Genomic DNA, 181757 nt, shown 5'->3' with positions numbered 1-181757 from the left:
GTAAAATCACTTCAGAAAGAACGGAAGGCCGCGAGCCACAAAAAAGAAGACGATGATCTGACCGAGAGCCTGGAGGAAAGTTTCCCGGCCAGCGACCCGCCGGCACTCACCGGTACGACAAAAGCGACGAAGCGCGCGGCCAGCAAGACCTGACATCCGTGCGGCCCGGCAATCGATCGGGATGAGACGCCACGATCACGATCCGGATTGGGCGAGAGTGCAGCTGCACTTCGCTCTTCATGATATGTTTTGGAAGAATTGGCTCCCCGGGCCGGATTCGAACCGGCGACCTGTCGATTAACAGTCGAATGCTCTACCGCTGAGCTACCAGGGAACGTGCGCTGCTTGGCGCGGTGTGAGCGGGGTAATACAAATGCTTTTCCGATTTGCCAAGCGGTTTTTTCAAAAAAAACGCATTCATCTTGTTTTATCTCGCCGGAGTCCCGATTTTCCGGGCTTATCGACGGTCAAAAAATTATCCACAGGCCGCATGCTAAAGGGCAGTATGGAATGAAATTCGGAATAGACCACAGGACGGGTCGCCTCAATCTGGGAAAATGGAGCATCGCCATGCCGCGTTCGCGCGTTGGCAGGATCGTCACCGGCTCGGCGCTGGTGGTGGGTGGAACGCTTGGGTTCCTGCCCATTCTCGGTTTCTGGATGGTCCCGCTCGGTCTTATCGTGCTCTCCCACGATCTGCCGGCAGTTCGCCGCGGGCGGCGACGGCTGGCGGTCTGGTGGGCATCGCGCCGCAACCGCCGCGACCGCGACACCCGCAACAAAGGCCAGCGATAGGCTCAGCCGCCGATGGAACTGCTGATGCCCTGTCCGGCCCAGAAGGCGGCATAGGCGAGCGCGGTGAAATAGATCGCCGTCAGGCCAAGGAACAAATAACCGCCAAGCACCATGACGCCGTCCCTCTGGATCATGCCCGCCGACAGAAGCAGGATGGCGACGCCCGGCAGCGTGTTCGAAAAGGGAATGAAGCCGAGCGGCATCATCAACAACACGCCCGCTGTCATCAAAGCAAGACCGTTTATTCTGTTGGCGACGATGCCCGTCGTCAGCACGGGAATGCGCGGGCGGATGAAGCGATCGAGCTTCGAGACGATGGCGACGCCTTTTTTCAGCGCCGGCACCAGCTTTGCCGTTTCCATCTGCCGGTCGAGAATCCTGGCGGGCAGCCATGGCAGGCGGTTGAGGGTGATTGCGAGACTGACAAGAATGATCGCCGCGCCGAACACGGTGCTGACACCCGGAATGGAGACTGGAATGAGGAAGGGCAGGGAGGCTATCGCACAGATCAGCAACAAGCCCTGTTCGCCGATCGCTTCCATAAGCTCGCGCAACGTGATCGTCTGACCCTGCAGTTTTCCGATCAGCTTTTCGAGCGTGGCGCTGAGCTTTTCAGACGTATCAGTGAATGCCTTCGACATACCGCTTCCCGGAAGTTGTTTTAACTCCGGGTTTGATAACATTCATCCGGCCGAATGCCTACCGCCGATGGAAGATCGGTGCCTTTGCCTGCTGGCAATATTGTTCGTCCCTGCTAGTGGGAAACCCATTTGCTATAGACGCCTGCGAGAAGAACAATCAGCAGGATAGCGAGTATGACCGGATTGATCGACGTAATGAAGCCTACATAGTCCATGATAACTTCCTCCTCCTGTCCGCCACGCCTTATTCTACAACAAAAAGGCCGACTTATCTACCTAAGGATGAAATTTCGCATCGCAGCAACCGGCGGCCATCGCAGCTTGGAATTGCTCGTCTTTTCCGTTCTTCGCAATGCAAAATAAATCTTCCAACATTTGCCATTCTCTTGCGTTGTGTCTAATCCTGATCTGGCGGCTGGCCGCTCAAGCCCGCACCTGACGACAAACCGCATAACCGCCGCTGAGAGGCCTTGGCTCTACCTCGCCCCCACAATGATCTTTCCCGGGAACATGAAATGCTGAAAAACATCTACGCTTGGACGATGGCTCTTGCGGCGCGCAAGACCGCCGTGTGGTGGCTGGCGATCGTGGCCTTCGTCGAAAGCTCGGTCTTTGTCGTGCCTGCGGATGTGCTTTTCCTGCCCATGGTGCTGGCGAAGCCGAAAAAGGCGATGTTTTATGCTTTCGTCGCAACGGCGGCCTCCGTTCTCGGCGGCATTGCCGGCTGGTTCCTCGGCCATTATGCGTTCGAGAGCCTTGCGAAGCCCATTCTCGAATTTTACGGAAAACTGGACAGCTTCGAGCAGCTCAAGAACTCGGTGGACTACGAGACCATCGTTCTGCTGCTGGTGACATCGGGGTTTGCGCATCTGCCGCCGATCAAGGTCGTCACCATCCTCTCCGGTGCGGCCAATATCAGCCTCGGCCTGTTCATTATCTCGGCTGTCGTCACGCGCGGCGCACGCTTTTTCATCCTTGCCGGACTGCTGCAGAAATACGGTGAACCGGTGCGCCATTTCATCGAAAAACGCCTCGGCGCCATTGCCGCCGCGATTGCCGCTGCGCTCATCGCCGTCTATGCGGTTTATGTTTTCGTGCGTTGATCGAACGCAATTTTTTTACTCTTACAATACTGTCGCATAACTTTCAGCTTACTGTCAGAATCCACCTGTATCGGTTTCCTCGTCCAATGAGGGAACCGTTCTATTATGCGAAGATTTTGGAAAGGCTCCTGTTGGGGCCTGGGCATTGCTGTGCTTGCGACAGGCGGATATCTTTACGCCATTCAGCTTTTGGGCAATTTTCATGAGGTGGTGGCGGGACAACTTTATCGTTCCAACCAGCCAAGCGTTGAAGAGCTTGCACGCTACGCCAAGGACCATGGTATCAGGACGGTCATCAATCTGCGCGGGGCGAACGAATCCAAAGCCTGGTACAGGGATGAAGTCGAAACGTCCCGCGAGCTTGGGCTGAATCATATCGATTTTGGCATGTCTGCAAGCCAGGAACTGGATATGAACAGGGTGAACGAGCTGGTTTCGATCATGCGCGATGCACCAAAACCCATCCTCATCCATTGCAAGGCCGGTGCGGACAGGACGGGGCTGGCAACCGCGCTTTATCTCAGTCGCGTAGCGCTTCTCGGCGAAAAGGAGGCTGAAAGCCAACTTTCCGTCCGCTATGGCCATATCGGCATCCCCTATCTGTCTGAGACCTATGCCATGGACCAGACGTGGGAAAATGCGGAAAAAATGCCGATCACCGACGACTTCGCAGTTGCGTTAAACGAGTACTGATGGGGCTTAGAGCGCATCGCTCGCTACACCTCACTTGAAAAGCGGAAGGCGCAGGCCGCTCTGCCTTGCTCCAGAGCAATGGCAGCGGCCGGCTCAGTCGCTTCCCGCATCCGGCGTCCATCCGCGCGTATAGCCTTTTCCCATGATGGCAACCGCAAGGGAAAGCTGTTCCTGCAAATGCTCGATTTCGCCCAGCAGCGTTTCGACAGCCGCCTTCGCATCGCCGTCATGACACTGGATGACGTATCCGGCTATGTCGTCAGGCCGCACGGGGGTGATTTTTTCAGCATCGGACATATCGGTTGACCTCTCTTTTGTTCACTAAATGTTCTAATTTTAGCAGAGAGTCAACAAGGCAATATTCTCCGTCCTTCGACGGACACAGGCCTTACAATGACATCATATTTTTCAGGAATTTTACCGGTGAATGTTCTCGATCACAAATGGGGTGATCGAGAAAAGAAGGTCGGAGCGGGGATTCGAGCCAACGACCTCTACGGTCTGGTGCCGCAGAAACAAGCGTCAATGAACCGACTGATCTTCGCCGTCCAAGAAGCTGCGAATCCCATCTTTCTCGCAGGTGGCCAGGAATTCCTCCCAGGCGTCCTTGTCGGTAGCGAAGGGTTCGTCCCAGGTCGTGACATCGTCATGCTCGCTGATAACCTCGAGCGTCCAGTCTTGCTGGGTGCCGGCGGGCCGATGGATATCAACCAGGACAGTGATACCGTCGTCTTCAAACTCGCCTGAAAATTCTGAGTGTTCTATTTTCGTTTTTTTGGTCATCTCAGCACACCTCGTTCTCAGGCTTGGATAAACGAACACCCGAACCGGGTCTCTTAAATTCGCGCATAGCGCTGGCTACAAGGTAGCTGAAAAAATTATAGCCAGCTCTGGGGGAACTGGCTATCTATCTGTTTTTATTGGTCGGAGCGGCGGGATTCGAACCCACGACCCCTTGACCCCCAGTCAAGTGCGCTACCGGGCTGCGCTACGCTCCGAACCTGAAAGCCGTTTATATATAAGCCTGTTAGGGCGCAAGCGGAAAATCGCCTTTTCTCAAAAAAAGGGAAAAAGGCTGTGGGCCACGGGGGAAGGAGACAAAAAATTGGGGCGAATTTTCCTCGGGCGGCCCAGCCCGTCAAACGCGTGACACATCGTTTTTCTATCATTGCGGGAACCTGCCGTAGTCTTCGGCGTTCCATCGCAGCGGAATTGAAACGAAACTCAGGGAGATAAATTATGTCCGAACTCGTCGTTGTCGGTTTTGACGGAACGGAAGAGGCCGATCGGGTTCTTCTGAAGCTTGCAAGTCTGAAAAAGGAATATCTGGTCGATCTGGAGGACGCCGTGGTCGTCGTTCGCGATGAAAGCGGCAAGGTGCATCTGAAGCAGAGCGTCAATCTGACGGCCATCGGTGCAAGCTCCGGTTTCTTGTCCGGCGGCCTCTGGGGCGGCCTTGTCGGCCTGCTGTTCCTCAATCCCCTGGCGGGCTTTGCGATCGGCGGCGCAATTGGCGCGGGTACGGGCGCGCTTGCCGGTTCGTTGACGGATTACGGCATCGACGACGATTTCATCAAATCGCTCGGTGAGACCATTCCCAATGGTTCCTCGGCGCTTTTCGTGCTGATCCGCAAGGTACAGCCGGAAAAGGTGCTTGCTGAACTGGAGGGCCTGCGCGGCCGTGTCATCAAAACCTCGCTTTCGCCGGAGCAGGAAGCGCAGCTGCAAAAAGCGCTTTCCGGCGGAACCGAGCAGGTCGCCACGCCTGCGCCCGTCGCCTGAGCGGGGTAGAGAGAAGAACGCTGCGGCATGATGCATGTCGCAGCGGATCGATAATGGGCGCGGGCGGCGGCATGCAGTAACAGCGGAAGGCTTGCCGCGCCTATCCGCTCGCAACCGCCATGCCAGCGCTTCCAGCCGGAAACGACGGCTTAAACGGTCAGCGTACCGGTTTTCGCCTGTGGCCAGGTGAGATAATAATAGCGGCTGCCGACGGTGCCAAAAAACGCGTTGTCGCCAGAAATGCTGTCGACATAGGCGCCACCGGCGCTCTTGGCATAGGCCGAACCGTCGCGCTTGAGATGGTCCTTCAGAAAATCGCTCCAGCCCGCGATAGTGATTTCCGTTGCCGGTTTCGAGGTGATTTTCTTGTCCGCCTCTACGTCCCAGGCCTTTATCTTCATGCCCTCGGTCGGATCGGCGACGGTCAGCGTGCCGGCGGCCAGCGCTTCCAGCATCGCCTTGGCCTGCGCGGCCTTGCTGGGATCCTTGGACAGTTCTTCCAGCGTCCCCTTCAGGTTCTTCATGAAGCTGGCCTGCGTAATGTCGCCGGAAGGCGCCTGCGCGTCAGCGTCGTCGGTCTTCGTGTCGTCGCTGGAGGACTGCGCATATTGCGCCAGAAGTTGCGTCAGCCTCGTATTGGTGGAGGAGGGGGAGGTGTCGATCCCATAGGAGCCGAGGATCGCCGCCCGTGGCGAGGAGGTAGTAGTGGAACTGTCCTCCTGCTCCCTGATGGCCTTGAGAGCGAGCTTGGTGGCGGCGATGCGGGTGGACAGGTCGACGGAGGAGACCATTGCGCTAACTGTTTCCATGATCAGGCCCGATACACATCATGCATACTGAACCGGCTCGGCGCGGATTGTCGATCCCGCCTTTCGTCTCCTCTCATAAGGAGACCGGGTGCATCCAAGCCCTCTTAAGCTTGGGATGCACCCGATTTAATAGACGAACTTTGCGCGACGCTTGCGGACATAGGGTATACCCCTGATAAGCGGAATCGTTGGACGCGCTTTATTCTTCGGCTTCACGCACTTTTACGGGGAAATGCTCAGTTCTCCTGAACGGAAACACCGTTAGGGCCGATATTCATCTCGATCCCCTTCGGTTTGCTTTCCTCGTGCCAGACATAGGCGCCAAGCCCGGCGATGACGACGATGAGCGCGCCGATGATGAAATAGAGATTGTTGGTCTGCGTCATAGGATGTCTCCCCGTTTGACAATCATGATCGGGGGCTAAACGCATGAAATAACGCAAGGTTCCGTTAGGGTAAGTACTTTAGACGGCTGTTCGGCGGCGGCGCAGGCTTTCGCGTTTTTCCAGCGCCATGCATCCCCACAATATGCCGAGCAGCAGGAAGAAGTGCCGCCAGTGGTCGGTGTCGATGACGGCGCCGATCATCACATGCCCGACGAAGGATACCCATGAAATGATCAGGAACGGTTGCCAGGCCCGCTGGCGCAGCAGAAGCCTGAAGCCGGCGGCAATGGTCCAGCAGATCAGCGTGAGATAGATGACGAAGCCGAACCAGCCGTGCGTGGTCAGGCTTTTCAGCCAGATATTATGTTCGGCGGCGGGAAAGATGTTGTCGAACACCATGGGGCCGATGCCGAGCGGATGATCCATCGCCAGCAGGAAACCGAGATAGTGGCGGGCAAAACGCCCGAGATGGCCGCCATCATAGGATTGCACCGCAGAGGCGCGGCTCGAGAACAGGTCGGCGACCTGCTTGAATTGCAGCGCGATAATCACCGCCGCGACCATCAGCGCGACGGCGACGAGAAACAGGACGAGGATTTTCAGGCGGAACGCGGCGGTGCGCTCCTTCAGCAGCATGACGAAAACCAGGAGGACGGCGGCAAATAGAAACAGACCCCATGCCGCGCGCGAAAACGACAGGAACACGCCGAGCGACAGGATCAGCAGGCCGACGATCCGCCACGGCGCATGCATCGCCTTGCCGGAAAGCAAGCCATAGATCAGGTAAAGCGACGGCGTCACGAGGAAGGGGCCGAAGACGTTAGGATCCTGAAACGCACCCTTGGCGCGATCGTAGAGGGTAAAGACCTCGAAACCGGGAATGGCGTGAAAATATCCGATGATGCCGAGCAGGGACGTGATCAGCGCCGCCGCGAGCCAGGCCCGGAATATCAGCAGCAGCCGCTGGTGCTTGTCCTCGATGATCGCCGCATAAAAAATCGAGGTCAGCGCCAGAAAGGTCGATACGGCGAGATAGAGCGGTCCCTCGTCCAGATCGGCCATGGTGGTGAGCGAAAGATAACCGCCGACATTGAAGGCGAGTAGCATGCACAAAAGCAGCACGACGGTGCGCGAAAGGCGCAAGCCCAGCAGGAACCAGACGGCCACTTGTCCCACCATCATCAGCTCGTAGGGCGCCGGCTCGGAAATCACGAAGCCGGAAAGAAACACGCCGAAAGCGATGAAGAACGCACCGACCAGCCGCATGGCGGCAAGCGGTGCGTCAAAACCCGGTGCGTGCTGGTAATCGGCGTGGGTCAATAGGCGTTTTCCGATTTGAGCAGCCGTATCGGCGTCAGGAACAGAATCTTGAGATCGAGAAACAGCGACCAGTTCTCGATGTAATAAAGATCGTATTCGGTGCGGAACTTGATCTTGTCGCCGTGGTCGATCTCGCCGCGCCAGCCGTTGATCTGCGCCCAGCCGGTAACGCCGGGCTTGACCTTGTGCCGCGCGAAATAATGCTCCACCACCTCGGTATATTTCAGGTCGCCCGTCTGTGCGTGCACCGCGTGCGGGCGTGGCCCGACCAGCGAAAGATCGCCGTAAAGAACGTTGAAAAGCTGCGGCAGCTCATCCATCGAGGATTTCCGCAGGAACCGGCCGACCGGCGTGACGCGCGGGTCGTTTTTCGTGACGGCCTTTTTCGCCGTCGGGTCGCTGAGTTCCGTATACATGGAACGGAACTTCCAGACATTGATCGTTTCATTGTTGAAGCCGTGACGCTTCTGCTTGAAAAGAACCGGGCCTTTGGAGGTCGTCTTGACGGCGATCGCAGCACCCAGCATCACCGGCCACAGGAGGACGATGCCGATAATGCTGAAGGTGATGTCGAACACCCGCTTCGCCACCGAATCCCAGTCGCGGATCGGCTTGTCGAACACGTCGAGCATCGGCACCGTGCCGACATGGGAATAAGCGCGGGGGCGGAAACGCAATTTGTTGGCATGCGCCGCAATCCGGATATCGACCGGCAGCACCCAGAGCTTGCGCAGGAGCTGGAGGATGCGCGCCTCGGCGCTGAGCGGCAGGGCGATGATCAGCATGTCGAGCTTCGTCAGGCGGGCGAATTCCACCAGTTCCGCGAAGGTGCCAAGCTTGGGATAGCCGGCAACGACATCGGGCGAACGCTCGCTTTTGCGGTCGTCGAAAATACCGCAGATGCGGATATCATTGTCCGATTGCTGTTCAAGCGAGCGGATGAGGTCCTTCGCGGTATCGCCGCCGCCGACGATGACGGCGCGGCGTTCCATCACGCCGTTGCGGCCCCAGTGACGAATGGCGAAGCCGAGAATCAGCCGTCCGGTGAAAATGGCGATTGCGCTCGTTGCGTACCAGATGCCGAAGGCCTGCCAGGAATGCATCGCCTCGGGGAAAAAGAGGAGAAGGAAGCAGGCCAGCCCGACGAAGGACAGGCATATGGAGCCCTGAATGCGGGCGAACATCTTCAGCGGCGCGCGCAGCGTCGGAAGCTGGTAACAGTCGCCCGCCTGCAGAAGAAATACGCAGAGCGCAGCACCCAGCACGCCGCTGCCGAAAATGACCAGAAAGGTTTCGAGACCGCGATCGGCGGCAATGCCGTTGACGATGGCCGCGATGACCGCAAGCATCGAAAATTCCAGAAGCCGCAACTGGCCGATCACCATGTTCGGTGAATGGTTGCCGGCGCGCAGCTGGTTGGCGATCTGCCGTGCAAGCGGGTTGAGAATGATGGTTTCGGCTGCGAAAGGCTCCCCGGCTTCGCGCTCGGAAGCTTTTTTGCGCAATGACGCCAGATCGAATTGCAGTCTTTCCTTGTCAGCCTTGGTCATTGCTTTGGTCCGCACCCTCCAGCGTATCGGCCCGAAAACCGGAATCGATTTTCGACAGGAACGATGCGCAACTTCAAAGTGGTAGAGCATCCTCGTGTAGCGTCCGAATGGACGCACGCGCCCTACGAGCTGGAAACTAGCCGAAACATGCTAAGAAACGTTTATGATGAGTTTCTACAGGAGAACGGAATATACAATTAAAAATCGTGTTTTTAAAATGTTTCTAGAGCGAAAGCAGACCGCGATAAAGCTTCATCATGTCATTTGCCATGATCGGGGTTGAAAACTTCGCCTTGAAGCTGTCGGGGTGGGGCATGACCTGTTTTGCCCAGTCGTCGCTTTCGGCGTCCTTGACCATGATTTTTGCCAGCGCATCGGCGTCGCCCGCCGGAACTAGCGCCTCGCTGTCTTCTCCAAGAACTTCCGGAATGCCGCCGACATGCGAGGCGATAACCGTTTTTCCCGCCGCAAGCGCTTCCAGCACGATATAGGGCATAGCCTCGGCGCGCGAGGGAACCACCACCGTCGTCGCCAGTTCGAATGCCAGTCTGGCGGGCATGGCGGCATGCATGGAAATCCGCAGGGAAAGCCCGGCCTTGTCGATCATGGCCGCATATTTGTCCCGGTCCGGCCCGTCGCCGACGATCACGCCGGACATGGGCCGGCCGATGCTGCGCTCCATTCTGGCGAATGCCTGGATGAAGACATCAGGTCCCTTGAGGTCGCGCAACATGCCGATATAGAGGAAACGTGCCGCACCCTCGCGGGCGGGCACGGTTTCGAATTCGCTTTCCTGCACGCCGTTATAGATCATCGCGGTGCGGGTGCGCGGCTTGCCCACCTTGGCTTCGTAGGTCGCCTGCTCGAAATTGCAGACGAAACACAGGGCGTCGGTAAAACGCTCCTGAAACCGCTCGATCCGCAGGAACAGCTGGCCCTTCAGGCTCTTTCGGTCGTAGTGCAGGCTGCCGCCATGCGGCGAATAGAGGCGGGCTACGCGATACTTGTTCACCCGCAACAATGAGCCGATCAACCGGGCAAGAGCGCCACCCTTGGCGCTGTGCCCGTGCAGAATGTCCGGCCGCAAACTTTTGATATGGTTGTAGGACTTTATGAGCGCAGGCAGGTCCCTGGGGCTGATCGAGCGCTTGATGGGCAGGCGGGTCAGCCCCAGTTCCAGCATCGGGGCGATTTGCGCGAAAAGCCGTTCCTCATGCGCGCCGCCGGTGGAACTGTCGCAGACGATGCCGACCTTGTGGCCCTGTTTGACATGTTCTTCGATAAGATCGCGCACGTGGCGGAAGACGCCGCCGACGGGGGAGCGAAAACAGTGAATGATGCGTAGGGGAGGGCCGTCATCCGACATCTGTGCCACTCCGTTTTTCAGAAGAAGCGTTCACGCACATAGACCGTATCGCCCGCGAGAATTGGTGCGGTGATCCCGATCCGGCCGGTCATCACCTCGGCATTGATCTTGCGGGTGATATCGATATCGGCCTGGTTGGCGCGCGGCGTGAAACCGCCGGCGATGGCGATGGCGTTTTGCGCTGTCATGCCAGGCACGTAGGAATATTGGCCGGGACGACCGACTTCGCCCATGATGAAGACCGGGCGATAACGGTCGATCTCGATGGTCACATCAGGATCGCGCAGGTACCCCTGACGCAATTTCGCGGCAATGGCGGCCTCGAGCTGCGGCAGCGTCTTGCCCCTTGCGGGAACCTGCCCGACGAGCGGGAAGGCGACATAACCGGCCTGATCGACCGTATAGGTATTCGTCAGCCCGGTTTGCTCGAACACGTTGATGCGCAGCCTGTCGCCGCTATCGATGTGATAGGGTTGCAGGGCGACCTCGTGGAAAGCCTTGGGCGCGGGTTGATATGCCGCGCAACCGGAAAGGGCCGTCAGCACGGCGAGCGTCAGTGCGGTGGCATATCGTGATCCGGCGAGCGGCATCTCATTTGGCTCCGAGTCGAACTATGAGCATTCTTATCGTTCTGTTAGGGTTAATGCGCGGTAAACAGCCAGTCCCAAGGATGGTAATATCGGCTTTATTTCGTCGGCTTCGCCACAATTAACTGTTGTGTTACCGGAAAGACTTAAACTCCGCGAAAATGGCCTTCTATATTTAAGCGCCGAGGTTTGTCTCGGTTACGGAGCCTGCATGAACGGCGATCGCATTGATGACAGGGATGTGGATATCGATCTTGCGCGGCTCGTCGCTGCCATATGGCAACGCAAGGGCCGGATCGCAGCGGTAACGCTGTTGGCCGGCGGCGCCGCTTTCGTGATCTCCAGCATGATGTCGCCCGCTTACAAGGGAGAGGCGCGCGTCCTCATCGAGTCCCGTACGGCCTCCTTCGGCGCATCGCAGCAATCGAACGCGCCCGCCGAGCCTGTGCTCGATGAACTGACCATCTCCAGCCAGGCGCAGATCCTGCAATCGGTCGACCTTATCAAGCAGGTCGCCAAAGACATGAAGCTCTATGAGCTGGAGGAGTTTGACCCGGAGGCGCGTCCTTCCCTCGTCTCGAAGCTGCTGGTCGGCGTCGGCGTCAAGAAGGACCCGCTTCAGGTGCCGCCCGAGGAGCGCATTCTGAAGGCGTTCCGAGAAAAATTGCAGGTCTATCAGGTCGAAAGCTCGCGCGTCATCACCGTCGAATTCTCTTCCGAGGATCCGAAGCTTGCGGCCGCCGTCCCCAACGAGATGATGAAGGCCTATATTGCGCTGCAAAGCGGCGCGAAACTGGACACCAGCACGGAGGCGGCGCGCTGGCTGGAGCCGGAAATAACCAGTCTGCGCGAAAAGGTGCGCGTGGCGGACAGGAAGGTCGCGGATTATCGCGCCTCGTCCGATATTCTGTCGGCGGGGCAGGGCGAAACGCTCGCCACCCGTCAGCTCAGCGATATTTCGACCGAACTCGGCCGTATCCGCGGGGAGCGGGCGAATGCAGAGGCGCGGGCGGAAGGCGTGCGCAACGCGCTTTCGAGTGGCCGCCCGCTCGATACCTTCCCCGATGTCGTTGCTTCGCCGATGATCCAGAGATTGAAGGAAAGCGAGGCTGCCATGCGCAGCCAGATTTCCGACCTGTCGTCCTCGCTGCTGGAGGGCCATCCGCGCATCAAGGCGCTGCGCAGCCAGCTTGACGGCATAGAGCGGCAAATCCAGGAAGAGACCCGCAAGGTGCTCGCAAGTCTGGAAAACGAGGCTGGTGTATCCCGCCTGCGGGAACGGCAACTGGTCCAGCAAATGAACGTGCTTAAAACGGAAAGCGTGCGCGCCGGCGAACAGCAGGTTGGTTTGAACGATCTGGAGCGTGAGGCCTCGGCCCAGCGGCAACTTCTGGAAACCTATCTCGCCCGTTACAGGGAAGCGACGTCGCGCGCCGGTTCAGTGGATTCCACGCCCGCCGATGCGCGCGTGATCTCGACGGCGGTGGAGCCGCGCGAACCCTATTTCCCGAAGACCGGGGCGATCACCATCGTCGTCACGCTGGCGGCTTTTCTTCTCTCCTGCATCATTGTCATGCTCGTGGAACTGTTCACCGGGCGAGCATTGAAGCCGGTGGGCAAAAACCATGTTCCGCCGCTGTCCGATCCGCCGCCGCCAAAGCGCGCTATTGTCGATACGGACGAAACCACGGATATTTCGGAACAACCTCTGCCATCCCGTCATGAAGACGCGCGGCCCGCTGTCCGGGCCATGCCCGCCGCTGCGCGCCAGCCCGTCGTCGAGCAGGAACCGCAGATGCCGATCATGGCCGCAGCTGTCGCATCGGCTCTGCCGGTAGAGGAAGCAGTGACTGCGAAAGAGGAATCCGCAAAAGAAGAGACCGAAAGCGCCGATGATTTCTCGATCGATGCCGTCGCTTCGTTTCTGGCGACCCGTCTTGCCAAATCCGTTGCCGCCGTCGTGTCTCCGGCCGGTGATAGCGGCTCGACCACCACCGTCATGCTGGCCCGCGCCTTGTCCGAAATGGGCCGGTCGGTCATTCTCGTCGATATGACGGCGTCGGCCTCTCCGACGCGCCTGATGGCGCCCGAGGCCGGGCTGCCGGGTGTCATGGACCTTCTGGCCGGCGCTGCCGCCTTTGGCGAAACCATTCACGGCGACCGGCTTTCCGACGCCCATATCGTGCCGCGCGGTAATGCGCAGCCGCGCGAGGCCATGCGCGCCATCGACCGCCTGACGATGATCCTCAGCGCGCTTTCTGACGCCTATGATACGGTCCTTGTGGAATGCGGCGCGGTGCAGATATCGAGCCTCGAGAAAATGCTGCGCAATCTGCCGGCGGAAATCATCGTTTCCGTTTCCGGTAATGATGGCGCGCTGCTGGAAAAGACCCTGGGAGAACTGGTCGCCCATGGCTATGGACAGGCATTGCCGATGACCGGAATCCGCAAGCCGGACCGTTTGAGCGCCGCCTGACAGGCTGCGGGCGGTATTACCTGCTCAGTCGGTGGCGGTGTCCGGCCGAGGTCGTCCGGCGCGGAAACGCTGAATGAATGCATAAAGCGCCGGATTGGATTTGATCAGGCTTTTTGTCCGGGCGATGGCGACATAGGCGAAGGCTGCGGCGCGACCCTTCAATGTCACCGGCAGGAATATATCGTGCTGCACGGTGGAGTGCGGACACCAGCTACGCTTGTAAAGCTGGTCGCCGACACCGAAATCGAAGATCGCGGCTTTTTCGCCGCAGGCCCGCTCGATCATCAGCCAGAACAGCAATTCGCCGGGGCTGAGTTCCGAAACCGTCTCGTCGATCGAACCGAACTGGCAGATGATATGATCCTGCTTACGCGAAAGGCCCGATATGGCGGCGATGATGCCTTCGTTTTCGCCATGCAGACGAATGGCGTGCAGTTCCATCAGGCTGTCCGTCTCCGTCTCCGGAAAAGCAGCCAGATCGTGGAAAAAATCCTGAACCGACTGATCGCGAAAAACATTCGGAATGCCCTGTGAGGCGAAACGTGCAGCCTTCTGCCGGAAGAAAACCCGAAGCAATTCGCATTTTTCCCCCGGCGAGCGGGCGATGACGTGTGTGTAACCGCCCATCTCCGCAGCCCGGCGGCTCTGGATGCGGAATTTCTTCCGTCGCCGCTTCCCGTTGATCTGACGAAGCGTGTTTTCGAAACTCTCGAGCAGGGGCAGCTGGAACGCCGGGTTCTGGTTTTCGACGGATGCCAGATGCGAGAGCGGGTTGATCCGGCCGCGCCAGATCAGCGGTATGTTCTGCAAGGCGAGAATATCCGCCCGGCCACGCAGCAGCTTTTGTGCCTCCCGGGCAATGGCGGCCGCCGTTTTCTGCCCGGTCTCTTCGGCGAAGGAAGGGTCGAAAAGCCCCGTGTTGATATTGTTGAAACGACCGCCAGGAAACCGCGCCTTGCGGATGCCGCCTTCCAGAACGATTTCGAGCGGCAGCAGGAAGACGGTCTTACCGTTCTGTCTGCCGCGAATGATCAGGAGGGGCGTGCCCTGCGTTCGCGTCCAGATGGAGCACCAGCCGAAACCCTGATGCAGCGAATTGAGAGGGTCGCGCTCCAGCCGCTCCCAGTCCAGACGGATGGTCGAGGCGTCGTCGACGAGGTCGATAGCCAGACGATCAGCACCGCGCCGCTCGTTTTGAACGGCAGCTGGTCCATTGTCCTTGATGACTGTGACCGGCCCCTCAGCCGCCATCCACTCTCTCCGGTTGTTTCCGTCGGACTATATCGCTGAGCGGCAAACAATAGGTTTATAAAATTGCGACCTGCGGATGTCCCGTCACAAGCCGGTACCTATCCCTGCTTTTTCGATCCGGCCATCCATTTGATGACCAGCATGGCGGGCAAAATCCACAAAAGCCCGCTCAGCACGAAGTAGGCGAGATGTACCCACCAGGGTGATTGCGCCAGCGTCGCCGATGCGATGGCCGTCGCCGCCACGGCATAAATGACGACGAGGCAGATGATGACGATGGTGCCGATGAGCGATCTGAGGCGAGGGTGCATGAAATCTTCCGTAACCGAGCATGTCTCCCAAAAGTGTCATCGGTTTTGGGAAAAAGACATGCGTAAAACAAAAAATCTAGATCGTCGTGGTGATTCGAAGAAGAGACAGGACGATCTAATGTCTGGCGCAACTATACCGCCGCGACCGGATGCCGCAAACCCTAAGGTCTTGTTTTGTGGTGCCGGTTGGGGCTAATCAACATGACTGTATGATGGAGACCCGAAAGATGCGTTCGAGCGGCATGGCGATGGCAAATGGTTCTGCGGAAATGGTGGTGGAGGCTGCCCTGCGGAAACAGGAGAAGGACCGTCGCCTGCTGCGCATCTGGCTACGTGTCATCCTCTTCACGCTTTTCTGTCTCGTGCTTGTCGGCGGCGCGACACGGCTGACCGAATCCGGCCTGTCGATTACAGAATGGAAGCCGATCCATGGCGCCATCCCGCCGCTTTCCGTTGCCGAATGGGAAGAGGAATTCCAGCTCTACAAGCGCATTCCCCAATATCAGGAAATCAACAGGGGCATGTCGCTCGACGAGTTCAAGACGATCTTCTGGTGGGAATGGGCGCATCGCCTGCTTGCCCGCGCCATCGGTGTCATCTTCGCCCTGCCGCTCGCCTTCTTCTGGCTGACCGGCCGGATCGAAAAGCGCCTGCGTCTGCCTCTGATCGGCCTTCTGGCGCTCGGCGGTTTCCAGGGCTTCGTTGGCTGGTGGATGGTGTCTTCCGGCCTCGTCAACCGCACGGATGTCTCGCAATATCGCCTCGCCACGCACCTGACGATCGCCTGCCTCATCTTCGCGGGCTGCATGTGGATATTGCGCGGCCTGTCGTACCATTCGCCGGAGGCTGCCGATGAAACCACCGGCCGTCGTTTTGCCGCGCTGCTGACTTTCCTCTGTCTGTTCCAGATCTACCTCGGCGCGCTGGTGGCGGGGCTGAATGCCGGCCTGTCCTACAATACCTGGCCGCTGATGGACGGTTCCCTGGTGCCGGGCGATCTTTTCCTGCAACAGCCCTGGTGGATCAACCTGTTCGAAAACCCGAAGACGGTGCAATTCGTCCACCGTCTCGGCGCCTACACGCTGTTTGCCGCCACCTTATGGCATATGGTGTCCCTTGCCCGCGCCTTGCCCGGCACGCCGCATGCGCGCCGCGCCGTGCTGTTCTTCGTGCTGATCTCCATTCAGGCGGCGCTCGGCATCACCACGCTTCTGATGCATGTCGATATTCATGTGGCGCTCGCCCATCAGGGCATGGCACTGATCGTTCTCGGTTTTTCGGTCGCCCACTGGCGCGGCTTCATCGGCGAATATCCGGCGCCCGTCGCGATTGAGGTCAGGGACTGACCTCACCTAAAACTGGGTCAGCACCGTCTTGATGGTAGCGGCGACCGCCAACTCGTCATCGCGCTCCTGCGCATTGCCGTCTTCTTCGTGCCATGCCGCCGAAAGACAGCCGTAAGCAAAGGCATATTGCAGAAGCACCCGTTCGTCCCGTTTGAGCGCTTTCGCAAAAATCGACGCCATGGAAGCGATGCGTGCCTCGCTGCGTGTCAGATCGAAGCGGTCGAGCGGATTGGAGAACATATTGGCGACGTCGAGCGCGGCATCGCCGATCAGGCCGGCCGGGTCGATGATGATCCAGCCACGCGCACTGCGCATGATGTTTTCGTGGTGCAGATCGCCGTGCAGTGGCCGGATATCGCTTTGGCTGCCGATAAGCTCCTGCGCGAGCGCGGCGGCCTCGACATAGGGGCCGTCCACGCCGTCGCTGCGATCCTGTTCAGCTTTGCGGAACAGGCTTTCGAAATATTGCGGCAATGTCAGCAGGCTCGATGGCGGCGGCACTTCCGACGGGCGGTGATAGTGCAGGAGAACATCCGCGGCAATTGCAGTCGCGGCATCGTCGTCGCCGTCGCGGAACAGCACGTCGCGCAGAGTCTCCGAGCCGGCATGTTCCATGAGCAGAATGTCGTCGGAACGGTCGAGCAGCGTCACGCAGCCGACGCCCGCCCGCCATTCGATGAAATCCGCGCCACGAAGGCTGTCTTTGAGAACCTTGTGTTTCAGCGCCTTGGCGACGGCAAGGGAACCATCGCCAAGCGTCACCTCGTAAACCACCCCGGCCGGCGTATCGGCGATCTGCTTTGCGGCCTCGATATTCCACGAGGCCGGAAAAGAGGGGGTGGCCGAACTCATGCCGACAGCATCAGTTCCATGTTCTGAACCGCCGCACCGGAAGCGCCCTTGCCGAGGTTGTCGAGCAGCGCGACGAGATTGATGTGCTCGCCACCCGGCGTGCCGAACACGAACAGCTTCATCGTGTCCTTGCCCACCAGTTCCTCGGCATCGATGCGGGAAAGCCCCTTGCTTTCGGCAAGCGGAACGACGCTGACGATATCCTGTCCCGCATAATGGGCGGTAAGTGCGGCATGCACGGTCTCGATGGTCGTGCCTTCCCTAAGGTCGGCGGCAAACAGCGGAACCTGCACGATCATGCCCTGCGGGAAACGTCCGACGGACGGCGCAAACAGCGGCGCGCGGTCCAACTGGCCGTGAATGGTCATTTCCGGCACATGCTTGTGGCTGAGCGTCAGGCCGTAGAGGAAATTATTGGCGCTGATCGCGTCGTCCCGGCCCTGATCTTCCATCTGCGCGATCATCTGCTTGCCACCGCCGGTGTAACCGGAGACCGCATTGACGCTGACCGGGTAACCGTCCGGCAGGATGCCGCTAGCGCGCAGCGGACGCAGGAGGCCGATAGCGCCGGTCGGATAACAGCCCGGATTGGCGACGAAGCGGGCGGAACGGACCTTTTCGCCCTGTTCCTTGTCCATTTCGGCAAAACCGTAAGCCCAGTCCTTATGGATGCGATAGGCGGTCGAGGTGTCGATGATGCGGACATTGTTGTTGCCGGCCACCATGGAGACGGCTTCTCTGGAAGCATCGTCCGGCAGGCAGAGGATCGAAATGTCGGCGTTGTTGAGCATATCCTCGCGCATCGTCGCGTTGCGACGCTCGGCCTCGGGAATGGACAGCAGTTCGATATCGCGGCGACCGGCAAGGCGCGTGCGGATCTGCAGACCCGTGGTGCCGTGTTCGCCATCGATGAAGATCTTCGCTGTCATATCCTTGTCCTGCCTTTTCAAAGGGTTGCGAGTGCAATCGGAATCAGTTTGGCAAGTACCGTTTTTATCGTCAGCCAGCCTTCGCCAGCCGTTCGGCACGCAAGCCAAGCATATACATCGCAACGGTGGCTCCGGCAATGGCGGTGATATCAGCATGATCGTAAGCGGGCGCGACTTCCACCACATCGGAACCGCGAATATCGAGTTGGCCAAGCCCGCGCAGGACGGATAGGACCTTGGCGCTGGTCGGCCCGCCTGCGACAGGCGTGCCGGTTCCGGGCGCGAAGGCGGGATCGAGGCAATCGATATCGAAGGTCAGATAGGCAGGCATACTTGCCGTATGCTTGACGATCAGCGCGGCTATGTCGCTCGCCCGCATCTCCTCCACCTCGTGACCGTGGAGAATGCGGATGCCGAAATCCTCCGGCGCATGGGTGCGGATGCCGATCTGGATCGAGCGGTCGGCATCGATCAGCCCGTCGCGCACGGCGCGGGTCACGAAGGAACCGTGGTCGATGCGCTTGCCGTCGTCGAACCAGGTGTCCTGATGTGCATCGAATTGCACCAGCGCCAGCGGGCCGTGCTTTGCCACATGCGCCTTCAGAAGTGGCCAGGTGATGAAATGGTCGCCGCCGAGCGTCAGCAGATAATCCGTCTTGGAGATGATCTTGCGCGCTTCCTTTTCGATCGTATCAGGCGTTTTCCAGTGATTGCCATAATCGAGCAGGCAGTCGCCGTAGTCGATGGTCGGCATATGGGCGAAGAGATCGCGCGCGAAGGGATATTGTGGGTCGTTGTCGAAAATCGCCGAGGCGCGGCGGATCGCTTGCGGCCCGAAGCGGGCGCCGGGGCGGTTGGACGTCGCCGCGTCGAAGGGAATGCCCCACACGGCCGTCGATACACCCTTGAGGTTCTTGGTATATTTACGCCGCATGAAAGAAAGGACGCCCGCATGGGTCGGGTCGGTCGCAGCCGATGTTAGCGTTGCGGCGGTGAAGGCATGGTCGATGGTTTTGATGGCCATTATTTATCCGTCTTTTCGGCGAGATCGGCAAAGTTGCGGATTTTGATCGAACGACCGTCGAAACGTGCGACGATCTCCAGCTCACCGCCCATCGCCTCAATAAACCTGCGTAACGTTCCGACATACATATCGGCCCGTTTTTCAAGTTTCGCGACGGAGCTTTGACCGATGTCCAGCGCCTGCGCTATTTCGTCCTGAGAGAGTTTCAGCGCCCTGCGAACGTCCGCAAGGTCCATTTCTTCTTCCAGGCGATTTGCTTCGTTTTTTGATCTAACACGCGCATCATCCGACATCCGGCTGCGCAATTGTGCGAAACTATGCCTACCGCTCATCGTGTTTCTCCTTTTCAAGCTCCGTCAGATGCTCGTCATAAAGTGCATCGGCAATCGGGATCATGCGGTCATAAAACCGTTTGTCGCCCGTCTTGTCGCCGCCAATCAGCAGGATTGCCATTCGGCGGGGATCGAAGGCATAAAAGATCCGCAACGGCTTTCCGCCGCTTTGGATACGCAGTTCGCGCATATGCGCATGTCGTGATCCGTGAATGCCGCTCGAATGGGGAAACGGCAGGCGGGGGCCGCGCTCTTCAAGTTTCTGAACATAGGCGTCGATACTGATGTGTTCGCTCTCTTCAAGCGTTTCCCACCATGCTCCGAATTCATTCGTATACTCGACGACATAGCTCATCAGGTGATATTATTCCCTTGAGGGAATAATTCAAGATGAGGCGGGTCGGCAAAATAAAAAAAGGCGGAGCCGAAGCCCCGCCTTTCGAATTGTTGAACGAACCGTTCCGAGAAGCGATTAACGCTTGGAGAACTGGAACGAACGGCGGGCCTTGGCCTTACCGTACTTCTTACGCTCGACAACGCGGCTGTCGCGGGTCAGGAAGCCACCCTTCTTCAGAACGGGGCGCAGGCCCGGTTCGAAGTAGGTCAGCGCCTTGGAAACACCGTGACGCACGGCGCCGGCCTGGCCGGAAAGACCGCCGCCAGCAACCGTTGCGATGATGTCGAACTGGCCGGCGCGGGCAGCTGCAACCAGCGGCTGCTGGAGGATCATCTGCAGAACCGGGCGTGCGAAATACGCGGTGAAATCGCGGCCGTTGATGATGATCTTGCCAGAACCAGCCTTCACCCATACGCGGGCTACGGCGTTCTTGCGCTTGCCGGTCGCGTAGGAGCGGCCGAGGGTATCAACCTTGCGGACGTGCACGGGAGCCGAAGCTTCCGATGCCGGGGCGAGGTCTTTCAGAGAGGAAAGATCGGCCATTATCAGGCGCTCCTTACGTTCTTCTTGTTAAGCGCGGCCACGTCGAGAACGGTGGGCTGCTGTGCTTCGTGCGGGTGGTTCGAGCCTGCGTAAACGCGCAGGTTTTTCATCTGGCGACGGCCGAGCGGGCCGCGCGGGATCATGCGCTCGATGGCCTTTTCAACAACGCGCTCCGGGAAGCGGCCTTCGATGATCTGGCGAGCGGTGCGCTCCTTGATGCCACCCGGGTGACCGGTGTGCCAATAGTACTTCTTGTCGGAGTACTTGTTGCCGGTGAAGGCAATCTTTTCCGCGTTGATGACGATGACGTTGTCGCCATCATCGACGTGGGGGGTGTAGGTAGCCTTGTGCTTGCCGCGCAGGCGGGTTGCAACGATGGTGGCGAGGCGACCAACAACGAGGCCTTCGGCGTCGATGATGATCCACTTCTTCTCCACCTCAGCAGGCTTCTGAACGAAAGTAGACATAGGTTTGACTTTCTAACGTGGACCCGTGATCCTCTTTTTTGAACAAAGAGCAAACGGGCGTTTCTTGTTGCTTGGTTTGGCTGCCGCAAGGCAACCGCAAATGACCATATTCCATGGGAATCCGATCTGGCGCGCTTATACGGTGAAGCGGCGGAAGCGTCAATATGACGGCTTTGGCAGGCGTTAAAAATAAACAAATAAAAACAATGGCTTATTTGTGTGGTAATATTTTACCTCACAAAAAAGACCCGTTTTAACCCAGTCGCATGACCAGAACGCCCGCCGCGATGATGCCACCGGCAAGATAACGCCAGGTGCTGGCGCGTTCTTTCAGGATCACGACGGAGATTACCAGCGCAAACAGAATGGAGGTTTCCCGCAGCGCCGCAACGACCGCGACCGGGGCCTTGGTCATGGCATAGAGCGCCAGCCCGTAGGAGAGAATGGAGCCGCCGCCGCCGATCAGGCCGCGCCACCAGTTTCGCCGCACATGCCGCGCAACGGCGATGACGCCGCGCTGGTAAAAGGCGAAACCGAAGAGCAGCACGGGCGGTAGGAGCGACATCCACAGCGTATAGGAAATCGCGTTGCCGGAAAGCCTGGCGCCGACGCCGTCCACGAAGGTGTAGGAGGCGATCACGAAGGCATTGATGAGCGCAAGGACGATCGCCTTTCCGCCGCCGCGCCGCGCCTCGAAGGCGAGGGTGAGGATGCCTCCGGAAATGATGGCGATCCCGGCAAGCGCAAGCGGACTTAGAACTTCGCTCAGGAACAGGCTGCTTGTCGCCGCGACGATCAGGGGCGCCACGCCGCGCATGACGGGGTAGACAAGGCCGATATCACCGATCGTATAGGCGGCGGCGACAAGACGGAAATAGGCGAATTGCAGGACGGCGGAGGCAATGAGGAAGGGAATGGCGACCGGCGCGGGAAACGGCAGGAACGGCAGGAAGGGTAACGAGCAAGCCGCTGCCCCCGCCGCGATCAGAGAGGCGTCCAGAGACTTGTCGGATCCGGATTTGACCAGCGCATTCCATCCGGCATGCAGTATCGCGCCCAGAAGCACCAGAATAAGAATGTCAAATGTCACGATTAGAGACTCGCTCGCGGGCTACTTTAGGCAACCTACAGCATCAGCCTGAAAACCGTAATCCATTTTAGATGATGGCGGTGTCGCGCGCCGGTCGCTCGAAAAAGCGGTGCGGGAGGCACCCCGATTTCCAGTGTGAAACTGCGGCCATTTTACGGATTATGACGCGCGTCAAGTTTCGGGCTTGTGGCTTTTGCGGGGGGAAGCCGGCGGTTTCGCTGGAGGCGGTTGTGTTGTTCTGCTCATGATTTCATCAGCAAGACGGGTGCGTTGACGCCAGACGCACAGCTTATGGTTTTGCCGGCGGGTATTTTTTCGCAAAAAGAAGCCAATACGACTAATATTCGTCTATTGACGATCGTTCGCCGCCGGGTTCACCAGTGTATCAATTTGAATAGGGGCCATATCTCCAAACTGAAAAGAAATTTCACTTTGTCGACGAAGCATTAACTGTGACGTTACAGATCGATTGATGATTTGATCTGTGGAATAAGTTTATGAAAATTAGACAAGCCTAATTTATCGGTGAACGGAATGAAAACAAACAGGAGACGAAGGGCGCATGAAATGCACGCTAATGGTGTTTGAGGCGGCATTCCGTCCCATGTGCGCCTTTTGAAAAGTGGACAAAAATACTCAATACAACGGCAATTTGAGCGTTTTTGCGAAATCATTTTGCGTGGACGAAAATGTGCCGCCAGGGGACGATGAACCCGATCCGTTCGATATTTTCAGTCGTGCAGGGGTTCAAGAGAGCGATGGCGCTTCCTAAATATAAATGATGGCGCGAAGAGCAGCGCCAAAAAACGCGTTCCCGGGTCCGTGCGGGAGACGCGGTACTCGCGAGACGGTCAAACGGTGGAAACGCGCCGGAGGTCCTCAAACCGTCCGATGTGCCAGAGGATAAGTTGACATGCAGCATGATAGTTACGAACCCGATTATCTCAGAAAAATTCTGACGGATGTCAGGACCATCGCTTTGCTTGGAGCCTCTCCCAACCCGGATCGGCCGAGCCATGGCGTCATGCGTTTTCTGCTGTCCAGGGGTTACCGTGTCATACCGGTCAATCCCGGTCAGGCGGGCAAGGAGATATTGGGACAGAAGGTTTACGCCCGGCTCGCCGATATCCCTGAAACCGTTGATATGGTCGATGTGTTCCGGGCACCGGAATATTTGTCGGCGATTGTCGACGAGGCCATATTGCTGCCAGAGCGGCCATCGGTGATCTGGGGCCAGCTTTCCGTCAGAGACGACAATGCCGCCGCAAAGGCGGAAGCCTACGGCATGAACGTGGTGATGGATCGTTGTCCCGCAATTGAGTATCCGCGTCTCAATATTGTGCGATAGTTGGTACACATTGGACTTATCATTTGGCGCCAAGGCATTATGATCCCTCCAAAATTCTATTGGAGGAAACATCATGTCGAGCAGCAATCCCGGGTTTTCAACGTTGGCGGTGCATGCGGGCGCGCAGCCTGATCCGACCACCGGCGCGCGCGCAACGCCGATTTACCAGACGACGGCCTATGCCTTCCGTGACGCCGATCACGCCGCCGCCCTGTTCGGATTGAAAGAGTTCGGCAATATCTACACACGCATCATGAACCCCACCCAGGCGGTTCTGGAAGAGCGTGTCGCAGCGCTTGAGGGCGGCACGGCGGCGCTTGCCGTCGCATCCGGTCACGCCGCGCAATTGCTGGTCTTCCACACGCTGCTGCAACACGGCGACAATTTCGTCTCAGCCCGGCAGCTTTATGGCGGCTCCATCAACCAGTTCGGCCACGCCTTCAAGGGCTTCGACTGGCAGGTGCGCTGGGCCGATGCGACCGATCCAGGCAGTTTCGAACGGCAGATCGACGACCGCACCCGCGCCATTTTCATCGAAAGCCTCGCCAATCCGGGCGGCACGTTCGTGGATATCGCTGCCATCGCCGATGTAGCCCACCGGCATGGCCTGCCGCTGATCGTCGACAACACCATGGCCAGCCCCTATCTGTTGCGGCCGCTGGAACATGGTGCGGATATCGTGCTGCATTCGCTGACGAAATTTCTCGGAGGCCATGGCAATTCCATGGGCGGCATCATCGTCGATGGCGGAACCTTCGACTGGTCGGCGACCGACAAGTACCCGTCGCTGTCGCAGCCCCGGCCGGAATATTCCGGGGTCGTGCTGCACCAGACCTTCGGCAACTTCGCCTTCGCCATCGCCTGCCGCGTGCTTGGTTTGCGCGATCTCGGCCCGGCGATCTCGCCTTTCAACGCCTTTCTCATCCTCACCGGCATAGAAACCCTGCCGCTGCGCGTTCAGCGCCATTCCGACAACGCGCTCGCTGTCGCCAAATGGCTGAAAGCGCATCCCAAGGTCGGCTGGGTGCATTATGCCGGGCTGGAAGACAGCGACAACCACGCCATCCAGCAGCATTATTCGCCAAAGGGGGCAGGCTCCGTCTTCACCTTCGGCATCAAGGGCGGTCACGCCGCCGGCAAGGCGCTGGTGGAAGGGCTGCAACTCTTTTCGCATCTCGCCAATATCGGCGATACGCGGTCGCTGGTCATCCACCCGGCCTCCACCACCCATGCACAGCTGACGCCGGAACAGCAGACGGCGGCCGGCGCCGGGCCGGATGTGGTGCGCCTGTCGATCGGCATCGAGGATGTCAAGGACATCATCGCCGATCTCGAACAATCGCTTGCGAAGCTCTGAGGGGCAGGGGCCGTCATGACGAATTTTCTGGTATTCGAAGATACACAGACCGCTGCGGCCGGCGATGTTGCGGCGGAGGTGGAGCACAGTGCACCCGCGCCGGAAAGGCTGATTTCCGGCGACCCCAGATTCACCACCTGGAACCTGGAGGAGGCGCCGGGCGGCATCTATGCCGGCGTCTGGCAATCCACGCCCGGAAAATGGCGGGTGATCTATGACGAATGGGAGTATTTCAGCATTCTCGAGGGCCATTCGGTCCTGACCGAGGATGGCGGAACCCCGCGTGATCTGAGACCGGGCGACAGGCTGGTCCTGCGGCCGGGCTTCAAGGGCACCTGGGAGGTCGTCGAAACGACCCGGAAGGATTATGTTATCCGGTTGTGATGGTGGGCTACCAGCGTGTCATAACGCCAAGCGACGGAATTTTCTCGTCGATGGATATCAGCGCCATGTTTTCCAGGATCGATTGAGCCGCGAGAATTCGGTCGAATGGGTCGCGGTGGTCACCCGGCAACATGGCGCTGCGAACCATATGGGCGCTGTTGATGGGAAGTTCGAGGAAGCCTTCCTGTTCAATCACGCCCGCAAAATCGGGAAGTATCAGCGACGCTCCCGGTAAACGTCCCCGCGCAAATTTTGTTGAAATTTCCCACGCTGAAGCCGCGCTCACATAGATGTCGTTTTCCGGATCGCCAATGGTTTCGCGCGCGTCTGGCGAAAGTTGGCCATCATCGTTCAGCCACCAGAGCAGGGCATGGGTATCCAGTAGATATCTCATTCGGTCGCGAACTCGTCGAACTCTTCTTCCGTAAGGGGCTCGAAAAACCGAGGTCCGACCACAAGCGCGCCTTTGAAACGTCCCGGCGTCCGTCTCGGCTTCTCGGCTTTGATCTCCTCGGGCTTCAGCTTGATCTCTGACAGCTCTTCTGCCAGTCGTTTAAGCCGTGCCTCAAGCAGATCAAAATCAGGCACAGGGGACGCTGTCGGATCTATCTTTTTCTTCGACTTGGTTGCCAAGGCACCTGCCTCATCGCTGTTGAACAGAAATAGCATACCGCATCAGTGATGATAAAAAAACACTTCACCAGCTGAGATCGAGCCGTTCCAGACCGTGGAAATGATAGACGTCCTTGACCCTGGGCGGCTCGGCAATCCGCAAACCCGGCAGGCGCTTGAAAAGCAGCGGCAGAGCGAGGTTCAGCTCCAGCCTTGCCAGTGGCGCGCCGATGCAGAAGTGGATGCCCGCGCCGAAGGAGACGTTGGCGCCTTCGTTCCGGTCCGGCCTGAAGGCCAGCGGATCGGAGAATTTTGCGGGATCGAGATTGGCTGCCGCCAGAATGAGGCTGACCTTGTCGCCGCGTTTGAATTCCACGCCGTCGATCTCGACCGGCTCCAGAACCCAGCGCTGGAAAATGTGGACGGGCGCGCAGATGCGCAGCGTTTCCTCCACCGTGCGTTCCGTAGCCGTCTCGTCGTGGAACAGGACGTCGGGCGAGATGCCGCTTTCCAGAATGATGCGCACGGAATTGCCGATCTGGTGCACCGTCGCCTCATGCCCGGCGTTCAGGAGCACGATGGTGGTGGAGATCAGCTCGTCATCGGTCAGATACTGGCCCTTGTGCTCCGTATGGATCATGTGGCTCAGCAGGTCGTCCTTCGGCTCAGCCCGCCGCTCGGCAATCACGCTGCGCACATAGTCTGAAAATTCATGCGCCGCCTTGTCCGCCAGAAGCTCATCCTCGGGCGTGCGCTTGAACATGTACATGCCGACATAGGCATGGGACCATTTCAGGAGCTGCGGCCCCATTTCCTCGGGGATGCCGATCATCCGTGCGATCATCGTTACGGGGATGATGTCGGCATAGGTGGAGAGCAGTTCCGTCTTGCCGTTCCGTTCGAAGGCGTCGATCAGGCGGTTGGCGAGTTCCTCGATTTCGGGCTTCATTTTGTCGACATGCCGGGAAACAAAAGCGCGGTTGATCAGCGTGCGCAGCCGCGTGTGTTCCGGCGGTTCCAGTTCCAGAAGCGAATGCTGCTCTGCGGCATCGAAATGCTTCACATGCTCGAGCGGCTCCGCCAGGCCGATTTCCTCGCGGCTTGCGACATGCAGGATCTGCCGCCCGAACCGGCGGTCGCGCAGGAGGGCGCTGACATGGTCGTATCCGGTGAAGAACCATTGCCGCTGCTCTTCCCAGTAGAAGGTGGGACATTGGGCATGCAGGGCGGCATAGACCGGGTTCGGATCGCTGTAGAAGGCCTGGTCACGGGCATCAAGGGAAACGCGGCGCGTGGCGGGATCGATTTTAAGAAAGGGGAATGTCGCTGTCATGCCTATGGTTTATTCCGCGCTCGGTGGTTTGGGAAGGGCGTGAAAAACCCCTCCTGCGTGTTTCGTTGCCTGTCGCCCGCAAGGTCGCCTTGTCACCGGCCGGCGATGACCGATATCCGGTTCAGCGCGGCGACCTGCCGGTCGGCATTGTTGTCCATCGGGTTTTCGTCCCGGTCAGGGGAGGGGACGACGACATTGGCCGAATTCACATGGATCACGGTCCTGTTGCGGCCGGCCTTCTTTGCCGCGTAAAGCGCGCGGTCGGCCTGCGTCATCATCGCGTTCAGATCCGCATCCTTGATCATCGCTTCGGATATGCCGACGCTGGTCGTGACCTCGATGCCTTCGCCGCGCGAACTGATCTTGGAAAGGCGCAGATTGCTGCGGATGGCTTCCGCAAGCGTCACCGTGCTGGAAGGGCTTTCCACTTCGGCGACCAGTGCGAATTCCTCGCCGCCCATCCGGACGAAAAGGCCGCGATCGCCGATGACGTGCTGCGCCAGATTGCAGAAATGCACAAGCACCGCATCGCCCGACTGATGGCCGTATCTGTCGTTGATCTTCTTGAAATGATCGATGTCGAACAGCACCAGCGCCACGTATTGGCTGGAGGCCGGCGACCTTTTCTTGATGTGTTCGAACTCTTCCAGAAGGCCGCGCCGGTTGAGGACGCCGGTAAGATGATCGGTCATGGCAAGCCGGTGCAGGCGGGTTTCCGTGTCTTCCATGATGATCTTGGCGCTGATCATGATGATGACGGTAAAGCCGAGAATGCCTGAAAAGGCGAGCGCCGCCGTCAGAGGAATGGCGTTGGGGGCGGTGACATTGATGGGAATGACGATGGATGCCACGAGGGCGCCGGAAAATGCCTGCAATATGAAGATGGCCGCCAGCACCCTGCGGCTGAGCGATGCGCGCGCCTTGCTGGCCAGAAGCACGCCGGCCAGCATGAAATACCCGGTTGCCGCGCAGGCGTGATAGAGCAGGATGCGCGAGACCATGCTTTCGCGGATGGGGGCGATGAACATGCCCGCCACCCACAGGAGCGCCGGAATGGCGATCCAGCCGGCGGTCTTGCGTTGTTCGAAGGACAGAAGGCCGGCGAGCCAGAACCCGAAAGCCGAGAGGGCGAGCGCGTTGCCCGCCTCGACCGACAGGAAGCTGGGGATATCGCCGCGCAGCGCCACCATCACCGTTCCGACGCCGGTGGCGACGAAACCGGCGGCGAAATAAAGATTGTGCCGGCGGGATGGGCGGTGCAGCCACAGGGTTCCCAAAAGCAGGGCGAGGGTAAGCGTCTCCGACGCCCAAAGCAGCATGCCCGTCTTTGCATCCAGCATTGCAAAATCCTATCTGCCCATCATGCCGTAAGGGCAGGTTCTGCGGCACGATGTGCGCAATGCCCGCCGGAATTGGTTGAGATGCCATTTCGCGCGAAAGAGGTGCCTGCCCCCTGACGGGAAACCGGAAATTCGCGGGCGTAGTATCCGCTGCAAATACCTAACGAGTTCTTGCCGGTGATAAGTTATATCTGTGCATGATCGCCGGTTTTTATGTTTGCGGCGTGCTTTCATGAAAAATAATGCCGGCGACGGGGAGCGGTCCCGCCTGCATCGGCCGGTTTGCAGCCGTTGCCCGCTCCGGTGGTCAATGCGTACAATCGCTGTTGAGCCGTTAAGGATATGCGGCTTCGTGTCTTGAAGTACCGGGCAGGGACACTCTATGTAGGGAGAATGAAGGTTAGAAGTGATTCCGGAGCGGTTTTCCGCAAAGGGCAGAGTTTGACAAAGGACGGACATGAAAAATCCAGTTGATACCGCCATGGCTCTGGTGCCGATGGTCGTAGAGCAGACCAATCGCGGCGAACGCTCCTACGACATATTTTCCCGTCTTCTCAAGGAACGCATTATTTTCCTCACCGGCCCGGTGGAAGACCAGATGGCCTCGCTCGTCTGCGCGCAGCTGCTTTTCCTCGAGGCTGAAAACCCGAAGAAGGAAATTGCGCTCTACATCAATTCGCCAGGTGGCGTCGTGACCGCCGGCATGGCGATCTACGATACGATGCAGTTCATCCGCCCTGCGGTCTCGACGCTTTGCGTCGGCCAGGCCGCATCCATGGGCTCGCTGCTTCTGGCCGCCGGCGAAAAGGGAATGCGCTTCGCCACCCCGAACGCCCGCATCATGGTGCACCAGCCCTCCGGCGGTTTCCAGGGACAGGCCTCGGACATCGAGCGTCACGCCCGTGACATCATCAAGATGAAGCGCCGTCTCAATGAAGTCTACGTGAAGCACACCGGCCGCACGCTGGAAGAGGTTGAAAAAACCCTTGATCGCGACCACTTCATGGATTCCGAAGAGGCGAAGGACTGGGGCGTGATCGACAAAATCCTTACCTCGCGTCAGGAAATGGAAGGCGCCGCCGCGAATTGAGGCGTGACGCTTTTGACGTTTGTTTGACCCCGTAAAGTAATTTCGGGGCTTTCAACCGCAACAGAAAGCGATATTAGTATATATAAAGGCTATGTTGAATTTTTATGACGTGGCCTTTGGTTTGATGGGGAATTCGTTGCAGCCGGTTGTCAGCTCATGTATCTGATACCGGTTAGTACCCCGGGAAACGAGGCGGATACGGCGATGCACCCCAAGGGCTGCCGTATCGGCGGGCGGTAAGTTGACCGCGATCCGTTTGGCGGACTGCGGCGTGCTGGAAGGAAAGAGATATGAGCAAAGTCAGCGGCAGCAACGGCGGCGACTCTAAAAATACACTCTATTGTTCATTCTGCGGCAAGAGCCAGCACGAAGTCCGGAAACTCATTGCCGGACCGACAGTATTCATCTGCGATGAATGCGTCGAATTGTGCATGGACATCATCCGTGAGGAGAACAAGACGTCGATGGTGAAGTCGCGCGAGGGTGTTCCCACCCCGCAGGACATCATCAAGATTCTCGACGAATATGTCATCGGCCAGAAGCAGGCGAAGAAAATCCTGTCCGTGGCCGTTCACAACCACTACAAGCGCCTCGCGCACGCCTCCAAGAACGGCGATGTCGAGCTTGCGAAGTCGAACATCATGCTCGTCGGTCCGACGGGCTGCGGCAAGACCTATCTTGCCCAGACGCTCGCCCGCATCATCGACGTGCCCTTCACCATGGCGGATGCAACGACGCTGACCGAAGCCGGTTATGTCGGCGAGGACGTGGAAAACATCATCCTGAAGCTGTTGCAGTCTGCGGATTACAATGTCGAGCGCGCCCAGCGCGGCATCGTCTACATTGACGAAGTCGACAAGATTTCCCGCAAGTCGGACAACCCGTCCATCACGCGCGACGTGTCGGGCGAGGGCGTTCAGCAGGCGCTTCTGAAGATCATGGAAGGCACGGTCGCTTCCGTTCCGCCGCAGGGCGGCCGCAAGCATCCGCAGCAGGAATTCCTGCAGGTGGATACGACCAACATCCTGTTCATCTGCGGCGGCGCGTTTGCCGGCCTCGACAAGATCATCTCGGCCAGGGGTGAAAAGACCTCGATCGGCTTCGGTGCGACCGTCAAGGCGGAAGACGATCGCCGCGTCGGCGAAGTGCTGCGCGAACTGGAGCCGGAAGATCTGGTGAAATTCGGTCTCATTCCGGAATTCATCGGTCGTCTGCCGGTTCTGGCGACGCTCGAGGACCTCGACGAGGACGCGCTGATCCAGATCCTGTCCGAGCCGAAGAACGCACTCGTCAAGCAGTATCAGCGGCTGTTCGAGATGGAAGATGTGGAACTGACATTCCACGAGGACGCCCTGCGCGAGATCGCCAAGCGGGCGATTACCCGCAAGACCGGCGCCCGCGGCCTGCGCTCGATCATGGAGAAGATCCTGCTGGATACCATGTTCGAACTGCCGACGCTGGAAGGCGTGCGCGAAGTGGTTATCTCCAACGATGTCGTCAGCGGCATCGCTCGTCCGCTCTACATCTATGCGGATCGTCAGGAAGAAAAGACCAACGTTTCGGCTTGATTGGCTGATCCGGCGCTTTGATGAATTTGGAAGGCCCGCACCTGTGCGGGCCTTTTCTGTTGAGTTCGGGCGCGAAACTTGCTCCTAACTTGGCGGAACCCGATTTTGCGTTTGGAGCGGATTGCGCTTTGCTGATAAAGTCCTAAAACTGATTTGCAGCGCGATATGACGGAAATGTGAATTACCGTCGGCGACCCGGTTCCTGGCCTTCAAGGATAACCGGAAATGTCGGGAGGAATAGCCGGCGCTGGGTTTTGTTGAATTTCACGGCCGTGCCGGTGCGCGGGGCCGTCTCTTCCGGTGACTTGAAATCGGTGTTTCGAAACTCCACTTTCAGTCTCGAGAAATGAATGTGCCGGGCGCCCCAAGATGCCCGGCAAAGTGTCCCGAAAGGGACCATGAAAGGAAATGATATGACGAACATCACGTCTGCGGCATCTGGCGGTACCTACCCGGTACTTCCCCTGCGCGACATTGTCGTTTTCCCGCATATGATCGTTCCCCTGTTCGTCGGGCGGGAAAAATCCATTCGCGCGCTCGAGGAAGTCATGGGTTCGGACAAGCAGATCATGCTTGTCACCCAGATCAACGCCAGCGATGACGATCCGACCCCGGACGCCATCCACAAGGTCGGTACGGTCGCCAACGTTCTGCAGCTCCTGAAGCTTCCAGACGGCACCGTCAAGGTGCTGGTGGAAGGCAAGGGCCGCGCCCAGATCGATGAATACACCGGCCGCGAGGATTTCTACGAAGCCTCCGCGACGCCTTTGCAGGAGCCTGCCGAAGACCCGGTCGAGATCGAGGCGCTGTCGCGTTCGGTCGTCTCGGAATTCGAAAGCTATGTGAAGCTCAACAAGAAGATTTCGCCTGAGGTTGTCGGCGCGGCCGGCCAGATCGATGACTATTCGAAGCTGGCCGACACGGTTGCCTCGCACCTGTCGATCAAGATCACCGAAAAGCAGGAAATGCTGGAAACCGTCAGCGTGAAGCAGCGGCTTGAAAAGGCGCTCGGCTTCATGGAAGGCGAAATTTCCGTGCTTCAGGTCGAGAAGCGTATCCGCTCGCGCGTCAAGCGGCAGATGGAGAAGACCCAGCGCGAATATTATCTGAACGAACAGATGAAGGCGATCCAGAAGGAACTCGGCGACGGCGAAGATGGCCGTGACGAGATGGCCGAACTGGAAGAGCGCGTCGCCAAGACCAAGCTCTCCAAGGAAGCCAAGGAAAAGGCCGAAGCGGAAATGAAGAAGCTTCGCCAGATGAGCCCGATGTCTGCGGAAGCGACCGTCGTGCGTAACTATCTGGACTGGCTGCTGGGTCTGCCCTGGGGCAAGAAGTCGAAGATCAAGGTCGACCTCAATAGCGCCGAGGCGGTCCTCGATCAGGATCATTTCGGTCTGGACAAGGTCAAGGAACGTATCGTCGAATATCTGGCCGTGCAGGCGCGCGCCACCAAGCTTCGCGGCCCTATCCTGTGCCTCGTCGGCCCGCCCGGCGTCGGCAAGACCTCGCTCGCCAAGTCGATCGCCAAGGCGACCGGCCGCGAATATGTGCGCATGGCGCTGGGCGGCGTGCGTGACGAGGCGGAAATCCGCGGTCACCGCCGTACCTATATCGGCTCCATGCCTGGTAAGATCGTTCAGTCGATGAAGAAGGCCAAGAAGTCAAATCCGCTGTTCCTGCTCGACGAAATCGACAAGATGGGCATGGATTTCCGTGGCGATCCGTCGTCGGCTCTCTTGGAGGTTCTCGATCCGGAACAGAACTCCACCTTCATGGACCACTACCTTGAAGTGGAATACGATCTATCCGACGTGATGTTCGTGACCACGGCCAACACGCTGAACATTCCTGGCCCGCTGATGGACCGTATGGAAGTGATCCGCATCGCCGGCTACACCGAAGACGAAAAGCGCGAAATCGCCAAGCGTCACCTGTTGCCGAAGGCGATCAAGGAACACGCCCTGCGTCCGGAAGAGTTCTCGGTCAGCGATGACGCTCTGATGATCGTGATCCAGCAATACACCCGCGAGGCGGGCGTGCGCAGCTTCGAGCGCGAGTTGATGAAGCTTGCACGTAAGGCCGTGACCGAGATCATCAAGGGTAAGACCAAGTCCGTGGATGTAACTGCGGCCAACGTTCCGGATTATCTTGGTGTTCCGCGGTTCCGCCACGGCGAGGCCGAGCGCGAGGATCAGGTCGGTATCGTCACCGGTCTGGCATGGACGGAGGTCGGCGGTGAGCTGCTCACCATCGAAGGCGTGATGATGCCGGGCAAGGGTCGCATGACTGTGACCGGCAACCTCAAGGAAGTGATGAAGGAATCCATTTCGGCAGCGGCATCCTATGTCCGCTCGCGCGCCGTGGACTTCGGCATCGAGCCGCCGCGTTTCGACAAGAGCGACATCCACGTTCACGTCCCGGAAGGTGCGACACCGAAGGACGGACCGTCCGCCGGCGTCGCCATGGCCACCGCCATCGTTTCCATCATGACCGGTATTCCGGTCTCGAAGGATGTGGCGATGACGGGTGAAATCACCCTGCGTGGTCGCGTATTGCCGATCGGCGGCCTGAAGGAAAAGCTGCTCGCGGCGCTTCGCGGCGGCATCAAGAAGGTGCTGATCCCGGAAGAAAACGCCAAGGATCTGGCGGAGATTCCGGACAATGTGAAGAACGAGATGGAAATCATCCCGGTTTCGCGCATGGGTGAGGTCATCAGGCACGCCCTGCTTCGCATGCCCGACCCCATCGAGTGGGACGGCAGCATCGAAACGCCTGTGATCGCCACGGTCGAGGGTGTCGACGACACCGGCCAGGCGATCGCGCATTGATCTTGGCATCGTTGCGAAAGCCAGAATCGGTTTTCGCAACACCTATGCATAGAATCAATGTGTTAGGTGCCACATAGGCCCCGGTGTCTTTGAGGGTTGTACAAGTGGTGCGAAATTGGCACGTTTAAGCGAAAGGCCGGCAGAAATGTCGGCCTTTTTTGTGAAAAACTCCCCAGACCCCTTGTTTTTCAGGCGATTCCGGCGCTTTTGAGTTGCTGCGCGCGGATACAGACGTATTCTGCGCCGGCTTAATTTTGAGTCGTTTCAAACCATTGAAAGGGGTGGAAACATGAACAAGAACGAGCTCGTCTCTGCTGTTGCCGAAAAGGCTGGTCTCACGAAGGCAGATGCTGCTTCCGCTGTTGATGCCGTATTCGAAACCGTACAGAACGAACTGAAGAGCGGTGGCGACATCCGTCTCGCTGGCTTCGGCAGCTTCTCCGTAAGCCGTCGTGAAGCCTCCAAGGGTCGTAACCCTTCCACGGGTGCTGAAGTCGATATTCCGGCTCGCAACGTACCGAAGTTTTCCGCAGGCAAGGGCCTGAAGGACGCAGTCAACTCGTAAGGTTTCCGAAAAGCCGCGACGCCCGGCGGCGGGCGGGCGGCTTTTCAGGTTCACGAGGAAACATGTTTTGACGCCCTGACGCCTTCATGCCGGCACGAAAACCGGGCGGCTTTTCGAAAAGCTTTTTTCGGATAGCCCAGTTTTTCAACCCGGTAAGATGTACTTGAAAGTAGGGAGCGCGCCTGTGTGCCTCCATCCGGACTCACGGCGTTCCGATACGCGGAATGTGCGCACGAACAGGAAAGCCCGGCCTTCATGGCCGGGCTTTTTGATTCTCCCGACAGAAATGTCATGCCGCTGTCACGTCTTTGACGCAGAAGCCATAGGGTGTTTCTGTATCCAAGGGGGATTATAATGGCGTTCCGATTTTCTCAAATGGCTTTGACCGCTGCGCTGCTCACATCCGCAGCCTTTCCGGCCGCTGCCGAGCCGGTTTTCAACCGCATCGCATCGTTTCCGGTGGCGAAGAACCTTCCCGCGGACAAGGATGCCAAGTCCGTTACGTCCGCTGAAATCGTAACCGCCAGCGAAGACGGCAAGACGCTGATCTATTCGGACAGCCCGCTTGGTGGAATAGGCTTCATCGACATCACGGACGCCAGGGCCCCCAAGGCCGGTGGCGCATTGCTGCTCGAAGGCGAGCCGACATCGGTTGCCGTTGCAGGCGTCAAGGTTCTGGCCGGCGTCAATACGTCTGAAAACCGCGCCAAGCCGTCCGGCAAGCTGGTGACGGTCGATATCGCCACCAAGAAGATCGAGGCAAGCTGTGATCTCGGCGGCCAGCCCGATTCCGTCGCGATTTCCCCGGACAAGACCTTTGCCGCCATCGCGATCGAAAACGAGCGCGATGAAGACGTGAACGAGGGCGCCCTGCCGCAGATGCCCGCCGGTTATCTGATGACGGTCGCTCTGAAGAACGGCGTTGCCGATTGCGCGACGCTGAAGAAGATCGACGTGACCGGCCTTGCCGAAATCGCCCCCGAAGATCCGGAGCCGGAATTCGTCGCGATCAACGCCAATGGCGAGATCGCACTCACGTTGCAGGAAAACAACCATATCGTCATCGTCGACGGCAAGACCGGCACGGTGAAGACGCATTTCTCCGCCGGCAAGGTTGATCTGGAAGGTATCGACACGAAGACGGACGGCCAGATGAAATTCACCGACAAGCAGGAAGGCCGCAAGCGCGAGCCGGATGCGGTGAAGTGGCTCGACAATGACCGTATCGTTATCGCCAATGAGGGCGACTGGCAGGGCGGTTCGCGCAGCTTCACCATCTTCGACAAGACCGGTAAGCTGCTCTACGAAGCCGGCTCCTCGCTCGAACATGCGGTCGCCAGCATCGGCCACTACCCGGAAAAGCGCTCCAAGGCCAAGGGCATCGAACCGGAAGGTCTGGAAGCAGCGACTTTCGATGGCCAGAAGTACTTCTTCGTTCTTGCCGAGCGCGCCTCCATCGTCGCGGTCTACAAGGATACCGGAAAAGAGCCGGAACTGACGCAGCTTCTGCCGTCCGGCATTTCGCCGGAAGGTGCTGTCGCCATCCCGTCGCGCAATCTTTTCGTGACCGCGAACGAGGTCGATCTCATCGAGGATGGCGGCGCACGCTCGCATGTCATGCTCTATGAGCGCGCTGAAGGCCAGGTTGCCTATCCGCAACTGGTTTCCGCCACCGTCGACGGCGCGCCGATCGGTTGGGGTGCTCTTTCCGGTCTGGTCGGCGATGCCGAAAAGCCGGGCATCCTCTACGCCGTGTCCGACTCGGTCTACGGGAACCAGCCGTCGATCTACACCATCGATGCGACGAAGAAGCCCGCCACCATCACCAGCGTCCTGCGCGTCAAGCGCGACGGCATCGCAGCCCAGAAACTCGACATCGAAGGCATCACGCTGGATGGCAAGGGCGGCTTCTGGCTGGCGTCGGAGGGCGACAGCGCCAAGCTCGTTCCCCACGCGCTCTACAACGTCAACGCCAAGGGCGAGATCAAGGCTGAAATCGCTCTGCCGAAGGAATTGCTGGCCGGTGACACCCGCTTTGGTTTCGAAGGCGTGACCATGATCGGCAAGGGCGACGACGCGACGTTGTGGATGGCCGTGCAGCGCGAATGGGGAACCGACGAAAAGGGCATCGTCAAGCTCGTTTCCTACAATCCGAAATCCAAGGAATGGGGCGCCGTGCGTTACCCGCTCGACAAGACTGAAGCAGGTTGGATCGGCCTTTCCGAAATCACCGCGCAGGGCGACTATGTCTATATCCTTGAGCGCGACAATCAGATTGGCGACAAGGCCAAGATCAAGAAGCTCTACCGCGTCGCGATCGCGGACCTGAAGCCGGGCAAGATCGGTGGCGAACTGCCGCTGGTGACCAAGCAGGAAGCGCATGATTTCCTGCCCGACCTCAAGGCCCAGACAAACGGCTATGTCGTCGACAAGCTGGAAGGCTTCACCTTCGACAAGGCGGGAACGGCCTATGCCGTCACCGACAATGATGGTGTCGACGATTCTTCCGGCGAGACGCTGTTCTTCACGGTCGACTTGAAGGCGATCAACTGATCGTCCGCAAGGTATCGTAAATAAGAAAAGCCGGGCACAGCCCGGCTTTTTTGTCGCGGAAGCGATCTCGTCCAGAATGTTGATTCTGCGCGATGAGGTGCCATACCAGGGCTCATAATCGGCATTGCTGCGTCGCTATCGGATTGCCGAGGGATTTGTCAGTGCGCCGTCCCGAGGCCCTGGCTGGGGCACAGCGAGCCGCTGGCACCGGGGAGGGCTGTCTCATTGACGATGCCGGAAATTTCCGTCAAAGCGAAACGACATCCGAACGGAATTCGGCTTGATGATACTTGTGTTGGGATGGTTTGGAAAATGGTGGGCGATGAGAGACTCGAACTCCCGACATCCTCGGTGTAAACGAGGCGCTCTACCAACTGAGCTAATCGCCCTTCGCGTCCTGCGGATCATGTCCGCCGCGTCGGTGGCCGTGATGTATTCGGATCGGAAAAAAACCGCAAGGGCTTTTGTGAAGTTTTTTAGTTTTTTTTCCGGACAGCTTTGTCCGTTGGAAGAGCTTATCGGCAAAAAGCCGGAAACTGCGGGCTTTTCGATAAAGACGACACCTGTCGCGCCGTTTCGCAGCACAAGAAAATTGCGTTCCAAGCGTTGTGGTTGTGGACAAGTTTTTTGTTTTTGTTGGGAAAAGCCCGGAAAACAGGGCGTTTGCCATAGCGCCCGTTAAAGGCCTTCCAGTTTTTTCCGATCAAAATGCAGAAGCTTATTCTTTTGTCGTGAAACCTGCTTGACACCCCCGCACGAACGCCGTAGTTAGCCGCTCAACGAACAGCCGAGGCTGGTTCGTACGGCGAGACTAAGGTCTTGTCGGTCAGGATAAGCGGGTGTAGCTCAGTTGGTTAGAGTGCCGGCCTGTCACGCCGGAGGTCGCGGGTTCGAGCCCCGTCACTCGCGCCATCCTGTTCCTCGGAAAAATACGCAGACGAATGTCTGTGGAGCGCGGGTGTAGCTCAGTCGGTTAGAGTGCCGGCCTGTCACGCCGGAGGTCGCGGGTTCGAGCCCCGTCACTCGCGCCATTTCTCTTCCTGAAATGACTCCTTCAAAAACCAAACGACGCGCTCTTTGCGCTATTCGTTAGCGGCCATTTCAGGCCCTGATTCCGGCGCTCGCAAGCGCGGTTTTTCCTGCCATTTACAGTCAAGTTTCGATTTACAGGGATCGTCACTTCGCCGCCATTTTGGCGTAAAATTCACGTGACTTTTTTGCGGTTGCGTCCTTCAATCGATTATTATTGTATTTGAGGGGCTTAGCCCGGAAATACGGCCCAATTTTGCGGCAATTTCGGCAATATTGTTGCCAATCGATGCGGCAGGTCTCTTGAAATGGTGCCTAAACTCTTGCAGAGAGAGCGCGGCTGCGCTAACCACTTTGGCGTTGCAACATATTTGTGCGCCTTGAAGACTCGTCAGTCGCAAAGGCAGGTCCGGCACCCGGCCGGGCAGGGAAGAGACCATGACTGAACTCCTCAGTTCCTATATTCCGATCGCAATCTTTATCGGTATCGCTCTTGTCATTGGCCTGGCGCTTCTCATTGCGCCTTTTGCTGTCGCTTATAAGGCTCCGGACCCGGAAAAGCTCTCCGCTTTCGAGTGCGGTTTCAACGCCTTCGACGACGCCCGCATGAAGTTCGATATCCGGTTTTATCTGGTTTCGATTCTCTTCATCATCTTCGATCTGGAAGTCGCCTTCCTGTTCCCCTGGGCTGTGTCCTTCGGTGAGATGGGCTGGTTCGGTTTCTGGTCTATGATGGTGTTCCTCGCCGTTCTCACCATCGGCTTTATCTATGAGTGGAAGAAGGGAGCGCTGGAATGGGCATGAGCCAGAACGATACCACGCTCGTTGCGCCGCAGCCGAAGGGGATCATCGATCCCTCGACCGGCAAGCCGGTTGGCAGCAACGACGCCTACTTCACGGACATCAACGACGAGCTGGCCGACAAGGGCTTTCTGGTCACCTCGACCGACGAGTTGATCACCTGGGCGCGTACCGGTTCCCTGATGTGGATGCAGTTCGGCCTTGCCTGCTGCGCCGTCGAAGGCCTGATGCAGGCTTCCGGTCCGCGTTACGACATGGAGCGCTTCGGCGTTGCCCCGCGCGCTTCGCCGCGCCAGTCGGACGTGATGATCGTCGCCGGAACGCTGACCAACAAGATGGCGCCGGCGCTGCGCAAGGTCTACGACCAGATGCCTGAGCCGCGTTACGTCATTTCGATGGGCTCCTGCGCCAATGGCGGCGGCTATTATCATTATTCCTACGCCGTCGTGCGTGGCTGCGACCGCGTCGTGCCGGTGGATATCTACGTTCCGGGCTGTCCCCCCACGGCGGAAGCGCTGCTTTACGGCGTGCTTCTGCTGCAGAAGAAGATCCGGCGTACCGGTACGATCGAGCGCTAAGGGCAAAGGACGATAAGGAATGAGCGAAGCTCTCAACGATCTTGCTGCTTACGTAAGGGAAGCGCGTGGTTCTCTCGTGGTATCGGCCGATATCGCCTATGGCGAGTTGACGCTGAATACGACGACTGAAAACATCATCGCGCTTTTGACCTTCCTGCGTGACGACGTGCAGTGCGGTTTCGTCAACATCATCGACATCTGCGGCGTCGACTGGCCGCAGCGCGAGAAGCGTTTCGATGTCGTCTACCATCTGTTGTCGCCGCGCCAGAATCTGCGTGTGCGCATCAAGTTGCAGGTGGCGGAAGACGAGGGCGTGCCATCTTCGACGCCCGTTTATGTCGGCGCTGAATGGTTCGAGCGTGAAGCCTGGGACATGTATGGCATTCCTTTCGAAGGCCATAAGGACCTGCGCCGTATCCTCACCGACTACGGTTTCGAAGGTCATCCGCTGCGCAAGGATTTTCCGGTTACCGGCTTTGTGGAAGTACGTTACGATGACGTTCTGAAACGGGTTCTCTATGAACCGGTGGAACTGAAGCAGGAATTCCGCAACTTCGATTTCCTCTCTCCTTGGGAGGGGACTGACTATGTTCTCCCGGGTGACGAAAAGGCCAAGCAATGAGCGAAGCCCCCGCGACAGAGCGCGCACAATGTCTTTGCGGCGCCGTCGGCCTCAAGGCCGGGATCGGTGCCCGCGAATTCGGCGTTTGCCATTGCTCCATGTGCCGCCGCTGGTCCGGCGGTGCGTTCATGGCTGTGGAATGCGCTGATATCGCCATTGAGAACGAGGAACATCTCGGCGTCTATTCCTCGTCGGAATGGGGCGAGCGCTGCTTCTGCAAGAATTGCGGCAGCACGCTGATGTGGCGTTCCAAGGATAACTCGCATATTGCCGTCTCGTTGCAGGCTTTCGACAACCCTTCCAGTTTCCGTTTTGCGTCGCAGATTTTCACGGATGAGAAGCCTTCGAGCTACTCTTTCGCGCAAACCACGCAAGACATGACCGGCCCCGAATTCATCGCCATGATCACCTCGGCGGAGCACTAGAATGACTGAGCATAACGTCCGCAATTTCACGATCAACTTCGGTCCGGAACATCCGTCCGCGCACGGCGTGCTGCGTCTGGTTCTGGAACTCGACGGCGAAATCGTCGAGCGCGTCGATCCGCATATCGGTCTTCTGCATCGCGGCACTGAAAAGCTGATCGAGACCAAGACCTATCTGCAGGCCGTTCCCTATTTCGATCGCCTCGACTACGTCGCGCCGATGAACCAGGAACATGCCTTCGCGCTTGCCGTCGAAAAGCTGCTGGGCCTCGAAATCCCGATGCGCGGCCAGCTGATCCGCGTGCTTTATTCGGAAATCGGCCGCATCCTGTCGCACATCATGAACGTCACCACGCAGGCCATGGACGTTGGCGCGATGACGCCGCCGGTCTGGGGCTTTGAAGAACGCGAAAAGCTGATGGTGTTCTACGAGCGCGCCTGTGGCGCCCGCATGCACTCGGCCTATGTCCGTCCGGGCGGCGTGCATCAGGACCTGCCGCCGGAACTGGTCGACGATATCGGCAAGTGGTGCGATCCGTTCCTGACCGTTCTCGACAATATCGAAGGCCTGTTGACCAACAACCGCATCTACAAGCAGCGTAACGTCGATATCGGCGTCGTGTCGCTCGAAGACGCCTTCGCCTGGGGTTTCACCGGCGTGATGGTGCGCGGTTCGGGCGCTGCCTGGGATCTGCGCCGTGCGCAGCCCTATGAGTGCTATTCCGATCTGGAATTCGACATTCCGGTCGGCAAGAACGGCGACTGCTATGACCGTTACCTGATCCGCATGCAGGAAATGCGCGAATCGGTGAAGATCATGAAGCAGTGCGTCGATCTTCTGTCCGGCAAGCATCGCATCGGCCCGGTCTCCTCGCTGGATGGCAAGGTGGTTCCGCCCAAGCGCGGCGAGATGAAGCGTTCGATGGAAGCGCTTATCCATCACTTCAAGCTCTATACCGAAGGCTATCACGTACCGGCCGGCGAAGTTTACGCCGCCGTCGAAGCGCCAAAGGGCGAGTTCGGCGTCTACGTGGTCGCCGACGGCTCGAACAAGCCCTATCGCTGCAAGATCCGCGCGCCGGGTTATGCACATTTGCAGGCGATGGATTTCCTGTGCAAGGGCCATCAGCTTGCCGACGTTACAGCCGTACTCGGCTCCCTCGACATCGTGTTCGGGGAGGTCGACCGCTGATGCGTCTGCCGCTGGCCATAACGGCTTTTCTTGCTGCGATGCCGACCTTCGTTCTCGCCCAGACGGCGACGGACGAGGGGAGCGTATCGCTGTCAAGCGGCGGCGGTTCCACCATCAAGCAGCTTCTGTCATCGGGATACGAGATCAAGGCCTCGGTCCCGAACGGCAGCAAGTTCATCGTGTTCATGCAGAAAGACAAGGCGGCTTACGCCTGCGAATTCGTCACGGTGGCGAGATCGCGTTGTGAGACGTTAAACTGAAAAGGCGTGAGGAAGTATGTCCGTTCGTCGACTAGCCGAAGATCAGTTCCAGCCCGTGGCGTTTGCCTTTAACCAGGAAAATACCGCCTGGGCGGAAAAGACGATCCAGAAATATCCAGAGGGACGCCAGCAATCGGCGGTTATCCCGCTGCTCATGCGTGCGCAGGAGCAGGACGGCTGGGTTACCCGCGCCGCCATCGAAAAGATCGCCGACATGCTGGATATGGCCTATATCCGTGTCATGGAAGTGGCGACCTTCTACACCCAGTTCCAGCTGAAGCCGGTCGGCACGCGCGCCCACGTTCAGGTTTGCGGCACCACGCCCTGCATGCTGCGCGGCTCCGAAGCGCTGATGGATGTCTGCCGCAAGAAGATCCACCACGATCCGCTGCACACCAATGACAGCGGCACGCTGTCCTGGGAAGAAGTGGAATGTCAGGGCGCGTGCGTCAACGCGCCGATGGTCATCATCTTCAAGGATGCCTATGAGGACCTGACGCCCGAGCGCCTGGAAGAGATCATCGACACGTTCGAGGCGGGCAAGGGCGATACGGTCAAGACCGGCCCGCAGATCGATCGTCACGAGTCCGTTCCAGTTGGTGGATTGACGACGCTGACGGAAGAGATCAAGCCGGACCGGTCCAATCTCGACAAGCCCGCCGAAGTTCTCTCGGACGCCGCACCGGTCCCACCTTCCAACGCCGCAAAGGCGAAGACGGATGCGCCGGAAACCGATCCGAAGCTGAAGACACCGGCAAACGAGCCGAAGGCTGCCGAAGCCAACGTCAAGGCTGTCGAGAAGGAATCCTCCGGTTCTGCGGATGCGGCAAAGCCTTCGCTCGATTCCAAGGATCGCCCGGCCGCCATCGAAAAGCCGGCGACGCCTGATGACCTGAAGCTTATTGCCGGCGTCGGTCCGAAGATCGAAGGCACGCTCCACGAGCTTGGCATTTTCACCTTCGCGCAGATCGCCGGCTGGAAAAAGGCCGAGTGCGACTGGGTCGACGGTTATCTGAATTTCAAGGGCCGCATCGAACGCGATGAGTGGATCAAGCAGGCCGAGGCGCTCGCCAAGGGTGGCGAAGCCGAGTATATCAGGGTCTTCGGCAAGAAGCCGCGGTAAAGGGTGAAGCATGTTAAAAGATCAGGATCGCATCTTTACCAATCTCTACGGCCTCAAGGACAAGTCCCTGAAGGGCGTGAGAGCGCGCGGCCACTGGGATGGCACCAAGCAGATCATCGAAAAGGGTCGTGACTGGATCATCAACGAGATGAAGGCTTCCGGCCTTCGTGGTCGCGGTGGCGCAGGCTTCCCGACCGGTCTCAAATGGTCCTTCATGCCGAAGGAAAACGACGGCCGTCCGCATTATCTGGTCGTCAACGCCGACGAATCCGAGCCCGGCACCTGCAAGGACCGTGAAATCCTGCGCAACGATCCGCATACGCTGATCGAAGGCTGCGTGATCGCCGGTTTCGCCATGGGTGCCCATACCGCCTACATCTACGTTCGCGGCGAATATATGCGTGAGCGCGAGGCGCTTCAGGCGGCCATCGACGAATGTTACGATGCCGGCCTGCTCGGCAAGAACAACAAGAACGGCTGGGATTACGACATCTACGTCCATCACGGCGCTGGTGCTTACATCTGCGGCGAAGAGACGGCTCTGCTCGAAAGCCTTGAGGGCAAAAAGGGCCAGCCGCGTCTTAAGCCACCGTTCCCGGCCAATATGGGCCTTTACGGCTGCCCGACGACGGTCAATAACGTCGAATCCATCGCGGTTGCGCCGACCATCCTGCGCCGAGGTGCGGCATGGTTCTCGTCGATCGGCCGTCCGAACAATGTCGGCACCAAGCTGTTCATGGTCTCCGGCCATGTCGAGCGTCCCTGCACCTTCGAAGACGCGCTGGGCCTGTCCTTCCGCGAGCTGATCGAGCACCATTGCGGCGGTATTCGCGGCGGCTGGGACAATCTGCTCGGCGTCATCCCCGGCGGTGCATCCTGCCCCATCGTTCGCGGTGAGGACATGAAGGACGCCATCATGGATTTCGACGGCATGCGCGAGGTCAAGTCCTCCTTCGGCACCGGCGGCATGATCGTCATGGACAAGTCCACCGACGTCATCAAGGCGATTGCCCGCATCGCGGCTTTCTTCAAGCACGAAAGCTGCGGCCAGTGCACGCCGTGCCGCGAAGGCACCGGCTGGATGTGGCGCGTGCTGGAACGCATGGTGAAGGGTAACGCGCAGAAGCGTGAAATCGACATGCTGTTCGAAGTGACCAAGCAGATCGAAGGCCACACCATCTGTGCGCTGGGCGACGCCGCCGCATGGCCGGTACAGGCGCTGATCCGCAATTTCCGTCCGGAAATCGAAAAGCGCATCGACCAATATACCTACAGGGCCATGGATGATGGCGCTGTTCTGGAAGCTGCCGAATAAGCTTTTCGCAGTTTGCATGCGGCGCGGGGATGATCCCGGCGCCGGGACACCATGAAGCGCCTGGCCGACGAGATTGAGGGTCGGGCGCGATTAAGGATTTGTTGCGGACCGTGTGAGAGACACGGGACGAACAGGCAACAGGACGTAAGTAGAACCATGGCAAAGCTCAAGGTTGACGGTAAAGAGATCGAGGTTCCGGATCATTTCACGCTGTTGCAGGCGTGCGAGGAGGCTGGTGCTGAAGTTCCGCGCTTTTGTTTTCATGAGCGCTTGTCGGTCGCGGGTAACTGCCGCATGTGTCTCATCGAGGTGAAGGGCGGACCGCCCAAGCCCGCCGCTTCCTGCGCCATGGGCGTTCGCGACGTTCGCGGCGGCCCGAATGGCGAATTGCCGGAAGTTTTCACCAATACGCCGATGGTCAAGAAGGCCCGCGAAGGCGTGATGGAATTCCTGCTGATCAACCATCCGCTCGATTGCCCGATCTGCGACCAGGGCGGCGAATGCGACCTGCAGGACCAGGCCATGGCCTTCGGTATCGCCGGTTCGCGTTACGCGGAAAACAAGCGTGCGGTTGAAGACAAATATATCGGCCCGCTCGTCAAGACTGTCATGAACCGCTGCATCCACTGCACGCGCTGCGTCCGTTTTACGACGGAAGTTGCCGGCATTGCTGAACTCGGCCTCATCGGCCGCGGCGAGGATGCCGAGATCACCACCTATCTCGAGCAGGCGATGACGTCAGAGCTTCAGGGCAACGTGGTCGACCTTTGCCCGGTCGGCGCGCTCACCTCCAAGCCTTTCGCCTTCACCGCCCGTCCGTGGGAACTGAACAAGACCGAAACCATCGACGTGATGGACGCTCTCGGTTCGGCCATCCGCGTCGATACCCGTGGTCGCGAAGTCATGCGCGTCATGCCGCGCGTCAACGAGGCGATCAACGAAGAGTGGATTTCCGACAAAAGCCGCTTCATCTGGGACGGCCTGAAGACCCAGCGTCTCGACCGGCCTTACGTTCGCAAGGATGGCCGGTTGCAGCCTGCAAACTGGGGCGAAGCCTTCGGCGCGATCAAGCAGGCAGTTGCCGCGACCAGCGGTAACAAGATCGGTGCGATTGCCGGCGACCTTGCTTCCGTCGAGGAAATGTTCGCGCTGAAGTCGCTTCTGGCGTCGCTCGGCTCGGCCAATGTCGATTGCCGTCAGGATGGCGCAGCGCTTGATCCGTCTCTGGGTCGCGCCAGCTACCTGTTCAATTCCACCATTGAAGGCATCGAGCATGCGGACGCGCTACTGATCGTCGGTGCGAACCCGCGTTTCGAAGCGGCCGTGCTCAACGCCCGCATCCGCAAGCGCTGGCGTCGCGGCGGTTTCCCGATCGGCGTGATCGGCGAAGCCGGCGAGCTGCGCTACAATTATGAATATCTCGGCTCCGGCGCGGAAACGCTTTCGGATCTCGCCAATGGTTCGCACAGCTTCGTCGACAAGCTGAAGTCCGCCAAGAACCCGCTGATCATTGTCGGCCAGGGCGCTCTGGCGCGTGCCGATGGTGCAGCCGTGCTCGCGGCTGCTGCAAAGCTTGCCGTTTCGGTTGGTGCCATCAGCGACGAATGGAACGGCTTCTCGGTGCTGCATACCGCCGCTGCCCGCGTCGGTGGTCTCGATATCGGCTTCGTGCCGGGTGAGGGCGGTGTTGCCGCCGCCGAAATGGTAACGTCCATGGACGTTCTCTTCCTGCTCGGCGCCGATGAACTCGACCTGTCGAACAAGGGTGCGAAGTTCACCGTCTATATCGGCAGCCATGGCGACCATGGTGCGATGCACGCCGACGTCATCCTTCCGGGTGCGGCCTATACCGAAAAATCCGGTATCTGGGTCAACACCGAAGGCCGCGTTCAGGTGGGCAACCGCGCCGGTTTTGCACCGGGCGAGGCCCGCGAAGACTGGGCGATCCTGCGTGCGTTGTCCGACGTTCTCGGCAAGAAGCTGCCGTTTGACTCGCTGTCGGCGCTGCGCGGCCAGCTTTATGTCGCGCATCCGCATCTGGCGGAAACCGACGAAATCGTCGCCGGCAACGGCCAAGATATCGAGGCTCTGGCCGGACGTGCGGGCAGCCTCAGCAAGTCGGCGTTTGCCTCGCCGGTAAAAGACTTTTATTTGACGAACCCGATTGCGCGTGCATCCGCCGTCATGGCCGAGTGTTCCGCATTGGTCCGCAACAATTTCCAGGCTGCGGCAGAGTAAGGGTAGGGGATTATGGAATTGTTTTTCTGGAGCTACGTCTGGCCCGCGCTGATCATGGTCGGCCAGTCCCTGCTGCTTCTCGTTTGCCTTCTGGTGGCCATCGCCTTCCTTCTGCTCGCCGACCGCAAGGTCTGGGCAGCCGTGCAGTTGCGCCGTGGTCCGAACGTCGTCGGTCCCTTCGGTCTCTTCCAGTCCTTCGCCGACCTTTTGAAGTTCATCCTGAAGGAGCCCGTCATTCCGGCAGGTGCCAACAAGGCGGTCTTCCTTCTGGCGCCGCTGGTCGCCGTGACGCTGGCGCTTGCCACCTACGCGGTCATTCCCTTCGCCGATGGCTGGGTCATCGCCAATATCAATGTCGGCATTCTCTACATCTTCGCGATTTCCTCGCTTGAAGTGTACGGCATCATCATGGGCGGCTGGGCTTCGAACTCGAAATATCCGTTCCTCGGCGCGCTCCGTTCTGCGGCGCAGATGGTGTCCTACGAAGTGTCGATCGGCCTCGTCATCGTCACTGTCCTGCTCTGCGTCGGCTCGCTGAACCTGAGTGATATCGTTCTTGCGCAGCGCACCGGTCTCGGCACGATGTTCGGCCTGCCTGCCTCGTTCCTCGACTGGCACTGGCTGTCGCTGTTCCCGATGTTCATCGTGTTCTTCATCTCGGGCCTTGCCGAAACCAACCGTCCGCCCTTCGACCTTCCGGAAGCGGAATCGGAACTGGTCGCCGGTCACATGGTCGAATACGGCTCAACGCCCTACATGATGTTCATGCTCGGCGAATATGCTGCGATCGTCATGATCTGCTGCCTGACGACGATCCTGTTCCTCGGTGGCTGGCTGCCGATCGTGGATGTGTGGTTCCTGAACTGGGTTCCGGGTATCGTCTGGTTCGTGCTCAAGGGCTGCATGGTCTTCTTCATGATCGCTCTGACGAAAGCTTTCGTTCCGCGTTACCGCTATGACCAGCTCATGCGCCTCGGCTGGAAGGTGTTCCTGCCGCTGTCGCTCGCCATGGTCGTTATTGTTGCATTCGTATTGAAGCTGACGGGGTGGGCCGGTTGATGTCCGTACTCCTCGCTCAGAAATCTGGAGTTTGAGATGGCAAGCCTTTCCCAAGCCGTCAATTCACTATTCCTCAAGGAGTTCGTCGGTGCGATCTTCCTGACGATGCGTCACTTCTTCAAGCAGAAGGCGACGGTGAACTATCCTTTCGAAAAGGGCCCGGTGTCTCCGCGCTTCCGTGGCGAACATGCGCTGCGCCGTTATCCGAACGGCGAAGAGCGTTGCATCGCCTGCAAGCTGTGTGAAGCGATCTGTCCCGCTCAGGCTATCACCATCGAAGCCGGCCCGCGCCGCAACGACGGCACCCGCCGCACGGTGCGTTACGACATCGACATGGTGAAGTGCATCTATTGCGGTTTCTGCCAGGAGGCTTGCCCGGTCGATGCCATCGTCGAAGGCCCGAACTTCGAATTCGCGACGGAAACCCGCGAGGAGCTTTATTTCGACAAACAGAAGCTTCTCGACAATGGCGACCGCTGGGAGCGTGAAATCGCACGCAACCTCGCACTGGATGCGCCTTATCGTTAAGGCGCGACCGTCTTTTCGGGGTAAGCCCCGGGAAGCGAAGAAAGAGTAAAAGAGCCTGCACGGTTTTCGCCGGCGGGGACGAAACGGGTGAGGGGGCTTTCGCGCCATCTTCGCCCGGATGAGGACAAAAAGGCACCAACATGGGTCTGCACGCTGTATTCTTTTATATTTTCGCTTTCGTCGCCGTGGCGTCTGCGTTCATGGTCATCGCATCGAAGAACCCTGTTCATTCGGTGCTGTTTCTGATTTTGACCTTCTTCAACGCAGCGGCGTTGTTCCTGCTGACGGGAGCCGAGTTCCTCGGCATGATCCTGCTGGTGGTCTATGTCGGTGCGGTGGCGGTGCTCTTCCTCTTCGTCGTCATGATGCTGGATGTGGATTTCGCAGAGCTGCGCTCCGGCGTGCTGCAATACGCGCCAGTCGGCGCGCTGATCGGCGTGATCCTCGCAGCCGAGCTGATCGTCGTTGTCGGCGGCAGCGTGCTCAACCCGCAGGCGGCGAAATCGATCACCATGCCGATCCCGCCGCCGGCCGTGCGCACCAATACGGCGGCGCTGGGCGACGTGCTCTATACCAATTACGTCTACTTCTTCCAGCTGGCCGGTCTCGTGCTGCTGGTGGCCATGATCGGCGCTATTGTGCTGACGTTGCGTCACCGCACCGACATCAAGCGGCAGGATATATCCACGCAGGTCGGCCGTGACCCGAAGACCGCCGTCACCACGGTCAAGGTCAAGCCGGGCCAGGGCATCTGAAGGCGCGAACGGATTCAAGGAAACACACTATGGTAATCGGTCTTTCCCACTACCTGACGGTCAGCGCCATCCTCTTCACGATCGGCGTCTTCGGCATCTTTCTCAACCGGAAGAACGTCATCGTCATCCTCATGTCGATCGAGCTTATCCTGCTTGCGGTCAACATCAACATGGTGGCGTTCTCGGCTTTCCTGAACGACATCGTCGGCCAGGTCTTCGCACTTTTCATTCTGACCGTCGCAGCCGCCGAAGCGGCCATCGGTCTTGCAATACTCGTTGTCTTCTACCGCAACCGCGGATCGATCGCCGTTGAAGACGTCAATATGATGAAGGGCTGACAAGGCTATGATCTACAAGGCTATCGTCTTTCTTCCCCTGATCGGTTTCCTGATCGCCGGCCTGTTTGGCCGGTCGATCGGCGCCAAGGCCTCGGAATATGTCACCACCGGTCTGATGATCGTGGTCGCCATCCTGTCGTGGGTCGTCTTCTTTAGTGTCGCACTTGCCCATGGCGAACCGGGCGAGGTGATCAAGGTCACCGTGCTGCGCTGGATCCAGTCCGGCGGCATCGACGTTGAATGGGCCTTCCGCATCGATACGCTGACGGCCGTCATGTTCGTCGTCGTCAACACGGTCTCGACGCTGGTGCACCTCTATTCGATCGGATACATGCACCACGATCCGCATCGTCCGCGCTTCTTCGCCTATCTTTCGCTGTTCACCTTCGCCATGCTGATGCTGGTGACCTCCGACAACCTGCTGCAGATGTTCTTCGGCTGGGAAGGCGTGGGTCTCGCGTCCTATCTGCTGATCGGCTTCTGGTTCAAGAAGCCTTCCGCGTCTGCTGCCGCCATGAAGGCCTTCATCGTCAACCGCGTCGGTGACTTCGGCTTCATCCTCGGCATTTCCGGTATCTTCGTGCTGTTCGGCTCGATCAATCTGGAGACGGTTTTTGCCGCCGCCAGCACCTATCTGCCGGCCGAAGGCGCTGCCTCCACCGAAACCGTCATCAACCTGTTCGGCATGCATCTCGACAAGGCCAATGCGATGACGGGCGTGTGCCTGCTGCTCTTCATGGGCGCGATGGGTAAATCGGCGCAGTTCCTGCTGCACACCTGGCTGCCGGACGCGATGGAAGGCCCGACCCCGGTGTCTGCCCTCATTCACGCCGCAACCATGGTCACCGCCGGTGTCTTCCTCGTCGCCCGCATGTCGCCGCTGTTTGAACTGTCGCCGACTGCACTGACCGTCGTGACGCTGATCGGTGCGATCACCGCCTTCTTCGCGGCGACCGTTGGTCTCGTGCAGAACGACATCAAGCGCGTCATCGCCTATTCGACCTGCTCGCAGCTCGGTTACATGTTCGTGGCGCTCGGCGTCGGCGCTTATGGCGCGGCCGTGTTCCACCTGTTCACGCACGCCTTCTTCAAGGCACTGCTGTTCTTGTGCGCCGGTTCCGTCATCCACGCCGTCGATGGCGAGCAGGACATGCGTTACATGGGTGGCCTGCGCAAGCATATCCCCATCACCTTCTGGACGATGACCGTCGGCACGCTGGCGCTGACAGGCGTTGGCATTCCCGGCACGATGATCGGTTTCGCCGGCTTCTTCTCGAAGGATGTCATCATCGAATCCGCTTACGCGTCCCATTCGGTGCTGTCAGGCTTCGCCTTCACGTTGCTGGTCATTGCGGCGCTGTTCACCAGCTTCTATTCCTGGCGCCTGGCGTTCATGACCTTCTTCGGCAAGCCGCGCGCTTCGGCTGATGTGATGCACCATGTGCATGAATCGCCGATGGTCATGCTGATTCCGCTTTTCATCCTCACGATCGGCGCGATCTTTGCCGGCGTTCTTTTCGAAGGTCATTTCTTCGGCGAGGAATATGCCGAATTCTGGAAGGGGGCTCTGTTCATGCTTCCGGAAAACGAAATCCTCGAAGAGTTCCACCATGTGCCGCTGTGGGTTAAGTGGAGCCCGTTCTTCGCGATGGCGCTTGGTTTCGTGACCGCATGGTACATGTATATCAAGTCGCCGGAGACGCCGAAGCGTCTGGCTGAGACCCATCGTGGCCTCTACCAGTTCCTTCTGAACAAGTGGTACTTCGACGAACTTTACGACTTCCTCTTCGTTCGTTCCGCAAAGGCGCTTGGCCGCTTCCTGTGGAAGAAGGGCGACGTGGCCGTCATCGACCATTATGGACCGAACGGCATTGCAGCGCGTGTGGTTGACGTGACCAACCGCATGGTCCGCCTGCAATCCGGTTACCTTTATCATTATGCCTTTGCGATGCTGATCGGCATCGCGGCGCTTGTCACCTGGATGATGCTTGGGAGTGCCCTCTGATGACCGATTGGCCCATTCTTTCAACGGTCACCTTTCTGCCGCTCGTCGGCGTGGTGCTCTTGCTGCTGACCAACGAGAACGGCCCTTTCGGGCGCCGCAACATTCTCAACGTCTCGCTGCTGACGACCGTTTTCACCTTCCTGGTGTCGCTGTTCGTCTGGATCGGCTTCGATAATTCGAACCCCGGTTTCCAGATGGTCGAAAAACACGCCTGGTTCGGCAACATCGCCGCCTATCATCTGGGTGTCGACGGCATCTCCATGCTGTTCGTCATCCTCACCACTTTCCTCATGCCTTTCTGCGTACTGGCAAGCTGGAATTCGATCGAGAAGCGCGTCAAGGAATACATGATCGCCTTCCTGCTGCTGGAAGTCGTCATGGTCGGCGTCTTCGTGGCGCTGGATACAGTTCTCTTCTACGTCTTCTTCGAAGCGACGCTGATCCCGATGTTCATCATCATCGGCGTCTGGGGCGGCAAGGATCGCGTTTACGCCTCCTACAAGTTCTTCCTCTACACGCTGCTCGGCTCGGTTCTGACCATGCTCGCCATCATGGCGATGTACTGGCAGTCCGGTACGACAGATATGACCGAACTTCTGAAATACGGCTTCCCGGCCGGCATGCAGACCTGGCTCTGGCTTGCCTGTTTCGCGGCCTTCTCGGTCAAGATGCCGATGTGGCCGGTGCATACCTGGCTGCCGGACGCCCACGTGCAGGCGCCGACCGCCGGTTCGGTCATCCTTGCCGGCGTCATGCTGAAGCTCGGCGGTTACGGTTTCATCCGTTTCTCGCTGTCGATGTTCCCGCTGGCGTCGGATTATTTCGCACCCTTCGTCTTCACGCTGTCGGTTCTCGCCATCATATACACCTCGCTGGTGGCGATGATGCAGGATGACATCAAGAAGCTGATCGCCTACTCCTCCGTTGCCCACATGGGTTACGTGACCATGGGCATCTTCGCCGCCAATGTGCAGGGCGTGCAGGGCGCGATCTTCCAGATGCTGTCGCACGGCATCGTCTCCGGCGCGCTCTTCCTCTGCGTCGGCGTCGTTTACGACCGGCTGCACACCCGCGAGATATCCGCCTATGGCGGTCTCGTGAACAACATGCCGAAATATGCCGTCGCCTTCATGATCTTCACCATGGCCAATGTCGGTTTGCCCGGCACGTCAGGCTTTGTCGGTGAATTCCTGACGCTGGTCGGCGTATTCCGCGCCAACTCGCTGGTCGCGCTGTTTGCGGCAACCGGCGTCATCCTCTCGGCTGCTTATGCGCTGTGGCTCTACCGCCGCGTGATCTTCGGTGCGCTCGAGAAGGAAAGCCTGAAATCGATGCTCGATCTGTCAACCCGCGAAAAGGTCATCCTTTATCCGCTGGTTGCGCTGACGATCTTCTTCGGCGTCTATCCGGCTCCGGTTTTCGATGCCACCGCCGCATCGGTCGATCTTCTGGTAAACAACTATACGGCTGCATTGCAGGCGGCGCAAAATGTTGCGCTCTCGATGAATTGACGACAGGACCCGTTGGACATGACCGCTGAAATTCTTTTTGCCAGTCTGCACATTGCGACGCCCGAGCTGATCCTTGCGGTCGGCGCGCTGGCGCTGCTCATGATTGGCGTCTTCTCGGGCGACAAGTCGACAACGACGGTCACAGGCCTTTCCGTGGCCCTGCTGCTCGTCGTCGGTCTCTGGATCGTCTTTGCGCCCGCTTCGGGTTTGGCCTTCGGCGGTGTTTACGTCGCCGATGCCTTCGGCAATTTCATGAAGATCCTGGCGCTGATCGGCTCGATCACCGCCATGATCCTTTCTGTCGGCCAGAGCCGTTTCGAACCGGTCGGACGGTTCGAATATCCGGTGCTTCTGGTGCTGGCCACCCTCGGCATCTTGCTGATGATTTCGGCCAACAACATGATCTCGCTCTACATGGCGCTGGAGTTGCAGTCGCTGGCGCTCTACGTCGTCTGCGCCATCAACCGGGAAAGCCTGCGCTCCACGGAAGCGGGCCTGAAATATTTCGTTCTCGGTGCGCTCTCTTCCGGCATGCTGCTTTACGGCATGTCGCTGGTTTACGGCTTCACCGGCAATACCGGCTTTACCGAAATCGCGCAGGTTCTGGCCTCGGAAACCCGCTCGCTCGGCCTGGTCTTCGGCCTGGTCTTCGTGCTGGCCGGTCTGGCGTTCAAGATTTCCGCCGTGCCGTTCCACATGTGGACGCCGGATGTTTATGAAGGCGCGCCGACCCCGGTTACCGCCTTCCTGTCCGCCGCACCGAAGATCGGCGCCATGGCCATCCTCGTTCGCGTCGTTGTCGAGGCTTTCCAGCCGATCTTTGCCGACTGGCAGCAGATTGTGGTCTTCATCTCCATCGCATCGATGCTGCTCGGCTCGTTTGCCGCGATCGGCCAGAAGAACATCAAGCGCCTGATGGCCTATTCCTCCATCGGCCACATGGGTTATGCGCTGGTTGGTCTCGCGGCCGGCACCGAGGCCGGTATTTCTGGCGTCATTCTCTACATGACCATCTATATGGTCATGACGCTCGGAACCTTCGCCTGCATTCTCTCGATGCGCCGCAAGGAAATCGGCAATGTTGAAAATGTCGAAGACTTGGCCGGACTTTCGTCCACCAACCCCTTCATGGCGGTTGTTCTGACGATCCTGATGTTCTCGCTTGCCGGCATTCCGCCGCTCGCCGGCTTCTTCGGCAAGTATTACGTCTTCCTTGCCGCCATCGAGGCGAAGCTCTATCCGCTCGCCATCATCGGTGTCATCGGTTCGGTCGTCGGCGCATATTATTATATCCGCGTCGTCAAGGTCATGTGGTTCGATGAAGCCAAGGGCAGCTTCGAGCGTCCGGCCGGCGAACTGAAGATTGTTTATGCGCTCTCGGGACTGTTCGTTGTCGGCTTCGTCGTCTTCGGCGGTGCGCTTGGCAATGCGGTCACGGTTGCGGCAAAGACGTTCTTTTGAGCAGCACGCAAAAGCATACGGGCCGGATGTCCATCGATGATTTCCGGCACGAGGCGATGGCGGAAACGCCATCGACCAATATAGACTGTTTTGCCCGGGCGCGGGCGGGCGATGGCGGCAATCTGTGGATCACCGCCATCCGCCAGACCGGCGGGCGCGGCCGTCGCGGTCGGCCATGGGTTTCCGAACCCGGCAATCTCTACGCCTCGCTTCTTCTCATCGATCCCGCTCCGATGGACCGCATAGGGTCTCTGCCGCTTGCCTTCGCGCTTGCCGTTTACCGCGCCATCCGCGCGGTTTTACCTGCAGGTGGCGAGCCGCTTGAAATCAAATGGCCGAACGACGTGCTGATCGGCCGCAAAAAGACCTGCGGTATTCTGATGGAGGCCGAATTGCTGCCGGACGGGCGACGCGCCATCGTCATCGGCATCGGCATCAATATCGCCCACAAGCCTGAAACCCCGCTTTATCCCGTCACCATGCTGTCCGAGCACGGCGCGTCGTGTTCTCCCGACGAGTTGTTCGCGCACCTGTTTCGCGAGACGGCGGAGGTGCTGCAAGACTGGGATGAGGGCAGGGGCGTTTCCGGTGTCATGGCCGGCTGGCGGGCGGCCGCCTGCGGTATCGGCGAACACATCACCGTCAATTTCCCGGACCGCTCGATCGGCGGGCGTTTCGTCGGAATTGATGATAATGGTTATCTGCTGCTGGATGAGGACGAGGGCGTCAGGCGCTCCATCGCCGCCGGCGACGTGTTTTTTGGATGAGGTGAACGGCGCGGCTTCGAAAGATCGCGCCGAGCCTCTTCCCACAGGTTGGAGCTTTCCTGCGGCTCATGAAAAGCAGGGTGGTGGCAGACCGGTTCCGCATCGGCCCGGTCGATCAGATGGTTTAACAGGTCCGATGCTCTTAAACGGGCGGCTGGGCGCGGCATATCGCCGTCGCCCGCGCGCTCTCATTAATGGATAAGAAGAACAATGGCTAAACAGGACGAACTGGTATTTTTGCCGCTTGGCGGCGTCGGTGAAATCGGTATGAATCTGGCGCTTTACGGCTACGGGCCGGAGAGCAAGCGCCAATGGATCATGGTGGATTGCGGCGTGACCTTTGCCGGTCTCGATCTGCCGGGCGTCGATCTGGTTCTGCCCGATATCAGCTATATCGCCGAGCAGAAGAAGAACCTCAAAGGCATCATCATCACCCACGCCCATGAGGATCATTATGGCGCGCTGAACGACCTGTGGCCCGGCCTCAACGTGCCGGTCTACGCCTCGGGTTTCACCGCCGGCATGCTGGAGGCGAAGCGCGCCTATGAGGGCAGCCGCGCCGAAATTCCGATCACTCCGTTCAAGGCGGGCGATCGCATCAATGTCGGTCCCTTCGAAATCGAGGCCGTCGGCGTCAACCATTCCATCCCCGAACCCATGTCGCTGGTCATCCGCACGCCGCTCGGCAACGTCATCCACACGGGTGACTGGAAGATCGACGACGCGCCGTCGCTCGGGCCGTTGACGGATGAGGCTCGCTTCCGCGCCATTGGCGAAGAGGGCGTTCTGGCGCTGATGTGCGACAGCACCAACTCCCTTCGCGACGGCGTGTCGCCTTCCGAACACGAGGTTTCCGAAGGTCTGCGGCAGATCATCGAAAGTGCCGAGGGCCGCGTGGCCATCACCACTTTCTCTTCGAATGTCGGACGTATCCGCTCCATCGCCCAGGCCGCTGAGGCTGCGGGCCGTGAAGTGCTGCTGCTCGGCTCGTCGCTGAAGCGCGTCGTCAACGTCTCGCAGGATCTCGGCATCATGGAAGGCATCAAGCCGTTCCTGGCCGAGGATGAATATGGCTATATTCCGCGCAACAAGGTTGTCGTCATTCTCACCGGCTCTCAGGGCGAACCGCGGGCGGCTCTCGCCAAGCTTTCGCGCGACGAGATGCGCAATGTGGCGCTCGCTGCCGGTGACACGGTGGTGTTTTCCTCGCGCGCCATTCCCGGCAACGAAAAGGCGATCATCGAGATCAAGAACGGCCTGATAGAGCAGGGCATCCATATCGTTACCGACAATGAGGCCCTGGTGCATGTCTCCGGCCATCCGCGCCGCAACGAGCTTCTGAGAATGTATGAATGGACGAAGCCGCAAATCCTCGTGCCGGTACATGGCGAGGCGGCGCATCTGGTGGCGCAGAAGGAACTGGCCGAACAGGCCGGTATTTCGCAGGTGCCGAAGGTTCGTAACGGCAATATTCTGCGTCTGGCGCCCGGTCCTGCCGAAGTCATCAATGATGCGCCGCATGGCCGCGTCTTCAAGGATGGCAACCTCATCGGCGACCTGGACGAGATGGGGATCAGCAATCGCCGCAAGCTTTCCTTCGCGGGCCATGTTTCCGTCAACGTGCTGCTGGACAGCCGTTTCGATTTCCTCGGCGATCCCGATGTCGTGCCTTTCGGCCTGCCGGAATTCGACGACGAGGGCGAGGATATGGAAGATACGCTTTATGACGCCGTTCTCGGCGCCGTGGAAAGCATTCCGCGCGCCCGCCGCAAGGATCTGGCGCTGTTGCGCGAAGCGGTGCGCCGCGCCGTGCGTGCCGCCGCCAACCAGGCATGGGGCAAGAAGCCGATCGTGACGGTTTTCGTCACGAAGGTCTGAGCCGGAAAAGCCCGGACTTCAAAACAGTCGCGCCCCTCATATCCATGAGGGGTCGCCGCCCTTATCGTTCCCTGTCTTCTTTTGCGGCTTTTTGCTCTTCTTGCGGGGAAGTGATTCCGGTTCGTGGATGAATGCGTTACAAGGGACGCATTGCGCAGGAGGACGTCATGCCGCTTCTTTCGGTCTTCGCCATTTATTTCATCGTCTGGTGGACGGTGCTTTTCGTTGTGTTGCCGATCGGCCTTCGTACCCAGGAGGAAGAGGGCGAAGTGGCGCTCGGCACGGTCGCCAGCGCGCCCTCCCGGTTCAGGGGTGGGCGGATCGTGCTGTGGACGACCCTGATATCGGCCTTGATCTGTGGCGTCTGGTACGGCGGAACCTGGTGGTTCGGCGTCAGCCTGGACGATCTGCCGAGAATTATCCCGGTTTTCGACTGAAGCAGGTCGCGCAGGCTGCGCGGCAACCCCTATGCCGTGCCCGCAAAATCTTGCAACGCGGTCGCTTCCTGCCGTGATTTAAGGCACCAGGCTGCACATCTGTGCCGCGACCGTTTCGCCAAGAGGCGGATCAGACTGTCATATGGATGTCATATCTGTCGTGCAAACACGAATGTGCGTGTCTTGCGGCTGATTCACGGCCACAATTTTACCGGAATAACGATCCGGAGCGGTGCCTGTGTGTGTGAATCAAAAAAAAACAAGGCGTTTCAGCCTTGTTTTTCAGGTTTCGCGTGATCTGTAACCGTTACCGGGGCTGCGACGAGCGCGCCTAAGATCTAATCCTCCCAAGACTGACCGCGAAAACGGCAAGAATTTAGACTTCCTGCCTCTTTTGTAAGCTAAAACTAGCCCAATCACCCATGCTTGTCATCTCATTTTTTGCATATTTGTTACAGTCGGCAAAAAATTCCCTGTGATGCAATTTGTCGCACCGGATCAAGAATAATATTCCGGCCAAAGCGTTTTGACGCGAATTAGCTATCGCGAAAATGCCACGAAATCGCTCCAGCCGCTCTTTTCATGGCGGGTTTTCTTCTTGGTCGGAAACGGCTATGTACGGCGCCAATATCCCTCTATTCGGGGCGATTCCCGCGCCTTTGCGCGTCGTCGCCCACACCAATGGAAGCCGTCATGCGTCTCAGCCGTTATTTCATGCCCATCCTGAAGGAAAATCCCAAGGAAGCGGAGATCGTCTCCCATCGCCTCATGCTGCGCGCGGGCATGATCCGGCAGCAATCGGCCGGCATCTATTCCTGGCTGCCGCTCGGCAAGCGCGTGCTCGACAAGGTCAACAGGATCATCCGTGAGGAGCAGGACCGTTCGGGCGCCATCGAGCTTCTGATGCCGACATTGCAAACCGCCGAGCTGTGGCAGGAGAGCGGCCGTTATGACGATTACGGCAAGGAAATGCTGCGCATCAAGGACCGTCAGGACCGCCAGATGCTCTACGGTCCGACCAATGAGGAGATGATCACCGACATCTTCCGTTCCTATGTGAAGTCCTACAAGAACCTGCCGCTGAACCTCTACCATATTCAGCTGAAGTTCCGCGACGAGGTGCGCCCCCGTTTCGGCACGATGCGTTCGCGCGAGTTCCTGATGAAGGACGCCTATTCCTTCGACCTGACCAAGGAAGACGCGATCCATTCCTATAACAAGATGTTCGTGGCTTACCTGCGCACCTTCGAACGGCTTGGCCTGCGCGCCATTCCCATGCGCGCCGATACCGGCCCGATCGGCGGCAACCACAGCCACGAATTCATCATTCTGGCCGATACCGGCGAATCCGAAGTCTTCTGCCACAAGAGCTTCCTCGACCGCGCCATTCCCGCCGACAATACAAATTTCGACGATGTCGCAGCCCTTCAGGGCGTTTTCGACGAGTGGACGGCCGATTATGCCGCAACGTCGGAAATGCACGACGAGGCCGCTTATGACGCCATTCCCGATAGCGAGCGTCTTTCCGCGCGCGGCATCGAAGTCGGCCACATCTTCTATTTCGGTACCAAATATTCCGAACCGATGGGTGCCAAGGTGCAGGGCGCGGACGGCAAGGAACACCCTGTTCACATGGGTTCCTACGGCATCGGCCCGACACGCCTTGTTCCCGCCATCATTGAAGCATCGCATGACGAGAACGGAATCATCTGGCCGGATTCGGTTGCTCCTTTCGACGTCGTCATTATCAACATGAAGGCAGGTGACGCGGCCTGTGATGCGGCTTGCGAAAAGCTGTATTACTCGCTTTCCCACGCGGGCAAGGATGTCCTTTACGACGACACCGACGACCGTGCGGGCCAGAAATTCGCAACCGCCGACCTCATCGGCGTGCCGATGCAGATCATCGTCGGCCCGCGTTCGGTTGCGAACGGCGAAGTCGAGGTGAAGAGCCGCAAGACCGGCGAACGTGAAACCGTCACAATCGAGGCGGCAATGAACAAGGTGCTCGGCTAAGAGCGGAATGGTGAAGAGTTAAGGGCGGTTTTCACCGGAAATCCGCTCCGACTTTATTGTTTAGATCATGATCCGCAAAAACGGGGCTCGGTTTCTCGAGAAAACCGGCCTTGCAAGTCCAGATCAGGGAGACGACATGGCAAAAGCCGAGGCTGACAAGGGTGCGGCTCCTTCCGCCCGGGAAAGAACCGCCCGGCCGTTTTCCGCTTTCGAGCGCATGGTGGCCTGGCGCTATCTGCGGTCGCGGCGCAAGGAAGCGTTCATTTCCGTCATCGCCGGCTTTTCCTTCGTCGGCATCATGCTGGGCGTGGCGACGCTCATCATCGTCATGGCTGTCATGAACGGTTTCCGCACCGAGCTGATTTCGCGCATTCTCGGCATCAACGGTCATATGATCGTTCAGCCGATCGATCAGCCCTTCAACAATTACGATGAGCTGGCGAAGAAATTCTCCGCCGTTCCGGGTGTCACGATGGCCCTGCCGTTGGTGGAGGGCCAGACTTTGGCCTCCGGTCGCGGCGGCGCCGGCTCCGGCGCGCTGGTGCGCGGCGTGCGCCAGGAGGATATCGACAAGATCAAGGAAGTCGCCACCAACATCAAGACCGGCGATCTGGTCGGCTTCATGGCCGGAGACGGGGTTCTGGTCGGCTCAAGGCTTGCTTCCCAGCTTGGCGTGACGGCGGGCGACGATATCACCCTCATTTCGCCGGAAGGCGATGTGACGCCGATGGGGGTCAACCCGCGCGTCAAATCCTACAAGATTTCCGGTGTCTTCGAGATCGGCATGTCGGAATATGACGCGTCGATGATCTATATGCCGCTTTCCGAAGCCCAGCTTTATTTCAATGCCGAAGGCATAGTGCAGTCCATCGAGCTTTACGTCAGCCACCCCGACAATATCGACGGCATCCGGCCGCTGGTGGAGCAGGCGGCCGAGCGGCAAATCTATATCACTGACTGGAGACAGCGGAACCAGACCTTCTTCTCCGCCTTGCAGGTGGAAAGAAACGTGATGTTCATGATCCTCACCCTCATCGTTCTGGTGGCGGCGCTTAACATCATTTCCGGTCTCATCATGCTGGTGAAGGACAAGGGCAGCGATATCGCCATCCTGCGCACCATGGGCGCCAGTTCCGGCGCTGTCATGCGTATCTTCTTCATGACGGGAGCGGCGATCGGTACCGTCGGCACCTTTGCCGGCGTTGGGCTCGGCGTCCTTGTCTGCCTCAACGTGGAATCCATCCGGCAGTTCTTCTCCTGGGTGTCAGGCACGGTGCTGTTTGATCCGCAGCTTTATTTCCTCAGCCAGCTTCCGGCCGAAATGGATCTCAGCGAGACCATTACCGTCGTCATCATGGCGCTGACGCTTTCTTTCCTGGCAACCATCTTTCCGGCATGGCGGGCTTCCAAGCTCGATCCGGTGCAGGCCCTGCGTTACGAATAAGGACCGCTTCGCAATATGGCAAAAAAAACAGTGCTGCGGCTTACCGGCGTCGGGAGGACCTATGGTCAGGGCGAGACGTCGCTTTCCATTCTGCGCAAGGCCGATTTCGAATTGAAGAGCGGTGAGATGGTGGCCCTTGTCGCCCCTTCAGGCACCGGCAAATCCACGCTGCTGCATCTGGCCGGGCTGCTGGAACATCCAGACGCCGGCGAGGTCTTCATCAATGACGCGCCCTGCAACGGTTTAGGTGACGAAAAGCGCACCGCGATCCGCCGCAGCGACATCGGTTTCGTCTATCAGTTCCATCATCTGCTGCCGGAGTTTACGGCGGTGGAGAATGTGATGATGCCGCAGCTCATCGCCGGTCTGACGCAGGGCGAGGCCCGTAAGCGCGCCAGCGCGCTGCTTGACTACATGCGCGTCGGCCATCGTGGCGAACATCGCCCATCCGAACTTTCCGGCGGCGAACAGCAGCGTGTGGCCATTGCGCGCGCCGTTGCCAATGCGCCGCTTCTGCTGCTCGCCGACGAGCCGACCGGCAATCTCGATCCCGAGACCGCGCATTATGTGTTCGACGCACTGGAGGCGCTGGTGCGCCAGTCCGGCCTTGCGGCGTTGATCGCCACCCATAATCACGAGCTTGCCAATCGCATGGACCGCCGTGTGACGCTCGCTGAGGGCAAGATCGTCGATTTCTGATCGGGGCGGCATAAGACGATCATCGCGACGCCTTATGCGATCCGTTTCGAAGCGGTGAGTCTCCCCGAAGACCGGACGTCCTTCCACAATTGAATTTTTCCGAACCCGGATGCGTTTTTCGCCTCCGGGTTTTTTCGCTTTGGAGTCAGTGGCTTGCTGATCTTGTGGACGGAACCGCAGCCGATTCTGTCGCGTTAGCAAGAGGAACATCAGCAGAACCCTGTTGACAATCGAACGAAATGAGAACAAAGATAGAACATAACGAGTAAGGAGAGACCAATGACTGATTTCATCCGTGACGTTGCCGCTTTCGCTTCCATCGCTGTCTTTGTTGCCAGCTTTTCGGTGATCCTCACTGCGCTTTGAAGGGCGCACCGGCGCAGAAGCTTGTATAGACGCCGCAAGGCGGTGGACTTTGAAGGCCGGAAATCGGAAAATCGCCCCCTCGATTCAGAATGACAGGACGATGATATGGGCGATACGGTTGTGCGTGGAGAAAACTCTGACGAAACGCTGAAAACGCCCGGTTTCGTCCATCTGCGGGTTCATTCCGCTTACTCCCTGCTTGAGGGGGCATTGCCCCTCAAGAAAATCATGTCCAAGGCTGTTGGGGATGGCCAGCCGGCCATTGCCATTGCCGATACCAATAATCTTTTCGTCGCGCTGGAATTTTCCGAAAAAGCGCGCGACGAGGGCTTGCAGCCGATCATCGGCTGTCAGGTGTCTATCGACATGCAGGATGCGGCGGATGACCGCCGCAACCACAACAGCCATCTCGCCAAACTTCCAGCCATCGTGCTTCTGGCCGCCGACGCCGCAGGTTATGAGCGGCTGGTGGACCTGATCAGCCGCGCCTATCTGGACGGCGAGAGCGGTGGCCAGTCCGTGCATATTACCCGCGCATGGCTGGAGGAAGCCTCCAATGCCGGGCTGATCGCGCTGACAGGCGCCTCGGGCGGTCCGGTGGATATGGCTCTTAAGGAAGGGCACGCATCCCAGGCGAAACAACGCCTGCTGGCGCTGAAATCACTCTTCGGTGACAGGCTCTATATCGAATTGCAGCGCCAGTCCGGTTATGACCGCACCCATGAGCGGCGTATGATCGGGCTTGCCTATGAGCACGATATTCCGCTCGTCGCCACCAATGAGGCGTTTTTCCCTTCGAAGGCCGATTACGAGGCGCATGATGCATTGATGGCGGTTGCGCATAACGCCATCGTTTCCGATGACAGCCGGTTCCGGCTGACGCCCGATCATTATATGAAAAGCCGTGAGGAGATGACGGCGCTGTTTGCCGACATTCCCGAGGCGCTGGAAAACACCATCGAGATTGCGTTGCGCTGCTCCTTTGTGCTGAAGAAGCGCGGACCGATCCTGCCGCGTTTCACCGGTGCGAGCGACGATCCGGAGGCGGCGCAGCGGGCAGAGGCCGAGGAGCTTCGCCGTCAGGCCGTCGAGGGTCTCGATCATCGCCTTGCGGCCCTCGGCATGGCGCCGGGCTACATCGAGCAGGAATATCGCGACAGGCTGGATTTCGAACTCGGCGTCATCGAACGCATGGGTTTCCCCGGTTATTTCCTGATCGTTGCCGACTTCATCAAATGGGCCAAGCTCCAGGATATTCCGGTTGGCCCCGGCCGCGGTTCGGGCGCAGGCTCGCTCGTCGCCTATGCGCTGACCATCACCGATGTCGATCCCCTGCGCTTCTCGCTGCTGTTCGAACGTTTTCTCAATCCTGAACGCGTGTCGATGCCGGACTTCGATATCGACTTCTGCCAGGACCGCCGTGAAGAGGTGATCCGCTACGTGCAGCGCAAATATGGCCGCGAGCAGGTGGCGCAGATCATCACCTTCGGTTCGTTGCAGGCGCGCGCTGCCTTGCGCGACGTCGGCCGCGTGCTGGAAATGCCCTATGGGCAGGTGGACAAGATCTGCAAGCTGGTGCCCAACAACCCGGCCAATCCGACGCCGCTGTCGAAAGCGATCGAGGAAGAGCCGCGCTTGCAGGAGGAGGCGGACAAGGAACCGGTCGTCGCCCGGCTGCTGGATATCGCCCAGAAGATCGAGGGGCTTTACAGGCACGCATCCACCCACGCCGCCGGTATCGTCATCGGTGACCGGCCGCTGTCGAAGCTGGTGCCGATGTATCGCGATCCGCGCTCCGATATGCCGGTCACCCAGTTCAACATGAAGTGGGTGGAAAGCGCCGGCCTCGTCAAATTCGACTTTCTCGGCCTGAAGACGCTGACGGTGCTGAAGGTGGCGGTCGATTTCGTGGCCAAGCGCGGCATCAAGGTCGATCTCGCCGCAATCCCGCTGGAAGACGCCAAGACCTACGAGATGTTGTCGCGCGGCGAGACCATCGGCGTGTTCCAGGTGGAAAGTGCGGGCATGCGCAAGGCGCTGATCGGCATGCGCCCGGACTGCATCGAGGACATCATCGCGCTGGTGGCGCTTTATCGCCCGGGTCCGATGGAGAATATCCCGGTCTATAATGCCCGCAAACATGGCGAGGAGGAGCTGGAGTCGATCCATCCCACCATCGACCATCTCTTGAAGGAGACGCAGGGCGTTATCGTCTATCAGGAACAGGTGATGCAGATCGCCCAGGTTCTGTCAGGTTATTCGCTCGGCGAAGCCGATCTTCTGCGCCGCGCCATGGGCAAGAAGATCAAGGAGGAGATGGACCAGCAGCGCGAGCGTTTCGTTGACGGCGCCATCAAGAACGGCGTGTCGAAGCCGCAGGCCAACACCATCTTCGACCTTCTGGCGAAATTCGCCAATTACGGCTTCAACAAGAGCCATGCCGCCGCTTACGCCATCGTTTCCTATCAGACCGCCTATATGAAGGCGCATTATCCGGTGGAGTTCCTGGCGGCCTCCATGACGCTCGATATGGCGAATACGGAAAAACTCAACGATTTCCGCCAGGATGCCGGGCGTCTCGGCATCGAGGTCGTCGCACCTTCGGTGCAGACTTCCTTCCGCCAGTTCGAGACGGGCGAAAACCGCATCTATTATTCGCTGGCCGCCATCAAGGGCGTGGGCGAGGGCGCGGTCGAACACATCGTTACCGTGCGCGATGGCAAGCCGTTCACCAGCCTTGAGGATTTCTGCCTGCGGATCGATCCGAAGCAGATCAACCGGCGTGTGCTGGAAAGCCTCATCAATGCCGGCGCTTTCGATTGTTTCGGCCGTGACCGCTCCGAGATGATCGGCGGGCTGGACCGTATCATTGGTTATTCACAGCGTGCGCAGGAAAGCCGCGTCACCGGCCAGTCGGATATGTTCGGCTCCGGCGGCGCAAGCGGTCCGGAAAAACTCGTCCTGCCGGCCTTCCAGACCTGGCTCGCCTCGGAGAAGCTGCTGCGCGAATATCAGGTGCTCGGTTTTTACCTCACCGCCCATCCGCTCGATACCTATCGCCCCGTATTGGAAAAGTTGCGGGTGCAGAATTTCGCTGATTTTTCAGCGGCGGTAAAACAGGGTGCGACCGCCGGACGTCTGGCCGGCACCGTTACCGGCAAACAGGAACGCAAGACCCGCACCGGCAACAAGATGGGCATCGTCACTTTCTCCGATGCCTCCGGCCAATATGAAGCGGTGCTGTTTTCCGAAGGGCTCGCCCAGTTCCGCGATCTGCTCGAGGTGGGTAAATCGCTTGTTATCACCGTGCAGGCGGAAGAACGCCCGGAAGGCATTGGCCTTCGCATCCAGACGGCGCAATCGCTGGAGGAGAAATCCGTGCAGATGCAGAAGGCGCTCAGGGTTTATGTGCGCGATTCCGGCCCGCTGAAAGCCGTTGCCCGCCACCTCAACACGAAAGGTGACGGTTCGGTCTATTTCATCGTCATCAAGGATGAGGGCAGCCGCGAGATCGAAGTGGAACTGACGGAGAAATACCGCATATCACCGGAAATAGCCGCAGCACTTCGCTCCGCCCCCGGCGTTGTCGATGTCGAAATGGTGTGAGGTTCTGGGAGGGGAACGACAAAGGTCGAAAGCCTCTCCGTCATGCTCGGGCCTGTCCCGAGCATCTGCAACCGATCGATTGGCAATACGTCAGCAGATCCTCGGAACAAGCCCGAGGATGACGTCACGTATGGTGTGGGTGTGTTGCGGGGAAAAGCGGGAATAGTCCGCCATTCAAACCGGCCCTTCCTTCGTCACGGTAATGAAGTCCGTTCCCGCGCCTGTCTCCATCTGGTGACTAAGGTCGGAGACGGTGATCGAGCTGCCGGTTGAAAGCTCCTGTTCGATGCGGGCGCGTATCTCCGCTGGTATTTCGAGGCGACCGAGTACGGCGCTCAGCTGGTCGAAGCTGCCGGGAGCCTCGGCAACGGTGATGCCAAGCCGCTTGCGGGCGGCCGTCGGCAGATGATTTTCCAGGGTCACACCGTTCCATTCGGCGGTCCCCTTTGTACGGTCCACGGAAACGGCCTCGAAGAAATGGGTTCCGAGCGCGACCTCGGGATCCCTGATGTTGATCGCAGCCTCGAACAGCGGCTTGAAATCCTGACGCACCATGATCTGGCCGTTTGGCGGATGATCTTCGCCGGCAGAAGCATAAAGTGCGGTCACGAAGGCGTCGGTCAGAAGCGGTCCGGTGGTTTTCAGCCCTTTCCAGCGCTTGAAACCATTGATGGCGCTGATCGTCATCTCCCCGGCATAGCCGTCCGGTGATCCGGCATCGAAGCCGAGGCGGGTCAGCACGGCCTGGATGTCCATGACCTTTTCCCGTTCACCGCGTCGCGTAATGAGAATACGCAAGGGGGAGGGTTCCTTGCTCTTGGCCATCGGCCTGATGGATTGCGTCTTTTCGTTGACGGCGACCTCGACCGTGCCCAACGCGGCATCGAAGGTCGCAGGGCGCAACTCGACATCGGACAGAAGCAGCTTGCCGTCATCGACATCGTCGCGTGGCTCAAACAGCGCCGGATGCTCTATGAAGCGCAGCGAAACCGGCCGGTCGGTGATGATGACATGCACGCCGTATTGTGTATCGCGGAACAGCGATTGCGCGAATTTCGGGGGCAGGCGCACACAACCGTGCGAGGCGGGATAATTCGGCACCTTGCCTTCGTGCAGCGCGATGCCGGACCATGTCAGCCGCTGCATGAAAGGCATGGGAGCGGCCGAATAGATGTTCGACTCGTGGTATTTGCGCTTTTCCAGAATCGAAAAAATGCCGCTCGGCGTCTCGTGCCCGGCCTTGCCGGTGGAGACCTTGGATGTAGCAATGATCTCGCCGTTTTCATAAAGGGCCAGCGACTGATCGCTTTTCGAAACGACGATCTGCAGGGACTTGTTGTCGGCGGCAAGCGCCGGAAAGGCAAGAATGCTGGCCGACAGCATGCCGGTCAGAAGACGGAAGCGAAGAGACATGACGCAATACACCACATGCACAAAACTTCGTTTACTCAACCACGCGAAGTTTAATGAAGTTTAAGGATGGGGCAGATGCCGCATCACTAATTTGTGTAAGTGCTAAAATATGGGAGGGGTGTTGCAGGTGAGGTTCTCCCGTCGTTTGCGCGCGGGAGGGCCGCTATTTGCGCGTGCCGAAAGTGTAGCCGGTCTCGACGCTGCCCTTGCCGAACTTGTCGCGCAGCTTGTCCATCGCCGCTTCCGCCGCTGCCCGCCGTTCCGCCTGCCTGTCGACGAGATCGGGAGGATCGGCAAGGCCCGCATCGTGCAGATCGCTGACACCGATGCCGATCAGGCGGAATTTGGTGCCGTCTGTTTCCTTGTCTAGCAGCGAAAGACCGGTGCGGAATATCCGGTCGGCAAGCTGGGTGGGGTCATCCAGCTTGCGGTTGCGGGTGCGGAGCTTGAAATCGGACGTCTTCATTTTCAGCACCACGGTCTGGCCGGAAATACCGCTTTTCTTCAGCCGCCAGGCAACTTTTTCGGAAAGCGACCGCAGGATCGGCACGAGATCCTCATGCCGGGAAATATCGTTGAAGAAGGTGGTCTCGGAAGACACGCTTTTTACCGGGTCGTTATTGTGCACATGCCGCTCGTCGATGCCGCGCGAAAGCCGGAACAGCCGTTGTCCCATCACGCCATAACGGCGCATCAGGTCGCCTTCCTCCATTTCCTGCAACTGCGCGACCATGCGGATGCCATCCGCCTCCAGCGTTGCCGCAAAGGCCTTTCCAACGCCCCATATGGTCGTGACAGGCCGCGCCGCCAGAAAGGAAAGCGCCTCCGCTTCGCCGACCACCGAAAACCCGCGTGGTTTTTGCAGATCGGATGCGACCTTGGCCAGAAACTTGCAGTAGGACAGCCCGGCCGAGACGGTCACACCCACCTCTTTTTCCACCCGCTTGATGAATTTCGCCAGCACCCGGGCCGGGGGATCGTGATGCAGCCTCTCGGTTCCGGAGAGATCGAGAAACGCCTCGTCAATGGAAAGCGGCTGCACGAGCGGCGTCAAATCCTGCATCATGGTTCTGATCTGTCGCCCGACGCGGCTGTATTTTTCCATATCCGGCTTGATGACCACCGCATCCGGGCAGGCCTCCAGCGCCTTGAACATCGGCATGGCGGAGCGCACGCCCTGAATGCGGGCAATGTAACAGGCGGTCGAAACCACGCCGCGCTTTCCACCGCCGATGATCACAGGCTTGTCGGCAAGTTCGGGGTTGTCCCGTTTTTCAACGGAGGCGTAAAAGGCGTCGCAATCGATATGGGCGATGCTGAGATCGTAGAGTTCGTCATGATAGACGAGGCGCGGACTGCCGCAGGCGCGGCAACGCCTCATGCCCGCTGGCTGGCCGGCCAGGCAGTCGCGGCAAAAACCGGGATCATAGTGGTGCGACGTGGGCATGGGCTGAAAACAAAACCAGAACGTCGCCGACCATACTCCGGTGGAGACTGCGGCTCAAGTGGCTCACCGGGTCAATACTCACCGGAATCCAGCCCTGGGCCGGAAAAATGGTGCCAGGCGGCGGCCACTGTTTCGGGCGATGTTTCCGTCGCCGTGCAGAAGGCCATGAGGTCGGGCTCGTGGCTCATCAGAAAATCGGTGAGCCCCGCCAGAAAACCGGGATCGTGGGCGGCCTGGCGCAGCATATTGGCCTGCAATCCGCTCAGTGCCAGAAAACGCGCCAACATTTCCGGCTCGTTTGCCAGCCAGCCAAGTATGGCCGCCGCCGTTTCTTGCGGATCTTTTCCGGCATTGCCTTTGTTTTTTGTATCTCGCAGCATTTCTCTTCCGAAGTTACCTATTTTGAAACCAAATCGCTCTAGCCTTGCGCAACAAATGGACGATGGAATCGGTTCTCTGACAACCTATATGTCTGGATGAAGGTTTCAAAGCGAAACGGGGACTGCTCACCATGCCCAAACAGGTCATGATAGTCGAAGACAACGAGCTGAACATGAAGCTCTTTCGCGACCTGATCGAGGCGTCTGGTTATACGACGATTCAGACGCGCAACGGCATGGAAGCGCTGGACCTGGCCCGCAAGCACCGCCCAGACCTCATTCTCATGGATATTCAGCTGCCGGAGGTGTCCGGGCTGGAGGTGACGAAGTGGCTGAAGGAGGATGACGAGCTGCATGTCATCCCGGTCATCGCGGTCACTGCCTTTGCCATGAAGGGCGATGAGGAGCGTATTCGTCAGGGTGGGTGCGAGGCCTATGTCTCAAAACCGATATCCGTTCCGAAATTCATCGAAATCATCAAGACTTATCTTGGCGATGCCTAAGGCGGTTGGGGAACGGTTATGACGGCGAGAGTTCTGGTTGTTGACGATATACCCGCAAACGTGAAGCTTCTCGAAGCCCGGCTCGTGGCGGAATATTTCGACGTCGTCACTGCCGAAGACGGTTTCAAGGCGCTGGCGATCTGCGACGAGGAGCAGGTCGATATCATTCTGCTCGACATCATGATGCCGGGCATGGACGGTTTTGAGGTCTGCGAACGGTTGAAGGCCAATTCGAAAACGGCACATATTCCTGTCGTCATGGTCACCGCTCTTGATCAGCCGTCCGACCGCGTCCGCGGCCTGAAAGCCGGCGCGGACGATTTTCTGACCAAGCCGGTCAACGACCTGCAACTGATCGCCCGTGTCAAAAGCCTCGTGCGTCTCAAGGCCGTCAGTGACGAATTGCGGCTGCGGGCCGAAACCGCGCGGGAGATCGGCATCGAGGAGATGTTGCGCAGCGACGGCCTCATGCAGACGCCTGGCCGTGTTCTGGTCGCGGATGGCCGCGCCAGCTCGCAGGAGCGCATCATCAGGGCACTGAAGCCGGTTGCCGAGGTGGATGCCGTCACCGAGCCACAGGCGGCCCTGCTCAAGGCTGCGAGCAACCCGTTCGAACTCGTCATCGTCAATTCCAATTTCGAGGACTACGATCCGCTGAGATTGTGTTCGCAGCTTCGCTCGCTGGAGCGCACCCGCTTCCTGCCGCTGCTTCTGGTGGCGGAGCAGGGGGCGGACGACATGGTGGCGCGTGCGCTCGATCTTGGCGTGAACGATTACATTCTTCGCCCGATCGATCCCAACGAACTGGTCGCCCGGTCCCTGACGCAGATCAGGCGCAAGCGCTATAACGAGCATCTGCGGCTCAATCTCCAGCACACGATGGAGCTTGCCATCGTCGACGGGCTGACGGGTCTCAACAATCGCCGTTATCTCGACAATCACCTGAAGATACTTTTCGACCGTGCCGCCGTCCGTGGCCGCCCGATTTCCATTTGCATGACCGATATAGACCGCTTCAAGCTGGTCAACGATACCTATGGTCACGACGTTGGCGACGAAGTGCTGCGGGAATTCGCAGCACGCATCCGCAGCACGGTGCGGGGCGCCGATCTTGCCTGCCGTTACGGCGGCGAGGAATTCGTCGTCGTCATGCCTGATACATCGATAGAGGTTGCAGCAGGCGTTGCCGAACGCCTGAGGGCGATCATCGAGGACAAGCCGTTTTACGTTCGCTCCATCGATCGCGAATTGAGCATCACGGCCTCGCTCGGCATTGCCACCAGCAATGGCGCTTTCGGCGCGCCGGACGAGCTTTTGAAGCAGGCCGACAAGGCGCTCTACGAGGCGAAACACACCGGTCGCAACCGCGTCGTGGCGGCAGCCGCCTGACAACGGCTCTGCTGGCGCGTAACGTTGAAAATCAGCACCGTCTTTTTCGGATTTTCCGCAGTAGCGACGATCATGTGAAGAGCTGGACCGGGAGAAGCTATAAGTCCCTGACCTTGCCTGTATTTTATCCCCTTGCAATGAAAGGGTGAAATCAGGATGGTCTAATAAAGCTCAAGTTGAATAATACGCTGAGTTCAATCTTTCGCGGAACTATATTGTGCCAGCTTTGTATATTTAACCATATTTCCCAGGTTATGTATTTCTGGCTTAAGAATTTGTTGATTTTTATTTTACTTCTGCGCACAATCCCTATTGAGAATAACAGTTCTTCCGGCGGTTTTCCGTCTTGCGATGATGGAATGATGGCGGCTGACACCGCCGTGATTTCGCTCGTCAGGGGCTGGTATTGCGTAGTTCGAATGCCCCATGATGCTCAGGTCCGCCGCATCTCCTGGATCGTGGGGTCGGTCGGCTGACGATGTCCGAATCGGTTCCTCGTGCCGTGATCACATCGTTGGCCGACCGCCTTGTTCTCCCAAATTTTTGGCACCTGCCGCCGCTTATAGCGGAGGGATTCCGGCTGGGCGTTTTTTGCGTTCAGGCAATGCGCGGACGAATCGGTTGAGATGCTGGTTGGTCGACACGCCCGTAAAGGGTCTTTCCGGCGCGCCGATGGGCGTCGGCTGGATTTGCGACCCAAGGCCGGAATGATACGAAGATCGAGCGTCTGTGGCGCATCTCGTGCCCTGCGAGGCCGCTGGCGCAGGAAATGCCGGCAACGCTGCTTGTCTCCGTACAAACAAAAAACGCGCCCATTGGGCGCGCTTTTGCCGGAGAACCCGATCAAGATTACTTGATCTTGGTTTCCTTGAATTCAACGTGCTTGCGTACAACCGGGTCGTACTTCGTCTTTGTCATCTTGTCCGTGAACGTACGGCTGTTCTTGGTGGTGACGTAGAAGGTACCGGTGTCGGCTGTCGACAGCAGCTTGATCTTGATTGTTGTAGCTTTCGCCATGGTCGTCCTGCCTTTAAACAAAAGAGAAGCCGCAGGCGCTTCTCACCTCGGCTAAATCTGGCGCGAAACTACGTATCACGCCTGAAAAGTCAAGTCTGTTTTGCCCGGAAAACAAAACGGAAGCCATAAAGCACCACGTAAAGCCCGAAAAACACGGCGAGCGCCCAGGCGAAACCGTCGGTGCCTGCAACATCCATGGAAATGCCGACGGCCTGCGGTCCCGCAATCGTGCCCATGGCGTAACAGAAGATGAAGGCGGCATTGGCGGACACCAGATCGGCCCCCTTGAGACGCGATCCGAGATGGGTGAGGCCGACGGTATACATGCCGGATACAAGGCCGCCCCAGAACAGGAGGAGCGCCGCCACGAGGATCCAGCTTTCCACCAGGAAAGGCAGCGCCAGCGTGCCGCAGACGCCGGCAAAGGCCATCAGCGCCAGCAACGTGCGCCGGTCCTTCATCCGGTCCGAAAGCAGGCCGATCGGTATCTGGAACACCATATTGCCGATGCCCATCACGGTCAGGAGAAGTGCCGCCTGTGATTCGTTGAAACCTTCACGGGTGGCGTAGATGGGAAAGAGCGACAGGCCGCCCGCCTGCACCGCACCGAACACGAAAGCCGCCGCAGACGCCATCGGCACCAGCCAGATATAACGGGCGAAATGGTGGTTTGGCCTTTCGCTCAGCTCCGGGCTTTCGCCGCGTGCGAGGAAGATCGGGATCGCGGCAAGCAGGATGATTGCCGCCCCGACCAGAAAGGGCATGATGCCCTCGCTGCCGACCACGGAAAATAATAGCGGGCCGACCGCGAAACCGACCGCAAGGCCGGTAGCGTAGATACCGAGAACCATACCGCGTTTTTTCGGCGGCGCGGTCATGTTGATCCAGTATTCGGAAAGGATGAACAGCGTGGTGGTTGCGCCATGGAAGACTATCCGCAGCGGAAACCACATCCAGAAGGCGTCGGCGAAATAAAAGCAGAGCGCACTTAGCGCCGAAATGACGACCGCAATAAGCATCGTTCGCGCCACACCGAAATCATGGGCGATCTTGCTGGTCACCGAGGCGGCCATCATCGCCGCGACGCCGGCCATAGCCGAATTCACCCCGATCATGGTGGAGGAGATGCCACGCTTCTCAAGGATGATCGACAGCAGCGGCAGGCCGAGGCCGATGGCGACGCCAACCGCACTGATGGCGGAAATGGCGGCGATCAGTGAGGGCCAGTGAATGGCGTCCGCTTCGCATTTCGTTTGTGACATGACGGCCTTTATACAAAGTCTCGAATGAATCGGCCGTGGCGCGTGACATAGAGCCGCGCGGGGCTTTCAAAGGGCAGTGACGGATCACCTATCATGAGTTTTGTGACATCTTCGAGAACCGTGCGTGTGATTTTCGGCATGTTCAGACCGGAAAGCTCTGTCATGTCAAGCCATTGCACATTGTTCAGCTCGTCGGAATCCCTGATTAGCCGGGTATTCAGCCGCAACTCATCGGCATAACAGCAAAAGAATCGCGTGTCGTAGCGCCTGATATTGCCGGGCGGGGTGATGGCGCGCGCCACATATCGAAAACGGGAAAGGTCCGGACCATCAGCGTCCATGCCCATATCCACGCCGGTTTCCTCGACAAGCTCGCGCGCGGCGGCAAGAGCCAGCGCCCGTGCCCCGGCAGCGCTCAGGTGGCGTGCGGCGGATGCGGTGAGGTTGCGCAGCACGGCGGGGTGCAGATCGCCGGAGAAGGGCAGGGCGTGGTCGCGTGGGTCGCGCTTGCCGCCGGGAAACACGTAAGCACCCGGCATGAAGACATGGGCGTGGCTGCGCTGGCCCATCAGCACCCGCAGAGCCGGGCCGGAGCGGTCGAACAGGATGATGGAGGCGGCATCGCGCGGCCGCATGGGCGTGCGCGCCGCTTCGGCGTTCGTGGGTAGCTGGGGCATGTGCAAGTTCCCGCCCGCCGTCAGTGGGAGGAGCCGTCTATCTGCACTTTTGGTTGTTTTCCGTCGAAGCCGTGCATCCGGAGCGCCCATTGCAGGCCGATGACGCCGCCCTTGATCGGCTGCAGCGTCAAAAGCGCGGCCAGAATGGTGATCGGTATCCAGATGGCGAAGTGCACCCACATGGGAACGTGAAAGACCATATCCGTCATCATGAAGCCGCCAACGGCGATATGGCCGATAATAACGATGGAAATATAGGGCGGCAGGTCATCGGAACGGTGGTGATGCATTTCGGCGCCACAGGCAGCACAGCTGTCCACCGGCTTCAGAAAGGCCCGAAACAGGCGGCCGCCGCCGCAGGCCGGGCAGCGGTTGGCCATGCCCCGCATGATCGAACGGCCAAGCGGCCGCTCCGCGCTGTTGTCTCCGAAGGTGACCGTTTCCGAGCCCTGATTTGCACTCATCCTTAAGTCCTTCTCCCGTTTGTCTCGACCGCTTGTCGCGGTCTTGTTACCGTCGTCCTCTCGGCGGCCGCGTTCCGGGCTTGGCGCCAGGACGCGATGTCCGCCGGCCTGCCTTGTGGAACGACCGCGAGCCGACCGGCATCTTGCGCCCCGGGCTCAGCATTTCGAAACGCAACGCGCCAGCCAGTGGCACCGCTTCCGCAAGCCGCACCTGAACCGTGTCGCCAAGCTGATAACCGAGACCCGTCTTTTCCCCCGTCAGAGCCTGATGCGCCTCGTCGTAAAAGAAATAGTCGGTTCCGAGTGTAGATATAGGAACAAACCCGTCCGCACCAAACTTTGGCAGCGCGACAAATAGTCCCGCCTTGGTGACACCGGCGATGCGGCCATCGAACTCCTCGCCGACGCGTTCGGAAAGATGATGCGCGATCAGCCGGTTGATGGTGTCGCGTTCGGCGGCCATGGCACGGCGCTCGAAGGTCGAGATTTCGGCGGCGATGTCGTCCAGCGTCGCCTCTTCCTGCGGGGTGATGCCGCCTTCGCCCAGCCCGAGCGAGCCCACCAGCGCGCGATGCACGATCAGATCGGCATAACGGCGGATCGGTGAGGTGAAATGCGCGTATTTCATCAGGTTGAGGCCGAAATGGCCGATATTGTCAGGGCTGTAGATCGCCTGGCTCTGGCTGCGCAGCACCATCTCGTTGACCATGATCTGGTGCGGCGTGTCGAGCGCGCGTGCCAGAATACCGTTGAAGGAATTGGCGCGCATGGCCACGCCCTTGGCCATGGAAATGCCGATGGTGCCGAGGAATTCGCGCAGCACTTCCTGCTTGGTAAGCGTCGGAGCGTCATGCACGCGGTAGACCAGCCGCTGCTTTTTCTTTTCCAGCGTCTCGGCGGCGGCGACATTCGCCTGGATCATCATTTCCTCGATCAGCTTGTGCGCGTCGAGGCGTTCGGGAATGACGACCTTGTCCACCGTGCCGTCGGGCCGCAGCTGGATCTTGCGTTCCGGCATGTCGAGTTCCAGCGGCTGGCGGCGGTCGCGACCGCGCTTCATCACCTCATAGGCGTGCCAGAGCGGCTTGAGGATGGGCTCCAGCAGCGTGCCGGTCTTGTCGTCCGGGTGGCCGTCGATCGCTGCCTGCGCCTGCTGGTAGGAAAGCTTGGCAGCACTCTTCATCATGATGCGGTGGAAAGTGTGGCTCGCTTTGCGGCCTTCCTTCGAAAAGGTCATCCGCACCGCAAGGGCAGGGCGGTCAACGCCTTCCTTCAGCGAGCAGAGATCGTTGGAGATGCGTTCCGGCAGCATCGGCACGACACGATCAGGGAAATAGACGGAGTTGCCGCGCTTCAGCGCCTCGCGGTCGAGCGGCGCGCCGGATCGCACATACCAGGACACATCGGCGATGGCGACGGTGACGATGATGCCGTCCGGGTTGTCGGGCGATGGGTCCAGCTCGGCATAGACCGCGTCGTCATGGTCCTTGGCGTCGGCCGGATCGATGGTGATGAGCGGCAGATCGCGCCAGTCCTCGCGGTGCGACATGGTTGCGGCCTTGGCGGCGTCCGCCTCGGCCAGAACATTCGGCGGGAAGATGTGCGGAATACCGTGGGCATGGATCGCGATCATCGAGATCGCCTTTTCCGAGGCCACGGAGCCGACGACGGAGAGAACCTTCGCACGTGTCAGGCCGTAACGGCCGCTATTGCGCGAGGTTTCCACCTCGATCAGATCGCCGTCCTTGGCATCACCGACGCCATCGGGATCGATCACCATTTCCTCGCCGCGCCGGTCGATCGGCATCAGGCGTCCGCCGCCGCCTTCCATTTCCTTGAACACGCCAAGCAGCGCGTTCTGGCGACGGTCGATCAGCTTGACGACGCGGGCGGTATAGGCGGGACCGACGCTGTCCTTGGAGGGGAAGATCTTTGCCAGAATGCGATCGCCGAGACCGGCTGCAGGCGCCTTCTTGCTGCGATCCTGCGAAGACTGGCGAATAAGCACGGCCGGAGCCGCACCCAGATCCTCCGGCCATTCGGCCGGCCGGCCGATCAATTCGCCGTCCTTGTCGCGGGTGGTGATGTCGAGAACCGTCACCGGCGGCAGGCCGCCCGGCCGCGTCAGCGACTTGCGGCTCTTCTGCACCATGCCATCGGTTTCAAGTTCTTTCAGCAGCGCCTTGAGCACGATGCGGTCATCGCCCTTCAGCCCGAAAGCCTTGGCGATTTCGCGTTTGGAGGCCTGCTGCGGATGCTCCGCAATGAATTTCAGCAGCACTTCGCGGGAAGGCACCTCGCCATGGATGATGCCTTCACCTTCATTTGCCCGCTTGCCGCGCCCGGTACGTCCGAAGCCGTCGCTGGCGGAACCCTGTCTCTGACGCGGCGCCTTGCTCACGATTCTGCCTTCTTGGGTTTGGCCGCAGCCTTCGGCTTGGCGGCCGTCTTGCTCTTTGTCGCGGCCTTGGCTTTCGTCGCCTTCGGCTTTGCGGCGGCGTCGCCGTCGGCCTTCTTGGCGGCTGGCTTCTTGGCCTTTACCGGCTTGCCGCCAGTTCCGGTCTTGGCGATGCGCTCGGCAATCAGCACCAGCGACTCGTCCAGCGTCACCGAGACGGGATCCTGCCCCTTCGGAATGGTGGCGTTGACCTTGCCCCAGTTGACGTAAGCGCCGTAACGTCCGTCGCGGACGGTGATCGCGCCGCCATCGGGATGGTCACCCAGTTCCTTCAGAGCCGCAGGCGTGCCATTGCGGCCGCGCCCCGGTCCCTTGCTCAGTTTCTCGGCAATGACGGTGACGGCACGGTTGAGGCCGATCGAGAACACGTCCTCGATGCTTTCGAGGTTCGCATAGGAACCGTCATGCAGCAGGAAGGGTCCGTAGCGGCCAAGGCCGGCGGAAATCATCTTGCCTGTTTCGGGATGTTTGCCGATATCGCGCGGCAGGTTGATGAGCGCCAGCGCCTTCTCGTGATCGATGTCTTCCGGCTTCCAGCCCTTGGGCAGCGAGGAGCGCTTGGCCTCCTTGCCGTCGCCGCGCTGGATATAAGGCCCGAAGCGGCCAGAGCGCAGCGTCAGCTCTTCGCCCGTCATCGGGTCGGCGCCAAGCGCTTTCGGTTCGTTGGATACGGAAGCGTCTGCTTCCGACCCATCGGAGGTGAGCTGGCGGGTGAAGTTACATTCCGGATAGTTGGAGCAGCCGACGAATGCGCCGTATTTGCCAAGCTTCAGCGAAAGATTGCCGGTGCCGCAAACCTGACAGATGCGCGGATCGGAACCGTCTTCGCGCTTGGGGAAGACCAGCGGCGCCAGAACCTCGTTCAGCGCGTCGAGCACATTGGTGACGCGCAATTCCTTGGTATCTTCGATCTGCGCGAAGAAATCCTTCCAGAAATCGCGCAGTACCTGCTTCCAGTCCAGTTCGCCCGCTGAAATACGGTCGAGCTTTTCTTCCAGATCGGCGGTGAAGTCGTATTCGACATATTTGGCGAAGAAGCTTTCGAGGAAAGCCGTCACCAGCCGTCCGCGAGAATGGGGAATGAGCTTGCGCTTGTCGACAACGATATATTCGCGGTCGCTCAGCGTTTTCAGCGTCGCCGCATAGGTGGAAGGACGGCCGATGCCGAGTTCTTCCATCTTCTTGATAAGCGAGGCTTCCGAATAACGCGGCGGCGGCTCGGTGAAGTGCTGGCTGGCGTTGATCTTCTGCTTGGCGAGGTTCTCGCGCGCATTGATCTGCGGCAGGCGGCCTTCGTCGTCACCGTCGTCGCTCTGCTCGCCATCTTCCTTCTGGTCGGTATAGGCGGCGATGAAGCCGTCGAAACGGATCACTGAACCAACGGCGCGAAGCCCCACCTTTTCGCCGGCCTTATCGGCAAGGATTTCCACCGTCGTACGCTCGATTTCAGCAGAGGCCATCTGGCTGGCGATGCCGCGCTTCCAGACGAGGTCGTAAAGACGCAACTGGTCGGCATCGAGGAAACGTTTCACCTGGTCCGGCGTGCGGTTGAAATCGGTCGGGCGGATCGCTTCGTGCGCTTCCTGGGCGTTCTTTGCCTTGGTCGAATAGAAACGTGCCTTTTCCGGCACATAGCGGTCGCCGAATTGCTCGCCAATGGCGCTGCGTGCGGCATCGATTGCTTCCGGCGCCATCTGCACGCCGTCGGTACGCATATAGGTGATCAGACCGACGGTCTCGCCGCCGATGTCGATGCCTTCATAAAGCTTCTGCGCCACCTGCATGGTCCGCGAAGCGGAAAAGCCCATGCGTGAGGACGCCGCCTGCTGCAGGGTGGAGGTGGTGAAGGGCGGGCCGGGATTGCGCTTGACGGGTTTAGCCTCGACCGTGTCGACGACATAGGTTGCGCCTTCGAGCAGCGCCTTGAGGCGGTTGGCGTCATCACCGGTCTTGATCGAGCGGCTTTGCAGCTTCTTGCCATCGGCGGAAACCAGCTTCGCCTCGAACTCGTCACCGCGCGGTGTCTTCAAAAGCGCGCTGATGTTCCAGTATTCCTCGGAGACGAAACGTTCGATCTCGGATTCGCGATCGCAGACGAGACGCAGCGAAACGGACTGCACGCGGCCAGCGGAACGGGCGCCGGGCAGCTTGCGCCACAGCACCGGCGACAGGTTGAAACCGACGAGATAGTCCAGCGCGCGGCGGGCGAGATAGGCGTCGACCAGCGGTATGTCGATGTCGCGCGGGTTCGCCATCGCGTCCAGCACCGCCTTTTTGGTGATGGCGTTGAAGACCACACGTTTTACCGGCTTGTCGCCGAGAACGCGCTTCTTCTTCAGGAGATCGAGCACATGCCAGGAAATCGCCTCGCCCTCGCGATCCGGGTCGGTTGCGAGAAACAGGCCGTCGGAGGCTTTCACCGCATCGGCAATGTCCTTCATGCGCTTGGCGGACGCGCTGTCGACCTCCCAGGACATTTCGAAATCCTGGTCGGGCAGCACCGATCCGTCCTTGGCAGGAAGGTCCCGGACGTGGCCAAAGGATGCAAGAACCTTGTAGCCCGGACCAAGATACTTGTTGATCGTCTTGGCTTTGGCCGGAGATTCTACGACGACGACATTCATATTTTTTTCTCTGGGAACTGGTCCGTTAACATAGCCGGATTGCAACCGAGTGTCGCAACAGGGCCTCTTTATAATTCGACATGGACAGGTAATGCGCGCTGGTCAAGAGGCAAGGCCGATTTTATCGTTACACGCGGCCTGCAACCTATGATTTCCGTGCGATTGTATTGCAATCTTTGGTGAATTAGTTATGATTGGAAACATCATTTGATTTTTACTCAAAGCTCTTCATTTCAGGCTGTATTCGCAGGATAAATATATGGTCCCCGACATAACAAACAATAAGGCCGATAATGAGGGAACCCGGGAGAATTTAGCCTATATCCGGCAGATGCTCGCGGAACTGAGGCTCGTCGCCAATCGCGAAGGCGCCGACATGCTGTGTTATCTGATTGAAATGGCCTATGTGGAAGTCGGCGATATCCAGAGCGGGCGACGCAAGCTTTCAATCCGCGAGGAGCGAAACCCGCCCCCCGGCATGCCGGTTTAGCCGTCCGGCTATATCGAGTTCCAGAAGCACCATGTGAACGGTGGCAGCGGAAAAACCCGTATGGCGGATAATATCGTCGGTCTCGACTGGTGAGTGACCGAGGGCGGCGGCAACGACGCTGCGCTCGTCGTCTCCGGGCGGTGACATCTCCGTGTCGGATCGTGGTTCCTCGATCTTGCGTTCAAGCGGCAATTGCGGTTCCATCAGCGGCCGCAGCGCATCGAGAATATCGGCAGCACCCGTGGTCAGCATCGCGCCTTCCTTGATCAGCCGGTTGGTGCCTTCGCATCGCGCGTCGAGCGGGGAGCCGGGCACGGCGAAAACCAGCCGACCCGCTTCGCCGGCAAGCCGCGCCGTGATCAGCGAACCGGAGCGTTCCGCCGCCTCCACGATGACAACGCCGAGCGAGACGCCTGATATCAGCCGGTTGCGGCGGGGAAAATCCCGTGCGCGCGGTTCCCAGCCAAACGGCATTTCGCTGATCGTTGCGCCACCCTGTTCGTAGATATCCTGCAGAAGCCCTAAATTTTCCTGCGGGTAGGGACGGTCGAGACCACCCGCCAGCATGGCCACCGTGCCGGTTGCAAGGCTTGCCCGGTGCGCCGCCGCATCGATGCCGCGCGCCAATCCGGAAGCGATCGTATAGCCCGCACGACCGCAGTCACGCGAGAGCATCGCGGCGAATTTCGCGCCGTTGATGGAGGCGTTGCGTGATCCGACGATGCCGACGCATGGTCTTGTTGCGGTGGAGGCTGAACCCTTCATGGCGATCAGCGGCGGCGCGCCGTCCAGATGTCGCAAGGCGGGCGGATAGTCCGGCTCGCCGATGCCGACGAAGCGCGCGCCGAATTTTTCAGCCGTTTCGATTTCGCGTTCCGCTTCCGCCTGGGTGGCGATGCGCGGACTGCGTGAGGAACCGCCGCGCCTTGAAAGCTCGGGCAGGGCGTCGAGCGCTTTTTCAGCGCTACCGAAATGATTGATGAGTTCGCGGAAGGTGACGGGGCCGATATTGTCGCTGCGGATCAGCCGCAGCCAGGCGAGCCGCTGCCGCGCGGAAAGCTCTATGCCCTGCCGTATCGTTTCCTCATGCGGCATGACATATCCTTGAAGCTGGCTTCAGCCCTTTTGCCCGATCCTGCTTTCGGTACCCGCCAGAAGCCGGGCGATATTCTCGCGGTGCTTCCACCAGGAAATCGCGCTCAGCAGCGTCACCAGCAACGCCGTCTTTTCAGGCCCGAGTACCCATAGGGCCACGGGGATGACAAGCATGGCCAGCAGCGCCGACAGCGAGGAGTAGCGGGTGATAAAGGCGGTCGCGAGCCAGATCAGCGCGAAGGCCAGCATCAACAGGGGGGCAGCACCCAGAAGCACGCCGATATAGGTGGCCACACCCTTGCCGCCCTTGAAGCCGAGCCACACCGGAAACAGATGGCCGAGAAAGGCGAAGAAACCGGCAACCAGCGAAGCCTCGTAACCCCAGAGCGCATTGGCGACCAGCACCGCTGCCGTGGCTTTCAGCGCATCGAGCAGCAATGTGCCGGCAGCGAGTTTCTTGTTGCCGGTACGCAGCACGTTGGTTGCGCCGATATTGCCCGAACCGATATTGCGCACGTCGCCGAGCCCCGCCATGCGGGTGAGAAGAAGGCCGAAGGGTATCGAGCCGAACAGATAGCCGATCAGCGCCGCAAGCGCGAGAAGGGCAGGCGCCGTCTGCCAGTCAGTCAAAGCACTCATTCAACGTTCCCTCTGTCGCGCGCCTGCGTGATCTCTGCCGTGATCTTATGCCAAGGAATGGACCGCTTTGCCAGCCACATAAGTGGCGACAGCGCGGCCGCTGAAACGGGCGTCCTCGAACGGCGTGTTTTTGGATTTCGACACCAGCTGTTCCCTGGTGACGAGCCACGGCTCGTCGAGATCGATGAGAGTGATGTCGGCCTTCGCGCCCGCCTTCAGAGTGCCTGCATCCAGACCGAAGATTTTCGCTGGGCGGGTGGAAAGCGCATCGATCAGCCGCATCAGCGGAACCTCGCCGCTGTGGTAGAGACGAAGGGCCGCCGCCAGCATGGTTTCCAGCCCCACCGCGCCGCTTGCCGCATCCGAGAAGGGCAGACGCTTGGTATCCACATCCTGCGGATCATGCGAGGAAACGACGATATCGATGGTGCCGTCCTTCAGTGCCTCGACCATGGCCTTGCGGTCGTCTTCGGCGCGCAGCGGCGGCGAGAGCTTGAAGAAGGTGCGGTATTCGCCGATATCGTTCTCGTTGAGCGTCAGATGGTTGATCGAGATGCCGCAGGTGGCTTTTACGCCCCGCTGCCGGGCAAGTCGGATCGCTTCGGCCGATTCCGGCACGGAAATCTTGGCGGCATGGTAGATCGCCTGGGTCAGACCGGCAATGCGCAGGTCGCGTTCCAGAGGAATGATCTCGGCTTCCTTCGGAATGCCTGACAGACCGAGCCAGCTCGCAAAAAGCCCCTCGTTCATGTCGCCGCCGCCGATATATTTGTCGCGGGTCTCGAGCGCGATCACCGCGCCCAACTCGCGCGCATAGGTCATGGCGCGGCGCAGCACCAGCGTGTCGGAAAGCGCCTTGCGGCCGTTGGTGAAGGCCACCGCACCGGCTTCCTTCAGCATGCCGATCTCGGTCATTTCCTCGCCCTTGAGGCCCTTGGTCAGCGCCGCTGCGGGATAGACGTTGACGAGCGCCTTGTCGCGCGCCGCCTTCTTGACATATTCGACCAGCGCAATGTCATCGATGACGGGGTCGGTATCGGGCATCACGATGATGCTGGTAACGCCGCCGGCCGCTGCCGCGCGCGAGGCGGATTCGATCGTCTCACGGTGTTCGCCACCCGGCTCGCCGACGAAGACGCGGGCGTCCACCAGGCCGGGAACGGCCACCAGCCCCCTGCAATCGCGAACCGTCGCACCTTCGGGAGCACCCTGATTATGAGCATCTTTGCCCGAAGCAAGGATCGTGCCGTCGGCCGCAATAACGATGCTGCCGGTCTCGTCCAGATCGCGGGAGGGATCGACGATGCGGAGGTTTTTAAGAACGGTTACGGCACTCATACGCGCTCACCCTGATTTTGCGAGACAAGCAGGGTTTCCATGACAGCCATGCGCACGGCAACCCCCATTTCCACCTGGCTTTCGATGACGCTTTGCGGACCGTCGGCCACTTCGGAGGCGATTTCCACGCCACGGTTCATCGGGCCGGGATGCATGACCAGCGCATCTTCTTTCGCTGCCTTCAACTTTTCGGCGTCGAGACCGTAATAATGGAAATATTCGCGCACCGAAGGCACGAAGGAGCCGGACATGCGCTCGCGCTGCAGGCGCAGCATCATCACCACATCGGCGTTCTTCAGCCCTTCCTTCATGTCGTGGAAAACTTCGACGCTCATGTCGCGGATGCCGGAGGGCAGAAGCGTGGCGGGCGCGACGACGCGCACGCGAGCACCCATCTGGTTGAGCAGGATGATGTTGGAACGGGCGACACGCGAATGCAGCACGTCGCCGCAGATCGCAACCGTTATTCCCGACAGATCGCCCTTGGCGCGACGGATGGTCAGTGCGTCGAGCAGCGCCTGCGTCGGGTGTTCGTGCTGGCCATCGCCGGCATTGACCACGGAGCAGGCGACCTTCTGCGCGAGCAGGGCTGCGGCGCCGGCCGAGGAGTGACGCACGATCAACACATCCGGGCGCATGGCGTTTAGCGTCATCGCCGTGTCGATCAACGTTTCGCCCTTCTTCACCGAGGAATTGCTGACCGACATGTTCATCACATCGGCGCCGAGGCGTTTTCCGGCAAGTTCGAAGGAGGATTGCGTCCGCGTCGAGGCTTCGAAGAACAGGTTGATCTGCGTCAGACCCCGGAGCGTCGAGGTCTTTTTCTCGCGCTGGCGGCTGATTTTCACCGCCTCGTCGGCCTTGTCGAGAAGCAGGGTTATATCCTGATGGGAAAGCCCCTTGATGCCGAGGAGATGGCGATGGGGGAAGAAGACCATGCGGTTGCCTCCTGACGGGCGTCGCATTTTCCCGTGAAAATGCCCGGAACGCCCGAATGCTGATCCGTGCGCTCCCATTCGCTGTGAACACGCCTGTGGAGTGCCGCTGAATTCGGTCCTGCGCTCTATAGAGATTGCTCGCCGCAGGGGCAAGCACCCGTGAACCCTCGAAATGAAAACAGGGCGATGTTTCCCCAGCCCTCGAAAAAAAGTGGATTATCCTGCGTCGGAAGCCCTTCAAAACCGCGCAGGGAGCGACCCCGCATTTGCGGCTAGCGATGGATCGGGTGAACGTCAGACAATGCCATGCTTCCTTAAAAGCGCCTGCTCGTCGCCTGACGCCCAGCCGAAAACTTTCGGCTCCCTGTCCAGTTGCTGGATGAAGTAATGAACATCGAAATCTATTGCGACATCCGATTGGCCCTTGCGGGCAAAGGTCGCCGTCCAGGCAACATGGGCAACGCAATGATGTTCATCGATGGGCGAGAGGCGGATATCGCGTATCCGCATCTTTTTCGTTCCCATGGCCCGATAGCGTTCATAACCCTTCGTCATGGCTTGCTTCAGTTGACCGTCATTCTTTCCAGTCATCACCCCGGCAGGGGAGGCGGCTATGAAATCGGAGGCATAGAGCGATGCGACCTCTTCCATATCCGTGTCACCGTTGAGGGACCTGTTGAAAAAGCGCTCATATCGCTCGAAGAGCTTTCTTACGCTGGCCTCCATGGTCTCTTCTCCAAATGTAGCTTTGTTCCGTGAGGTCATGAGCCGAGAGGTTGCGACACCTCAAGAACAGAATTTTGCAGAAGTTGCGCGCGCGGAATGCCCAATGAAAATACCCCCGGGTGGAATGAACGTCTGCAATGATCGTCTGTTCCGTCGGGTCGTCGCCGGCTCTCTCATCCACCATGCTGGTGCTGTCCCTCGGTCTTGCCGGAAACGTGTTCGGCATTCGCAAAGGCCGGTCCTGAAAAATGCCGAAAGCGGGGTTTTAATCGTCTCAATCGCTTCCTGTGGGCGGGATTATGCAATATCACCCCACTATGCAATTCCAGTAGAAAACAGCTAGAAGCAGTTGATGACCCAGAATTCCCGGACAGAAGAAACGCTCGCCGAACTGAACCAGCCAAGCCTCTGGTCTGGTATCAATGCCTATCGTTCCGATCCGCTGATCGTCGACCTCACCTCCGGCCTGTCTCGCAATCTGCGGGACGAGTTCGACCAGATCGGGCGTTATGTTACCTCGCACGAGGCGCAGGAACTGGCGCGCATGGCCAATCAGGGCCTGCCGCAGCTGCACACCCACGGCCCGCGCGGCGAGCGTCTCGATCAGGTGGAGTTCCACCCCGCATGGCACGCGCTGATGCGCCGTTCCATGTCATCAGGTCTTCATTCCAGCGTCTGGGAAAACGCGACCGAAACGCGCGGTAACGAACACAAGGCCCGCGCCACCAAATTTTATCTGACCTCGCAGCTTGAGGCCGGGCATCTCTGCCCGCTGACCATGACCAGCGCCTCCGTCGCCGCCATCATGACCTCGCCGCGCGTGCAGAAGGAATGGGTGCCGAAAATCCTGTCGCGTAAATATGATTCCTCGCAGAAGCCGGCTCTGCAGAAAACCGCCGTCACCGTCGGCATGGGCATGACGGAAAAGCAGGGCGGCACGGATGTGCGCGCCAACCGCACCACGGCGGAACGGGTAGGCGAGGGCATCTATCGCCTGTCCGGCCACAAATGGTTCCTGTCCGCGCCGATGAGCGACGGTTTCGTGATGCTGGCGCAGATGGGCGACGGCATGGGCTGTTTCCTGGTGCCGCGTTATCTGGAAGACGGTTCCGCCAACGGCCTGCATTTCCAGCGCCTGAAGGATAAGCTCGGCAACCGTTCCAACGCCTCCGCCGAAGTCGAGTTCACCGATGCTTTCGGTTATCTCCTCGGTGAGCCGGGCAGCGGTGTGCGCACTATTCTCGACATGGTGACGCTGACGCGGCTCGATTGCGCGCTGGCGTCATCCGGCATGATGCGCGCTTCGCTGGCCGAAGCGGTGCATTTCGCACGCGGCCGTTCGGTCTTCGGCAAGACGCTGGTCAGCCAGCCGATCATGACGCGCGTTCTCGCCGACATGGCACTGGATGTTGCTGCCGCGACGGCGCTGTCCTTCCGGCTGGCTTCGGCTTTCGATGCCGCCCGCAACAATGCCGCCGAGGCGGCCTATGCGCGGGTGATGACGCCGATTGTGAAATACTGGTGCTGCAAGATCGCACCGGCGCTGATTTATGAGGCCATGGAGTGCCTGGGCGGCAATGGATATGTCGAGGAACGGCCGATTGCCCGCCACTACCGCGAAGCGCCGGTCAACGCCATCTGGGAAGGTTCGGGCAACGTCATGGCGCTGGATGTGCTGCGGGTTCTTCAGCGCGGCAAGGATTTGTTCGATCTCGTTTTCCAGACGCTGGAGCGTGACCTCGGACCCGCCGGTAAAAAGACGACGGACGTCCTGCGCGCCGCAATCGCGCTTGCCGAACGCGACGAAGGGGCGGCCCGCCTGCTGGTCGAACAATTCGCGCTTGCTGCCGCTGCCGCCGAGCTTTGCCGGCTTGGTGCCGGCAAGATCGCCGATGCGTTCCTGGAAACCCGTCTGGCGGGCGGTTGGCGGCATACTTACGGCATGCTCGATTCTCGCTTCGATCCGAATTATATAATCGATCTTCTGTATCCGCCCGCGTCCTGAGCGACAAAGGGCGGATGACGGTTGTTGCAATCCCGGCGGGAGGGGTCTCGGATTTGAAAAAAAGCGGTGGCGTGGAGCGTGCTGTTATCGGTCAAAACATCCTGGCGTGTCGATGCGCGGCAATGGAGGGCGGCCGATGCTGACTTTTCGTTCCGCCCGTCCGGAAGATGAGGACGCGCTTTACGCCATAAGCCTTGCCACCGGCGACGCCGGAGAGGATGCGACACCGCTTTATCGCGACGGCCGCATGGTCGGGCATATTTATTCCGTGCCCTATCTGCATCTTTGGCCCGATGCCGTTTTTGTGGCGGAGGACGAGGAGGGTGTGTGCGGGTACATCGCCGGCGCACTCAATACGACCCTGCATGATGAGAGGCTGGAGCGGGAGTGGTGGCCGCATCTGCGCGCCCTTTACCCCGACCCCGGTGGCGACCAGCAGACATGGAACGCCGACCAGCGCCGCGCCCATTTCATCCACCACCCGCGCCACACGCCTGCCTGGCTCACCGATCCGTTTCCGGCCCATATCCACATGAACCTTCTGCCGCGCACGCAGGGCAAGGGCGGCGGCACGCGCCTTTTGTCGCGCTGGCTGGATATGGCGAGACAAAACAACGTCTACGGCATCCATCTCGGCGCCAGCGAACGCAACGGTGCGGGCATGCGCTTTTGGGAAACCCGTGGCTTCAAACGTCTCGAAAGCCACGAAACACCCGGCACCGTCTGGTTCGGCATGGCATTGGAGTGATATATTTGCCGGAGCACGGGTTCTTGATCTTCACTCATCCACAGGAACCTTGTCCCCAACCGCCCTGCCGCATTGTCCTTGTCTTCATGCTTTGTTAACCCCTTCGGTCAGGCCTTTTAAAAGACGGGTAGAAAAGCATGCTGGCGACCGCAGAGGTGATTTCAGCCGACAGACCGGAAAAACGCATCAAGGATCGCGCAGCGACCGAGAAGGCGATTTTTGATGCGGCGCGATCGCTTCTCTCCGAAGAAGGCTTTCAGGGTTTCGGCATCAATGCGGTGGCCCGCCGCGCCGGCTGCGACAAACAGCTGATCTATCGCTATTTCGGTGGTCTGGACGGCCTGATCGAGGCGATCGGCGAGGATCTCGGCTCCTGGGTGAAGGACCGTATTCCCGAAGACACTGGCGGCATGTTCCTTTTGACCTATGGCGATCTCATGGAAAAGCTGGCGCTTTATTTCATGGATGCGCTGCGCAGCGATCCTCTCGTCTGCAAGATCATCGCCTGGGAAGTGTCGGATGGCTCGCCGCAGGTCAGGCAACTTGCCGAAGCCCGCGCCAAGTCGCTTGGCAAATGGCTGGAGCGGATGCGCGGTTCGCTGGCCGCGCCGAAGGGGGTGGATACCGCAGCCGTCAACGCCGTGCTGTTCGCCGCCATCCAGCACCTCGTCATTTCCGCTGCAACCAGCGGCCAGTTTGCCGGTGTACCGCTCAAATCGGACCGTGACTGGGACAAGATCGCCACTGCGGTCAAAAGACTGGTGCGCGGCGTTTACAGCTGAACCCGGTTTCAGCGCAGGCGAGACCGTGGCAACGGGGGCACGCCGACATTAACGAAAAATTAGCCATGTTTTTACCCGGCCCGCAACCCTTCGACAGGATTGCCCGTTGCCTTGGTGATGAGCTTTTCCACACCCGTCCGGGCCGCGTTAACCATAATCCCAGCTTTCGTTTGCGCCGCCATGGCTGCGGGTCCAGTGTAAATTAATGAAATGTTAACCATGCGCAATGAGTGCGCATAAGGGAGCCGCAAGTGAGCCGCTGGACAGCTTTAGGCGTCATGATGACGTTTTTTGTAATGCTGCCGTTGGATATCGACGCGCCGGCGCTGAACCTTTGCCTGATGGCTCTGGTGCGCTGGGCGGTGCTTGCCGGCATCCCCGACACGGTATTTGGCGGGGAGCAGACGGCATGAAATGGTTTCTGATCCTGTGGGCCGGTCCCGTCGCATTGCTGGGCAGCTGGTACTGGCTTTCCTATTACGACATGAGCTTCGGTTTTTACATGCTGACGCGCCAGACGCATGATCTGGTGTTCCAGATTTACGGCAATATTCTCGGCCTGCCGCCGGAGAGCCTGCCGCCGCTGGTGGCGCGCGCCATTGCGGTCGACAGCCTGATCGTTTTCGCGATCCTTGCTTTCCGCAAGAGAAAGCAGATTGCCAGCTGGTGGCTGGGTCCTCAGCCCGTCGAGCGGGCGAGAGCCGAAAGCCTGTCCAGCGCGCCCTGAAGAATAAAGCTCGCGGCTGCCGAATCGATGCGTTCGGCCCGCTTGGCGCGTGACACGTCCATTTCCAGAAGCGCACGCTCGGCGGCGACCGTCGAAAGCCGCTCATCCCAGAAAATGAAGGGCAGGGCGGTTTTTTCGCCCATGGTGCGAACGAAGGCGCGCGTTGCCTGCACGCGTGGTCCGGCTGATCCGTCCATGTTCATCGGCAGGCCGATGATGAAGGCGGATACCTTCTCCTTTTCGGCGAAGGCCAGCAGCACCTCTGCGTCCTTCGTGAATTTCACCCGCTTGATGACGGGGCGTGGCGTCGCGAAGCGCCGCGACAGGTCCGACATGGCAAGCCCGATGGTTTTCGTGCCGAGGTCGAGGCCGGCAATCGCCTGTGCGGGCTGAAGCGTTTCCGCAAGCTCCTCGATGGTGAGTATCGCCATGTCGCGTGTTGCCTTTTATCGTTTGCGGACAAATTCGGTGCGCAGCACCAGACCCTTGACCGTTTCGTGCCTGCAATCGATCTCTTCCGGATTTCCGGTCAGGCGGATCGATTTGATGACGGTGCCCTGCTTGATGACCGTATTGGTGCCCTTGACCTTCAGATCCTTGATCAGCGTCACCTGGTCGCCATCCGAAAGCAGATTACCGGCCGCGTCGCGCACTTCCTTCGCGCGCGCCGCTTCTGCAGCCAGTTCGGAAGCCGGACGCCATTCGCCGCTCGCTTCGTCATACACGTATTCGTCATCGTTCGCGGCCATTGTCGCCTCTCTGAAATATCGGTAGTGCGGTTGAACAGGCCGTCCTATGTCATAATATACCGGCAATACGAAGGAGAAACTTCCATGAAAATCACCTGGCTCGGCCATTCCGCCTTCCGTCTTGAAAACGGCGACGCGAAAATCCTCATCGACCCGTTCTTCACCGGCAATCCCGGATTTGCCGGACAGGACGCGAAGACGGCGGCGCAAGGCATCACCCATATTCTCCTGACCCACGGTCATGGCGACCATGTCGGCGATACCGTCGAGCTTGCCCGCGAAACGGGCGCCACCGTGCTTGCCAATGCCGATCTCGCCACCTGGCTTGCCGCCAAGGGCGTCGCGAAGATCGATATGGGCAATACTGGCGGCACGGTGCATTTCGACGGTTTTTCCGTCACCTTCACCAATGCGCTGCATTCCTCTGCCCAGATCACCGAGGATGGCGTTTCCCATTCGCTCGGCAACGCCAATGGCCTGATGCTGCATTTCGAAGACGGCCCGGCCGTCTACCACATGGGCGACACCGATATCTTTTCGGACATGAAGCTGATCAACGAATTGCATCAACCGGATATCGGCCTGGTGCCGATCGGCGACCGCTTCACCATGGGTGGGGCTGTGGCGGCGCTCGCCTGCCAGCGCTTCTTCAAGTTCGAAAATGTCATCCCCTGCCATTACGGTTCCTTCCCGATCATCGACCAGACGCCGGAGAAGTTCGTGACCGGCATGGAAGGGTCGGAAGCGCGCGTCCACACGCCGAAGCCGGGCGATACGCTGTCGTTCTGAGGCTCCATTCAGGCATGTCGCCGCAGCAAAACCGCTCCACAGTTTGATGCGACATGCTTTCTACCGTTGCGAATGGCGGGCATGGTGATTATAGCGGTTAGGAAAATTCTGACCGGAGTAGAACCATGTCCGTCGACCTTGCCACCGTGAAGCGCGTTGCGCGCCTTGCCCGTATCGCCGTCAATGATGAAGAAGCACAAAATATGCTCGGTCAGTTGAACGGCATACTCGGTTTCGTGGAGCAGCTTTCGGAAGTGAATGTCGACGGCGTCGAGCCGATGACCTCCGTTACCCCGGTGGAAATGAAAAAGCGCGCCGACGTGGTGACTGACGGCAGCAAGGCGGAAGATATCGTCGCCAATGCGCCCGCGACCGACCGGGACTTCTTCATGGTTCCGAAAGTGGTCGAATAATCCGACCGCCGTTTGCCGCCCGATTTTTCCGAGATTTTCGAAAGCCGTTGCCGACCATGACCGATCTGACGAGCCTAACCATTGCCGAAGCCCGCGAAAAGCTGAAGGCGAAAGAGTTTTCCGCCCTCGAGCTGACCGACGCCTATCTTTCCGCCATCGACGCGGCGAACGGCGCGCTGAACGCCTATGTCGCGACGACGCCCGATAAGGCCCGCGAAATGGCGAAGGCCTCCGACGGCCGCATCGCCGCTGGCAATGCCGGCGAGCTGGAAGGCGTTCCGCTGGGCGTGAAGGACCTGTTCGCCACCCGTGACGTGCACACGCAGGCATGTTCGCATGTTCTCGATGGCTTCAAGCCGAAATACGAATCCACCGTCACCCAGAACCTCTGGGATCAGGGCGCCGTCATGCTTGGCAAGCTGAACATGGACGAATTCGCCATGGGCTCGTCCAATGAAAGCTCCTGGTACGGTCCGGTCATCAACCCCTGGCGCGCCAACGGCTCCGAGCAGAAGCTGGTGCCCGGCGGCTCTTCCGGCGGTTCGGCCGCAGCCGTTGCCGCGCATCTGTGCGCAGGCGCCACCGCAACCGATACCGGCGGCTCCATCCGCCAGCCGGCGGCCTTTACCGGCACCGTTGGCATCAAGCCAACCTATGGCCGCTGCTCGCGCTTCGGTATCGTCGCTTATGCCTCCTCGCTCGATCAGGCAGGCCCGATCGCCCGTGATGTGCGTGACGCCGCTATCCTGTTGAAGACCATGGCAAGCGTTGACGCCAAGGACACGACCTCCGTTAACCTGCCGGTGCCGGATTACGAAAAGGCCATTGGCCAGTCGCTCAAGGGCCTGAAGATCGGTATCCCGAAAGAATACCGTGTTGACGGCATGCCGGAAGAGATCGAAAAGCTCTGGGCAAAGGGCGTGGAATGGCTGCGTGACGCCGGTGCCGAGGTCGTCGATATCTCGTTGCCGCACACCAAATACGCGCTGCCCGCCTATTACATCGTTGCGCCCGCGGAAGCCTCTTCCAACCTTGCCCGTTATGACGGCGTGCGTTACGGCCTCCGCGTCGACGGCAAGGACATTGCCGACATGTACGAGAAGAGCCGCGCCGCCGGTTTCGGCAAGGAAGTGCAGCGCCGCATCATGGTCGGCACCTATGTGCTTTCGGCCGGTTATTACGACGCATATTATCTCAAGGCGCAGAAGGTCCGCACCCTCATCAAGCGCGATTTCGAACACGTCTTCCACGAGGGCGTCGACGCCATCTTGGCACCGATCACCCCGTCTTCCGCCTTCGCGGTGGGGGACGAGGAACTCGCCTCCGATCCGGTGAAGATGTATCTTCAGGACGTCTTCACGATCACGGTCAACATGGCCGGACTTCCCGGCCTTTCGGTGCCTGCCGGCCTTGATGGCAAGGGCCTGCCGCTCGGCCTGCAGCTTATCGGCAAGCCATTCGAGGAAGAAACGCTGTTCAAGACGGCGTATGCGATAGAGCAGGCCGCCGGCAAGTTCACACCCGCCAAGTGGTGGTAGAAGCTTTAGCTAAGGACGCTAGAGAAACCAAACGGGCGGCACCCAGTGCCGCCCGTTTTTTTTCATCGATTGTCCAGCTCGCCCCGCACGAGTTCCAGCCCGCGCGTGGTGATGCGGTAAGGCCTGCCCCCCGAGGAGGCGATGGCCCTCTTCCGTTTCAGTTTGCGGAAGGTCAGGAGATCGAGACCGCTGAATATCCAGCCGTCGCGCGTATGGAGGGCGATTTTTTCGATTTTGCGGTCGTCGTCTCGAACGAGTTCGATGCTGCCGCCCTGGGCGAGCAGGTGAAGAATGCGCTGTTCGGCGCGAGAAATGTCCATTTTCGGAAATCCGGTCGGCGTCTTTTAGACGCGTGAAAACAAACCCGGGCGCCGTTAAGGCATCCGGCTCGGTTTCATTTGGCCCGGCGCGCAAGAAATTTGCGGGCAGGGCCTTTACCGGGACTCCGATTGAGCGAACATAAAAACTCCTTGTGTACTCTTTTTGGTTAGCGGGCGAGACCGGCGCGGTCAAGTCCGGTGGCATCCCGACCGGGCGGGGCGGAGACCGCACTGGCCGAATCACGCCGCCGGTGCTTTACTTCGGTTGGCCATGGAGGGCACGGCTTGATTGTCATTCGCAATGCGCATGAGCAGGAAGCGAAGGTTCTGGCGGCCATCGGCCTCAGGGCATGGCGGCAGGCGACGATGGCGCTCGGCATCACCACACCGCTTTACGACAATGCCGCCAGCGCTTTTTCCAATTTCACCCGCTCGTCCTGGCTTGCCATCCGCGTGGCGGAATTTGGCGGCGCGGTTGCCGGATGGGCGGCGCGGGAACATTTCAACGAGGCGATTTCCGATTTCTGGATCGATCCGGATTTTCAGCGCCGGGGTATCGGCAGTCTCCTGCTCACCGATGTGGAGCAGCAGATATTGCAGCGGGGTTTCGAAACCATCCGGCTTGAAACCCATGCCCAGAACGAACCGGCGGTCGCCTTTTTCCGCCATCACGGTTACAGCGTCCGTTGGCTCTCCGTCTCCTATGCGCCAAAGCTCGACCGCGACGTGCAATCTGTCGGCCTGCAAAAGCAGCTCGTCGAGGTCGAGAGCAGTCTTTACGGCACGGAGTTCTGAGTAAGGGCCCTGAGGCCACTCGCCAGCCGCATCGGCCAGTCCGGCATGATGGCGAGGGACGCGACCAGGCCCGCCTGCAATATCACGATGGATATCAGGATGCTGCGGAAGGGTTCCTTGCGGGTTTTGTGCCGCAGAAGCCGTTGCGCCGAGATCGCGCCCATGCTGCCGCCCACAAAAGCGAGCGACAACAACGTGCTTTCCCGAATGCGCCAGCCGCCGTTCCTTGCCGCCTCCTTGTCCCACCAATAGACAAGAAAGACGAACAGATTGAAGGCGATATAGGTCATGAAACAGAGGGCGATCGTCATCATGACGTGAATTGAAACCGGGAAGCGTAAAAAATACGTATGCAGCGTCACCGAAAATCCGGCGCATCGCGTGACGGGGCGCAAGATGTCTTGCGCCCGCGCTGCATTTGTTCTACCCACCAAAGCCAAAGAACCCGTATATCGTGAGCTTCAGATGACCCTTGTAGACGTGCGCACCCCCGACCCGAAACGCTTCATTCCCGGCGCCACCGGCGATTGGGAAATCGTGATCGGCCTGGAGGTGCATGCGCAGGTTCTCTCCAATTCCAAGCTGTTTTCCGGCGCTTCGACCACCTTCGGCAATGCGCCGAACTCCAACGTGTCGCTGGTGGACGCCGCCATGCCCGGCATGCTTCCCGTTATCAACGAGGAATGCGTCAAACAGGCGGTACGCACCGGTCTCGGCCTGAAGGCCAAGATCAACAACCGTTCGATTTTCGACCGCAAGAACTACTTCTATCCGGATTTGCCGCAGGGCTACCAGATTTCGCAGTTCAAGGACCCGATCGTTGGTGAGGGCACCATCACTATTTCGCTGGGGCCTGACCGTCAGGGCAATTTCGAGGATATCGAGATCGGCATCGAGCGCCTGCATCTGGAACAGGATGCCGGCAAGTCCATGCATGACCAGCACCCGACCATGTCCTTCGTCGATCTGAACCGTTCGGGTGTGGCGCTGATGGAAATCGTCTCCAAGCCGGACATGCGCTCGTCAGACGAGGCGAAGGCCTATCTCACCAAGCTGCGTTCCATCGTGCGTTATCTCGGCACCTGCGACGGCAATATGGACGAAGGCTCCATGCGCGCCGACGTCAACGTCTCCGTGCGCCGCCCGGGCGAAGGTTTCGGTACGCGTTGCGAAATCAAGAACGTCAACTCCATCCGCTTCGTCGGCCAGGCCATCGAATATGAGGCGCGCCGCCAGGTCGCCATTCTGGAAGACGGCGGTTCCATCGATCAGGAGACCCGCCTGTTCGATCCGGGCAAGGGCGAGACGCGCTCCATGCGCTCGAAGGAAGATGCGCATGACTACCGTTATTTCCCCGATCCGGACCTTTTGCCGCTCGAATTCGACGATGCCTTCGTTGAGGCGTTGAAGGTCGATCTGCCGGAGCTTCCCGACGACAAGAAAGCCCGTTTCGTGGCCGATCTCGGACTGTCGGTCTATGACGCCTCGATCCTCGTTTCGGAAAAGGCGATCGCCGATTATTACGAGGCTGTCGCCGCTGGCCGCGATGCGAAGGCCGCTGCCAACTGGGTCATCAACGATCTGCTCGGCGCGCTCAACAAGTTCGGCAAGGATATCGAGACGACGCCGGTTTCGCCGGAACAGCTCGGCGGTATCATCGATCTCATCAAGGCCGAGACCATTTCGGGCAAGATCGCCAAGGACCTGTTCGAGATCGTCTGGAACGAGGGCGGTAATCCTGCCGAAATCGTCGAGACGCGCGGCATGAAGCAGGTGACGGATACCGGCGCCATCGAAAAGGCCGTGGACGAAATCATCGCCGCCAATCCCGATCAGGTCGAGAAGGTCAAGGCGAAGCCGACGCTTGCCGGCTGGTTCGTTGGCCAGGTCATGAAGGCGACGGGCGGCAAGGCCAACCCGCAGGCCGTTCAGGCGCTGGTAAAGGCCAAGCTCGGTATCGAGGAAGAGTAAGCGGCGGGGTTGTTTTCCTCTCTGGCGTCATGGTCGGGCTTGACCCGGCCATCCACAGGCGTTGAGGCGGAGCTGCGCTGACTGTTGAGTATCTGCCGGGATCACGCCCGGCATTTCTGTTTCAAGACGGAGCCAAATCATGTTTTTCATCCGCACGGCAAGCCAGCGCGATATCGAGCCGGTCCGGGCGCTGCTCGCCACGACATGGCACGCGACCTATGATGCGATCTACGGCGCGGACAAGGTGAAGGAGCTGATTGCCGCATGGCATTCGCCGCAGGCCATGAAGGACCGCATCGAGAAAAAGGGCGGCGAATTTCTGGTTGCCGACAATGGCCGGCAGATTGGCGGCATGGCCTATGCTTCCATGTCCACCAAAATGAGCAAGACGGCCCTGCTGCACCAGCTTTATGTCGGGCCGGAATTCCAGCGTCAGGGCGTCGGCCGTGATCTCTTTGCCGAACTCGAAACCTGTTTCCCGGATGCGGAAATCATGCGTCTTGAGGTCGAGCCCAAAAATACTGTCGCAATCGCCTTTTATGAAGGCGTCGGTTTTGCCGAAGTAGATCGAATCGAGCGCATGGCGGGCATCGAGGGTTTGCCCGGCATCGTTATGGAAAAGAGCCTGAAACGATGAATGCGACATTGGAAAAACTGACAATCCGGACGGCAACCGAAGCGGATGTTCCGGCACTCGCCGCCATTTATGCCGCCGACGAGGTCGGAGGCCACGGCGATACGGCCGACGAATCGGCGCAGGCGGACTATCTCGCGGCCTTCCGGGATATCGAGGCCTCACCCAGCGAAACCCTTTATGTGGCGGAACTGGATGGCGAGGTGGTCGGCACGTTCCAGACGGCCATCCTGACCAAGCTCATCGGGCGCGGGGCCAAATCCATGGTGATCGAGGCGGTGCAGACACGCTCCGACATGCGCGGTCGCGGCATCGGCGCGGAGATGATCAATTATTGCCTTGCGGACGCGCGGCGCAGGGGTCTGAACGCGGTACAGCTCACGTCGAACATGGCCCGGCTGGATGCCCATCGTTTTTACGAGCGGCTGGGTTTCGAGAAGCGGCATTTCGGCTTCAGGATGAAGCTGAAATAGCGCGGATATATCGGGAAATGCTGGACAATCGCCGTGAGGGGCGGCATAAGCTTGTCCTGTGTTGCGCGATTTAAAATCGCTGCGGCGCATTCAAGCCTGAGGAACGCATAATGAAGACTCTCCTGACGCAAATCTTCACATGGTGGAACGGCCAGACGATCGGAACGCGGTTTCATACCTGGCGTTTCGGCAAGAAGGTCGGACAGGACGAGTTGGGCAACACCTATTACGAAGGCGGCACCACCTCCTGGGGCATGCCGCGCCGCTGGGTGATCTATAACGGTTATGCCGAAGCCTCGGCCATTCCGCCCGGCTGGCATGGCTGGATGCATTACCGCACCGACGTGCCGCCGAGCCAGGAAACCTACGTTGCACGCGAGTGGCAGAAGCCGCATCAGGCCAACCTCACCGGTACGTCCCAGGCCTATCGCCCGCCGGGATCGCTGGCTGTGGCCGGCGAGCGTCCGCGCGTGACTGGCGACTACGACGCCTGGACCCCCGGCAACTGAGCTATGGTGATGCGCGGAGTTGTGCAAAATCCGGGCCTCACCGGTTTTTGCCACATTCGGCCCTTAGGCGTTGATCCGGTCGGCATTTCGACACAGGCAAATATTTGGAGACATATCGTATGAGGAAATTCACGCGGGATCGTTCTTTGCGTGCACTGACGGTGTCGCTGTTTGCGGCGGTCTCTGCTGTCATCCTCATTTCGCCCGTCTCCGCCGCCCGTCTCGAAAACCGCGTGGCGGTGTTTTCCGGCATAGACAAGATCACCGGCCGCATCACCTCCTTCGATGTCTATATCGACGAGACGGTGCAGTTCGGCGCGCTTCAGGTGACACCGAAGGTCTGTTATTCCCGTGACCAGACGGAAACCCAGAAGATCGACGCTTTCATTGAGGTCGATGAAATCACGCTCGACCGTAAGATCAAGCGGATTTTCACCGGCTGGATGTTCGCCGACAGCCCCGGCCTCAACGCCGTCGAACACCCGATCTACGACGTCTGGCTGACGGGCTGCAAGCAGGACTCCGAAGTTCCGGCTCCCTCTACGGCAAGCAACTGACTTAGCGTCAAGATTTTCAGAAGTGCAGGCTTGGCCGGTTGACGGCCAGATCGAGCATTTTTGCATATTCCTGCTTCGGCACGTCGATTGCGCCGAACGTCTTCAGATGCTCGGTGGTGAATTGTGTGTCGAGCAGCACGAAGCCGCTGGCTCTCAGCCGTTCCACCAGATGCACGAGGCAAATCTTCGACGCATTGGTGCGGCGGGAAAACATGCTTTCGCCGAAGAAGGCGGCCCCGAGCGACACGCCATATAACCCACCGACAAGTTCTTTACCGTCCCAGGCCTCGACGCTGTGCGCGTGGCCGATCTGATGCAATTCGGTGTAGAGCTTGCGAATGGTGGCGTTGATCCAGGTGCTCGGCCGGTCCGGCGCTTCGGCAGCGCATCCGGCCATCACCGCTTCGAAGGCGGTGTTGAAGCGTATTTCGAACGGCTTCCTGCGCATCACCTTGGCCAGGCTTTTGGAAACGTGGAAAGAGGCGAGGGGAATGATGCCGCGTATCTCCGGCTCGACCCAGAAAAGCTCCGGGTCATCAGCCGAATCGGCCATGGGAAACAGGCCGGCGGAATAGGCGCGCAGCAACATATCGACGGTTATGCCGTTATTTTTGCTGCGCCGCCCAACCATATCGTCTTAGTGAGACGCATCACCGGCCAGATATTTTTCCAGCCAGTGAATGTCGTAGTTACCGTTGAGGATATCTTCGTTCTGAAGAAGATCCTGGAACAGCGGCAGCGTGGTCTTGATGCCGTCGACGACGAACTCGTCCAGCGCCCGGCGTAGACGGCGGATGCATTCGTCACGGTCGCGACCGTGAACGATCAGCTTGCCGATCATGCTGTCGTAGTAGGGCGGGATCTTGTAGCCCTGATAGGCGCCCGAATCGACGCGTACGCCAAGGCCGCCCGGCGTATGGAAATAGGTCAGCGTGCCGGGGGACGGAACGAAGGTGCGCGGGTCCTCGGCATTGATTCGGCATTCGATGGCATGGCCACGGAATTCGATATCCGCCTGCGTGACCGACAGGCCCTGGCCAGAGGCGACCCTGATCTGTTCCTGCACGAGATCCATGCCGGTGATCGCTTCCGTAACCGGATGTTCCACCTGAAGACGGGTGTTCATTTCGATGAAATAGAACTCCCCGTTTTCATAAAGAAACTCGATGGTGCCGGCGCCGCGATATTTGAGCTTACGCATGGCGTCGGCGCAAATCTCGCCAATCTTCATGCGCTGTTCGACGGTCAGCGCCGGCGAATTGGCTTCCTCAAGCACCTTCTGGTGACGGCGCTGCAACGAGCAATCGCGTTCGCCGAGGTGAATGGCTTTGCCTTCGCCATCGCCGAAAACCTGCACTTCGATATGGCGCGGCTTGCCGAGGTATTTTTCCATGTAGACGGCGTCGTTGCCGAAGGCTGCTGCCGCTTCGGAGCGGGCAGTCGAAACGGCCTCGTCGAGATCGGCTTCGGTCTTCGCCACCTTCATGCCGCGACCACCGCCGCCCGCCGTCGCCTTGATGAGGACCGGGAAGCCGATCGTCCGGGCGATTTCGAGCGCGTTTTCAGGCTTCACTTCGCCGTCGGAGCCGGGAACGACGGGAATGCCGAGTTGCTGCGCCGTCTGCTTGGCGGTGATCTTGTCGCCCATGAGGCGGATATGTTCTGCAGTCGGCCCGATGAAGGTGATGCCGTGCGCGTCAAGAATATCGGCGAACTTGGCGTTTTCCGACAGGAAGCCGTAACCGGGGTGAACGGCGTCCGCACCGGTGATTTCGCAGGCCGCAACGATCTGGTGGATGTTAAGGTAGCTGTCACGCGAAGGCGGCGGGCCGATGCACACACTTTCGTCGGCAAGGCGCACATGCATGGCGTCCGCGTCTGCCGTGGAATGCACGGCCACCGTCGGAATGCCAAGCTCCTTGGCGGCGCGCAGGACGCGCAGCGCGATCTCGCCGCGGTTGGCTATGAGGATCTTCGAAACCATGCTGAACCGCCTTTATTCGATGACCACGAGAGCTTCACCATACTCCACGGGCTGTGAGTCGTTGACGACGATTTCCACGACCTTGCCGGACTTCGGAGCGGGGATCTGGTTCATGGTCTTCATGGCTTCGACGATGAGGATGGTCTGGCCTTCCTTGACGATCGCGCCCACTTCGATGAACGGGCGTGCGCCCGGGGCAGGCGACAGGTAGACCGTGCCGACCATCGGCGAAGATACGGTGTTGGCCGGGTTGCGGGTAGGCGCTGCGGGCGCCGCCGCCGGTGTGGCGACTGCCGCCGGAGCTGCCGCAGGGGCGGGAGCGGGCGCTGCATAGTGTGTGGGCGCCGCGTAAACCGGGGCGGGCGGAGCGGCGCGGGAAACGCGGATGCGCATGTCTTCCTGCTCCACTTCGATTTCCGAAAGGTCGGTATCGTTGAGGATATTCGCGAGCTCGCGGATCAGTTCCTTGTCGATACCCTGTTTCTTTTCAGACATGACAAACCCTATTCTTTGTTTCTTTTTATGCCGTGATGTTTTTCAGCGCGTGAAGCGCCATGATATAGCCGTATGGTCCGAAACCGCAGACCATGCCCTTCGCAGCGGGTGATACCATCGATTTGTGACGGAATTCTTCCCGCGCGTGGATGTTGGAAATGTGCACTTCCACGACCGGCGTGGAAATCGCACGAATGGCGTCGTGCAGCGCGATCGAGGTGTGGCTGTAGGCGCCGGGATTGATGACGACGCCTGCCGCCCTCTCGCCCGCCTCATGCAGCCAGTCCACGAGCACGCCTTCGTGGTTGGACTGGCGGAATTCCACTGCGAAACCGAGATCGGTTCCGGCCGCAAGACAATCATTCTCGATGTCCTTCAGCGTCTTGCCACCATAGATACCCGGTTCCCTTTTTCCCAGCATGTTGAGATTGGGGCCATTGATGACGATGATGATGTTGCTCATTCGCGTTTCCATAAGAAAATCAGCGACACCTATAGACTGCGCAGCCTTCAAGGAAAAGCCCCCGGAAGCCGTAAAGAGCCGGGAGGCCCGGCATCCACAGGGAATGCAGGGCTTTTTGCGGAATCAGGAGCAGGTGGCTTTTCCGCAGCTGCGCATATTGGCGATTTTTTCCTTCAGCGGGTCTGCCCCGACCGCGCCGAAAACGGCCTCGTTGCCGACGATATAGGACGGCGTTCCGGTGATGCCGAGGCTGTTGGCGAGCTTGTAGGTTTCCTGCACCTGCGCATCGTTGGGGTTTTCCGCCATCGATTTGCGGATGTCGGCTTCCTTGAGGCCAAGCGAGGTTGCGACTTCCATGGCGCTGTCCTCATTCGCCCGTCCGCGGCCGCCGAGCAAAGTGCGCTGGAATTCGGGATATTTGGCCGGCGCAAGCAGCTTGACGGCATTGGAAACCCGGTGCGCCGCGACCGATTCCGGCCCGAGGATCGGGAATTCCTTGAGGACGACGCGCACCTTTTTGTCCGACTTCAGAATATTGTCCATGTCGCCCATGGCGCGTTTGCAATAACCGCAATTGTAGTCGAAGAATTCGACCAGCGTGACGTCGCCATCGGGATTGCCGAGCGCCAGATCGTATTTCGATTCGAAGATCGTCTTCTCGTTGTCGGCGACCGCTTCAGCGGCCTTGGCGTTGCGGGTCGCATATTGCTTGCGTTCCAGCGCGTCCTGAACCTCAAGCATGATCTCGGGGTTTTCGATCAGATATTGCTTGATGAACTCGCCCATTTCCTTCTTTTGCTGCTCATCCAGCGCATGGGCGGGCAAGCAGGCGAAAACCGTCGAAAGGGCCGTCACGCTGGCGAGAAGGGTTGAACGGAGAAGATGCGCCATATCGGTCCTCATACTGTGCGGCCAATGCCTCATGAATGTTATGATGCAATTACCTTACTTTAAGCCAAATGCCATACCGCAAAAATAGTTGTCCGCATTGTGGTCGCACGATTGTGAAGAGTGTGATTCTGCGGCAAGTCTCTGAAATACGGTTCAGGAAAGAGCATGCCCTTGATAACGATGTCGAAGCGGAGCGCAGTCGAACCCTTCCATGCCATGGATATTCTGGCGGAGGCGAACCGGCGACGGCAGGCGGGGCGCCCCGTCATTTCCATGGCGGTCGGCCAACCTTCCCACCCCGCGCCGAAAGCCTCGCTGGAGGCGGCGCAGGAGGCGCTGAAGCACGGGCGGATCGGCTACACCGACGCGCTTGGCCTGCGCGAACTGCGTGAAGCGATCGCCGGCCATTACCGGCTGCGCCACCAGATCGCTGTCGATCCGGCGCGCATCGCCGTGACCACCGGTTCTTCCGCCGCCTTCAATCTCGCCTTCCTCAGCCTTTTCGATGCCGGTGACTACGTCGCGATCGCAAGGCCAGGCTATCCGGCCTATCGCAATATTCTGAAGGCGCTCGGCCTCAATGTCGTGGAAGTGCCGGTAACGGCTGAAACCGGCTATACGCTGACGCCGGCCAGTCTGGAGCGGGCGGAAACCAAGGCGGGCTGCAAGCTGAAGGGCGTGCTTCTGGCAAGCCCGGCCAACCCAACCGGAACAGTCACCGGCCGCGAGGCGTTGAAAAGGCTAGCAAATTATTGCGAAAGCCGCGACATGGCCTTCATTTCCGACGAGATCTACCATGGCCTCACCTTTGTCGGTGAGGAGACGAGCGCGCTCGAAATCACCGACAATGCCGTCGTCATCAATTCCTTCTCGAAATATTATTGCATGACCGGCTGGCGCATCGGCTGGATGGTCCTGCCGGAAAACCTTGTCCGTCCGGTCGAGTGTCTGGCCCAGAGCCTCTATATTTCACCGCCGGAACTCTCCCAGCTTGCCGCAACCGCAGCCTTTTCGGCGGCGGAGGAACTGGATGTCTACAGGGAAAGCTATCGCACCAACCGCGATTTCCTGATGGCGCGCCTGCCGGAAATCGGCCTGCCGCTTGCGTCTCCGATGGACGGCGCTTTTTACGCCTATGTCGACACCAGCCGCTTTTCCAACGACAGCATGGATTTCGCCAAACGCATGCTGGCGGAAATCGACGTGGCGGCGACACCCGGTATGGATTTCGACCCCGAGGAAGGCCACAGGGCGTTGCGCATTTCCTATGCGGGTTCGGTATCGGATATTGCCGAAGCGGTGGGACGCATCGCCGGCTGGCTGAAATAAGCGACCGATTCGTCTGCCCCTATTCGGGATCAGGCGGGTGTGCAGCCGAAGGTGCTGGCAAAGGCCTTTTCACCCTTTGTGGTGAAGGTCAGCACGCGGCCGTCTCCGTGCCGCAGCCAGTCACGCTGCTGCATGGCTTTAAGAAGCGATGCGCCAAGCCCGCCGCCGAGATGGTGGCGGCGTTCGCTCCAGTCCAGGCAATGCAGGCAAATCGGGCGTCTTGCCTTTTCCAGCGGCGAAAGGTCGATGCCGAAGCTTGAGAAGAAATCGCGGCCGCTATCTGTAAGTGCCGGATCGTCGCCGGTGGTCACGAGGCCGTTTGTGGTGATGGTGGAAAGCAGCGCCACGCCGCTTTCTCCGGCCAGATGATCGTAACAGATGCGCGCCTCGCGAAGCGCCTTGTCCTTTGGTCCCGTGCGTACCCGCACTGCGCCTGTGCGCTGGGCAAGCCCCATCAGCGCTTCCAGTACCTGCGCCACATCCTCGTCGGAAAGGCGGAAATAACGATGCCGCCCCTGTTTCTCCGCCTTCAGCAACTGCGCCTCGGAGAGTTTCGCCAGATGCCCGCTGGTGGTCTGCAAGGTCACGCCGGCCGCTTCCGCAAGTTCGCTTGCCGTCAGAGCACGCCCGTCCATCAGCGCCGTCAATATGTTGGCGCGGGCGGGGTCGCCGATCAGGGCGGCGACATTGGCGATCAAGGGTCCGTCTTTCATAGTTCGATGATAGCCGAAGCATTGACGTGAGGCAATGGCATAGACAGGAGAGGCAGAACACGAGGAGACCAATGATGCTGACCTGCTTCATCCGCTACGAGATAGACCCCTTCAAGGTCGATGCCTTCGATCGATATGCCCGCAACTGGGGCGATGCGATACCGCGCTGTGGGGCCGATCTGATCGGTTATTACGCGCCGAAGGAAGGATCGAGCACGATTGCCTATGGCGTCTACAATATCGAGAGCCTCGCCGCCTACGAGGCCTACAGGGCACGGCTTGCCGCCGACCCGGCGGGGCGCGAGAACTACGAATTTGCGAAGCGTGAGCAATTCATTCGCCGTGAGGACAGGCTTTTCCTGCGCCTGGCGTCCGCTCCCCATGGCGGAGGCGCACGATGATCGCCGTCATCTTCGAGGTCTGGCCGGCGGAAGGCGAGAAACAGCATTATCTCGATATCGCCGCCAGCCTGCGCTCCGAACTGGAAACCATCGACGGGTTCCTGTCCGTCGAACGGTTTCAGAGCATTACCCATCCGGACAAGATGCTCTCTTTGTCGTTCTTTAGGGATGAGGAAGCTGTGAAGGCGTGGCGCAACACCGCGCCGCATCGTGCGGCACAGGCGCTGGGACGGTCCGGCGTCTTTTGTAATTACCGGCTGCGTATCGCCTATGTCATGCGTGATTACGGGCTGCGGGAGAGGGAAGAGGCCCCGCCGGACAGCAGGCACGTCCATTCGACGGATACGTAACTGCGGCGCTGACACATCTTCAGCATCAGTTTTTCTTCAAGCCGGCCCAAGGCTTTCTGGTTCGAACTCGCTTCCGAAACCCGCTATAGATAGAGCGGGTTAAGGATGGAGAAGGGTCGCCATGCGGCGGTTCGCCCGATTGGAAATGGAGAAAACAACGATGTCGACAGAAAAAGTGGCGATTGTGACGGCGGGCGGCAGCGGCATGGGAGCAGCCGTGGCGAAACGTCTAAGTGCTGATGGTTACAAGCTCGCGATCCTGTCGTCCTCGGGCAAGGGGGAGGCGCTGGCGAAGGAACTGGGTGGCATCGGCGTCACCGGCTCCAACCAGTCCAATGACGATCTCAATCGACTGGTGGAGCTGACGCTCGAAAAATTCGGCCGTATCGACGTTCTCGTGAACAGTGCAGGCCATGGCCCACGCGCCGCCATCCTCGATATCACCGACGAGCAATGGCACTCGGGTCTCGATGTCTACCTGATGAACGTCATCCGCCCGACGCGGATCGTGGCTCCGTTCATGGTGAAGCAGAAGGCGGGCGCGATCGTCAACATCTCGACCGCCTGGGCTTTCGAGCCGAGCAGCATGTTCCCGACATCGGCCGTGTTCCGCGCCGGCCTTGCCTCCTACACCAAGATTTTTTCCGATACCTATGCGGCCGACAATGTGCGCATGAACAATGTCCTGCCCGGCTGGATCGACAGTCTGCCCGCCACGGAAGAACGCCGCCAGGGTGTGCCGATGCAGCGTTACGGAACGAGCGAGGAGATTGCCGCAACCGTCGCGTTTCTGGCTTCCGAAGGTGCCGGTTACATCACCGGCCAGAACATCCGCGTCGATGGTGGCCTGACGCGATCTGTTTGATGTCTGGCATGGCGGAAACGTAACGTCCGCCAACAAAGCAAAACGCCCGCAACATGGTTGCGGGCGTTTTTTGTTTCAGTGCGTTCTATCAGAAGAAGCCCTTGCGCTGCCACCAGCCGCCCTTGCGCGGCTTCGGCTCGTCGCCGTCAGGATTGGCAGGCGCGCCAGACGAGGTCACTACCGGCTCCGAATTCGAGACATTGCTGCCCCGGTTCGCGCGGGCCTTTTCTTCCGCTGCGGGTGCTTCGGCGTCCGGACCTAGATCGGCCGAGGCTTCGCCCACTTCCTCGATGGCGACATCGACGACGGTTGGCGCAACGACTGCTGGCGCAACGATCACCGGCTCGACCGTTTCAACGACCTTGGCTTCCACTTCAGCCTTGGGGGCCTCCACTACTTCAGCTTTGGGCGCTTCGTCGGTCTTGGTCTTCGCCTTGCGGGTGCGGCGCGGCTTCTTCGGGGCTTCCTCTTCCGCAACTTCGGCAACCACGCCTTCCACCACTTCGGCGGCGGCAGGTTCTTCGGCTACGGGTGCTGCGGCGGAAACCTCTTCGCTTTCGCCTTCGGTGCCTTCGTCTTCGCCATCGGAGCCTGCGGCCTCGAGAGCCTCGTCTTCCGCACGGTTGCGGCGGCCGCCACGCTTGCCGCGACGACGGCGCTTGCGCTTGCCATCCTCGTCGGTGGTTGCAGCTTCGTTCACGCCGTTTTCATCGGCGTCGCCTGCATCGGTTTCGACGCCATCTTCATCGTCCGCATCATCAGCGTCCGTGTCGTCACCAGCCTGGGCATCGACTGCACCGTTCTGGTCGTTTTGTCCGCCCTTGCCACGACGGCGACGACGACGCTTGCGCTTGCGCTTGCCGTCTTCACCATTGTCGCCCTGCGGCTGCTGCTGGCGCGGTTCGCCGGCCTGCACCTTGACGATTTCTTCCTCGTCTTCATCCTCTTCCGCCTCGATGATGAAGTCGTCTTCCTCTTCCACGAAGCTCGGAAGCATCTGGATAAGGCTTTCGATCTTCACCGGATTTTCGACGGCTTCGCCGCGATCGATGGCGAAATGCTGCGCACCGACGCTGGCATCGGCGGCGATGATGATCGACACGCCGAAGCGGCCTTCATAATCGACAATCGTGCCGCGCTTGTGGTTGAGCAGGTAGAGCGCCGTTTCCGGCGTGCTGCGCACCGTGATGTTATGGGTCGTGTTGCGCAGCAGATATTCCTCGATACCGCGCAGGACATGCAGCGCGACGGAGGATTCGGAGCGGACATGGCCCGTGCCGCCGCAATGCTGGCAGACCTGTGTGGTCGATTCCAGCACCGAAGCACGAATGCGCTGGCGCGACATTTCCAGCAGGCCGAAATGCGAGATACGGCCGACCTGGATGCGCGCCCGGTCGTTTTTCAGGCAATCCTTGAGCTTCTTCTCGACGGTGCGGTTGTTGCGCTTTTCTTCCATGTCGATGAAGTCGATGACGACGAGACCGGCAAGGTCGCGCAGACGCAGCTGACGCGCCACTTCTTCGGCAGCCTCGACGTTGGTCGTCAGCGCCGTTTCCTCGATGGAATGCTCACGGGTCGAACGGCCCGAGTTCACATCGATGGAAACCAGAGCCTCGGTCTGGTTGATGATGAGATAACCGCCCGATTTCAGCGTCACCTGCGGCTGCAGCATGCGGTCGAGCTGGGCTTCGATGCCGGAGCGCGAGAAGATCGGGTGAATGTCGCGGTAAGGCTGAACCACCTTGGCGTGGCTCGGCATCAGCATCTTCATGAAGTCTTTCGCTTCACGATAGCCTTCTTCGCCCGAAACGATGATCTCGCTGATATCCTTGTTGTAGAGATCGCGGATCGAACGCTTGATGAGCGAGCCTTCCTCGTAAACGAGGCAGGGGGCCGTGGAATTCAGCGTCAGCGTGCGGACGTTTTCCCACAGGCGCATCAGATATTCGAAGTCGCGCTTGATCTCGACGCGGGTACGGTTGGCGCCTGCGGTACGCAGAATGACGCCCATGCCCTGCGGAACTTCCAGATCGCGCGCGATTTCCTTCAGGCGCTTGCGGTCGGTCGGCTGGGTGATCTTGCGGGAAATGCCACCGCCGCGCGCCGTGTTCGGCATCAGCACGGAATAACGTCCGGCGAGCGACAGATAAGTGGTCAGCGCGGCACCCTTGTTGCCGCGTTCTTCCTTGGCAACCTGCACCAGAAGGATCTGGCGACGCTTGATGACTTCCTGAATGCGATACTGCTTGCGCGGCTTGCGCGCAACGCGATCGGGAACCTCTTCCATGGCGTCTTCGGCGCCGACGGATTCGATCACTTCCTTTTCGTGATGATCGTCATCATCGTCGTCGTCATCATCGTCATTGCCACGGCGAAGACCGTCGACTTCCTCGGAAATCGTATCGGTATCGACCATGGCGGCCATTTCGCCGCCCGTGCTGCCATCTTCTTCGGAAGAGGCCTCAGTGGTCTCGGAAACGGCTTCTTCTTCCGCTACCTTCTTCTTGGCACGGGGACGGCGGGCACGCTTTTTGGGCGCTTCTTCCGCAACAGCCTCGACGGCTTCAGCCGCTACGTCTCCAGAGGCCTCTTCGGCAATGGCGGCGGTTTCTTCCGCGACCACGACCTTCGCGGTTTCAGTCGGGGCAACGATGCCGACATCGGGCTGGTCCGCCTGCGACAGATCAAATGCCGGTGCGCCGGGCTCGGGGGCGTCAGCCGATTCGAAGTCGTCGCTGCGGCGATGATCCTCAGCTTCCGCCTTCAAGAGGGCCTGACGGTCGGCGAGCGGAATCTGGTAATAATCCGGGTGAATTTCCGCAAAAGCGAGAAAACCGTGGCGATTTCCACCGTAGTCAACGAAGGCCGCCTGAAGAGAGGGTTCAACCCTCGTGACCTTGGCAAGGTAGATGTTGCCGCGGATCTGTTTCTTGTGCTCCGATTCGAAATCGAATTCTTCGATCCGGTTCCCACGGACAACGACTACGCGTGTCTCCTCTTCGTGGGAGGCGTCGATAAGCATTTTGTCTGCCATGTAAGCTGTGCTCCTCGGCGCAGCCTTGTTTTATACGAGAACAGGCCCGCCACACGGACGAGCCTTTCATATGAGTGCAAGGATGTGCCGGAAATGAAGTCTCCAGCCGGGCCTCTGTAAACTGGCAGCATCCGGACCGACGGCGAGGCGCTTGGCCTGCTCCTGGTATCCGGTTCATGTGAAAACTGCTGCGACATCATTGGCCAGGCGGAACGACAATAATATATAGACCCCTTGGGATCCGATGAATTTGCTCTCCTCAGAGCAGCGGTGGCAACGCCACCGGGTAGGTCTCCGGCCACGGCCGGAATTGATCCAGTTTCAGGATAAATGTAACGACGGCAGATGATTGCCCGTTTTGCAGCGCCAGCGTCTTTTTCGATTGGCAGCCGGCGGGCATCTATCCCGTCAACACTTTTAACCCTCATCCTTGTTGTATGTTTTCTCTGTCATAATAGCAATAGGCTGGCTAAATATGCCATATTATTGGTGGAATTTCCGGGTTAATAATTGGTTCACCAACGCCTGCGATTGTGGGGCGCAAACGCGCAAACAATCGTCCTGCGTGATTGAAAAGGTGCTGTTCCCGGCACTTTTCCGCCTCATTTGTCGAAAATGACTGAAATACGGAATTTCTTGAAGACCATGAATTTCACGCGCAGCGCAGCGATATTCGGTGGGGCAGGGCCGCTTGGCGCGCGAATCGCGCGGCTCGCGGTTGCCCTTGTCTTGCCAGCCGTCTTTTCGGTTGCCGCAACTGTCTCCTGCGGCCAGCAGGCAGTCGCCCAGGAGCCGCTCGTCGCCCATCAGGCGCGCATTGTCGGCGACGAGGCGCGCACGCGCATCGTTCTCGATTTTGCCGAGGAGCCGGAGTTCGACATTCACTATCTCGATTCGCCAGCCCGCATCGTCGTGGATTTCCCGGCGGTGAATTTCGCCTTCCCCGCAGCCGATCTGGCGCCGACCGGCCTTTTTTCGGATATCCGCTTCGGCAGCATGGGGCAAAACAGCGCCCGTATCGTGCTGACGGCGAAAAAGTCGGTGCAGGTCGCTGTTGCCGAAACCAAAAAGGGCGAAGACGGCGCAGCTTTCCGGTTCACGCTGGATGCGGAGATCACCACCAAGGCCAAATTCGCCGAGCTGGTGAAGGAGCAGCAATGGCGGGCGCCAGCCCCTGTCTCCACCGCCGCGATCGCGCCCGACGACAAGACATCGCGTTCGACCGAATTTGTCATCGCGATCGATGCCGGCCATGGCGGCATCGACGCCGGCGCCTCCGGCGGCGTGACAGGCACGGAGGAAAAGGTCATCACGCTGACCTTTGCGAAGGAGCTTGTGGAGCGGATGAACAGGGAGCCCGGCATCAAGGCGTTCCTGACCCGCGATTCGGATACGTTTCTCGCTTTGTCCGAGCGGGTGACGATCGCCCGGCAGAATAACGCCAACCTGTTCATCTCGTTGCATGCCGACACCCTCAAGCAGAAGGGCATCCGCGGCGCGACCGTCTATACATTGTCCGACCGGGCTTCGGACCGCAGGGCGCAGGAGCTGGCGGAGCGTGAAAACAAGTCCGACCAGATCGCTGGCGTGGCGGCCTCCAGCGAGCCGCCGGAAGTGGCGGATATTCTCCTCGATTTCACCCGCCGCGAAACGCAGGCCTTTTCGGTGACGCTGGCCGAAAACATCGTTTCCTCCTTCGAGGGACAGGTCGGTCTCATCAACAATCCGCATCGTTACGCCGGTTTCATGGTGCTGCGCGCCCATGATGTGCCGTCGGTACTGCTGGAACTCGGTTTCCTGTCCAATCCGGAAGACGAGAAACTGCTTCTCGATGCGGAATGGCGCAAGAAGGTCGCCGATACGCTGGCAACCGCAGTCGGACGATACCGGGCCAAGGCCATGGCGAACGGCGGCTGAGACGCTTGGCGGCGGGGCGATGGTCCTGTTGCCGCAGCACCGCCGGCAGCCGAAAAAGCTGTTCAATTCTTGGACCTTGCGGACGATTAAGGACATGAAGCCCTATTTTACTCACATTCGCCGCGTTACTCGGGAAGCGGATTCTGTGGGGATCCACAACGCAGCCGGAGCGCCATTGTGGGCCGGCGGCGTGGTAACATATCAGCGAATGCTGCCGTTCCGGCTTGTCATCGAAGGTATGGTGTGCAAAACGGCACGCGATATGCAAGGATGCGCCCGTACATCGTCGGGCGTTGATGGTTACGATTCGAATTATCGGTAGCTTGGTATGATCAGACTGATTGGATATTTTTTCGGCTTGGCCAGCGTGCTCTTCCTGTGCGCCGCCGCCGCCGGTGCGATTTATTTGCACGGCGTGACGAAGGACCTGCCGGATTACGCAGTTCTGAGCACGTATGAACCGCCTGTAACGACCCGCGTGCACGCCGGCAACGGTGCGCTGATGGCGGAGTACGCCCATGAGAAACGCCTGTTCCTGCCGATCCAGGCTATTCCGGACCGGGTCAAGGCGGCTTTCCTTTCGGCGGAAGACAAGAATTTCTACAACCACCCCGGGGTCGACATCTGGGGTCTCGGCCGCGCCGTTCTCGTCAACATCCAGAATCTCGGCTCGGGTCGTCGCCCGGTCGGCGCATCGACCATCACCCAGCAGGTGGCGAAGAACTTTCTTCTGACCAATGACCAGACCATCGACCGCAAGCTGAAGGAAGCGCTTCTCTCCTTCCGTATCGAGCAGACCTATTCCAAGGACAAGATCCTCGAGCTTTATCTCAACGAGATCTTTTTCGGCCTGAATTCCTACGGCATCGCCGGTGCGGCGCTCACCTATTTCAACAAATCGGTGACGGAACTGACGATCGCGGAGACTGCGTATCTGGCATCTCTGCCGAAGGGCCCGGCCAATTATCATCCGATCCGCCGCGAGAAGGCGGCGCTGGAGCGTCGCAACTGGGTGATCGACCGCATGGCCGAGAATGGCTACATCACGGTCGCCGATGCCGAGGACGCCAAAAAGCAGCCGCTCGGCGTCAATCTGCGCCGCGGTGGCGCGCATATCTTCGCGTCCGACTATTTCGCCGAGGAAGTCCGCCGTCAGATCGTTGAAAAATACGGCGAGGAAGCGCTTCTCGAAGGCGGGCTTTCGGTCCGCACCTCTTTCGATCCGCAGATTCAGATGGAGGCCCGCAAGGCGCTTCAGGATGGTCTGGTGCAATATGACGAGCGTCGCGGTTTCCGTGGACCCATCGAAAAGATCGAGACGGCTGGCGACTGGACGGCGGCGCTCGCCAAGGTCAAAGGCCTGCGCGATGTTCCCGAATGGAAGGTCGCCGTGGTTCTCGCCGTTGCGGCCGACGGCGTCGATATCGGCGTGCAGGTCGATCCCGATACCGAAGATGGCGACAAGCGCACGCGGGGCCATATCTCCGCTGAAAACATGCGCTGGGCCTATCGCGATGCGACTGGCAAAAAGCCGACCTCCAAGTCGCCGGTCGGCGTTCTGGCGGCGGGTGATGTCGTTTATGCGCAGCCGCTTTCCAATACCGGCAGCGAATATCGCCTGCGCCAGCCCCCCACGGTGCAGGGCGGCATGATGGTGATGGACCCGCATACCGGCCGCGTTCTGGCCATGGTCGGCGGCTTCTCCTATGCGCAATCGGAATTCAACCGCGCCACGCAGGCAATGCGTCAGCCGGGTTCCTCGTTCAAGCCGTTCATCTATGCGGCCGCGCTCGACAACGGTTATACGCCGGCATCGGTCATTCTCGATGCGCCCATCGAGGTGGTTTCCGGCGGTCAGGTCTGGAAACCGCAGAATTACGGCGGGGGCTCCGCCGGTCCCTCGACCCTGCGTCTCGGCATCGAAAAATCCCGTAACCTCATGACCGTGCGTCTGGCGCAGGACATGGGCATGAATCTGGTCGCGGAATATGCCGAACGCTTCGGCATCTACGACAAGATGCCGCCGCTTCTCGCAATGTCGCTCGGTTCCGGTGAAACCACCATCATGCGCATGGTCTCGGCCTATTCGGTCATCGCCAATGGCGGCAAGCAGATCAAGCCGACGCTGATCGACCGCATCCAGGACCGTTACGGCAAGACGATCTTCCGGCATGAGGAGCGAGCTTGCGAGGGCTGCAACGCGACGAGCTGGCAAAATCAGGACGAGCCTGTCATCGTCGACAATCGCGAGCAGGTTCTCGACCCGATGACCGCTTACCAGACGACCTCCATGCTGGAAGGTGTCGTGCAGCGCGGCACGGCGGCAGGCAAGATCAAGGTCGATCTGCCGGTTGCCGGCAAGACGGGCACCACCAACGATGAAAAGGACGCCTGGTTCGTCGGTTACACGCCGGACATGGTTGCCGGTCTTTACATCGGCTTCGATTCGCCGGCACCGCTCGGTCGCGGCGGCACCGGTGGTTCGCTGTCGGCGCCGATCTTCGGCGAGTTCATCGCCGATGCGGCCAAGCACCTGCAACCGAGCAAGTTCATCGTGCCGGAGGGCATGAAGTTCGTCGCCGTCAACCGTAAAACCGGCATGGCGGCGGCGGAAGGCCAGCCGGACACCATCATGGAAGCCTTCAAGCCCGGCACCGGCCCGGCCGACAGCTTCTCGGTGATCGGCGCGGAAGGCTATATGTCGCAGGACGATATTCTGAAGACCTCGCCGCAGGCCCAGCAGGCCATCACCGGCGGTGGCGGCGGTCTTTATTGATACCAGTCTTATGCTTGGCGGGGGGCGCGGGTCTTTACATCCGCGCCCCCCGCATTTATTTGAGCAACCAGTTTCAATGAAGGCGAAGAACCAGCGAAATGCGCAATGAAATTGTGAACGTAGTCGACGAAATCAAGCAGGCCGTAAGCCTGCTGAGGAGGCATCTTTGACTGGGACCAGGCGATAAGACGACTGGACTGGTTGAACAACAAGGCAGAGGATCCGACCCTCTGGAACGATGCCGCCGAGGCCCAGAAACTGATGCGCGAACGCCAGCAGCTGGATGACAGCATCGGCGGCGTCAGGGCGCTCGAGCAGCAGCTCAAGGACAATATCGAGCTGATCGAACTCGGCGAGATGGAAGGCGACAACGAAATCGTCAAGGACGCCGAAGATGCGCTGAAGGCGCTGAAGAGCGAGGCGAACCGCCGTCAGGTGGAAGCAATGCTCTCCGGTGAGGCCGACGGCAACGACAGCTATCTCGAAGTGCACTCCGGCGCCGGCGGCACGGAAAGCCAGGACTGGGCCAACATGCTGCTTCGCATGTATACCCGCTGGGCCGACCGCGAAGGTTTCAAGGTCGAAGTGCTGGAAGTTCACGACGGCGAAGAAGCCGGCATCAAGTCCGCGACGATCCTCGTCAAGGGCCACAATGCTTTCGGCTGGTTGAAGACGGAATCGGGCGTGCACCGCCTCGTTCGCATTTCGCCGTATGACAGCAATGCGCGTCGCCACACATCGTTCTCCTCCGTCTGGGTTTACCCTGTCGTTGACGATTCGATCCAGATCGACATCAACGAGAGCGATTGCCGTATCGATACCTATCGATCCTCGGGCGCGGGCGGCCAGCACGTCAACACCACCGACTCGGCCGTGCGCATCACCCACATACCGACCGGTATTGCCGTGGCCTGCCAGCAGGAGCGTTCCCAGCACAAGAACCGCGCCAAGGCGTGGGACATGCTGCGCGCCCGTCTCTATGAGGTGGAGCTGCAAAAACGTGAAGATGCGGCAAACGCCCAGGCTGCTTCCAAGACCGATATCGGCTGGGGCCACCAGATCCGTTCCTACGTCCTGCAGCCCTACCAGTTGATCAAGGACCTGCGTACCGGCGTGGAAAGCACCGCACCCGGCAACGTGCTGGATGGTGATCTGAACCAGTTCATGGAAGCGGCTCTCGCGCACCGCATCAGCGGCGGCGCAGACGTGGACGTGGCGGATATCGACTAAGACGCTGCAATGCGTCGATTGGAAAAGATCGCCCCTCGCAAGATAATTGCGAGGGGTTTTTCGTTGGAGCATTTCCAATAAAAGTGCGTAGCGGTTTTACGTCCGGAAAATGCTTGGAAATAAAGAGGTAGAGCACGTCAGACGGCACCATTTAAACAGGACGTACTCTGGAGGACATGCGTGAAACAGGCGCTTTTTATCATCGACGTCCAGCCGAGCTTCAACCCGCCGGCGCCGCTGGTGGCGGATATATCTGCGCTGGCCGCGACCATGCCAAGCATCGCCACCGTCGAGCGCCACGATGAAAACGTGACGCCTTTCGAACGGCAATTGGGTTGGAAACCGGGCAGGGACGACTGCTCGCTGGTTCCGGCGGACCATATTTTCATCAAGCACGGTTACGGGCCGCCAAAAGAGGCGATCGATCACCTTCTATCTCTGAAGCTCGAAAGGGTGCTGGTCTGCGGCATTCAGGCCGACACCTGCGTGCTGGCGGCCGGTTTTGCTTTGTTCGATGCGGGGCTTCATCCCACGCTTCTACCGTGGCTGACAATCGGCTCCAGCCTCGACCGCAGCGGCGAACTCGGCGCCAGATTATGGAAACATCATTTCGGCGCGGTTCTGGCCGGGCCACACGAGCTTGATACGTAGAGCATTTCCAGTAAAAGTGCGCAGCGGTCTTACGTCCGGAACACGCGAAAAACAAAACGATAAAGCATGTCGAACGATCCCGTCTAACCGGACTTGCTCTCAGTTCGAGGCTTTCTCGATTTTCATTTCACCAAGCTCGTCGATCAGGATCGTCCAGCTTTCCGCTTCCTTGGCCACCGGGTCCGTTTTCAGATAGACCGTTACGAACAGGCCGGGCGAGGCGGGTGCGCCGTTCGAGCTTTCTGGGCGAATATCCGTGACGTAGGATTTCATCTGGCTGAATTCTTCCAGCTCGATGTTTTCGAGAAGGTTCGGTCCGTTGGCGGCAAATGCGATGCGCTGTAGGTAGACTCTCGCGGTGCCATCGCCCTGGCGGATCGCAACCACCTTGTAATAGCCGCGTGTAGGCGTCGCCGGCGGCGGCCGCAGCTGACCGTCAGTGCCTGCCACAGGCTCCAAATTCTGCTCTTCCCACATGCCGCTGCTGACAACGAAGATCGCCGAAACCGGCAGCGCGTCGATCGCCTCCGTCTGGGCGCGCACGGGAAGCACAGCAGCGGTTGCGAAAATGAGGGCAGCGAGGAGAGGAGTTTTCAGGTGCATGGCCATCGTCAGCGGTTGGCGTCAATTGTTGAATTGTTCGGCGAGAACCCGGTCCGACCACGAGCGGTCCGGATCCGAGAGAATTCTGGCCGTCCTGTCCTGTGATTGCGCAATCCGCACATGCCGCACGGATTTCACCTCCGTATGGTCGGCCACCGCGTTTACCGGGCGTTTATCCCGCTCCAGAACGTGAATGTCCACCGTCACCTTGTTCGGCAAGAGCGCACCGCGCCAGCGGCGCGGCCGGAAGGCGCTGACGGGGGTGAGCGCCAGAAGCGGCGATTCCAGCGGAAGGATCGGTCCATGGGCCGAGAAATTATAGGCTGTCGACCCCGCCGGTGTCGCCACCATCATGCCATCGCAGATCAGCTCTTCCAGCCGCACCTTGCCGTCCACTTCGACGCGAAGCTTGGCCGCCTGATGCGATTGCCGGAACAGGCTGACCTCGTTCATGGCGAGCGCCGTAAACTCGTCGCCGTCGGAATCCGTCGTCGTCATGCGCAGGGGATGAAAATCATTTCCGGTCGCCACGGCAATGCGCTCGATCAGGCCGTCCACCCGGTAGTCGTTCATCAGGAAACCGACCGATCCCCGGTTCATGCCATAGACCCGCTTGCCGGAATTCATCGTCTCGTTGAGAATTTGCAGCATGAAGCCGTCGCCGCCGAGCGCCACGATCACATCCGCTTCGTGGAAGGGTGTGTTGCCGTAAGCGCCTTTCAGCTCTTCCAGCGCCCTCTGCGCCTCGTCAGTTGTGGAGGCGACGAAGGACAGTGAACAGTTAGAATGCGACATCCGCTTCCCTCGGCAACGACGCAAACCGGAAGCGGCCTGCGAAGGATGCTGTAACCTGTTGAAGTGGCTCACAATCTTCAATCGTCGATGAAAACGGTCGATCGCAAGCCACAAGATGCATCCTTGGTACATGAAGACGGCGGTTCGCGACAAGGCCTTTCGGGCGGGCAGGCGTTCCCTTCCGATGCGTTTGCCCCAGTGCGGTCCACAGCTTCTTGATTTCCGGCCTCCGACAAGGGTTGCGATGCGCGGCGGCGTAAGGCAATTTGCCCGAACCAGGCGGAATGACGAATGGCAGGAGACGGGCGTGGTGCTGAATTACAATATCTACGATGTCTTTACCGAGACCAAATTGGCGGGAAATCCGCTCGCTGTCATGTATGATGCGGACGGTCTCGACCAGGAGACGATGCAGGCGATCGCCAGGGAAATGAACCTCTCCGAGACCGTTTTCGTCAACCGCTCCGGCAACCCTGCCCATGCGGCTTCGCTCCGCATCTTCACGCCATCCAGCGAACTGCCTTTCGCGGGCCACCCGACCGTTGGCGCAGCGATTGCGATTGCGGAGCGCAATCGCAAGGACAGCGACGGCGATATCGACATGGTCTGCGTGCTGGAGGAGAAGGTGGGGCCGGTGCGCTGCGCGGTCAGGATGCGGACTGGCGCGGTCAGCTTCGCCGAATTCGACCTGCCGCGTAAATCGTCCCGCGTCACCCTGCCGCTCGATCATACGGCACTTGCCGATGCGCTGGGCGTCAGCGAAGGCCATCTCGGCTTTGAAAATCACGTACCGTCGATCTGGACGGCAGGCGTGCCGTTTCTGCTCGTGCCGCTGCACAACATCACCGCTATCAGCGATATGGATTTCGACGCCGGTCTGTGGCTGCGCACCGCACCGTTGGTCGAGGGACGCCTGACGGCGGCCTATATCTATTGTCGCGGCGGCGTCAATCACGCGGCAAAGTTCCACGCCCGGATGTTCTCCCCGGAAATGGGGATTTCGGAAGACCCCGCCACCGGAGCCGCCGTCGCCGCCCTTTCCGGCGCCATCCACCATTTCGACGGCCTGACCGACGGCCACTATCCGCTCTTGATAGAGCAGGGCGTAGAGATGGAACGGCCTTCCCACATCCACCTGCGCATGGACATCAAGGACAACGAAATCGCCCGCGCCCGCATCGGCGGCCACGCGGTCCGCGTGGCAACGGGTACGTTCGAGATTTGATTTCATTATAAGCGGTTGAACTGCTGTCGGAAAAACGCCTGTCAGACAAAATGAAAAACCCCGGTCATGACCGGGGTTTTATTGTTTCTACTCAGACCGAAGTTCAGTTGAACCGACCCGCCGCATGGGCAAGCATCGTATAGACCTTGCCGGTATCGGAGGTGAGGTAAGACTGCGTGACGGTCCGGTCGCGGTCCGTGCGCGCCACATCGGCGAGCAGCTTTTCGAAATCGGTGATGTAGCGGTCTACGGCGGTGCGGAATTCGGCTTCCCGCTCATATTTGCGCTTGATCTCGTCAAACGTCGTCTGGCCCTTCAGGGTGTAGAGGCGGCGGGTGAAGACGTCGCGCTCGCCGCGCTGGTAGCGGCGCCACAGTTCCACCGACGCATCGTGGTCGATGGCGCGGGCGATGTCGACGGAGAGCGAGTTCAGCGATTCCACCATGTGACGCGGATTGCGTGTGTCGGCCGCGCGGGTCGGCTGTTGCTCAGTGCCGGTGCGGGGTGCGGAAGCGGCAGTCGTTTCCTGCGAGGCACCGCGCAGAAGATCGCTGATCCAGCCGCCGCCTTCTTCACGACGTCCGGCGGGGGCCGCGGCCGTCTGGGGCGGGGCGGACGCCTGACGGTTTTCGACCTGGCGGTTCTCAAGCGGCAGGGTGCCGCGCAAGGCAGGTGCAGGTGCGGAGGCAGGCTGTGCCGGGCGCGGTGGTACCGGAGCGGCTGCTGCCGGCTGCGGACGCGTCTCGACGCGACGCTCTGCCGCTGGCTGGGTCGCGGCGATGGCGCGGGCGACAGGCGCGGAGACTTCCATCTGATGCGATGAACGACCGACAAGCTGGGAAATATCCTGCAAGGCCTTGATCTGCTCGGAAACGGCGCGGCGCATGGCGGCAGCGCTTTCCTTGGCCTCTTCCGGCAGGTCGAACGCGCCGCGCTTCAGCTCCGCGCGGGTCGCATCCAGCTCGCGGCGGATATCGTGGCTGGAGCGGCGGATCTCGTCCGTCGCGCCGGCAAAGCGGCTGACGGCGTCCTCGACGGCCTGACGCAGCGTTTCCTTGAGGTTGGCTGCGGCGGCATTGGATTTTTCCGATGCGCTGCCAAGAAGGTTGTCGACTTCCGAGAGCGAGGATTCGACGCCGCCGCGCAGGCGGCTGACCAGCTCGTCGGAATATTTCTGCGCGTCGGAAAGCGTGCTTTCAATCGAGCGGCTGGCATCCTGACCGGCGGAGAGCAGGGCGCCCCGCATGGTCTGCGCCGCCGAGCGGGCGCGCTGTTCGGTTTCATCGAGCGAGCGGCCGATATCGGTGAAGGAGGCCTGCAGATTGTCGCGCAGATTGCCCGCGACGTTCTGCGACCGCTCCTCGGCATCGTTGAGCGTGGTTTCCACAACACTGACGACGCCGCGCATGGCGGTTTCGATTTCCTCGGAGCGCTTGACGAGGCCGACGGACAGGCTGCGAAGCGCGTCCTGACGTTCCTCCAGCGTGCCGACGAGGCTCGACTGCGCCGCATTGAGCAATTCGGACGCCTGGCTCAGCACCTTGGAATGCTCCTCGAAGCGTCCGACGATGCCGGCAACCTGCGCCAGTGTCTGGCCGGAAATATTCGACAGACGGTCGATCTTTCCTTCGAGCAGACGGCTGGAGCTGGACACCATGTCGGCGGCCTGCGAGGCGGATTCGGAGAAGCGGGTCGCAGACACGTTCAGCGCCTCGTCGGCCGTGCCGAATTCCTGTGCGGCGCGCTCGACGGCGGAGTTGAAGTTGGTTGCCGACCGCTCGACGATTTCGGCCATGCTGTTATGGGTCTGCGACAGCATATCCGTGCTCTGGCGGGTGGCGGCGACGAGCTTGTTTGCCACATCGCTGCCGGCACGGGCGTATTTGTCGATACCCTCTTCGACGGCATCCGCCATCGCAGTGTGCGTCTGAGACAGCATGTCCGTGCTCTGGCGGGTTGCCGCGACAAGCTTGCTTGCCGCATCCGTTCCGGCGGTGGCGTAGTCGCTGATCGCCTGCTCCACCATGCCGACCATGCCGCTGTTGCTCTGCGACAGAAGTTCGGCGCTCTGCTGGGCGGCGGAGACGATCTTTTCGGCGGCTTCACGGCCGATGATGGCGTATTCGTCGACCACCGGCTTCGCCTTCTCCTCGATCAGACGCGACAGTTCAGCGGAACGGCTGGCCAGCATCGAGTTGAGTTCGCGGGTGCGGTTGTCCAGCGCCGAGCGAATGGATTCGCCACGCGCATCGAGGGCGGATTCCACACCGGACAGGGTCTCGGAAATGACGCCGACCTGCGAACGCACGACGGCTTCGGCTTCCGCGACCTTGTTGACGATGATGTTGCCCGCCTCGGAGAAGGTCTGGGCGACAGCGGCCGCCTGGCCGGAAAGACGTGTCTGCGCATCCGAGATGCGGTTGACGATCTCGCCGGAACGTTCCTCGATGGCCTTGGTGAATGCCTCGTTCTTTGCCTGCACCTGTTCGGCGAATTCCGACCCGGTTTTCGCCAGCAGGGCGGTGGAGCGAGCTGCTTCCTCGTCGATGCTCTGGGTGGCGGAGGTGACCGCGCCGCGCAGGCCGACCACGAGGTCGCTTGCCTTGCCTTCGATGGTGCGGTTGACGTTTTCGAGGCCGATCGTCAGCGCGCGGTCCATGGTGCCGAGGCGTTCGTCGATGCGGGCCGCGCCGGCATCGAAGGTTTCCGCCAGACGGCCGGTACGGCTTTCGAACGTGTCGGCAACGCGGGTTGCCTGCTCGTCCAGAATACCGGTGATGCGCTGAGCCGCATCGTCGCTGGTGCGGGCAAAGGCGGCCGTCTTGTCTTCCAGCGCATCGGCAAAGCGACGGCCGGCATCCTCGATCGAGGTATTGACGTTGCCGAGATCGCTCGACACGCGCTCTTGCAGCGTACCGAGCGACGTCTCGATGCGCGCGCCGGTCTCGTCGAGCCTGCCCGTGACGCTTCCGATAGAGGTTTCGATCCGCGAGGAGAGCGCATCGGTCGCACCGCCGATTTCGCGGGCGGCTTCACCGATTTTGACGGCGATATCGCCGGCGCTGCTGCGAAGACGCTCTTCCAGCGTCGCCGCGCTGCCGTCAATCGCCTTCTGCAACGTTTCCTGCTGGGTTTCGAGCGAGAGTTCGAGCATGCTGGCGCTGGATGCGACGGTGGTGCCGATCATCATCGCCTGTTCGGAGAGCATGTCGCCCATCTGGGTCGTGGCCGAACTCAGGGTTGCTGCGAGATCCGCCTGGCGCTGATCGAGCGCGGTGCGGATATCCTCATGCGATTGCGAGAGATTGCTTTCGAGACGGGAAACGCCTTCTTCCACCGTCTGCGCAAAGCGGCTGCTGCCGTCTTCCACGACGCTTTCGATGCGGTTGGCCGCGCCCGAGACGCTCTGCTCTATCAGGCCGCTATTGCGTTCAAGCGAGCCGGCGATCCGCTCAGCCTGCGAGCCGAGCATGGTTTCCAGCCGCTCGTGGCCGCTGGCAAGTGCATTTTCAAGCGTGAAAGCGGTTGATTCCAGGCGCTGGCCGACGCCGGCCGCCGCAAGCGAAAGCGACGCGGTTCTGGCGTCCATAGCCTCGGCGATCCGTTCCTCAACGCCCGAAATAGTCATGTCGAGCGCCATGGTGCGGCTGTCGAGTGCATCGGCAATGCGTTCTTCCGCACCGGAGACGATGCCGGAAAGGGCAGCGGTGCGGCTGTCGAGTGCATCGGCAATGCGGTCTTCAACTCCGGAAACGGCCGTATGAAGGGCGGCGGTGCGACCGTCGAGAATGTCGGCGATCTTTTCCTCAACGCCGGAGAAGCTCATATCGAGCGCCAGGGTGCGGCTGTCGAGCACATCCGTGATCCGCTCTTCCGCGCCGGAAACGACGTTCCTGAGGGAGTCCGTGCGGCTGTCGAGCGCGCCGGCAATACGGGTCTCGGCGCCGGCCACCAGCTCGCCAAGGGCTGCGGTGCGCGTGTCGAGCGCTTCGGTGATTTTTTCCTCGGCACCGGAAAACGCCATGTCGAGCGCCATGGTGCGGCTGTCCAAGGCATCTGCGATGCGTTCTTCAGCACCCGAGACGACGGCGTTGAGTGCTGCGGTGCGGCCATCAAGCGTTTCCGCGATACGGGTTTCGGCAACGGCGACCACATCGCCGAAGGTGGCCGTGCGGCTGTCGAGCGCGCCGGCGATCTTCTCTTCGGCGCTTGCGACGATGCCGGTAAGGGCGGAGGTGCGGTTGTCGAGCGTCTCGGACAGTCTTTCCTCGACATTCGCGAAGGTCATGTCGAGCGACAGGGTGCGGCTGTCCATCGTGTCGGCGATGCGTTCCTCGACACCGGAAATCGCGCTGGAAAGAGCGGCCGTGCGGCCATCCAGCGTTTCGGCGATACGGTTTTCGGCACCGGACACAACGTCGTGCAGGGCGGCCGTGCGGCTTTCCAGCGTATCGGAGATGCGGTCCTCGATGCCGGAGACGGCGCCGGTGATGGCGGCGGCCCTGGTTTCGAGCGTTTCCGACAGGCGGCGCTCGACATCGGCGACGACGCTGTTGATCGCGGCTGCGCGTTCGTCGAGCATCGCGGCAAGGCGTTCCGCCGTACCCGATACCGAGCCGGTAATGGCCAGCGAACGGCTGGCGAGCGCTTCGTCGAAGCGGTCCTGGCTGGCCGAAAGCGCGCCGAACAGGGCATTGCTGCGTTCCGCCAGCACACCGTCGATCTTCTCATGCGAACTGGCGAAGGCATCGGTGATTTCAGCGGTACGCTGGCCGATCGCATCGCTGAACGCACGGGTGCGTGTATCAAGCGCGCTTTCGAGCATTTCCTGGCCGGTGCCCAGCGCGGTTGCGAGCGCAAGCGACTGGTCGGTCATCGTGGTGCCGATCCGCTCCAGACCGCTGGCCATCAGGGTGTCGAGGGCTTCGGAGCCGCCGGCAACGGTTTCGTTGATCCGGGCGAGGCTTTCCATCAGCTTGCTGTCGAGGCTGCCTGCGCGCTGGTCGAAGGCGCTGGCGAATTCCGCCACCTGTTCGTCGAAAGCGGAGTTGACCTGGCCGACCGTCGCCTGCAACCGTTCCTCGTAGAGGCCGGAGCGAAGATCGAGATCCATGATCGCATCGTCCGCCGTGCTTTGCAGGCTCTGGCGGAAGGAGAGGCCTTTTTCCTCGAGCGTCGTCGAAAGCTTGTCGAGCACGGTATCGAGCGAGCCGCCGATGATCTGCTGGCCGCGATCTATATTGCGGTTGAGTTCAAGCGTGCGCGTGGACAGCGTTTCGTTGAGCTGGCGGGTACGTTCCTCCAGCGCGCTGTTCAGGCTCTCCGCGCCGCTGTCCAGCGTCGAGGCATGGATGGCAAACCGCTCGAGCAGCACTTCGCCGCGCTCGTCCAGCGTCGAGGTGAGATTGTGCAGGCGCATGTCGAATTCGCTCGACAGGGTCGAGCCGGAGGAATTCAGTGCCTGAAGCAGGTTTTCGGTCTTGGCCGCGATCAGGCTGCCCATGGCTTCGGTCGAAGCGCGCGATTTTTCCAGCAATGCGGCCGAGCGCGTGTCGATCATCGAGGCGAAAGCCTCGCCGGAGGTGGCAAGCCGCATCGACAGCTCTTCGCCGACGATGGAAAGCTCTTCCTTGATCTGTTCCTGTGCGCCGACGATCGAGGAGCGGATGCGCTCCGCGTGGTTGACGATGGCGTCGCGCTCGGCGGACAGTTCCTGCACGAGGCTGCGTACGCGCGTTTCGTTGTCGGCATAGCTGCGCTCAAGCGCGTTGACTTCCGAATGGACGAGGGTTTCGAGTTCCGTCGCTCGCGCGATGGTACGCTCGATGCCGTCGTTCATGGCCGAAACTTCGCGGCGAACCGCCTGGCCGACGGACATGATCCGGTCGGACGCGATAGTTTCTGGTTCTGCAAGACGAAGGGCGACTTCGGCCATGGACCGGGCGGCGTTGCGTAGGTCACGGGCACGCGCCATCATAATCGCGAAGGCGAAGAACAGCATGACCGGAACGACGATGCCGACGACGATCGCCATCAGGCCGGGGATTGCGGTGAGGTCGGCAAGCGAGCCGATGTTCCACAGGGCGTTGCCATAGATAAGGTGCGCGACGCCAAGACCGCCAAACGCCCAGATCACCGACATGATCGTCGCGTTTCTGAGTGCGCCGGCGATGGAGCTGCCTTCGAGCGATTTCAGGATCATGGCCGGGCTGCGCTTGGAGCCGTCATTGGCCGCCTCGAGATTGGGCGATTTGGGTGCCTGTTCGGCAGGCGCACGCGCGGCCTCGGGAGCAGGGGTCTGTCTGACTTCCTTCAATCTGGCCTCCGGCGGCTTTGGCGCTGTGGTTTTCCGCGATTCCGGCTTGTCTTCGAAAGCGCCGAGCTGCAAGGCGTCTTCCAACGCCTGAAATGCGGTCTCGTCGACAGAGTCGCTGATCTTGTTATTCGCCATGCGGTTACGCCTCGTTACACATACGCCCGGCTTCATGCCGTTCGACCACTTGCGACGCGCAAGCGGACTGCCGCCATCATGCCGGCGGAAAATTATTCCCGTGAAGGAGAACAATTCCGCCATTTACCAAATCCCGAATGCTGGTGATCCAGCTTTCGGGCGAAATTACATCACTGTGCCGCAATAACAAAGCTTGAGCTTAAGCCTTATCGGGGCGGCAGTACCGTAGTGACACATTTAGGTGTTCGAAACAATTAATGCGGGTTTGCGACGGTAGCGAAGTGTCGGCTTTTTAACAGTTTTTAAACCTTAGTTTCGCGCTGAACGCCTTGTTTCGCATAAGTTTAACATAAATTAACCATAGCAGAAGATTTTCGCCCGCGTCACGCCGTAATTTAAGCCGATAGCACCGTCTTCAATGCGTAAATACGACACAGATGTGACACGAAACAGGAAACGGCGAGACAAAGGAATTTCAGAAATGGCAGCGGTCAGTATTGCTTTCGAGGCTCCGGATAATTGTGGTGGTGCGCCGGCCGCCGGTACAAGGCCTATCGATTTCGATCATCTCGCTCGGCAGACGATGGGCGACAAGGAACTGGAAATCGAGGTTCTGCAACTCTTCAGTCGTAACGCCCGTGCTGCCCTGCATGAAATGGCCGATGCTGACGACAAGACCGTGAGGGCAACCGCCCACCGTCTGAAGGGCGCAGCGCAAGCCATCGGCGCGTCTGCCGTGTCGAAGGCTGCGGCAACGGTAGAGGACAAGGGCAACGACAGCGCGGCCATCGCCAGGCTCGCTGCGGCCATTGTCGAAGCGGAAAACTTCATCCTCAAGCTCTGCCGCTAAGACAGATCCCATCAAATTTATCATTTTGCGGGGCCGGTTGCGCCTGGCGCCCCTGAAGCGGGTTGCCAAGCCGAACCGGCCTTTCTATGTGTTTAGAACAGTTCTCAGATCACTATTTTGGATTCCGGCATGACAAAACTGACCATCGTTGCCTTTGACGGCACGCCCCACGAACTCGATGTGAGCAACGGTTCCACCGTCATGGAGAACGCCGTGCGCAACTCCATTCCCGGCATCGATGCGGAATGCGGCGGCGCCTGCGCCTGTGCGACCTGTCATGTCTATGTGGACGACGCATGGTCTGAACGTGTCGGTGGACCCGAACCGATGGAAGAGGACATGCTGGATTTCGCCTTCGAAGTGCGTCCCACCTCGCGTCTTTCCTGTCAGATCAAGATGAAGGACGAGCTTGACGGTCTTGTCGTTCACGTTCCCGAACGCCAGGGCTGATAACACTCCGCATTGCACGCCACAGAAAAAGCCCCGCTCACCTGTTAGCGGGGAGCGGGGCGAGGCGGGTACGCAGCATGCAGGCGAGGGAGGAAACACCTGCGAGCCCTCAAGTGCGCACCGGGAGAACCGGAGGCGGTTTCGAACGCCGGACCCGCTGCGGGCCGCCACCGTTCCAAACCGTACGAACAAGCTACAATGAGTCTCGTCGATGGCACCATGGCGAGAAGTCACGGGTGATATCGGACATGCCGTAACGTCATGTTCGCGTTGCGCAATGCGTCTACGGGAAAAATGCGGCTCAGCGCCGGTGCTGGCCCTGTTCGATCCGGTTCTTCAAAAGCCGGGTCATGCGCGCATCGAAATTTCTCGATTCCACCACATCGAAACGCAACTGATCCTTGTCGTGCTCATCCATGACGGTCTGGGTGATCTTGCCGACCATCTCCTGCAACGTTTCGCAGTTTTTTTGCGGATGGAGCGCCGTCAATTGCCTTTCGAGCGAGCGGGCATGGGTGCGGGCAATTTCCGCGTGCCGTTCCTCGTGGCGCTTGATATCGGCAAGCAGCGTATCCCAGATGAAAGCCAGCTCCGCCGTGGTCCGGCGGCGGTTTTTCCATTGCGGCAGGAGGATGCGGGTGTTCAGCACCACCTTGGTGGTTCCAACGCTGCACAGGCCGTTTTTTTCGACATAGGTGAGTTCGCCGCCGAATTTGATCTCGGTGGCCCCTGGATGGCGCGCGCCGGTGTTGCGCGTCAGCGGACCGTGCTTGGAAAGCTGCCTGTCGAGGTCGGCGGCGGTTTTGCCGCTGATCGAAAAATAGGAATAGGTCTTGCGCACGATGGTCTCGGAAAAAGCTGATCCGGGCATGGAAAGGGCCACTGCGCCAGCGAAAATGGCGCAAAGAGCACGTGATGATATGGTCATGACCCGGCCTTCCGGTTGAACTTGAAAAACGTTTGCTGCATAGGCGGAGCGGAACTTATAAGAATTGGCATAACACTCCGTATATTCCCGAAAGGCGCGTGTTACGTGATAACAGCCGGCAGCAATGTGTGGCAAGCGGCCCATGGTCGCTCCCTGAAACTTGATGGACGTGGCCGTATTATGGCCATCGTCAATGCGACGCCCGATTCCTTTTCGGATGGCGGCCGTTATCTCGCCGTCGATGCGGCTTTTTCCCATGCGCTGACCTGCGTGGAGGAGGGCGCGGATATCATCGATATCGGCGGCGAATCCACCCGTCCCGGCGCGGCCGGGGTGACGGAGGGCGAGGAACAGGACCGGGTACTGCCGGTCATCGAGAGGCTTCGCCGCGAGACGGACGTTCTGATTTCCGTCGATACCTACCGCGCATCGACGGCGAGGCTGGCGATCGCGGCGGGCGCACACATCGTCAACGATGTCTTCGGGCTGCAGAAGGATGGGGAGATGGCTGGCGTGATCGCGGCTGCGCGCGCAGGCGTCTGCATCATGCATACCGGTCGCGACAGGCAAAAGCGTGCCGATGTCATCGAAGACCAGTTCGAATTCCTCAATCACTCGCTCGATATCGCCGAGGATGCGGGCATTGCCCGTGACGGCATCGTGCTCGATCCGGGTTTCGGTTTCGCCAAGGACGAGCATGAAAATGTCGAGCTGATGGCCCGCTTTGGCGAACTTGCCGCTTTCGGCCTGCCGGTTCTGGCCGGTACGTCGCGCAAGCGTTTCATCGGGTCGCTGACGGGCAGGGATGCGGCCGAGGAACGCGATATCGGAACAGCAGCGACGACAGTGATCCTCAGGCTGGCGGGTGCCGCGATTTTTCGCGTCCATAATGTCGCTGCGACACGCGATACCCTGGCAATCGCCGATGCGGTTCTTGCCAAAGCGTCGGCAAGGCCCGATGCATAGATCAACAAGTGCCGGAACGCCGCACGCCGAAAAAGGCACGGCGTTTTGGCGAAACACCCCCGCCATGGAGGCGATGCGATGAGCCGCTATACCATCATTCTGAAAAACTGTTCTTTTTTCGCCCGTCACGGCCTTCTCGAGCAGGAAGAGGTGCTTGGCCAGCGATTTTTTGTCGATGCCGAGATGGAGGTCGAGGCGGGTGATGCGCTGGAAACCGACGATATCGAAAACACCGTCGATTATGGCGTTGCTTTCGCCGTCATCGAAAAGATCGTCGTCGGTCAGCGCCGCTACCTGATCGAATCTTTGGCGAACGACATCGCCAAGGCGCTGCGTGCACGCTATCCGCAAATCGTCTGGCTGCGGATCACGGTGCGCAAGCCGTCTGCACCCGTTCCCGGCATTCTCGACTATGCGCAGGTGAGTGTTGAACACCGTGCCTGACAGAATGAAAGTCGCCGCATTGGGGCTGGGCGGCAATATCGGCGATCCGGCCGCCGCGATGGCCAGAGCCCTACGCGAACTGGATGCACATGAGGATTGCCGTGTGCTGGCAGTCTCCGGGCTTTACCGCACGCCGCCCTGGGGCAAGACCGATCAGGCGGATTTCTTCAATTGCTGCGCGCTGGTAGAAACTTCACTCGCAGCACCCGCGCTGCTGCAACTATGCCTCGACATCGAAAAGGGCATGAAGCGGGTGAGGACGGAACGCTGGGGACCCCGCACCATCGATATCGACGTGCTGACCTATGGTAATGATGTTCTCGTAACGGAAAGCATCGAAGTGCCACATCCGCGCATGACGGAGCGCGCTTTCGTGCTGATGCCGCTTGCCGATATCGCGCCCGATCTTCAAATCAGGGGCAAGTCCGTAGGCGAGTGGCTTCAGAAGACGGATAAAACCAGCATCGTCAGCGCAAACGAAAAACGGGAGTGGTGGACACTCCCGCTCGGTGATGGGTAAAAAATCCGTAGCTCTTACGGCTTGATCGAACCGACGGCCATCTGGTCGATGTCACGCGCCAGCGTCATGCCGATCACCGGGATCATCTGGTCGGCGACCTTGACGGAAATGGTAATATTCATCGAATTGTCGTTCGAGACGCGGGCAACCATGGCGCCGTTGAGCTTGGAGCGATTGATGCCGACAACGACCTTGTCGCCGCTGACCTGCCCGGAAATGATATCCAGTCCCTTGCCTTCGGCGCCGTCAAGGAACTTGCCCTCGTAGCTGCTGCCCTTCTGGCTGATGACGGCGGACATGGGCTGGCTGAAGACGCCGACGCGGCAGGTGCCGGCAAGCTTGATGCCGGTCTGCTTGTCGGCAAGCGGCTCGCCCGTCAGGTCGCAGGTGAATTTGGTGCCCTTGTATTTGCCGGCGACGATTTCGCCCGGGCCTTTCCAGCTTCCGGCGACGGAGCGGAAAAACACGTCGTCGCGATCGCGCGATGCGGCATGGACGTCAGACATGCCGAAGCCGCCACTGACGGACAATATGGCGGCAAGTCCGCCCACAAGCGAAAAGAAGCGCGAATACATGATACTTTCCCCGGCGAAGAAGCCTGTTCGATAAGTGCTAATCTACCGGCGGAATGGTTAATGCTTGGTTTATTTCGCCCCAATTTGCGGCTTCGTTCGTAACCTTTTGATCCGCATATGCCCGGTGGATCAGGCCTTTCCAGCGGTTTTCCCGCCGGTCAGATCGGGCGTCAGGTCGGACATGAAGTCGCCGATCCCCGGTCGCTTCACCGCCTTGAACGGCAGCGGACGGCACAGATCCATCGCCGCGATACCGATTCGCGCTGTCATCAGGCCATTGATGACGCCTTCGCCCAGACGCGCGGAGAGTTTCGAGGCGAGCCCGTGGCCGAGCACCTGCTGGGCAAGCCCGTCACCGACGGCGATCGACCCCGTGACGGCGAGATGGGCGACGACGTCCCGCAACAGCCGCAGCATGCCAAGCGTGCCGGGACGGCCGCCATAAAGCTCCGCCATGGCCCTGACCAGCCTCGTCACCTCGAACAAGACATAGGCGAGATCGACCACCGCGCGCGGGCTGACGGCGGTGACAACGGAGACACGTTTGGAGGAGTTGAGGATCAGGGCGCGGGCCTGCCGGTCGAGCGGCACCAGCAATTCCCGTTCGGCAAGCTCGATCAGATGCGGGCCGTCGATTACGTCGTTTTCGGTTTCCTTCAGCGCAGCGCGCCCCTTCGCGGTTTCGGCGCGGTGGGACAAAACCGCAGTGAGGCGGGTGATGATGGCGCGCGCGGGTTTAGGGCTCTTGTCGAGGCTCGCCGTCTCCGCATCGGCCTTTAGGGATTGCACGGCGTTGAGCCGCATGATGCCGAAAACTTCCCGTCCGACGAGAACGAGGACGGCAAAAAGCGCCACGACGAGGGCGATGCTCGCCGTATAACCCAGCCAGTCGGAGCGGGAAAAGAGGTTGCGGATGAGCTGATCCGCCCAAATACCGAAGGCGAGCGAAAACAGCACGCCAATCGCCCCGAGCGCGAGCTTGCCGAAGGAGAAGCGGCCCTTTTTCGGCGTCGCCACCGGCAATGCGGCGGCATCGATCTCTTCCGGTGCCAGAAATGGGTCTTCCTCGTCAGGTGTCAGCGAAATCTCGGCGTCGAAGCTGCGTGGCCCACGTTTCTGCGCGGTGGTGGTCCGTGCCGTCTCTTCGGTCTCGAGCGTGAAAGCCGCTGGTCGGCGTGTCTGCGGATCGTTTGGTGTGGGAACCTTCATGCGAGCTTGTCTCCAAACAGGAACTGCATGGCGCGGTCGAGCCTTATGTGGGGAATGGAAAGACGGATGCCGCCGCTGCCCGGCTCGTCGATATCCGGCGGGCGGAAACGCACCACATTGACGTCGGGCAGCGTCGCCTTGTCGCCATCCCTGTCAATGCCGAGGAAAAGCGGCTCCGGATCTTCCGGCAGATCACCTGGAAAGATCGCCGTCTTGCGGTTGCCGTCGAAGGTCTCGCCATTGATGGTCTCACCGGCCATCGGCGTGCCAACGATGACCGGAAGGTCGTGACCGTCCTGCCGCACGGTCGCTTCCCGTGTGGCGCGCACGGAAGCCAGCGCCATGACCTCGATGCCCGCGCCATTCATGCCGATGGTGGTAATGGCGCGGTCCACCAGACGGCGCGTCAGCCGCTCCAGCCGGTCATGGCTTTCGTGGTGCAGGTGGTCGGCCTTGGTGGCGGCGATCAGCACCTTGTCGATGCGGCGGCCGATGAGCGACGACAGCAGGCTGTTGGTGCCGGGGCGGAAACAGGCGAGAACGTCGCCCAGCGCCCGCTCCAGATCCTGCACCGCCTCCGGGCCGCGATTGACGGCCTGAAGCGTGTCGATCAGCACGATCTGCCGGTCGAGACGGGCGAAATGCTCGCGGAAGAAGGGTTTGACCACGATCGACTTGTAGGCGTCGTAGCGCCGCTCCATCATGGCGCGCAGCGATCCCTTCGGCGCTTTCTCATCTGTCAGGCCGGGCAGGGGTGCGAAGGTCAGCGCCGGTGATCCTTCCAGATCGCCCGGCATCAGCAGACGGCCCGGCGGCAGCGTGGACAGGGAACGCTCGTCGGATTTGCAGGCCTTGAGGTAGGCGGCAAAACTTTCGGCGAGGCGGCGGGCCGTCATTTCGTCGGCGGGCGCGTTGATATCGAGCGAGGCGGCGATGGCCAGCCATTCGCGCGCCAGCTCGGCGCGAATACCGTTTTCAGCCAGCGCGACGGTGTTGTCGCTGAACTGTTTGTAGTCCTGCGACAGAAGCGGCAGGTCGAGCAGCCATTCGCCGGGATAGTCGACGATGTCGATGGAAAGCTTGCCTGCGGAAAACCACCGGCCCCAGCCGCTGGCGCTCTGGTAATCGAGCGTGATCCTGAGTTCCGAGATCGCCCGTGTCGAATCCGGCCAGAGCCTGTCGCGCACCAGCGCCTGAATATGATCCTCATATTGGAAACGGGGAATGGCGTCGTCCGGCTGCGGCTCCAGACGCACATTCGAGACGCGCCCGGACCGCATGGCCTCGAACATCGGCAGGCGGCCGCCATTCAGGAGATTATGGACGAGGGAGGAAATGAAAACTGTCTTGCCCGCCCGCGAAAGGCCGGTGACGCCAAGCCGCAATGTCGGATGGGTGAGACTGCTCGCACGGTCGGCAAGATTATCGAACGCGATGAGCGCACTGTCCGTCAGGGACGTAAGAGAAGGCGGCAATGGCAATTTCCCGGCTGTGTTTCACGATCACGATTGCAATATAGGACGGCGCAGCTGCCCAAAAAAGAAGCGCGGCGGCGGATTTTCAACGACATCGCTTCCAGCAGCCTGACAGTTGCTCGCAGCAATCGCTACTTGCCGGGTGAGAGGAAATCGACGAGCCGCCAGCGATTCTTGCCATTGCCGGCGCTGTCGTCACGGTCAAGCACGGCAAGCCCCGATGTCGGAAAACCGGAAGGCAGCGCGGCGTGCAGCAGGTCTTCGCCGATCATCGCCTCCAGCGTCGCCTCCATGGTGGGATTGTGCCCGACCAGCATTACCGACCCCACATCCGTTTGCGCGTCGATGAGGGAGAGATAGGTTTCGCTGCGCGCATTGTACATCTCGTCGACATAGGCGATGTCGATGCCCTCGTTGAAGGCTCGTTGCCAGGCTTGTGTGGTCTGCCGGCAGCGTGCTGCCGTGGAGGATAAAAGCATGTCGGGGCGGTAGTGCCGGTCGGCGGCAAGATCGGCGATGATCTCCGCCTCGGCAAAACCAGCGTCGTTCAATCCTCGGTCGAAATCGCGCTCTCCCGGCGCCGCCCAGGCGGCCTTGGCGTGGCGCAGAAGATAAACTCGCTTCGGGGGAGAATCTGTCAAGGGCACGGACCGGCGTTCGAAACTCTAAAGCATGTCGCGCCGAAGTGTGCAGCGGTTTTGCGACGACGACATGCGACGAAACAAAAGCTTAAAGCGTGCGGCGCGAATCTGAAAGATCGCGACACGTTTTAAGCCACGCCTGGAATGCTACAGGATAGGATCGCTGCACCGCAAGTCCTCTTTCCTGTTGGCAAGTCGCATTGAAGTGATCGAAGAAGAGATCGTGCCTACGCCAATAAAGGATAAAAATTAGTCATTTAGATGATTTTTGTGTCAGTTTTAAAAATGCCCGAAAACCGATCTGTAGACTTGAACCGGCCTATATCATTGGAGTATACACCGCCGCATTGAGATGTTCTTCGAGGAGAATCGCGTTGAGTGAGAAGATCGATCTTAGCAAATATGTACTCTCGGAAGACGACGAGTTCATGAATGCCAGCCAGCGTGCCTACTTCCGCGCGAAGTTGGTCGCCTGGAAAAACGACATCCTGAGAGAAGCGCGTGAGACCCTTGGACATCTCGCCGAAGAAAGCGCCAATCATCCCGACCTAGCAGACCGGGCCTCTTCCGAAACAGACCGGGCGATCGAGCTTCGCGCCCGAGACCGCCAGCGCAAGCTGATTTCCAAAATCGATGCCGCCCTTCAGCGGATCGATGACGGCACCTACGGTTACTGTGAGGAAACCGGCGAGCCAATCGGCCTCAAGCGTCTGGACGCCCGCCCGATAGCGACCCTGTCCATCGAGGCGCAGGAACGTCACGAGCGCCGTGAAAAGGTCTACCGCGACGAATAATGCGGGACGTTGTTCGGGCCGCTGCGGCGAACCGGCCAACGAACAGGACGGAAATGACAAAGGGCACGGAACTGTTTCCGTGCCCTTTTTTCTGTCTTGAATATTTGTGTGTCGAAAGGCGAGAACCCGTCAGCGGTCTCGGGTGACGGAAAGCTCACCGAAAATACGCGCCATTTCCTTCTGCATATCGCCATCCGGCGTAGCGCCGGTCACGGGCGGCGAGACAGGTTCGGTTTTTGGCTGTTTTTCCGCAGCAGTGGCGATTGCCTGTTCGTTATCCGCCTCCTTGCTCTTGGCGATCTCCGCTTCGAGAAAGCTTTCGAAATCGCTGGCAAGGTCATCGGAAAATTTCGGCTCCGCGTCAGCGGAGGCGACGGCCGGATTTTCGGCCTTCGGCGCAAAAGGTGAAGGCGGTGTGTTTTGTCCCGGTTTCAGGCCCGGCAGAACCCGTTCCCGCGCGGCGTCCAGAAAATCTGCGGCAACCGATTGGTCGACGACCGGTTCCCGCGCGGCAAAAATCTGTGATGCCGTGGGCCGTTCTTCCGGCACCGCTGCCGACACGGGAACGGGCGGTGCAGCCGGCACTGGCGCGAAAGGCTCGGCACGCCTCTGCTCCGCTCTTTCGGCGGGCATGTCGAGCGATGCGGCGGCAAGCGGCAAAACGGTAGCCGCCGGGGCAGCAGCGACGGATGCCGGTGCCGGTGCTGGCGATGGCAGGGGACGAGCGATTTCCCTTTCCGGTGCGGCTGGTCTGGCTGGCGCAGCGGTTTCGCGCGCGGCGAAGGGCGTGGATACGGGTTGCGGCGGTGTTGACGGGCGTGGCGGCAGCGACGCGGCAGGCGCTGGAGTCGGGCGTGCAGCGGGGGCGGGCGGTTCCGGGCGCTGTGGCTGTTTTACAGGCTCTTCCGGCACGGAAGCCGGAATTGCCGCCGCAACGGGTTGTTGCGACAAGGCGCGACTTTCCCGAGAGATCGGCGGATCGGCTCTTTTTGCTTCGCTTTCCTGACGTGGCAGCGCCCGCAGTTCTGCCTCCTGCGGCTCGCGCATTTCCCTGACGATCGGGATCGCGCCAATGCCGCTCTCGATGACGATATCGGTCGGACCGCCGATCATGACCAGATGTTCGACATTGTCGCGACGCACCAGCACCAGACGGCGACGGGCGTCCACGGCGGTTGCGTCAAGAACCTGCAGGCGCGGTTGCCGGTTGCGGCCGCCGCGAATAAAGGGGGCCGCGCCGCCACGCCTGCGCAGGATCCAGAGAGCGATCGCCAGAATGAGCAGGGCCAAGCCGACGCCGACAACGGCGACGATGAGATTGTTTCCATAGGTGCCGATAAAATCTTCCATCATGGAGATCATCCCTTCAGATTTTTTCGGGCAATTAATATTGCCGTGGTTCTTATAATGTGAACGTAAAGCAGGAAAAGACGATTTTTTTAGGCGCGATACAAGGTTTATCCACCTTCATCCCATTGAAACGCAAAACCGGTTGGCGCGCTTTCGGTTCCCTCATAGCCCGAAAGGGCGGCGCATTGTGTCTTTGGGACCGTTTCTCTGTGCGTTTTTAAGCCTTTGTGTCCCAGCGGAGCTTTTTGATGTTCAAGCGAGTTGCTACAAGAAATTCTGCTGCCTGATTCCGTAGAGGAAACGCGGCTGACAGAATTATGACCTGCGGGACTGCGAGGCCAAGATGACACGGGTGCGCGAGACAAGCGACAACGACCTTCCGCTGGTGGACAGGCGTGCCCGTTCCGGCACGGTCCTGCGGATTCTGCTTCTGGCGCTGGTGTTGATCGCGGCGGCTGCCGCCTTCGTTTATTTCAAGGATTCGCTCGAAAACGAAATCGTGCTCGGCATTCTCGGCGTGCTGGCGATGATGGGCATCTTTTTTCTGGTGTCGTCGATCATCGGTTTCATCGAGGTCATGCCACAGTCGCAATCGGACGGGCTTGCCCGCCGTTTCCTGTCGGCCCACCCGGAAGGCACGCTGATCACCGATGCCAAGGGGCATATGATCTACGCCAACGCCACCTATTGCCGCATGAGCGGCACCACGAAGGCGAGCGATATCCAGAGCCTCGAGACATTGTTGTCGCGCAGCCGGGAATCGACGGAGGCGCTTTATCGCCTCATCAATGTTCTGCGGGAAGGTCGCGACGGTTACGAGGAATTCCGGCTGCTGAAGCCGCTGGGAGATGTCACGAACGCCGGGCCGCACTGGTACCGGCTCAAAGGGCGGGTGCTGAAGGATGCGGGCGGCGAGGCGCTGCACGTCTTCCAGATCGCCGACATCACGCCTGAGCGCGAAGATCAGGAGCGCTTCTTCCGCGAATTGCAGAACGCCATCGATTATCTCGACCATGCGCCGGCCGGTTTCTTTTCCGCCGGCCGCAAGGGCGAGATCGTTTATCTGAACGCTACCCTGTCCGAATGGCTCGGCATCGATCTCGCGCAGTTTTCTCCCGGCTCGATGACGGTTTCCGACATCATCGCCGGCGAGGGCATGGCGCTGATCGAGTCCGTCCATCCGCAGGGCGCGGCCAAGCGCACCGAAATCCTCGATCTCGACATGCGCCGGGTGAACGGCCAGAGCATGCCGGCCCGGCTCGTGCATCAGGTCACCTTGAAGGACGGCGCGCCGGGTGAGAGCCGAACGATCGTTCTGATGCGCCCGAAGGGGCAGGTGGATACGGAATCCTCCTCCGCCATGCGCTTCACCCGTTTCTTCAACAATACGCCGATGGCGATTGCCTCGCTCGACGGCGACGGCCGCATCCTGCGCATCAACGCGCCATTCCTCAAGCTGTTCTCCGGCGTTGTCGGGCGTGACGATATCGATCGCGGTGTGGCTCTCGAAACTGTCCTCCACGACAATGAGAAACCTAGGCTCGAGCAGGCGCTGGCTGAAGCGAAGGATCGGCAGGGCGACATCGCGCCGTTCGATTCCCGCCATCCGAGCGACGAGGGCCGGCATTTCCGTTTCTACGTCAACGCCGTCATCGATCAGGACGACGAGGCGCCGGAAGAGGTGGCGATTGTCTATGCCATCGAGGTGACGGAACAAAAGGCGCTCGAAACGCAGATGGCGCAGACGCAGAAGATGAACGCCGTCGGCACGCTGGCGGGCGGCATCGCCCACGATTTCAACAACGTGCTGACCGCCATCCTGCTGTCGTCCGACCATCTGCTTTTGCAGGCGCGGCCTGCGGATCCGAGCTTCGCCGACCTGATGGAGATCAAGCGCAACGCCAACCGCGCCGCGGTTCTGGTGCGCCAGCTCCTCGCTTTCTCTCGCAAGCAGACCATGCGCCCGGCGATCCTCAATCTGACCGACGTCATCGGCGATCTGCGCATGCTGGTCGACCGCCTGATCTCCGGCACCAACGTCAAGCTGGAAGTGGACTACGGCCGCGATCTCTGGCCGGTGAAGACCGACCTGTCGCAATTCGAGCAGGTGCTCATCAATCTTTGCGTCAATGCGCGTGACGCCATGCCGGAAGGCGGCAAGATCACCGTCCGGACGCGAAACGTCGAGGCGAAGGAAGTCGCCGCGCTTGGTCGACCCGAATTCCCGGCGGAAGACATGGTCATGATCGAAGTCGCCGACAACGGAACCGGCATTCCGCCTGAGATCATGGACAAGATCTTCGAGCCGTTCTTCACGACCAAGGACGTCGGCAAGGGCACCGGTCTCGGTCTGTCGATGGTTTATGGCATCGTCAAGCAGTCCGGCGGCTACATCTATCCCGAATCGGAAGTGGGCAAGGGAACCGCGTTCCGCATCTACCTGCCGCGTCATGTGGTGGAGATCGTGCATGTTCCGGGCCAGCTGCCCGGCGAAGCGGCACTCGCCCCGGTGGCTCTGCCCGAACCGGTGAAGGAAGAACCGCTCGATCTGACCGGCAATTCCGCCGTCGTCCTTCTGGTGGAGGATGAGGAGGCGGTGCGGCGCGGCGGCAAGCGCATGCTGGAAACCCGAGGTTATACCGTTCACGAGGCGGGTTCCGGTGTCGAGGCGCTGGAAGTGATGGAAGAACTGGAAGGCAAGGTCGATATCGTCGTGTCCGATGTCGTGATGCCGGAAATGGACGGTCCGTCGCTCCTCAGGGAACTGCGCAAATCCTATCCTGATCTGAAATTCATCTTTGTTTCGGGTTATGCCGAGGATGCCTTTGCGAAAAATCTGCCGGCGGACGCCAAGTTCGGCTTCCTGCCGAAACCCTTCTCCCTGAAGCAGCTGGCGATCGCCGTTCGCGAAATGCTCGACAACAAGGAATGATGGCGGATGGCGTGGGTGGTGGAAGCCGGCCCGCGATGCCGCACGATCCACCGGAAGCGCTACCGTCGCGACTGAAACCGCGTTGGCAAAGGCGGTCGTCACCGCGCTTTGCCGGCGCGCGGTCGCAAGTCCCCTGTTTTTCGCGAGGTTTCCCCTTCGCAAACGCAATAGTGATTGCACCGTTTCACAGGGGGCTTAAAATCGCGTCTTAACGACCTAGATATGAAGAGGCGAAGTTCTCCCTCCTGGTGATGACTGCCGGTTTGAGAACGGTTTGGAGAATGATGAAAGATGATCGCTGAGCCGATCTACATGCAGGGCGAGGGCGACGGGGAAGACGGCGGTACGAACCGCGGAACGTCCGTTATTACCCGCGTCAAGCCAAAGACGAAAAGACCGAATCTGTACCGTGTTCTTTTACTGAATGACGACTACACTCCCATGGAGTTTGTCATCCATATTCTGGAGCGGTTTTTCCAGAAGGATCGCGAAGCGGCAACCCGCATCATGCTGCTTGTGCATCAGCACGGCGTGGGCGAATGCGGGGTGTTTACATATGAGGTCGCAGAGACGAAAGTAAGCCAGGTCATGGATTTCGCCCGACAGCACCAGCATCCGCTGCAATGCGTCATGGAAAAGAAATGAGGATCGCAACGTGCCAACTTTTTCCCCGAGTCTCGAGAAGGCGCTGCACCAGGCACTGACCTTTGCAAATGAGCGTCACCACGAATATGCGACGCTTGAACATCTTCTTCTGGCGTTGATCGACGACGCGGATGCCGCCGCCGTGATGGGCGCCTGCAATGTCGATCTCGATACGCTGCGCAAGACCGTCAGCGATTACGTCGACAACGAACTGACCAACCTCGTGACCGGTTACGACGAGGATTCCAAGCCCACATCCGGTTTCCAGCGGGTTATCCAGCGGGCTGTCATTCATGTGCAGTCGTCCGGCCGCGAGGAAGTGACGGGCGCGAACGTGCTCGTCGCCATTTTCGCCGAGCGCGAAAGCCATGCCGCCTACTTCCTGCAGGAACAGGAGATGACCCGTTACGATGCGGTCAACTATATCTCCCACGGCATCGGCAAGCGTCCGGGCACATCGCAGACACGCGCGCCGCGCGGGACCGATGAACCCGAAAATGAAAGCAAGGCGAGCCGCAGCAATCCCGAGGAAGAAGGACCGTCCGCGAAAAAGCAGCAGGACGCGCTGAAAGCCTATTGCGTCAACCTCAACGAGAAGGCGAAAAACGGCAAGATCGACCCGTTGATCGGCCGCCACGACGAGGTCAACCGTACGATCCAGATCCTCTGCCGCCGCTCCAAGAACAACCCGCTTTATGTGGGCGATCCGGGCGTGGGCAAGACGGCGATCGCCGAAGGTCTCGCCAAGCGCATCGTCGAGGGCAAGGTGCCGGAAGCTTTGGCCAACGACACGATCTTCTCGCTCGACATGGGCACGCTGCTGGCCGGCACCCGCTATCGCGGCGATTTCGAAGAGCGCCTGAAGCAGGTCGTCAAGGAACTCGAGGAGTATCCGGGCGCGGTTCTGTTCATCGATGAGATCCACACCGTCATCGGTGCGGGCGCCACCTCCGGCGGCGCGATGGATGCATCGAACCTGTTGAAGCCGGCGCTGTCCTCGGGCGCGATCCGCTGCATCGGTTCTACCACCTACAAGGAATACCGCCAGTTCTTCGAGAAGGACCGCGCTCTGGTCCGTCGTTTCCAGAAGATCGACGTCAACGAGCCGTCAATCGATGACACCATCGCAATCATGAAGGGGTTGAAGCCTTACTTCGAGGAGTATCATCACCTGAGATATTCCAACGAGGCGATCAAGGCTGCCGTCGAATTGTCGGCCCGCTACATTTCCGACCGCAAGCTGCCGGACAAGGCGATCGACGTGATCGACGAGACCGGTGCGGCGCAGATGTTGCTGCCGGCGTCCAAGCGCCGCAAGCTGATCACGGAGCGGGAAATCGAGGTAACCATCGCGACGATGGCCCGCATCCCGGCAAAGACCGTTTCCAAGGATGACGAGATGGTTCTCGCCAACCTCGAAAAGGAACTGCGCTCGGTCGTTTACGGTCAGGACATCGCCATCGAGGCGCTGGCCACGGCCATCAAGCTGGCGCGTGCCGGTTTGCGCGAACCGAACAAGCCGATCGGCTCCTACGTCTTCTCCGGCCCGACGGGCGTGGGCAAGACCGAAGTGGCAAAGCAACTTGCCGCCTCGTTGGGCGTCGAGATGCTGCGATTCGACATGTCGGAATATATGGAACGCCATACCGTGTCGCGTCTGCTTGGCGCACCTCCCGGTTATGTCGGCTTCGATCAGGGCGGTCTTTTGACCGATGGCGTCGACCAGCATCCGCATTCCGTGGTGCTGCTGGACGAGATCGAAAAGGCGCATCCGGACATCTACAACATCCTGTTGCAGGTGATGGACCACGGCTCGCTGACCGACCACAACGGCAAGAAGATCGACTTCCGCAACGTCATCCTTATCATGACGACCAATGCGGGTGCGTCCGAAATGGCGAAATCGGCCATCGGTTTCGGTTCTTCGCGGCGCACGGGTGAGGATGAAGAGGCGATCAACCGCCTGTTCACGCCGGAATTCCGCAACCGTCTGGATGCGATCATTCCGTTCTCGCCGCTGCCGACTGCCGTTATCCACAAGGTCGTGCAGAAGTTCGTCATGCAGCTCGAGACCCAGCTCTCCGAGCGGAATGTCACCTTCGATCTGCACGAAGATGCGATCTCCTGGCTGGCGGAAAAGGGTTACGACGAGAAGATGGGCGCCCGTCCGTTGTCGCGCGTGATCCAGGAACACATCAAGAAGCCGCTCGCCAACGAAATCCTCTTTGGCAAGCTCAAGAAGGGCGGCGTCGTCAGCGTCACTGTCGGCAAGAAGGACGATGGCTCCGACGGCCTTAAGCTTGAGGTTCTGCCGGAAACCGCGCCCGTGAAGCCGAAGCCGGAGGCGGAGCTCAAGGCCGCCAAGTCTCCGGGCAAGGCGTCGAAGGCAAAGGCGAAACCTGCCTCGAAGGCGGCGATTGCCAATGAAGAGGCAGATGTTCTTGTTGCCGAGGCGAGCAAGTCCGACGAGGAGAACAAGCCACGCCGCAAGGTGAATACGGTGCCGAAAGTGCCGAAGAAGAAATGATAGCGGTCTTTTGACCGACAAACCGGTGCCGGGCGAAAGCCCGGCATTTTCGTGCATAAAGCGGGTCGCGTTTTACCGGATAGATGCGGCGTGCTTTATGTTTCTGTTTTTATGCATGTCGTCATCCCGAAACCGCGACGCTTTCGGGCAATATGCATGAGTGGATCAGCAATGCAGACTGCCGACAGCGATACCATGCCCCTGCGCGGCTGGTTTTTCAGAGGAATGCGGGGCATATTCTCGCTGCCCTCGCTCATTCTCATGACATCTTTCGTCGGTTTCAGCGCCTTTGCGCTGGAATCGGGTGTGGCGCGCGGCGAAGCGGTGTTCATGACGCTGGTGATCTGGGCCTTGCCGGCAAAGATGATTCTCATCGGCTCCATGGTCGGCGGCGCCAATCTTGCCGCCTGTTTTCTGGCGGTGACGCTGTCATCGGTGCGGATGATGCCCATGGTCGCTTCCATCGTTCCGGAAATGCGCGGCGCGAAGACGCCGACATGGATTTTGCTGTTCCTTTCGCATTTCGTTGCGATCACGGCTTGGGTCTTCGCCACACAAAACCTCTCCAAAGTACCACGCGAGGCGCGGGCCGCCTGGTTCGCCGGTTTCGGCATCACCCTCACCGTCATCAACGCCATCATCGTCGGCCTTTGTTACGGCGTCGTCGCCGCGTTTCCGCCGCTGGTCGCCGGTGTGCTGTTCTTTCTGACGCCGGTCTATTTCGTGGCGTCGATCTGGGCGTCCGCCCGTCATTCCGTCGTCAAGGTCGCGTTTATCGTCGGCGTGATCGCCGGGCCGGTCTTTGCGGTGATCGCACCCGAATTCGACATCCTCTATGCCGGGATTGGTGGCGGCACTTTGGCCTATCTGATCGACCGGTTCGTGTTCCGCCGCAGGATCAAACCTGTCTCACCGGAGAGCGAGCCATGATGACCGAAAACTGGTGGGCGCCCTATCTGTTCATCGCCATCGCCGGCTGGCTGGCGACCGATCTCTGGCGCTGGCTCGGCGTTCTCGCCGGCAACCGGCTGAAGGAGGATTCCGAGGCGCTGCACTGGGTGAGGGCGGTCGCCACAGCACTCGTCATGGCCGTCACCGCCAAGCTGATCGTATTCCCGACAGGATCGCTCGAAGCATCGCCGCTCTGGCTGCGCATCGGAGCGGCGGCACTCGGTTTCATCGCATTCCTGCTCGCCGGCCAGCGCGTCATCGTCGGCGTCGCCGTCCCGGTCCTGCTTCTCGCCGGTGGGTTATTCGCGCTCGGTTTTTAATACTCTCCTTATCCGAATATTAAGCCCGTTGCCGTAGTTTGCCGTTGACTAAACAGGGGCAACTCCATGCGACTATTCGCGGCGGAACGTTTTGTACTTGGCTTTATCGCCATATTGTTCGCGATCGATGCGGCGTTGATAACGGCCAAAGGCATTCGGGTTGATTACGCCGGATATTCACTATGCGCCCTGGCGGGCGCCGGGGTTTTTATCCTCGGCCAGTTCTATCGCAAAAGCGGGCGTGATCTCCGCATCGCCGCCGCGCTGATTTCGGGCGGATTGTTCATCCTGTTCACGCTTGTCGCCTCCGTCTTCAACTACATGTTCCTGCCCGTCGCTTTTCCGGCGATCGACGATGTGCTTTTCCGCGTGGATGCAGCGCTTGGTTATAGCTGGCCGGATATTGTTATATGGGCGGCGACATATCCTTGGATCGGCAAAATGCTGTTCCTGGTATATGCGACCTCATTGCCCCAACTCCTGCTGATTATCATCATGCTGGGTTTCACCGGTAAGGAGCGGATGCTGCATCATTTTCTCGTCACCGGGGTCATCGGCGCGTTGGTCAGCATCATCTTCTGGATATTTTTCCCCACCTATGGGGCAAAAGCCTATCACGAGTTGCCGCAATGGGTGTCCCAGACCATCCCGTTGGCGGTCGATCCTGCGTATGGCCGTGAATTGATGAGATTGGGGCAGGAAGGCGTCACATACCTCACGCCCAAAAACGTGCTGGGGCTGATCGGCTTCCCGTCGTTTCACATCTTCATGGCGGCAATGTCCGCCTGGTTCGTGCCGCGTCACTGGCTGGTGATGGCGATAATCTTACCACTAAACTTCGTGATGCTGCTGGCCGTTCTCGTCCAGGGCGGACACCATCTCTCGGATGTTTTCGGCGGTCTCATCGCTTTTGCCATCGTCTGCGCCGCCTCAGCCCGCCTGCTCAAATGGCTGTCGGCAAAGGAGCGCGACGGTGAGGCGGCAGCGTCTCCTGCTCAGATCGTCGCGGCGGAATAATCGCCACGAGTTTCGCTCTCTCGGGCTTCCGCAACCAGCCAGTCCGACAGAATGCGGGCCGATTCGGTCATGTCTCCAGATTCTACCAGCCAGTAATGCTTGTCCGCATCTGCGGCACGATCAAAAAGTATGGTCAATTGACCGTCTGCGATCTCGTCGCGGAGAAGCGCTGTCGGGCAAAGGCCGATACCCTGTCCCGTCTTGAGGGCTGTCACCAGCAGATTGAAGTCCGCGAAGATGGGGCCGGCACCCTGCGGTAAAGGCATGCCGGCAATTGCCAGCCAGTCCCGCCATGCCGCCTCGCTGTCGTCATGCAGCAGCTCCGCTCGTAACAAATCCGACACGTCATCGAAGGGGCCGGATTTGGTGAGATAGGCGGGTGCGCATGTCGGGCGCGTCTCGGCGCTGAAAAGCGCCACGGCTTTCCGTCCGGGAACAGCGCCGTGCATGATGCTGAGATCGGCTTCCGTGGTGTGATCCCGGCCGGAATAGCTGATCGACACCTGTATGTCGGGATGCAGCGCCCGGAAGCGGGGAAGGCGGGGTGTCAGAAAATGCGCGACTACCGAAGGCAGGCTGGCAAGGCGAACGACGGTGCGGTTGCGCCCCTGACTGATCCGTGCCGCGCCGGAGGCGATCTGCTGCAAGCCGCTCGAAACCGTGATGCCGAATTCCCGGCCCGCAGGGGTCAGCCTGACACCTCTCGCATGGCGTTCGAAAAGCGGCACACCGAGCCAGGCCTCCAGATTACGCACATGCTGGCTGACGGCAGCCGCCGTCATGCCGAGTTCCTGCGCGGCCAGGGAAAAACTTGTCCTTCTGGCAGCGGCTTCGAAAGCGCGGAGGGTGGCGAGCGGTGGAAGTTTCATGATCCGCGAGACTAAGTCAGGCTTAGTCTGAGCGCAAGAAAAACCCGTCTTGTCAGGCAAGTGTCTATGCCGCAATTTCGCTTCGATATTTTCATCGTTCCGAGGACTTCATGACCCCGATGCCCGCCGCCGAACCCATTGATGCCGCCGCACGCCGCGCCGTCCGTCCCGTTGTCGTTTATCCGAACGGCACACTTCAGACACCGGACCTTACGCGTCTGGAGCAGGCCAAAAAAGGGATGGAGAAGATAGACGAGGTCATCGTACCGCCGCGCGAGGGTGGCACCTTCAATGTTCCGAAGGGGCACTTTTTCCGCATCGTCAGCATCGAAGGTCCGCAGGTGGGGGATTTGAACCTCTGGAACGCCCATGATCTGACGGAGCGTTTTTTCAGCGGCAAAACCCGTGCCTTGCATGCCACCCATGTTTCCATCGGCAACCGGCTATGGAGCAATCTGCCCTCCCTGCGGCCGATGGCGACCATCACCGGCGACACGCTTTCATGGTACGGCTGGGACGAAGACGGCGGCGGCGTGCATGACGTGATCGGCACCCGGTGCGATCCTTACACCAACAAACTGCTGAGCGGCGGCGATTATCACAATTGCTGCCATTCGAACCTGACGAACGCGCTTGCCTCGGCCAAGGGCCTGTCATTCGGCGAGGCGGAACCGCATGTGCACGATGTTCTGAACGTCTTCATGTGCACGGGTTTCACCCGCGACACGCATCAATATTTCATGAAGGCGAGCCCCGTGCGGCCTGGCGATTATCTGGAACTCTTTGCGGAAATCGATCTCATCGGCGCGCTGTCCGCCTGCCCCGGCGGGGATTGCGGCGACAGTCATTCCAGCGACGCGGTCCCGTGCTATCCCCTGAAGGTGGAGATATTCCGGCCGGATATGGCGGTGCTCGAAGGCTGGCCGTGGCCTGAAAGGAATGCGTATCGTAATCCGGAATGATTGGTCCGAAGGTCTCTCCTCCGTCATGCTCGGGCCTGTCCCGAGTATCTGCAACCGATTGATTTCACGCTACGTGGTTGGATCCTCGGCACAGGGCCGAGATGACGTCGCGTGCAAGGCGAGCCTCACGAAGCGAGCGCCGCCTTTATCTTTTCGGCATGGGCCTTCAGTACCTCGCCATCGGCCATTGCACCGGAGTGGGGCTTCAGCGGTTCGCCTTCCTTGCGCGGAATGACATGGAAGTGCAGGTGGAACACGGTCTGGCCGGCGGCGGGTTCGTTGAACTGGGCGACAAAGACGCCATCCGCATCGAAGGCTTCTTTCGCTGCTACAGCCAGTTTCTGCACCACGGGGATGGTCCTTGCCAGCACTTCCGGGTCGGCATCGAGCAGATTGCGCGAGCCGGTTTTCGGAACGACCAGCAGATGGCCGGGAGCCTGCGGCATCACATCCATGAAGGCCAGTGTGTGCTCATCCTCGTAAAGCTTGTGGCTCGGAATTTCACCGCGCAGGATTTTCGCGAAGATATTGTTGTCGTCATAGGTGCTGGCCGTCATCGGTGATCTCTCCTCATAGCGGACTTATACTTATGCGTCCGGTTCCTGTCTGTCGCCCTTGCGGAAGGGTGTGTGGTCTTCCAGATAGTCGCCGATATGCTCGACCTCTTCGCGCTCGCGCTGAAGATAGTCGGCAATGGCGCGGCGCAGACCCGGATGGACGATGAAATGCGCCGAATGGGTGGTGACCGGCACGTAACCGCGCGCCAGCTTGTGTTCTCCCTGCGCACCGGCTTCCACCCGTTTCAGCCCCTTCGCCAGTGCGAAATCGATTGCCTGATGATAGCAGACCTCGAAATGCAGGAAGGGGTGCTCTTCGATACAGCCCCAGTGGCGGCCGTAAAGCGCATCTGAGCCGATGAAATTGATCGCGCCGGCGATATAGCGCCCCTCGCGTTTGGCCATCACGAGCAGAACGTCGTCGGCCATGCGTTCGCCGATCAGCGAATAGAATTCCCGCGTCAGATAGGGCCGGCCCCATTTGCGGCCGCCGGTATCCAGGTAGAAGGCGAAGAACTGGTCCCAGATATCCTCGGTCAGATCGCTTCCGGTCAGCCAGTCGATTTCGATGCCGTTTTCCAGCGCCGCACGGCGTTCCTTCTTCAGCCCCTTGCGCTTGCGCGAGGAAAGGGCCTCAAGAAAATCGTCGTGGTCGCGATAGCCGTCATTGATGAAGTGGAACTGCTGGTCGGTCCTGTGCAGGAAATCGCGGGGCAGAAGCGCGGACAGGTCTGCGTCTTCCAGAAATGTGATGTGTGCGGAAGAAACGCCGATCTTTTCCGTCACTTGGGCAAGGCCGGAGGCCAAAAGCGGCTTGAAGCGCGTCTCGTCTTCGGTTTCGGAGACCAGAAGCCGTGGCCCACTCGCCGGCGTGAAGGGCACCGAACATTGCAGTTTCGGGTAATAATGCCCGCCGGCCCGTTCGAAAGCATCCGCCCAGCCATGGTCGAAGACATATTCGCCCTTGCTGTGGTTCTTCAGATAGGCCGGCACGGCCCCGACGAGCACGCCGAAGGCGTTTTCAAGCAGCAGATGGTGTCCAAGCCAGCCGGTCTTGGCCGTCGCCGATCCGGATTCTTCCATGGAGGAGAGAAATTCGTGGGAAATAAAAGGGTTGTACGGTTTTCCTGACGTATTGCGCGATGTTCCGGAAAGCCGTCTCCAGCTTTCCGGATCGATACCCCCAAAGGATTGCGCAACGCGAATGGAATAGTCTTCTGTCATGCCGTGGCGGAGGGGCTCTCTCTGGGGTCGAAACCTTCGAATGTCATCTGATCCGCATATTTATAGGTAGTCTCGCGCGCATTTTCATCCCTGACCGTCCAGGTAATTATCGGAAGCCCAAGTTTTCTTTGCGCCTCGATGAAACTGTTGGGCAGATGGCCCCAATGATAGGAGATGAAATCAACCCCCACCTGCATCGCTTCATCGTGCTTGAAGAAGTCTTCCGGCTTGGCGCCCTCGGCGGTCAACCCGAGCGGCCAGGGCGAGCCAGCTGCTTTCAGGTCCTTGAGGAGATGATGGTCGAAGCTCATCAGGGCGACGTGGCCCTTATAGCCTTCGAGGTCCTCCAGAACCGCTTCTGCAAAACCGTCATCGACGCCTTCGCCCTCGCGCCCCTTCAGTTCTATCACCAGCGGCACCTTGCCGGCGCATAGCGCCAGAAGTTGCTTCAGCGTCGGGATGCGGTCCTTGGTCTGGCCCACGGAGAGCAGAGACAATTCACCGGAGGTATGTTCGCGCACATCGCCCTTGATGCCGGTCAGCCGGGCCATGTCGTCGTCGTGAAAAATCACCGGCACGCTGTCGGCGGCAAGCTGAACGTCGCATTCGATGGCGAAACCGGCGTCTATGGCCCGGGAAAAGGCGGAGAGCGTGTTCTCCCAGACCGCCTTGTTCAGATCGTGATAACCGCGATGGGCGACAGGCTCAGCCGTCAGCCAGGAAAGTTTAAGCGTCATACGTCGATTTCCACGATCGCGTCGATCTCGACGGCGGCATTGAAGGGCAGGCAGGCCAAGCCGACGGCGGCGCGGGCATGCTTGCCGGCGTCACCCAGAACGTTGGCGAGCAGATTGGACGCACCATTGATGACGAGGTGCTGTTCGACGAACTCCGGAACCGAGGCGACAAAGCCGTTCAGCTTGAGGATACGACGGATTTTCGAGAGGTCGCCGTTCAACGCAACCTTGACCTGTGCGAGAATGTTGACGGCGCACAATTCGGCGGCGCGCTGGGCCGTTGCAACGTCAACATCGCGGCCAACGAGGCCCGTCACCGCAATCTTGCCTGATTCCATCGGCAGTTGACCCGATACATAAAGAAGATTGCCGCTGATGGCGAACGGAACGTAGTTTGCGGCAGGTGCTGCCGCTACGGGAAGAGTAAAGCCCAGTTCCTTGAGGCGGCCTTCGATGACGTCCGACATTTTCGTCTCCGGTTTTGTTGTAAATCCTTCAAGAATCCGGCATTCAGAAGATGTTGATCCAAAAGCCGGGCGGTTGCTTGTACAATATGAGCGGTGAGTCCAACAGGAGATATTGCATGTTTGTCAGGACGCTTGGTTTCGTTGCCGCAACAGGGCTTATGACCGGCCTGTCGAACGGCGCCAATGCCTTGCCCGTCACGGTTCCGGATCTTGTCGCCCATCGCGCCGTCTACGATCTCGAACTCAAGGATGCGTCGGACCGCTCCGGCATCGAGGGTATGACGGGCCGCATGGTCTATGAATTCACCGGCTCCGCCTGTCAGGGTTACAAGACGGATTTCCGTTTCGTGACGCAGATCAACACGGGCGACGCGGTTCGCATGACCGACCAGCAGACAACGACCTTCGAGGACCTGGCGGCGAAGAAATTCACCTTCGAGACCAAATCCTACACCGACGACAATCTGGACAAGGAAGTGCAGGGCGCTGCGATCGACAATAAAGAAGGCGTGAAGGTCGATCTGACCCGCCCGGACGCCCGCCAGATCGATCTCGTTGCCAGCGAATTTCCGACGGAGCACATGTTCCAGGTCATCGAAAACGCCAAACAGGGAAAACGCATCTTCGAATCCCGCATTTTCGACGGTTCGGATGACGGCGACGAAAGCCTGATCACCTCCACGCTGGTCGGCAAGGCGCAGATGCCGAAGGACGGCGACGCCGAGGCCGGCAAGGCGGGCGAATTCGGCAAAGCCGCGTTCTGGCCGGTGACGATCGCCTATTACAACGATAAGACCGGCACCGACGCCCTGCCGATCTACCGTATGTCCTTCAAGCTTTACGACAACGGAATCACTCGCGATCTGACCATGGATTACGGCGATTTCGTTCTGACCGGCAAGCTCGCGAAGCTTGATATTCTCAAGCCCGAAACCTGCGAAAACAAGCCGGTTCGCTGAAAGGCGGGCCGTTCGCGCGGTTTTTTCGCATAAATGCTTGCTTTTTATCTGAGGCGACTGTATGCGCCTCACCATTCCACACGCGAAGCTTGGGATGTTCCGGGAGAAATCCGGTTCGTTCCGCCCGGTGGTGTCGATGAAAATCGGCGCTGTTCGCTTCGCGGGGGTTAAACCGGAAAAGGAGTAACTAGGCATGGCATTGCCCGATTTTTCTATGCGTCAGCTTCTGGAAGCTGGTGTTCACTTTGGTCACCAGACGCATCGCTGGAACCCGAAGATGAAGCCGTACATCTTCGGCGACCGTAACAACATCCACATCATCGATCTGGCTCAGACCGTTCCGATGCTGTCGCGCGCCCTTCAGGTCGTGTCCGACACCGTCGCCCGCGGCGGCCGCGTTCTGTTCGTCGGCACCAAGCGCCAGGCGTCTGAAATCATCGCCGACAGCGCAAAGCGTTCGGCCCAGTACTACGTCAACTCGCGCTGGCTCGGCGGCATGATGACCAACTGGAAGACGATCTCCAACTCGATCCAGCGTCTGCGCAAGGTCGACGAGATCCTGAACTCGGAAGGCTCCGGCTATTCCAAGAAAGAGCGTCTGACCCTTGAGCGCGAGCGCGAAAAGCTTGAAAAGGCTCTCGGCGGTATCCGCGATATGGGCGGCGTTCCGGACCTGATGTTCATCATCGACACCAACAAGGAAAAGATCGCGATCGAAGAAGCCAAGCGTCTTGGCATTCCGGTCGTTGCGATCATCGACTCCAACTGCGATCCGGATCACATCGACTTCCCGATCCCCGGTAACGACGACGCATCGCGCGCCATCTCGTTCTATTGCGACCTGATTGCTCGCGCTGCCATCGACGGCATCGCCCGTCAGCAGGGCGCTTCCGGCCGCGACATCGGCGCTTCGGAAGAAGCTCCGATCGAGCCCGCGCTCGAAGACGAGGCTGGCGCCTGATTTAGGCCCTGTCAGACGGCGATTTCGCATCGCCGTCTCCTCGACCAGGATATGACAAGGCCGTCAAAGACCTGAATAGGGTTGACGGCCTTGTTCGTTTCAAACCGCTCCGCTTGAGTTTCGGTGAAGTATCGAGCGTTCCGATGCGGTTGAAGAAATCTGCGGGCAGCTTTCATAACGCTGTCACACTTGAGCGGCACCCATCGTTTCGATGTATGGAGACGCCGCAGCACTTGGGAATGCGCATGACCCTTTCCTGAAATCGTCTCCGGTTTCAAAGGGTGTGCGGCCGGGTACACTCATCACCCAGAACTTCGGCACGGCGAATTCAGCCGGCTGACCGATCGAACCGATAAGAGGCAAACAATGACCGAAATCACAGCCGCAATGGTGAAGGAACTGCGCGAGAAGTCCGGCGCAGGCATGATGGACTGCAAGAAGGCTCTTGCTGAAACCAATGGCGACATGGAAGCGGCGATCGACTGGCTGCGCGCCAAGGGCATCGCAAAGGCTGACAAGAAGTCAGGCCGCACGGCTGCCGAAGGTCTGATCGGCGTCGCCACCATGGGTCACAAGGCTGTTCTCGTCGAACTCAACTCCGAGACCGACTTCGTTGCCCGTAACGACGCGTTCCAGGATCTCGTTCGCGGCATTGCCCAGGTCGCGCTGTCCACCGACGGCACCGTTGACGCCGTCAGCGCCGCCGCCTATCCGGCAACCGGCAAGTCCGTTTCCGACAGCATCAAGGACGCGATCGCTACCATCGGCGAAAACATGACGCTGCGCCGTTCGGCTGCGCTCGAAGTCGAGCATGGCGTTGTTGCGACCTACATCCATAACGCTGCCGGCGACGGCATCGGCAAGCTCGGCGTTCTCGTTGCCCTGAAGTCGGTCGGCGACAAGGCCGTTCTGAACTCCATCGGCCGCCAGGTCGCCATGCACATCGCTGCGACCAACCCGCTCGCCATCCGCTCCGAGGAAGTCGACGCTGCCGTGGCCGAGCGCGAACGCAACGTCTTCATCGAGCAGGCCCGCGAATCCGGCAAGCCGGAAGCGATCATCGAAAAGATGGTTGACGGCCGCATGCGCAAGTTCTTCGAAGAAGTCGCTCTTCTGTCGCAGGCTTTCGTCATCAACCCCGATCTGACTGTCGGCGCTGCCGTCAAGGAAGCCGAAAAGGAAGCCGGTGCTGCCATCGAAGTGACGGGCATGGTTCGCCTGCTGCTCGGCGAAGGCGTCGAGAAGGAAGAAAGCGATTTCGCAGCAGAAGTCGCCGCAGTCGCCAAGGGCTGATTATATTTACCCAATCTTGGGAAAACGGGAGGGCATCGCGTGACAACGCGGTGCCCTTCGTGTATCCGCGTTTCGGTTACATTTCCCGAGGAGTCATGATGTCTTCCAAGCCGATCTACAAACGCGTTCTTCTCAAGGCTTCCGGTGAAGCCCTTATGGGCGATCAGGGTTTCGGTATCGATGTGGCGGTTGCAGACCGGATCGCCTCCGATATTGCCGAGGCGAGGGCGATGGGCGTTGAAGTCGGCGTCGTCGTCGGCGGCGGCAATATTTTCCGCGGCGTTGCCGTGGCGTCCAAGGGTGGCGACCGGGTCACCGGCGACCACATGGGCATGCTGGCCACCATCATCAACGCGCTGGCGCTGGCAACCTCGCTGCGCAAGCTCAGCATCGACACCGTCGTTCTGTCCGCAATCGCGATGCCTGAAATCTGTGAAAGCTTCTCGCAGCGTGCGGCGCTCCATCATCTCGCGCAGGGCCGCGTGGTGATTTTTGCCGGCGGTACAGGCAATCCCTTCTTCACCACCGACTCCGCTGCAGCGCTGCGCGCCGCGGAAATGGGCGCCGAGGCGATCTTCAAGGGCACCCAGGTGGACGGCATCTATTCCGCCGACCCGAAGAAGGATCCGACAGCCACCCGTTTCGACGAGCTGACCCATAGCGAGGTGCTCGGCAAGGGTCTGGCAGTCATGGATATCGCCGCTGTCGCGCTTGCCCGCGAAAACCACATCCCGATCATCGTTTTCTCGATCCACGAGAAGGGCGGTTTCGCGCAGATATTGACCGGCGGTGGCCGCAAGACCATCGTGCACGACAAATAATCAAAAAACGACGTCGGTCCGGGGCGGATTCCGCCCCACCTTGGCCGATAGAGATGGAGTATCAAGATGAGTGGTATTGACCTCAACGATATCAAGCGCCGCATGGATGGCGCCATCAATGCATTCAAGAGCGATATCGCATCGCTTCGCACCGGCCGGGCTTCGGCCAATATTCTCGATCCGGTGACCATCGAGGCATACGGCTCGCGCGTTCCGCTCAACCAGGTCGCAAACATCACGGTTCCGGAGCCGCGCATGCTCGGCGTCAACATCTGGGACAAGTCGATGGTCAACGCCGTCGATCGCGCCATCCGCGAATCCAATCTTGGCCTCAACCCGATCGTCGATGGCCAGAACCTCAGAATTCCTTTGCCGGAACTCAACGAGGAGCGCCGCAAGTCGCTCGTCAAGGTGGCCCATGATTATGCCGAAAAATCCAAGGTAGCGATTCGCCATGTTCGCCGCGACGGCATGGATGGTCTGAAAAAAGCCGAAAAAGACGGCGATATCGGCCAGGACGAAAGCCGTGGACAGTCGGAAAAAGTGCAGAAAATGACCGACGACACGATTTCGGAAATTGAGCGCTTGCTTGGCGAGAAGGAAAAGGAAATCATGCAGGTCTAGTATCGCTTGCGATAGACCCGTATTTTATTCGTTTTAATTTCGCGCTGCCTGTTACTGGATCGATATGCCGACGACGACACGTTCCTCAATACCCGAGCACGTCGCCATCATCATGGATGGAAATGGGCGATGGGCAAAACAGCGCGGTCTTCCGCGCGTGATGGGGCATCGCCGTGGGGTCGAGGCTGTGCGCGAGACCGTGCGCGCCGCCGGCGACTGCGGTGTCCGTTATCTCACACTGTTCGCCTTCTCATCGGAAAACTGGCGCAGGCCCGAATCCGAGGTAAGCGACCTGATGGGGCTTTTGAAGGCTTTCATCCGGCGCGACCTTGCGGAACTGCACCGTGAAAACGTCCGTGTGCGCATTATCGGCGACCGGCAGGGGCTGAAAAACGATATTCGCAGCCTTCTCGAAGAAGCCGAACACATGACGGCTGATAACACCAAGCTGACGCTGGTGATCGCCTTCAATTATGGTAGCCGCGACGAGATTGCCCGCGCGACGATGGCAATCGCCCGCGATGTCGCCGAAGGCCGGCTGGACGCGGGATCAATCACGCCGGAGATGATTTCGGAGAGACTCGACACCTCCGGAATGCCGGATCCGGATTTGATCATCCGCACGAGCGGCGAGGAGCGCCTGTCGAACTTCCTGCTCTGGCAGGCGGCCTATTCGGAGTTCCTGTTCGTTCCCGAATATTGGCCCGACTTCAACCGGCAGCTGTTCTTCTCCGCAATCGAGCAATATGCAACGCGTGATCGTCGTTTCGGCGCTCTGGCCGAGCAGGTTGCCGTGGCAGGCGCCTGATGAGCCGTGAACTCAGACTGCGGATCATCTCCGCAATCGTCATGGCGGCGGTCATATTGGCTGCGACCTGGTATGGCGGCATCCTGTTCCGCATCGTGGCCGGTCTCCTGGCGATCCTCATCTATTATGAATGGGCGACGATCACCCGCCTGTCGGAGACGAACTCCACCGGCAATGCCTGGGGCTGGTTCGCGGTCGCCGTCATCGCCGGCAACACGATTTTCGGCGAACCCTCGCTCGATCTGCCGCTGCTGTCAGGCTTTACGCTGACGGCGGCGCTTTTCCCCGTGTTGCGCGGCAGGAACTGGTGGCTGGTCGGCGGTATCGTTTATGCCGGTTTGAGCGGCATCTCGCTGGCCGCGATTCGCGGTGACGAGCTGACCGGTTTCGTCGCCATCCTGTTCGTTTTCGCAGTGGTCTGGTCGACCGATATTCTTGCTTATTTTGTCGGGCGCGCCATTGGCGGGCCGAAGCTTGCGCCGGCGATTTCTCCGGGCAAGACCTGGTCCGGCGCAATCGGCGGAGCAGTCGCCGCATTGATCGGCGGCGGCGCGGTGTCGTTTGCCTATCACGGCAGGATCAGCCTGCTGGTGCTCGGGCTCGCTCTCATCCTCTCGGTGTTCAGCCAGATCGGCGACCTTTTCGAATCCTTCGTGAAACGGCGTTTCCAAGTCAAGGATTCGAGCCATCTTATTCCGGGTCACGGCGGCTTCATGGACCGGGTTGACGGTCTTGTTTTCGCCTGCTTTACGGTATTCCTCATTGCTTTCGTGCATGCGGCGGCAACCGGCGACGTGCCCGGATCGGGCGGCGGCCTGTTGCCGGGCTTCTGAGCCGCGGCAGGTCATGAAATATAAGGGCAGATTGTCATGAACACAGTAATGGCCGCGACCGGGTTTCTGACCGGCTATATCGTGCCCTTCATCCTGGTGCTTTCCCTGCTCGTTTTCGTCCATGAAATGGGCCATTACCTTGTCGGCCGCTGGAGCGGCATCCGCTCCACCGCATTTTCCATCGGTTTCGGCCCGGAGCTGATCGGCTTTACCGACCGGCACGGCACACGATGGAAGCTTTCCGCCATACCGCTCGGCGGCTACGTAAAATTCTTCGGCGACGAGGATGCCTCCAGTAAGCCGGACAGCTCCGGCCTGTCGCATATGTCGCTGGAGGAGAGGGCGCAGACGCTTTCCGGCGCAAAGCTCTGGAAAAGGGCGGCGACGGTTGCCGCCGGGCCTATCGCCAACTTCCTTCTCGCCATTCTCATCTTCGCGGTGCTGTTCGGTGTCTATGGCCGCATGATCGCCGATCCGGTCGTGGCAGAGGTGCGTGAAAACAGCGCGGCCGCGGCTGCCGGCGTGCACCCCGGCGACCGTCTGGTGGCGATCGACGGTGAAAAGGTAAAGACGTTCGAGGATGTCCGCCGTTATGTCGGTATCCGGCCGGGCACGCCGATCACCGTGACGGTCGAAAGGGCGGGCGAGGAACTGAAGCTTCCCATGGTTCCGACCCGCACCGAAACCACGGACCAGTTCGGCAACAAGCTGGAAATGGGCATCATCGGCATCGTCACCGACCAGAGCAGCGGCAATTTTCGCCATATCGAATATTCGCCGTCGCAGGCGCTGCTCGAGGGCGTGCGCGAAACGGGCCACGTCGTCACCGGTACTTTCAACTATATCGGCAACCTCGTGACCGGGCGTATGAACGCCGATCAACTCGGCGGTCCCGTCCGTGTCGCGCAGGCTTCCGGCCAGATGGCGACACTCGGTATTTCGGCCGTCATCCAGCTCGCCGCCGTTCTTTCCGTCTCGATCGGCCTCCTGAACCTGATGCCTGTCCCGGTTCTGGACGGCGGGCATCTGGTATTTTATGCAATCGAGGCCATCCGCGGCAGGCCGCTCGGCGCCGGTGCGCAGGAAGTGGCGTTCCGTATCGGCATGGTCATGATTCTGGGACTTATGGTTTTTGCAACATGGAATGATATCAGCAGCTTGATTGGCTGATGATAGTGTTTTATCGGTTTTGTTAGTCGCTTGTTTACCTTGTTTTTATGCCGAAGTGGCGAATGCGCCACTCTGGATCACGAAGTAAACAGAATTTAACGTTCTGACTTGCTTGTAGGGGAAAAGCAGGTAAAACGACGCACATGGCCGGAGTCGGGTTCCGCCCGCTGAGGGACAACGTAAAAAGGTAAGAATTGAAATGAAGGCTGGTTCAAGATTTTTGAACGCTGTATCGGCGGTTGCGCTGTCTGCTGGTGTTTCTTCGGTTGCAGGCCTTGGCATGCTTGCCTCTGCTGGCGTTGCAAATGCAGCCGTCATCAGCAGGATCGATGTTCGCGGGGCCGAGAGGTCCGGTGCGGACTCCGTGCGTTCCAACATCACCATTGCGCCGGGTAAGAACTTTTCCAATTCGGACATCGATGAATCGGTGAAGCGTCTTTACGCCACCGGTTACTTCTCGAATGTCGCTATGCGCGTTTCCGGTAGCACGCTGGTTGTGACCGTGAATGAAAACCAGCTGGTCAACCAGGTGGTTTTCAACGGCAACCGCAAGATCAAGGACGACAAGCTCTCAGGCGTCGTGCAGACCCAGCCGCTTGGCCCGTTCAATCAGGCTATCGTGACTGCTGACATTGCCCGCATCAAGGAAGCCTATTCCGCGATCGGCCGCAGCGACGTCGAAATCACCACCCAGACCGTTTCCGTCGGCCAGGGCCGTGTGAACATCGCTTTCGTCATCAACGAGGGCGAGCGCACGAAGATCGGCCGAATCGATTTCGTCGGCAACAATTCCTATAGCGACGGTCGTCTGGCCGCCGTCATCAATACCAAGAAGTCCAATATGCTGTCGTTCCTGACGCGTAAGGACGTCTATAACGAGGACAAGCTGCGCGCCGACGAAGAGGCGCTGCGCCAGTTCTATTACAACCGCGGTTATGCCGACTTCCGGGTCGTGTCTTCCGAAGCGGTGCTGGATGAGACCAGCAACGAATACAACATCTCCATCACTGTCGACGAAGGCAAGAAGTACGACTTCGGCAACGTCGTGGTCGAATCGACCGTGCCGGGTGTTGATGGCACCGAATTGCAAGGTCTCGTGGAAACCCGCCAGGGCGCGAGCTACAGCGCCAAGGAAGTCCAGCAGAGCATGGAAGCGATTTCCAAGCGCGTCGCCGGCGAAGGTTATCCTTTCGCCCGTGTAACGCCGCGCGGCGACCGCGACATGTCCGGCAACACCATCGGCGTGACCTACATCGTCGATCAGGGCGAGCGCGCCTATGTCGAGCGTATCGAAATCCGTGGCAACACGCGTACGCGTGACTATGTCATTCGCCGCGAGTTCGATATCTCCGAAGGTGATGCGTTCAACCAGACGGTCGTTACGGCTGCGAAGCGCCGTCTCGAAGCGCTCGGTTATTTCTCGAAGGTCAATATCTCGACCGCCGGTGGCAGCGCGCCTGACCGCGTCGTCATCGTTGTCGATGTGGAAGACCAGTCGACGGGTTCGTTCGGTATCGGTGCGGGTTACTCTCAGAACGACGGTGTGCTGCTTGAAGCCTCCATCGAAGAGAAGAACTTCCTCGGCCGCGGCCAGTACATTCGTCTTGCCGCCGGTGCGGGCGAAGATGATGCGCGTACCTACACGCTGTCCTTCACCGAACCCTATTTCCTCGGTTATCGTCTGGCCGCAGGTTTCGATCTGTTCAAGAACCAGAGCAAGAGCGAAGATTATTACGATTACGACGAGCAGGGCTTCGCGCTACGCGTGACCGCGCCGATCACCGAGAATCTCTCGACGACGTTCAAGTACACCTACAAGCAGCTCAACTATGACGGCGAGGGCGATTGGGAAAGCGGCAGCAATCTTGCCGAACCCTATAAGGCTCTGATCCGTGGCGAAGACTGGACGCAGTCCATCATCTCTAACACGCTGAACTACAACACGCTCGACGACCGCAACATGCCGCGCGAAGGCTGGCAGGCAGCTCTGACGAACGAATTCGCAGGCCTCGGCGGCGATTCCGAGTATTACAAAATCTACGCCAAGGCCCGGTATTACTACACGCTGTCGGACGAGTACGATGTTATCGGCTCGATCACCGGTCAGGCGGGTCATGTGGTGCCGACTGGCGACGATTTGCTTGTGTTCGATCAGTTCAAGTTCGGCGGCCGTCAGATTCGCGGCTTCAAGAACGACGGTATCGGCCCGCGCATCGGTTCCGACTCCATCGGCGGCACGACCTACTTTGCGGCTTCCGCCGAAGTCACGGCCCCGATGCCCGGCATTCCGGAAGATTTCGGTCTGCGTCTCGCAGGGTTTGTTGATGCCGGTACGCTGTATGGCAACAAGGTTAAGATCGGTACGGGGGAAACCCTGCAGGACGACAACTCCATCCGTGCATCCGCCGGTATCGGTGTGATGTGGGCGTCGCCCTTCGGTCCGATCCGCGTCGACTACGCAGTTCCGATCGCCAAGGAAGACTACGACGAGGAACAGCGTTTCCGGTTTGGCATGTCCAACACTTTCTGATATCGGCAGTCCAGAACTGCAACTTTGAACGTTCTGGAGATTCCGTCTGATGGAATACAACGCCTTTTTTCCGCCCCACAATGGACTGCGATTGAAAGATATCGCAGACCGTTTTGGGGCGGAACTGTCTGACGATGCGGCGGGAGAGCGGATCATAAGGTCCGTCGCACCGGTTTACCGGGCAAAACCCGATCAGCTCTGCTATATTCTCTCGCGCAAGAACCGCGAAGAGTTGCCGACCTGCGAGGCTGGCGCCGTTATTTGTGATGCGGCGCTTGCCGATATTCTTCCGTCTCACATTCCCGCGCTGATATCGAAAAACCCGCACACGCTTTTTGCGCAGGTGGGCGCCTTGCTGCACCCTGCCGCCATGCGTCCCGGTACGGTTGTTTCGATGCAGGCCGAAATTTCCCACACCGCGCATGTCGATCCGTCGGCAAAGCTCGAAGCGGGCGTGATCGTTGAGCCGCTCGCCGTGATCGGCGCTGGCGCCCATATCGGCGCTGGCACGCGGATCGGCCCGGGCGTTATCATCGGGCAGGATGTGCAGGTTGGGCGTGATTGCACCATTGCCGGCGGTGCGAGTATTCTTGCCGCTCTCATCGGCAACAATGTGATTATCCACAACGGCGCGCGCATCGGTCAGGACGGTTTCGGTTACGCACCCGGTCCGCGCGGCATGTTGAAGATCGTGCAGATCGGCCGCGTCATCATTCAGGACAATGTAGAGATCGGCGCCAACACCACGATCGACCGTGGCACCATGGATGACACTGTCATCGGCGAAGGCACCAAGATCGACAATCAGGTTCAGATCGGCCACAACGTTCGCATTGGCCGCCATTGCGGCATCGTCAGCAAGGTCGGCATTGCTGGCAGCACCCGCATCGGCGACGGTGTGATGATCGGCGGCGCGGCGGGTATCAACGGCCATATCACCATTGGTGACGGTGTGCAGATTGCGGCTATGAGCGGTGTTGTCGCCGATGTTCCGGCTGGTGCCCGTTATGGCGGGACGCCTGCGCGTCCGATGAAATATTTCCTGCGCGACATGGCCGATATTCTGGCGCGCGCTGAAGGGCGTGATAAAAAAACAGGAGAAAAAAATAATGACTGAAGAAACTAAGACGACGCTCGGCGCGGCTGACATTCTGGAAGTCATGAAGCTTTTGCCGCATCGTTACCCGTTCTTGCTCATCGACAAGATCATCGAGATCGATGGTAATAATTCGGCGATTGGCATCAAGAATGTGACGGTCAACGAACCGCATTTCACCGGTCATTTCCCGGATCGGCCGATCATGCCGGGCGTTCTGATCGTCGAGGCCATGGCCCAGACGGCAGGTGCGATCTGTGCCCGCAGCCAGGGTGAGGGCGGTTACCTCGTCTATTTCATGACCATCGATAATGCGCGCTTCCGCAGACCCGTTGTTCCGGGCGATCGCCTGGAAATCCATGTGGTCAAGCAGCGCCAGCGCGGTAATGTCTTTAAATTCCATTGCGAGGCGAAGGTCGAAGGCGTGCTGGTGGCGGAAGCCGATGTTGGCGCGATGATGATCCCCGAGGACCAGCAATGAGCACGATTGCGGCTTCGGCCAGAATCCACCCGACGGCCGTTGTCGAAGACGGTGCGGTTATCGGCGAAAATGTCATTATCGGTGCCCTGAGCTATGTCGGCGCGAAAGTCACGCTGCACGACGATGTTACGCTGCACAATCATGCCGTCGTTTCCGGCCTGACCGTTATCGGCCGCGGATCGGTCATCTATCCCATGGCGGTTATCGGCGGTTCGCCTCAGGCGGTTCGCCACGACGGTTCGGAAACCTCGCTCGAGATCGGTGAACGCTGCGTCATGCGCGAAGGCGTGACGATGAATGCCGGCAGCTCCGACGGCAGCGGCAAGACCATCGTCGGCGATGACAACCTGTTCCTCGCCAATTCGCATGTGGCGCATGATTGTCGCCTGGGCAGCCATATCATCATGTCCAATAATGTGATGCTGGCGGGACATGTGACCATTGAGGACCGCGCTATTCTGGGTGGCGGCTGCGCCGTGCACCAGTTCACCCGCATCGGTCGTCAGGCCTTCATCGGCGGGCTTTCGGCGGTCAATTACGACGTCATTCCCTATGGCATGCTGAACGGTAACCCCGGCATTCTCGGCGGGCTGAATGTCGTCGGTATGACGCGTGCCGGCATCGACCGTGCGGATATCCATAAGGTCAGGCGCGTCTTCAAGACGATATTCGAAGGCGAGGGCGCTATCCGTAGCAATGCGGCGGCGATCGACCGCGCGGAATATCTCGATTGCCCCCAGGTCATCGAAATTCTCGATTTCATCGGTGCGGATAGCGACCGCGCGCTCTCCTCGCCAAACCGGGGTAAGTGAGCCGTGACAGGCGGCGGGCGTCTCGCCATCGTGGCCGGAAGCGGCCAACTGCCGCTCCATGTGGCGGCGGCCGCGCGCGAGATGGGGGAGAACCCCTTCATTGTACAGCTGCGCGATGATTCTCGTTTCGACTGGAGCGGTTTCGACAATGCCGTGATCAGCGTTGGAGACGTCGCCGGGCTTGGCCGGCTACTGCGTGAAAACCGGGTAGATCGCGTCGTGCTTTCCGGCGCTGTAGCGCGGCGTCCGGAATGGCGGGAAATCCGCCCCACGGTCGGCATATTGCTGAAACTGCCATCCATCGTCCGCACCCTGCTATCGAGCGGGGATGACGCCGTTCTGCAGATGGTCATAAAGGTCATCGGCACGCTCGGTGCAAAAGTCATCGGCGCCCACGAGATCGCACCCGGCCTGCTTGCCACGACCGGCGCTTTCGGCGCGCATAAACCAACCGAGGATGATCTACGCGACATACGCAAGGCGGCGCAGGCGGCACTGGCGCTCGGCACGCTCGATGTCGGGCAGGGCGCGGTCTCCGTCGGTGGCCGTATCGTCGCACTGGAAGGCGTGGAGGGCACGGACGCGATGCTGGCGCGTGTTGCGGCATTGCGCGCTGAGGGCCGCATCTCGCGCCGCCGCAGGGGCGTTCTGGTGAAGCTGTGCAAGCCGCAGCAGGATATTCGCGCCGACCTGCCGACCATCGGCGTGGAAACGGTGGAGAGCGCGCGGAAAGCCGGACTGGCGGGCATTGCCGTTGAAGCCGGACGGGCGCTGGTACTCGATCGCGAAGAAATGTTGAAGGCGGCGGATCAGGCGGGCATATTCGTCTGCGGTATCGATACGTCACTTGATGGAGATATGATGGGATGACGGCGACGTTGAAAGTGGCGGTCATAGCCGGGGAGGTCTCCGGTGATCTTCTGGGAGCCGATCTGATCCGGTCCCTGAAAGCGCGATATCCGGGTTCCATCGAGCTGATGGGCGTCGGTGGCGAGGCGCTGGAGGCGCAGGGGCTGGTCTCGCTGTTCGATTATTCCGAACTTTCCATCATGGGGTTTACGCAGGTTCTGAAAAGGCTGCCGAAGCTCATTTCGCGGATCAACCAGACCGCGCAGGCAATCGTCGCCGCAAAGCCGGATATTCTGCTGATCATCGACAGCCCGGATTTCACCCATCGCGTCGCGAAAAAAGTCCGCAAACAATTGCCGCATCTGCCGGTCGTCAATTATGTCTGCCCCAGCGTCTGGGCGTGGAAGGAATATCGCGCCACTGCGATGCTGTCCTATGTCGATCACGTTCTCGCCCTGTTGCCTTTCGAACCGGAAGCGATGCGGCGTCTCGGCGGCCCGCCGACAACCTTTGTCGGCCATCGCCTCAGCGTCGATCACGATGTGCTTTCGGTGCGGCAAAAACGGGCCGAGCGGTCCCTGCCGGCAAAGGGCGAACCGAAGACCATTCTTCTGCTGCCGGGGTCGCGCTCCACCGAAACGACGCGGCTGATGGAGCCGTTTCAGGAGGCCGCAAAAGCCTTTGTGGAACGCAACGGCCCGACCCGGTTTCTGCTGCCCACCGTGCCGCGCCAGCAAAGCCACATCCGCGAACTGGCAGCGACATGGCCGGAGGAGATCAGGCCCGAAATCGGCATCGACCCCGCCTTCAAGTGGAATGCGTTTGCCGAGGCCGATGCGGCAATTGCCGCTTCCGGCACCGTCATTCTCGAACTCGCGCTCGTCGGCGTGCCGACCATATCGGTCTACAAGACCGACTGGATTTTCACCATGCTGAGCAAGCGGGTGAAAACCTGGACGGGCGCGCTTCCGAACCTGATAGCCGACTACGTCGTCGTGCCGGAATATTTTAACGAGGTGGTACGGGCAGGGTCGATGCTGCGCTGGGCCGAGCGGCTGTCATCCGACACCACCGAGCGGCGGGCGATGCTGGACGGTTATGCGCTGGTGCAGGAGCGTCTGCGCACCGATGTGCCTCCGGGCGAAACAGGCGCCCTTATTCTTCTCGATGTGTTGAACAGCCGCACGGCGCAGGGCTGAACAATAGCGGCCCGTATGTTTCGTACCGGCCGCGTTTCCCTTCTCCAGAACTATACTCAACAAAAAAGGCCGGCGGATGAAAACCCGCCGGCCTTTTTGATATTGGACGGTTTCCCGGCTTAACGCTTGGAAACCGGAACGTAGTCGCGCTTGCCGGCGCCCGTATAGAGCTGGCGCGGACGGCCGATGCGCTGCTGCGGATCTTCGATCATTTCGTTCCACTGTGCGATCCAGCCGACCGTGCGCGCAAGCGCAAACAGAACGGTGAACATGGTCGTGGGGAAGCCGAGCGCCTTCAGCGTGATGCCCGAATAGAAATCGACGTTCGGGTAGAGCTTCTTTTCGACGAAGTAAGGATCGGAAAGGGCGATCTTTTCCAGTTCGAGCGCAACCTGCATGATCGGATCGTCGGAGTTGCCGGTGGCTTCCAGCACTTCGTACATCGTCTTCTGCATGATCTTGGCGCGCGGGTCGTAGTTCTTGTACACGCGGTGGCCGAAGCCCATCAGGCGGAACGGATCGTTCTTGTCCTTGGCGCGGGCGATATATTCCGGAATGCGGTCGACCGAGCCGATCTCGTTCAGCATGTTAAGCGCCGCTTCGTTGGCGCCGCCATGTGCCGGACCCCAGAGGCAGGCGATGCCAGCCGCGATACAGGCGAACGGGTTCGCACCCGAAGAACCGGCAAGACGCACCGTGGATGTGGAGGCGTTCTGCTCATGGTCGGCATGCAGGATGAAGATGCGATCCATGGCGCGGGCCAGAACCGGATCGACCTTGTAGTCTTCGCAAGGCACGGCAAAGCACATGTGCAGGAAGTTGGAGGCGTAATCGAGGTCGTTCTTCGGGTAAACGAACGGCTGGCCGATATGGTACTTGTAGGCCATGGCGGCGATCGTCGGCATTTTCGCGATCATGCGCAGCGAAGCGACCATGCGCTGATGCGGATCGGTAATGTCGGTCGAGTCGTGGTAGAAGGCCGAGAGAGCGCCGACCGTGCCGCACATGACGGCCATCGGATGCGCATCGCGACGGTAGCCGGTGAAGAATCGGCTCATCTGCTCGTGCACCATGGTGTGGCGCGTAACGCGGGTGTCGAAGTCCTTCTTCTGCGCGGCAGTCGGCAATTCGCCGTAAAGCAGCAGATAGCAGGTTTCCAGGAAGTCGCCCTGTTCGGCAAGCTGCTCGATGGGGAAGCCGCGATGAAGGAGAACGCCCTCGTCACCGTCGATGTAGGTGATCTTGGATTCGCAGGAGGCCGTCGACGTGAAGCCGGGGTCGTAGGTGAAGGAGCCCGTGTGCTTGTACAGCGTGGCGATATCGACGACGCTTGGTCCGATAGTGCCTACCCTGACCGGGAGTTCGACCTGCTTTTCGCCAAGTGTCACTGTAGCGCTTTTTTCCGTCATACTTGATCCTCCGAAAACATGCGGGTGGGGGCGTTGAGACACGCCCCGCGGTTAAGCGTCTACCGATTAGCTATATGATCCTTGCGCAGATGCCAAGCTATCCAAAGGTCAAATTGTGCATTGCGGCAAACGCAAACCTGTCGCTTTTGGCTTTCCCGGCGGTCGCAATTCGATCACGGTCAACGCACCGTTAAAGGAAAGGATTGCAATCCCTAACGCCGGCCTGCAAACCTGTTTCCGGTGCGGCAGGGGGCGGCGCAAATTGCTGGGTCAAGGGGAAAAACAGCATTTCGGATATGCCGAAACGTTGCAGGGCGGCTTGCCCGGCACGCGGGATATTCTGTTTCCTCTTCACCGAAGCAGCGATGCCGCGACATATGATACGCCCGCCCTTGTTCCCGGGTGGAACCTTAAAAATACAGCCGCAGAAAAAATTGCCGCCTGCCTGGCCGAGGAACGGGCATTCGGTCACGATTTTCTTTTCATCCCCGTCTTTATCGGCTGCGGCGCGATCCTGTGGTTTTCTCTCGATGCCGCGCCTTCTTCGTTTATTCTGTCGGTGGTATTTCTGCTTGTCGCAGGTCTGGCGCTGCTTGTGAGATATAGCGCCGGCTTTGCGGCGGCGGCCTGCGGCCTCTGCGCTTTTCTTTTGCTCGGCATGCTTCTGGCCGATTTCGAAACCCGGCGGGCGGGAACCGTGTTGCTGGATACCCCCGTCACCACCACCATCACCGGCACGGTGGCGCGTCGGGAAGTCGATGCACGCGGCTACTGGCGGTATGTGGTCCAACTGACCGCCACGGAAGGGCCGACATTGTCGCGTCCGCCGCAGAGGATTTCGGTGCTTGCGCGCGGCGGCGAGCCGGTGGCGCTCGGCGCCACTCTTCGCGGCAAGGCGCGCCTTTCACCGCCATCCGGCCCGGCCTTGCCGGAACTCAACGACTTCGCCTTCACCTCCTATTTCAGAGGCATAGGCGCGACCGGGTATTTCTATAAGCCGCCGCAGACGCTTGCATCACCCGTGGGTAATATTGCGGCTGAAAAGGGTTGGCTGGAATGGGTCGATACGCGTCTTTATGGCCTGCGTAGCGCGATTGCCGAGCGTATTCGCAACACCATCGGCGGAGACGCCGGGGCCTTTGCCGCCTCCATCGTCACCGATGAGAGACAGGCCATCTCGGCCCAGACGATGGAGGCGTTGCGGCTCTCCGGTCTGGCGCATATCGTCGCCATTTCGGGGCTCAACATGGCGCTGGCATCCGGCATATTCTTCGTTGGCCTGAGATTGGCCTTCAGCCTGTTCCCGGCCTTTGCGCAGCGCTGGCCGGTCAAGAAGATCGCGGCTTTCGCGGCGCTGCTGATGACGCTCGCTTATTATCTCATTTCCGGTTTCGCCGTTTCCGCCGAACGCGCCTGGCTGATGATGTCGGTGATGCTGATCGCGGTTCTTTTCGATCAACCCTCGCTCAGCCTCAGAAATGTTGCCATTTCCGCACTGGTCATTCTTATCTTTTCGCCCTCGGAAATCATGGGGCCTAGTTTCCAGATGTCTTTCGCCGCCACCATAGCGCTCGTTTCGGCCTATGCCTTCTGGAGCCGCTGGCGCATTGACCGGGAGCGGCTGTTCATCGGGCGCAAGCCCGTATGGATGAAGGTGGCGGAAACGGTGGGCGCGGTCATCGGCAGCGTTGTCACGACGTCGCTTATCGGCGGCCTTTCGACGGCGATCTATTCGGCCGAACATTTTCATCGTGTCACCACCTATGGACTTTTCGCCAATCTGGCCGCGATGCCGCTGATGTCGCTGATCGTCATGCCCTTCGGCCTCCTCGCCATGCTGCTGATGCCGTTCGGGCTCGATGCGCCGTTCCTGAAGATCATGGGCTTTGGCATGGCTCTCGTTATCGAGGTTGCAAACGAGGTGGGGTCGTGGGGCGGCAGCGCGGCGACGGGGCGTCCGCATGGCTGGTTCCTTGGTGTCGCCTCGGTGGGTTTACCGCTCATGACATTGCTGCGCAGCCGGCTTGCGCTGCTTGGCGTTCCGGTTCTGCTTTTCGCCTTCGGGCTGTCGGTGGTCACGGCCTATCGCGATTTACCTGATCTGTTGATCCACGAGGACGGCGAGTTGGTGGCAATGGTTGAAAACGGCAAGATCTTCACCACAAAAGCTCGCCCGCCGGGCTTTGTTTTCGGCCAATGGCAACGGGCGCTGTTGCTGCCGGAAAAAGCCGTGCCGCCGGTCTTTGTCAGCGGGGAGGGCAGGGTAAATACTATTGGCTCGAAATCGAAACTGTCGCCTGAGGACATGGCGGCGGTGGCGCGGGAGATGACGGCGGCTCTCAAAGATGCCGAAGTCGGCGTCTTCACCTGCAGGAAAGACATGTGGTGTGCGGCAAGCGCGGCAAGCGGCGAGTGGATCATCGTTCTGGAAGACGGCCGTTTCGCCGGAAAAGCATGCGATATCGCCGATATTGTCGTCGTTTCCCGCAGAACCTCTTTTTCACAGTGCCGCTCGGGCGCACTTTTGCTCAGCCGCGATATTTTGCGGCGTCTCGGTTCGGTAGAAATAGACTTCGCGGACAAGGCGCAGGCAGAAGTGGTTGGTCGGCTGCGCGCCGCAATCGCCGGAACGGACCGGCCCTGGAGCCGACATCGTTATTACGACTGGAAAAGTGGCCGTTTCGACCGCGATCTGCCGCAACCCGTCATCCGGCTGCTGGCGGCGTCGCAATGACCCCGCCAGCGCGGACAATCAAACCTTGACGCGCAGATCGGCGGTCACCTCGCCGGTCGCTCCGATTTCCTGTTCATGTGCCACATCGCGCCAGATCTCCTTCAAACCCGCCTCATACCATTCCTGCATGGCGGGCAGGGCGAGCAGCCGGTCGCAATAGGTTTTCGCCGCAGGCGAAAGATCCGCGCCATAGGTCTGGAAACGAAATGCGACCGGGCAGAAGAAGGCGTCAACCGCGGTGAATTTCTGACCGGCAAGATACGGCCCGCCGAATTTTGAAAGACCTTCGCTCCACAGCGCATCGATGCGCTTTATATCCGCCGCAAGCCCTGCATCGGCACCCTTCGGCTTTATCCTTATGCCGACCGACATGGGATAGAGATTGCGCAGCGAGAAAAAGCCCGCATGCATTTCGCTGGCCGCCGAACGCGACCATGCCCTTGCCTGTTTGTCGCTTGCCCAGACACCCTGATGTCTTTCGGCAAGATATTCGGCGATCGAAAGCGATTCCCACACCGTCACACCCTCATCGATCAGGCAGGGCACCTTGCCGGTTGGCGAAAACGTGGTGAAGGCGACGCCTTCGCCGAATGGAACGAGCTTTTCATCGAAGGCGATACCGAGCGTGCGCATCAACACCCACGGCCGCAGCGACCATGAGGAATAGTTCTTGTTGGCAATATAAAGATCGTACATGGCGTATCTCCCGGATATGAGGCGCATTTCTATACCTGCCGGCAGTCCATGGAATATCGAAAATAATCCATGGCTCCCATAAGCTGCATTGATGGATCGTAAGGTGAGGGCACGTGTGGCAGCGCCTCGCTAAATCACCACTCGGAGACGACGAAATATCACCGCGCGGTGCGATGACGTAAATTCACATTTTGTCCGGGGTCTTGCGGAGGTTCCCCCGCGATGATTGCAGCCAACGGCATATACGCCGCTGCCCCACAGTAAAACAGAAACATCGGTATCAAAGGTGGAACCAATTTCCAAAAGGCGTCAGGCGCCGATGCGGCGGGTGTTGGACAACAACTCGTTTATCTCTGGATCACGCCCGTGCTCTAGAACAACTCACCCTTTCAGACAGACGCCACCCTCTAGATGACGCCTGTTGAAAACCGGAGCGCGTCCGGTTTCATCGGATCAATGGTAACGGCGGATGAGCCCGACCAACTTGCCCTGGATTTTCACCCGATCCGGTCCAAAGATACGGGTCTCATAGGCGGGGTTTGCCGCCTCCAGCGCAATGGAGGCTCCCTTGCGGCGGAAACGCTTCAGCGTCGCTTCCTCGTCATCCACCAGAGCCACAACGATGTCACCCGGATTGGCGGTGTTGCCATTGCGGATTATGACGGTATCGCCGTCGAAAATGCCGGCCTCGATCATCGAATCGCCCTTGACCTCAAGCGCGTAATGTTCACCCGTGCCCAGCATGTCTACAGGTACGGCCACATCGTGGGTGTTGTTCTGGATGGCGGAAATCGGCACGCCGGCGGCGATGCGTCCCATCACGGGCACGCTGACGGCTCCGACGAGATCGTTGGCCGCCGCCTTGGTGGCAGGGGCCGGTTCCGGTGCCTTGGGCTTGCCGAGACTGCCCTCGATAACGCTCGGCGAAAAGCCCCGCTGCGGCCTTCCACCCGGCGTATAGGCCTCAGGCAGCTTGATGACTTCCAGCGCCCGCGCCCTATTCGGTAGCCGACGAATGAAGCCGCGCTCTTCGAGGGCGGTAATCAGCCGGTGGATGCCGGATTTCGAAGCAAGATCGAGTGCGTCCTTCATTTCATCGAAGGAGGGCGGCACGCCGGACTCTTTCATTCGTTCATGAATGAAGAGAAGCAATTCCTGCTGTTTGCGCGTGAGCATGAGGAAAACACCCTTTGGAATCGTCGTGGAAGTTGCGAAACAAATACAGAACGGACACTATATGTTCCATATGTGTTCCGCAATCCCCTAAAATTTCGTGAAGCTGCTATCTGTTGTCTTGATGATTTGCCTCATCGTCCGCATTTGTGCTTTTCTTCGCGCCGAACCGTTTCGGCATGGCCTTGCCGCAACGCCAGCAGGAAACAAGTCATGATGAAACCCTATTGCGTCGATCATCTCGTTCTGCCCGTAGCGGACATTGGCGTTGCCGCCAAGCGCCTCTCAAACCTGGGATTTACGGTCGCCCCGGAGGCTCTGCATCCCTTTGGGACCCGGAACAGCTGTGTTTTTTTCGCCGACGGCACCTATCTGGAGCCACTCGCCATTGCTAACCCGGCTAAGTATAATGCCTCGGCAGACAACGGAGATGTGTTCACCGGCAGGGATCGTGCTTTCCGTCAGCGGGATGGTAGGGAAGGTTTTTCGGCTCTTGTCGCCAAGACAGAAGATGCCCTTGCCGACCATGACAGGTTTTTGGCGGCCGGCGTATCGGCAGGTGAGGTCTTCGAATTTTCGCGTCCGGTCCAAATGCCTGACGGTTCGCAAGGCGAGGCCGCCTTCCGGCTGGCCTTTGCAGGGCAGGATGTTGCTTCGGATTTCTTTTTGTTCAGCTGCCAGCGCCTGAAGGCCCTTCCGGGCGACCGCTCGATGCTCGAGCGCCATGCCAACGGGGTTTACGGTCTGTCCGAGATTGTCCTGGCGTTCGGTCGAAAACCCGGCCCGATGCACCTGATCGAAACGGTGTTCGGCTGTGAGGGCAGGGTGTCTGCGGATGGAGACATCATATCCGAAACCGGCAATGCACGGATCAGACTGACCGAAAAGGCGGATTTTGAGCCGGAGTTGAAGGTTGGCTCTGAGGGATTGCGCGGTGCTGGCGTCGTCTTTTCGTCGCACGATCTTGCCGTGACAGAGGCGGTGCTTGCTGCTAATGGCGTGTCCTACGGAAAAGCGGGCGCCGGTCTTGTGGTGCCTGCCGCGCCTGGTCAGGGCGTCGCATTCGCCTTCGAGGAAAAATGATGAGCGTTACGAACAATCTCAAAGTCACTGCCGGAGACGGCACGGCCAAGGTTTCCTTTTCCAATACCGAGCGTTTTTCGCTGATCGCCGGTCCCTGCCAGATGGAAAGCCGCGAGCATGCCTTCATGATCGCTGGCGTCCTGAAGGAGCTTTGCGACAACCTTGGGATAGGCCTCGTCTACAAGTCCTCCTTCGACAAGGCCAACCGCACCTCGCTTTCCGGCAAGCGCGGCATCGGCCTTGAGAATGCGATGCAGGTTTTCGCCGATCTCAAGAAGGAGTTCGGTTTTCCGGTCCTGACCGACATTCACACCGAGGAGCAATGTGCGATCATCTCCGAAGTCGTGGATGTCTTGCAGATTCCGGCGTTCCTCAGCCGCCAGACGGACCTTCTCGTCGCAGCCGCCAAAACGGGCCGTGTCGTCAACGTCAAGAAGGGCCAGTTTCTGGCCCCCTGGGACATGAAGAACGTGCTTTCCAAGCTCAATGAGAGCGGCAATCCGAATGTGATGCTGTGCGAGCGTGGTGCGTCCTTCGGTTACAACACGCTGGTCTCGGATATGCGTTCCCTGCCGATCATGGCCTCGCTTGGCGCACCGGTCGTGTTCGACGCCACCCATTCGGTGCAGCAGCCGGGCGGGCAGGGCGGTTCCACGGGCGGACAGCGCGAATTCGTCGAGACTTTGGCGCGCGCGGCGGTGGCCGTCGGCGTGGCCGGTCTCTTCATCGAGACCCATGAGGACCCGGACAATGCGCCGTCAGACGGCCCCAACATGGTTCACCTGAAGGACATGCCGAAACTGCTCGAGAAGCTTCTGGCTTTCGACGCCATCGCGAAATCCTGAGCGGCAGGCGGCCATACGGGCGCCGTTTGTTCCAATCGATTTTAATGGCGGGCGCTTCGTTTCTACCGTCCGCTGTCATTGTAATTTCTTCGCCATCGTCTAAGACAGGCGACGGAAAATATCTGTTCCATTCCCAAGGGAGAGACCATGACTGCCATTACCGATATCATCGCGCGCGAAATTCTCGACAGCCGCGGCAACCCGACCGTTGAAGTCGATGTTTATCTCGAAGACGGCTCCATGGGCCGCGCCGCCGTTCCTTCCGGCGCCTCGACAGGCGCGCATGAGGCGGTTGAGCTGCGTGATGGCGGCAAGCGTTATCTCGGCAAGGGTGTGGAAAAGGCGGTCGAAGCCGTCAATACGGAAATCTTCGACGCCATCGGCGGTTTCGACGCTGAAAACCAGATCCAGATCGACCAGACGATGATCGCGCTTGACGGCACGCCGAACAAGTCGCGCATCGGCGCCAACGCCATCCTCGGCGTGTCGCTCGCAGTCGCCAAGGCTGCGGCCGAAGCCTCCGGCCTACCGCTTTACCGCTATGTCGGTGGCCCGAACGCCCATCTCCTGCCGGTTCCGATGATGAACATCATCAATGGCGGCGCGCATGCCGACAACCCGATCGATTTCCAGGAATTCATGATCCTGCCGGTTGGCGCGGACAACATCCGTGAAGCCGTGCGCATGGGTTCGGAAGTCTTCCATACGCTGAAAAAAGAGTTGTCCGCACAGGGTCACAACACCAATGTTGGCGACGAGGGCGGTTTTGCACCGGGTCTCGAAAGCGCGCCGGCTGCGCTCGATTTCATCATGAAGTCGATCGAAAAGGCCGGTTACCGTCCGGGCGAAGACATGTTCATCGGCCTCGACTGCGCCTCGACCGAATTCTTCAAGGACGGAAAATACGTTCTCGAAGGTGAGGGCCGCACGCTGGAGCCGGGCGCGATGGCTGAATATCTGGCCGAACTGGTCGCGAAATACCCGATCATTTCCGTCGAGGACGGCATGGCCGAAGACGACTGGGACGGCTGGAAGGCCCTGACCGATCTCGTCGGCAACAAGTGCCAGCTGGTCGGCGACGATCTTTTCGTCACCAACTCCGCACGTCTTCGCGACGGCATCAAGATGGGTGTCGCAAACTCCATCCTCGTCAAGGTCAACCAGATCGGTTCGCTTTCCGAGACGCTGGATGCGGTCGAAACGGCGCACAAGGCCGGCTACACCGCCGTCATGTCGCACCGTTCGGGCGAAACGGAAGATTCCACCATCGCCGATCTCGCGGTCGCCACCAATTGCGGTCAGATCAAAACCGGTTCACTGGCCCGTTCCGACCGGCTCGCAAAGTACAACCAGCTCATCCGTATCGAGGAAATGCTGGGCCCGCAGGCCGCTTACGCCGGCCGTTCGATCCTGCGCGGATAATTCGCATCTGGTTTGCGACACGGCCCGCCGTCTGGCGGGCTGAGGTTGGTGAAAGGCGTATCCACGCATGAGACGTCATCCTCGGGCTTGACCCGAGGATCTACCTTCCAAGCCGCTTATAGATCCTCGCCTCAAGGGCGAGGATGACGCAGTGGAGAGGAGAACTCTCTTTGCAAACGCAGCCCGCCCTCCGGCGGGCTTTTTTGCGTCTATCTGCCGACCGAAAATTTAAGGTCAACGGATAGTTAAACAATCCGCTTTAATCTCGAGACTCAGGGTTATGCGTTTTGAGGCTTCTCTCCGGTATGTGGACCAGACATCATAAAAAGAAACGATTCGGCCGTTTGATCGTTCCGGCCATCACGATCGCTTTTCTTTCCTATTTCGGGTATCATTCCATCCATGGCGACTTCGGCCTTCAGGCGACGGAGCGGCTGGAGCGGCAGCGTATTGCCAGAACGGCAGAGCTTGCCAAGCTGACGCAGGCGCGTGTGGCGCTGGAGCGGCAGGTGGAGCTGTTGAGCGACGGCTCTCTTGAGCGCGACATGATCGACGAGATTTCCCGTTATCAGCTCAACATGTCCCGCACCGACGAAATCGTCATCATGAACACCTATTTCTAATTAACCTAAATCGAGTTAATTAATAAATTATAATTTATTCACAGCACCTTAGCGTGAATATGTGCCATGCGTTTAAAGCATTGCTGCATGGCGTTTTCTTGCATATGGTACGCGCCACTCTATCCATTCAAACGGCAACTCAGGGAGGGATGAATGGCGCCGCGAAAATCCGCGTCCGTATCCGGCCGAAAGACAACGGCCAAGGCCTCTACCGAATTCACCGGCAAGAACAGCCCGGACTTCTCGAAGGAAGAAGAGCTTCACGCCTATCGTGAAATGCTCCTCATCCGCCGTTTCGAGGAAAAGGCCGGCCAGCTTTATGGCATGGGCTTCATCGGTGGTTTCTGTCACCTCTACATCGGCCAGGAAGCCGTTGTCGTCGGCATGCAGATGTCGCAGAAGGACGGTGATCAGGTCATCACCGCTTACCGCGACCACGGCCATATGCTCGCGCTTGGCATGAGCCCACGTGGCGTCATGGCCGAGTTGACCGGCCGCAAGGGCGGCCTGTCGAAGGGCAAGGGCGGCTCGATGCATATGTTCTCCAAGGAGAAGCATTTCTACGGCGGCCACGGCATCGTCGGCGCACAGGTTTCGCTCGGAACCGGTCTCGCCTTCGCCAACAAATATCGCGGCAACGACAATGTCTCCGTGACCTATTTCGGTGATGGCGCTGCCAACCAGGGCCAGGTCTATGAGAGCTTCAACATGGCCGCTCTCTGGAAGCTGCCGATCATCTATATCGTCGAAAACAACCACTACGCGATGGGCACGTCGACCGCCCGCGCTACCGCGCAGTCGAACTATTCGCTGCGTGGCCGGTCGTTCGGCATCCCTGGCATTCAGGTGGATGGCATGGATGTGCGCGCCGTCAAGGCTGCCGCCGATCAGGCATTGGAACATTGCCGTTCCGGCAAGGGCCCGATCATTCTGGAAATGCTGACCTACCGTTACCGCGGTCACTCCATGTCCGACCCGGCAAAATACCGTTCGAAAGACGAAGTGCAGAAAATGCGCTCCGAACACGACCCGATCGAGCAGGTCAAGGTGCGGCTCGTGGAGCAGGGCTGGGCAAGCGAGGAAGAACTCAAGGCCATCGACAAGGATGTCCGTGATATCGTCGCCGACAGCGCCGACTTCGCCCAGAACGACCCCGAGCCGGATGTATCCGAGCTCTACACCGACATTCTGCTCTGATCGGGAAAGGGAAACCCATGCCAGTAGAAATTCTTATGCCCGCCCTTTCCCCGACCATGGAGGAAGGCACGCTTTCCAAATGGCTTAAAAAGGAAGGCGACAAGGTCACCTCCGGCGACGTGATCGCCGAGATCGAGACCGACAAGGCGACCATGGAAGTGGAAGCCGTGGATGAAGGCGTCATCGGCAAGCTCCTGATCGACGCCGGCACCGAAGGCGTCAAGGTCAATACGCCGATCGCCGTTCTCATTCAGGAAGGCGAAAGCGCCGCCGACATCTCTTCTTCCGCCAAGAAGGAAGAGCCGAAGGCGCAGGCCGCAAATTCCAGTTCGGATGCGGCAGGCGGCAAGACCCGCGAAGCAACCGAAGAGCCGAGCGCTGCCAAGGAAGCCGCCAAGGTTCCGGCCGCGCCGAAGATCGAAGTCGCTGCCGACCCGGATATTCCTGAAGGCACGGAAATGGTGATGACGACGGTGCGTGAAGCGCTGCGCGACGCCATGGCCGAGGAAATGCGCGCCGACGAAAAAGTCTTCGTCATGGGTGAAGAAGTCGCCGAATACCAGGGCGCCTACAAGATCACTCAAGGCCTGTTGCAGGAATTCGGCGATCGCCGCGTTATCGACACCCCGATCACCGAGCATGGCTTTGCCGGTATCGGCGTCGGTGCGGCGATGACGGGCCTGCGGCCCATCGTCGAATTCATGACCTTCAACTTCGCCATGCAGGCGATCGACCAGATCGTCAACTCGGCGGCGAAGACGCTTTACATGTCGGGCGGCCAGATGGGCGCACCGATGGTGTTCCGCGGTCCTTCGGGTGCTGCAGCCCGCGTCGGCGCGCAGCATTCGCAATGTTACGCCGCATGGTACAGCCATATTCCGGGTCTCAAGGTCGTCATGCCCTACACGGCGGCAGACGCGAAGGGTCTCCTGAAGGCTGCTATCCGCGATCCGAACCCGGTCATCTTCCTCGAGAACGAAATTCTCTACGGCCAGAGCTTCGAAGTTCCGAAGCTTGATGATTTCGTGCTGCCGATCGGCAAGGCGCGCATTCACCGCAAGGGCAACGATGCGACCATCGTTTCCTTCGGTATCGGCATGACCTATGCGATCAAGGCTGTTGCTGAACTCGAAAAACTCGGCATCGACGTCGAGCTGATCGACCTGCGCACCATCCGCCCGATGGATCTGCCGACGGTCATCGAATCGGTCAAGAAGACCGGTCGTCTGGTCACGGTCGAGGAAGGTTTCCCCCAGTCATCGGTTGGTGACTTCATCTCCAATCAGGTCATGCGCGCCGCTTTCGATTATCTCGATGCGCCGATCCTGACGATCGCCGGCAAGGACGTTCCGATGCCTTATGCGGCGAACCTCGAAAAGCTGGCTCTGCCGAACGTCGATGAAGTCGTTCAGGCCGTCAAAACCGTCTGCTACAAGTAAAGGGGGAGATTGTGAGCAAAATAAAACAAATCCTCCCGGCAACTGAAAATTGGTATCGTGTTTTAGGTTCCAAAGAGACTCCTCAGTTCGAGCGAATCGTCTTTTGGGCTGTTATCAATGACGGTGAAGGCGATGTGATTGCCGGCGTTCCGCGTGAGTATATCGGCGTCATCGGCGCCGTTAGCGAATGGCTGAGCGATGTCGCCGGATATATCGAAGTCTCGCCGTCGCAGCTGGATCGGCTGGCGGAACATCCTGAAGAGCTGGAACAATATAATCTCGTTTGGGGGGACTAGTCATGCCTATCAACATCACCATGCCTGCCCTTTCTCCGACGATGGAAGAGGGCAATCTGGCCAAGTGGCTGGTCAAGGAAGGCGACAAGGTCGCACCAGGTGACGTGATCGCCGAGATCGAGACCGACAAGGCGACCATGGAAGTGGAAGCCGTCGATGAAGGTACGGTCGCCAAGCTGGTCGTTCCCGCTGGTAGCGAAGGGGTCAAGGTCAATGCCCTGATCGCAATTCTCGCCGCCGATGGCGAGGACGTGGCTGAAGCGGCAAAGGGCGGCAATGCCGCTCCTGCCAAAGCCGAGGCCCCCAAGCAGGAAGCGCCGAAGGAAGAAGCTGCACCGGCCAAGGCTGAAAAGCCGGTAGCCGATCAGGCGGCTGCACCTTCCACGCCGGCTCCGGTTGCAAAGTCCGGCGAGCGCATTTTCGCCTCGCCGCTTGCCCGCCGTCTCGCCAAGGAAGCCGGTCTCGACCTCACGGCCGTCTCCGGTTCCGGCCCGCACGGCCGCATCGTCAAGACCGACGTGGAAAAGGCTGCCGCTTCCGGCGGCGCCAAGGCTGCGCCGAGCGCCGCAGCAGGCGCACCGGCTCCGGCACTCGCCAAGGGCCAGTCCGAGGAAGCAGTTCTCAAGCTGTTCGAACCCGGCTCTTACGAGCTGGTGCCGCATGACGGCATGCGCAAGGTCATCGCCAAGCGTCTGGTCGAATCCAAGCAGACCGTTCCGCATTTCTACGTTTCCGTGGATTGCGAACTGGATACGCTTCTGGCGTTGCGCGCCCAGCTCAACGCTGCCGCTCCCGAAAAGGACGGCAAGCCGGCCTACAAGCTTTCGGTCAACGACATGGTCATCAAGGCGCTGGCTCTCGCGCTGCGCGACGTGCCTGACGCCAACGTCTCCTGGACGGAAAGCAACATGGTCAAGCACAAGCATTCGGATGTCGGCGTTGCCGTTTCCATTCCGGGTGGACTGATCACGCCGATCATCCGCAAGGCGGAAGAGAAGTCGCTCTCCACCATCTCCAACGAGATGAAGGACTACGGCAAGCGCGCCAAGGAGCGCAAGCTGAAGCCCGAGGAGTACCAGGGCGGCACGACGGCCGTGTCCAACATGGGCATGATGGGCGTCAAGAGCTTCTCCGCCGTCATCAACCCGCCGCACGCCACCATTCTGGCGGTCGGCGCGGGCGAACAGCGCGCTGTGGTGAAGAACGGCGAGATCAAGATCGTCAACGTCATGACGGTCACGCTCTCTACCGACCACCGCTGCGTCGATGGCGCGCTCGGAGCCGAGTTGATCGGCGCCTTCAAGCGCTACATCGAAAACCCAATGGGCATGCTGGTTTGATCGGAGAGTGAGATGGTGAAGTCGGTCCTCTGCTTTGGCGATTCCCTCACATGGGGATCAGATGCGGAAACGGGTGGCCGGCATAGCCATGACGATCTTTGGCCGAGCGTCTTGCAAAAGGCGCTCGGGCCGGATGTGCAGGTGATCCACGAAGGGCTGGGCGGCCGTACCACCGCGTATGACGACCACACCGCCGATTGCGATCGCAATGGCGCCAGGATTCTGCCGACGCTTCTGCATAGTCATGCACCGCTCGATCTGGTCGTCATCATGCTCGGCACCAACGACCTGAAGCCGGCGATCCATGGTTCGGCCATCGTTGCGATGAAGGGCGTGGAGCGGCTGGTGAAACTGACGCGCAACCATGTATGGCAACTTCCCGAATGGGAAGCGCCGGAAGTTCTGATCGTCGCGCCGCCACAACTATGCGAAACGGCCAACCCTGTGATGGGCGCGATCTTTCGCGACGCGATCGATGAGTCTGCAATGCTGGCTTCCGTTTACCGGGACCTCGCCGACGATCTCGATTGCGGCTTTTTCGATGCCGGGTCCGTTGCCCGCACGACGCCGGTGGACGGCGTTCATCTCGATGCTGAAAACACACGGGCCATCGGGCGCGGGCTGGAGCCTGTCGTTCGCATGATGCTCGGACTTTGACAATAATTCTCGATCGGGACGGTGCGCCGTCATCCGAATAAGACAAGGCAGGATACCTATGGCTCAATCTTATGACGTCATCATCATCGGTTCGGGACCGGGCGGTTATATAGCCGCGATCCGTGCAGCCCAGCTCGGCATGAAGGTTGCCGTCGTCGAGCGCGAGCACCTTGCCGGTATCTGCTCCAACTGGGGTTGCATTCCGACCAAGGCCTTGCTGCGCACCGCCGATGTCCTGCATACGGCTCAGCACGCCAAGGATTACGGCCTGACGCTCGAAGGCTCGATCAAGCCTGATGTCAAGGCGATCGTCGCCCGTTCGCGCGGCATTGCCGCTCGCATGAACAACGGCGTCGGTTTCCTGTTTAAGAAGAACAAGGTCGATATCATCTGGGGTGAAGCAAAAATCACCAAGCCGGGCGAAATCGTCGTCGGCAAGTCCGCCAAGCCGGTGGTTCAGCCGCAGGGTCCCGTGCCGAAGAACACGCTGGGTGAGGGCACTTACACTGCCAAGCACATCATCGTCGCCACCGGCGCGCGCCCGCGCGCGCTTCCCGGCATCGAGCCGGATGGCAAGCTGATCTGGACCTATTTCGAGGCGATGAAGCCGGAAGAACTGCCGAAGTCGCTGCTCGTCATGGGGTCTGGCGCTATCGGCATCGAGTTCGCAAGCTTTTACCGCACCATGGGCGTTGACGTTACCGTCGTCGAGATCATGAGTCAGGTGATGCCGGTCGAGGATGCGGAAATTTCCGCCTTCGCCAGAAAGCAGCTGGAAAAGCAGGGCATCAAGTTCCATCTGGAAACGAAGGTTTCCAAGGTCGAGAAGGCTGCGAATTCCGTTACCGCGACGTTGGAGAAGAAGGACGGTTCTTCCGAGAAGATCACCGCCGACCGGATGATTTCGGCCGTCGGCGTCGTCGCCAACGTCGAAGGCATCGGCCTCGAGGCCGTGGGTGTGAAGACCGATCGCGGCTTCATCGTCATTGACGGTTATGGCAAGACCAATGTGCCTGGTGTCTACGCCATCGGCGACGTTGCCGGCCCGCCGCTGCTTGCCCACAAGGCCGAGCATGAGGCCGTCATCTGCGTTGAAAAAATCGCCGGTCTGCCGAATGTCCATCCGATGGACAAGCTCAAGATTCCCGGCTGCACCTATTGCAACCCGCAGGTCGCCTCGGTCGGTCTCACCGAAGCCAAGGCGAAGGAACTGGGCCGCGATATCCGCGTTGGCCGCTTCTCCTTTGCCGCCAATGGCAAGGCCGTAGCGCTGGGTGAAGATCAGGGCATGGTCAAGACCATTTTTGACAAGAAGACCGGCGAACTGATCGGCGCGCATATGGTCGGTGCGGAAGTCACCGAGCTTATTCAGGGCTTCGTCGTCGCCATGAACCTCGAGACCACCGAGGAAGAACTGATGCACACGATTTTCCCGCATCCGACCATTTCCGAGTCGATGAAGGAAAGCGTGCTCGACGCCTACGGACGTGTGCTGAACGCATAAGTGCCCCCATGATACCCGGCATTGTCTAAGCGTGCCGGGTGTCCCATATGTCTCAATGCCGGTTCCTAAGGGGGCTGGTTCTCTAAGGGAGCGCGGGAATGGAAAACATAGGCTGGATTGCGGCAATCATCATCGGCGGTCTTGCCGGCTGGCTTGCCGGAAAGCTCATGGATATGCGGTTCGGCATCTTCATGAACATCGTTCTCGGCATCGTCGGTTCGGTCGTCGCTGTTGCCGTGCTTCGCACCTTCGACGTTTTCGTCCAGGACAGCAGGCTTGGTTATTTCGTTACGTCTTTCGTCGGCGCCAGCCTGTTGCTGTTTCTGGCAAAGCTGGTCAGGCGCTAAGGCCGTCGTAACGGAATTCCGGAAAAGGCTTACGCTTTTTCTGGAATTGTTCTAAAGCATCGCGTCAACAAATGTGATGGTCGCGGCAAGCGATAGAAGCAGGTTTCTCATGGTCACTATTCTCGACAGGACTTCGTCCGAAGAAAAGCGTATCCGCCACCCGGAAAAGGCCCATCGGCCCGATACCGAGGTCATGCGCAAGCCGGAATGGATCCGCGTCAAGGCGCCGACATCCAAGGGCTATCACGAGACACGCGAACTGGTGCGCAGCCACAAGCTGGTGACGGTGTGCGAGGAAGCCGGCTGTCCGAATATCGGCGAATGCTGGGAAAAGAAACACGCGACCTTCATGATCATGGGTGAGATTTGCACCCGCGCCTGCGCGTTCTGCAACGTCGCGACCGGCAAGCCCAATGCGCTGGATATGGATGAGCCGGAAAACGTCGCCAAGGCCGTCAAGCAGATGGGCCTCTCCCACGTTGTCATCACCTCGGTTGACCGCGACGATCTCGCCGATGGCGGCGCGGAGCATTTCGAGAAGGTGATCTGTGCGATCCGGGCTGCGTCTCCCAATACGACCATTGAAATCCTGACCCCCGACTTCCTGAAGAAGCCCGGCGCGCTGGAGCGTGTCGTCGCCGCCAAGCCCGATGTCTTCAACCACAATATGGAAACCGTTCCGGGCAATTACCTCACGGTTCGCCCTGGCGCGCGTTATTTCCATTCCGTGCGCCTGTTGCAGCGCGTCAAGGAACTGGACCCCACCATGTTCACTAAATCAGGCATCATGGTCGGCCTCGGCGAAGAGCGCAACGAAGTGCTGCAATTGATGGACGATCTGCGTAGCGCCGATGTGGACTTCCTGACCATTGGCCAATATCTGCAGCCGACCCGCAAGCACCACAAGGTCGAAGCATACGTAACGCCGGAGGAATTTAAATCCTACGAGACCGTCGCCTACACCAAGGGCTTCCTGATGGTCTCTTCCAGCCCGCTGACCCGCTCCTCCCACCACGCCGGCGACGATTTCGAACGCCTGCGCGCGGCCCGCGAGAAGAAGCTTCTGGCCGCTGCGGAGTAAGTAGGCGGGCAATCCTCTCGCCTCCGTCATCCTCGCCTTGAGGCGAGGATCCATAGCCGCCGAAAAAGGTGGATTCTCGGGTCGAGCCTGAGGATGACGCCGAGTGGAGGTGTGGCCCGTGATGAAGCCCAGCCAAATGTTCTCGGATTTTGCCTGAACTCAGGCCACAGCCTTCTCCGGCCGATGTGCCCGCATGCACAGGATGACGCTCAGAACCACCGACGAGATCGCCACGATCTCTATGAGGATCGGGCCACGCCCTTCCCACAGGAAACCATAGAGCAGCGCAAACAGCGTCTCGAACAGGATCATCTGACCAACCATGGTGAGCGGCAGCAGGCGGCTCATGCGGTTCCAGAAGGCATTGCCGAGAATGGATGCGGTGAAACCGAGGCCGGCGGCAATGGCCGCGAAATGCAGCCAGTCCTCAGAGCCATGGCTTTCCCCACCGAAGGCAAAGGCCGGGATGGCGAGCGCCAGCGCAAGCCCGCCGGTCACCACGCCTGTCATCATGTTCCAATCATCGGCGCTGACATCGTGAAGGCGTGACAGCCAGCGGGCATTGCCGACCGCAAAGGCCGTCCACGAAGCCAGCGCGCCAAGGGCGCAGGCAAGACCCACAAGACGCGAAACATCCAGCCCTGCATCGTTTTCCGTCAGCGATTGCCAGGAAATGCCGATAATACCGATAGCGCCGAAGGCGAGCGACGGCCACAGGCGCTTGAGTGACACCGCGCCATGATCGCGACTGCCGATGATGGTGACGGCAACCGGCAGGAAACCGATGATGATCGAGGTGAAGGCGACACCGCTCAGTTTCACCGCCGTCGATATGAAGACGTAGTAGGCGATGTTGCCGATCATGCTCAGCCAGCCGAGCGCGATCCACTCGCGCGCGCCGAAATGGGCCGAAACCCGTTTCAGGCGCGGTCCGATGATGATGAGAGAAATCAGCCCGTAGGTGAGGTAACGGGCAGTCGACAGTTGCAGGGCGGAAAAATCCGGCACGAGTTTCGGGGCGAGAAAGATGGCTCCCCAGAGCGCACCCGCCATCATACCGTAAAAAACACCGAGGCTTGTCTTGTTCATGTCATGTCACATCCGCATTCACGATTGCCGCGATGTGCCACAGCCCTTTGCGGCTGTCTTGACAAAAACTCCTGAACGAAGAGATCGGACGGCGTCAGTGAATGCCGAAGGTACGGCGATAGGCAGCGGGTGTTTCGCCGATCGCGTTGCGCATGGCGCGCGTCAGCGCCGTCTGGTCGGAAAAGCCGGCCCGCAGGGCGATTTCGGCAATCGGCAGGGTGGATTGGCGCAACAATGCGCAGACCTTGTCCATGCGCAATTCGGCAAGCCAGCGGTGAGGGGGAAGGCCGAACTCTTCGAGAAACAGCGCATGCAGGCGGCTGTCGCTGATTGCGGCGCAGGCTGCGAGCATCTCGATGGTCCAGGGGAAAAACGGTTCCGCCCTGACGATCGCGCCAAGCGAGCGCAGGCGGCGGCGGGGATCGATTTTCTCATTCGCAAGGCTGTCGACCAGGAGCGGCGCCCAAAGACCGGCAATATCGTCGTGCGGTCCGTCCGATCCGATGACGCGCCGCATATAGGTGATCAGCTGGCATGTATCCTGCGCGATATTGAGAAACGGCATGCGGGAAAATCTCTCCAGCACCTGCTCGGGAACAACAGCTTCGTCGATATCGACAACCAAAGACCGGTTGATCGTCGTCGCTTCCTGGGTATGCGGCGTGCCGCTATGGATGAAGACACCGCGCCCGACGAACAATTCATCCTGCCGCCCGGCCACGTCGATCCGCAGACGCCCGGAGACCGGAAGAACGATCTGCACGAAGCGGTGCCGTTCGCTAGGTCTTTCTTGCGTATAGGTTCTGATATCGGCGGATGCGGCCATCATGAGATTGTCATTTCCATCGTGCAAAGAAATGGCCGCCTCGAAAAGCGGCCGTTTTCATTCCTTGATTATGACATCGTCTTGAAGATTGGGCCAGCCGGCTTTATCGGTCTGCTTTGCAGACTGGCGCTTAACAGTCTTCCTTGACGGTTGATTCGCCGCGTTTGCGCTTGCGCAGAACCGGCTTGTTCTCTCTCGCCTCGCATTTCGCAACGTCGATGAGGTAGGCAAGCATCGGCATTTCGTTCATCGATGCGAGTTGCTTGGCAGATTCGAGAAGGTTGATGATGTTGGAAAAATCGTCCATCGGCTCACTCAGTGCCTCAAAGCGGTTATATGTCGGGTCTGAACCCAAGGATGAATACGCGCGGTGAAAATGGGAGCTTCCAGCGCCTTTGCATCCCAAGGGTGTAATATTAGTCCTAAATAAATAGCAATCCCTGCGAGGGGGTTGCAATAGTTAAATTTCCGTAACGTCGGGTCCGGGAGCCGTACCGCCACAGAATAATACTCGCATTGTCAGACAATGGCACGGTGGCGAAGATGAGGTTTATTCGATGCCGAACTATCTTAAAAACGTGGAGGACGCGGCCGGGATTATCGCGTCTGCGCAACGTATCATG

173 protein-coding genes, 5 tRNA genes and 1 pseudogene (1 of these 179 only partly in view) are annotated in these 181757 nt (G+C 59.6%); 108 read left to right on the top strand and 71 right to left on the bottom strand.

Translation table 11 applies throughout. The annotated features are described in order from the left end of the window. Positions 1–153, top strand: a pseudogene (locus RS75_RS27050) (DUF2934 domain-containing protein); the annotation flags it as partial. 106 nt (positions 154–259) lie between these two features. On the opposite strand, the gene RS75_RS07365 reads toward RS75_RS27050, so the two are convergent. After that, positions 260–334: transfer RNA gene (locus RS75_RS07365), tRNA-Asn, on the bottom strand. Between the two features lie 176 nt (positions 335–510). Between RS75_RS07365 and RS75_RS07360 the strand changes: the two genes are divergently transcribed. Continuing rightward, entirely contained in the window at positions 511–795 is a 285-nt protein-coding gene (locus RS75_RS07360; RefSeq protein WP_045018770.1) for a hypothetical protein, read from the top strand. A gap of 2 nt (positions 796–797) precedes the next feature. On the opposite strand, the gene RS75_RS07355 is transcribed toward RS75_RS07360, so the two are convergent. Then, positions 798–1436: an exopolysaccharide biosynthesis protein gene (locus tag RS75_RS07355; RefSeq protein ID WP_045018768.1), complete on the bottom strand. Its 639-nt coding sequence runs from the start codon at positions 1434–1436 to the stop codon at positions 798–800. A 515-nt stretch (positions 1437–1951) separates the two neighbouring features. Between RS75_RS07355 and RS75_RS07350 the strand changes: the two genes are divergently transcribed. After that, positions 1952–2539, top strand: a complete 588-nt coding sequence (locus RS75_RS07350) for a YqaA family protein (protein ID WP_045018766.1) — start codon at positions 1952–1954, stop codon at positions 2537–2539. 138 nt (positions 2540–2677) lie between these two features. Further along, positions 2678–3232: a dual specificity protein phosphatase family protein gene (locus tag RS75_RS07345; protein ID WP_045018838.1), complete on the top strand. Its 555-nt coding sequence runs from the start codon at positions 2678–2680 to the stop codon at positions 3230–3232. Between the two features lie 93 nt (positions 3233–3325). On the opposite strand, the gene RS75_RS25500 is transcribed toward RS75_RS07345, so the two are convergent. The 3 genes from RS75_RS25500 to RS75_RS07330 form a co-directional block, all read right to left on the bottom strand. Further along, a complete protein-coding gene (locus tag RS75_RS25500; protein ID WP_084686544.1) occupies positions 3326–3529 on the bottom strand; it encodes a hypothetical protein in 204 nt (67 codons plus the stop codon). Positions 3530–3754: 225 nt separating this feature from the next. Next, on the bottom strand, positions 3755–4015 hold the full coding sequence (locus RS75_RS07335; RefSeq protein ID WP_045018762.1) for a hypothetical protein: 261 nt from the start codon (positions 4013–4015) through the stop codon (positions 3755–3757). A 138-nt stretch (positions 4016–4153) separates the two neighbouring features. After that, positions 4154–4230 (bottom strand) — tRNA-Pro (locus RS75_RS07330). 241 nt (positions 4231–4471) lie between these two features. On the opposite strand from RS75_RS07330, the gene RS75_RS07325 reads away from it, so the two are divergent. Then, positions 4472–5014 (top strand): DUF1269 domain-containing protein, encoded by a 543-nt coding sequence (locus tag RS75_RS07325; RefSeq protein WP_045018760.1) that lies wholly within the window; start codon positions 4472–4474, stop codon positions 5012–5014. Between the two features lie 149 nt (positions 5015–5163). Here RS75_RS07325 and RS75_RS07320 read toward each other — a convergent pair whose 3' ends face one another. The 6 genes from RS75_RS07320 to uppC form a co-directional block, all read right to left on the bottom strand. After that, the gene (locus RS75_RS07320) at positions 5164–5805 is read right to left on the bottom strand and encodes a hypothetical protein (RefSeq protein WP_045018758.1); all 642 of its coding nucleotides are present in this window, start codon (positions 5803–5805) and stop codon (positions 5164–5166) included. Positions 5806–6059: 254 nt separating this feature from the next. After that, complete coding sequence (locus RS75_RS26865) at positions 6060–6209, bottom strand: hypothetical protein (RefSeq protein WP_045018756.1); 150 nt, start codon at positions 6207–6209, stop codon at positions 6060–6062. Positions 6210–6287: 78 nt separating this feature from the next. Next, a complete protein-coding gene (gene uppF / locus RS75_RS07310; protein ID WP_045018753.1) occupies positions 6288–7529 on the bottom strand; it encodes a polysaccharide biosynthesis O-antigen ligase family protein UppF in 1242 nt (413 codons plus the stop codon). Beyond that, complete coding sequence (uppE, locus tag RS75_RS07305) at positions 7526–9079, bottom strand: polysaccharide biosynthesis glycosyltransferase UppE (protein WP_045018752.1); 1554 nt, start codon at positions 9077–9079, stop codon at positions 7526–7528. The genes uppF and uppE overlap by 4 nt, the downstream gene beginning before the upstream one ends. A gap of 223 nt (positions 9080–9302) precedes the next feature. After that, positions 9303–10445 carry a polysaccharide biosynthesis type 4 glycosyltransferase UppD gene (gene uppD / locus RS75_RS07300; protein ID WP_045018750.1) on the bottom strand — a complete coding sequence of 381 codons (1143 nt, stop codon included), beginning with the start codon at positions 10443–10445 and terminating at the stop codon, positions 9303–9305. A 17-nt stretch (positions 10446–10462) separates the two neighbouring features. Continuing rightward, the gene (gene uppC, locus RS75_RS07295) at positions 10463–11035 is read right to left on the bottom strand and encodes a polysaccharide export protein UppC (protein ID WP_045018748.1); all 573 of its coding nucleotides are present in this window, start codon (positions 11033–11035) and stop codon (positions 10463–10465) included. Positions 11036–11243: 208 nt separating this feature from the next. Here uppC and uppB point away from each other — a divergent pair, with 208 nt between their 5' ends. Beyond that, positions 11244–13508, top strand: a complete 2265-nt coding sequence (gene uppB / locus RS75_RS07290) for a polysaccharide biosynthesis protein UppB (RefSeq protein ID WP_045018746.1) — start codon at positions 11244–11246, stop codon at positions 13506–13508. A gap of 24 nt (positions 13509–13532) precedes the next feature. Here the strand turns inward: uppB and uppA are convergent, their stop codons facing one another. Further along, positions 13533–14759 (bottom strand): polysaccharide biosynthesis GNAT family N-acetyltransferase UppA, encoded by a 1227-nt coding sequence (gene uppA / locus RS75_RS07285; protein WP_045018744.1) that lies wholly within the window; start codon positions 14757–14759, stop codon positions 13533–13535. 98 nt (positions 14760–14857) lie between these two features. Further along, positions 14858–15070 (bottom strand): DUF2842 domain-containing protein, encoded by a 213-nt coding sequence (locus RS75_RS07280; protein WP_045018742.1) that lies wholly within the window; start codon positions 15068–15070, stop codon positions 14858–14860. A gap of 242 nt (positions 15071–15312) precedes the next feature. Between RS75_RS07280 and RS75_RS07275 the strand changes: the two genes are divergently transcribed. Beyond that, positions 15313–16416 carry a COX15/CtaA family protein gene (locus tag RS75_RS07275; RefSeq protein ID WP_045018836.1) on the top strand — a complete coding sequence of 368 codons (1104 nt, stop codon included), beginning with the start codon at positions 15313–15315 and terminating at the stop codon, positions 16414–16416. Between the two features lie 6 nt (positions 16417–16422). Here the strand turns inward: RS75_RS07275 and RS75_RS07270 are convergent, their stop codons facing one another. From RS75_RS07270 to RS75_RS07235, 8 genes are all read right to left on the bottom strand, one after another. Then, the gene (locus RS75_RS07270) at positions 16423–17268 is read right to left on the bottom strand and encodes an aminoglycoside phosphotransferase family protein (protein WP_045018739.1); all 846 of its coding nucleotides are present in this window, start codon (positions 17266–17268) and stop codon (positions 16423–16425) included. Beyond that, entirely contained in the window at positions 17265–18197 is a 933-nt protein-coding gene (argC, locus tag RS75_RS07265; protein WP_045018737.1) for an N-acetyl-gamma-glutamyl-phosphate reductase, read from the bottom strand. The genes RS75_RS07270 and argC overlap by 4 nt, the downstream gene beginning before the upstream one ends. Positions 18198–18267: 70 nt before the next feature. Continuing rightward, a complete protein-coding gene (speB, locus tag RS75_RS07260) occupies positions 18268–19221 on the bottom strand; it encodes an agmatinase (RefSeq protein WP_045018735.1) in 954 nt (317 codons plus the stop codon). Next, positions 19221–19514, bottom strand: a complete 294-nt coding sequence (locus RS75_RS07255) for an XRE family transcriptional regulator (RefSeq protein WP_234704234.1) — start codon at positions 19512–19514, stop codon at positions 19221–19223. The genes speB and RS75_RS07255 overlap by 1 nt, the downstream gene beginning before the upstream one ends. Positions 19515–19542: 28 nt before the next feature. Further along, positions 19543–19908 (bottom strand): type II toxin-antitoxin system RelE/ParE family toxin, encoded by a 366-nt coding sequence (locus tag RS75_RS07250; protein WP_045018731.1) that lies wholly within the window; start codon positions 19906–19908, stop codon positions 19543–19545. A 117-nt stretch (positions 19909–20025) separates the two neighbouring features. After that, entirely contained in the window at positions 20026–20493 is a 468-nt protein-coding gene (gene rpsI / locus RS75_RS07245; protein WP_045018729.1) for a 30S ribosomal protein S9, read from the bottom strand. Between the two features lie 2 nt (positions 20494–20495). Then, positions 20496–20960: a 50S ribosomal protein L13 gene (gene rplM / locus RS75_RS07240; RefSeq protein ID WP_045018727.1), complete on the bottom strand. Its 465-nt coding sequence runs from the start codon at positions 20958–20960 to the stop codon at positions 20496–20498. 253 nt (positions 20961–21213) lie between these two features. Then, positions 21214–22050 (bottom strand): EamA family transporter, encoded by an 837-nt coding sequence (locus RS75_RS07235; RefSeq protein WP_045018725.1) that lies wholly within the window; start codon positions 22048–22050, stop codon positions 21214–21216. Positions 22051–22963: 913 nt separating this feature from the next. On the opposite strand from RS75_RS07235, the gene RS75_RS07230 reads away from it, so the two are divergent. From RS75_RS07230 to RS75_RS07220, 3 genes are all read left to right on the top strand, one after another. Continuing rightward, entirely contained in the window at positions 22964–23398 is a 435-nt protein-coding gene (locus RS75_RS07230; protein WP_045018723.1) for a CoA-binding protein, read from the top strand. Between the two features lie 73 nt (positions 23399–23471). Continuing rightward, positions 23472–24755, top strand: a complete 1284-nt coding sequence (locus tag RS75_RS07225) for an O-acetylhomoserine aminocarboxypropyltransferase (protein WP_045018721.1) — start codon at positions 23472–23474, stop codon at positions 24753–24755. A gap of 15 nt (positions 24756–24770) precedes the next feature. Next, positions 24771–25139: a cupin domain-containing protein gene (locus RS75_RS07220; RefSeq protein ID WP_045018718.1), complete on the top strand. Its 369-nt coding sequence runs from the start codon at positions 24771–24773 to the stop codon at positions 25137–25139. A 7-nt stretch (positions 25140–25146) separates the two neighbouring features. On the opposite strand, the gene RS75_RS07215 is transcribed toward RS75_RS07220, so the two are convergent. The 4 genes from RS75_RS07215 to RS75_RS07200 form a co-directional block, all read right to left on the bottom strand. After that, a complete protein-coding gene (locus tag RS75_RS07215; protein WP_045018717.1) occupies positions 25147–25533 on the bottom strand; it encodes a type II toxin-antitoxin system VapC family toxin in 387 nt (128 codons plus the stop codon). Next, positions 25530–25808, bottom strand: a complete 279-nt coding sequence (locus RS75_RS07210) for a hypothetical protein (protein ID WP_045018715.1) — start codon at positions 25806–25808, stop codon at positions 25530–25532. Before RS75_RS07210 ends, RS75_RS07215 begins: the two co-directional genes overlap by 4 nt. A 28-nt stretch (positions 25809–25836) precedes the next feature. Further along, positions 25837–27084 carry a cytochrome P450 gene (locus RS75_RS07205; RefSeq protein ID WP_045018713.1) on the bottom strand — a complete coding sequence of 416 codons (1248 nt, stop codon included), beginning with the start codon at positions 27082–27084 and terminating at the stop codon, positions 25837–25839. Between the two features lie 92 nt (positions 27085–27176). Then, on the bottom strand, positions 27177–28424 hold the full coding sequence (locus RS75_RS07200) for a GGDEF domain-containing protein (protein ID WP_045018712.1): 1248 nt from the start codon (positions 28422–28424) through the stop codon (positions 27177–27179). A 457-nt stretch (positions 28425–28881) separates the two neighbouring features. On the opposite strand from RS75_RS07200, the gene clpP reads away from it, so the two are divergent. The 5 genes from clpP to RS75_RS07175 all read left to right on the top strand — a co-directional run bounded on the left by clpP (position 28882) and on the right by RS75_RS07175 (position 37031). Further along, positions 28882–29514: an ATP-dependent Clp endopeptidase proteolytic subunit ClpP gene (clpP, locus tag RS75_RS07195; protein WP_045018710.1), complete on the top strand. Its 633-nt coding sequence runs from the start codon at positions 28882–28884 to the stop codon at positions 29512–29514. Between the two features lie 290 nt (positions 29515–29804). Beyond that, positions 29805–31082: an ATP-dependent Clp protease ATP-binding subunit ClpX gene (clpX, locus tag RS75_RS07190; protein ID WP_045018708.1), complete on the top strand. Its 1278-nt coding sequence runs from the start codon at positions 29805–29807 to the stop codon at positions 31080–31082. Positions 31083–31495: 413 nt separating this feature from the next. Further along, complete coding sequence (gene lon / locus RS75_RS07185) at positions 31496–33913, top strand: endopeptidase La (RefSeq protein ID WP_045018834.1); 2418 nt, start codon at positions 31496–31498, stop codon at positions 33911–33913. A 289-nt stretch (positions 33914–34202) separates the two neighbouring features. After that, positions 34203–34478 carry a DNA-binding protein HupB gene (hupB, locus tag RS75_RS07180; RefSeq protein WP_003496481.1) on the top strand — a complete coding sequence of 92 codons (276 nt, stop codon included), beginning with the start codon at positions 34203–34205 and terminating at the stop codon, positions 34476–34478. A 354-nt stretch (positions 34479–34832) separates the two neighbouring features. Beyond that, a complete protein-coding gene (locus RS75_RS07175; protein ID WP_045018706.1) occupies positions 34833–37031 on the top strand; it encodes an esterase-like activity of phytase family protein in 2199 nt (732 codons plus the stop codon). 313 nt (positions 37032–37344) lie between these two features. On the opposite strand, the gene RS75_RS07170 is transcribed toward RS75_RS07175, so the two are convergent. Continuing rightward, a tRNA-Val gene (locus RS75_RS07170) sits at positions 37345–37420 on the bottom strand. A 446-nt stretch (positions 37421–37866) separates the two neighbouring features. Between RS75_RS07170 and RS75_RS07165 the strand changes: the two genes are divergently transcribed. The 25 genes from RS75_RS07165 (at position 37867) to dnaE (ending at position 65484) form a co-directional block, all read left to right on the top strand. Further along, a tRNA-Asp gene (locus RS75_RS07165) sits at positions 37867–37943 on the top strand. Between the two features lie 42 nt (positions 37944–37985). After that, positions 37986–38062 (top strand) — tRNA-Asp (locus RS75_RS07160). A gap of 436 nt (positions 38063–38498) precedes the next feature. Further along, positions 38499–38864, top strand: coding sequence for an NADH-quinone oxidoreductase subunit A (locus RS75_RS07155; protein WP_006312714.1), 366 nt, complete (start codon positions 38499–38501; stop codon positions 38862–38864). Then, complete coding sequence (locus tag RS75_RS07150) at positions 38855–39439, top strand: NuoB/complex I 20 kDa subunit family protein (protein ID WP_045015949.1); 585 nt, start codon at positions 38855–38857, stop codon at positions 39437–39439. The genes RS75_RS07155 and RS75_RS07150 overlap by 10 nt, the downstream gene beginning before the upstream one ends. 19 nt (positions 39440–39458) lie before the next feature. Continuing rightward, positions 39459–40061, top strand: coding sequence for an NADH-quinone oxidoreductase subunit C (locus RS75_RS07145; RefSeq protein WP_045018702.1), 603 nt, complete (start codon positions 39459–39461; stop codon positions 40059–40061). Then, a complete protein-coding gene (locus RS75_RS07140; RefSeq protein WP_045018700.1) occupies positions 40058–40486 on the top strand; it encodes a GFA family protein in 429 nt (142 codons plus the stop codon). The genes RS75_RS07145 and RS75_RS07140 overlap by 4 nt, the downstream gene beginning before the upstream one ends. Before the next feature lies 1 nt (position 40487). Continuing rightward, positions 40488–41678: an NADH-quinone oxidoreductase subunit D gene (locus tag RS75_RS07135; protein ID WP_045018698.1), complete on the top strand. Its 1191-nt coding sequence runs from the start codon at positions 40488–40490 to the stop codon at positions 41676–41678. Beyond that, positions 41678–41938, top strand: coding sequence for a hypothetical protein (locus RS75_RS07130; protein WP_045018696.1), 261 nt, complete (start codon positions 41678–41680; stop codon positions 41936–41938). Before RS75_RS07135 ends, RS75_RS07130 begins: the two co-directional genes overlap by 1 nt. A gap of 16 nt (positions 41939–41954) precedes the next feature. After that, positions 41955–43061 (top strand): NADH-quinone oxidoreductase subunit E, encoded by a 1107-nt coding sequence (locus RS75_RS07125; protein ID WP_045018694.1) that lies wholly within the window; start codon positions 41955–41957, stop codon positions 43059–43061. A 10-nt stretch (positions 43062–43071) separates the two neighbouring features. Then, positions 43072–44376, top strand: coding sequence for an NADH-quinone oxidoreductase subunit NuoF (nuoF, locus tag RS75_RS07120; RefSeq protein WP_045018693.1), 1305 nt, complete (start codon positions 43072–43074; stop codon positions 44374–44376). Positions 44377–44532: 156 nt separating this feature from the next. After that, positions 44533–46614, top strand: coding sequence for an NADH-quinone oxidoreductase subunit NuoG (gene nuoG / locus RS75_RS07115; protein WP_045018692.1), 2082 nt, complete (start codon positions 44533–44535; stop codon positions 46612–46614). 12 nt (positions 46615–46626) lie between these two features. Continuing rightward, positions 46627–47673: an NADH-quinone oxidoreductase subunit NuoH gene (gene nuoH / locus RS75_RS07110; RefSeq protein ID WP_045018690.1), complete on the top strand. Its 1047-nt coding sequence runs from the start codon at positions 46627–46629 to the stop codon at positions 47671–47673. 36 nt (positions 47674–47709) lie between these two features. Then, a complete protein-coding gene (nuoI, locus tag RS75_RS07105; protein WP_003502385.1) occupies positions 47710–48201 on the top strand; it encodes an NADH-quinone oxidoreductase subunit NuoI in 492 nt (163 codons plus the stop codon). Between the two features lie 140 nt (positions 48202–48341). Continuing rightward, the gene (locus RS75_RS07100; protein WP_045018688.1) at positions 48342–48956 is read left to right on the top strand and encodes an NADH-quinone oxidoreductase subunit J; all 615 of its coding nucleotides are present in this window, start codon (positions 48342–48344) and stop codon (positions 48954–48956) included. Between the two features lie 29 nt (positions 48957–48985). Next, the gene (nuoK, locus tag RS75_RS07095) at positions 48986–49294 is read left to right on the top strand and encodes an NADH-quinone oxidoreductase subunit NuoK (RefSeq protein WP_003502389.1); all 309 of its coding nucleotides are present in this window, start codon (positions 48986–48988) and stop codon (positions 49292–49294) included. A gap of 7 nt (positions 49295–49301) precedes the next feature. Beyond that, positions 49302–51299, top strand: coding sequence for an NADH-quinone oxidoreductase subunit L (gene nuoL / locus RS75_RS07090; protein WP_045018686.1), 1998 nt, complete (start codon positions 49302–49304; stop codon positions 51297–51299). Further along, complete coding sequence (locus RS75_RS07085) at positions 51299–52810, top strand: NADH-quinone oxidoreductase subunit M (RefSeq protein ID WP_045018684.1); 1512 nt, start codon at positions 51299–51301, stop codon at positions 52808–52810. The genes nuoL and RS75_RS07085 overlap by 1 nt, the downstream gene beginning before the upstream one ends. A gap of 18 nt (positions 52811–52828) precedes the next feature. Continuing rightward, positions 52829–54271, top strand: a complete 1443-nt coding sequence (gene nuoN / locus RS75_RS07080) for an NADH-quinone oxidoreductase subunit NuoN (protein WP_045018831.1) — start codon at positions 52829–52831, stop codon at positions 54269–54271. Between the two features lie 26 nt (positions 54272–54297). Then, positions 54298–55038 carry a biotin--[acetyl-CoA-carboxylase] ligase gene (locus tag RS75_RS07075; protein WP_045018682.1) on the top strand — a complete coding sequence of 247 codons (741 nt, stop codon included), beginning with the start codon at positions 54298–54300 and terminating at the stop codon, positions 55036–55038. 210 nt (positions 55039–55248) lie between these two features. After that, the gene (locus tag RS75_RS07070) at positions 55249–56916 is read left to right on the top strand and encodes a ribonuclease J (protein ID WP_045018680.1); all 1668 of its coding nucleotides are present in this window, start codon (positions 55249–55251) and stop codon (positions 56914–56916) included. Positions 56917–57047: 131 nt separating this feature from the next. Beyond that, complete coding sequence (locus RS75_RS07065) at positions 57048–57353, top strand: DUF1467 family protein (RefSeq protein ID WP_045018678.1); 306 nt, start codon at positions 57048–57050, stop codon at positions 57351–57353. Positions 57354–58046: 693 nt separating this feature from the next. Continuing rightward, a complete protein-coding gene (gene proS / locus RS75_RS07060; RefSeq protein ID WP_045018829.1) occupies positions 58047–59369 on the top strand; it encodes a proline--tRNA ligase in 1323 nt (440 codons plus the stop codon). Positions 59370–59505: 136 nt separating this feature from the next. After that, a complete protein-coding gene (locus RS75_RS07055; protein WP_045018827.1) occupies positions 59506–60813 on the top strand; it encodes a lipoprotein-releasing ABC transporter permease subunit in 1308 nt (435 codons plus the stop codon). Positions 60814–60828: 15 nt separating this feature from the next. Continuing rightward, positions 60829–61512, top strand: a complete 684-nt coding sequence (locus RS75_RS07050; RefSeq protein WP_045018676.1) for an ABC transporter ATP-binding protein — start codon at positions 60829–60831, stop codon at positions 61510–61512. 471 nt (positions 61513–61983) lie between these two features. Beyond that, positions 61984–65484, top strand: a complete 3501-nt coding sequence (gene dnaE, locus RS75_RS07045) for a DNA polymerase III subunit alpha (RefSeq protein ID WP_045018673.1) — start codon at positions 61984–61986, stop codon at positions 65482–65484. Positions 65485–65658: 174 nt separating this feature from the next. Here dnaE and RS75_RS07040 read toward each other — a convergent pair whose 3' ends face one another. From RS75_RS07040 to RS75_RS07030, 3 genes are all read right to left on the bottom strand, one after another. Further along, entirely contained in the window at positions 65659–66897 is a 1239-nt protein-coding gene (locus RS75_RS07040) for a L,D-transpeptidase family protein (RefSeq protein WP_045018671.1), read from the bottom strand. A gap of 163 nt (positions 66898–67060) precedes the next feature. Next, entirely contained in the window at positions 67061–68344 is a 1284-nt protein-coding gene (locus tag RS75_RS07035; protein ID WP_045018669.1) for a DNA polymerase IV, read from the bottom strand. A gap of 71 nt (positions 68345–68415) precedes the next feature. Next, positions 68416–68724: a DUF3572 domain-containing protein gene (locus tag RS75_RS07030; RefSeq protein WP_045018667.1), complete on the bottom strand. Its 309-nt coding sequence runs from the start codon at positions 68722–68724 to the stop codon at positions 68416–68418. Positions 68725–68855: 131 nt separating this feature from the next. Between RS75_RS07030 and RS75_RS07025 the strand changes: the two genes are divergently transcribed. Both RS75_RS07025 and RS75_RS07020 read left to right on the top strand, forming a co-directional pair. After that, on the top strand, positions 68856–69227 hold the full coding sequence (locus RS75_RS07025) for a response regulator (RefSeq protein ID WP_003496409.1): 372 nt from the start codon (positions 68856–68858) through the stop codon (positions 69225–69227). Positions 69228–69245: 18 nt separating this feature from the next. Then, positions 69246–70616, top strand: coding sequence for a PleD family two-component system response regulator (locus tag RS75_RS07020; RefSeq protein WP_045018665.1), 1371 nt, complete (start codon positions 69246–69248; stop codon positions 70614–70616). An 849-nt stretch (positions 70617–71465) separates the two neighbouring features. Here the strand turns inward: RS75_RS07020 and rpmG are convergent. From rpmG to topA, 6 genes are all read right to left on the bottom strand, one after another. After that, positions 71466–71633, bottom strand: a complete 168-nt coding sequence (rpmG, locus tag RS75_RS07015) for a 50S ribosomal protein L33 (protein WP_003496403.1) — start codon at positions 71631–71633, stop codon at positions 71466–71468. Between the two features lie 89 nt (positions 71634–71722). After that, entirely contained in the window at positions 71723–72895 is a 1173-nt protein-coding gene (locus tag RS75_RS07010) for an MFS transporter (protein WP_045018663.1), read from the bottom strand. A gap of 8 nt (positions 72896–72903) precedes the next feature. Further along, positions 72904–73572: an NUDIX domain-containing protein gene (locus RS75_RS07005; RefSeq protein ID WP_045018661.1), complete on the bottom strand. Its 669-nt coding sequence runs from the start codon at positions 73570–73572 to the stop codon at positions 72904–72906. A 20-nt stretch (positions 73573–73592) separates the two neighbouring features. Beyond that, positions 73593–74036 carry a DUF983 domain-containing protein gene (locus RS75_RS07000; protein ID WP_045018660.1) on the bottom strand — a complete coding sequence of 148 codons (444 nt, stop codon included), beginning with the start codon at positions 74034–74036 and terminating at the stop codon, positions 73593–73595. A gap of 46 nt (positions 74037–74082) precedes the next feature. Continuing rightward, on the bottom strand, positions 74083–76437 hold the full coding sequence (rnr, locus tag RS75_RS06995) for a ribonuclease R (protein WP_045018657.1): 2355 nt from the start codon (positions 76435–76437) through the stop codon (positions 74083–74085). Then, on the bottom strand, positions 76434–79118 hold the full coding sequence (gene topA, locus RS75_RS06990; protein ID WP_045018655.1) for a type I DNA topoisomerase: 2685 nt from the start codon (positions 79116–79118) through the stop codon (positions 76434–76436). Before topA ends, rnr begins: the two co-directional genes overlap by 4 nt. A 259-nt stretch (positions 79119–79377) precedes the next feature. Between topA and RS75_RS06985 the strand changes: the two genes are divergently transcribed. After that, positions 79378–79608, top strand: a complete 231-nt coding sequence (locus RS75_RS06985) for a hypothetical protein (protein ID WP_045018653.1) — start codon at positions 79378–79380, stop codon at positions 79606–79608. On the opposite strand, the gene dprA is transcribed toward RS75_RS06985, so the two are convergent. The 5 genes from dprA to RS75_RS06960 all read right to left on the bottom strand — a co-directional run bounded on the left by dprA (position 79564) and on the right by RS75_RS06960 (position 84344). Beyond that, positions 79564–80703 (bottom strand): DNA-processing protein DprA, encoded by a 1140-nt coding sequence (dprA, locus tag RS75_RS06980; RefSeq protein ID WP_045018651.1) that lies wholly within the window; start codon positions 80701–80703, stop codon positions 79564–79566. The genes RS75_RS06985 and dprA overlap by 45 nt on opposite strands. Positions 80704–80724: 21 nt before the next feature. Then, a complete protein-coding gene (gene plsY / locus RS75_RS06975) occupies positions 80725–81342 on the bottom strand; it encodes a glycerol-3-phosphate 1-O-acyltransferase PlsY (RefSeq protein ID WP_045018649.1) in 618 nt (205 codons plus the stop codon). A gap of 45 nt (positions 81343–81387) precedes the next feature. Continuing rightward, positions 81388–82680: a dihydroorotase gene (locus tag RS75_RS06970; protein WP_045018646.1), complete on the bottom strand. Its 1293-nt coding sequence runs from the start codon at positions 82678–82680 to the stop codon at positions 81388–81390. Next, on the bottom strand, positions 82677–83618 hold the full coding sequence (locus RS75_RS06965; RefSeq protein ID WP_045018644.1) for an aspartate carbamoyltransferase catalytic subunit: 942 nt from the start codon (positions 83616–83618) through the stop codon (positions 82677–82679). Before RS75_RS06965 ends, RS75_RS06970 begins: the two co-directional genes overlap by 4 nt. Positions 83619–83912: 294 nt before the next feature. Next, positions 83913–84344, bottom strand: coding sequence for a Cif family virulence factor (locus RS75_RS06960; protein ID WP_045018642.1), 432 nt, complete (start codon positions 84342–84344; stop codon positions 83913–83915). Positions 84345–84696: 352 nt separating this feature from the next. Here RS75_RS06960 and RS75_RS06955 point away from each other — a divergent pair, with 352 nt between their 5' ends. The 5 genes from RS75_RS06955 to RS75_RS06940 all read left to right on the top strand — a co-directional run bounded on the left by RS75_RS06955 (position 84697) and on the right by RS75_RS06940 (position 88606). Beyond that, positions 84697–86349, top strand: a complete 1653-nt coding sequence (locus RS75_RS06955) for an acyl-CoA dehydrogenase family protein (protein WP_045018640.1) — start codon at positions 84697–84699, stop codon at positions 86347–86349. Positions 86350–86485: 136 nt separating this feature from the next. Continuing rightward, positions 86486–87097 carry a GNAT family N-acetyltransferase gene (locus RS75_RS06950; RefSeq protein ID WP_045018825.1) on the top strand — a complete coding sequence of 204 codons (612 nt, stop codon included), beginning with the start codon at positions 86486–86488 and terminating at the stop codon, positions 87095–87097. A gap of 137 nt (positions 87098–87234) precedes the next feature. Next, positions 87235–87879 (top strand): TetR/AcrR family transcriptional regulator, encoded by a 645-nt coding sequence (locus RS75_RS06945; RefSeq protein WP_045018638.1) that lies wholly within the window; start codon positions 87235–87237, stop codon positions 87877–87879. A gap of 251 nt (positions 87880–88130) precedes the next feature. Beyond that, on the top strand, positions 88131–88292 hold the full coding sequence (locus RS75_RS26600) for a hypothetical protein (RefSeq protein WP_160297177.1): 162 nt from the start codon (positions 88131–88133) through the stop codon (positions 88290–88292). Beyond that, complete coding sequence (locus RS75_RS06940; protein WP_045018636.1) at positions 88289–88606, top strand: DUF6105 family protein; 318 nt, start codon at positions 88289–88291, stop codon at positions 88604–88606. The genes RS75_RS26600 and RS75_RS06940 overlap by 4 nt, the downstream gene beginning before the upstream one ends. Here the strand turns inward: RS75_RS06940 and ruvX are convergent. Next, a complete protein-coding gene (gene ruvX / locus RS75_RS06935; protein WP_045018634.1) occupies positions 88558–89037 on the bottom strand; it encodes a Holliday junction resolvase RuvX in 480 nt (159 codons plus the stop codon). The two genes, RS75_RS06940 and ruvX, sit on opposite strands and share 49 nt — an antisense overlap. Before the next feature lie 15 nt (positions 89038–89052). Next, positions 89053–89355, bottom strand: coding sequence for an alkylphosphonate utilization protein (locus RS75_RS26755; RefSeq protein ID WP_045018632.1), 303 nt, complete (start codon positions 89353–89355; stop codon positions 89053–89055). Between the two features lie 84 nt (positions 89356–89439). Here RS75_RS26755 and RS75_RS26750 point away from each other — a divergent pair, with 84 nt between their 5' ends. The 3 genes from RS75_RS26750 (at position 89440) to gatA (ending at position 92095) form a co-directional block, all read left to right on the top strand. Further along, positions 89440–90144 (top strand): metal-dependent hydrolase, encoded by a 705-nt coding sequence (locus RS75_RS26750; protein WP_045018630.1) that lies wholly within the window; start codon positions 89440–89442, stop codon positions 90142–90144. Positions 90145–90269: 125 nt separating this feature from the next. Continuing rightward, complete coding sequence (gatC, locus tag RS75_RS06920; RefSeq protein WP_045018628.1) at positions 90270–90557, top strand: Asp-tRNA(Asn)/Glu-tRNA(Gln) amidotransferase subunit GatC; 288 nt, start codon at positions 90270–90272, stop codon at positions 90555–90557. A gap of 56 nt (positions 90558–90613) precedes the next feature. Then, the gene (gatA, locus tag RS75_RS06915) at positions 90614–92095 is read left to right on the top strand and encodes an Asp-tRNA(Asn)/Glu-tRNA(Gln) amidotransferase subunit GatA (protein ID WP_045018626.1); all 1482 of its coding nucleotides are present in this window, start codon (positions 90614–90616) and stop codon (positions 92093–92095) included. Positions 92096–92157: 62 nt separating this feature from the next. Here the strand turns inward: gatA and RS75_RS06910 are convergent, their stop codons facing one another. Beyond that, the gene (locus tag RS75_RS06910; RefSeq protein WP_045018624.1) at positions 92158–92415 is read right to left on the bottom strand and encodes a YjhX family toxin; all 258 of its coding nucleotides are present in this window, start codon (positions 92413–92415) and stop codon (positions 92158–92160) included. 285 nt (positions 92416–92700) lie between these two features. Between RS75_RS06910 and RS75_RS06905 the strand changes: the two genes are divergently transcribed. After that, positions 92701–93210 carry a GNAT family N-acetyltransferase gene (locus RS75_RS06905; protein ID WP_045018622.1) on the top strand — a complete coding sequence of 170 codons (510 nt, stop codon included), beginning with the start codon at positions 92701–92703 and terminating at the stop codon, positions 93208–93210. Here the strand turns inward: RS75_RS06905 and RS75_RS06900 are convergent. After that, positions 93192–93524, bottom strand: a complete 333-nt coding sequence (locus RS75_RS06900) for a DUF1294 domain-containing protein (protein ID WP_045018823.1) — start codon at positions 93522–93524, stop codon at positions 93192–93194. The genes RS75_RS06905 and RS75_RS06900 overlap by 19 nt on opposite strands. Before the next feature lie 151 nt (positions 93525–93675). On the opposite strand from RS75_RS06900, the gene gatB reads away from it, so the two are divergent. From gatB to RS75_RS06875, 5 genes are all read left to right on the top strand, one after another. After that, the gene (gatB, locus tag RS75_RS06895) at positions 93676–95181 is read left to right on the top strand and encodes an Asp-tRNA(Asn)/Glu-tRNA(Gln) amidotransferase subunit GatB (RefSeq protein ID WP_045018821.1); all 1506 of its coding nucleotides are present in this window, start codon (positions 93676–93678) and stop codon (positions 95179–95181) included. Between the two features lie 139 nt (positions 95182–95320). Further along, positions 95321–95818: a GNAT family N-acetyltransferase gene (locus RS75_RS06890; protein ID WP_045018620.1), complete on the top strand. Its 498-nt coding sequence runs from the start codon at positions 95321–95323 to the stop codon at positions 95816–95818. After that, positions 95815–96288: a GNAT family N-acetyltransferase gene (locus tag RS75_RS06885; protein ID WP_045018618.1), complete on the top strand. Its 474-nt coding sequence runs from the start codon at positions 95815–95817 to the stop codon at positions 96286–96288. Before RS75_RS06890 ends, RS75_RS06885 begins: the two co-directional genes overlap by 4 nt. A gap of 110 nt (positions 96289–96398) precedes the next feature. After that, entirely contained in the window at positions 96399–96797 is a 399-nt protein-coding gene (locus RS75_RS06880; protein ID WP_045018616.1) for an NADH:ubiquinone oxidoreductase subunit NDUFA12, read from the top strand. A gap of 119 nt (positions 96798–96916) precedes the next feature. Further along, a complete protein-coding gene (locus RS75_RS06875; RefSeq protein ID WP_045018614.1) occupies positions 96917–97354 on the top strand; it encodes a DUF2155 domain-containing protein in 438 nt (145 codons plus the stop codon). 16 nt (positions 97355–97370) lie between these two features. Here the strand turns inward: RS75_RS06875 and aat are convergent, their stop codons facing one another. The 5 genes from aat to RS75_RS06850 form a co-directional block, all read right to left on the bottom strand. Next, positions 97371–97985 (bottom strand): leucyl/phenylalanyl-tRNA--protein transferase, encoded by a 615-nt coding sequence (gene aat, locus RS75_RS06870; RefSeq protein WP_045018612.1) that lies wholly within the window; start codon positions 97983–97985, stop codon positions 97371–97373. Positions 97986–97991: 6 nt separating this feature from the next. Continuing rightward, positions 97992–99338 (bottom strand): acetyl-CoA carboxylase biotin carboxylase subunit, encoded by a 1347-nt coding sequence (gene accC / locus RS75_RS06865; RefSeq protein ID WP_045018610.1) that lies wholly within the window; start codon positions 99336–99338, stop codon positions 97992–97994. Positions 99339–99350: 12 nt separating this feature from the next. Continuing rightward, positions 99351–99833 carry an acetyl-CoA carboxylase biotin carboxyl carrier protein gene (gene accB / locus RS75_RS06860; protein WP_045018608.1) on the bottom strand — a complete coding sequence of 161 codons (483 nt, stop codon included), beginning with the start codon at positions 99831–99833 and terminating at the stop codon, positions 99351–99353. Between the two features lie 25 nt (positions 99834–99858). Further along, on the bottom strand, positions 99859–100296 hold the full coding sequence (gene aroQ, locus RS75_RS06855) for a type II 3-dehydroquinate dehydratase (protein WP_045018606.1): 438 nt from the start codon (positions 100294–100296) through the stop codon (positions 99859–99861). A 123-nt stretch (positions 100297–100419) separates the two neighbouring features. Continuing rightward, positions 100420–101187, bottom strand: coding sequence for a DsbA family protein (locus RS75_RS06850; RefSeq protein WP_045018604.1), 768 nt, complete (start codon positions 101185–101187; stop codon positions 100420–100422). Positions 101188–101358: 171 nt separating this feature from the next. Here RS75_RS06850 and RS75_RS06845 point away from each other — a divergent pair, with 171 nt between their 5' ends. Further along, positions 101359–102516 (top strand): pyridoxal phosphate-dependent aminotransferase, encoded by a 1158-nt coding sequence (locus RS75_RS06845; RefSeq protein ID WP_045018819.1) that lies wholly within the window; start codon positions 101359–101361, stop codon positions 102514–102516. Positions 102517–102545: 29 nt separating this feature from the next. Here the strand turns inward: RS75_RS06845 and RS75_RS06840 are convergent, their stop codons facing one another. Continuing rightward, on the bottom strand, positions 102546–103229 hold the full coding sequence (locus RS75_RS06840; RefSeq protein WP_045018602.1) for an ArsR/SmtB family transcription factor: 684 nt from the start codon (positions 103227–103229) through the stop codon (positions 102546–102548). A 74-nt stretch (positions 103230–103303) separates the two neighbouring features. Here RS75_RS06840 and RS75_RS06835 point away from each other — a divergent pair, with 74 nt between their 5' ends. The 3 genes from RS75_RS06835 to RS75_RS06825 all read left to right on the top strand — a co-directional run bounded on the left by RS75_RS06835 (position 103304) and on the right by RS75_RS06825 (position 104845). Then, positions 103304–103630 (top strand): NIPSNAP family protein, encoded by a 327-nt coding sequence (locus RS75_RS06835; RefSeq protein WP_045018817.1) that lies wholly within the window; start codon positions 103304–103306, stop codon positions 103628–103630. Then, positions 103627–103980, top strand: a complete 354-nt coding sequence (locus tag RS75_RS06830) for an antibiotic biosynthesis monooxygenase family protein (protein ID WP_045018600.1) — start codon at positions 103627–103629, stop codon at positions 103978–103980. The genes RS75_RS06835 and RS75_RS06830 overlap by 4 nt, the downstream gene beginning before the upstream one ends. A 160-nt stretch (positions 103981–104140) precedes the next feature. Next, on the top strand, positions 104141–104845 hold the full coding sequence (locus tag RS75_RS06825) for an SDR family oxidoreductase (protein ID WP_045018815.1): 705 nt from the start codon (positions 104141–104143) through the stop codon (positions 104843–104845). Positions 104846–104933: 88 nt separating this feature from the next. Here RS75_RS06825 and RS75_RS06820 read toward each other — a convergent pair whose 3' ends face one another. Further along, a complete protein-coding gene (locus RS75_RS06820; protein WP_045018598.1) occupies positions 104934–107879 on the bottom strand; it encodes an Rne/Rng family ribonuclease in 2946 nt (981 codons plus the stop codon). Between the two features lie 645 nt (positions 107880–108524). Between RS75_RS06820 and RS75_RS06815 the strand changes: the two genes are divergently transcribed. The 4 genes from RS75_RS06815 (at position 108525) to RS75_RS06795 (ending at position 114453) form a co-directional block, all read left to right on the top strand. Then, positions 108525–109796 carry an N-acetylmuramoyl-L-alanine amidase gene (locus RS75_RS06815; protein ID WP_045018596.1) on the top strand — a complete coding sequence of 424 codons (1272 nt, stop codon included), beginning with the start codon at positions 108525–108527 and terminating at the stop codon, positions 109794–109796. A gap of 328 nt (positions 109797–110124) precedes the next feature. Next, a complete protein-coding gene (locus tag RS75_RS06805) occupies positions 110125–112572 on the top strand; it encodes a penicillin-binding protein 1A (RefSeq protein ID WP_045018592.1) in 2448 nt (815 codons plus the stop codon). Positions 112573–112670: 98 nt separating this feature from the next. Beyond that, positions 112671–113802, top strand: a protein-coding gene (prfB, locus tag RS75_RS06800; protein ID WP_152643115.1) for a peptide chain release factor 2 whose coding sequence is annotated in 2 segments (ribosomal slippage) — positions 112671–112739 and positions 112741–113802 — 1131 coding nt in all. Because the reading frame shifts where the segments join, the coding sequence is not laid out codon by codon here. A gap of 180 nt (positions 113803–113982) precedes the next feature. Next, on the top strand, positions 113983–114453 hold the full coding sequence (locus tag RS75_RS06795; RefSeq protein WP_045018588.1) for a cysteine hydrolase family protein: 471 nt from the start codon (positions 113983–113985) through the stop codon (positions 114451–114453). Between the two features lie 99 nt (positions 114454–114552). Here RS75_RS06795 and RS75_RS06790 read toward each other — a convergent pair whose 3' ends face one another. Beyond that, entirely contained in the window at positions 114553–115056 is a 504-nt protein-coding gene (locus tag RS75_RS06790; protein WP_045018814.1) for a hypothetical protein, read from the bottom strand. A gap of 21 nt (positions 115057–115077) precedes the next feature. After that, positions 115078–115851, bottom strand: a complete 774-nt coding sequence (locus tag RS75_RS06785) for an NAD kinase (RefSeq protein WP_045018586.1) — start codon at positions 115849–115851, stop codon at positions 115078–115080. 307 nt (positions 115852–116158) lie between these two features. Between RS75_RS06785 and RS75_RS06780 the strand changes: the two genes are divergently transcribed. Then, complete coding sequence (locus RS75_RS06780; protein ID WP_045018812.1) at positions 116159–117076, top strand: PhzF family phenazine biosynthesis protein; 918 nt, start codon at positions 116159–116161, stop codon at positions 117074–117076. 103 nt (positions 117077–117179) lie between these two features. On the opposite strand, the gene RS75_RS06775 is transcribed toward RS75_RS06780, so the two are convergent. Beyond that, the gene (locus RS75_RS06775; protein ID WP_045018810.1) at positions 117180–123527 is read right to left on the bottom strand and encodes an apolipoprotein A-IV repeat region-like domain-containing protein; all 6348 of its coding nucleotides are present in this window, start codon (positions 123525–123527) and stop codon (positions 117180–117182) included. Between the two features lie 481 nt (positions 123528–124008). Between RS75_RS06775 and RS75_RS06770 the strand changes: the two genes are divergently transcribed. Both RS75_RS06770 and RS75_RS06765 read left to right on the top strand, forming a co-directional pair. Continuing rightward, positions 124009–124377 (top strand): Hpt domain-containing protein, encoded by a 369-nt coding sequence (locus RS75_RS06770; RefSeq protein WP_045018584.1) that lies wholly within the window; start codon positions 124009–124011, stop codon positions 124375–124377. 129 nt (positions 124378–124506) lie between these two features. Then, complete coding sequence (locus tag RS75_RS06765) at positions 124507–124827, top strand: 2Fe-2S iron-sulfur cluster-binding protein (RefSeq protein WP_045018808.1); 321 nt, start codon at positions 124507–124509, stop codon at positions 124825–124827. A 301-nt stretch (positions 124828–125128) separates the two neighbouring features. Here the strand turns inward: RS75_RS06765 and RS75_RS06760 are convergent, their stop codons facing one another. Continuing rightward, on the bottom strand, positions 125129–125755 hold the full coding sequence (locus tag RS75_RS06760) for a DUF922 domain-containing Zn-dependent protease (RefSeq protein WP_045018582.1): 627 nt from the start codon (positions 125753–125755) through the stop codon (positions 125129–125131). Between the two features lie 105 nt (positions 125756–125860). Here RS75_RS06760 and folP point away from each other — a divergent pair, with 105 nt between their 5' ends. From folP to folK, 3 genes are all read left to right on the top strand, one after another. After that, positions 125861–126721: a dihydropteroate synthase gene (folP, locus tag RS75_RS06755; protein ID WP_045018580.1), complete on the top strand. Its 861-nt coding sequence runs from the start codon at positions 125861–125863 to the stop codon at positions 126719–126721. Positions 126722–126799: 78 nt separating this feature from the next. Next, positions 126800–127165, top strand: a complete 366-nt coding sequence (gene folB / locus RS75_RS06750; protein ID WP_045018578.1) for a dihydroneopterin aldolase — start codon at positions 126800–126802, stop codon at positions 127163–127165. Positions 127166–127169: 4 nt separating this feature from the next. Continuing rightward, positions 127170–127685 (top strand): 2-amino-4-hydroxy-6-hydroxymethyldihydropteridine diphosphokinase, encoded by a 516-nt coding sequence (gene folK, locus RS75_RS06745; RefSeq protein WP_200893618.1) that lies wholly within the window; start codon positions 127170–127172, stop codon positions 127683–127685. Positions 127686–127699: 14 nt separating this feature from the next. On the opposite strand, the gene RS75_RS06740 is transcribed toward folK, so the two are convergent. From RS75_RS06740 to RS75_RS06725, 4 genes are all read right to left on the bottom strand, one after another. Next, positions 127700–128260: a hypothetical protein gene (locus tag RS75_RS06740; protein WP_045018575.1), complete on the bottom strand. Its 561-nt coding sequence runs from the start codon at positions 128258–128260 to the stop codon at positions 127700–127702. Positions 128261–128389: 129 nt separating this feature from the next. Further along, positions 128390–129469 (bottom strand): YcjF family protein, encoded by a 1080-nt coding sequence (locus RS75_RS06735; protein ID WP_045018573.1) that lies wholly within the window; start codon positions 129467–129469, stop codon positions 128390–128392. Continuing rightward, positions 129466–130944, bottom strand: a complete 1479-nt coding sequence (locus RS75_RS06730) for a YcjX family GTP-binding protein (protein WP_045018571.1) — start codon at positions 130942–130944, stop codon at positions 129466–129468. Before RS75_RS06730 ends, RS75_RS06735 begins: the two co-directional genes overlap by 4 nt. Before the next feature lie 131 nt (positions 130945–131075). Further along, complete coding sequence (locus RS75_RS06725) at positions 131076–131552, bottom strand: SixA phosphatase family protein (RefSeq protein WP_045018805.1); 477 nt, start codon at positions 131550–131552, stop codon at positions 131076–131078. Between the two features lie 407 nt (positions 131553–131959). Between RS75_RS06725 and dksA the strand changes: the two genes are divergently transcribed. Next, on the top strand, positions 131960–132379 hold the full coding sequence (dksA, locus tag RS75_RS06720; RefSeq protein WP_045018569.1) for an RNA polymerase-binding protein DksA: 420 nt from the start codon (positions 131960–131962) through the stop codon (positions 132377–132379). Between the two features lie 129 nt (positions 132380–132508). On the opposite strand, the gene RS75_RS06715 is transcribed toward dksA, so the two are convergent. Continuing rightward, positions 132509–133741, bottom strand: a complete 1233-nt coding sequence (locus tag RS75_RS06715) for a flagellar biosynthetic protein FliO (RefSeq protein ID WP_045018567.1) — start codon at positions 133739–133741, stop codon at positions 132509–132511. Positions 133742–134072: 331 nt separating this feature from the next. Between RS75_RS06715 and cckA the strand changes: the two genes are divergently transcribed. The 6 genes from cckA (at position 134073) to RS75_RS06685 (ending at position 142121) form a co-directional block, all read left to right on the top strand. Next, positions 134073–136661, top strand: a complete 2589-nt coding sequence (cckA, locus tag RS75_RS06710; protein ID WP_045018565.1) for a cell cycle histidine kinase CckA — start codon at positions 134073–134075, stop codon at positions 136659–136661. A gap of 291 nt (positions 136662–136952) precedes the next feature. Next, positions 136953–137306, top strand: coding sequence for an ATP-dependent Clp protease adapter ClpS (gene clpS / locus RS75_RS06705; protein WP_045018562.1), 354 nt, complete (start codon positions 136953–136955; stop codon positions 137304–137306). A gap of 10 nt (positions 137307–137316) precedes the next feature. After that, the gene (clpA, locus tag RS75_RS06700) at positions 137317–139833 is read left to right on the top strand and encodes an ATP-dependent Clp protease ATP-binding subunit ClpA (RefSeq protein WP_045018560.1); all 2517 of its coding nucleotides are present in this window, start codon (positions 137317–137319) and stop codon (positions 139831–139833) included. A 171-nt stretch (positions 139834–140004) separates the two neighbouring features. Then, positions 140005–140763 (top strand): AzlC family ABC transporter permease, encoded by a 759-nt coding sequence (locus RS75_RS06695; RefSeq protein WP_045018557.1) that lies wholly within the window; start codon positions 140005–140007, stop codon positions 140761–140763. Then, entirely contained in the window at positions 140760–141104 is a 345-nt protein-coding gene (locus RS75_RS06690) for an AzlD domain-containing protein (RefSeq protein ID WP_045018555.1), read from the top strand. Before RS75_RS06695 ends, RS75_RS06690 begins: the two co-directional genes overlap by 4 nt. 66 nt (positions 141105–141170) lie before the next feature. Next, positions 141171–142121 carry a phosphatase PAP2 family protein gene (locus tag RS75_RS06685; RefSeq protein ID WP_045018554.1) on the top strand — a complete coding sequence of 317 codons (951 nt, stop codon included), beginning with the start codon at positions 141171–141173 and terminating at the stop codon, positions 142119–142121. On the opposite strand, the gene RS75_RS06680 is transcribed toward RS75_RS06685, so the two are convergent. Further along, a complete protein-coding gene (locus RS75_RS06680) occupies positions 142100–142990 on the bottom strand; it encodes a LysR family transcriptional regulator (protein WP_045018552.1) in 891 nt (296 codons plus the stop codon). The two genes, RS75_RS06685 and RS75_RS06680, sit on opposite strands and share 22 nt — an antisense overlap. A 110-nt stretch (positions 142991–143100) precedes the next feature. Between RS75_RS06680 and RS75_RS06675 the strand changes: the two genes are divergently transcribed. Continuing rightward, positions 143101–143952 carry an urea carboxylase-associated family protein gene (locus RS75_RS06675; RefSeq protein ID WP_045018551.1) on the top strand — a complete coding sequence of 284 codons (852 nt, stop codon included), beginning with the start codon at positions 143101–143103 and terminating at the stop codon, positions 143950–143952. Between the two features lie 125 nt (positions 143953–144077). Here the strand turns inward: RS75_RS06675 and RS75_RS06670 are convergent, their stop codons facing one another. From RS75_RS06670 to RS75_RS06655, 4 genes are read right to left on the bottom strand one after another with little or no spacing between them, the layout of a single operon-like run. Next, positions 144078–144509, bottom strand: coding sequence for an HIT family protein (locus RS75_RS06670; RefSeq protein WP_045018550.1), 432 nt, complete (start codon positions 144507–144509; stop codon positions 144078–144080). Between the two features lie 30 nt (positions 144510–144539). Continuing rightward, positions 144540–145733 (bottom strand): GNAT family N-acetyltransferase, encoded by a 1194-nt coding sequence (locus tag RS75_RS06665; RefSeq protein ID WP_045018549.1) that lies wholly within the window; start codon positions 145731–145733, stop codon positions 144540–144542. After that, complete coding sequence (locus RS75_RS06660) at positions 145730–146470, bottom strand: glycerophosphodiester phosphodiesterase (RefSeq protein WP_045018548.1); 741 nt, start codon at positions 146468–146470, stop codon at positions 145730–145732. The genes RS75_RS06665 and RS75_RS06660 overlap by 4 nt, the downstream gene beginning before the upstream one ends. After that, positions 146467–146937 carry a RidA family protein gene (locus tag RS75_RS06655; protein WP_045018546.1) on the bottom strand — a complete coding sequence of 157 codons (471 nt, stop codon included), beginning with the start codon at positions 146935–146937 and terminating at the stop codon, positions 146467–146469. The genes RS75_RS06660 and RS75_RS06655 overlap by 4 nt, the downstream gene beginning before the upstream one ends. A gap of 158 nt (positions 146938–147095) precedes the next feature. Between RS75_RS06655 and RS75_RS06650 the strand changes: the two genes are divergently transcribed. The 15 genes from RS75_RS06650 (at position 147096) to lpxB (ending at position 161373) form a co-directional block, all read left to right on the top strand. Further along, a complete protein-coding gene (locus RS75_RS06650) occupies positions 147096–147896 on the top strand; it encodes a cell envelope integrity EipB family protein (protein ID WP_045018803.1) in 801 nt (266 codons plus the stop codon). Positions 147897–147957: 61 nt separating this feature from the next. Beyond that, the gene (locus RS75_RS27295) at positions 147958–148083 is read left to right on the top strand and encodes a hypothetical protein (RefSeq protein WP_256387175.1); all 126 of its coding nucleotides are present in this window, start codon (positions 147958–147960) and stop codon (positions 148081–148083) included. Positions 148084–148089: 6 nt separating this feature from the next. Further along, on the top strand, positions 148090–148857 hold the full coding sequence (gene rpsB / locus RS75_RS06645) for a 30S ribosomal protein S2 (RefSeq protein ID WP_045018544.1): 768 nt from the start codon (positions 148090–148092) through the stop codon (positions 148855–148857). 366 nt (positions 148858–149223) lie between these two features. Beyond that, on the top strand, positions 149224–150150 hold the full coding sequence (tsf, locus tag RS75_RS06640) for a translation elongation factor Ts (protein WP_045018542.1): 927 nt from the start codon (positions 149224–149226) through the stop codon (positions 150148–150150). 98 nt (positions 150151–150248) lie between these two features. Next, a complete protein-coding gene (gene pyrH / locus RS75_RS06635) occupies positions 150249–150971 on the top strand; it encodes a UMP kinase (protein WP_045018801.1) in 723 nt (240 codons plus the stop codon). 66 nt (positions 150972–151037) lie between these two features. Continuing rightward, entirely contained in the window at positions 151038–151595 is a 558-nt protein-coding gene (gene frr, locus RS75_RS06630; protein ID WP_045018541.1) for a ribosome recycling factor, read from the top strand. A gap of 64 nt (positions 151596–151659) precedes the next feature. Continuing rightward, positions 151660–152403: an isoprenyl transferase gene (locus RS75_RS06625; RefSeq protein WP_045018540.1), complete on the top strand. Its 744-nt coding sequence runs from the start codon at positions 151660–151662 to the stop codon at positions 152401–152403. Beyond that, positions 152403–153236 (top strand): phosphatidate cytidylyltransferase, encoded by an 834-nt coding sequence (locus RS75_RS06620; protein WP_045018539.1) that lies wholly within the window; start codon positions 152403–152405, stop codon positions 153234–153236. The genes RS75_RS06625 and RS75_RS06620 overlap by 1 nt, the downstream gene beginning before the upstream one ends. 48 nt (positions 153237–153284) lie before the next feature. Continuing rightward, positions 153285–154406 (top strand): RIP metalloprotease RseP, encoded by a 1122-nt coding sequence (rseP, locus tag RS75_RS06615; protein WP_162484795.1) that lies wholly within the window; start codon positions 153285–153287, stop codon positions 154404–154406. 199 nt (positions 154407–154605) lie between these two features. After that, entirely contained in the window at positions 154606–156936 is a 2331-nt protein-coding gene (gene bamA / locus RS75_RS06610) for an outer membrane protein assembly factor BamA (RefSeq protein WP_045018537.1), read from the top strand. 49 nt (positions 156937–156985) lie between these two features. Further along, the gene (gene lpxD / locus RS75_RS06605; protein ID WP_045018536.1) at positions 156986–158053 is read left to right on the top strand and encodes a UDP-3-O-(3-hydroxymyristoyl)glucosamine N-acyltransferase; all 1068 of its coding nucleotides are present in this window, start codon (positions 156986–156988) and stop codon (positions 158051–158053) included. After that, a complete protein-coding gene (gene fabZ / locus RS75_RS06600; protein WP_045018535.1) occupies positions 158046–158513 on the top strand; it encodes a 3-hydroxyacyl-ACP dehydratase FabZ in 468 nt (155 codons plus the stop codon). Before lpxD ends, fabZ begins: the two co-directional genes overlap by 8 nt. Continuing rightward, positions 158510–159325: an acyl-ACP--UDP-N-acetylglucosamine O-acyltransferase gene (lpxA, locus tag RS75_RS06595; RefSeq protein ID WP_045018534.1), complete on the top strand. Its 816-nt coding sequence runs from the start codon at positions 158510–158512 to the stop codon at positions 159323–159325. Before fabZ ends, lpxA begins: the two co-directional genes overlap by 4 nt. 3 nt (positions 159326–159328) lie before the next feature. After that, complete coding sequence (locus tag RS75_RS06590) at positions 159329–160195, top strand: LpxI family protein (protein WP_045018533.1); 867 nt, start codon at positions 159329–159331, stop codon at positions 160193–160195. After that, a complete protein-coding gene (gene lpxB, locus RS75_RS06585; RefSeq protein ID WP_045018532.1) occupies positions 160192–161373 on the top strand; it encodes a lipid-A-disaccharide synthase in 1182 nt (393 codons plus the stop codon). The genes RS75_RS06590 and lpxB overlap by 4 nt, the downstream gene beginning before the upstream one ends. 119 nt (positions 161374–161492) lie before the next feature. On the opposite strand, the gene gltA is transcribed toward lpxB, so the two are convergent. Next, the gene (gltA, locus tag RS75_RS06580) at positions 161493–162782 is read right to left on the bottom strand and encodes a citrate synthase (protein WP_045018531.1); all 1290 of its coding nucleotides are present in this window, start codon (positions 162780–162782) and stop codon (positions 161493–161495) included. 262 nt (positions 162783–163044) lie between these two features. On the opposite strand from gltA, the gene RS75_RS06575 reads away from it, so the two are divergent. Next, the gene (locus RS75_RS06575) at positions 163045–165516 is read left to right on the top strand and encodes a ComEC/Rec2 family competence protein (RefSeq protein ID WP_234704233.1); all 2472 of its coding nucleotides are present in this window, start codon (positions 163045–163047) and stop codon (positions 165514–165516) included. A gap of 18 nt (positions 165517–165534) precedes the next feature. On the opposite strand, the gene RS75_RS06570 is transcribed toward RS75_RS06575, so the two are convergent. After that, complete coding sequence (locus RS75_RS06570; RefSeq protein WP_045018530.1) at positions 165535–166212, bottom strand: glutathione S-transferase family protein; 678 nt, start codon at positions 166210–166212, stop codon at positions 165535–165537. Between the two features lie 453 nt (positions 166213–166665). Further along, positions 166666–167388 (bottom strand): transcriptional repressor LexA, encoded by a 723-nt coding sequence (gene lexA, locus RS75_RS06565; protein WP_045018529.1) that lies wholly within the window; start codon positions 167386–167388, stop codon positions 166666–166668. Positions 167389–167598: 210 nt separating this feature from the next. Between lexA and RS75_RS06560 the strand changes: the two genes are divergently transcribed. The 12 genes from RS75_RS06560 to lipA all read left to right on the top strand — a co-directional run bounded on the left by RS75_RS06560 (position 167599) and on the right by lipA (position 179219). Beyond that, entirely contained in the window at positions 167599–168468 is an 870-nt protein-coding gene (locus RS75_RS06560; RefSeq protein ID WP_045018528.1) for a VOC family protein, read from the top strand. Further along, positions 168468–169313, top strand: coding sequence for a 3-deoxy-8-phosphooctulonate synthase (gene kdsA / locus RS75_RS06555; RefSeq protein ID WP_045018527.1), 846 nt, complete (start codon positions 168468–168470; stop codon positions 169311–169313). The genes RS75_RS06560 and kdsA overlap by 1 nt, the downstream gene beginning before the upstream one ends. A 147-nt stretch (positions 169314–169460) precedes the next feature. Further along, a complete protein-coding gene (gene eno / locus RS75_RS06550) occupies positions 169461–170735 on the top strand; it encodes a phosphopyruvate hydratase (RefSeq protein ID WP_045018526.1) in 1275 nt (424 codons plus the stop codon). Between the two features lie 305 nt (positions 170736–171040). Beyond that, positions 171041–171358 (top strand): FtsB family cell division protein, encoded by a 318-nt coding sequence (locus tag RS75_RS06545; protein WP_045018525.1) that lies wholly within the window; start codon positions 171041–171043, stop codon positions 171356–171358. Positions 171359–171511: 153 nt separating this feature from the next. After that, on the top strand, positions 171512–172555 hold the full coding sequence (gene pdhA, locus RS75_RS06540) for a pyruvate dehydrogenase (acetyl-transferring) E1 component subunit alpha (RefSeq protein ID WP_045018524.1): 1044 nt from the start codon (positions 171512–171514) through the stop codon (positions 172553–172555). A 17-nt stretch (positions 172556–172572) separates the two neighbouring features. Beyond that, on the top strand, positions 172573–173994 hold the full coding sequence (locus RS75_RS06535) for a pyruvate dehydrogenase complex E1 component subunit beta (protein ID WP_045018523.1): 1422 nt from the start codon (positions 172573–172575) through the stop codon (positions 173992–173994). A gap of 11 nt (positions 173995–174005) precedes the next feature. Then, positions 174006–174290 carry a hypothetical protein gene (locus RS75_RS25480; RefSeq protein ID WP_162484793.1) on the top strand — a complete coding sequence of 95 codons (285 nt, stop codon included), beginning with the start codon at positions 174006–174008 and terminating at the stop codon, positions 174288–174290. Positions 174291–174292: 2 nt separating this feature from the next. Next, positions 174293–175630, top strand: coding sequence for a pyruvate dehydrogenase complex dihydrolipoamide acetyltransferase (locus RS75_RS06530; protein ID WP_045018522.1), 1338 nt, complete (start codon positions 174293–174295; stop codon positions 175628–175630). 12 nt (positions 175631–175642) lie between these two features. Continuing rightward, a complete protein-coding gene (locus RS75_RS06525; protein ID WP_045018521.1) occupies positions 175643–176287 on the top strand; it encodes an SGNH/GDSL hydrolase family protein in 645 nt (214 codons plus the stop codon). A gap of 58 nt (positions 176288–176345) precedes the next feature. Next, positions 176346–177791 carry a dihydrolipoyl dehydrogenase gene (gene lpdA / locus RS75_RS06520; protein ID WP_045018520.1) on the top strand — a complete coding sequence of 482 codons (1446 nt, stop codon included), beginning with the start codon at positions 176346–176348 and terminating at the stop codon, positions 177789–177791. Positions 177792–177889: 98 nt separating this feature from the next. Next, entirely contained in the window at positions 177890–178138 is a 249-nt protein-coding gene (locus tag RS75_RS06515; RefSeq protein ID WP_045018519.1) for a GlsB/YeaQ/YmgE family stress response membrane protein, read from the top strand. A gap of 109 nt (positions 178139–178247) precedes the next feature. Next, on the top strand, positions 178248–179219 hold the full coding sequence (gene lipA / locus RS75_RS06510) for a lipoyl synthase (RefSeq protein ID WP_045018797.1): 972 nt from the start codon (positions 178248–178250) through the stop codon (positions 179217–179219). Positions 179220–179378: 159 nt separating this feature from the next. Here lipA and RS75_RS06505 read toward each other — a convergent pair whose 3' ends face one another. From RS75_RS06505 to RS75_RS26860, 3 genes are all read right to left on the bottom strand, one after another. Beyond that, positions 179379–180308 carry a DMT family transporter gene (locus RS75_RS06505; RefSeq protein WP_045018518.1) on the bottom strand — a complete coding sequence of 310 codons (930 nt, stop codon included), beginning with the start codon at positions 180306–180308 and terminating at the stop codon, positions 179379–179381. A gap of 94 nt (positions 180309–180402) precedes the next feature. After that, the gene (locus RS75_RS06500; RefSeq protein WP_045018795.1) at positions 180403–181137 is read right to left on the bottom strand and encodes a helix-turn-helix transcriptional regulator; all 735 of its coding nucleotides are present in this window, start codon (positions 181135–181137) and stop codon (positions 180403–180405) included. Between the two features lie 127 nt (positions 181138–181264). Continuing rightward, entirely contained in the window at positions 181265–181441 is a 177-nt protein-coding gene (locus tag RS75_RS26860; RefSeq protein WP_167341581.1) for a hypothetical protein, read from the bottom strand. A 250-nt stretch (positions 181442–181691) separates the two neighbouring features. Here RS75_RS26860 and RS75_RS06495 point away from each other — a divergent pair, with 250 nt between their 5' ends. Continuing rightward, positions 181692–181757: the 5' portion of a P-loop NTPase family protein gene (locus tag RS75_RS06495; RefSeq protein ID WP_045018517.1), read on the top strand. The gene runs 504 nt beyond the window's last position; only the first 66 of its 570 coding nucleotides appear in the window; the start codon lies at positions 181692–181694; the stop codon falls past the right edge of the window.

Source organism: Rhizobium nepotum 39/7 (assembly GCF_000949865.1).
Classification (GTDB): domain Bacteria; phylum Pseudomonadota; class Alphaproteobacteria; order Rhizobiales; family Rhizobiaceae; genus Agrobacterium; species Agrobacterium nepotum.
Note: the sequence above shows the minus strand (reverse complement) of the source record. Positions and strands in the feature narration are given on the sequence as shown.

Excerpts from the sequence above, each read along its gene's own strand:
- RS75_RS07210 (WP_045018715.1), bottom strand. The coding sequence starts at position 25,808 with ATGCTATTTCTGTTCAACAGCGATGAGGCAGGTGCCTTGGCAACCAAG.
- RS75_RS07230 (WP_045018723.1), top strand. The coding sequence starts at position 22,964 with ATGCAGCATGATAGTTACGAACCCGATTATCTCAGAAAAATTCTGACG.
- aroQ (WP_045018606.1), bottom strand. The coding sequence starts at position 100,296 with ATGAGCAACATCATCATCGTCATCAATGGCCCCAATCTCAACATGCTG.
- uppA (WP_045018744.1), bottom strand. The coding sequence starts at position 14,759 with ATGGCGGCTGAGGGGCCGGTCACAGTCATCAAGGACAATGGACCAGCT.
- RS75_RS07360 (WP_045018770.1), top strand. The coding sequence starts at position 511 with ATGAAATTCGGAATAGACCACAGGACGGGTCGCCTCAATCTGGGAAAA.
- rpsB (WP_045018544.1), top strand. The coding sequence starts at position 148,090 with ATGGCATTGCCCGATTTTTCTATGCGTCAGCTTCTGGAAGCTGGTGTT.
- RS75_RS06500 (WP_045018795.1), bottom strand. The coding sequence starts at position 181,137 with ATGATGGCCGCATCCGCCGATATCAGAACCTATACGCAAGAAAGACCT.
- RS75_RS07355 (WP_045018768.1), bottom strand. The coding sequence starts at position 1,436 with ATGTCGAAGGCATTCACTGATACGTCTGAAAAGCTCAGCGCCACGCTC.
- RS75_RS07005 (WP_045018661.1), bottom strand. The coding sequence starts at position 73,572 with ATGCCCCAGCTACCCACGAACGCCGAAGCGGCGCGCACGCCCATGCGG.
- frr (WP_045018541.1), top strand. The coding sequence starts at position 151,038 with ATGAGTGGTATTGACCTCAACGATATCAAGCGCCGCATGGATGGCGCC.
- RS75_RS06655 (WP_045018546.1), bottom strand. The coding sequence starts at position 146,937 with ATGTCGGACGTCATCGAAGGCCGCCTCAAGGAACTGGGCTTTACTCTT.
- RS75_RS06650 (WP_045018803.1), top strand. The coding sequence starts at position 147,096 with ATGACCGGCCTGTCGAACGGCGCCAATGCCTTGCCCGTCACGGTTCCG.
- clpP (WP_045018710.1), top strand. The coding sequence starts at position 28,882 with ATGAAAAATCCAGTTGATACCGCCATGGCTCTGGTGCCGATGGTCGTA.
- RS75_RS06530 (WP_045018522.1), top strand. The coding sequence starts at position 174,293 with ATGCCTATCAACATCACCATGCCTGCCCTTTCTCCGACGATGGAAGAG.
- RS75_RS07280 (WP_045018742.1), bottom strand. The coding sequence starts at position 15,070 with ATGCACCCTCGCCTCAGATCGCTCATCGGCACCATCGTCATCATCTGC.
- uppE (WP_045018752.1), bottom strand. The coding sequence starts at position 9,079 with ATGACCAAGGCTGACAAGGAAAGACTGCAATTCGATCTGGCGTCATTG.
- RS75_RS06560 (WP_045018528.1), top strand. The coding sequence starts at position 167,599 with ATGATGAAACCCTATTGCGTCGATCATCTCGTTCTGCCCGTAGCGGAC.
- gltA (WP_045018531.1), bottom strand. The coding sequence starts at position 162,782 with ATGACGGAAAAAAGCGCTACAGTGACACTTGGCGAAAAGCAGGTCGAA.
- RS75_RS06505 (WP_045018518.1), bottom strand. The coding sequence starts at position 180,308 with ATGAACAAGACAAGCCTCGGTGTTTTTTACGGTATGATGGCGGGTGCG.
- fabZ (WP_045018535.1), top strand. The coding sequence starts at position 158,046 with ATGACTGAAGAAACTAAGACGACGCTCGGCGCGGCTGACATTCTGGAA.
- RS75_RS07270 (WP_045018739.1), bottom strand. The coding sequence starts at position 17,268 with ATGAGTTCGGCCACCCCCTCTTTTCCGGCCTCGTGGAATATCGAGGCC.
- RS75_RS06970 (WP_045018646.1), bottom strand. The coding sequence starts at position 82,680 with ATGAGTGCCGTAACCGTTCTTAAAAACCTCCGCATCGTCGATCCCTCC.
- nuoH (WP_045018690.1), top strand. The coding sequence starts at position 46,627 with ATGGAATTGTTTTTCTGGAGCTACGTCTGGCCCGCGCTGATCATGGTC.
- nuoK (WP_003502389.1), top strand. The coding sequence starts at position 48,986 with ATGGTAATCGGTCTTTCCCACTACCTGACGGTCAGCGCCATCCTCTTC.
- RS75_RS06965 (WP_045018644.1), bottom strand. The coding sequence starts at position 83,618 with ATGGTCTTCTTCCCCCATCGCCATCTCCTCGGCATCAAGGGGCTTTCC.
- rseP (WP_162484795.1), top strand. The coding sequence starts at position 153,285 with ATGGCCGCGACCGGGTTTCTGACCGGCTATATCGTGCCCTTCATCCTG.
- proS (WP_045018829.1), top strand. The coding sequence starts at position 58,047 with ATGCGTCTCAGCCGTTATTTCATGCCCATCCTGAAGGAAAATCCCAAG.
- RS75_RS06940 (WP_045018636.1), top strand. The coding sequence starts at position 88,289 with ATGAAATGGTTTCTGATCCTGTGGGCCGGTCCCGTCGCATTGCTGGGC.
- speB (WP_045018735.1), bottom strand. The coding sequence starts at position 19,221 with ATGGCCATCAAAACCATCGACCATGCCTTCACCGCCGCAACGCTAACA.
- cckA (WP_045018565.1), top strand. The coding sequence starts at position 134,073 with ATGACACGGGTGCGCGAGACAAGCGACAACGACCTTCCGCTGGTGGAC.
- RS75_RS06660 (WP_045018548.1), bottom strand. The coding sequence starts at position 146,470 with ATGACGCTTAAACTTTCCTGGCTGACGGCTGAGCCTGTCGCCCATCGC.
- RS75_RS06740 (WP_045018575.1), bottom strand. The coding sequence starts at position 128,260 with ATGTATTCGCGCTTCTTTTCGCTTGTGGGCGGACTTGCCGCCATATTG.
- RS75_RS27295 (WP_256387175.1), top strand. The coding sequence starts at position 147,958 with ATGCGCCTCACCATTCCACACGCGAAGCTTGGGATGTTCCGGGAGAAA.
- gatC (WP_045018628.1), top strand. The coding sequence starts at position 90,270 with ATGTCCGTCGACCTTGCCACCGTGAAGCGCGTTGCGCGCCTTGCCCGT.
- RS75_RS06790 (WP_045018814.1), bottom strand. The coding sequence starts at position 115,056 with ATGCACCTGAAAACTCCTCTCCTCGCTGCCCTCATTTTCGCAACCGCT.
- RS75_RS06690 (WP_045018555.1), top strand. The coding sequence starts at position 140,760 with ATGATGACCGAAAACTGGTGGGCGCCCTATCTGTTCATCGCCATCGCC.
- RS75_RS07275 (WP_045018836.1), top strand. The coding sequence starts at position 15,313 with ATGGCGATGGCAAATGGTTCTGCGGAAATGGTGGTGGAGGCTGCCCTG.
- RS75_RS06875 (WP_045018614.1), top strand. The coding sequence starts at position 96,917 with ATGAGGAAATTCACGCGGGATCGTTCTTTGCGTGCACTGACGGTGTCG.
- RS75_RS06785 (WP_045018586.1), bottom strand. The coding sequence starts at position 115,851 with ATGTCGCATTCTAACTGTTCACTGTCCTTCGTCGCCTCCACAACTGAC.
- RS75_RS06955 (WP_045018640.1), top strand. The coding sequence starts at position 84,697 with ATGACCCAGAATTCCCGGACAGAAGAAACGCTCGCCGAACTGAACCAG.
- RS75_RS26755 (WP_045018632.1), bottom strand. The coding sequence starts at position 89,355 with ATGGCCGCGAACGATGACGAATACGTGTATGACGAAGCGAGCGGCGAA.
- RS75_RS06735 (WP_045018573.1), bottom strand. The coding sequence starts at position 129,469 with ATGAAGGTTCCCACACCAAACGATCCGCAGACACGCCGACCAGCGGCT.
- RS75_RS07250 (WP_045018731.1), bottom strand. The coding sequence starts at position 19,908 with ATGAGCTATGTCGTCGAGTATACGAATGAATTCGGAGCATGGTGGGAA.
- RS75_RS06885 (WP_045018618.1), top strand. The coding sequence starts at position 95,815 with ATGAATGCGACATTGGAAAAACTGACAATCCGGACGGCAACCGAAGCG.
- RS75_RS07215 (WP_045018717.1), bottom strand. The coding sequence starts at position 25,533 with ATGAGATATCTACTGGATACCCATGCCCTGCTCTGGTGGCTGAACGAT.
- RS75_RS06535 (WP_045018523.1), top strand. The coding sequence starts at position 172,573 with ATGCCAGTAGAAATTCTTATGCCCGCCCTTTCCCCGACCATGGAGGAA.
- RS75_RS06830 (WP_045018600.1), top strand. The coding sequence starts at position 103,627 with ATGATCGCCGTCATCTTCGAGGTCTGGCCGGCGGAAGGCGAGAAACAG.
- RS75_RS06775 (WP_045018810.1), bottom strand. The coding sequence starts at position 123,527 with ATGGCGAATAACAAGATCAGCGACTCTGTCGACGAGACCGCATTTCAG.
- RS75_RS07225 (WP_045018721.1), top strand. The coding sequence starts at position 23,472 with ATGTCGAGCAGCAATCCCGGGTTTTCAACGTTGGCGGTGCATGCGGGC.
- RS75_RS07175 (WP_045018706.1), top strand. The coding sequence starts at position 34,833 with ATGGCGTTCCGATTTTCTCAAATGGCTTTGACCGCTGCGCTGCTCACA.
- lpxB (WP_045018532.1), top strand. The coding sequence starts at position 160,192 with ATGACGGCGACGTTGAAAGTGGCGGTCATAGCCGGGGAGGTCTCCGGT.
- RS75_RS25500 (WP_084686544.1), bottom strand. The coding sequence starts at position 3,529 with ATGTCCGATGCTGAAAAAATCACCCCCGTGCGGCCTGACGACATAGCC.
- RS75_RS06820 (WP_045018598.1), bottom strand. The coding sequence starts at position 107,879 with ATGGCAGACAAAATGCTTATCGACGCCTCCCACGAAGAGGAGACACGC.
- rplM (WP_045018727.1), bottom strand. The coding sequence starts at position 20,960 with ATGTCTACTTTCGTTCAGAAGCCTGCTGAGGTGGAGAAGAAGTGGATC.
- clpX (WP_045018708.1), top strand. The coding sequence starts at position 29,805 with ATGAGCAAAGTCAGCGGCAGCAACGGCGGCGACTCTAAAAATACACTC.
- RS75_RS07255 (WP_234704234.1), bottom strand. The coding sequence starts at position 19,514 with ATGTCGGATGATGCGCGTGTTAGATCAAAAAACGAAGCAAATCGCCTG.
- folK (WP_200893618.1), top strand. The coding sequence starts at position 127,170 with ATGAAAGTCGCCGCATTGGGGCTGGGCGGCAATATCGGCGATCCGGCC.
- accB (WP_045018608.1), bottom strand. The coding sequence starts at position 99,833 with ATGTCTGAAAAGAAACAGGGTATCGACAAGGAACTGATCCGCGAGCTC.
- gatA (WP_045018626.1), top strand. The coding sequence starts at position 90,614 with ATGACCGATCTGACGAGCCTAACCATTGCCGAAGCCCGCGAAAAGCTG.
- RS75_RS07220 (WP_045018718.1), top strand. The coding sequence starts at position 24,771 with ATGACGAATTTTCTGGTATTCGAAGATACACAGACCGCTGCGGCCGGC.
- RS75_RS06525 (WP_045018521.1), top strand. The coding sequence starts at position 175,643 with ATGGTGAAGTCGGTCCTCTGCTTTGGCGATTCCCTCACATGGGGATCA.
- RS75_RS06835 (WP_045018817.1), top strand. The coding sequence starts at position 103,304 with ATGCTGACCTGCTTCATCCGCTACGAGATAGACCCCTTCAAGGTCGAT.
- nuoI (WP_003502385.1), top strand. The coding sequence starts at position 47,710 with ATGGCAAGCCTTTCCCAAGCCGTCAATTCACTATTCCTCAAGGAGTTC.
- RS75_RS06670 (WP_045018550.1), bottom strand. The coding sequence starts at position 144,509 with ATGACGGCCAGCACCTATGACGACAACAATATCTTCGCGAAAATCCTG.
- RS75_RS07205 (WP_045018713.1), bottom strand. The coding sequence starts at position 27,084 with ATGACAGCGACATTCCCCTTTCTTAAAATCGATCCCGCCACGCGCCGC.
- topA (WP_045018655.1), bottom strand. The coding sequence starts at position 79,118 with ATGAATGTCGTCGTCGTAGAATCTCCGGCCAAAGCCAAGACGATCAAC.
- RS75_RS06545 (WP_045018525.1), top strand. The coding sequence starts at position 171,041 with ATGTGGACCAGACATCATAAAAAGAAACGATTCGGCCGTTTGATCGTT.
- RS75_RS07140 (WP_045018700.1), top strand. The coding sequence starts at position 40,058 with ATGAGCGAAGCCCCCGCGACAGAGCGCGCACAATGTCTTTGCGGCGCC.
- RS75_RS07320 (WP_045018758.1), bottom strand. The coding sequence starts at position 5,805 with ATGGTCTCCTCCGTCGACCTGTCCACCCGCATCGCCGCCACCAAGCTC.
- RS75_RS07085 (WP_045018684.1), top strand. The coding sequence starts at position 51,299 with ATGACCGATTGGCCCATTCTTTCAACGGTCACCTTTCTGCCGCTCGTC.
- RS75_RS06815 (WP_045018596.1), top strand. The coding sequence starts at position 108,525 with ATGAATTTCACGCGCAGCGCAGCGATATTCGGTGGGGCAGGGCCGCTT.
- RS75_RS06900 (WP_045018823.1), bottom strand. The coding sequence starts at position 93,524 with ATGATGACGATCGCCCTCTGTTTCATGACCTATATCGCCTTCAATCTG.
- RS75_RS07155 (WP_006312714.1), top strand. The coding sequence starts at position 38,499 with ATGACTGAACTCCTCAGTTCCTATATTCCGATCGCAATCTTTATCGGT.
- RS75_RS06910 (WP_045018624.1), bottom strand. The coding sequence starts at position 92,415 with ATGGACATTTCTCGCGCCGAACAGCGCATTCTTCACCTGCTCGCCCAG.
- RS75_RS07070 (WP_045018680.1), top strand. The coding sequence starts at position 55,249 with ATGGCTAAACAGGACGAACTGGTATTTTTGCCGCTTGGCGGCGTCGGT.
- ruvX (WP_045018634.1), bottom strand. The coding sequence starts at position 89,037 with ATGGCGATACTCACCATCGAGGAGCTTGCGGAAACGCTTCAGCCCGCA.
- RS75_RS06850 (WP_045018604.1), bottom strand. The coding sequence starts at position 101,187 with ATGGCGCATCTTCTCCGTTCAACCCTTCTCGCCAGCGTGACGGCCCTT.
- rpmG (WP_003496403.1), bottom strand. The coding sequence starts at position 71,633 with ATGGCGAAAGCTACAACAATCAAGATCAAGCTGCTGTCGACAGCCGAC.
- RS75_RS07145 (WP_045018702.1), top strand. The coding sequence starts at position 39,459 with ATGAGCGAAGCTCTCAACGATCTTGCTGCTTACGTAAGGGAAGCGCGT.
- clpS (WP_045018562.1), top strand. The coding sequence starts at position 136,953 with ATGATCGCTGAGCCGATCTACATGCAGGGCGAGGGCGACGGGGAAGAC.
- lpdA (WP_045018520.1), top strand. The coding sequence starts at position 176,346 with ATGGCTCAATCTTATGACGTCATCATCATCGGTTCGGGACCGGGCGGT.
- RS75_RS07350 (WP_045018766.1), top strand. The coding sequence starts at position 1,952 with ATGCTGAAAAACATCTACGCTTGGACGATGGCTCTTGCGGCGCGCAAG.
- RS75_RS06880 (WP_045018616.1), top strand. The coding sequence starts at position 96,399 with ATGAAGACTCTCCTGACGCAAATCTTCACATGGTGGAACGGCCAGACG.
- accC (WP_045018610.1), bottom strand. The coding sequence starts at position 99,338 with ATGGTTTCGAAGATCCTCATAGCCAACCGCGGCGAGATCGCGCTGCGC.
- gatB (WP_045018821.1), top strand. The coding sequence starts at position 93,676 with ATGACCCTTGTAGACGTGCGCACCCCCGACCCGAAACGCTTCATTCCC.
- RS75_RS06570 (WP_045018530.1), bottom strand. The coding sequence starts at position 166,212 with ATGTACGATCTTTATATTGCCAACAAGAACTATTCCTCATGGTCGCTG.
- RS75_RS06685 (WP_045018554.1), top strand. The coding sequence starts at position 141,171 with ATGCGACTATTCGCGGCGGAACGTTTTGTACTTGGCTTTATCGCCATA.
- RS75_RS07055 (WP_045018827.1), top strand. The coding sequence starts at position 59,506 with ATGGCAAAAGCCGAGGCTGACAAGGGTGCGGCTCCTTCCGCCCGGGAA.
- RS75_RS06695 (WP_045018557.1), top strand. The coding sequence starts at position 140,005 with ATGCAGACTGCCGACAGCGATACCATGCCCCTGCGCGGCTGGTTTTTC.
- RS75_RS07100 (WP_045018688.1), top strand. The coding sequence starts at position 48,342 with ATGGGTCTGCACGCTGTATTCTTTTATATTTTCGCTTTCGTCGCCGTG.
- RS75_RS07020 (WP_045018665.1), top strand. The coding sequence starts at position 69,246 with ATGACGGCGAGAGTTCTGGTTGTTGACGATATACCCGCAAACGTGAAG.
- RS75_RS07000 (WP_045018660.1), bottom strand. The coding sequence starts at position 74,036 with ATGAGTGCAAATCAGGGCTCGGAAACGGTCACCTTCGGAGACAACAGC.
- nuoL (WP_045018686.1), top strand. The coding sequence starts at position 49,302 with ATGATCTACAAGGCTATCGTCTTTCTTCCCCTGATCGGTTTCCTGATC.
- RS75_RS07035 (WP_045018669.1), bottom strand. The coding sequence starts at position 68,344 with ATGCCCACGTCGCACCACTATGATCCCGGTTTTTGCCGCGACTGCCTG.
- RS75_RS07025 (WP_003496409.1), top strand. The coding sequence starts at position 68,856 with ATGCCCAAACAGGTCATGATAGTCGAAGACAACGAGCTGAACATGAAG.
- nuoF (WP_045018693.1), top strand. The coding sequence starts at position 43,072 with ATGTTAAAAGATCAGGATCGCATCTTTACCAATCTCTACGGCCTCAAG.
- RS75_RS06515 (WP_045018519.1), top strand. The coding sequence starts at position 177,890 with ATGGAAAACATAGGCTGGATTGCGGCAATCATCATCGGCGGTCTTGCC.
- uppC (WP_045018748.1), bottom strand. The coding sequence starts at position 11,035 with ATGCCGCTCGCCGGATCACGATATGCCACCGCACTGACGCTCGCCGTG.
- RS75_RS07150 (WP_045015949.1), top strand. The coding sequence starts at position 38,855 with ATGGGCATGAGCCAGAACGATACCACGCTCGTTGCGCCGCAGCCGAAG.
- kdsA (WP_045018527.1), top strand. The coding sequence starts at position 168,468 with ATGAGCGTTACGAACAATCTCAAAGTCACTGCCGGAGACGGCACGGCC.
- aat (WP_045018612.1), bottom strand. The coding sequence starts at position 97,985 with ATGGTTGGGCGGCGCAGCAAAAATAACGGCATAACCGTCGATATGTTG.
- RS75_RS06760 (WP_045018582.1), bottom strand. The coding sequence starts at position 125,755 with ATGACCATATCATCACGTGCTCTTTGCGCCATTTTCGCTGGCGCAGTG.
- lipA (WP_045018797.1), top strand. The coding sequence starts at position 178,248 with ATGGTCACTATTCTCGACAGGACTTCGTCCGAAGAAAAGCGTATCCGC.
- folB (WP_045018578.1), top strand. The coding sequence starts at position 126,800 with ATGAGCCGCTATACCATCATTCTGAAAAACTGTTCTTTTTTCGCCCGT.
- RS75_RS07030 (WP_045018667.1), bottom strand. The coding sequence starts at position 68,724 with ATGCTGCGAGATACAAAAAACAAAGGCAATGCCGGAAAAGATCCGCAA.
- RS75_RS06625 (WP_045018540.1), top strand. The coding sequence starts at position 151,660 with ATGCCGACGACGACACGTTCCTCAATACCCGAGCACGTCGCCATCATC.
- RS75_RS06620 (WP_045018539.1), top strand. The coding sequence starts at position 152,403 with ATGAGCCGTGAACTCAGACTGCGGATCATCTCCGCAATCGTCATGGCG.
- bamA (WP_045018537.1), top strand. The coding sequence starts at position 154,606 with ATGAAGGCTGGTTCAAGATTTTTGAACGCTGTATCGGCGGTTGCGCTG.
- RS75_RS06840 (WP_045018602.1), bottom strand. The coding sequence starts at position 103,229 with ATGAAAGACGGACCCTTGATCGCCAATGTCGCCGCCCTGATCGGCGAC.
- RS75_RS06890 (WP_045018620.1), top strand. The coding sequence starts at position 95,321 with ATGTTTTTCATCCGCACGGCAAGCCAGCGCGATATCGAGCCGGTCCGG.
- lpxA (WP_045018534.1), top strand. The coding sequence starts at position 158,510 with ATGAGCACGATTGCGGCTTCGGCCAGAATCCACCCGACGGCCGTTGTC.
- uppD (WP_045018750.1), bottom strand. The coding sequence starts at position 10,445 with ATGTCGGATGACGGCCCTCCCCTACGCATCATTCACTGTTTTCGCTCC.
- RS75_RS07010 (WP_045018663.1), bottom strand. The coding sequence starts at position 72,895 with ATGTCACAAACGAAATGCGAAGCGGACGCCATTCACTGGCCCTCACTG.
- RS75_RS06950 (WP_045018825.1), top strand. The coding sequence starts at position 86,486 with ATGCTGACTTTTCGTTCCGCCCGTCCGGAAGATGAGGACGCGCTTTAC.
- RS75_RS06770 (WP_045018584.1), top strand. The coding sequence starts at position 124,009 with ATGGCAGCGGTCAGTATTGCTTTCGAGGCTCCGGATAATTGTGGTGGT.
- pyrH (WP_045018801.1), top strand. The coding sequence starts at position 150,249 with ATGTCTTCCAAGCCGATCTACAAACGCGTTCTTCTCAAGGCTTCCGGT.
- pdhA (WP_045018524.1), top strand. The coding sequence starts at position 171,512 with ATGGCGCCGCGAAAATCCGCGTCCGTATCCGGCCGAAAGACAACGGCC.
- uppB (WP_045018746.1), top strand. The coding sequence starts at position 11,244 with ATGAACGGCGATCGCATTGATGACAGGGATGTGGATATCGATCTTGCG.
- RS75_RS07130 (WP_045018696.1), top strand. The coding sequence starts at position 41,678 with ATGCGTCTGCCGCTGGCCATAACGGCTTTTCTTGCTGCGATGCCGACC.
- RS75_RS07075 (WP_045018682.1), top strand. The coding sequence starts at position 54,298 with ATGTCCATCGATGATTTCCGGCACGAGGCGATGGCGGAAACGCCATCG.
- RS75_RS26865 (WP_045018756.1), bottom strand. The coding sequence starts at position 6,209 with ATGACGCAGACCAACAATCTCTATTTCATCATCGGCGCGCTCATCGTC.
- dnaE (WP_045018673.1), top strand. The coding sequence starts at position 61,984 with ATGGGCGATACGGTTGTGCGTGGAGAAAACTCTGACGAAACGCTGAAA.
- RS75_RS06675 (WP_045018551.1), top strand. The coding sequence starts at position 143,101 with ATGACCCCGATGCCCGCCGCCGAACCCATTGATGCCGCCGCACGCCGC.
- hupB (WP_003496481.1), top strand. The coding sequence starts at position 34,203 with ATGAACAAGAACGAGCTCGTCTCTGCTGTTGCCGAAAAGGCTGGTCTC.
- RS75_RS07065 (WP_045018678.1), top strand. The coding sequence starts at position 57,048 with ATGCGTTACAAGGGACGCATTGCGCAGGAGGACGTCATGCCGCTTCTT.
- lon (WP_045018834.1), top strand. The coding sequence starts at position 31,496 with ATGACGAACATCACGTCTGCGGCATCTGGCGGTACCTACCCGGTACTT.
- RS75_RS06715 (WP_045018567.1), bottom strand. The coding sequence starts at position 133,741 with ATGATCTCCATGATGGAAGATTTTATCGGCACCTATGGAAACAATCTC.
- rpsI (WP_045018729.1), bottom strand. The coding sequence starts at position 20,493 with ATGGCCGATCTTTCCTCTCTGAAAGACCTCGCCCCGGCATCGGAAGCT.
- dprA (WP_045018651.1), bottom strand. The coding sequence starts at position 80,703 with ATGCCGCATGAGGAAACGATACGGCAGGGCATAGAGCTTTCCGCGCGG.
- RS75_RS07050 (WP_045018676.1), top strand. The coding sequence starts at position 60,829 with ATGGCAAAAAAAACAGTGCTGCGGCTTACCGGCGTCGGGAGGACCTAT.
- lpxD (WP_045018536.1), top strand. The coding sequence starts at position 156,986 with ATGGAATACAACGCCTTTTTTCCGCCCCACAATGGACTGCGATTGAAA.
- RS75_RS26860 (WP_167341581.1), bottom strand. The coding sequence starts at position 181,441 with ATGGACGATTTTTCCAACATCATCAACCTTCTCGAATCTGCCAAGCAA.
- nuoN (WP_045018831.1), top strand. The coding sequence starts at position 52,829 with ATGACCGCTGAAATTCTTTTTGCCAGTCTGCACATTGCGACGCCCGAG.
- plsY (WP_045018649.1), bottom strand. The coding sequence starts at position 81,342 with ATGAGTGCTTTGACTGACTGGCAGACGGCGCCTGCCCTTCTCGCGCTT.
- tsf (WP_045018542.1), top strand. The coding sequence starts at position 149,224 with ATGACCGAAATCACAGCCGCAATGGTGAAGGAACTGCGCGAGAAGTCC.
- RS75_RS06665 (WP_045018549.1), bottom strand. The coding sequence starts at position 145,733 with ATGACAGAAGACTATTCCATTCGCGTTGCGCAATCCTTTGGGGGTATC.
- RS75_RS07135 (WP_045018698.1), top strand. The coding sequence starts at position 40,488 with ATGACTGAGCATAACGTCCGCAATTTCACGATCAACTTCGGTCCGGAA.
- RS75_RS06825 (WP_045018815.1), top strand. The coding sequence starts at position 104,141 with ATGTCGACAGAAAAAGTGGCGATTGTGACGGCGGGCGGCAGCGGCATG.
- RS75_RS26750 (WP_045018630.1), top strand. The coding sequence starts at position 89,440 with ATGAAAATCACCTGGCTCGGCCATTCCGCCTTCCGTCTTGAAAACGGC.
- RS75_RS06765 (WP_045018808.1), top strand. The coding sequence starts at position 124,507 with ATGACAAAACTGACCATCGTTGCCTTTGACGGCACGCCCCACGAACTC.
- RS75_RS07040 (WP_045018671.1), bottom strand. The coding sequence starts at position 66,897 with ATGTCTCTTCGCTTCCGTCTTCTGACCGGCATGCTGTCGGCCAGCATT.
- lexA (WP_045018529.1), bottom strand. The coding sequence starts at position 167,388 with ATGCTCACGCGCAAACAGCAGGAATTGCTTCTCTTCATTCATGAACGA.
- RS75_RS06985 (WP_045018653.1), top strand. The coding sequence starts at position 79,378 with ATGGTCCCCGACATAACAAACAATAAGGCCGATAATGAGGGAACCCGG.
- eno (WP_045018526.1), top strand. The coding sequence starts at position 169,461 with ATGACTGCCATTACCGATATCATCGCGCGCGAAATTCTCGACAGCCGC.
- RS75_RS06680 (WP_045018552.1), bottom strand. The coding sequence starts at position 142,990 with ATGAAACTTCCACCGCTCGCCACCCTCCGCGCTTTCGAAGCCGCTGCC.
- RS75_RS07325 (WP_045018760.1), top strand. The coding sequence starts at position 4,472 with ATGTCCGAACTCGTCGTTGTCGGTTTTGACGGAACGGAAGAGGCCGAT.
- nuoG (WP_045018692.1), top strand. The coding sequence starts at position 44,533 with ATGGCAAAGCTCAAGGTTGACGGTAAAGAGATCGAGGTTCCGGATCAT.
- argC (WP_045018737.1), bottom strand. The coding sequence starts at position 18,197 with ATGACAGCGAAGATCTTCATCGATGGCGAACACGGCACCACGGGTCTG.
- RS75_RS07125 (WP_045018694.1), top strand. The coding sequence starts at position 41,955 with ATGTCCGTTCGTCGACTAGCCGAAGATCAGTTCCAGCCCGTGGCGTTT.
- RS75_RS06805 (WP_045018592.1), top strand. The coding sequence starts at position 110,125 with ATGATCAGACTGATTGGATATTTTTTCGGCTTGGCCAGCGTGCTCTTC.
- RS75_RS07335 (WP_045018762.1), bottom strand. The coding sequence starts at position 4,015 with ATGACCAAAAAAACGAAAATAGAACACTCAGAATTTTCAGGCGAGTTT.
- RS75_RS06960 (WP_045018642.1), bottom strand. The coding sequence starts at position 84,344 with ATGGAGGCCAGCGTAAGAAAGCTCTTCGAGCGATATGAGCGCTTTTTC.
- RS75_RS07200 (WP_045018712.1), bottom strand. The coding sequence starts at position 28,424 with ATGCTGGATGCAAAGACGGGCATGCTGCTTTGGGCGTCGGAGACGCTT.
- RS75_RS06945 (WP_045018638.1), top strand. The coding sequence starts at position 87,235 with ATGCTGGCGACCGCAGAGGTGATTTCAGCCGACAGACCGGAAAAACGC.